Origin of the sequence: Aeromonas simiae (assembly GCF_014892695.1) — a bacterium.
GTDB lineage: Bacteria > Pseudomonadota > Gammaproteobacteria > Enterobacterales > Aeromonadaceae > Aeromonas > Aeromonas simiae.
In genome coordinates this window covers 2,915,722-3,142,680 of record NZ_CP040449.1, presented here as the reverse complement: position 1 = coordinate 3,142,680, position 226,959 = coordinate 2,915,722, and the positions used below count along the sequence as shown (strand labels likewise).

Annotated in this window: 215 protein-coding genes, 14 tRNA genes, 1 other RNA gene and 3 pseudogenes (2 of these 233 cut by a window edge); 157 read left to right on the top strand and 76 right to left on the bottom strand. The window is 58.4% G+C overall.

Annotation, left to right across the window (positions count from 1 at the left end):
- The 8 genes from FE240_RS14975 to FE240_RS14940 all read left to right on the top strand — a co-directional run.
- Positions 1-243, top strand: partial view of a hypothetical protein gene (locus tag FE240_RS14975; RefSeq protein ID WP_193002044.1) — the final stretch only. It extends 762 nt beyond the left edge of the window; 243 of the gene's 1,005 nt are visible here — the last part of the coding sequence; the start codon falls outside the window, past its left edge; its stop codon occupies positions 241-243.
- A gap of 483 nt (positions 244-726) precedes the next feature.
- A complete protein-coding gene (fliS, locus tag FE240_RS14970; protein ID WP_193002041.1) occupies positions 727-1,119 on the top strand; it encodes a flagellar export chaperone FliS in 393 nt (130 codons plus the stop codon).
- Positions 1,120-1,247: 128 nt separating this feature from the next.
- Positions 1,248-2,225: a flagellar hook-length control protein FliK gene (locus FE240_RS19055; RefSeq protein ID WP_193002038.1), complete on the top strand. Its 978-nt coding sequence runs from the start codon at positions 1,248-1,250 to the stop codon at positions 2,223-2,225.
- Between the two features lie 22 nt (positions 2,226-2,247).
- The gene (locus FE240_RS14960; protein WP_193002035.1) at positions 2,248-2,697 is read left to right on the top strand and encodes a flagellar basal body-associated FliL family protein; all 450 of its coding nucleotides are present in this window, start codon (positions 2,248-2,250) and stop codon (positions 2,695-2,697) included.
- A gap of 7 nt (positions 2,698-2,704) precedes the next feature.
- On the top strand, positions 2,705-3,397 hold the full coding sequence (gene lafS / locus FE240_RS14955) for a lateral flagellar system RNA polymerase sigma factor LafS (protein WP_193002033.1): 693 nt from the start codon (positions 2,705-2,707) through the stop codon (positions 3,395-3,397).
- Between the two features lie 35 nt (positions 3,398-3,432).
- Positions 3,433-4,293, top strand: coding sequence for a lateral flagellar motor stator protein LafT (gene lafT / locus FE240_RS14950; RefSeq protein ID WP_193002029.1), 861 nt, complete (start codon positions 3,433-3,435; stop codon positions 4,291-4,293).
- A gap of 3 nt (positions 4,294-4,296) precedes the next feature.
- Positions 4,297-5,229, top strand: coding sequence for a flagellar motor protein MotB (locus tag FE240_RS14945; protein WP_193002026.1), 933 nt, complete (start codon positions 4,297-4,299; stop codon positions 5,227-5,229).
- 16 nt (positions 5,230-5,245) lie between these two features.
- Positions 5,246-5,659 (top strand): hypothetical protein, encoded by a 414-nt coding sequence (locus FE240_RS14940; RefSeq protein ID WP_193002023.1) that lies wholly within the window; start codon positions 5,246-5,248, stop codon positions 5,657-5,659.
- Here FE240_RS14940 and FE240_RS14935 read toward each other — a convergent pair.
- A complete protein-coding gene (locus tag FE240_RS14935) occupies positions 5,610-6,521 on the bottom strand; it encodes a lytic transglycosylase domain-containing protein (protein WP_226798842.1) in 912 nt (303 codons plus the stop codon). The two genes, FE240_RS14940 and FE240_RS14935, sit on opposite strands and share 50 nt — an antisense overlap.
- A 199-nt stretch (positions 6,522-6,720) precedes the next feature.
- Between FE240_RS14935 and FE240_RS14930 the strand changes: the two genes are divergently transcribed.
- The 29 genes from FE240_RS14930 (at position 6,721) to FE240_RS14790 (ending at position 38,470) form a co-directional block, all read left to right on the top strand.
- Complete coding sequence (locus FE240_RS14930; protein WP_226798841.1) at positions 6,721-6,972, top strand: hypothetical protein; 252 nt, start codon at positions 6,721-6,723, stop codon at positions 6,970-6,972.
- Between the two features lie 273 nt (positions 6,973-7,245).
- On the top strand, positions 7,246-9,171 hold the full coding sequence (locus tag FE240_RS14925; protein WP_193002017.1) for an EAL domain-containing protein: 1,926 nt from the start codon (positions 7,246-7,248) through the stop codon (positions 9,169-9,171).
- A 789-nt stretch (positions 9,172-9,960) separates the two neighbouring features.
- On the top strand, positions 9,961-10,821 hold the full coding sequence (locus tag FE240_RS14920; protein ID WP_193002014.1) for an MSHA biogenesis protein MshI: 861 nt from the start codon (positions 9,961-9,963) through the stop codon (positions 10,819-10,821).
- Positions 10,818-11,414, top strand: a complete 597-nt coding sequence (locus tag FE240_RS14915; protein ID WP_193002011.1) for a PilN domain-containing protein — start codon at positions 10,818-10,820, stop codon at positions 11,412-11,414. Before FE240_RS14920 ends, FE240_RS14915 begins: the two co-directional genes overlap by 4 nt.
- Entirely contained in the window at positions 11,411-12,061 is a 651-nt protein-coding gene (pilO, locus tag FE240_RS14910; protein ID WP_193002008.1) for a type 4a pilus biogenesis protein PilO, read from the top strand. The genes FE240_RS14915 and pilO (FE240_RS14910) overlap by 4 nt, the downstream gene beginning before the upstream one ends.
- Position 12,062: 1 nt before the next feature.
- Complete coding sequence (locus FE240_RS14905) at positions 12,063-12,362, top strand: SctD/MshK family protein (protein WP_193004570.1); 300 nt, start codon at positions 12,063-12,065, stop codon at positions 12,360-12,362.
- A 48-nt stretch (positions 12,363-12,410) separates the two neighbouring features.
- Complete coding sequence (gene mshL / locus FE240_RS14900; protein WP_193002006.1) at positions 12,411-14,069, top strand: pilus (MSHA type) biogenesis protein MshL; 1,659 nt, start codon at positions 12,411-12,413, stop codon at positions 14,067-14,069.
- 1 nt (position 14,070) lies between these two features.
- On the top strand, positions 14,071-14,952 hold the full coding sequence (locus FE240_RS14895; RefSeq protein WP_193002004.1) for an ExeA family protein: 882 nt from the start codon (positions 14,071-14,073) through the stop codon (positions 14,950-14,952).
- On the top strand, positions 14,949-16,082 hold the full coding sequence (locus FE240_RS14890; RefSeq protein WP_193002001.1) for a tetratricopeptide repeat protein: 1,134 nt from the start codon (positions 14,949-14,951) through the stop codon (positions 16,080-16,082). The genes FE240_RS14895 and FE240_RS14890 overlap by 4 nt, the downstream gene beginning before the upstream one ends.
- A 23-nt stretch (positions 16,083-16,105) precedes the next feature.
- Positions 16,106-17,818: a GspE/PulE family protein gene (locus tag FE240_RS14885; RefSeq protein WP_042048950.1), complete on the top strand. Its 1,713-nt coding sequence runs from the start codon at positions 16,106-16,108 to the stop codon at positions 17,816-17,818.
- A gap of 3 nt (positions 17,819-17,821) precedes the next feature.
- The gene (locus FE240_RS14880) at positions 17,822-19,042 is read left to right on the top strand and encodes a type II secretion system F family protein (RefSeq protein WP_193001998.1); all 1,221 of its coding nucleotides are present in this window, start codon (positions 17,822-17,824) and stop codon (positions 19,040-19,042) included.
- A gap of 10 nt (positions 19,043-19,052) precedes the next feature.
- Positions 19,053-19,526, top strand: coding sequence for a hypothetical protein (locus tag FE240_RS14875; RefSeq protein ID WP_193001996.1), 474 nt, complete (start codon positions 19,053-19,055; stop codon positions 19,524-19,526).
- 76 nt (positions 19,527-19,602) lie between these two features.
- Positions 19,603-20,232 carry a pilin gene (locus tag FE240_RS14870; protein ID WP_319016742.1) on the top strand — a complete coding sequence of 210 codons (630 nt, stop codon included), beginning with the start codon at positions 19,603-19,605 and terminating at the stop codon, positions 20,230-20,232.
- 14 nt (positions 20,233-20,246) lie between these two features.
- Positions 20,247-20,714, top strand: a complete 468-nt coding sequence (locus FE240_RS14865) for a prepilin-type N-terminal cleavage/methylation domain-containing protein (RefSeq protein ID WP_193001992.1) — start codon at positions 20,247-20,249, stop codon at positions 20,712-20,714.
- 66 nt (positions 20,715-20,780) lie between these two features.
- On the top strand, positions 20,781-21,236 hold the full coding sequence (locus FE240_RS14860) for a pilus assembly FimT family protein (RefSeq protein WP_319016758.1): 456 nt from the start codon (positions 20,781-20,783) through the stop codon (positions 21,234-21,236).
- Positions 21,223-21,804, top strand: coding sequence for a type IV pilus modification PilV family protein (locus FE240_RS14855; RefSeq protein ID WP_193001989.1), 582 nt, complete (start codon positions 21,223-21,225; stop codon positions 21,802-21,804). Before FE240_RS14860 ends, FE240_RS14855 begins: the two co-directional genes overlap by 14 nt.
- Positions 21,804-22,604 carry a PilW family protein gene (locus tag FE240_RS14850; protein ID WP_193001987.1) on the top strand — a complete coding sequence of 267 codons (801 nt, stop codon included), beginning with the start codon at positions 21,804-21,806 and terminating at the stop codon, positions 22,602-22,604. The genes FE240_RS14855 and FE240_RS14850 overlap by 1 nt, the downstream gene beginning before the upstream one ends.
- Positions 22,594-23,031, top strand: a complete 438-nt coding sequence (locus FE240_RS14845; protein ID WP_193001985.1) for an MSHA biogenesis protein MshP — start codon at positions 22,594-22,596, stop codon at positions 23,029-23,031. Before FE240_RS14850 ends, FE240_RS14845 begins: the two co-directional genes overlap by 11 nt.
- A gap of 33 nt (positions 23,032-23,064) precedes the next feature.
- Positions 23,065-26,520: a DUF6701 domain-containing protein gene (locus FE240_RS14840; protein WP_193001983.1), complete on the top strand. Its 3,456-nt coding sequence runs from the start codon at positions 23,065-23,067 to the stop codon at positions 26,518-26,520.
- A 191-nt stretch (positions 26,521-26,711) separates the two neighbouring features.
- Complete coding sequence (locus FE240_RS14835) at positions 26,712-27,752, top strand: rod shape-determining protein (protein WP_042048939.1); 1,041 nt, start codon at positions 26,712-26,714, stop codon at positions 27,750-27,752.
- A 123-nt stretch (positions 27,753-27,875) separates the two neighbouring features.
- A complete protein-coding gene (mreC, locus tag FE240_RS14830) occupies positions 27,876-28,763 on the top strand; it encodes a rod shape-determining protein MreC (RefSeq protein WP_042048938.1) in 888 nt (295 codons plus the stop codon).
- Positions 28,763-29,248, top strand: a complete 486-nt coding sequence (mreD, locus tag FE240_RS14825) for a rod shape-determining protein MreD (RefSeq protein WP_042048937.1) — start codon at positions 28,763-28,765, stop codon at positions 29,246-29,248. Before mreC ends, mreD begins: the two co-directional genes overlap by 1 nt.
- A 2-nt stretch (positions 29,249-29,250) precedes the next feature.
- Positions 29,251-29,829 (top strand): Maf family protein, encoded by a 579-nt coding sequence (locus FE240_RS14820; RefSeq protein ID WP_042048936.1) that lies wholly within the window; start codon positions 29,251-29,253, stop codon positions 29,827-29,829.
- 78 nt (positions 29,830-29,907) lie between these two features.
- The gene (rng, locus tag FE240_RS14815) at positions 29,908-31,377 is read left to right on the top strand and encodes a ribonuclease G (protein ID WP_042048935.1); all 1,470 of its coding nucleotides are present in this window, start codon (positions 29,908-29,910) and stop codon (positions 31,375-31,377) included.
- The gene (locus FE240_RS14810) at positions 31,378-35,214 is read left to right on the top strand and encodes a YhdP family protein (RefSeq protein WP_193001981.1); all 3,837 of its coding nucleotides are present in this window, start codon (positions 31,378-31,380) and stop codon (positions 35,212-35,214) included. It begins immediately after the preceding gene.
- A gap of 22 nt (positions 35,215-35,236) precedes the next feature.
- On the top strand, positions 35,237-35,563 hold the full coding sequence (locus tag FE240_RS14805; protein ID WP_193001979.1) for a Dabb family protein: 327 nt from the start codon (positions 35,237-35,239) through the stop codon (positions 35,561-35,563).
- A gap of 3 nt (positions 35,564-35,566) precedes the next feature.
- A complete protein-coding gene (locus FE240_RS14800; protein ID WP_042048932.1) occupies positions 35,567-36,409 on the top strand; it encodes a carbon-nitrogen hydrolase family protein in 843 nt (280 codons plus the stop codon).
- Positions 36,406-37,854 carry a metalloprotease TldD gene (gene tldD, locus FE240_RS14795; protein ID WP_193001977.1) on the top strand — a complete coding sequence of 483 codons (1,449 nt, stop codon included), beginning with the start codon at positions 36,406-36,408 and terminating at the stop codon, positions 37,852-37,854. Before FE240_RS14800 ends, tldD begins: the two co-directional genes overlap by 4 nt.
- A gap of 439 nt (positions 37,855-38,293) precedes the next feature.
- On the top strand, positions 38,294-38,470 hold the full coding sequence (locus tag FE240_RS14790) for a hypothetical protein (RefSeq protein WP_193001975.1): 177 nt from the start codon (positions 38,294-38,296) through the stop codon (positions 38,468-38,470).
- Between the two features lie 343 nt (positions 38,471-38,813).
- On the opposite strand, the gene FE240_RS14785 is transcribed toward FE240_RS14790, so the two are convergent.
- A complete protein-coding gene (locus FE240_RS14785) occupies positions 38,814-39,758 on the bottom strand; it encodes a D-2-hydroxyacid dehydrogenase (RefSeq protein ID WP_193001973.1) in 945 nt (314 codons plus the stop codon).
- A 146-nt stretch (positions 39,759-39,904) separates the two neighbouring features.
- Between FE240_RS14785 and FE240_RS14780 the strand changes: the two genes are divergently transcribed.
- Positions 39,905-40,486: a YjaG family protein gene (locus FE240_RS14780; RefSeq protein WP_042048923.1), complete on the top strand. Its 582-nt coding sequence runs from the start codon at positions 39,905-39,907 to the stop codon at positions 40,484-40,486.
- A 53-nt stretch (positions 40,487-40,539) separates the two neighbouring features.
- Here the strand turns inward: FE240_RS14780 and FE240_RS14775 are convergent, their stop codons facing one another.
- Entirely contained in the window at positions 40,540-41,019 is a 480-nt protein-coding gene (locus FE240_RS14775; RefSeq protein ID WP_042048922.1) for a MarR family winged helix-turn-helix transcriptional regulator, read from the bottom strand.
- Between the two features lie 151 nt (positions 41,020-41,170).
- Here FE240_RS14775 and FE240_RS14770 point away from each other — a divergent pair, with 151 nt between their 5' ends.
- Entirely contained in the window at positions 41,171-41,698 is a 528-nt protein-coding gene (locus tag FE240_RS14770; protein WP_042048920.1) for a hypothetical protein, read from the top strand.
- A 9-nt stretch (positions 41,699-41,707) separates the two neighbouring features.
- A complete protein-coding gene (locus FE240_RS14765) occupies positions 41,708-43,306 on the top strand; it encodes a BCCT family transporter (protein WP_042048918.1) in 1,599 nt (532 codons plus the stop codon).
- A gap of 64 nt (positions 43,307-43,370) precedes the next feature.
- Here the strand turns inward: FE240_RS14765 and mutS are convergent, their stop codons facing one another.
- Positions 43,371-45,926: a DNA mismatch repair protein MutS gene (gene mutS / locus FE240_RS14760; protein ID WP_193001971.1), complete on the bottom strand. Its 2,556-nt coding sequence runs from the start codon at positions 45,924-45,926 to the stop codon at positions 43,371-43,373.
- Between the two features lie 202 nt (positions 45,927-46,128).
- On the opposite strand from mutS, the gene FE240_RS14755 reads away from it, so the two are divergent.
- On the top strand, positions 46,129-47,418 hold the full coding sequence (locus tag FE240_RS14755) for a tyrosine-type recombinase/integrase (RefSeq protein ID WP_226798840.1): 1,290 nt from the start codon (positions 46,129-46,131) through the stop codon (positions 47,416-47,418).
- Positions 47,419-47,518: 100 nt separating this feature from the next.
- Here FE240_RS14755 and FE240_RS14750 read toward each other — a convergent pair whose 3' ends face one another.
- Positions 47,519-48,484: a hypothetical protein gene (locus FE240_RS14750; protein ID WP_193001969.1), complete on the bottom strand. Its 966-nt coding sequence runs from the start codon at positions 48,482-48,484 to the stop codon at positions 47,519-47,521.
- Between the two features lie 330 nt (positions 48,485-48,814).
- Between FE240_RS14750 and FE240_RS14745 the strand changes: the two genes are divergently transcribed.
- The 7 genes from FE240_RS14745 (at position 48,815) to FE240_RS14715 (ending at position 56,269) form a co-directional block, all read left to right on the top strand.
- Entirely contained in the window at positions 48,815-48,994 is a 180-nt protein-coding gene (locus FE240_RS14745; RefSeq protein WP_052816108.1) for a helix-turn-helix transcriptional regulator, read from the top strand.
- A 438-nt stretch (positions 48,995-49,432) separates the two neighbouring features.
- Entirely contained in the window at positions 49,433-50,122 is a 690-nt protein-coding gene (locus FE240_RS14740) for an inovirus Gp2 family protein (RefSeq protein WP_193001968.1), read from the top strand.
- A gap of 163 nt (positions 50,123-50,285) precedes the next feature.
- The gene (locus tag FE240_RS14735; RefSeq protein ID WP_193001966.1) at positions 50,286-50,687 is read left to right on the top strand and encodes an H-NS family histone-like protein; all 402 of its coding nucleotides are present in this window, start codon (positions 50,286-50,288) and stop codon (positions 50,685-50,687) included.
- Between the two features lie 623 nt (positions 50,688-51,310).
- A complete protein-coding gene (locus tag FE240_RS14730) occupies positions 51,311-52,228 on the top strand; it encodes an IS5 family transposase (protein ID WP_193001042.1) in 918 nt (305 codons plus the stop codon).
- A gap of 616 nt (positions 52,229-52,844) precedes the next feature.
- Positions 52,845-53,696 (top strand): type 2 periplasmic-binding domain-containing protein, encoded by an 852-nt coding sequence (locus tag FE240_RS14725; RefSeq protein ID WP_193001964.1) that lies wholly within the window; start codon positions 52,845-52,847, stop codon positions 53,694-53,696.
- A complete protein-coding gene (locus tag FE240_RS14720; RefSeq protein WP_193001962.1) occupies positions 53,696-55,177 on the top strand; it encodes a methyl-accepting chemotaxis protein in 1,482 nt (493 codons plus the stop codon). The genes FE240_RS14725 and FE240_RS14720 overlap by 1 nt, the downstream gene beginning before the upstream one ends.
- 111 nt (positions 55,178-55,288) lie before the next feature.
- Entirely contained in the window at positions 55,289-56,269 is a 981-nt protein-coding gene (locus tag FE240_RS14715) for an IS5-like element IS5 family transposase (RefSeq protein WP_026141915.1), read from the top strand.
- A 108-nt stretch (positions 56,270-56,377) separates the two neighbouring features.
- Here FE240_RS14715 and FE240_RS14710 read toward each other — a convergent pair.
- The 10 genes and pseudogenes from FE240_RS14710 to FE240_RS14665 all read right to left on the bottom strand — a co-directional run bounded on the left by FE240_RS14710 (position 56,378) and on the right by FE240_RS14665 (position 63,028).
- Positions 56,378-57,358: pseudogene (locus FE240_RS14710) on the bottom strand (IS110 family transposase).
- A 167-nt stretch (positions 57,359-57,525) separates the two neighbouring features.
- On the bottom strand, positions 57,526-57,747 hold the full coding sequence (locus FE240_RS14705) for a hypothetical protein (RefSeq protein ID WP_193004604.1): 222 nt from the start codon (positions 57,745-57,747) through the stop codon (positions 57,526-57,528).
- Between the two features lie 59 nt (positions 57,748-57,806).
- On the bottom strand, positions 57,807-58,232 hold the full coding sequence (locus tag FE240_RS14700; RefSeq protein WP_193001960.1) for a DUF2787 family protein: 426 nt from the start codon (positions 58,230-58,232) through the stop codon (positions 57,807-57,809).
- Positions 58,233-58,257: 25 nt separating this feature from the next.
- Complete coding sequence (locus FE240_RS14695) at positions 58,258-58,602, bottom strand: YkvA family protein (protein ID WP_193001958.1); 345 nt, start codon at positions 58,600-58,602, stop codon at positions 58,258-58,260.
- Between the two features lie 261 nt (positions 58,603-58,863).
- On the bottom strand, positions 58,864-59,199 hold the full coding sequence (locus tag FE240_RS14690) for a hypothetical protein (RefSeq protein ID WP_193001956.1): 336 nt from the start codon (positions 59,197-59,199) through the stop codon (positions 58,864-58,866).
- 65 nt (positions 59,200-59,264) lie between these two features.
- Positions 59,265-60,071: a hypothetical protein gene (locus tag FE240_RS18965; protein WP_226798838.1), complete on the bottom strand. Its 807-nt coding sequence runs from the start codon at positions 60,069-60,071 to the stop codon at positions 59,265-59,267.
- A gap of 199 nt (positions 60,072-60,270) precedes the next feature.
- The gene (locus FE240_RS14680; RefSeq protein WP_193001954.1) at positions 60,271-60,708 is read right to left on the bottom strand and encodes a hypothetical protein; all 438 of its coding nucleotides are present in this window, start codon (positions 60,706-60,708) and stop codon (positions 60,271-60,273) included.
- Between the two features lie 25 nt (positions 60,709-60,733).
- Entirely contained in the window at positions 60,734-61,282 is a 549-nt protein-coding gene (locus FE240_RS14675; RefSeq protein ID WP_193001952.1) for a recombinase family protein, read from the bottom strand.
- Between the two features lie 330 nt (positions 61,283-61,612).
- On the bottom strand, positions 61,613-62,563 hold the full coding sequence (locus tag FE240_RS14670) for a DUF932 domain-containing protein (RefSeq protein ID WP_193001950.1): 951 nt from the start codon (positions 62,561-62,563) through the stop codon (positions 61,613-61,615).
- A 192-nt stretch (positions 62,564-62,755) separates the two neighbouring features.
- Entirely contained in the window at positions 62,756-63,028 is a 273-nt protein-coding gene (locus FE240_RS14665) for a hypothetical protein (RefSeq protein ID WP_193001948.1), read from the bottom strand.
- 211 nt (positions 63,029-63,239) lie between these two features.
- Here FE240_RS14665 and FE240_RS14660 point away from each other — a divergent pair, with 211 nt between their 5' ends.
- The 14 genes from FE240_RS14660 to FE240_RS14595 all read left to right on the top strand — a co-directional run bounded on the left by FE240_RS14660 (position 63,240) and on the right by FE240_RS14595 (position 72,702).
- The gene (locus tag FE240_RS14660) at positions 63,240-65,138 is read left to right on the top strand and encodes a methyl-accepting chemotaxis protein (RefSeq protein ID WP_193001946.1); all 1,899 of its coding nucleotides are present in this window, start codon (positions 63,240-63,242) and stop codon (positions 65,136-65,138) included.
- Between the two features lie 101 nt (positions 65,139-65,239).
- The gene (gene pncC, locus FE240_RS14655) at positions 65,240-65,740 is read left to right on the top strand and encodes a nicotinamide-nucleotide amidase (protein ID WP_193001944.1); all 501 of its coding nucleotides are present in this window, start codon (positions 65,240-65,242) and stop codon (positions 65,738-65,740) included.
- A 67-nt stretch (positions 65,741-65,807) separates the two neighbouring features.
- Positions 65,808-66,866 (top strand): recombinase RecA, encoded by a 1,059-nt coding sequence (gene recA / locus FE240_RS14650; protein WP_193001942.1) that lies wholly within the window; start codon positions 65,808-65,810, stop codon positions 66,864-66,866.
- A gap of 38 nt (positions 66,867-66,904) precedes the next feature.
- The gene (locus FE240_RS14645) at positions 66,905-67,387 is read left to right on the top strand and encodes a regulatory protein RecX (protein WP_193001940.1); all 483 of its coding nucleotides are present in this window, start codon (positions 66,905-66,907) and stop codon (positions 67,385-67,387) included.
- A gap of 132 nt (positions 67,388-67,519) precedes the next feature.
- On the top strand, positions 67,520-70,144 hold the full coding sequence (alaS, locus tag FE240_RS14640; protein WP_193001938.1) for an alanine--tRNA ligase: 2,625 nt from the start codon (positions 67,520-67,522) through the stop codon (positions 70,142-70,144).
- 16 nt (positions 70,145-70,160) lie between these two features.
- Positions 70,161-71,402: an aspartate kinase gene (locus FE240_RS14635; protein ID WP_042048495.1), complete on the top strand. Its 1,242-nt coding sequence runs from the start codon at positions 70,161-70,163 to the stop codon at positions 71,400-71,402.
- Between the two features lie 102 nt (positions 71,403-71,504).
- Positions 71,505-71,693: a carbon storage regulator CsrA gene (csrA, locus tag FE240_RS14630; RefSeq protein WP_042048497.1), complete on the top strand. Its 189-nt coding sequence runs from the start codon at positions 71,505-71,507 to the stop codon at positions 71,691-71,693.
- Between the two features lie 189 nt (positions 71,694-71,882).
- Positions 71,883-71,975 (top strand) — tRNA-Ser (locus FE240_RS14625).
- 4 nt (positions 71,976-71,979) lie between these two features.
- Positions 71,980-72,056: transfer RNA gene (locus tag FE240_RS14620), tRNA-Arg, on the top strand.
- 87 nt (positions 72,057-72,143) lie between these two features.
- Positions 72,144-72,220, top strand: a tRNA-Arg gene (locus FE240_RS14615).
- 24 nt (positions 72,221-72,244) lie between these two features.
- A tRNA-Arg gene (locus FE240_RS14610) sits at positions 72,245-72,321 on the top strand.
- Positions 72,322-72,367: 46 nt separating this feature from the next.
- Positions 72,368-72,444 (top strand) — tRNA-Arg (locus tag FE240_RS14605).
- Between the two features lie 46 nt (positions 72,445-72,490).
- A tRNA-Arg gene (locus tag FE240_RS14600) sits at positions 72,491-72,567 on the top strand.
- A 42-nt stretch (positions 72,568-72,609) separates the two neighbouring features.
- Positions 72,610-72,702: transfer RNA gene (locus tag FE240_RS14595), tRNA-Ser, on the top strand.
- A gap of 757 nt (positions 72,703-73,459) precedes the next feature.
- Here FE240_RS14595 and FE240_RS14590 read toward each other — a convergent pair.
- Entirely contained in the window at positions 73,460-74,383 is a 924-nt protein-coding gene (locus FE240_RS14590) for a L,D-transpeptidase family protein (RefSeq protein ID WP_193001936.1), read from the bottom strand.
- A 358-nt stretch (positions 74,384-74,741) separates the two neighbouring features.
- On the opposite strand from FE240_RS14590, the gene FE240_RS14585 reads away from it, so the two are divergent.
- A complete protein-coding gene (locus tag FE240_RS14585) occupies positions 74,742-75,662 on the top strand; it encodes a L,D-transpeptidase family protein (protein WP_193001934.1) in 921 nt (306 codons plus the stop codon).
- A gap of 59 nt (positions 75,663-75,721) precedes the next feature.
- Here FE240_RS14585 and FE240_RS14580 read toward each other — a convergent pair whose 3' ends face one another.
- From FE240_RS14580 to fldB, 3 genes are all read right to left on the bottom strand, one after another.
- Complete coding sequence (locus FE240_RS14580) at positions 75,722-77,056, bottom strand: TldD/PmbA family protein (protein ID WP_193001932.1); 1,335 nt, start codon at positions 77,054-77,056, stop codon at positions 75,722-75,724.
- Entirely contained in the window at positions 77,056-78,456 is a 1,401-nt protein-coding gene (locus FE240_RS14575) for a TldD/PmbA family protein (RefSeq protein ID WP_193001930.1), read from the bottom strand. Before FE240_RS14575 ends, FE240_RS14580 begins: the two co-directional genes overlap by 1 nt.
- A 169-nt stretch (positions 78,457-78,625) precedes the next feature.
- Positions 78,626-79,144 carry a flavodoxin FldB gene (gene fldB / locus FE240_RS14570; RefSeq protein WP_193001928.1) on the bottom strand — a complete coding sequence of 173 codons (519 nt, stop codon included), beginning with the start codon at positions 79,142-79,144 and terminating at the stop codon, positions 78,626-78,628.
- Between the two features lie 97 nt (positions 79,145-79,241).
- On the opposite strand from fldB, the gene xerD reads away from it, so the two are divergent.
- Complete coding sequence (gene xerD, locus FE240_RS14565) at positions 79,242-80,129, top strand: site-specific tyrosine recombinase XerD (RefSeq protein ID WP_193001926.1); 888 nt, start codon at positions 79,242-79,244, stop codon at positions 80,127-80,129.
- 48 nt (positions 80,130-80,177) lie between these two features.
- Here xerD and mscL read toward each other — a convergent pair whose 3' ends face one another.
- Positions 80,178-80,588: a large-conductance mechanosensitive channel protein MscL gene (mscL, locus tag FE240_RS14560; RefSeq protein ID WP_042048693.1), complete on the bottom strand. Its 411-nt coding sequence runs from the start codon at positions 80,586-80,588 to the stop codon at positions 80,178-80,180.
- A 210-nt stretch (positions 80,589-80,798) separates the two neighbouring features.
- Between mscL and FE240_RS14555 the strand changes: the two genes are divergently transcribed.
- Both FE240_RS14555 and recJ read left to right on the top strand, forming a co-directional pair.
- The gene (locus FE240_RS14555; protein WP_193001924.1) at positions 80,799-81,488 is read left to right on the top strand and encodes a DsbC family protein; all 690 of its coding nucleotides are present in this window, start codon (positions 80,799-80,801) and stop codon (positions 81,486-81,488) included.
- A 7-nt stretch (positions 81,489-81,495) separates the two neighbouring features.
- On the top strand, positions 81,496-83,220 hold the full coding sequence (gene recJ / locus FE240_RS14550; protein WP_193001922.1) for a single-stranded-DNA-specific exonuclease RecJ: 1,725 nt from the start codon (positions 81,496-81,498) through the stop codon (positions 83,218-83,220).
- 62 nt (positions 83,221-83,282) lie between these two features.
- Here the strand turns inward: recJ and FE240_RS14545 are convergent, their stop codons facing one another.
- Entirely contained in the window at positions 83,283-85,154 is a 1,872-nt protein-coding gene (locus FE240_RS14545; protein ID WP_193001920.1) for a methyl-accepting chemotaxis protein, read from the bottom strand.
- 249 nt (positions 85,155-85,403) lie between these two features.
- Here FE240_RS14545 and prfB point away from each other — a divergent pair.
- The 3 genes from prfB (at position 85,404) to oxyR (ending at position 89,091) form a co-directional block, all read left to right on the top strand.
- Positions 85,404-86,502 (top strand): peptide chain release factor 2 gene (gene prfB, locus FE240_RS14540; protein WP_193001918.1). Its coding sequence is split into 2 segments (ribosomal slippage): positions 85,404-85,478 and positions 85,480-86,502, totalling 1,098 coding nucleotides; the frame shifts between segments, so codons are not numbered across the junction.
- Positions 86,503-86,524: 22 nt separating this feature from the next.
- Positions 86,525-88,060 carry a lysine--tRNA ligase gene (gene lysS, locus FE240_RS14535; protein ID WP_193001916.1) on the top strand — a complete coding sequence of 512 codons (1,536 nt, stop codon included), beginning with the start codon at positions 86,525-86,527 and terminating at the stop codon, positions 88,058-88,060.
- 134 nt (positions 88,061-88,194) lie between these two features.
- On the top strand, positions 88,195-89,091 hold the full coding sequence (gene oxyR, locus FE240_RS14530) for a DNA-binding transcriptional regulator OxyR (protein ID WP_042048698.1): 897 nt from the start codon (positions 88,195-88,197) through the stop codon (positions 89,089-89,091).
- A 13-nt stretch (positions 89,092-89,104) separates the two neighbouring features.
- On the opposite strand, the gene FE240_RS14525 is transcribed toward oxyR, so the two are convergent.
- Positions 89,105-91,591, bottom strand: coding sequence for a penicillin-binding protein 1A (locus FE240_RS14525; protein WP_193001914.1), 2,487 nt, complete (start codon positions 91,589-91,591; stop codon positions 89,105-89,107).
- Between the two features lie 229 nt (positions 91,592-91,820).
- Between FE240_RS14525 and pilM the strand changes: the two genes are divergently transcribed.
- From pilM to FE240_RS14500, 5 genes are read left to right on the top strand one after another with little or no spacing between them, the layout of a single operon-like run.
- Positions 91,821-92,879 (top strand): type IV pilus assembly protein PilM, encoded by a 1,059-nt coding sequence (pilM, locus tag FE240_RS14520; protein WP_319016741.1) that lies wholly within the window; start codon positions 91,821-91,823, stop codon positions 92,877-92,879.
- On the top strand, positions 92,867-93,439 hold the full coding sequence (locus FE240_RS14515) for a PilN domain-containing protein (protein WP_193001910.1): 573 nt from the start codon (positions 92,867-92,869) through the stop codon (positions 93,437-93,439). The genes pilM and FE240_RS14515 overlap by 13 nt, the downstream gene beginning before the upstream one ends.
- A complete protein-coding gene (gene pilO, locus FE240_RS14510) occupies positions 93,436-94,047 on the top strand; it encodes a type IV pilus inner membrane component PilO (RefSeq protein WP_193001908.1) in 612 nt (203 codons plus the stop codon). Before FE240_RS14515 ends, pilO (FE240_RS14510) begins: the two co-directional genes overlap by 4 nt.
- The gene (locus FE240_RS14505; protein ID WP_193001906.1) at positions 94,044-94,559 is read left to right on the top strand and encodes a pilus assembly protein PilP; all 516 of its coding nucleotides are present in this window, start codon (positions 94,044-94,046) and stop codon (positions 94,557-94,559) included. The genes pilO (FE240_RS14510) and FE240_RS14505 overlap by 4 nt, the downstream gene beginning before the upstream one ends.
- A gap of 20 nt (positions 94,560-94,579) precedes the next feature.
- The gene (locus tag FE240_RS14500) at positions 94,580-94,981 is read left to right on the top strand and encodes a hypothetical protein (protein WP_193001904.1); all 402 of its coding nucleotides are present in this window, start codon (positions 94,580-94,582) and stop codon (positions 94,979-94,981) included.
- Here the strand turns inward: FE240_RS14500 and FE240_RS14495 are convergent.
- Positions 94,970-96,174 (bottom strand): IS3 family transposase gene (locus tag FE240_RS14495; protein ID WP_102948393.1). Its coding sequence is split into 2 segments (ribosomal slippage): positions 94,970-95,856 and positions 95,856-96,174, totalling 1,206 coding nucleotides; the frame shifts between segments, so codons are not numbered across the junction. The two genes, FE240_RS14500 and FE240_RS14495, sit on opposite strands and share 12 nt — an antisense overlap.
- A 116-nt stretch (positions 96,175-96,290) precedes the next feature.
- On the opposite strand from FE240_RS14495, the gene FE240_RS14490 reads away from it, so the two are divergent.
- Positions 96,291-98,330, top strand: coding sequence for a type I secretion C-terminal target domain-containing protein (locus FE240_RS14490; RefSeq protein ID WP_193001902.1), 2,040 nt, complete (start codon positions 96,291-96,293; stop codon positions 98,328-98,330).
- 53 nt (positions 98,331-98,383) lie between these two features.
- Here FE240_RS14490 and FE240_RS14485 read toward each other — a convergent pair whose 3' ends face one another.
- Together FE240_RS14485 and FE240_RS14480 are read right to left on the bottom strand one after the other, a co-directional pair.
- Positions 98,384-99,235: an alanyl-tRNA editing protein gene (locus FE240_RS14485; RefSeq protein ID WP_193001900.1), complete on the bottom strand. Its 852-nt coding sequence runs from the start codon at positions 99,233-99,235 to the stop codon at positions 98,384-98,386.
- A gap of 86 nt (positions 99,236-99,321) precedes the next feature.
- Positions 99,322-100,545 carry an Nramp family divalent metal transporter gene (locus FE240_RS14480; protein ID WP_193001898.1) on the bottom strand — a complete coding sequence of 408 codons (1,224 nt, stop codon included), beginning with the start codon at positions 100,543-100,545 and terminating at the stop codon, positions 99,322-99,324.
- A 226-nt stretch (positions 100,546-100,771) separates the two neighbouring features.
- On the opposite strand from FE240_RS14480, the gene rpsF reads away from it, so the two are divergent.
- The 4 genes from rpsF (at position 100,772) to FE240_RS14460 (ending at position 102,780) form a co-directional block, all read left to right on the top strand.
- Complete coding sequence (gene rpsF, locus FE240_RS14475) at positions 100,772-101,173, top strand: 30S ribosomal protein S6 (protein WP_042045410.1); 402 nt, start codon at positions 100,772-100,774, stop codon at positions 101,171-101,173.
- 30 nt (positions 101,174-101,203) lie between these two features.
- Positions 101,204-101,434, top strand: a complete 231-nt coding sequence (gene rpsR / locus FE240_RS14470) for a 30S ribosomal protein S18 (RefSeq protein ID WP_005308890.1) — start codon at positions 101,204-101,206, stop codon at positions 101,432-101,434.
- A gap of 52 nt (positions 101,435-101,486) precedes the next feature.
- Positions 101,487-101,936, top strand: coding sequence for a 50S ribosomal protein L9 (gene rplI / locus FE240_RS14465; protein WP_042045411.1), 450 nt, complete (start codon positions 101,487-101,489; stop codon positions 101,934-101,936).
- Between the two features lie 100 nt (positions 101,937-102,036).
- Complete coding sequence (locus tag FE240_RS14460; protein ID WP_193001896.1) at positions 102,037-102,780, top strand: ferredoxin--NADP reductase; 744 nt, start codon at positions 102,037-102,039, stop codon at positions 102,778-102,780.
- A 47-nt stretch (positions 102,781-102,827) separates the two neighbouring features.
- Here the strand turns inward: FE240_RS14460 and FE240_RS14455 are convergent, their stop codons facing one another.
- Together FE240_RS14455 and FE240_RS14450 are read right to left on the bottom strand one after the other, a co-directional pair.
- Positions 102,828-103,388, bottom strand: a complete 561-nt coding sequence (locus tag FE240_RS14455; RefSeq protein WP_193001894.1) for a gamma carbonic anhydrase family protein — start codon at positions 103,386-103,388, stop codon at positions 102,828-102,830.
- 94 nt (positions 103,389-103,482) lie between these two features.
- The gene (locus FE240_RS14450; RefSeq protein WP_404800031.1) at positions 103,483-104,778 is read right to left on the bottom strand and encodes an MFS transporter; all 1,296 of its coding nucleotides are present in this window, start codon (positions 104,776-104,778) and stop codon (positions 103,483-103,485) included.
- A gap of 151 nt (positions 104,779-104,929) precedes the next feature.
- Here FE240_RS14450 and FE240_RS14445 point away from each other — a divergent pair, with 151 nt between their 5' ends.
- Positions 104,930-105,592 carry an adenine nucleotide alpha hydrolase gene (locus FE240_RS14445; protein WP_193001890.1) on the top strand — a complete coding sequence of 221 codons (663 nt, stop codon included), beginning with the start codon at positions 104,930-104,932 and terminating at the stop codon, positions 105,590-105,592.
- A 63-nt stretch (positions 105,593-105,655) separates the two neighbouring features.
- Here the strand turns inward: FE240_RS14445 and yjgA are convergent, their stop codons facing one another.
- Complete coding sequence (yjgA, locus tag FE240_RS14440) at positions 105,656-106,186, bottom strand: ribosome biogenesis factor YjgA (RefSeq protein WP_193001888.1); 531 nt, start codon at positions 106,184-106,186, stop codon at positions 105,656-105,658.
- A gap of 114 nt (positions 106,187-106,300) precedes the next feature.
- On the opposite strand from yjgA, the gene pmbA reads away from it, so the two are divergent.
- On the top strand, positions 106,301-107,644 hold the full coding sequence (gene pmbA, locus FE240_RS14435) for a metalloprotease PmbA (RefSeq protein WP_193001886.1): 1,344 nt from the start codon (positions 106,301-106,303) through the stop codon (positions 107,642-107,644).
- A 60-nt stretch (positions 107,645-107,704) separates the two neighbouring features.
- Here pmbA and murA read toward each other — a convergent pair whose 3' ends face one another.
- The 7 genes from murA to mlaF are packed head-to-tail and all read right to left on the bottom strand — an operon-like array spanning position 107,705 to position 112,211.
- Positions 107,705-108,961, bottom strand: coding sequence for a UDP-N-acetylglucosamine 1-carboxyvinyltransferase (gene murA, locus FE240_RS14430; protein ID WP_042045418.1), 1,257 nt, complete (start codon positions 108,959-108,961; stop codon positions 107,705-107,707).
- A 19-nt stretch (positions 108,962-108,980) separates the two neighbouring features.
- Complete coding sequence (gene ibaG / locus FE240_RS14425; RefSeq protein ID WP_042045419.1) at positions 108,981-109,238, bottom strand: BolA family iron metabolism protein IbaG; 258 nt, start codon at positions 109,236-109,238, stop codon at positions 108,981-108,983.
- A gap of 2 nt (positions 109,239-109,240) precedes the next feature.
- A complete protein-coding gene (locus FE240_RS14420; protein ID WP_042045420.1) occupies positions 109,241-109,501 on the bottom strand; it encodes an STAS domain-containing protein in 261 nt (86 codons plus the stop codon).
- On the bottom strand, positions 109,498-110,130 hold the full coding sequence (gene mlaC / locus FE240_RS14415; protein ID WP_042045421.1) for a phospholipid-binding protein MlaC: 633 nt from the start codon (positions 110,128-110,130) through the stop codon (positions 109,498-109,500). Before mlaC ends, FE240_RS14420 begins: the two co-directional genes overlap by 4 nt.
- A 5-nt stretch (positions 110,131-110,135) precedes the next feature.
- On the bottom strand, positions 110,136-110,624 hold the full coding sequence (mlaD, locus tag FE240_RS14410; protein ID WP_042045422.1) for an outer membrane lipid asymmetry maintenance protein MlaD: 489 nt from the start codon (positions 110,622-110,624) through the stop codon (positions 110,136-110,138).
- Between the two features lie 7 nt (positions 110,625-110,631).
- Positions 110,632-111,411, bottom strand: a complete 780-nt coding sequence (gene mlaE / locus FE240_RS14405) for a lipid asymmetry maintenance ABC transporter permease subunit MlaE (protein WP_042045423.1) — start codon at positions 111,409-111,411, stop codon at positions 110,632-110,634.
- Positions 111,411-112,211: a phospholipid ABC transporter ATP-binding protein MlaF gene (mlaF, locus tag FE240_RS14400; protein WP_193001884.1), complete on the bottom strand. Its 801-nt coding sequence runs from the start codon at positions 112,209-112,211 to the stop codon at positions 111,411-111,413. Before mlaF ends, mlaE begins: the two co-directional genes overlap by 1 nt.
- 209 nt (positions 112,212-112,420) lie before the next feature.
- On the opposite strand from mlaF, the gene FE240_RS14395 reads away from it, so the two are divergent.
- The 10 genes from FE240_RS14395 to npr are packed head-to-tail and all read left to right on the top strand — an operon-like array spanning position 112,421 to position 119,200.
- Complete coding sequence (locus tag FE240_RS14395) at positions 112,421-113,416, top strand: KpsF/GutQ family sugar-phosphate isomerase (RefSeq protein WP_404800030.1); 996 nt, start codon at positions 112,421-112,423, stop codon at positions 113,414-113,416.
- Positions 113,416-113,970: a 3-deoxy-manno-octulosonate-8-phosphatase KdsC gene (gene kdsC / locus FE240_RS14390; RefSeq protein WP_193001882.1), complete on the top strand. Its 555-nt coding sequence runs from the start codon at positions 113,416-113,418 to the stop codon at positions 113,968-113,970. Before FE240_RS14395 ends, kdsC begins: the two co-directional genes overlap by 1 nt.
- A complete protein-coding gene (gene lptC, locus FE240_RS14385) occupies positions 113,967-114,527 on the top strand; it encodes an LPS export ABC transporter periplasmic protein LptC (RefSeq protein ID WP_042045428.1) in 561 nt (186 codons plus the stop codon). Before kdsC ends, lptC begins: the two co-directional genes overlap by 4 nt.
- Positions 114,514-115,035, top strand: a complete 522-nt coding sequence (lptA, locus tag FE240_RS14380) for a lipopolysaccharide transport periplasmic protein LptA (protein ID WP_193004567.1) — start codon at positions 114,514-114,516, stop codon at positions 115,033-115,035. Before lptC ends, lptA begins: the two co-directional genes overlap by 14 nt.
- Positions 115,036-115,041: 6 nt before the next feature.
- Complete coding sequence (lptB, locus tag FE240_RS14375) at positions 115,042-115,767, top strand: LPS export ABC transporter ATP-binding protein (protein WP_193001880.1); 726 nt, start codon at positions 115,042-115,044, stop codon at positions 115,765-115,767.
- Between the two features lie 53 nt (positions 115,768-115,820).
- Entirely contained in the window at positions 115,821-117,260 is a 1,440-nt protein-coding gene (locus FE240_RS14370) for an RNA polymerase factor sigma-54 (protein WP_193001878.1), read from the top strand.
- Positions 117,261-117,281: 21 nt separating this feature from the next.
- A complete protein-coding gene (gene hpf / locus FE240_RS14365; RefSeq protein ID WP_042045432.1) occupies positions 117,282-117,569 on the top strand; it encodes a ribosome hibernation promoting factor in 288 nt (95 codons plus the stop codon).
- A gap of 1 nt (position 117,570) precedes the next feature.
- Complete coding sequence (gene ptsN, locus FE240_RS14360; RefSeq protein WP_042045433.1) at positions 117,571-118,017, top strand: PTS IIA-like nitrogen regulatory protein PtsN; 447 nt, start codon at positions 117,571-117,573, stop codon at positions 118,015-118,017.
- A gap of 47 nt (positions 118,018-118,064) precedes the next feature.
- Positions 118,065-118,931, top strand: a complete 867-nt coding sequence (gene rapZ, locus FE240_RS14355; RefSeq protein ID WP_193001876.1) for an RNase adapter RapZ — start codon at positions 118,065-118,067, stop codon at positions 118,929-118,931.
- Positions 118,928-119,200, top strand: coding sequence for a PTS phosphocarrier protein NPr (npr, locus tag FE240_RS14350; RefSeq protein WP_193001874.1), 273 nt, complete (start codon positions 118,928-118,930; stop codon positions 119,198-119,200). The genes rapZ and npr overlap by 4 nt, the downstream gene beginning before the upstream one ends.
- A gap of 57 nt (positions 119,201-119,257) precedes the next feature.
- On the opposite strand, the gene degS is transcribed toward npr, so the two are convergent.
- The 3 genes from degS to FE240_RS14335 all read right to left on the bottom strand — a co-directional run bounded on the left by degS (position 119,258) and on the right by FE240_RS14335 (position 122,273).
- Complete coding sequence (gene degS / locus FE240_RS14345) at positions 119,258-120,343, bottom strand: outer membrane-stress sensor serine endopeptidase DegS (RefSeq protein ID WP_042045436.1); 1,086 nt, start codon at positions 120,341-120,343, stop codon at positions 119,258-119,260.
- A gap of 100 nt (positions 120,344-120,443) precedes the next feature.
- On the bottom strand, positions 120,444-121,817 hold the full coding sequence (locus FE240_RS14340; RefSeq protein WP_193001872.1) for a Do family serine endopeptidase: 1,374 nt from the start codon (positions 121,815-121,817) through the stop codon (positions 120,444-120,446).
- Between the two features lie 75 nt (positions 121,818-121,892).
- Entirely contained in the window at positions 121,893-122,273 is a 381-nt protein-coding gene (locus FE240_RS14335) for a YhcB family protein (protein ID WP_193001870.1), read from the bottom strand.
- A 137-nt stretch (positions 122,274-122,410) separates the two neighbouring features.
- Here FE240_RS14335 and zapE point away from each other — a divergent pair, with 137 nt between their 5' ends.
- From zapE to FE240_RS14295, 8 genes are all read left to right on the top strand, one after another.
- Positions 122,411-123,502 carry a cell division protein ZapE gene (gene zapE / locus FE240_RS14330; RefSeq protein ID WP_193001868.1) on the top strand — a complete coding sequence of 364 codons (1,092 nt, stop codon included), beginning with the start codon at positions 122,411-122,413 and terminating at the stop codon, positions 123,500-123,502.
- Positions 123,503-123,770: 268 nt separating this feature from the next.
- Positions 123,771-124,199, top strand: coding sequence for a 50S ribosomal protein L13 (gene rplM / locus FE240_RS14325; RefSeq protein ID WP_042045440.1), 429 nt, complete (start codon positions 123,771-123,773; stop codon positions 124,197-124,199).
- A gap of 15 nt (positions 124,200-124,214) precedes the next feature.
- The gene (rpsI, locus tag FE240_RS14320; protein WP_193001866.1) at positions 124,215-124,607 is read left to right on the top strand and encodes a 30S ribosomal protein S9; all 393 of its coding nucleotides are present in this window, start codon (positions 124,215-124,217) and stop codon (positions 124,605-124,607) included.
- 296 nt (positions 124,608-124,903) lie between these two features.
- On the top strand, positions 124,904-125,494 hold the full coding sequence (gene petA / locus FE240_RS14315; protein WP_193001864.1) for a ubiquinol-cytochrome c reductase iron-sulfur subunit: 591 nt from the start codon (positions 124,904-124,906) through the stop codon (positions 125,492-125,494).
- A gap of 2 nt (positions 125,495-125,496) precedes the next feature.
- The gene (locus FE240_RS14310; RefSeq protein ID WP_193001862.1) at positions 125,497-126,714 is read left to right on the top strand and encodes a cytochrome b; all 1,218 of its coding nucleotides are present in this window, start codon (positions 125,497-125,499) and stop codon (positions 126,712-126,714) included.
- Positions 126,711-127,448: a cytochrome c1 gene (locus tag FE240_RS14305; RefSeq protein WP_193001860.1), complete on the top strand. Its 738-nt coding sequence runs from the start codon at positions 126,711-126,713 to the stop codon at positions 127,446-127,448. The genes FE240_RS14310 and FE240_RS14305 overlap by 4 nt, the downstream gene beginning before the upstream one ends.
- Positions 127,449-127,533: 85 nt before the next feature.
- Positions 127,534-128,163 carry a stringent starvation protein SspA gene (gene sspA, locus FE240_RS14300; RefSeq protein ID WP_042045445.1) on the top strand — a complete coding sequence of 210 codons (630 nt, stop codon included), beginning with the start codon at positions 127,534-127,536 and terminating at the stop codon, positions 128,161-128,163.
- Positions 128,160-128,585, top strand: a complete 426-nt coding sequence (locus tag FE240_RS14295) for a ClpXP protease specificity-enhancing factor (RefSeq protein ID WP_193001858.1) — start codon at positions 128,160-128,162, stop codon at positions 128,583-128,585. The genes sspA and FE240_RS14295 overlap by 4 nt, the downstream gene beginning before the upstream one ends.
- Positions 128,586-128,638: 53 nt before the next feature.
- Here FE240_RS14295 and dolP read toward each other — a convergent pair whose 3' ends face one another.
- The 4 genes from dolP to FE240_RS14275 are packed head-to-tail and all read right to left on the bottom strand — an operon-like array spanning position 128,639 to position 132,064.
- Positions 128,639-129,217 (bottom strand): division/outer membrane stress-associated lipid-binding lipoprotein, encoded by a 579-nt coding sequence (dolP, locus tag FE240_RS14290; protein ID WP_193001857.1) that lies wholly within the window; start codon positions 129,215-129,217, stop codon positions 128,639-128,641.
- Positions 129,218-129,219: 2 nt separating this feature from the next.
- The gene (locus FE240_RS14285; protein WP_193001855.1) at positions 129,220-129,810 is read right to left on the bottom strand and encodes a D-sedoheptulose-7-phosphate isomerase; all 591 of its coding nucleotides are present in this window, start codon (positions 129,808-129,810) and stop codon (positions 129,220-129,222) included.
- A 9-nt stretch (positions 129,811-129,819) separates the two neighbouring features.
- Positions 129,820-130,215 carry a YraN family protein gene (locus FE240_RS14280; RefSeq protein ID WP_226798836.1) on the bottom strand — a complete coding sequence of 132 codons (396 nt, stop codon included), beginning with the start codon at positions 130,213-130,215 and terminating at the stop codon, positions 129,820-129,822.
- A complete protein-coding gene (locus tag FE240_RS14275) occupies positions 130,133-132,064 on the bottom strand; it encodes a penicillin-binding protein activator (protein ID WP_193001854.1) in 1,932 nt (643 codons plus the stop codon). The genes FE240_RS14280 and FE240_RS14275 overlap by 83 nt, the downstream gene beginning before the upstream one ends.
- Positions 132,065-132,144: 80 nt before the next feature.
- On the opposite strand from FE240_RS14275, the gene rsmI reads away from it, so the two are divergent.
- From rsmI to mutT, 20 genes are all read left to right on the top strand, one after another.
- On the top strand, positions 132,145-132,978 hold the full coding sequence (gene rsmI / locus FE240_RS14270) for a 16S rRNA (cytidine(1402)-2'-O)-methyltransferase (RefSeq protein ID WP_193001853.1): 834 nt from the start codon (positions 132,145-132,147) through the stop codon (positions 132,976-132,978).
- Between the two features lie 62 nt (positions 132,979-133,040).
- Positions 133,041-133,426: RNase P RNA component class A (gene rnpB, locus FE240_RS14265), an RNA gene on the top strand.
- A gap of 247 nt (positions 133,427-133,673) precedes the next feature.
- Positions 133,674-134,132, top strand: coding sequence for a division/cell wall cluster transcriptional repressor MraZ (mraZ, locus tag FE240_RS14260; protein ID WP_193001852.1), 459 nt, complete (start codon positions 133,674-133,676; stop codon positions 134,130-134,132).
- Complete coding sequence (rsmH, locus tag FE240_RS14255) at positions 134,133-135,071, top strand: 16S rRNA (cytosine(1402)-N(4))-methyltransferase RsmH (protein ID WP_042045452.1); 939 nt, start codon at positions 134,133-134,135, stop codon at positions 135,069-135,071.
- Positions 135,072-135,073: 2 nt separating this feature from the next.
- Entirely contained in the window at positions 135,074-135,388 is a 315-nt protein-coding gene (ftsL, locus tag FE240_RS14250) for a cell division protein FtsL (protein WP_042045453.1), read from the top strand.
- Positions 135,385-137,145 carry a penicillin-binding transpeptidase domain-containing protein gene (locus FE240_RS14245; RefSeq protein WP_226798834.1) on the top strand — a complete coding sequence of 587 codons (1,761 nt, stop codon included), beginning with the start codon at positions 135,385-135,387 and terminating at the stop codon, positions 137,143-137,145. The genes ftsL and FE240_RS14245 overlap by 4 nt, the downstream gene beginning before the upstream one ends.
- Entirely contained in the window at positions 137,129-138,610 is a 1,482-nt protein-coding gene (gene murE / locus FE240_RS14240; RefSeq protein WP_226798832.1) for a UDP-N-acetylmuramoyl-L-alanyl-D-glutamate--2,6-diaminopimelate ligase, read from the top strand. Before FE240_RS14245 ends, murE begins: the two co-directional genes overlap by 17 nt.
- Positions 138,607-139,962, top strand: a complete 1,356-nt coding sequence (locus FE240_RS14235; protein ID WP_193001849.1) for a UDP-N-acetylmuramoyl-tripeptide--D-alanyl-D-alanine ligase — start codon at positions 138,607-138,609, stop codon at positions 139,960-139,962. Before murE ends, FE240_RS14235 begins: the two co-directional genes overlap by 4 nt.
- Positions 139,956-141,038 carry a phospho-N-acetylmuramoyl-pentapeptide-transferase gene (gene mraY / locus FE240_RS14230; RefSeq protein ID WP_042045459.1) on the top strand — a complete coding sequence of 361 codons (1,083 nt, stop codon included), beginning with the start codon at positions 139,956-139,958 and terminating at the stop codon, positions 141,036-141,038. Before FE240_RS14235 ends, mraY begins: the two co-directional genes overlap by 7 nt.
- 3 nt (positions 141,039-141,041) lie before the next feature.
- Entirely contained in the window at positions 141,042-142,325 is a 1,284-nt protein-coding gene (gene murD / locus FE240_RS14225; RefSeq protein WP_193001847.1) for a UDP-N-acetylmuramoyl-L-alanine--D-glutamate ligase, read from the top strand.
- The gene (gene ftsW, locus FE240_RS14220) at positions 142,322-143,506 is read left to right on the top strand and encodes a cell division protein FtsW (RefSeq protein ID WP_193001845.1); all 1,185 of its coding nucleotides are present in this window, start codon (positions 142,322-142,324) and stop codon (positions 143,504-143,506) included. Before murD ends, ftsW begins: the two co-directional genes overlap by 4 nt.
- Complete coding sequence (gene murG, locus FE240_RS14215) at positions 143,506-144,576, top strand: undecaprenyldiphospho-muramoylpentapeptide beta-N-acetylglucosaminyltransferase (RefSeq protein WP_193001844.1); 1,071 nt, start codon at positions 143,506-143,508, stop codon at positions 144,574-144,576. The genes ftsW and murG overlap by 1 nt, the downstream gene beginning before the upstream one ends.
- A gap of 9 nt (positions 144,577-144,585) precedes the next feature.
- A complete protein-coding gene (murC, locus tag FE240_RS14210; RefSeq protein ID WP_193001842.1) occupies positions 144,586-146,040 on the top strand; it encodes a UDP-N-acetylmuramate--L-alanine ligase in 1,455 nt (484 codons plus the stop codon).
- Between the two features lie 97 nt (positions 146,041-146,137).
- Positions 146,138-146,890 carry a cell division protein FtsQ/DivIB gene (locus tag FE240_RS14205; protein WP_042045467.1) on the top strand — a complete coding sequence of 251 codons (753 nt, stop codon included), beginning with the start codon at positions 146,138-146,140 and terminating at the stop codon, positions 146,888-146,890.
- A complete protein-coding gene (ftsA, locus tag FE240_RS14200; protein ID WP_042045468.1) occupies positions 146,871-148,130 on the top strand; it encodes a cell division protein FtsA in 1,260 nt (419 codons plus the stop codon). The genes FE240_RS14205 and ftsA overlap by 20 nt, the downstream gene beginning before the upstream one ends.
- 39 nt (positions 148,131-148,169) lie before the next feature.
- On the top strand, positions 148,170-149,318 hold the full coding sequence (gene ftsZ / locus FE240_RS14195) for a cell division protein FtsZ (RefSeq protein WP_193001840.1): 1,149 nt from the start codon (positions 148,170-148,172) through the stop codon (positions 149,316-149,318).
- 97 nt (positions 149,319-149,415) lie between these two features.
- Complete coding sequence (gene lpxC / locus FE240_RS14190; RefSeq protein ID WP_042045470.1) at positions 149,416-150,342, top strand: UDP-3-O-acyl-N-acetylglucosamine deacetylase; 927 nt, start codon at positions 149,416-149,418, stop codon at positions 150,340-150,342.
- A 121-nt stretch (positions 150,343-150,463) separates the two neighbouring features.
- Complete coding sequence (locus FE240_RS14185) at positions 150,464-151,369, top strand: peptidoglycan DD-metalloendopeptidase family protein (protein WP_193001838.1); 906 nt, start codon at positions 150,464-150,466, stop codon at positions 151,367-151,369.
- A 57-nt stretch (positions 151,370-151,426) separates the two neighbouring features.
- Positions 151,427-154,135: a preprotein translocase subunit SecA gene (gene secA / locus FE240_RS14180; RefSeq protein WP_193001836.1), complete on the top strand. Its 2,709-nt coding sequence runs from the start codon at positions 151,427-151,429 to the stop codon at positions 154,133-154,135.
- A gap of 68 nt (positions 154,136-154,203) precedes the next feature.
- Positions 154,204-154,608 carry an 8-oxo-dGTP diphosphatase MutT gene (gene mutT, locus FE240_RS14175; RefSeq protein WP_193001834.1) on the top strand — a complete coding sequence of 135 codons (405 nt, stop codon included), beginning with the start codon at positions 154,204-154,206 and terminating at the stop codon, positions 154,606-154,608.
- Positions 154,609-154,657: 49 nt separating this feature from the next.
- On the opposite strand, the gene yacG is transcribed toward mutT, so the two are convergent.
- The 9 genes and pseudogenes from yacG to FE240_RS14130 all read right to left on the bottom strand — a co-directional run bounded on the left by yacG (position 154,658) and on the right by FE240_RS14130 (position 162,172).
- Positions 154,658-154,849 carry a DNA gyrase inhibitor YacG gene (gene yacG, locus FE240_RS14170; RefSeq protein WP_193001832.1) on the bottom strand — a complete coding sequence of 64 codons (192 nt, stop codon included), beginning with the start codon at positions 154,847-154,849 and terminating at the stop codon, positions 154,658-154,660.
- Between the two features lie 10 nt (positions 154,850-154,859).
- Positions 154,860-155,582, bottom strand: a complete 723-nt coding sequence (gene zapD, locus FE240_RS14165; RefSeq protein ID WP_042045478.1) for a cell division protein ZapD — start codon at positions 155,580-155,582, stop codon at positions 154,860-154,862.
- A gap of 37 nt (positions 155,583-155,619) precedes the next feature.
- A complete protein-coding gene (gene coaE / locus FE240_RS14160) occupies positions 155,620-156,234 on the bottom strand; it encodes a dephospho-CoA kinase (RefSeq protein WP_193001830.1) in 615 nt (204 codons plus the stop codon).
- 12 nt (positions 156,235-156,246) lie between these two features.
- Positions 156,247-157,119 (bottom strand): prepilin peptidase, encoded by an 873-nt coding sequence (locus tag FE240_RS14155; protein ID WP_193001828.1) that lies wholly within the window; start codon positions 157,117-157,119, stop codon positions 156,247-156,249.
- Positions 157,120-157,137: 18 nt separating this feature from the next.
- A pseudogene (locus FE240_RS14150) lies at positions 157,138-158,376 on the bottom strand (type II secretion system F family protein).
- Positions 158,377-158,411: 35 nt separating this feature from the next.
- Positions 158,412-160,118 carry a type IV-A pilus assembly ATPase PilB gene (gene pilB, locus FE240_RS14145; RefSeq protein WP_193001826.1) on the bottom strand — a complete coding sequence of 569 codons (1,707 nt, stop codon included), beginning with the start codon at positions 160,116-160,118 and terminating at the stop codon, positions 158,412-158,414.
- A gap of 3 nt (positions 160,119-160,121) precedes the next feature.
- Positions 160,122-160,568, bottom strand: a complete 447-nt coding sequence (locus FE240_RS14140) for a pilin (protein ID WP_193001825.1) — start codon at positions 160,566-160,568, stop codon at positions 160,122-160,124.
- A gap of 258 nt (positions 160,569-160,826) precedes the next feature.
- Complete coding sequence (gene nadC, locus FE240_RS14135) at positions 160,827-161,684, bottom strand: carboxylating nicotinate-nucleotide diphosphorylase (protein WP_193001823.1); 858 nt, start codon at positions 161,682-161,684, stop codon at positions 160,827-160,829.
- Between the two features lie 5 nt (positions 161,685-161,689).
- Positions 161,690-162,172 carry a retropepsin-like aspartic protease family protein gene (locus tag FE240_RS14130; protein WP_193001821.1) on the bottom strand — a complete coding sequence of 161 codons (483 nt, stop codon included), beginning with the start codon at positions 162,170-162,172 and terminating at the stop codon, positions 161,690-161,692.
- Between the two features lie 23 nt (positions 162,173-162,195).
- Between FE240_RS14130 and ampD the strand changes: the two genes are divergently transcribed.
- The 6 genes from ampD (at position 162,196) to FE240_RS14100 (ending at position 171,050) form a co-directional block, all read left to right on the top strand.
- Positions 162,196-162,774, top strand: coding sequence for a 1,6-anhydro-N-acetylmuramyl-L-alanine amidase AmpD (ampD, locus tag FE240_RS14125; protein ID WP_193001819.1), 579 nt, complete (start codon positions 162,196-162,198; stop codon positions 162,772-162,774).
- A gap of 269 nt (positions 162,775-163,043) precedes the next feature.
- Positions 163,044-163,805: a pyruvate dehydrogenase complex transcriptional repressor PdhR gene (pdhR, locus tag FE240_RS14120; protein WP_042047839.1), complete on the top strand. Its 762-nt coding sequence runs from the start codon at positions 163,044-163,046 to the stop codon at positions 163,803-163,805.
- Between the two features lie 58 nt (positions 163,806-163,863).
- Positions 163,864-166,524, top strand: a complete 2,661-nt coding sequence (aceE, locus tag FE240_RS14115; RefSeq protein WP_193001817.1) for a pyruvate dehydrogenase (acetyl-transferring), homodimeric type — start codon at positions 163,864-163,866, stop codon at positions 166,522-166,524.
- A 14-nt stretch (positions 166,525-166,538) separates the two neighbouring features.
- Entirely contained in the window at positions 166,539-168,413 is a 1,875-nt protein-coding gene (gene aceF / locus FE240_RS14110) for a pyruvate dehydrogenase complex dihydrolipoyllysine-residue acetyltransferase (protein WP_193001815.1), read from the top strand.
- Positions 168,414-168,564: 151 nt separating this feature from the next.
- Positions 168,565-169,992, top strand: a complete 1,428-nt coding sequence (gene lpdA / locus FE240_RS14105; RefSeq protein ID WP_193001813.1) for a dihydrolipoyl dehydrogenase — start codon at positions 168,565-168,567, stop codon at positions 169,990-169,992.
- Between the two features lie 122 nt (positions 169,993-170,114).
- Positions 170,115-171,050 (top strand): sensor domain-containing diguanylate cyclase, encoded by a 936-nt coding sequence (locus tag FE240_RS14100; protein ID WP_193001811.1) that lies wholly within the window; start codon positions 170,115-170,117, stop codon positions 171,048-171,050.
- Here FE240_RS14100 and FE240_RS14095 read toward each other — a convergent pair.
- A complete protein-coding gene (locus FE240_RS14095; protein ID WP_042047845.1) occupies positions 171,047-171,232 on the bottom strand; it encodes a hypothetical protein in 186 nt (61 codons plus the stop codon). The genes FE240_RS14100 and FE240_RS14095 overlap by 4 nt on opposite strands.
- 259 nt (positions 171,233-171,491) lie before the next feature.
- Between FE240_RS14095 and FE240_RS14090 the strand changes: the two genes are divergently transcribed.
- From FE240_RS14090 to FE240_RS14080, 3 genes are all read left to right on the top strand, one after another.
- Positions 171,492-173,753: a patatin-like phospholipase family protein gene (locus tag FE240_RS14090; protein WP_193001808.1), complete on the top strand. Its 2,262-nt coding sequence runs from the start codon at positions 171,492-171,494 to the stop codon at positions 173,751-173,753.
- Positions 173,754-173,969: 216 nt separating this feature from the next.
- A complete protein-coding gene (acnB, locus tag FE240_RS14085; protein ID WP_193001806.1) occupies positions 173,970-176,567 on the top strand; it encodes a bifunctional aconitate hydratase 2/2-methylisocitrate dehydratase in 2,598 nt (865 codons plus the stop codon).
- Positions 176,568-176,728: 161 nt separating this feature from the next.
- Entirely contained in the window at positions 176,729-178,558 is a 1,830-nt protein-coding gene (locus FE240_RS14080; protein WP_193001804.1) for an SLC13 family permease, read from the top strand.
- Between the two features lie 82 nt (positions 178,559-178,640).
- Here the strand turns inward: FE240_RS14080 and FE240_RS14075 are convergent.
- The 7 genes from FE240_RS14075 to FE240_RS14045 all read right to left on the bottom strand — a co-directional run bounded on the left by FE240_RS14075 (position 178,641) and on the right by FE240_RS14045 (position 179,327).
- Positions 178,641-178,717, bottom strand: a tRNA-Met gene (locus tag FE240_RS14075).
- Between the two features lie 32 nt (positions 178,718-178,749).
- A tRNA-Gln gene (locus FE240_RS14070) sits at positions 178,750-178,824 on the bottom strand.
- Between the two features lie 38 nt (positions 178,825-178,862).
- Positions 178,863-178,937 (bottom strand) — tRNA-Gln (locus FE240_RS14065).
- A gap of 7 nt (positions 178,938-178,944) precedes the next feature.
- Positions 178,945-179,021: transfer RNA gene (locus tag FE240_RS14060), tRNA-Met, on the bottom strand.
- A 34-nt stretch (positions 179,022-179,055) separates the two neighbouring features.
- Positions 179,056-179,130 (bottom strand) — tRNA-Gln (locus FE240_RS14055).
- 38 nt (positions 179,131-179,168) lie between these two features.
- A tRNA-Gln gene (locus FE240_RS14050) sits at positions 179,169-179,243 on the bottom strand.
- Between the two features lie 7 nt (positions 179,244-179,250).
- Positions 179,251-179,327: transfer RNA gene (locus FE240_RS14045), tRNA-Met, on the bottom strand.
- 431 nt (positions 179,328-179,758) lie between these two features.
- On the opposite strand from FE240_RS14045, the gene FE240_RS14040 reads away from it, so the two are divergent.
- A complete protein-coding gene (locus FE240_RS14040; RefSeq protein WP_193001802.1) occupies positions 179,759-181,033 on the top strand; it encodes a tyrosine-type recombinase/integrase in 1,275 nt (424 codons plus the stop codon).
- 352 nt (positions 181,034-181,385) lie between these two features.
- On the opposite strand, the gene FE240_RS14035 is transcribed toward FE240_RS14040, so the two are convergent.
- Positions 181,386-182,360, bottom strand: a complete 975-nt coding sequence (locus FE240_RS14035) for a hypothetical protein (protein WP_193001800.1) — start codon at positions 182,358-182,360, stop codon at positions 181,386-181,388.
- Positions 182,361-182,832: 472 nt separating this feature from the next.
- Here FE240_RS14035 and FE240_RS14030 point away from each other — a divergent pair.
- From FE240_RS14030 to FE240_RS14010, 5 genes and pseudogenes are all read left to right on the top strand, one after another.
- Positions 182,833-182,963: pseudogene (locus FE240_RS14030) on the top strand (IS630 family transposase); the annotation flags it as partial.
- A 183-nt stretch (positions 182,964-183,146) separates the two neighbouring features.
- The gene (locus FE240_RS14025; RefSeq protein ID WP_013724060.1) at positions 183,147-183,323 is read left to right on the top strand and encodes a helix-turn-helix transcriptional regulator; all 177 of its coding nucleotides are present in this window, start codon (positions 183,147-183,149) and stop codon (positions 183,321-183,323) included.
- Positions 183,324-183,751: 428 nt separating this feature from the next.
- Complete coding sequence (locus FE240_RS14020) at positions 183,752-184,420, top strand: inovirus Gp2 family protein (protein WP_193001798.1); 669 nt, start codon at positions 183,752-183,754, stop codon at positions 184,418-184,420.
- A gap of 548 nt (positions 184,421-184,968) precedes the next feature.
- Positions 184,969-186,597 carry a HamA C-terminal domain-containing protein gene (locus tag FE240_RS14015; protein WP_193001796.1) on the top strand — a complete coding sequence of 543 codons (1,629 nt, stop codon included), beginning with the start codon at positions 184,969-184,971 and terminating at the stop codon, positions 186,595-186,597.
- Between the two features lie 101 nt (positions 186,598-186,698).
- Positions 186,699-188,840 carry a DEAD/DEAH box helicase gene (locus FE240_RS14010; RefSeq protein ID WP_193001794.1) on the top strand — a complete coding sequence of 714 codons (2,142 nt, stop codon included), beginning with the start codon at positions 186,699-186,701 and terminating at the stop codon, positions 188,838-188,840.
- Positions 188,841-188,966: 126 nt separating this feature from the next.
- Here FE240_RS14010 and umuC read toward each other — a convergent pair whose 3' ends face one another.
- Both umuC and umuD read right to left on the bottom strand, forming a co-directional pair.
- Positions 188,967-190,226, bottom strand: coding sequence for a translesion error-prone DNA polymerase V subunit UmuC (umuC, locus tag FE240_RS14005; protein WP_193001791.1), 1,260 nt, complete (start codon positions 190,224-190,226; stop codon positions 188,967-188,969).
- Entirely contained in the window at positions 190,207-190,650 is a 444-nt protein-coding gene (umuD, locus tag FE240_RS14000) for a translesion error-prone DNA polymerase V autoproteolytic subunit (RefSeq protein ID WP_025327594.1), read from the bottom strand. Before umuD ends, umuC begins: the two co-directional genes overlap by 20 nt.
- A 115-nt stretch (positions 190,651-190,765) precedes the next feature.
- On the opposite strand from umuD, the gene FE240_RS13995 reads away from it, so the two are divergent.
- Positions 190,766-190,954 (top strand): DUF3283 family protein, encoded by a 189-nt coding sequence (locus FE240_RS13995; protein ID WP_094697154.1) that lies wholly within the window; start codon positions 190,766-190,768, stop codon positions 190,952-190,954.
- 44 nt (positions 190,955-190,998) lie between these two features.
- On the opposite strand, the gene FE240_RS13990 is transcribed toward FE240_RS13995, so the two are convergent.
- On the bottom strand, positions 190,999-191,916 hold the full coding sequence (locus FE240_RS13990) for a WYL domain-containing protein (RefSeq protein WP_193001789.1): 918 nt from the start codon (positions 191,914-191,916) through the stop codon (positions 190,999-191,001).
- Between the two features lie 377 nt (positions 191,917-192,293).
- Here FE240_RS13990 and FE240_RS13985 point away from each other — a divergent pair, with 377 nt between their 5' ends.
- From FE240_RS13985 to FE240_RS13960, 6 genes are all read left to right on the top strand, one after another.
- On the top strand, positions 192,294-193,541 hold the full coding sequence (locus tag FE240_RS13985; RefSeq protein ID WP_193001787.1) for a hypothetical protein: 1,248 nt from the start codon (positions 192,294-192,296) through the stop codon (positions 193,539-193,541).
- A gap of 341 nt (positions 193,542-193,882) precedes the next feature.
- The gene (locus FE240_RS13980; RefSeq protein ID WP_193001785.1) at positions 193,883-196,033 is read left to right on the top strand and encodes a class I SAM-dependent DNA methyltransferase; all 2,151 of its coding nucleotides are present in this window, start codon (positions 193,883-193,885) and stop codon (positions 196,031-196,033) included.
- On the top strand, positions 196,030-197,157 hold the full coding sequence (locus FE240_RS13975; protein WP_193001783.1) for a restriction endonuclease subunit S: 1,128 nt from the start codon (positions 196,030-196,032) through the stop codon (positions 197,155-197,157). Before FE240_RS13980 ends, FE240_RS13975 begins: the two co-directional genes overlap by 4 nt.
- Positions 197,154-200,387 carry a type I restriction endonuclease subunit R gene (locus FE240_RS13970; protein ID WP_193001781.1) on the top strand — a complete coding sequence of 1,078 codons (3,234 nt, stop codon included), beginning with the start codon at positions 197,154-197,156 and terminating at the stop codon, positions 200,385-200,387. Before FE240_RS13975 ends, FE240_RS13970 begins: the two co-directional genes overlap by 4 nt.
- Positions 200,388-200,420: 33 nt before the next feature.
- The gene (locus FE240_RS13965; RefSeq protein ID WP_193001779.1) at positions 200,421-201,425 is read left to right on the top strand and encodes an SIR2 family protein; all 1,005 of its coding nucleotides are present in this window, start codon (positions 200,421-200,423) and stop codon (positions 201,423-201,425) included.
- Between the two features lie 9 nt (positions 201,426-201,434).
- Complete coding sequence (locus FE240_RS13960) at positions 201,435-203,162, top strand: ATP-binding protein (RefSeq protein WP_193001777.1); 1,728 nt, start codon at positions 201,435-201,437, stop codon at positions 203,160-203,162.
- A gap of 330 nt (positions 203,163-203,492) precedes the next feature.
- Here the strand turns inward: FE240_RS13960 and FE240_RS13955 are convergent, their stop codons facing one another.
- The 5 genes from FE240_RS13955 to FE240_RS13935 all read right to left on the bottom strand — a co-directional run bounded on the left by FE240_RS13955 (position 203,493) and on the right by FE240_RS13935 (position 206,373).
- Positions 203,493-203,897, bottom strand: coding sequence for a hypothetical protein (locus FE240_RS13955; protein WP_193001775.1), 405 nt, complete (start codon positions 203,895-203,897; stop codon positions 203,493-203,495).
- A gap of 9 nt (positions 203,898-203,906) precedes the next feature.
- On the bottom strand, positions 203,907-204,332 hold the full coding sequence (locus FE240_RS13950) for a DUF2787 domain-containing protein (protein WP_193001773.1): 426 nt from the start codon (positions 204,330-204,332) through the stop codon (positions 203,907-203,909).
- A 61-nt stretch (positions 204,333-204,393) separates the two neighbouring features.
- Positions 204,394-204,972 (bottom strand): hypothetical protein, encoded by a 579-nt coding sequence (locus tag FE240_RS13945; RefSeq protein ID WP_193001771.1) that lies wholly within the window; start codon positions 204,970-204,972, stop codon positions 204,394-204,396.
- Between the two features lie 88 nt (positions 204,973-205,060).
- Positions 205,061-205,510 (bottom strand): IrmA family protein, encoded by a 450-nt coding sequence (locus FE240_RS13940; RefSeq protein ID WP_226798829.1) that lies wholly within the window; start codon positions 205,508-205,510, stop codon positions 205,061-205,063.
- An 8-nt stretch (positions 205,511-205,518) separates the two neighbouring features.
- Positions 205,519-206,373, bottom strand: coding sequence for a hypothetical protein (locus FE240_RS13935; RefSeq protein WP_193001769.1), 855 nt, complete (start codon positions 206,371-206,373; stop codon positions 205,519-205,521).
- Between the two features lie 161 nt (positions 206,374-206,534).
- Here FE240_RS13935 and FE240_RS13930 point away from each other — a divergent pair, with 161 nt between their 5' ends.
- Positions 206,535-206,885, top strand: coding sequence for a helix-turn-helix domain-containing protein (locus FE240_RS13930; protein ID WP_193001767.1), 351 nt, complete (start codon positions 206,535-206,537; stop codon positions 206,883-206,885).
- Between the two features lie 11 nt (positions 206,886-206,896).
- On the opposite strand, the gene FE240_RS13925 is transcribed toward FE240_RS13930, so the two are convergent.
- The 8 genes from FE240_RS13925 to lolB all read right to left on the bottom strand — a co-directional run bounded on the left by FE240_RS13925 (position 206,897) and on the right by lolB (position 214,661).
- Positions 206,897-207,877, bottom strand: coding sequence for a recombination directionality factor (locus FE240_RS13925; protein WP_193001766.1), 981 nt, complete (start codon positions 207,875-207,877; stop codon positions 206,897-206,899).
- On the bottom strand, positions 207,874-208,863 hold the full coding sequence (locus FE240_RS13920; RefSeq protein WP_193001764.1) for a YqaJ viral recombinase family nuclease: 990 nt from the start codon (positions 208,861-208,863) through the stop codon (positions 207,874-207,876). The genes FE240_RS13925 and FE240_RS13920 overlap by 4 nt, the downstream gene beginning before the upstream one ends.
- A gap of 94 nt (positions 208,864-208,957) precedes the next feature.
- Positions 208,958-209,908 carry a DUF932 domain-containing protein gene (locus FE240_RS13915; RefSeq protein WP_193001762.1) on the bottom strand — a complete coding sequence of 317 codons (951 nt, stop codon included), beginning with the start codon at positions 209,906-209,908 and terminating at the stop codon, positions 208,958-208,960.
- 346 nt (positions 209,909-210,254) lie between these two features.
- Positions 210,255-211,346, bottom strand: a complete 1,092-nt coding sequence (ychF, locus tag FE240_RS13910) for a redox-regulated ATPase YchF (protein WP_042047850.1) — start codon at positions 211,344-211,346, stop codon at positions 210,255-210,257.
- Positions 211,347-211,384: 38 nt separating this feature from the next.
- Complete coding sequence (gene pth, locus FE240_RS13905; RefSeq protein WP_042047851.1) at positions 211,385-211,975, bottom strand: aminoacyl-tRNA hydrolase; 591 nt, start codon at positions 211,973-211,975, stop codon at positions 211,385-211,387.
- 166 nt (positions 211,976-212,141) lie between these two features.
- Positions 212,142-213,089: a ribose-phosphate pyrophosphokinase gene (locus FE240_RS13900; protein ID WP_042047852.1), complete on the bottom strand. Its 948-nt coding sequence runs from the start codon at positions 213,087-213,089 to the stop codon at positions 212,142-212,144.
- Positions 213,090-213,219: 130 nt separating this feature from the next.
- Positions 213,220-214,089 carry a 4-(cytidine 5'-diphospho)-2-C-methyl-D-erythritol kinase gene (gene ispE / locus FE240_RS13895; RefSeq protein WP_193001760.1) on the bottom strand — a complete coding sequence of 290 codons (870 nt, stop codon included), beginning with the start codon at positions 214,087-214,089 and terminating at the stop codon, positions 213,220-213,222.
- Entirely contained in the window at positions 214,086-214,661 is a 576-nt protein-coding gene (gene lolB / locus FE240_RS13890; RefSeq protein WP_193001758.1) for a lipoprotein insertase outer membrane protein LolB, read from the bottom strand. The genes ispE and lolB overlap by 4 nt, the downstream gene beginning before the upstream one ends.
- A 127-nt stretch (positions 214,662-214,788) precedes the next feature.
- Between lolB and hemA the strand changes: the two genes are divergently transcribed.
- The 15 genes from hemA to FE240_RS13815 form a co-directional block, all read left to right on the top strand.
- The gene (gene hemA / locus FE240_RS13885; protein WP_042047855.1) at positions 214,789-216,045 is read left to right on the top strand and encodes a glutamyl-tRNA reductase; all 1,257 of its coding nucleotides are present in this window, start codon (positions 214,789-214,791) and stop codon (positions 216,043-216,045) included.
- Between the two features lie 43 nt (positions 216,046-216,088).
- Positions 216,089-217,177 carry a peptide chain release factor 1 gene (gene prfA, locus FE240_RS13880; protein ID WP_042047856.1) on the top strand — a complete coding sequence of 363 codons (1,089 nt, stop codon included), beginning with the start codon at positions 216,089-216,091 and terminating at the stop codon, positions 217,175-217,177.
- Positions 217,177-218,016 (top strand): peptide chain release factor N(5)-glutamine methyltransferase, encoded by an 840-nt coding sequence (prmC, locus tag FE240_RS13875; RefSeq protein WP_193001756.1) that lies wholly within the window; start codon positions 217,177-217,179, stop codon positions 218,014-218,016. The genes prfA and prmC overlap by 1 nt, the downstream gene beginning before the upstream one ends.
- Entirely contained in the window at positions 218,016-218,396 is a 381-nt protein-coding gene (locus FE240_RS13870; protein WP_193001754.1) for a SirB2 family protein, read from the top strand. The genes prmC and FE240_RS13870 overlap by 1 nt, the downstream gene beginning before the upstream one ends.
- 8 nt (positions 218,397-218,404) lie before the next feature.
- Entirely contained in the window at positions 218,405-219,217 is an 813-nt protein-coding gene (locus FE240_RS13865; protein ID WP_193001752.1) for a SirB1 family protein, read from the top strand.
- Positions 219,218-219,227: 10 nt separating this feature from the next.
- Positions 219,228-220,082 carry a 3-deoxy-8-phosphooctulonate synthase gene (kdsA, locus tag FE240_RS13860; protein WP_042047865.1) on the top strand — a complete coding sequence of 285 codons (855 nt, stop codon included), beginning with the start codon at positions 219,228-219,230 and terminating at the stop codon, positions 220,080-220,082.
- Positions 220,083-220,369: 287 nt separating this feature from the next.
- The gene (locus FE240_RS13855) at positions 220,370-221,668 is read left to right on the top strand and encodes a dicarboxylate/amino acid:cation symporter (RefSeq protein ID WP_193001750.1); all 1,299 of its coding nucleotides are present in this window, start codon (positions 220,370-220,372) and stop codon (positions 221,666-221,668) included.
- A 162-nt stretch (positions 221,669-221,830) separates the two neighbouring features.
- Positions 221,831-222,136 (top strand): cell division protein FtsB, encoded by a 306-nt coding sequence (gene ftsB / locus FE240_RS13850; protein WP_042047867.1) that lies wholly within the window; start codon positions 221,831-221,833, stop codon positions 222,134-222,136.
- Positions 222,129-222,818, top strand: coding sequence for a 2-C-methyl-D-erythritol 4-phosphate cytidylyltransferase (gene ispD, locus FE240_RS13845; RefSeq protein WP_193001748.1), 690 nt, complete (start codon positions 222,129-222,131; stop codon positions 222,816-222,818). The genes ftsB and ispD overlap by 8 nt, the downstream gene beginning before the upstream one ends.
- Before the next feature lie 40 nt (positions 222,819-222,858).
- Positions 222,859-223,335 (top strand): 2-C-methyl-D-erythritol 2,4-cyclodiphosphate synthase, encoded by a 477-nt coding sequence (gene ispF / locus FE240_RS13840; protein ID WP_042047870.1) that lies wholly within the window; start codon positions 222,859-222,861, stop codon positions 223,333-223,335.
- Entirely contained in the window at positions 223,335-224,393 is a 1,059-nt protein-coding gene (gene truD, locus FE240_RS13835; RefSeq protein WP_193001746.1) for a tRNA pseudouridine(13) synthase TruD, read from the top strand. Before ispF ends, truD begins: the two co-directional genes overlap by 1 nt.
- Complete coding sequence (gene surE / locus FE240_RS13830; RefSeq protein WP_193001744.1) at positions 224,374-225,120, top strand: 5'/3'-nucleotidase SurE; 747 nt, start codon at positions 224,374-224,376, stop codon at positions 225,118-225,120. The genes truD and surE overlap by 20 nt, the downstream gene beginning before the upstream one ends.
- Positions 225,121-225,124: 4 nt before the next feature.
- Entirely contained in the window at positions 225,125-225,742 is a 618-nt protein-coding gene (locus FE240_RS13825) for a protein-L-isoaspartate(D-aspartate) O-methyltransferase (protein ID WP_193001742.1), read from the top strand.
- Positions 225,739-226,320, top strand: coding sequence for a YqaA family protein (locus tag FE240_RS13820; protein ID WP_193001740.1), 582 nt, complete (start codon positions 225,739-225,741; stop codon positions 226,318-226,320). The genes FE240_RS13825 and FE240_RS13820 overlap by 4 nt, the downstream gene beginning before the upstream one ends.
- Positions 226,321-226,329: 9 nt before the next feature.
- A protein-coding gene (locus FE240_RS13815; protein ID WP_193001738.1) for a peptidoglycan DD-metalloendopeptidase family protein crosses the window boundary here: on the top strand, positions 226,330-226,959 show its 5' portion. The gene runs 258 nt beyond the window's last position; the window shows 630 of its 888 coding nt (coding positions 1-630); its start codon is at positions 226,330-226,332; its stop codon lies beyond the right edge, outside the window.

The window sequence follows — 226,959 nt, the reverse complement described above, 5'->3', positions numbered from 1 at the left end:
GTCCATCAACTACTGAACGAGATTGAGCAATCGGTTCGCAAGCTCAAGCAGTATCGCCAGAACGTGCTGTCGCAGCTGGAGAAGGTGCGTGCCCGCACGCAAGTCACGACGAGCCAGGATGTGGAGCAGTTGCAGTCACGCTTGAGCGAAACCCTCAATAGCGGTGGCTTTGCCGGTGCTATGTCGGGCCTGCTGGCGCAGGCCAACGTCTCCCGCCAGACCGTGGTGGCGCTGCTGACCTAACGACCCTTCTTTTTCATCACCGCTGGTTGCGTCGCGGCAAACGGCGGGCTCTGCCAGTTAAGGCGCCATGTCGGCGCCTTTTTTCTTGTGGATCTCTTCCTCCATTGCGCTCCGATAGAGGGGTGGCCTGTCTGCGGCAGCTGCTCAGCTGTATCGTTCACGTCCACTCTGCTTTGCGCACTTTTCATCTGCATTTCTCGCAATATTTCATGGTAAGCGCCTAGTTTTATGGGGTTTTCAGCCTGATTATCTAGGTGGCATGGCCTTTGCATTGACTAATGAGTGATCACTCCCGGATGGCTCACCTCGGTCAGGTGCAGAGGTAGAAAAATGGGCGCCCTATTGGCGCCGCCGACGGTCAGAAACGAGTTCATCACCGCGTGAAGAGAGGCCGTCAGTTGGCTTGTCTGAGGCGGTGACCATGTCATCTGAGACGAGCTCTGGCCGAGCGTCAGAGATCAATGAGGTTATGAGCGATACACCATGTTCGAACGTGATGAAGCCATCTCTGCCTATCAACAGGCCGCCATTCATGCCAACGCCGCAAGTGCGAACCCCCATCAGCTAGTTCTGATGTTGATCAATGGGTTACTGGATGAATTGGCAAGAGCAGAGGGGCATTTGATCGCCCGTAGCCTGGAGCGAAAGGGGCACTCTATTGCGCGCTGTCTCGAGATCCTCGGGGGTCTTGATAGTGCGCTGAATATGGCTCAGGGAGGTGCGCTGGCGCTCGACTTGCACCGCCTCTATGACTACTGCGGGCAGCGCCTGTTTGAGGTGAGTGTCAGCTATCAGCGGGAGGGGGTGAGCGAGGTTCGTCGGCTTATCGAAGAGTTGCGTGAAGGATGGGAAACGATCGGGCAGCAGATGGCGTGATCGATATTCCTTGCGGAAGAGTGGCTTCCCCTTTCTGGATTTTTGGCCTGGCTATCGTGCGATACAACGGGTGAGCGGGTTTGGTCTTCTCGCTAACGACGCGCTCACCGATAAGGAAGAGTTGGAATATGAATGTCATCCAGTCACTGAGTGGTGTGCTGTTCGATTTACAAGAGACGCCTATCCAAGGGCAGGGGGATCAAGATGCCTCCTTTGCCTTGTTGATACAGGACGATGAGCTTGACGTGTTGCCGGACGGTGAGCAGCCGCAGAGCGAGCAAGAGCCGCAACCCGAGCTTCCTGTGTCTGGCGTACCCCAGATGCCGGAGCCGGTACAGGAAGAGCAGGCCCCTGTGCGACATCACCACATGGTGGAAGAGCTGCCTTTGAAGATGGCGACGACATTACCGCAGCAGGAGGAGGTGCGACGCACTCCCCAGTCAACCCCAGTGGTGGCACAAGCAGAGCCATCGTCATCTGGTTCAGTGAATGAAAAGCCTATGCAGGCCAAGCTTGTGACGACGTCGCCCTTGCCGGATGCAGTGCGTGTGGCGCTGGGTCAGTTGGGACAGCGTGGTGGGGAGGCGGGCGTTGTGCTCACGCAAGCCAGCGAGTTGCAGGATGTCTCTGCCATGAGCGGAACCGCGCCGGCTCAGGTGCTATCGCGCCAGAATGAGTTTCAATGGGCGCCTGTTCGTCTCGATGACTCCGCGGCGCAATGGGGGCAGCAACTGGTTGAAGCGCTGCGCGACAAGGTGGATTTGCAGGTTAACCAGCAGGTAAAGCAGGCGCATATCCGGCTTGACCCGCCTGATCTGGGGAGGCTTGAGCTGAGTGTGCGCATGGATGGGGACAAGCTGACGGTGCAGCTCAATGCAGCCAATCCGGCCATTCGTGAAGCCTTGATTCAATCCATGGAGCGGTTGCGGATGGCGTTGGCTCCGCATCACAGCGGTGGCGTTGAAGTGAATGTCGGGCAGGAGGGGCGTGAGGGGCGGCAGCAGGAGCAGGCAACCCGCGACACCATCCTGGCTGGGCGTCGAGGGCTTTGGGATGAGCCACAACACGATGCGGAAGGAACAAGTTGGCTTGATGCCTTGGTTTAATTTTGAAGTGAAGGTGTAAACGATGAAGCGAATTCTGATGGTGATTGTCGGCGTCTTGGTGGTGGCCGGGTTGACCCTCGGCGGCGTCTACATGATGCGCGACAAGATCTCAGTCATGCTCGGCTTAAGTGTTCCGCTGGTTGAATTGAGTAAAACCCCGCTGTTCAAACCCCTCGACAAGTTTGTGATCAGCCTCGATAGCGAAGACACCACCTATTACCTGGTCATGGAGTCTGTGCTGGTGACGCATCGCCCAGATCAGCTGGAACAGCTGGATGAATACGAGCCGCTGATGCGTAACGCATTGGTGCAGTATTTCAGCAACCGGAGTAACGAGGCAGTGCGCAAAGAGCTGCAAGATGTGGGGGCGCTGCAAAAGGCGCTGTTAGCCAAGCTGGTGACCACATTGCAAGGATATGGCTATGACCCGGTTCTGGACGAATTACTGATCACCAAGGTCGTCGTGCAGTAGGTGGTGTATGGAAATATCTAGTTATGAATCCCCCCTCCGTCGTGAGGGGGAGGCCGAAGTGCTGCAACGTTATCTTCCGTTGGTGAAGCGTGTCGCAAGCCACCTGCGCAGTCAGGTGAGTGCGGGGTTTGACCGCGACGATATGGAGCAAGTCGGACTGATGGGGCTGCTTGAGGCTTGGCGCCGTTATGGCGGTGAACTGGATGAGCAGTTTGAAAGCTATGCCTTCAAGCGGATCCGGGGCGCCATGCTCGATGAGCTGCGCCGGCTGGACTGGCGTCCACGTCAGTTGCGCCAGCAGGTGCACGCCTTTAACCAGCAGAATCGCGACTTGCAGGCCACGTTGGGACGTACCCCCAGCGAGCGGGAGCTGGCCGAGGCCATCGGTTGCCCGCTGGAGGAGGTCCGCCAACTGGCTTACGCCGGACAGGCAGAGGCGCTGCACAGTCTGGAGGAGTGGCTGGAGGAAGGGGGGCACATGCCTGCTAGCGAAAGCGATCACGGCGAACTCGCCATGACAATGAGCAAGGTGTTGTCCAGCCTGGAGTCTCGGGAGCAGCTGCTGCTTTCACTCTATTACCAGCACGAACTCAATATGAAAGAGATTGCGTTAGTGCTGGGGTTGACTGAGTCCAGAGTATGTCAGTTGCACAAGCAGTGCGTGCTGCAACTGAAACAGCGACTGGCTGAATCGTTTTAATTGGGATTATTCCCGCATCTTGCTGGAGAGAGTGGATGCAAAAGCAGATAGGCATTGGTGTCATTTTCATCTGTGTGCTCGGCGGTTTCATGATGGCCGGGGGCAGACCGATTGCGTTATGGCAGCCGTCCGAGTTGGTCATCATCATCGGCGCCGCGATTGGTTCCACCATGCTGGGGAACTCCAAAGAGGTGCTCCACGAGATGATTCATCAGCTCAAAGGGGTCTTCAAGTCCAACGAGGCTGAAGAGAAGGAGAGCTTCCGGGAGCTGCTGGTGCTGATGCACCTGCTGTTGGAAGAGACCAGAACCAAGGGCCTCAAGGGGCTGGATGAGCATATTGAGAACCCCCAGCAGAGCTCGGTGTTCCTGATGTATCCCCAGATCTCCGAAGATCCGATGTTGCTGGGTTTCATCATCGATAACCTGCGTTTGTTAGGGATGGGGAAGATCGCCCCTCATGAACTCGACGCCATGTTGGATCAGGAGATCATGGCCATCGAAGAGGACATGCTCAAGCCATCCCACGCCCTGCACAAGACGGGCGAGGCGTGCCCTGGCTTTGGCATCCTGGCGGCGGTGATGGGGATCATCATCACCATGCAGCAGCTCGACGGTCCGCTGTCTAACATCGGTGTGCACGTGGCTGCTGCCTTGGTGGGAACCTTTATCGGTATCTTCTTCTGTTACTGCTTCCTTGAGCCGCTGGCGAATGCCATGCAGGAAAACGTCAAACGCCGTATCTCCATGCTGACTTGCGTCAAGTCGATCCTGCTGGCCCAGTTGGGCGGCAAGATGCCGCTGTTGGCGGTGGATGCGGGCCGCAAGGTTCTCGAACCGGAAGTAAAACCCAGCTTCACCCAATTGGAAGACTGGGTTACCAATAAGGCAATGTAATCGATGGATAAGCAGCCGATCATCATCAAGCGCGTACGCCGCAATGGGGGAGGACATGGCGGAGGTGGCGCTTGGAAAGTGGCCTTTGCCGATTTTACCCTCGCTATGATGGCTTTCTTCATGGTGCTGTGGATCCTGGCGGTATCCAGCCAGGAGGAGCGGGAGATCGTGGCTACGCGGCTGCGGGATTACAGCATACTGGACAACGAAGCTAACCCTTTTGATATCAGTAACAGCCCCTATCCCGTAGATCTAGGTGGGGATCCCTCTCCGGTGGAAGAGGCCAAACCTCAGCGTAATCAGCTCAATCCGAACGAGACTAAGCAGCTGATGCGCTCAGGCTCGATATTTCGGGCCAAGTCGAAACCGGGTTATGACAGCCTGGTGAAAGGCAAGGTGGACGGCAATAAGCAGATGGAGCAGCTGGCAGGCTTCATCGGCTCACTGCTCGAGCAGATGGAGGCGGATCAAAATATCAAGCTACAGGTGGTGCCCCAGGGTCTGCGTATTCTCATTCGGGATAGCGATGAGCGTGAAATGTACTCCAGAGGCAGTGCCAGAATCTCTCCATTCTTTCGCCACCTGCTGATGGTGCTGGCGCCGGTCTTCGATCGCATTGAAAACTCCATCATGATTTCCGGTCATACCGACAACACGCCCTTTGCCGGTGACAATTACACCAACTGGGAGCTCTCCTCCGATCGCGCCATGATGGCTCGCCGGGTGTTGGTGGCCGGAGGCATGCCCTCCGAGCGCGTCGCTAAGGTGGTCGCACTAGCCGATACCATGCTGGACGATACGGATGATCCCGGTAGCAGCCGTAACCGCCGTATCGAGTTGCTGGTGCTCTCCGAAACCGCAGAGCAGGAGCTGGCAGAATTGTTTAGCCGTGCGCTTTCCGAGGCGAAAGAGAAGACCCAACAGACACGCAGATAGATAGTAAGGGAACGAGATGAATCACACTTCAGACCCACGGCGTAAGCATCCTCGTTGGTACCTGCATGACGGCAGAACCCCCTTTGAGGATCAGACCTGTGGCATCACCGGGCGGCTCATGGTCAGTGGCCTGCTGTTTAACCGGCGCTTGTGCAAAGTCATCATCAAGGACATAGGCCCGGGGGGAGTCGGCTTTCTGGCTCCTCGTCGTTTTACCTTTCCTGATGAAGTGATGTTGGTGCTCCCTGGGTTGCCCTCGCTGGAGTGCAAGTTAATGCATCGCCGCTACATCAACACCACGCTGTGCTTCGTCGGCTGTTCCTGGCGTGAACCGGATGAGGTCAACCTGCGTCCGTTGTTGCGTAAGTGGCGGGATCACTTCATCTCCAGAGGGGTGTTGGCCGAGTATGAAGCCGTAATGGATCAGTGACCACCGGATGGTGCCAGGCATCGCCCTGGCCCTCCATATCCAGTCCGCGCGCGGTACCTAATTGCAGCGGGTCATGCAGGCTTTCCAGTGAGACGGGGAAGATCACTTTCACCTTAGGTTTACTCTCTCTCGGCCCGGCGGGCGCATGACTATAAAGGATGGGGCAGGGAGGGGAAGGCACCCTTCCTTGACTGCTGCGCCATGCCGGGTTGAGGGTGAGCAGGGCATCGCTATCAAGGTGCATCTCTTCCCCCCAGCGCTGCAAAGAGCAGTGTGTGGGATTGGCCACTCTCAGCTCTTCTCCCCCCCCTAAATCAGGGGGGGCGATGCCGTACCGTTCCGGGTGGCTCAGTAATTCTCCCAGTGCTTCAATGCGCGCCACGTAGTGGCGTGTCTCTTGCGGAAGTGGAAGTCGGTAGACCTGACGGTGTCCACTGCGTTGAATCGCCTTCATGACCCTTCCCTCCCCGGCGTTGTACGCCGCCAATGCCAATGGCCACTCCGAAAAATAGCCGTGCAACCAGTGGAAGTAGTTGAGCGCGGCGCCGGTTGCCAGAGGCAGTGAATAGCGTCCATCGAAATGGGGGGTGACGGGCACCCCGAAGCGATCCGCCGTCATGGGCATCAGTTGCCAGGGGCCTGCCGCCCCGGCATGGGAAATCACATCCAACCGATAACTGCTCTCCACCAGGGGGACTAACAGCAACCACTCCGGTAGCTGACGTTGTCGCAGCTCGGTGCGGATGAGCCGGATCATGGGGCGAGCGCGGGCCAGTGTTCGCTCTATGTGTGCTTTCTGGCGCAGCAGGTATTGCAGCTCGGCGGTCACTTCCGGTGGAAGTGGAGCTGCCGCTCTGGGCATCCGCCAGGCCACCTCGGCCCAGGCTGAGCCGCTAAGCGGTAGCAGAACGAAGAGAAGGAGTAATTGGCGTGGCAAGTAGAACATTCTCCGGTGGTGGCGGGGCAACAGTTTTGTCGCGTAGTTGTCGCTGTATTTAAGTAATGCCCAAGAGTAGGTCTGTATGACACACAGCAAGCCCACTAGGAAGAAGCCCCCTTACATGCAGAAATTTCTGCTGTATCTGATCTTGGCTAACTTTGTCTTGCTCTGGCTTTACTATCACTATGTGCCGGCCTTACCCCTGCTACGCAGCATGGTGGTGACGGCCCTCTTGATTGGCTACAACCTGCTGCTATGCAGGCTGGTATTGCGGCGGGCGCGCAGCTCGAGTGATAGCTACATCGTTTATCCCGTAGTCATGGTCAGCATGCTGCTGTGTGGTTCGGTGCTGCATGTTTATCTGATTCGCTAACCGATTTTCAGCAATTTTCTTGCCAAAACCCCTTGAATGGAAGGTGAATATTTTTCTCAGCTCTGTTTCAGGGGCATAGTGGGAAGATGGCTCCATTGACATGTGGTGTGCTCCCTTGCGTGTCGATCTTCCTCACTCCTGTTGTTGCGGCGCCTTTTATGGCGCCGTCTTTTTATCTGCTGTTGGCGTGAAGCCGGAGTCGGGGCGCAGACCTTCGCATCGGGCTCGTGATAGTATGCGCCCAGGCCATGGCCCTCTCTTTTGGATTCAAGGATGAAGCTCACTACCCAACTCGTCTCTTTCATCACCCTGTGCGTCATCACCGCCATGGCCATGGTGTTGCTCGGTGGCGTCTTTAGTTTCCGCCAGCTCGGGTTCGAGCTGCAGGAGAAAAAGGTACAGGCGCTGGCTGAGGTACTCGATCGCCAGCTCTCGGTGCAGCATGACACCCAGGAGATGGCGCAGTGGATGCCAACCTTGCTGCGCTCGGCCCATGTGGTCAGCCTGGAGGTGACGCAAGGGGAGGCGAGTCTCTATCGTTTCCAGGATCTGGTGGCGCGTGAGCTCGACGATCCGCTCATCGATTACCGTTATGCGCTGCCCCAGCATCCCGGCATGGAGGCCAGATTCAGGCTGGAGCGCCCCTTCAAGGAGTTTGAATACTCCATCGAGGCGATGTCGTGGATTTCGTTTGGCATCTTCATCGTGGTGTTCGGCCTGTGGTTCTCTATTCGCTGGTTGCGTTTGCAGCTGCGCGGGGCCGAGTTGCTCAACCACAGGGCCGAGCTGATCCTCGCCGGCCGCTTGAACAAGCTCAATCACGACACGAGCGAGGAGTGGCCGGCCAGTGCCAGCCAGGCATTCGATCAGCTGCTGGCCGAATTGGCCGATGCGCGCAAGGAGCGCAGCCGCTTCGATAACTTCATCCGCAGCAACGCCTTCGTCGACAAGGTCACCGGCACCGGCAACCGCATCTTCTTTGACAACCGGCTGGAGAGCGCCATCCGCGATGCCTCGGCCATGGCCGGTGGGCTGTTGCTGGTTGAGCTGAGCGGCCTCGAGGCGCTGGAGTCGGATGATCCGCAGATCGATGAGGTGCTGCAGGAGGCGAGCATCGCCCTTGCCCCCTTCGTGCGCAAGTTTGCCGGCGCGCTACAGGCGCGCTATGCGGCCCATGTGCTGGCCATTTTGCTGCCGAACATGGCCGAGGCCGAGTTGGTGGACGGGGCGGATCAGATCCTCAAAAACCTGCACCGGCTGCACTGGCCCGCTGGGGTGTCCGGGGAGAACGCCATCCACATCGGTGCGGTCTGCTACCGGCCGGATGATACCCTGGCCCAGGTGCAGGAGGAGGGGGAGCTCGCCCTCAAGAGCGCCCGGCTGCAAGGGGACAGCGGCTGGTTCCTGTTCGAGAAGGCGATCGCCGACGAGGAGGAGACCAGCAAGGGGACAGTGCGCTGGCGCACCCTGCTGACCCGGCGCATCGATGAGCGGGCCATTCATCTTTACTGCCAGCCGGTGATGCAGGAGCCGGGTCAGCTGATCTTGCAAGAGGAGTTGCAGACTCGCATCGACGACGAGCAGGGGCGCGAGCTGCTGGCCGGCGTCTTTATGCCGATGGCGGAGAAGGCGGGCATGCTGCTGCCGCTCGATCGTCTGCTCGCCACCCGGGTGCTGGCCCTGCTGCAATCCCGCCCTGCTGACGCGCCGCCGATCAGCGTCAACCTCTGCGCTCAGAGCCTGCTGCACCGCGATTTCCAGCGCTGGCTCTTCTTCTCTCTGTTCCAGCTGCCGCGCAGCAAGAACGAACACCTCATCATCGAGCTCTCCGAGGCACACATCACCCGCTATTTCGAGGCGCTGAGAAAACCGCTGCGCTCCCTACGCATGCTGGGGTGCCGGCTGACGGTGACCCATGCCGGGCAGGATGTGGTGAGTACCCAGTACATCAAGGAGTTCGACATCAGCTTCCTCAAGCTGCACACCAGCCTGGTGCGCGATATCCACCTGCGTCAGGTGAATCAGATGGCGGTACGCAGCCTGATCGGCGGCTGTGCCAACACCCAGGCCAGGGTCATCGCCGTCGGCGTCGAGAGTGGTGAGGAGTGGCACTGCCTGCGTCACCTTGGCGTGCATGCGGGTCAAGGTCAGTGGTTTGCCGAGCCGGCGCCACTGCGAAGTGCGCTCCCCGATCTCTGATGCCCCCTCATCCTACGAGATGATTGCCCCATGAGAGCGGGCCGGCCGCCGGCGCCGCCTCTTTCATATCGCCTCGCCGCTGTGCTTGGTTTCAAATGGGGTTCATTTGGCCGCCGCTGAACGAAGCTGCCCTGGCCCCTCGCTGGGCTAAAAAACCGACCTGGTTGTTACCACGCGGCTTCGTTGCGAGCCGCTAACAGAACTTTCCCTGCCTGTGGGCTGCATCGCACGGCCTCTTCTTGTCGCACCCCCTCCCTTCCTCGAGCGCAATCTGCGCCCCTTTTTCGCCTGTCGGGCCGGTCAATCTGGTGTCGATGGATTTGACGCTCGACAAACCCGAGCTGTGTTCCCCATCTGAGGCGTTGACTCCGGGTAGGGCTCGCCGCCGATCGACTCTCGGTGCATACAATGTTGCGATTGATCATATCGCGGCGGAAACCGGCTGCCGCCAAGGTGGGTCGGGGGTTGGCTGGGACAGCAATGAACACAGGGTGGAGTGGCTCGGTGTCTACGCCAGGTATCGATGGCGTCTGAGTGTGTTTTGATGGGGTGGGCCATCTTGTTGAGATCTGACTTTAACGTCGCCGTGGTTAAAACAGAGGGTAAAAGTGGTTTTGGTTGTGAGAAGGTAAGAAAAGGTTGCGCCAGGCCGTAGGAATAGGCCTGTAGGTTTTGTTACACTTTTTAATGTCATTAAAATATATAAAAAATTCATCATCTCGAGTTTTTATGGTATAAAACTCGCCCATTTTTTGGTGATGATAATATCAATAGGTAATCGAGCCCGCGATGCGCACACTTTTTCACCGAAAAGCCCTCTCTGGCAGAGTGGGTGTTTTGTTCGGTCAGGACCATATCTGGCTGACCAGTAATGACACTACTCCCTGCTTTGCTTCCCGGCCGGTGAACGGACCGCAAGGGTGGCGAAGTGCGCTGGACGAACTGTTCACTCTGCATCATTTAGAGCGACGTCGGGTGTGCGTTGCTCTGGCCAGTGGGCTTTATCAACAGGTTCAGATCGATAAACCGCAGGTTCCTGCCAGTGAACTGGCCGGCGCTCTGCCGTGGGCGATCAAAGATTTTGTCAGCGAGCCGCTGGGACAACTGGTGATGGATTACGTCGATCTGCCGACTCCGCCCTCCAGCCAGGCTCGCATCAGTGTGGTCACTGCCCCTCGGGCGCGTATCCAGTCTATTGTCGATGCCGTCAATGCAGTGGCTGAGCTTGAGAGCATCACCACCGAAGAGCTGGCATTGGCCCAGCTATTCCCGGTCGACGACACCCCCCGTTTGCTGCTGTGGCAGCCTGCCGGTCATGAGCTGCATTTATTGGTGTTCCGTCAGGGGGCGCTCTGTTTTTCACGTGCCCTGCGCGGTTTTAAACACCTTGCCACCGCCGGCTCTGTCAATGAGGACATCGACTCGCTGGCCCTCGAGATCCAGCGTTCCCTCGACTACCTGCAGGGGCAACTGAAGTTACCCGAGTGCGGTAGCTTGCAGTTGGCACTGATCTCACCGGCGTTGGGTGAGCTGGTGCAGCGCCTCGATCAGACCTTTGGTTTTAACGTCTCGGCCATGGCCAACAAGGCCATTCTCAATGGCATGGATTATCTCTCTCCCTTCGCACTGCTACAGGGGGAGCCGTCATGAAGAGCCGTCTTAACCTCTATACTCAGGAGTTCCGGCCGCGCCGGGAGTGGGGAACCTTGCCCCAGATCCTGTTGGCATGGGGGCTGATCAGCCTGCTGCTGCTCAGCTATGGGCTCTACAGCCATTGGCAGCACCAGCGTCAGAGCCGGCAACTGGCTCAGTTGCAAGGGCAGTTGACCGTGGTGAAAGCTGAGGCGAGCCGTCTTGAAGCTCAACTGGCCAAGCACCAACCCTCGCCAGCCTTGGTGGCCTCATTAAAAGAGAAGCAGTTGCGGGCGGATGGCATGCAGCTGATGCTGCAACGCCTCGATCAGCTGGCCCCAGAGCGGGTGCAAAGCTATGCGGATCTCCTCGCCGATTTGGCACAGATCATGAGCCCCAAGCTATCGCTGGAGCGGATCCAGGTTGAGCAGGAGCGGGTCAGTCTGGCAGGGGAGACCCAGAGCAGCCAGGAGGTTCCGGCCTGGGTCGAACGCTTTAAACAGACCCACACCCTCTCCGGCAAGCAATTTTCCGAGCTGGCGCTGAGCCGTGACAAAGAAGGGCGATTGCTTTTCGAATTGAGAGGCACCCCGCAGGAGAAGGCGCAATGAATCAACTGCAAGCACGCTGGCACCAGGTGAACGAGCGGGTCATCCAGCTCTCCATGCGTGAGCGCATGTTGTTGCTGGGGGTTGGCCTGCTGATCATCGGCTGGTTGTTTGGCCATTTCTGGCTGCAACCGCTGCAGCAACGTCTCCAGGGCGATCAACAGCGACTGGCCAGCGTACAGCGCGACATCGATATCGCGCACTTAGAGGTGGAAGGGCGGCAGCAGCGGCTCTTGCGTGACCCTGACAGTGATGTGCGTGATCAGCTTAAGGCTGTTGAGGCGCAGTTGCAGCGCTTTGACAGCCGCTTGAAGGCGCAGACCGTCGATTTGATCGCGGCTGAAGAGATGCCCAACGCATTGCATGCGCTGCTGGCCCAAGGTAAGCGCCTGACCATGGTGGACATGAAGAGTGTGGCGCCGGTTGCCCTGTTACCTGAACAGCAAGGGGTCAACCTCTACCGCCATGAAATCCGGATGCAGCTGATTGGTGGGTATAGCGATGTCTACCAGTACCTGCGCGGTCTGGAGCAGCTTCCGCGCCATTTCTATTGGCACCAGTTTGACTATCAGGTGGAGGAGTGGCCACACGCCAAGGTGTCGCTGTCGGTCTACACCCTGAGCAGCAGCAAGGAGTTTATCCGTGGCTAACATGCTGACTTTACTGGGAATACTGGCTGTGATGACGCCACTAAAAGACCCGACAACACCGCTTGCGGGGGCTCAGGTACAGGGTGACACGCAGCAAGTTGCCGTGGCCAGCATGCCGAAGCTGCAGAGCATCATTCTGGGCAATGGCCCCGCCATCGCTGTGCTCAGTGGCAAAGGCTACCGCCATGGCGAGCAGGTCGCCGGCTGGCGCGTCGCAGGCATCAGCAACGATCGCGTGGTGCTGGACAAGGGGCAGGAGAGGGTCACGCTCACCCTCTTTGCTGACAAAATTCTTCGCTGACGGGCCATATCGGCCCGTCCGGGACAACGGTTTGTGGATGGACAATCGATGAAATCATTTCAATACGGTCTTCTTTTTCTAGCCATGGCGTCGGCCGGTTGTACCAGCTATCGCCATCCCGAACCAAAAGAGGCCAAAGAGGTGTTGCGGGAAGCCCAGCAGGCGACCCCGGCACCGCTGAACTTGCCGAGCGCGGTACACAGTGAGCTGTTGGCCATGCCAAAGCCCGAGTTTACCCCGTCGGCGATGCCGGAGCGGCGGATCCGTATCGCGGCCCAAGAGGTGGAGGCCGGTGACTTCTTTGGCTCCCTGTTCAAAGGCTCGCGCTACAGCGTGGCGGTGCACCCTGGGGTCAGCGGTCTGGTGACCCTGGATCTCAAGGATGTCACCTTGCCTGAGGTGCTCAAGACGGTGGCGGATATGTACGGCTTTGATATTCAGCGCCGTGGCAATGTCTACCACGTCTATCCGGCTGGGTTGCGCACCGAGACGCTGCCCGTCAACTACCTGATGGTCTCCCGGCGCGGTCTTTCGCGTACCACGGTGTCAACCGGGGGCGTGACCAACTCTGACAGCAACAATGGCAACAGTGGTTTTAGCAATGGCAACGGCCTGAGCGGGAACAACAACAGCAGCAGTAGCAGCAGTAGCAACAGCAGTGGCTCTAACGGCACCCAGATTGAGACCGACAACGAGTCTGATTTTTGGCGGGATCTGCGCGAATCGCTGCAATCTCTGGTGGGCAATGGCGATGGCCGCGCTGTCATCACCAGTCCGCAGGCAGGTCTGGTGACGATCCGGGCTTATCCGGGCGAGCTGAAGGCCGTGCGCGAGTTTCTGAATCAGTCCGAACAGCATCTCAAGCGCCAGGTGATCCTGGAAGCACGCATCCTGGAGGTCTCGCTCAACGAGGGCTATGAGCAGGGTGTCGACTGGAGTGGTCTGTCCGCCAGTTGGGATGGTGGCAAGGGGATCACCAATGGGGGTTCATTTGCTAACAGCATCATCGGCAGCGGTAACACCATCTTCTCTGCCCTGGGGGGCGGTGCGGGTTTCAAGATCTCCGACGGTAACTTCAATGTGGCGGTTAACCTGCTCAAGACACAGGGTGACGTTAATACGCTCTCCAGCCCGCGTGTGACCGCGACGAACAATCAGAAGGCGGTGATCAAGGTGGGCTCCGACGAGTACTTCGTCACCAACGCCTCGACCACGATCACCACCAGTGCATCCGGTGTCTCGGATCGTACCCCGAACGTGGAGCTGACCCCCTTCTTCTCCGGGATCGCCCTCGACGTGACCCCGCAGATCGATGAGCAGGGCCGGGTATTGCTGCACATTCACCCTTCGGTGATCGATACCGAAGAGCAGAAAAAGACCATCGATATGGGTACCTCGGGCGGTACGCTCGAGTTGCCGCTGGCGCGCAGCTCGATCCGTGAGTCGGATACTGTGGTGCAGGCCAACAACGGTGATATCGTGGTCATCGGTGGCCTGATGAAGACCTACAAGCAGGAGATGGTGAGCAAGGTGCCCTTGCTGGGCGATATCCCCTGGCTGGGCGAGGCGTTCACCAACCGTAACGAGAAAAACCAGAAGATTGAACTGGTGATCATGCTCAAACCCACTGTGGTCGAAGGGGACACCTGGCAGCGTGAGTTGCAGCGTTCCAGCGATCTGCTCGATAAGTGGTACCCAGAGCGCTGATATGTACCTTGAGCACTTTGGGTTACATGAGCCGCCGTTTGGGTTGACCCCAAACACCGACTTCTATTACGGGCTGCCTCCTCATGAGGAGGCCCGGGAAGTGCTGCACTGGGCTCTGGCACAAGGTGAAGGGTTTATCAAGGTCACCGGGGAAGTGGGCACCGGCAAGACGCTGCTCTGCCGCATGTTGCTGTGGGAGCTGTGCATCGCTCAGCAGCCCTGTGCCTGGATCCCCAATCCGCATTTATCCCCCCGCGAGCTGAAGCTGGCCTTGGCCCATGAGCTGGGCCTCAGCGTCGAGGGGGATAGCGTGGATCTCAATGACCGGCTGCATCGTCATCTGGTGGCACTGAATGAGCGTGGCACCCGGGTTGTCGTGCTGATCGACGAGGCGCAGGCGCTGCCAGATGAGACGCTGGAGGCGATCCGACTCTTCGGAAATTTAGAGACCGAATCGAACAAGTTATTGCAGGTGGTGCTGCTGGGGCAACCCGAGCTGGATACCCGCCTGCAAAGTGACAGCTTGCGGCAATTGCGGCAGCGCATTGCGTTTTCCTATCGGTTGCGGTCACTCAAATGCGATGAGGCAGGCGCCTACATTGGCTATCGCCTCAATGTGTCCGGCTATCGCGGTGCCCCGTTGTTCACGCGCAGCGCATTACGTGTGCTGTGGCGTTCGGCCCGCGGCATCCCTCGCCTGATTAATATTCTCTCGCATAAAAGCCTGATGCTGGCTTATGGCAAGGGCCAGCGCCGTATCGATCTGGCCTGTGTCTGCCGTGCTGTTCGCGATACCGAAGATGCGAGTTATCTCCCGCATTGGACGGGGTGGCTGCTGGGCGTGTTGTTGATGGCCCTACTGATATGGGGAGTGATGCGATGAGCGTGATCAATCAGATGCTCAAGGATCTGGATGCGCGCCAGGGGGGACCGGGGGCCACGGCCCGCTATCAGCCTCCCGCCCGTCAGCCTCTGTGGTTGTGGCTGCTGATCAGTTTGACCTGCCTGGGCGCCCTCGCCCTCTTGGGGTGGCGTAGCTGGGGCTATTGGCAACATGGCAAGAGCATTCAGTCGGCGTCGGTGGTAACGGCCCCGGCGCCAACGCCGCCGAGCGAGCAGGCAGAGAGCGTCGATGCGCTGGTTGCCCTGCCGGTGCCTGATGAGCGGCGGCAAGCCGAGGCGGCCTCATCGAAAACGCAGGCCGAGCCTGCGGCCACCCAGAGTCAGAGCGCGCCTGCTGACGAGAAGGTGGAAGATGAAGTGGTCGTGCCGCCCGGTGAGGACCCTGAGCACTACTACGCTCGCCTGGATGCTGCGCTACAGCCGGAGCGTCAGGAAGAAGATGCACTGGCGGCCGAGATGGTGCCGCCAACGCCGGTCACAAAAAAGGTGAAGCCGAAGAATCAATTGTCTATTCAGCCGGTAGAGCTCTCGGCCGCGCAGCGCAGTGAATTGGCCGAGCGGCGCGCCGCCACGGCACTGGCCCGCGGCGATCTGCAAGAGGCGGAGCGTCAGTATGGCGACTTGCTGAGTGAGCAGCCCGATCATGTCGAGGCGCGCAAGCAGCTGGCGGCCCTGCTCTATGGCCAGGAGCGTTACGAAGAGGCGCAAAAGTCGCTGCTTGAGGGGCTGCGGGTTCATCCTGCGCAAGCCGATTTTCGTCTGCTGCTGGCGCGGATGGCGATTGCTCAGCAGCAACCACAGCAGGCGCTCGATTGGCTGGCCGGCGCTCGGCCATCGATAGCGCAAAATTTGGATTATTACGCGACCTGGGCTGCATTGGCGCAGGATGCCGGGCATACCGCTGAGGCGCGTCAGCTCTATTTGGATTTGTTGCACCAGCGGCCCGACGAAGGGCGCTGGTGGCTCGGCCTTGGCATTGCTGAGGAGACGCTTGGCAATACGGCACAGGCGCTGGAAGCCTATCGCAACGCGCAACTGCATGGTGGCCTCGGTGAGGCGAGTAATAACTGGCTGGCACAGCGCATAGCTGCGCTGTCTCCACATGGTTAAACGGATAACGGAGTAAGGCACCGATGGCACAACCAAGACTCAAGATGCGGCTTGGTGATCTGCTGGTTCAAGAGCAGAGCATCACCGACGATCAACTGCAGCTTGCGTTGCAACAGCAGCGGCAGACGGGCCGCAAACTGGGCGCGACCCTGATTGAACTCGGCTTCATCAGTGAGGTGCAACTGCTCACCTTCCTGGCGCGCCAGTTGGAAGTGCCCTTCTTCGATCTCAACACGCTCACCATCGATGCCAAGGCGGTACAACTGCTGCCTGAGGTTCAGGCGCGCCGTTACCGGGCGCTGGTGGTGAACCTGAGCGGCGATGTGGCCACGGTGGCCATGTCGGATCCGGCCGATCTGAGCGCACTCGATGCGGTGGCCGATCTGCTGGCACCGAAGCAGATGTCGTTGGCGGTGGCCCGTGAGGGGCAACTGCTCGACTATTTCGATCGCCTCTATCGGCGCACCAAAGAGATCGAGAACTTCGCCGTGCAGCTGCACGAGGAGTATCAGGATACCGACTTTGAACTGGGCAGTGCGACCCTGGACGCGGGCGGTGGTGAGAATGAAGCGACCGTTGCCAAGTTGCTGCGCTCCTTGTTTGAAGACGCGGTGCAGGTCGGGGCCTCCGATATCCATATCGAACCGGACGAGAAGGTGCTGCGCATCCGTCAGCGGATCGATGGGGTGTTGCATGAGAACGTACTGAGCGAGGTGCGTATCGCGCCGGCGCTGGTGCTGCGCCTCAAACTGGTGGCGGGCCTCGATATCTCCGAGAAGCGTCTGCCCCAGGATGGACGTTTTGCCATGAAGGTGCGGGGGCGCGATGTGGATGTGCGTCTCTCCACCATGCCGGTGCAGTATGGCGAGTCGGTCGTGATGCGTCTGCTCAATCAGTCCGGTGGCCTGCTCTCTCTCGACGAGACCGGGATGCCCCCTGTGCTGCTCAAGCGTTTTCGTAACCTGTTGCATCGCCCGCACGGCATGATCTTGGTCACCGGCCCGACCGGTAGCGGTAAGACCACCACCCTGTATGGGGCGCTCTCCGAGATTAACTTGCCGAGCAATAAGATCATCACGGTCGAAGATCCGGTGGAGTACCGTTTGCCGCGGATAAGCCAGGTACAGGTGAACACCAAGATCGGTCTCACCTTCTCGAACGTGCTGCGTACCACCCTGCGTCAGGACCCTGACATCCTGCTGGTGGGGGAGATGCGTGACAGCGAGACGGTGGAGATCGGGTTGCGTGGCGCCTTGACCGGTCACCTGGTACTGACCACCTTGCACACCAACGATGCCATCACCAGTGCGCTGCGTCTCATCGACATGGGCGCGCCGGGCTATCTGGTGGCGAGTGCGCTGCGTGCTGTGGTCGCGCAGCGGCTGGTGCGCCGCCTGTGCGAGCACTGCCATGAGCCCGCCGAGCCCGACGCTATCCAGGCCAGCTGGTTACAGAGCCGCTGCCATGAAGTGCCGGGGAGCCACCAGTACCGCAAGGGACGTGGCTGCCAGAGCTGTAACTTCACCGGCTATCGCGGCCGGATCGGGGTTTATGAGCTGCTCGAGATGGATCAGCCGATGATGGATGCCCTGCGTCGTGATGATGCGGAAGGTTTTGCCCGTGCCGCGCGCCAACATGAGCATTATCAGCCGTTGGCGCTGATGGCTCTGGATTATGCCCGTGAGGGGCTCACCTCCCTCGATGAGGTGCTCAAACTGGCCGAGGATGTGGGATAAGCGATGGCCTACTTTCGCTACAAAGGGCGCGACGCACAGGGCAAGGCGGCTGAAGGCACTATCGAGGCGGCCAATGAAACGGCGGTCGCCGAGCTGTTGCTGCAACGCGGCATCATGCCAACGAATATTGGCAGCGTGAAAGCCCCCGGCGCAGAGCATCAGTTCGCGCTCTTGTTCGAGCGCCAGGTCACCCTGGAAGAGCTGGTGATGTTCACCCGTCAGATGTATGCGCTGACCCGGGCTGGCATCCCCATTTTGCGTGCCATGTCGGGGCTGGCCGAGTCTGCCCATAGCAAGCCGCTCAAACGGGCCTTGTTGCAGTTAGGTGAAGATCTCAGCAACGGTAAGCCGCTTTCGGCGGCGATGCAGGGGCATCCCAAGGTCTTTGGCTCCCTTTTCGTGGCGATCATTCACGTGGGTGAGAATACCGGTCAACTGGAAGACTCCTTTTTGCAGCTGGCCAACTACTTCGAGCTGGAGCTGGAGACCCGCAAGCGCATCAAGACGGCGATGCGTTACCCGATGTTTGTCTTCATCGCGATCGGGATCGCCATGGTGATCCTCAATATTTTCGTGATCCCGACCTTCGCCGGCATGTTCTCCAAATTTGGCGTCGAGTTGCCCTTGGCCACCCGGATCCTGCTCGCCACCTCGCATTTCTTTGTGCACTACTGGTGGCTGTTATTGCTGGGGCTGGTGGCGTCCATCGTCAGTTGGCGCAGCTGGACCTCGACCCAGCGCGGTGAGTTGGCATGGCATCACTGGCAGCTGCGGCTGCCGATCGTGGGCAGCATCATCGACCGCTCGCTGTTGGCGCGCTTTGCCCGGAGCTTCTCCATGATGCTGCGCTCCGGGGTGCCGCTCAACGCGGCATTGAGTCTGGTGGCAGATGCGGTGGACAACGCCTGGATGGCGGCGCGGATCCGTGAGATGCGTGCCGGCGTCGAGCGCGGCGATAGCCTGCTGCGCACCGCAACCCAAAGCCAGCTCTTTACCCCGCTGGTGCTACAGATGGTGGCGGTGGGTGAAGAGACGGGGCAGGTCGATGAGCTGATGCTTGAGGTGGCGCTCTATTACGAGCGAGAGGTGGATTACGACCTCAAGAGCCTGACCGCCCGCATTGAACCGATTCTCATCGGCATAGTGGCGGTCATGGTGCTGGTGCTGGCGCTCGGTATCTTCACGCCCATGTGGGACATGATGAAAGTCGTGCGCGGTCAGTAAGGAGCCGACGATGAGCTGGCAGGACGAGCAAGATCGCCCCTGGTTGTCGGGTTATCGCCTGATCATCGCCTTGGTCACCATGGTGACGATCGCCAGTTTCCTGGTCGGTGGTCATCTGGAGCAGCGCAAGCTGGCGCAGCACAGTGCGATGGCGAGCCTGGTGAGCCAGTTTGGCGAGCGCTTGCAGCGGCTGCACGGTGAATGGGTATTGAGCAATCACCCCACCCAGCTCTGGCGCGAGGAAAAATTATGGGTGTTCACCCCTCAGGGATGGCCGATGGCTGTCGAGCAGGTGCGGGGACCTTCGGAAGATTGTGGTGCGCTGTGGCAAGCGCTGATTGGGCGCGAAGCGCTGGACGGTGAGCCGATCCGTGTGCAAGCCAGGCTCGAGCGCGATGGATGCGAGTTGCAGCTACGAGAGTGGCGATGGCTTTACCGCTGGCAGGATGGTGCCGTGAAGGCACTGGAAGAGGCCAGTCGCTGAACGGCATTCCACTCGTGGTTCAAGCACGATTCAAGCAATGTTAGGTAAAATGTTAGGCCCCGCTGAGGAGGGAGTAATGAAGAGCAAGATGACGGGTTTTTCCCTGATCGAACTGGTGATCGTCATAGTGATCCTCGGTATTTTGGCGGCCACGGCCCTGCCGCGTTTTCTCGATGTCACCGAGGAGGCGAAGAAGGCCAGTGTCGAGGGAGTCTCGGGTGGTTTCGCCACTGGGGTGATGCTGGTGCGCGCCCAATGGGAGGCGGAAGGTCGCAGCAAGCAGCTGGAGCACAACACCGTGCTCTATGACGGTACCCGCTTCTACCTGACCACCCCCACCAAAGAGCAGATCGAAGATGGTCTGATGTCGCCGGGTTATCCGATGGATACGGCCGGGGATAGTGTGGTGAATGTGGACCCGGGCAGTCTGACCGCCGCTCGCTGCCTCAAAATCTGGGATGGTTTGCTGCAAAACCCCCCCAAGGCGACCGCCACCTTCGGTGAAGTCAGCGGCAGCGGCAATGATCTCAAGTATTATGTGACGGCGCAAACCAGCGGGATAGACTCGGTGTGCCGTTACTATCTGGTGAATAGCCTTGCCAAGGGCAGCGATGGCCATTACCAGGACCCTCAGGGACGCACCGATGCGTTTATGAGTTTTAGCTATCGACCGGCTTCAGGTCAGGTCATTACCAACATCAACTAATAGAGGTATTTTTCATGAAGAAGCAATCGGGTTTCACCCTGATCGAACTGGTCATTGTGATCATCATCCTGGGTATCCTGGCTGTGACCGCCGCACCTAAGTTCCTGAACCTGCAAGACGATGCGCGCAATGCCACCCTGAAGGGGGTCGAAGGTTCCCTGAACTCCGCCGCCGCCATAGTCTACAGCAAGGCGGTGATCGCGGGTCAGGAAAAGAATCCCGATGGCTCGGTTCAGTTGGCCGACGGCACCGTTGCGACCGTATTCGGTTATCCGAAGGCAAATGAGGATGAGCTGAAAAAGGTTGTTAGCTTGAGCGACAAGGACTGGGCTATTAAGAACATCGCTGGCAGCGGCGTAGGTATCTTCCCGAGCGGTGTTTCTGCTGCCACGGCGATCGAGAGTAAGAATTGCTATGTGGCCTATGAGCAACCGGTTAGCTCCGGTGTTGTTCCGACAGTGACTGTGTTCGACTGTAAGTAATGCAGAGGGGGGAGGCTTGCCTCCCCTTTTTCTCCTATGCAGAGACGTTCACACGGTTTTACCTTGATGGAATTGGTGCTGGTGATCCTGATCATCGGGATTCTGGCCGCCTATGCCGCGCCCAACTGGCTGGGCACAGGCGGCACGGAAATCCGTACCACCAGTGATGAAGTGGTGGGCCGGTTACGGTTGCTGCAAACCATCAACATGAATGAGCCTCCCCGGCGCTGTACCTGGTTGCGCGTTGAACCGGGCCAGTTGGGCCTGCTCAGCGGAGCCTGTGACAGTGAGCCCGGCCCGATGGCCGGCTGGGATGAGACACACCGTCAGGGCTCAATGCTGGCATTAGCCGCGACTGTCACCCTGGAAGGCAAATCCAGCTTCTCGTTGCGTCTTGACCGTGACCATGGCCGCCCGGCCAGCGCCCCCTGCCAGGCCGGCTGCCAGTTGCAGGTGAGCAGTGGCGGCGAGCTGCGCCAGATACGTATCGAATCGGAAGGATATATCCATGCGCAGCCCTAAGCGGGGGTTCACCCTGATCGAGATGGTGGTGGGCATGGTGCTGTTGTCCATCGCCTTGAGTGGCATCCTGAGTCTGCTGGTGGCGTTGGCCCCGCGGGCCATCGACCCGGTGCAGCAGTTGCGCGCCGCCCAGTTGGCCCAGCGCATCCTGGCTGAGGCGACCCAGAAGTCGTTCGATCAGAACTCGGATCATAACAGTGCCCGTTATCGCTGCGGCGAGACGGTCGAGGGGACGCAGTATGACCTCTGCACCCTGGCCAATGAATACGGGCCGGACACCGACAGCGGTGAGAGCGCCCCCTATCTCTACAACGATGTGGATGACTTCGATACCGGTGGCAAATGGAGGCCCGCCAACGAGCTGGTGCAGCAAAGCGGCAGCGGTGCTCAAGAGGGCGACTATCGCCATTTTGCGGTGAAGATCAAGGTGAGCGGCGTTGACTTGAGCGCCGGTCGGTTGGATCAGACCTGTACCGACCCCTGCTCTATCGGCAAGCGAGTGGATTTGACGGTGCAACTGCCGAGTGGTGAAGAGCTCGCCTTTACCGCGTTTCGAGGAAATTACTGATGGGGCGCCGCGGTTTTACCCTGGTTGAATTGGTCATGGTGATCCTGCTGCTCGGGGTGCTGGCGACCTTTAGCAGCCAGTTTATCGGGCTGGGGACGCGCATCTACAGTGATGCCAGCGTGCGCGAGCAGTTGATGAGTGATATCCGCTTCTCCCTCGAGCGGCTCAATCGTGAGGTGCGCGATGCCGTTCCCGGCTCGGTGCGTATCGAAGATGTCGATGGTGCTGCCGTTGAGCGGGGGGCTTGTCTGCGCTTTTGGCCTATCGCCGCGGCCGGGCGTTACCTGAGCATCAATCAAGAGATCGCAGGGGAAAGTGCGCTGCGCTTGACCATGGTGGCGCCCGGCGCCGAAGAGAGCATGCCCGTTAAGGGGGAGTGGGCCATCGTCTACCCCGTGCCTGAAGATGGCCGTTCATTGTGGGATGGCTGCGCCAGCGGCCGTTGTGTCAGTGCCGTCACTAAGCTGGAGGAGAGCGTTTCCGGTGCCCTCTCACTGCAAGTTAGCGACCGGTTCGGGTCGGACTCACCGGCCCGGCGGGTCTTCTTCGCCGGCTCCCAGGTGCGCTACTGCCTGCAAGGGGGCATGTTACGGCGCGAAGAGATCGGCGATCTCACCCCCACTGTGTTGGGGACGAGCGTCGCGGGCCAGCCCATGGCCGGCTCGGTGGCGGCCGGTTATTTCTACCGGGACCCGCAGGCGTTCGGCGTGGATGATGAAGTAGGGCTGCGCTTGGAGCTAGAGCAGCATGGTGAGCAGCTCTCATTGGATCACAAGATGGCGGTGTGGAATGTGCCCTAAACGTGCTCGTGGTAGTGCCCTGATGATCGCCCTTTTCGTCATTGTGGTGATGGGGGGGCTGGCGGCTGCGCTGGGGCGGCTGCTGGGGGACAGCAGTGAAAAGTACACGGTCGAAGTTCGTGGCCTGCGGGCCCTGATGGCGGCGCAAGGGGCGCTGGAAACCGGACTCTATCGTCTCTATCCCAATGGGCATTGGCAAGGGCAGGTGTGCGAGCCTCTGACGTTGACCCTGCCAAGCGATGCCGCTGGGCTGGTCGATTGCCGGGCCTACCTGAGCTGCGACGTCATCACCGCAGAGCACAATGGTCGCACCCTCAAGGGATGGCGACTGATTGGAACCGGGGAGTGTGGCGATGAAGGCGGCGGGGCGAGCCCCGATTTTGCCGTTAGCCGCAGCGTCATGGCCGAAGCGTTTGACAGTGACTGACCTATGCGAACAACTGCATCAAAGAGAGAGCGAGTGGCTTTTATTCCTCCTGGTATAGCGCTGCTGGTGGCTGCGGCCATCGTGGCCCCTGCCCATGGGGCAGACATGTGCAACGCCACCTTTGACTATCCGGTGCAAAGCCATGCCGCACCCGGTCGGCTCACCATGACCGATGGCGCCTTGATCGTCGGGGCGACTCAGCCTGCCGACTACCCGTTTCTGAGCGGCTCTTTTGGTGGCATGTCAGGCTGTTCGACCCAAGAGGGGAGCGCTGGGGGCCAGTATGTGAATGGCACCTGGCAATCCGATTGCGGGATCACCGGGGCGCTGGCCACCCCGCTGGCCGCACTGGCCTTCAAGGCCGATCCCAATGATTTCCCGGCCGCTACTCAAGATTTTCCCAGTTACAGCAGCGGCAGTGATGTGGCCTGTAACGGCGTGGTGAAGCTCAATCCCGGCAACTATGGCTCCGGGAACTGGTCTGGCTGGAGCTGTCAGGCCACGCTGGTGAGCGGCAAGAATTACTACTTCCAGACCCTCTCTCTCGCTGGCGGGGCAACGCTGGACTTCAATGGTGCCAACGTGTTCGTCAAGACCCTGACCATGCAAGACTCGAGCAAGCTGCTGGGGATGGGCAAGCTGCACGCCAACCGCGTCACCCTCAGCGAGGGGGCGACCCTCTCCAACTTGGCGATTACCGTCCATGACACCCTGGGGGTGACGGTGAACAAGGCCGATCAGCTGGTGGCGGCCCGCTTTCAACCCCATTCGTTGAGCAGCCTGACGCTGGGGGCGCAAAGTGAGATCACCCTGGTTAACGGCCAGTGGGCTGTGCGCTCCCTGACGATGCAAAACAATAGCCGGATCGCTTTCGTCGATGATGGCGATGCCGCCACGGCCCAGCTGGATATCTATGCCTTGAGCATGGCGAACCAATCCGGGATCGATGCCAGCGGGGGAGCGCCTGCTCACTTGCAGCTCAAGCTCTACCAAAGCATGACCATGCAGGATGGAGCCGAAGTGAACGGTTACGTGTTGGCGCACTATCTGAATCAGCTCAGCCTGGGCGGTTCGCATGCGGTGACGCTCTCTCTCTCTGGTGGGGAGCACTGGATTAACAAGATCAACATCAGCAACGGCAACCTGAGTGTGCTGGTGGATGAGAAGAGCCCTGCCCGGGTCTATGTGAACGGGGACATTGCCCTGCGCGAGCAGATGAGTGTCAACGCTGGGGGGGCGGCCAATCGCTTGCTGATGTACGGCTTTGGCAAGGCGACCCTGAGTGGCAACGCCAAGCTCAACGCCATGCTCTATGTGAAAACGGGCAACCTGGACATGAGCGGGCAGGCGGTGCTGACCGGTGCCGTGTCGGCGGTCAACGTGAGCATGTCAGGCTGGGGCAGCAAGATCATTCATGTGCCTTTTAGCGGTGACTGGCCCGGTGTCTGCCAGCCGGAAGGGGTGACTCTGCATCACTTCGAGCTGGATCATTCGGGGGCCGGCCTGACCTGCAACCCCGAGTCCGTCACGATCCGCGCCTGCGCCGATGCGGCGTGTACGACGCTGGTGACCGAGCCTATTGGTGCGCAGCTGTCGGTCACCCCGGCCTCTAACGGCGCATGGAGTGGTGGGGGCGATGTTGCTTTGTCCGCAGGGACGGCGCTGGCCTCCTTGCGCGGCAACCAGCCCGGCGTGCTGACCATAGGGGTGGCCAGCTCTACTCTGCACGCCGAGTCCGCCACCCTGTGCCGGGCCGCCGGTGGCACCCCCAGCCTTGCCGCTTGCGACCTGAGCTTTGCCGACAGCGGCTTCGTGTTTGATGTGCAAGACACCTATGCCAACAAGCCGCAACAGGTGCTGATGAAGGCGGTCAAGAAAGATGATGTGAGCCAGCAGTGTGTGCCGGGCTTTGCCGATGTGAGCAAGCCCGTCAGCTTCTGGAGCGACTACATAGACCCGAATGGCAATACATTTGGCAGCAAGGTGACGGTCAATGGCCGTGCCGTCGCCACTAGCCAGGGGGCGGCCGCCCCCACTGAGCTGGCCTTCGATGCTAAAGGAGAGGTGACCCTGACGGTCAACTACCCGGATGCGGGCAAGATGCAGCTCAATGCCCGCCACGAGGGCAGTGGGGAGAGCGCCGGGTTGGTGATGACGGGGGCGGATCAGTTTGTCTCCCGCCCGGTGGGGCTCTGCCTGCGGGCCAACGAGGGTAATTGCCCTGCCGGGGATGCAAGCTGCCCCGTGTTTCGTAAGACGGGGGAAACTTTCTCCCTAAGCGTGCAGGGGATGGCATGGGAGTCGGATCATGATGCCGATCTCTGTAGTGGCAATGGCACCACCCCCAACTTCGAGCTGTCAAACATCGCCTTGAGCAGCGAGGTGGTGGCGCCGGCCGACGGGGTTAACGGTTTAGTGGGGGTGACCAGCTATGACCACAAGAGCGCCTTAACCAGCCTCAACACCATCAACCAGTCGGTCGATGAGGTCGGCGTATTGCGCATGACGGCGACGCCCCCGGAGCTCGGCTACTTCGGTTACACCATTCCGGCAGCCAAGAGTGCTCCTATCGGTCGCTTCATCCCGGTGGATTTTGACCTGAGTGACGGCGCCATCACCCCGGCCTGCAACACCTTTACCTACATGGGGCAGCCTTTCGCTGCCGGTTATACGCTTACCGCCCGCAATCACAATGAGGGCACCACCCTCAACTACCGGGGGGAGTTTGCCAAAGGGAGCATCGTCATGGTAGCGGCAGACAGCCAGGATGGGGTCGACCGTTCGGCCAGGGTCACGGCACTGACGTCATCAGAGTGGGTTGCCGGGGTCGCTAGGCTGGATAAGGAGGTTGCCAACACCCGTTTCGAACGCGGTAGTGCGCCCGAGGATCCGCTGTTGCAGCTGGACTTCGGGGTGAGGGTCGATGATCAGGACGGGGGGCTCAGTCTGATCGTGGAGCCGGACATGAATGCGGAGCAGAGCGGGGAGTGCCAGACAAAGAGCAACTGTGATGCACGCAAGTTGGGGCAGCAAAAGCTGTTCTATGGCCGCCTCAAGGTGGCGACCGAGCAGGGGGTCGACAGCGAGCCGCTATCCCTCAAGCAGGAGGTGGAGTTCTACCGCGGTGATTGGCAGCTCAACGAACTGGATTATTGCACCAGCCTCGATCTGAGCGGCTATGAGTTCAGCGACCCGGAGCAGTCGTACCAGGCGGCGAGTCAGAGCCTCACCTTTACCAATGGCAGCATCGGTATCGGGCTGGGGAACAACGCGCCGGGGGCCTCGTTGGCTCAAGTGGCGGCCGGATTGACCCGACTGCATCTGGGGGCGCCGAAGCAGCCATTGCGGGTGCCCTACAAGGTGGATCTGTCGCAGCAACCGGATCAACCGCTGTGGCTGTCGGATCCTGACACACTCGAGGGGGTCGCCATCTTCGGCAACAGCCGTGGCAACGATCGCATCATCTATCGCCGCGAGTCGTTCCGCTAGTCTGCGCGCGCAGGCAACGCCTTTGCCGTCAGGAAGTTAAGACGGGAGCGGTGCTCTGCAGTGAGTGATGACTAGCATAAATTGTCGCGCAAGGGGAGCTTGACTCCCCTTGCGCCCTTGCTCATCGGGATGGGCATTGGTAAAGTGTGCCGGTTTTATGCTCTTCCCAATTCTTAGGATTTCCCGTAGCCATGTTCAAAAAGCTCAGAGGCGTTTTTTCCAATGATCTGTCGATCGATCTGGGAACTGCCAACACCCTGATCTACGTAAAAGATCAGGGGATCGTCCTCAACGAACCCTCCGTTGTCGCCATTCGCCAAGAGCGCGGGAACGCCAAGTCTGTTGCCGCCGTCGGTCATGCCGCCAAGCAGATGCTGGGGCGTACCCCGGGCAACATCTCCGCCATCCGTCCGATGAAGGACGGGGTGATTGCCGATTTCTACGTGACCGAGAAGATGCTGCAGCACTTCATCAAGCAGGTTCACGACAACAACTTCTTCCGCCCCAGCCCGCGTGTGCTGGTGTGCGTGCCGTGCGGCTCGACCCAGGTTGAGCGTCGCGCCATCAAGGAGTCGGCCCTCGGCGCCGGCGCCCGTGAGGTGTACCTCATCGACGAACCCATGGCCGCTGCCATCGGTGCCGGCCTGCCGGTCTCCGAAGCGACCGGCTCCATGGTGGTCGATATCGGTGGCGGTACCACCGAGGTGGCCATCATCTCCTTGAACGGCGTGGTCTACTCCCAGTCCGTGCGCATCGGCGGCGACAAGTTCGATGAAGCCATCATCAATTACGTGCGCCGTAACTACGGCAGCCTGATTGGTGAGGCCACCGCCGAGCGTATCAAGCACGAGATCGGCTCTGCCTATCCGGGCGAAGAGGTGCGTGAGATTGAAGTGCGCGGCCGTAACCTGGCCGAAGGGGTGCCGCGTAGCTTCACCCTGAACTCCAACGAGATCCTGGAAGCGCTGCAAGAGCCGCTCTCCGGCATCGTCTCCGCCGTCATGGTGGCGCTGGAGCAGTCTCCGCCCGAGCTGGCTTCCGACATCTCCGAGCGCGGCATGGTGCTGACCGGTGGTGGCGCGCTGCTGCGTGACCTGGATCGTCTGCTGATGGAAGAGACCGGCATCCCCGTAGTGGTCGCCGAGGACCCACTGACCTGCGTCGCCCGTGGTGGCGGCAAGGCACTGGAGCTCATCGACATGCACGGCGGCGACCTGTTCCACTACGAGTAACAGAAATGGAGCCGGCGCCTGCCGGCTCTTTTTTGTGACTTTATCAGCCAGGCGCCTGCTGCCCTACGGCGACGTGTTATGGTTGCGTCCTAGACCCATGGCAACAGGCCCCAGTAACGACTTATGAAACCGATATTTGGCCGAGGCCCATCGCTCCAGCTACGGCTGTTCCTGGCAGTCGTCATCTCCATCGCCGCCATCGTGGCCGATTCCCGTTTTCACGCCTTCGAACAGGTGCGCGTCTACCTCGGCTCCTTGGTCAGTCCGCTGCAATACCTTGCCAATGCCCCCGGCACGCTGCTCGACTCCATGTCCGATCAGGTGCAGACCCGCTCCGATCTCATCGAACAGACCAAGCAGCAGGAGCAGCAGCTGTTTACCCTGCGTACCCGTCTGTTGCAGATGGAGCATCTGGAGCACGAGAACCAGCGCCTGCGCGAGTTGCTCGGTTCGCCGGTGCAAAAAGAGTCGCGCAAGATGGTGGCCGAACTCATCTCGGTCGACTCCGACCCCTTTAGCCATCAGATCCTGATCAACAAGGGGGCGCTCGACGGCGTCTACAACGGCCAGCCGGTGATCAACGATCAGGGGGTCATCGGTCAGGTGCTGCACGTGGGCTCCACCACCAGTCGGGTGCTGCTCATCACCGACTCCAGCCACGGGCTGCCGGTGCGGGTGCTGCGCAACGATCTGCGCGCCATCGCCACCGGTAGCGGCGAACTGGACAAGCTGGAGCTGCGCAACCTGCCGCGCAATACCGACATCCAGGTCGGCGATCTGCTGGTCACCTCGGGCCTCGGGGGGCGCTTCCCGGAAGGCTACCCGGTGGCGACCGTCACCCGCTCTGATTACATCGAGGGCAAGCCGTTCGCCCAGGTCGAGGCCAAGCCGCTGGTGCCGCTCGATCGACTGCGCTACATGCTGCTGTTGTGGACCGACAAGCGCCCCGATATGCATGACGACGAGGCTGCCGCTTCCTCTGGCGCCGCCGCGAGTCCGGAGAAGCCCTGATGCTGCAACCTGCAAGTGGCCGGATCTGGGTCTGGCTGTCGATCCTGCTGGCCCTGAGCCTCTCCATTTTGCCGCTGCCGATCCAGTTCTCGCCGTTTCGCCCGGACTGGCTGGCCATGGTGCTGGTGTACTGGGCGCTGGCCCTGCCGCACCGGGCCAACGTGGGCAGTGCCTGGGTCGCCGGTCTGCTGCTCGACGTGCTGCTTGGCAGCACGCTCGGGGTGCGTGCCATGGCCATGGCCATCATGGTCTATCTGGCGGCGTTCCAGTGCCAGAAGATCCGCAATTTCTCGGTCTGGCAGCAGGCGATTATCATGGGCGCCCTGACCATGGTGGGGAAGATCACCGTGTTCTGGGCCGAGCACCTGTTTAGCCGTGCCAACCTCAATTTCGTCTATTTCTGGTCGACCCTGTCCACCATGTTGATGTGGCCTTGGGTCTTTCTGGTCTTGCGTCAACTGCGCCGACGCTTCAATATCAAATAGTTATGGCAAATTCGACTCAACTCTATCTGGCCTCCGCCTCACCGCGCCGGCGTGAACTGCTGACCCAGCTGGGCTACCGCTTTGAGGTGCTTAAGCTCGAGGTGCCCGAGCAGCGCCAAAGCGGCGAGAAACCGCAGGACTATGTCTGCCGGCTGGCCCGCGACAAGGCGCTGGCTGGCGCGGCGATCGCCCCCGCGGCCCTGCCCGTGCTGGGCGCCGACACCATAGTGGTGCTCGGCGATCGGGTGCTGGAGAAACCCTCCGATCTGCTCGATGCCAAAGACATGCTCGAAGCCCTCTCCGGCCGCGTGCATCAGGTGATGACGGCGGTGGCGTTGGCCAGTGCCGGGCGCTGCGATGTGCGGCTGGTGACCACCAATGTGGCGTTTCGCAAGCTCGACGAGGCCGAGATCGAGGCTTACTGGCAGACCGGTGAGCCGTGTGACAAGGCCGGCGCCTACGGTATTCAAGGGATTGCCGGCAAGTTCGTCAGCCGTATCGAGGGGAGCTACAGCGCCGTGGTCGGCCTGCCCCTGCTGGAGACGGACCTGTTGATCAGAAGTATTCTGGAACAGCGCTGAAGTCGGTTCGTGGCTCCCTGTGCGGGCGCGGCTGCGCTGTTCCTCTTCAAGCCTTTACACATCAGGAAGCAGTGACCTATGCCCGTAGAACTGTTGATTAACGTCACCCCGTCCGAGACCCGGGTCGCCCTGGTCGAGAACGGCCAGTTGCAGGAAGTCCACGTGGAGCGCCAGGCTCGGCGTGGCATCGTTGGCAACATCTACAAGGGCAAGATCAGCCGGGTGCTGCCCGGCATGCAGGCCGCCTTCGTCGATATCGGTATGGACAAGGCCGCCTTCCTGCACGCCTCCGACATAGTCCCGCACACCGAGTGCGTGGCGATCAAGGAGAAAGAGCAGTTCCAGGCCGGCAACATCGCCGAGCTGGTGCGCCAGGGGCAGGACATCATGGTGCAGGTGGTCAAAGATCCGCTCGGTACCAAGGGGGCCCGCCTCACCACCGATCTCACCCTGCCCTCCCGTTATCTGGTGTTTATGCCGGGCAGCGCCCACGTCGGCGTCTCTCAGCGCATCGAGTCGGAAGCCGAGCGCGAGCGCCTCAAGAGCGTGGTGAGCAGCTATGTGGACGAGCTGGGAGGCTTCATCATCCGCACCGCCGCCGAAGGGGTGGGGGAGCAGGAGCTGGAGCAGGACGCGGCCTTCTTGAAGCGGCTGTGGCGCAAGATCCTCGAGCGCAAGCAGAAGTACCCGCCGTGCCGGGTCATCTATGAAGATCCCAGTCTGGCGTTTCGGGTGGTGCGCGACTTCGTCGGGGCCGAGCTGGACAAGATCCGGGTCGATTCACGCCAGAGCTTTGAATCCCTCAAGCGCTTTTGTGAAGAGTACGTGCCGGAGCTGGCCAACAAGGTGGAGTACTACTCCGGCGAGTCGCCCATCTTCGATCTCTATGACGTGGAGAACGAGATACAGCGCGCCCTGGAGCGCAAGGTGGAGCTCAAATCCGGTGGCTACCTCATCATCGATCAGACCGAGGCGATGACCACGGTGGACATCAACACCGGCGCCTTCGTCGGCCACCGCAATCTGGAAGAGACCATCTTCAACACCAACGTCGAGGCGACGGCGGCCATTGCCCGCCATCTGCGGCTGCGCAACCTCGGCGGCATCATCATCATCGATTTCATCGACATGCAGTCGGAAGATCACCGCCGCCGGGTGCTGCACAGCCTGGAGCTGGCGCTGGCCAAAGACAGGGCCAAGACCAACGTCAACGGCTTCTCCCAGCTCGGGCTGGTGGAGATGACCCGTAAGCGCACCCGCGAGAGCCTCGAGCACGTGCTCTGCTCCGAGTGCCCCGAGTGCCAGGGGCGCGGCCGGGTCAAGACGGTCGAGTCGGTCTGCTACGAGATCCTGCGCGAGATCATCCGGGTTAACCGCGCCTACGACGCGGATCAGTTCACCGTCTATGCCGCACCGGCCGTGGCCGAGTTCCTGCGCGGCGAGGAGTCGCACAGCCTGGCCGAGCTGGAGGTGTTCATCGGCAAGCAGGTGCGGGTGGTCAGCGAACCGCTCTACAGTCAGGAGCAGTTCGACGTGGTGATGATGTAAGTGGTTCACCGCTGGTTGAGCCGGGCCTGGCTGGCCTTTGGCGTCACGTTGGTGCTGCTGGCCCTCGGGATCAGCGCGGTGCGCCTTGGTGGCCCTCTGCTCAACCAGCATCGTCAGGCCCTGCTCGACAGCCTGCTTGGCCAGGAGCTCGGCGCCAGCGTCGAGCATATCGGTCTGGCCTGGGTCGACCGTGGCCCAGCCCTCTCTCTCTCTGGTCTGCGCGTTGCCCCGCAAGGGGGGCGCTTCGATCTGCGCCTGGGGGAAGCCTATGTCCGGCTCGATCCCTGGCGCAGCCTGCGCGAGCGCAGCGCCATCTTCAGCCGGCTGCGTTTGAGCCGGCTCGATCTGGCTCTCGATCTCAGCCGCCCAGCCACGCAGGAGCGTGACGAGCAGCAGATCGACGCCTTGCTCGAGATCCTGCTCGGCCGCTTCAGCCGCTTCTCACTGCACGACAGCCGGGTGCGCCTCAAGACGCCCCTTGGCGATCTCACCACCCTCAGCATCGCCGAACTGGGCTGGCAAAATCGCGGTCGCCACCATCAGGGGGTCGGCAAGGCCTACCTGGTGGAGGGGATGGACGAGAGTACGCTCGATCTCATCATCAATCTCGAAGGGCGCTCGCGCCGGCTGGCCGATCTCTCTGGCCATCTCTATCTGGCGGCCAGCCGTCTCGACGTTGGGCCGCTGCTCTCGCGCATCCATGCCGGTGAGCCGCAGCTGGCGGGCCGGCTCGATTTCCAGCTGTGGAGCGAGTTCAAGGGGCGTCAGTGGGGGGAGAGCCTGCTGCGCTTTGGCAATAACTACCTGATTTGGAAAGAGCAGGGTGAGCTGCACCGGCTTGGCCTCGACGGCGGCCAGATCCAGTTGCGCCGGGACGGGGCCAACTGGCAGTTGGCAAGTTACAACCTGCAACTCAAGCTCGACGAGCGCCCCTGGCTCAAGAGCCAGTTGCAGCTCGAGCGCCGTGCGGGGCGCATCACTGGCCTCATCCCCAAGCTGGAGCTGGGTAAGCTGGCTCAGCTCGGCCAACTGGTCTCCGGCCTCTATCCCGAGGTGGCCGAGGGGCTGGCCAAGAGCCGCCCGCGTGGCCAGCTCGACGATCTGCTGCTGACGGCGCAGGGCGACTGGAGCGGGTTGCAGGTGAGCGGCCGCTTCGATCGCATCGGCCTCGATCACTGGCAGTGGCTGCCCGGCATGCAGGCGCTCAATGGCCGCTTCTGGCTGACTCCCGAGGGGGGCAGCGTCGAGCTGGCGCTCGATAAGGATCGCATCGACACCGGGGAGCACTTCAAGCAGCCGATCCCGGTCGATCGATTGCGCGGTCGCCTCGATTGGTGGCGCGAGAACGACGCCTGGACCCTCTACGGGCAGGATGTGGCGCTTAGCAACGCCGATCTCAGCCTCTCCACCCGTTTTCGCCTCGACTTAGGGGAGCGCCCCTTCCTGGCCCTGACCGGTTCGGTCGATCTGTATAACGCCGGCCATGCGGATCGCTACTACCCGTTGCAGGCGATGGGGACGCCGTTGGTGGCCTACCTGAGCGGCGCCCTCAAGGGGGGGCAGGCCAAGGGGGCCAGCCTGCTCTGGTATGGCGCGCTGCACGATTTCCCCTATGCCGGCGGCGAGGGGATCTTCCAGGCGGCGGTGCCGCTTGAGAAGGCGACCTTCCAGTTCGACCCAGGTTGGCAACCGCTCACCGACCTGCAACTCGATCTCTTGTTCCAGAACGCCTCCCTCGACATGCAGAGCCGCTCGGCCCGCCTCGGCAAGGCGCAGGGGGAGCAGATCCACGCCCTCATCCCCGAGTTGGCGCCCGGCGCCCACCTCTACATCGCCGCCAAGGTGAAGGGGGAGGGGCGTGAGGTGAGCGACTATCTCATCGATTCGCCGCTGCACGGCTCGGTGGGCAAGGCGTTGCAGGAGTTGCAGGTGGGCGGCCCGTTGGCCGGTACCCTGGGGCTCGACATTCCGCTCGACGGTGGCAGCGAGGTGAAGGTGGGGGGGCAGGTCGCGTTTGAGCAGAGTCGGCTGCTGGTCTCCTCCCTCTCGCTGCCGCTCGATGGGGTGAGCGGGGTGCTCGACTTTGACAACGAAAAGACCGGCTTCAAGGGGCTCAAGGCGCGCCTCTACGGCAACCCGGTCACCCTCGACTATGCGGGGGAGGTGCGTCCCGATGGCTATCAGGTGGCCCTGAAGATGGACGGGGAGTGGGATTCCAAGCGTGCCACCCTCAAGGCGCCGGGTCTTGAGACCTTGCAGGGCCGCTCCCGCTGGAGCGGCAAGCTGGATCTCTCCTTGCCGAGCGAGCGCCCCTTCTCGTTCACCGCCGATCTCTCCTCGGATCTGCGTGGCATGGCGCTCGACCTACCGGCACCGCTGAGCAAGGCGGCCGAGCGCTCGCTGCCGCTGCGGATCACCGCCCGTGCCGAGCGCGGCAGCGCCGATATTCGCGCTGTGCTCGGTATGGATATCGATCTGGCGACCCGGCTGGTCTATGGGGATGGGCCGGCCCGCTTGTCACGGCTGCGGGCCGACATCGGTCAGCCCGGCACCCGGATTATCCGCGATGCCCCCATGCTGCTCACCATCAGCCAGAACGAGGCCGATGTGGGGGGCTGGCTGGGACGCCTGGCCGACTGGCTGCCGCCCCGTGCCGACGACACACCGGCGCTCAAGGGGCCGGCCTTCTGGCCCTCCCCATGGGGCGTCGACGGTCAGATCAACCAGGCCCGCATGGGCTCGGCCACCCTCAAGGCGCTGCACTTCAGCGTGGGGGCGGCGCGCCAGGGGACCGAAGTCTTGTTGGAGGGGCCGCAGGTGCTCGGCGTGGTGCGCATTCCCTATCAGCGCGCGCGTCCCATCGAGGCCCAGTTCGGTCGCCTGCACTGGCCCGGCTCGAGCGATGACTTCAAGGGAACCCCGGATGGCTCGCAGGAGCTGGCGCTGCTGCACGCCATGCCGTGGCTGAAGGTGAGCTGCGCCGATTGCCGTTTCGGGGAGTTGCCGCTCGGCCAGGTGAGCGGCGAGCTCAAACCGGGGGCCAACCGGGTGGAGCTGGCTGACTTCAAGTCCGAGCTGGGGGGCTCGACCCTCACCGGCAAGGCGCTGTGGCGCGCCGATGGCAACCGCATGCAGAGTCGCATGGAGGGGCGCCTCAAGAGCAACAACAGCGAGCTGCTGCTGCGCCGCTTTGGTTACAGCTCGCCGATCAGCGATGCTCCGGCCGATATCGCCCTCAATCTGGGCTGGCAGGATGTGCCGTGGCGCCCGCACCTGGCGACCCTCTCGGGCAATGGCCAGTTCCACTTTGACGGCGGCACGGTGCGCGAGGTCAACGACCGCGGCGCGCGCATCCTCTCGTTCCTCAGCTTCGACTCGCTGGTGCGCAAGCTTAAACTCGATTTTCGCGATGTGTTTGACAAGGGGCTCTACTTTGAGGCGATGGACGGAACCCTCAAGATTGAGCGCGGGGTGATCGACAACCGCGACTTCTTCATGAAGGGGGCCGCCGGTAACCTGCGCGGTGAGGGGATTGCCGATCTGGTGCGCTGGGATCTCGACTACCAGCTCAGCTTCTCGCCCAACTTGGGGGGCACCCTGCCGGTGGTGGCCGCTTTCTCCCTGACTCCCATCACTGGGCTCTATGTGTTTGCCCTCTCTAAGCTGCTCGAGCCGGTGGTGGATGTGGTGACCCGCATCGATTTTCGTATCGAGGGGCCACTCGACAACCCTCATCTGAGCGAGGCCGGCCGCGACCGGGCTCGGCTCAAGCTCAATGCCGAGCAGCGCAAGGCGGTCAAGTCGGCCGCGCCGCTGGCGGCGCCGAGCCAACCCTGATCCCGCGCACAAGGAGGTGACGATGATCCGCCAGATCCTGCTCATCGAATTTGCCCCGGCGACCCAGAGCGCCGAGGTGGCGGCGCTGCGAAGCGCCTTTCTGGCCTTGCCGCGCCAAGTGCCGGGCGTGCTGTCCGTGGAGTGTGGCATCGGTGATCGGCCGCAGGAGCAGGGGTTCAGCCACAGCGTGCTGTTGACCTTTGCCGACGAGGCGGCGCGGCTACGCTGCCTGAATCATCCGGATCGGCTGGCCCTTGAGGCGCAGCTCTCCCGCTGCACCTCTCGCCTCGCCGTGTTCGACTATACCCTCTACCCCGATGATCGGGTCGGGACGGAGCAAGGAGGCTGAGTCATGTGGTTATGTGCATTGCAACTGGTGTCGGGGCGCGACTGGGCGGGCAACCGAGCCCGCATCGCCGAGCTGCTCGCCACCTTGCCGGCGGAGCGCCCGCTGTTGGTGCTGCTGCCGGAGAACTTCGCCCTGTTTGGGGAGCGACAGGGTTACGCCGACGGCGCCGAAGCGCTCGGCGAGGGGCCGATCCAGACCCAGCTCGCCGCCTGGGCGCGCCACTACGGGATCTGGCTGGTGGCCGGCGCCATGCCGACTCGCATCGAGGGGGAGGCGCGCATCCATACCAGCTCACTGGTGTTTGATCCCGAGGGGCGCTGCCAGGGGCACTATCACAAGATCCACCTGTTCGATGTGGACGTGGCCGACGGCCAGGGACGCTATCGCGAGTCGGAGACCTTCAGCCCCGGAGAGAGGCCGGTCACCGTCCCTTCGCCATTCGGGACGCTGGGGCTTTCCATCTGTTATGATCTGCGCTTTCCCGAACTGTATCGCACTCTGGTCGCCCACGGCGCCCGCGTCCTGCTGGTGCCCGCCGCCTTTACTCGGGTGACCGGCGCCGCCCACTGGGAGGCCCTGCTGCGTGCCCGCGCCATCGAGAACCAGTGCTGGGTGGTGGCGGCCAATCAGGGCGGCGATCACGAGACCGGTCGCGAGACCTTTGGCCACAGCATGATCGTTGACCCCTGGGGGGCCATTGTCGCCTGCCAGCGTGCCGGGGCGGGGCTGGTGAGTGCCCGCTTTGACCCCGAACAGGCTCCAACCCTGGCTGGGCGCATGCCAGTGCTGCGCCATGCCCGCCTGATGAATCTGAACGCCGCTCACGGCGATGGAGAACAAGATTGAGTCTACTTGAGCAGGTCAGCGCCTCGCTGCTGGCCCCCCACGATCTCGACCCGGCCCGTCTCGAGGGGCTGCTCGGCAGCCTGATGAGCCATCGGATCGACTTTGGCGATCTCTACTTCCAGCGCAGCTGGCACGAGTCGTGGATGCTGGAGGACGGCATCGTCAAGGATGGCAGCTACAACATCGATCAAGGGGTCGGGGTGCGTGCGGTAAGCGGCGAGAAGACCGGCTTTGCTTACACCGATGAGCTGAGCCTGACGGCGCTGCGCCAGTCTGTGGTGGCGGCCCGCGGCATTGCGACCAGCGGGGGGGAGGGTCAGGTGCAGGCGTGGCGGCGCGGTGAATCCGGGCTGTTCTATCCGGCCATGGACCCGCTTGAGAGCCTCAGCAAGCAGCAGAAGATCGCGCTGCTCGAGCAGATGGATCGCTTCGCCCGCACCCTTGATCCGGCGGTCAGCCAGGTGATGGCCTCCATCAGCGGGGTCTATGAAGAGGTGCTGGTGGCCGCCAGTGACGGCACCCTGGCCGCCGATATCCGCCCTCTGGTGCGTCTGTCGGTGACCGTGCTGGCCGAGCGCCATGGCCGCCGCGAGCGCGGCAGCGCCGGCGGTGGCGGGCGCTTTGGCTATGAGTGGTTCCTCGAATCCGAGGGGGAGGAGAGCCGGGCCCTTGGCTATGTGCGCGAGGCGGTGCGTCAGGCGCTGGTCAACCTCGAGGCGATCGACGCGCCGGCCGGCACCATGCCGGTGGTGCTCGGTGCCGGCTGGCCCGGAGTGCTGCTGCATGAAGCGGTCGGCCACGGTCTGGAAGGGGACTTCAACCGCAAGGGCTCCTCGGCTTATGCCGGGCGCATCGGTGAGCGGGTGGCCTCGAGCCTGTGCACCATCGTCGATGACGGCACCCTGAGCGGGCGCCGTGGCTCGGTCTCCATCGATGACGAAGGCACGCCGGGTGGCTACAACGTCTTGATTGAAAACGGCATTTTGAAAGGCTATCTGCAAGACAAGCAGAATGCCCGCCTGATGGGCGTACCGCTGACCGGCAACGGCCGGCGCGAGTCGTACGCCAGCCTGCCGATGCCGCGCATGACCAACACCTACATGCTGGCCGGCGAGTCGGATCCGCAGGAGATCATCGCCTCGGTCAAGCGCGGCATCTATGCCCCCAACTTTGGCGGCGGCCAGGTGGACATTACCTCCGGCAAGTTTGTCTTCTCCGCCTCCGAGGCCTACCTCATCGAGGATGGCAAGATCACCGCTCCCATCAAGGGGGCGACCCTGATCGGCAACGGCCCCGAGGCGATGAGCCAGGTCTCGATGGTCGGCAACGATCTGCAACTCGATCGCGGAGTCGGCGTGTGCGGCAAGGAGGGGCAGAGCGTGCCAGTCGGGGTGGGTCAGCCCACCCTCAAGCTCGACCGCCTCACGGTCGGCGGCACCCAATAAGGATCATCCCCGGCTTGTCCGGGGATTTTTCTATTGACGTAAGAGATATGATTAACCGCATAAATGTGGCTCGAATGGCGTCACTCAAAAGATCGGGGCTCGGAGCATCCGTGATCTCCTTCAAGCCGACATGACAGGTGAATTACGTCATCTGATGCCCCATCTGTCTTATTGCTACATGCTTCGGCTCTTTCTGTTCGCTGGTTCGTTGGATTAAGGGCTGACATTGATGAGACGGGTAACGGGTGACAGGTGACAGGGAGTCACTTGTGCATGCCACTGACTTTCTTATGTTGAGTTGCTGTGTACTCTGACCACGCAGCGCGCTGCGATGGGCATAGCCAACGCCGTCAATAAAGGTTAGAGTAGAAAGGTTTTATTTTGACCATGCTTGGGCATGAAGGGAGACATTCAGACCATCTGCGATAAGGAGATAAATATGGAACAGTATCAATCCTGGCTAGGTGACTATCTACTGAGCCGGCGCGATGAAGATCATGCCATGGCAGCGGATCTGGCGCGGGATATCTGTGAATTCTGGGCCGAGAAGGGCAATCAGGAAGAGCATGACAAGTGGCGTGGTCGCTACCGTCAGCATTTGGCTCAAGCGGTTTAAATCGGGAAATGTAGCGGGGCCATTGGCCCCGTTCCTTTGTCTAAACGCAACCCATTATTTAAAAATTAAACTTATTTTTAATTAGTTCAGAAATCAAAATACCCTCTCTGCCTCTCTGCCTCTCTGCCTCTCTGCCTCTCTGCCTCTCTGCCTCTCTGCCTCTCTGCCCTTCTCAGCGATACCGTTAACGCGGTTTGCCTACCCCCTTTCGCTCTCTGTCCAACTTAGGTGGTAGCCCGTGCGCGCCCGCCAGGCCTGCGCAGGAAGAAGTGGCTCAGCGAAGGATGGGAGCACAGGTTGTACCAAGCTGGACGCATCCTGATACAACCTGTGAAGGTGAGGCTTAATAGCCCTTATCGAAGTCAATCTTGCCGTCCATCGGCTGTCCATCGATGAAGCGGATGTAGTTGCGAATGAAGATCTGGGCGACGTCTTCGGGAAAGCTGTAGGCGCTGTTGTGGGGGGTAATGGTCAGGTTGGGCTGGCCCCACAGGGGGGAGTCGGCCGGCAGGGGCTCTTGCTCGAACACGTCGAGCACGGCGAAGCCGAGCTTGCCGGTGCGAAGGGCCGTGAGCAGCGCAGTGCTATCCACTGCCGAGCCGCGCCCCACGTTGAAGAAGATGGCGCTTGGCTTGCAGTAACTGAAGCGCTCGGCGTTGAAGAGATGGCGTGTCTCTCGGGTGGAGGGGAGCACGCTGACGATCACATCGGCCTGGGGCAGCACCTTGTTGAGTGCCGGCACCTGGTAAACCTGGGTAAACCCTGGGCGCTCACGACCGCTGCGGCTCACACCGAGCACCTGCATGCCGAAGTGATGGCCGGTCTGAGCGATGTGCTGGCCTATGCTGCCGGTGCCGAGAATTAGCAGGGTCTTGCCCCGCAAGCTTTCGTAGGGGCGGCTTTGCCACACCTTCTGGCGCTGCTGCTCACGGTAGTGGACGATCTGGCGGGTCAGGGCCAGCAGGTGGCCGAAAACATATTCACTCATCAGGGGGCCGAAGATGCCGCGCACATTGGTGAGCTGGTAATCACGGCGCTCGCCAGGGCCAAGCAGAATATCGACGCCAGCATAGGTCGATTGCAGCCAGACCAGCTTGCTAGCCTGTGCCAGCAGTGGCCTGGCTCGGGCCGGCTCGGCCATCAGGATATGGGCCTCCCCAATCTTGGCCTTGGCTTCGGCCTCGCTATCGGCGCGCAGGATCCGCAGGTGGGGAAGGTGGGCCGCCTTGAGCAGGCGTTCGTAGTGGGCGTTATCCTGGCTGAGCAGGAGCAGGGTACGTTGGCTCATTATTCTGTCCTTGTTGTCGAGCTGGCGCCTATGTCCTTCATCTTACCCCACATTTTTTGCCAAGATAGCCGACCAGCCGCATTTCATTTCTCGCCACCCCGGCCATTGGGATACAATCGGCCGCAACTGACTGAGAGGAGTCCCCCGTGTTCGGTGACAAGTTCTACAAGCGGCTGCGAGAGCTGCAACCCTGGCAACAGACTGTTTTTGCCCTGGCCTTGGCCGAGCGCATGTACCCTAACTACGCCCTGTTTGCCCAGGCATCCGGCTTTGGCAGCGCGATGGCCTTTCGCCAGACGCTGGATCAGATGTGGGAATATCTCACGGTTAAGGGCTCGCGCGTCAACCTGAGCGCCCTGCTCGAAGAGTTCGAGAGCCAGATCCCGGACCCGACCCGCTTTGACAGCTATGGCGCCTACCCGGCGCTGGATGCCTGTGTTGCGCTGGGTTGTGCCTATAACTCGGTGATCTGCCGGGTGGGCGAGGAGTCTGAGGAGGCGAGCCATGCCTCTATCGGCTGTGTGGCCGGCTTCATTGAGATGCTGGAAGGGCGCGAGATGGAAGACGACGAGCTCTATGAACACGAGGTGTTCGAAAATGAGCTGGAGTTCCAGGTTGAGCTGCAAAAGCGGGTCGCCTTCGAGCGTGACAGCGACAGCATCCTCGCCATCAAGGCGTTTGCGGCGCAGGGTGGGGTCTCCAATATCGGCATCTCCCTCGAGGATTAATGCCGAGACATAAAAAAAGCTCCCGAAAGGGAGCTTTTTTTATGTCTGTGGGTTCATGCCTTCTCTTCGGTCAGCGGGCGTACGCTGAGCACGGGCGCGGCATCGATGGCGTTGGCGTTCATCATGCTCGAGATGCGCTGCACCGAGGAGAGCAGCAGGCTCTGCTCCCACTCTTCCAATGCCTGGAAGCGCAGGATAAAGCTCTCTTGCAGCGGGGTTGGCGCATCGGCCAGCAGCTCGCGGCCCGCCTCGGTGAGGCTGGCATGAACCTTACGCTTGTCGCTCTCGCTGCGCACCCGGATCACCAGCCCCCGTGACTCCAGCCGATCCATGATGGTGGTGGCGGTGGCCTGGCTCATGTTGGTGTGATCGGCCAGCTGGCGCATCGAGGCGTTGCCAAGATCATTCATTCCTTTGAGCAGCAACAGTTGTGGCGCCGTCAGTCCCGCCTCCTTGATCAAGCGCTTGGAGTGCAGGTCGATAGCACGAATGATCTGTCGCAGTGCGACCAGTAGCTCGTCATGTTTGTTCACGGTGTCATTGTCCGCCTCAAGAGATGCCACATTTTCCCTTTTGCTGTCGGAAGGGTCAATATGATTCAACATCAAAAGTTTTATGCTCTAATGAATTTATGATAAATTAGCCCCCTTTTGACTCATAAATAGAGCCTAGAGGAGGTCAATCATGAGCGAGACCCTCGACATCAAGTCACTGGTTGACGCACTAAAAGTAGTCCGTGTGCGTTATGAACTTCCTGATACTGCTGCATTTGTTCGCTATCAACCCGCTTACGATGAAGACCCGAACAATCTTAAGGTTCACCACTACGATGGGGAGTTGCCGCTCTCATACAGTGAGACAGGTGCTTTCAGTTTAAAGGAACTGGTGAATGAACTGCGCTACTCCTATGTGCTGGTGCATCTTTTCCCCGATGAAAGTGCCATGAACTTCTATCTCTCTGGTCTCGACAATGGCCTGGCCCAGCTCGAGTTCATCGGTGGCAGCTACGACTTCAATCGCCTCTGGATCACCAGCGGGGTTTCCAATGTCGGCGTCCCCATGGCGATCTTCCTCGGCAAGCGGCCGGCGGTGAACGGACAGGCTTCGGTGACCCTGGTGGATCATCGGGAATATCCGGTGGGCCAGCTGGTCTATCGCGCCATCGGCGGTGCCGGTGAGCACGTTGGCGAAGAGTTTTTCAACCAGAACTAAGGAGGCCCGATGCGAGCAACGCATGGTTTTTTTAAGGGGCTCAACCCCACTATGGCCGTCACGGCCCTGACCGTAGTCACCCTGTTTCTGCTGCTTGGGGTGTTTGATCCCAAGGAGGCCGGCATCTGGTTTACCGGCGCCAAAGACACCATCATCGCCGCCTTCAAGTGGTATTACATCCTGGTGGTCGCCCTGTTTCTGTTCTTCGCCATCTATCTGATGTTCAGCCGTTTTGGCAGCATCAAGCTGGGTGACGACGATCAGGAACCGGATTTTGGCTACTTCTCCTGGTTCGCCATGCTGTTTAGTGCCGGCATGGGGATCGGGCTGGTGTTCTGGAGCATTGCCGAACCCATCTATCACTTGCAGTCCAACCCCTTCATCACCGAGGGGATGACCCCCGAGGCCGCCCAGGTGGCGATGCGCCTCACCTTCTTCCACTGGGGTCTGCATCCGTGGGCCATCTATGTGATCGTCGGCCTATCGCTGGCGTTTTTCAGCTATCGGCGCAAGCTGCCGCTGGCCATTCGCTCCGTGCTCTATCCCATTCTCGGCGAGCGGATCTACGGCTTCTGGGGTCACGCCGCCGACGTGCTGGCGGTGTTTGGTACCGTGTTTGGTGTGGCCACCTCACTTGGGCTCGGGGTCGCCCAGATGAACACCGGCCTCAACCAGATGTTGGGGCTCGAGGTCTCCCAGACCAACCAGTTGTGGCTCATCGGCATCATCAGCGTCATCGCCACCCTGTCGGCGGTCTCCGGGGTGGGGCGCGGGGTGAAGATCCTCTCCGAGCTCAACGTCTGGCTCAGCATCTTCATCCTGCTGCTGTTTCTGGCAATGGGGCCGACCACCTACATCCTCAACGGGTATGTGCAGAACATCGGCGACTACCTGCAAAATATCATTCGCCTGAGCTTTTGGACTAACACCGAGGCTAACGGCACCTCGGCCTGGCAGTCGAGCTGGACCGCCTTCTACTGGGGTTGGTGGATTGCCTGGGCGCCGTTTGTCGGCATGTTTATCGCCCGCATCTCCAAAGGGCGCACCATCCGTGAATTTGTGCTCGGGGTGCTGCTGGTGCCCTCCCTGCTCGGCATGCTGTGGCTGACTGTGTTTGGCGGCAGTGCCATGAACCTCGAGCTGTTTGGCGCAGGCGGCGTGGTGGCTGCGGTCAATGAGGACGTCACCCTGGCGCTTTACAAAACGGTTGAGCTGATGGATTGGGGCGCCATTGGGCTGATTGCCAAGGGGGTGCTGACCCTGCTCATCTGCACCTACTTCATCACCTCCAGCGATTCGGGCACCCTGGTCATCACCACTCTGCTCTCGATCGGGGATCAGGAGCCGCCGGTGCTGCACCGCGCCGTCTGGGGACTGGGCCAGGGTCTGGTGGCGGCCATCTTGCTGCTCTCGGGCGGGCTGGCCGCGTTGCAGGCCGCCAGCATCATAGCGGCGCTGCCCTTCTCGGTGATCATGCTGGCCATGTGCTACTCACTGATGCTCGGCCTCAAGCGTGAAAGCCAGCGCCAGCTGGAGTATCACCAGAACCTCAAGCGTCAGGGTGGGGTACCCCACCTCAATCTGGTGGATCGTATCGGCCCGGCCTAAGGGCATCGCCCGCCACAACAAAAAGGGGAACCGTGAGGTTCCCCTTTTTTTATCCTTGGCCTGGTTACAGCAGTTGCTTGAGGCGATAGAGCAGATCGAGTGCCTGACGCGGGCTCAGCTCGTCGGGTTTGATCCCGGCCAGCTCTTCCACCACGGGGTGGGGCAGGGGGGCTGGTTGCGGGCGCGGCGCCGCATTGGCCGCAGGCTTGCTGTGATCGCCGCTCTCCAGCTCGGCCAGCTTGTGGCGGGCCTGATGGATGACGCTTTTCGGCACCCCGGCCAGCGCCGCCACTTGCAGGCCGTAGGAGCGGCTGGCCGCCCCCTCCTGCACCGCATGCATAAAGGCGATGGTGTCGCCGTGCTCGACTGCATCCAGATGAACGTTGGCCAGCCCTTCCAGCAGCTCTGGCAAGCGGGTCATCTCGAAGTAGTGGGTGGCAAACAGGGTGTAGGCGCCAATCTTGCTCGCCAGCTGCTCGGCGCAGGCCCAGGCCAGTGACAGCCCGTCATAGGTGCTGGTGCCGCGGCCGATCTCGTCCATCAGCACCAGGCTCTGGGCGGTGGCGTTGTTGAGGATGTTGGCGGTCTCGGTCATCTCCACCATAAAGGTGGAGCGGCCGGAGGCCAGATCATCCGACGCCCCGATGCGGGTAAAGATGCGATCGATGGGGCCGATCACCGCCCGCTCGGCTGGCACGAAGGCGCCGATGTGGGCCAGCAGCACGATGAGCGCGCTCTGGCGCATGTAGGTGGACTTACCGCCCATGTTGGGGCCGGTGATGATCAGCATGTGGCGGGCCCGGCTGAGGCTGATCGGGTTGGCAATGAAGGGATCGGTCATCACCTGCTCGACCACAGGATGGCGGCCGGCCTCGATCTCGATGCGATCCTCATTCACCAGCTCGGGGCAGCAGTAGTTCAGGGTCTCGGCGCGTTCGGCCAGGTTGCCGAGCACGTCCAGCTCGGCCAGGGCGGCGGCGGACTCCTGCAATGGGGCCAGGTGCGGCAGCAGGGCGTCGAGCAACTCCTCATAGAGGCGTTTTTCCAGCGCCAGCGCCTGGGCCTGGGCGGTGAGCACCTTGTCCTCGTACTTTTTCAGCTCATCGATGATGTAGCGCTCATTGTTCTTGAGGGTCTGGCGGCGGATGTAGTGGGCCGGCACCAGATGGCTGTTGGCGCGGCTCACCTCGATATAAAAACCGTGCACCTTGTTGTAGCCCACCTTGAGGGTGTTGATGCCGGTCAGCAGTCGCTCGCGCTCCTCGATGCGGGCCAGGCTGGCGGTGGCGCCGTTGGCCAGATCCCGCAGCTCGTCCAGCTCGGTGTTGAACCCTTCACGGATGACGCCGCCATCGCGGATCAGCACCGGCGGCACCTCCATCACGGCGCGCTCCAGCAGATCCAGCAGCTCGGGGAAGGTGCTGGCCCGCTCGCGCAGCTGCTGCACCGCCTCGTGCTCGCTGCCCGCCAACAGGCGCTGTAGCTCCGGCAACTGGGCAAAGGCCTGCCGCAGACGAGTCAGGTCGCGCGGGCGGGCCGAGCGCAGGGCCAGGCGCGCCAGCACCCGCTCCACGTCGCCGACCTGGCGCAGCAAACTGCCCAGCTCGTCGTAGAGGTTCTGCTCGATAAGCTCCTTGATGGTGCTCTGGCGCCCTTTGAGGATCACCCGATCGCGGATCGGCTGGTGGATCCAGCGCTTAAGCAGCCGGCTGCCCATGGGGGTGGCGGTGCTGTCGAGCACGGCGGAGAGGGTGTTGTCGTGACCGCCGGCCAGATTCTGGGTCAGCTCTAGGTTGCGGCGGGTGGCGGCGTCCATGATGACCGCGTGATCGGGCTGCTCGAGGCGAACGCCGCGGATATGGGGCAGGGCGGTGCGCTGGGTGTCTTTCACGTACTGCATCAGGCAGCCGGCGGCGCACAGGGCGGTCTCGCTCTGCTCGACGCCAAAGCCCACCAGATCCTGGGTGCCGAACTGCTGGCAGAGCAGCTTGCGGGCGGTGCCCAGCTCAAACTCCCACTCCGGGCGGCGGCGCAGGCCGCGGCGACCCTCGACATGGTGCAGGAAGGCGAACGATTCGGGATAGAGCAGCTCCGCCGGATTGGTGCGTTGCAGCTCGGCCAGCAGGGTCTCTTCTTTCTCGAACTGGTTGATGAAGAAGCGGCCGGAGCCGATGTCCATGGTGCCGTAACCGAAGCGGCGGCCATCGTGATAGACGGCGGCGATCAGGTTGTCCTGACGTTCGGTGAGCAGCGCCTCGTCGGAGACGGTGCCCGGCGTGATGATGCGAATGACCTTGCGCTCCACCGGCCCCTTGCTGGTGGCCGGGTCCCCCACTTGCTCGCAGATGGCGGCAGACTCGCCAAGCTGCACCAGCTTGGCCAGATAGCCCTCGATGGCGTGATAGGGCACGCCGGCCATGGGGATCGGGCTGCCGGCCGACTGGCCGCGTTTGGTCAGGGAGATGTCGAGCAGTTGGGAGGCCTTGCGGGCGTCGTCGTAGAACAGCTCATAGAAGTCGCCCATGCGGTAGAACAGCAGGATCTCCGGGTTCTCCGCCTTGAGCGTCAGGTACTGCTGCATCATAGGTGTGTGTTGCTGTAGATTTTCTATTGTTATCAATGTCTGTTCGCCGTTAAGTTGCTGATTTTGAATAGTGAGACCTTGTTCGATAAGGCTCAGGCAGGTTCATTTAGTCTCATTTCGACTCACTAAACCTTACCTTAAAGCGTAGGTTGAAGCGTAGGTTTGTGTGATAATGATGCTGCTCAAAAGGAAAACCTACGCTTTGGCGCTTATAGCAAAAAGATATGGAAGGATGTAAATGATGGCTGCGCTCCAGAATAGCAAACCGCTTTCTTACAAGGCAATTGAGACGATGAAGCCAGGAGACAAAGATAAAGTCGACATCGGTGATTATCGGGGATTGCGAGTAGTGTGCGGGAAAACGGGGAAGAAAAGTTTTTACTACCGCTACAACGACCCATTAAATCCGCGTAAGCAAAAGCAAGTCACATTAGGTGTTTTTCCTGCGATGTCCTTGGAGGAGGCAAGGACAAAGCTCAAGGAATTGAAGCTCATGAGGCATCAAGGTGTCTGTCCTGCAACAGAGCTGAGTGCAGTTAAAATCAAGCGCGAGCAGGAAGTAGATGTCGTTGCGCCGTTTACCATCTCAGACATGATTGAGCTCTATCTGACTGAACACATCGAAGATCGCCACGCTAAGGAGGGGGGGATTTTATCTGGAGCTCGCAAACCCAAAGGTCAAGCTGAAACACGAAGGACACTCTATAACGACCCTGTGCGAGTATTTGGGGATAGGTTAGCTACGGAGGTGTCATCCCATGACATCGTAGGTTTGGTCATGGAGATCGTTGCGCGGGGAGCGAATGTTCAAGCGGGTAGTGTTTTGCGTGAGTTGTCGGCTGCTTTCGACTATGCAATTGGGACGGGAAAACTGGATGAAACCTTTGTTAACCCAGTCATGAACGCAAAGAAAAGATTAAAATTAGCGAAGGTGCGTTTAACATGCCAGAAAGGGACTCGAATTCTTAGTGATGAAGAACTGAGAAAATTTCTCATCTGGTTACCAAGTTCAGGATTTTCTATTCCTCAGAAAAATGTGCTCAGAATGACACTATGGACTGGGTGTCGTACTGGAGAAATTTGCAGTGCTTACTGGCGGGACATTGATCTACATAATGGAACATTCCATTTAAAAGAAACTAAGACGGATACCGAGCGGTATGTTCAGCTGCCAACACAAGCTATCGATTTTCTTCATTCACTGAGGTTAATAACCGGGGATTGTTTATTTCCGTCGTTTTTGACTAAAAAACCAATACAGCAAAAGTTGTTGACTGAGACCGCATGGCGACTACGTAAAGATAATGCAATGATTGATATCCCCTCGTGGACACCACATGATCTTAGGCGCACTGTGAGAACAGGGCTTGCAAAGTTGAAATGCCCAAGTGATATCGCAGAGGCAATACTAGGCCATGCTCCAAAGGGCATAGAAGGAACATATAACCTCCATAGATACAACGATGAATGTAAAGAGTGGTTGCAAAAATGGGCTGATCACTTGGATAGATTAATGGCCCCAATATAAGTGACATTCATGTCAACTTAATGACATTTGTTGTGACGTCCTTAAGTTAAAAAGCAGCTAGGAAACATTTAGTTGTTTCCTGGCTATTTAATTGTGAAATTCAAATTCTCGCTATTTTCTCATACTCAGCTCTGATAAGTGCTTCAACGATTGTGTTCTTATTTTCATTTTGAGCCAAACTGAGCTTGTCAAGAATATCGCCAATATCTTTGCTCATATTAATGCTGTATTGCTTTTTATTTGAGTTTTTGTCTCGATATGCTTTTTGACTCCACGCTTTCTTCATGTTGGAAACCAAAAGCTTATACTGGTACACATTAATAAAGCTTAAGACGTCAAAAAATGAAATCAGGTCATCCCTTTGCATAGATGAGCCATTTATAACAAGGGGGATATAGTTCGAATTATTGTGTTCCAGGTAGTTGCATAACCACACCACTTTTTCTTTATAGTCCTTTTCAAACCAAAGTAAGATTTCATTGTTTTTCATTGCAGATTCGGCGTGTTTAAGTATGTTTTGTACCAACCCCTCCTTTTCAATTTTATTGCAAGGAATTCTATTGATGGTGGAAATTATATCTTTTTTCGTGATATTTCCACTTCGTATGGCATCGATTTTGGCACAGGTTTTTAAATTGTCTGTCAATATTGCTGGGTGAGGAATGAAGTTGTAGGTTTTACCTAGCAGTGGACCGTCGTTTTCTTTTACATATATGTGACTCATTAGCCTCCATATGAAGAATTTAAGTCTGGTATTATCTTCATGCAGCCACTTATAGTATTCCTCGGTAAGGCAATTAAGCGCAAATTTATCTGCTAAAGCATCAATGAATCTTTCAAGTCCAAAGTTTCTGTTATCTCTCGGGTTGTGCTCACGCATAAAGTGTTGAGCTCTAGGTGTCGTGCAGGCATCTTTTAATGATTTCTCCAGTAAATCGCGATGAGGTGTGCTCATTACTTTTGAATTGTTAATTTCACCCGTTCTATACCAGAGATAATCAACAAATATTTTGTCGTCCAACTTTTTTAAAACACTTACATCAATACCATTATCGTAAATTGCCATGTCGTTCGACACCCATGATTCTACTATGTAGTGTTATGTGTACCACTCCTGTTGTGTTTTTGTCGAGATGTAGTCGCGTTTAGCGTGTGGTTTTCAGTCATGTTTTTCATGCTGAGTACCCTAGTGTATTGGCTTCTTGCTAGCGGATGTGTTCATGTTACAAAGGGTCTTCTTATCTGTCACGTGTCGCTGAGCTGTTAGGAGGGGGTATCGTCAGTGTCAAGTGGGGCATCATGCTCATTGCCATCTCAGGCATGGGGCATGCCTGGCAACATCATGTAAATGATTACATTGCTGGTCTAGCTATGAACCAATAGCCGGATTAAGAACATGAAACTAATAAAGCTTAAAGAAGTTGTTGAGATGACAACCTTATCCAAAGCAACCATTTATCGGTTAATGAAGAACGGGAAGTTTCCTTGTGCCATTCATTTGGGGGCTAAGGCTGTCGCTTGGAAGCTGAGTGAGATAATTGAATGGATTGAGCTCAAAGCATCAGCGAGGAGTTAAGGCTAAGTTCAGAGTGATGTGTGGCCTTTATGCATCAATGAATGATGGAGATTGTTGAATGTCTTATCTGTGTTCTCGGTGATTTATTTCAATCACCGAGTTCGGTAATAGTATTACATAAGTAACCAAGTGTTAGAGGTGAGGGGGAGGAAGAAATAAGAAGTAATGTGTTAGAGGTAATGAGTTTACATTAAGAAGTAAGATGAGAGTATTCATCTAAAGCATCAGATACCAATATCCAATCAGTGAAACTTGTGCGATAGACACAAGCCATTCAGTGTATCTGTAAAGTTGAGTCTATGATAACTCACGAGAACCACTGCTCGATGATAAATATTAACATAACCCTTCCAATTAATGAGTGGAATGACACTCAAGGATTTTAATGTCAGTAGCATGCAATTAGCGTGGGGAAATCCCACGCTTAAAGGAGAGGTTATGAATATCAGTAGTGGGTGTCGTGTAGTTCCCGATGATATCGGAAGCTTGCTTGCGGAGGCTGAGAAAATGTATGGTGAGATTTCAAGTGAGCAGTTTAATCTCGCTGTGGGCGTGGTGACTGACTTTCTGAGCAAATACCCTCGAGTTTGTGCGATGCGTATTGATTTGCACTTTCCTCAGATGACGTTGGCTGATGACCCTGATGTACCGACTTGTTTTCCGAGAACAGAACCTAAAGCGATTACTCGCTTCTTTGAATCGCTTAAAAGTCAGTTGTTGGCAGTCCATCGCAGTAAAGGTAAGCCTGGGAGTCCAGACCCTTTTGGTTATATCTGGGTAAAGGAGCAGGTTGCAAGCGCCTCTCCTCATTATCACGTAGTCTTACTTTTCAATAAAGACGTCTATGCTTACCTAGGTAACTACGCCGATTTTGAAGCGGTTAATATGGCTATGAGAATACGGAAGGCGTGGTGTAGTGCATTGAAGCTTTCGTTCCCTGATTACGCTCATGTAGTGCACTTCCCTGAGAATGGCGTATATTGGCTTGAACGCCACTCCGCGACAATGAACCGCGTAGCGTATCGTGGATTCTTGTTGAGGATTGCGTATCTCTTTAAATTGCATTCTAAAGTGCCAGGAGGGCGTAATTTGGGTCGTAGCTTGCCAATAGGCAAGTCAGGTATTTAATCCGCCAATCTAAAATGAGGGGCTGTAGGCAAGCCCCTGTTATGTGATAGAGCATTGAATGCTTTGCAACTTGAATTTTGTCGTTGCTATAATGCACCGCTTGAGCATGTCTTTTACCACCAGTGTTCTGTGGCGAATGCCAATATTCCATCAGGGATTATCTATGAATGAATTTTTGAAAGTGCTGTTGAACGTCCGTAGTCTGCGCGCAGCAATGCGCGAGTTGTCTCTGGAGCAAGTGAAAGAAGCTCACGAAAAAATCGAAGCGATTTATCTGGAGCGTTTGGAGCTGGCTGAAAAAGAGCAAGCAGCAAATGCTGAGCGCCAACAAAAGCTGGCAGAGTTCCAGGAAATGTTGGCTCAAGCTGGCATTGACCCGACAGAGTTGGTTGGTAGCACTCCGGTCGCTGCGAATGCAGCCAAAGCTAAACGAGCACCACGTCCTCCGAAATACCGTTACGTTGAAAATGGCGTCGAGAAAACCTGGACCGGTCAGGGCCGTACCCCCAAGTTCCTGGCTGAGCAACTCGAGCAAGGTCGTCAGCTGGATGACTTCCTCATCTAAATTGACAAGGCCATGCCCTCATAGTGTGGCCTTCCTGTTTAGACTCGTTCTATGACCCTAATTGATGACAATCCTCCTGCCATATTCCGATGCCAACCATAAAAGACACCGAACAGGCTCGCCTCGAGAGTGACATGATGCTACATGAAGCCATCAAGCAGTGGCGTCCAGACCGCCCTCGGCGCTGGTTAGCCAAATATGGCAATTGGCCTGCCGAGGGGCGCAGTCCGCTAGCTGAGAGATACAGGGCGATACGGCGCGAGGCAGAATGTCTATTGGTTCGCTCTCGGGTTGAGTGAGGCATCCTGATTTTCACAGACAGTCCCGGTTGTTACGATGAGACAACCGTGGGTATTGAATGAAATTGAGAGAACAGTATTCACCAGAGTTTCGGGCAGATGCAGTTCGACTGGTATTGGAGGAAGGCCTTAGCCAAGCTGAAGCGAGCTATTTGCAAATCTGGTGTATGGAGTAGGTCAGGCGGCATTCCTGTCTGGCTCATCCAGCACCTGTACTCCGTCCTTGAATTTCACGTGGCGTTGTTTCCCAAATCGATGCAGTTTGAATGGAACTAACTGAGGACGCGGTGATCTGATCACCACCATCCCCTTCAAATCTGCATCATGGGCACATCGCTTCACCCCATCACCAACTGGCCTCAATACAACAGGTCTCTGATTAACCGTGGCTCTCTCACCTTCTGGGTTGATGCCGCCGCCATGAACAACTGGTTCCACCACGACCATCACGGGCGACGGGGACGCAGCCTGCTCTACACCGACCAGACCATCTGCACTTTCCTGATGCTCAAGGGGATTTTCAGCCTCACTCTTCGCGCAACTCAGGGGTTACTCGACTCCCTGTTCGAGCTGATGAACGTACCGCTTTGTGCCCCCGATTACAGCTGTGTCAGCAAGCGGGCCAGCACGGTCACAGTGGCCTATCGGAAGCCCTCCAAGGGGCGTATCACCGACCTGGTTATCGACTCGACCGGCCTGAAGGTGTTTGGTGAAGGCGAGTGGAAAGTCAGAAAACACGGCGCCGATAAACGGCGAGTGTGGCGCAAGCTGCATCTGGCGGTAGACCCGGTAACCCACGATATCGTGGCAGCAGAAGTATCATTGGAAAATGTCCATGATGCCGAGGTGCTGCCGACCTTACTCAATCCACTGCGGCGCAAGCTGGGACATGTTTATGCGGATGGCGCCTATGACAGCAAAGCCAGCCATCAGCGGATAGCGCATAAAGGGGCGACAGCTTGTATTCCACCTCGCAAGAACGCGGGGTTATGGAAAATAGGACACCCAAGGAATGAGGCGGTGCTGGTGATGCGAAAGAACGGGCTGGCGCACTGGAAGAAGATATCGGGATACCACCGCCGCTCACTGGCAGAAACAGCAATGTATCGGTTCAAGCAGTTGCTGGCGGGGAAACTCAGTCTGCGAAAATACAACGGTCAGGTAGGGGAAGTGATGGCGTATGTGAGCGCGATAAACAAACTGAACACCCTGGGTCTGCCTGTCAGACAGCCCCGAGTGTAGCGGTCACCAGGGGCTGGGGAAGTCATGACTTGCTGGCTGATTTAGGCAACAACGCCCCTATCATGCGCCCAGAGTAGGGAGTAACGGGGAATGGGCTATTTGTGACCAGAAAATTTGTCAATGCGATCAAATTAGTACGGCATCTACTGTGTGAACACTGTGGTACAACGGTGGTAACAGTGTGGCAGGTTTGTGGTCATAGAGTGTTGGGATTGTGGCAAGGATGGTGGTGATAATGTGGTTACAGGTTGGCTGCATTGTGGCAGCAGTGTGGCATTGTGCTCTCGTCAATTCCGAAAACAAGCTGCGGAATTAATCCCTTTCAGGTGCCATACCCTTAATGGCAGAGCGGCACGCGTCACTATCAGGGCGTTTGACATTGCATCCGGAACCTATTTTGCGCACAATGCGCATAAAATATGCTTCTTTGTTAATGTAACACGCTAATAGTGGCAAAGGTGGCTATCTTCACCAATCATCTATAGCGAACCAATCTCATCGCTGCGCACGCAGCAGATATGGGTGCTGATGCATATCGCCCCTTGTCACCATGATGCAGTTGAAATTAATTCATGCTGATAACGCTGAAATATTTCCCGACAGGATAGAGAAAAAAATGACGCGATTGATAACGATGCTGGCGCTGGTGTTTGTTGCATCCGTTGCCTCGGCCACCCCCCTGAAACTGCCCTATCTGCCCAATCCGGAGGAAAATTACGAACTGGGCCTGCTCAAACTCGCACTCTCCTATAGCGAGGAGCCCTACCAGTTCAGCTTTGCCGCCGAGGAGCAGAACGACGAGAGCCGTATCGCCGAGATTGAGCGCGGCGGCCTGGATCTGTTCTGGGCGGCGACCAACCAGGATCTGGAGCGCCGTCTCTTGCCGGTGCGCATCCCCTTGTACAAGGGGCTGCTGGGCCACCGCCTGCTGGTGATCCGCCAGCAGGATGCGGCCCGCTTTGCCCCGATCCGCACCCTGGATGAGCTGGCCAGACTCAAGGCCGGTCAAGGCCGCTTCTGGACCGACACCCGCATCCTCAGGGAGGCCGGGCTCAATGTGGTGACGGCGGTCAAGACCGCCAGCCTCTACCCCATGCTGGATGGCGGCCGCTTTGACTACTATCCGCGCGGCGCCGGCGAGGCATTGCGCGAGCTTGACGAGCAGCGAGGCTTCCCCCTGATGGTGGAACCTCACCTGCTGCTGATCTACAAGATGCCGCTCTACTTCTTTGTCAGCCAGCACAATGCTCAGCTGGCGCAGCGCATCGAGCAGGGGCTGGAGCAGGCCATCGCCGATGGCAGCTTCGATCGCTACTTTTATGCCCATCCTGCCATCAAGGCGGTGCTGCAAGGTTCCAACATGAAACAGCGCACCGCCATCTATCTGGATAACCCGGATCTGCCGGCAAGCACGCCGCTGCAGCGCGCCGAACTCTGGTTTGATTACACCCGTGAGGTAACTGAGTAATGCCAAAAACTCTTAATAGCAAGATCGTCTGCCTGCTGCTGGTGGCGGGCCTGCTGGGCACCCTGCTGGGCCTGACCGGTGGGCGTTGGGTGCTGGCGCGCCATCTACAGGCAGAATTTTCTGCCCAGACCGCCGCACTGGGCGAGTTGGCCCAGGTGGCACTGGATGAGCCTGTTTTTACCTATGACTATGAACAGGGCAAGAAGCTGGCCGAGGCACTGGTAAGCCAGCCGCAGATCGCCAGCATCCGCATCACAGACCACAGGGGCAAGTTGCTGGCCGAGGCGCAGCGCCCCGCCACCGGCGACTTGCTGGCGGCCCAGGCCGATATCCACCATGGCGAGAACGTCACGGGGCGGATGGAAATCCAGTACGACACAGGCCCGGTTGCCGCCAGCCTGGGGGCCCTGATGCAGGTGCTGATCGGCCTGATAGTGCTGCTGCTGGCCGGTATCTCGGCGCTGATTTTCATCGCCATGAAGCGCATCGTGGTCACACCGCTCAATGCCGCGACCCGCTTGCTGGAGCAGATGGCCAGTGGCCGTGGCGACCTGACCCAGCGTCTGCCCACCGGGCGTGACGACGAGCTGGGCCGTCTGGCCAAGGCATTCAATGCGGTGATGGTGACCCTGGCCGAGCTGGTTTCCGGGCTGACCCAGATCGGGCGCCAGGTCAACAGCTCCACCGACCGACTGGAGCAGGTGGCCGCCCAGACCCACGAGCATATCGAGCAGCAACAGCAGGAGATCGAACAGGTCGCCACGGCGCTGCACGAGATGTCGATGACCGCCAACGAGGTGGCCCAGCATGCCGAAACCACGGCCGAGGCCACCCACGAAGCGAATCGCTTTGCCAGCGAGGGCTATGCCCGAGTCCAGGAAAACTTCTCACTGATCGCCGCGCTGCGCACCGACATGGATGGTTCCGCCAGCCAGTTGCAGACGCTGCGCGAGACCTCCGCCGAAATCGGCAACATAGTGGTGGTGATCCAGAGCATCGCCGAGCAGACCAACCTGCTGGCACTCAATGCCGCCATCGAGGCGGCGCGGGCCGGTGAGCAGGGCCGCGGCTTTGCGGTGGTAGCAGACGAGGTGCGGGCGCTGGCCAGCAAGACCCAGCAGAGCACCAAGGAGATAGAGGTGATCATCCATCAGCTGCAACAGGCCTCCGATGTCGCCTACGACGGCATGCAGAAGAACCAGCAGGCGGTGCAGCACGCAAATGACATCGCCGCCTCGCTGCAGGAGGTGCTGCAGGGCATCGAATCACGCATCGGCAGTGTCAATGCCATGAATGCCCAGGTGGCGACCGCCGCCCATGAGCAGAGCTCGGTAGCTGAAGAGATCAGCCGCAACGTGGAGTCGGTCAAGGGGCTGTCGGTGCGCCTGGGCGAACTGGGGCAGGGCGTGACCGAACAGGCGCAGCAGGTTCGCCGTCAGAACCAGACCCTCAACGGTGAATTGGCCCAGTTCACACTGTAATTTGCCCCGCTAACGGCGCCCGGCCTGGGCGCCGTTTTTCTAGGGAAGGTGCGAGCAAGTCCCTGATATGAGATCATGTTTGTCATCTGGAGCCATGGAACAGGGTTCATCATGAGTCATCAACTTACCTTCGCCGACAGTGAATTCAGCAGTAAGCGCCGTCAGACCAGAAAAGAGATTTTCTTGTCCCGCATGGAGCAGATTCTGCCATGGCAAAACATGGTGGAAGTCATCGAGCCGTTTTACCCCAAGGCTGGTAATGGTCGGCGACCTTATCCGCTGGAAACCATGTTACGCATTCACTGCATGCAGCATTGGTACAACCTGAGCGATGGCGCGATGGAAGATGCTCTGTACGAAATCGCCTCCATGCGTCTGTTTGCCCGGTTATCCCTGGATAGCGCCTTGCCGGACCGCACCACCATCATGAATTTCCGCCACCTGCTGGAGCAGCATCAACTGGCCCGCCAATTGTTCAAGACCATCAATCGCTGGCTGGCCGAAGCAGGCGTCATGATGACTCAAGGCACCTTGGTCGATGCCACCATCATTGAGGCACCCAGCTCGACCAAGAACAAAGAGCAGCAACGCGATCCGCAGATGCATCAGACCAAGAAAGGCAATCAGTGGCACTTTGGCATGAAGGCCCACATTGGTGTCGATGCCAAGAGTGGCCTGACCCACAGCCTAGTCACCACCGCGGCCAACGAGCATGACCTCAATCAGCTGGGTAATCTGCTGCATGGAGAGGAGCAATTTGTCTCAGCCGATGCCGGCTACCAAGGGGCGCCACAGCGCGAGGAGCTGGCCGAGGTGGATGTGGACTGGCTGATCGCCGAGCGCCCCGGCAAGGTAAGAACCTTGAAACAGCATCCACGCAAGAACAAAACGGCCATCAACATCGAATACATGAAAGCCAGCATCCGGGCCAAGGTGGAGCACCCATTTCGCATCATCAAGCGACAGTTCGGCTTCGTGAAAGCCAGATACAAGGGGTTGCTGAAAAACGATAACCAACTGGCGATGTTATTCACGCTGGCCAACCTGTTTCGGGCGGACCAAATGATACGTCAGTGGGAGAGATCTCACTAAAAACTGGGGATAACGCCTTAAATGGCGAAGAAACGGTCTAAATAGGCTGATTCAAGGCATTTACGGGAGAAAAAATCGGCTCAAACATGAAGAAATGAAATGACTGAGTCAGCCGAGAAGAATTTCCCCGCTTATTCGCACCTTCCCTAGTGCACAAGCCACAACATTCGAATGTCGCCGAGTCAACATAGACCTGACCCAATCAGCCAATCGTCCCGTTTGCCGCTCTAGCCGTTGCATATAGGCTCGTGCACATTACACCAACAATCGTCTAAGATTTTTGTCGCCACGCTTGCTGATACCCTTCAGGTTTGCCCGGCCCCCAGTACTGTACTGGCGTGGCACCAATCCGACTGACGCCGCGAAATCACGACAACATCGATAGTGTTTTCCGTCACCGAGCTCGGCGGCCAACACGCTGGCAGTGATCGGGCCGACACCAGGGATTGTCATCAGACGCTGACCAAGATCGTCATCGCCAAGCTGGCTGGCCAGTTCCTTGTCGATCTCGGCAATTTGCTGCTCCAGATACTTGAAATGGGCATGCAGCCTCTCCAACATGGTAATCAGTCGCGCTGGTAACTCGTGTTCAGCCATCACAGAAGGCAGGCGCTTGATGGCGGCATGACCGACGGGCAGACTGATGCCAAATTCGAGTAAAAAGCCGTGTATCTGGTTCGATGCCTTAACCCGATCGCGCACAAACGATTCGCGCACACGATGCAGTGCTCCCAACGTTTGCTGGCTTTCGGTCTTGGGCGTTACAAACCGCATGGAGGGACGGCAGGCGGCCTCGCAAATAGCTTCAGCATCGATGAAGTCGTTCTTGTTGCTCTTGACGAATGGGCGCACGAATTGAGGCGAAATGAGCTTACTCTCATGCCCAAATTCAGCCAGCCGACGAGCCATGTAATGGGCTCCGGCACATGCCTCCATGACGATGGTGCATACAGGAAAAGTTGCGAGGGATTCGATGAGCTTTGTCCGGTTGAACTTCTTGCGAAGAAGAGCCTTGCCGAACCGGTCTTGACAGTGAATGTGAAAAGAGTGTTTACCGAGATCAATACCAATAAGCGCAACGTTTTCCATGATGGCCTCTCCTGAAAGAAAAACACCCTGTCAGCGTACCGCTCACAGGGTGGGGGTGACCATCTCATTAGACCCCAGCAGAGCTAGGCATACCGGGGTCAAAGAGGTTGAGATGATGTTGGCTTACGTTGGGGGCTGTCGGTTGTGCAGTTGACGATGCTGGTGGCTCATGTCGTGGTAGCTGGCTCACTCGCCACCGGTACCAGCGGTTCGGGGACCAGCACGACAAGTGGGATAGCCAGCGCAATACTCAGCCGCTCCGCCAGTTGGTAGGCGGGGCCTATGGTGTCGTAGTCAGCTACCCAGGTGGCCAGAGCCAGTCCGCTAGCCTCTATCGCTCGCAGATAGATGCTGTAACCCTGTACGGTTAGGCCGCTGTCACGCACCACCTGCGTCTCACCCTCCCGATTGATGGAACGGCTATCGGTTGTTTGGGCATCAGTACTCCTCAGTCACCACTGACGGTGACAGTGAAATACCCCATTTGGACATAGGTGAGAAAATTACTCTGCCACAAGCTGAATAACTCATGGGCCTCCGCGCGTTGCATCGGACCCCAGCCTTGCAGATAGTGCTCATCATCCAGGAAGTTGAAGTCGAGTTCCTTGCAGAGTTCGGTATCCTGGCCCAGTCCCTGGTAGCTGAAGTCAGTGACGTAATCGAACAGCCAGCCATCAAGACCGCATATCAGGCGTACCTCGACCGGGTGAGCCCCTCCTTGCTCAGGGCTATAGGTGGGACTGCGAAAGTTGAAGGTGAGCTGGGTCAGACGTTCCAGGTCAAGTGTCGTATTAGCGAGCGCCTGATGCAGCTGTGTCAGGAGCGCTGGGGTGACGGGCAGGGCAAAGCCGTCCCGGCAGAAGGGAATGGTCATATGTGTCTCCAGAGGTAAGAGGAAATCAGGCGTTGCCGAATAGCTCGGCCAGCTTGTGGGCAACGAGCTGGCGTACCTGCTCGTCGATAAAGGTGCTGACCGTGGCCAATGTGGCGCTTAGCACCGCCAAGTCATCGGTGAGTCCAAGTGGTAGCACGTCCGGTATGGCATCGATGGGGGAGACAAAGTAGAGCAAGGCACTATAGATGAGCAGCTTGGTCCAGACCGGCAAGTCTTCCTTTTTGCTGGTGTAGTAGAGTAACAAACAGACTTCGATAAGAGGTCGTCCAACGCGTTTGGCAAACGCCCTGAGCTTGCGCCAAAAACCATCATGGTCAAATGGTTTATCAGGGGTGATTGAAGGTGGCATAAAAACCTCCTTGGTGGATACCTAGATGGTTAGGTGGCTAGATGTAAAGTCATGTAGATGGCTTTGTTTTTTGGGGCATGAAAAAGGAGGCAAATGCCTCCTCGCGAATTACGGTGGTTGCAGGGTGGGGCTTGCGGTGTGTATTTACCCCAGTTTCGAAATCACCGGTCGTATTGCCGAAATGGCTGACCGATTTCCCGAAATACACAGACCTCAGTTCTCATTTGGTCGATATTGCAGTCCCCTGATACCCTTCAGTGATTATTTTTTGTAAAGCACGCTGATTGATTTATCGACAATATGCTTCACGATTTCATAATCGGGGTTATATGTCACAAGGTTGTGCGCGGCTATGCCGACCGCATAGGCTAGACCTGCTACCCCGGTAGCCCCACCAATAAATGTGGCTCCGGCAGCAGCTATCCGACCTCGGGTGTAGATCCGACACTTCATCCCCGCAGATTCAATACTCTTCTCAAGGATCCTTATCGTGCTCCCCATATTTCCGGAAACGTCCGTTATTTCAAAGGAGCGTCGTGAGTGGATAAGCTCACTTATTCTATCTGTACGAAATTCATTATATTGAACGATTTCCATGCAAATGTTACTCCTCTCTTCGTTTTATAAAATCTGACTTTCTGGTTGAAGTAGTGTTATGAGAACTAGGATTGTGCGTCAAATTGGTACAGCGCCTCCCCTTGATTGGTAAACAGGCGTAGCTCCAGAATGTTGCAATTCTGGGGAACAATAAATTTGGCTGTGCCACCAAAGCGGAGTGTCAGTGGTAGTTTCTGATGTGGTGTGCTGCGGCAGTTGCCGCGATTGACGATTGCATTCTGGATGGTGATGTTGTCGTGATGGGAAACAACCTGTAGCACTTTGGCGGGCATGTTGACCCAGATATCTTCAATGTGCCAACTGACATCAAATGCTGATGAAGGGAGTGCGGCTGCCACTGGTGTCTGTGCAGGGGTAGGTGCTACTGGTGCCGGATCTTCGCTTTCATCCCACATTAGACAACTAAATTCAGCCGCCTTGGTCGCTGGCAGGATGGAGGCTACCTCCTGAGTCGGTAACGTGAGCAGCTGCTTGTCAGCTGTTTCGACTGCGATACTTTTTGCACTGCGCAATTTATCCCACATGTTATAAAAGTTCTGTTCTCCTACTCTGGACTCGGTCAGATATGGAGTATCAAAGCGCTTTCCATCGACGATAAGTGTAAATTCATTCTTGTCGTTGGGGTCATAGATGTGCTGTTCAGGGACATACTCTTTCCCTTGAATCGTCACCATCATGAAGACTTTTTTGGCGTCACCACAGCCAATGTACAGAGCGTTTTGTTCATCGACTGTCGCCATGTATTCAGTCACGCCTTGCCCCCATCCTTGGGTCCAGCGCCCTGGCTCACCCAGGGCCAGCACGGCGGTACTGGTCAGCATCAACACAAGCCACACCCATTGGTTTTTCATTGTCAGTTCTCCTTATGCGCCGTAGCCCAAGGTATTTTTCATAAATTTTCCCACTGCAATCATCGTCAGTACTGATAAATACCGCTTCATAAAGAATTCTTTATGAAGCGGTAAAGTAATTAACGGGTACTGCTGGGCCGAAATATAATCTTCACCAGTTAATCGGTATTTATAAACAGGCTCTCGTTGAGCATGGGCATTACATATGCTGCCCATCACACTGAGTGAAATCGGCTGGCAGTACCTTGGCTACATTTGATGTCGGCAGTACGAATGATTTTTGAGGGGTAATGTCTGCTATCACGGTGATGTTCCTGGCATTGCGCAGCTTCGCCCATAGGGGGCGAAATTTTTCTATATCCTCCTCATATTCAAAGCGGGTATTAAAAAGGTCAGCATTGTCAAAACGTTGCCCATCAATAATGATTGCTGCAAGCGGAATGTTACCGTATTTATCGGTAAAGGCCATGTTGATGCGGAGGTCAGAGCAGGTGATGTGAAAATCAGCTCGTTCATTTACATCAACGTAATATCGGGTTTTACCCAGGCTACTGTCTGTCTGCTGCCAGCGCGGTTGTATGGCTGCACAACCACTGCACAACAATGTCATTGCTAATATCGTGATGGGTGTTTTCATTGTGTTCCCTTTTAAATGGTCGACTTTATCTTTCGGTTGCCCGGAGAATGCGTTGCACGCTGGAGATACTGATCCCGGTTTGTCTCGCAATTTCTGCGCGAGGTAACCCGCGCTTGACCAGGCTCAGCACTTCCTCCCCTTTTGCCATTGCGGTTGGTTTCCGGCCTTTGTAGGCCCCACGCTGCTTGGCTAACTCAATCCCTTCCGCTTGCCGCTCCAACATCAGCTCTCGCTCGAAAGTGGCGATAGCGCCAATCATGGTCAGCATCAGCTTGCCGGTAGGGGTTGCGGTATCGATACCGAGATTCAAAATGCGCAGGGTTACCTGCTTGTGTTGCAGGTACTCTGATATCTCCAACAGGTGACGGGTATTGCGAGCCAAGCGGTCGAGCTTGGTGACGACCACTACATCCCCCTCCTTCACATACGCCAGGAGCTGCGCGAGCTGGGGCCTATCATCGCTGGCCCCGCTCACTGTCTCCTGGAAAACTTGATTGCACTCGGTCAGCGCCTGAAGCTGGGTATCCAGGCTCTGACCTACGGTGCTGACACGTGCGTAACCTACCAGTGCCATGGTCTCCTCCCGGTCAATAGGGCAAGGTACACTGACTCCCTGGTTCAAAAGGCTCAAAGAGACCTTATTGACCTGAAAAGGGAGGGGTATTGTTTAAAACGGTGCCGATTTCGTGAGTGTCACTAGGGCTTGCTCTATTGACTCCACACCAGTGTTTTGGCCAGCCAGCGAGCTATTTTGTGACTGACATATCACGCCGTGACGGTGTCGTTGACCGTGTTTGGCTTTTGCTTTCATGGTGACTCCTTGTTGACGGCATAAATGGCTACGCCCGGATTGGCTTGCGCCAGTCCGGGTGAGGTCGTTATGCGGTTGAAATGGGAAAAGAAATTACTGCAGCAGGGTAAGTGCTTGGTTCAAGGCTTGGGATTTGAGTTGTGCGCCCTGACCGAACCAGGCGGAATCGAGTCGATGGTCCTGACTGCGAGCGCGGCGGTGATGGTCCATGTATTCGGTGACCGCATTGACCAGCCCCCAGGCGGTATTGCGGGAGCTGGCAAGCTCTGAGCCCATGCCTGCGCCCTGATAGAGCTCATGCAGGCGTTGGACCGGCCTGGTGAGAATGATGTTCTCATCATTCAGTGGTTGTGCCAGCAAGTCGCTGAAAAAGCGCAGCGCCTCTTCGGGGGCCACGGGTCGCTGTGCCAGAGCCTTGGCTTGCGCCTTGAACTCATCCCAATGGGAGAGTCCCAGCCCGAGCGACTCTTTGACTGCAGCAGCATCGAACTGAGTGGAGTGGGGCACCTTGATGGCGCCGGTCGAACCGCGCAGTGCCATCTGCAAGGTGTTATTGCACACCACTCTAAGTGAGGTGAACTGCGCCGTGGTGCAGAGTGTACCGTCGCAACTGGTCGCCAGCAGCAGATAGGACTTCACCAAGTCACCACCGGATAGCTTGAGGTTCTGACCGGTTTTGGCCAGAGCCCACAGCTTGCGGCCACCCTTGAGCGAACCTGCAGTCTCCAGCTCAAAGCCACCAGCTTCTACCAGGTCTTGATAGAAGTGCAGCACCTCATGGGGCTGTACTACGTTGTAGCGCTGAGAGACGACAGATAAGGGATCAAGGGTATCGGAGCGATAAAGTACCTTGCTGTCGCTGTAGGGGCGAATATGCAGTGCATCGGAGGCCACGTTAAACATCACGTCGCTCTGCTCGATGGTCCAATCCATTCCGGCAGCCTGCAGCCAGATATCGAGAGATTGTTGCGGGGGCAAGACATTGCCAAGGCCATGCCAAGGGGTTTGGCCAGTGTAGGCCATGGTGTCGATCAGGTGAGCCATATCTCCTCCAGGAATAGTGAAATGCAGACATCTGCCTGCTAACTCATGGAGGTGATGTAGGTTTGAGATTTATTTGAATTGGATTTAATTGTGTTTTTGTTCGTATTCGCGATTGAGTTGCATGCTGGTTGCTATGGTTAGGCAATGCACTTCATTGGAGGTGTTGTACCAAGATTGGCAAAAGAGGCTCAATCATGAAGGACGCAAGAAGCGTAGGTCAAAGCGTAGATAAATAAATTGAATCCATAAAATGGTATTTAAATCAACATCAAAACACCTTTGCATCATGGGGGTGTGTTGCTGCAGGTTGGCCGTGAGGGGGGCGGTTGTCATCGAATAGTGTCCTTCTGGTTCAAGGCAAAAGCGCGAATGCTTGCCGCAGGGGCGGTGCCGTGCGGCAGGAGCACAAACTGTAATGACCTGCGCCTCATAGCTCAACCCGTCTTTATCGCGTTTTTGCGGCATAGGCTTGTCATAGGCTCGTGGTACCTTGAATTCTCGTGTGGTTCTGATGCTTTCAATCAGTGAACTGTGTGGCAAACAGAAAGAAATTCAGACAGAGCCACTAAAGCCCTGCCGAGGGAGGGCCGATAGGGGGCTAATGGGCGCTATCTCTTTATGGGGATATTGGGCGACCTGAACATTATGTCGACATAACAAGTTAAGGATGCGTGTCATGACTCTCTCCCTGCGTGGCAAGTTGCTCTTCACCAGCTTGGGCGTGGTGCTGCTGATGGCCAGCTTGCTGGGTGTGGTCGCCTTCCATACCCTGAAAACCCGAACTCTGGCGGCCATCCAGAGTGAAGCGCTCAACTATGGCCACGCCCATGCGGATGGGATCGGTAACTGGATGAGTGATCGCAAGCACTCGGTGACGGCCATGGCCGATGCTATTGCCGCCGCCCCGCAGATGGAGCCAGCCATGCTGGTCTCCCATCTCAGGCAGACGTTGGGCGCGAGCGATTTTGGCCTCACCTACTTCGGTACCGAACAGGGGGAGATGACCCGCCATGACCCCTCGCTGCACACCAGCAACTATGACCCGCGTCAGCGTCCTTGGTATCAGAGTGCGCACAAGGCCGGCGAACTGGTGGTGACCACCCCCTATCTCAGCTCTACCACCAAGAAGCTGGTGGTCACGCTGGCTCAGCCGGTGCGGGTACAGGGGGCGGTCATCGGCGTAGTCGGTGCCGATCTGACGCTGGAGACCCTGATCGACGAGGTTCTGGCGATGCGGGTTCAGGGGGAGGGCTATGCCATGCTGCTGGATCGCTCCGGCCTCATCGTTGGCCACCCGCAAAAGGATCTGGCCCTCAAGCAGGTCTCCGAGCTCTCGCCCGAGCTCTCCGGCAATGCATTGCAGCAGTGGAGCGCGGAGGGTCAGTTGCACGAGGCGAAGCTGGGGGGCCGCGATGTGCTGCTTTCGGTACAGGCGGTACCCGGCACCGACTGGCTGCTGACCATGGTGATGTATCGCGATGTGCTTGAGGCGCCGCTGGCCACCCTGCTATGGCAGTTGTTCGGACTGACCGTGGTGCTGTTACTGCTGTTTAGCGCCCTGCTCACCGTGCTGTTCAACGTCCTTTTCACTGATCTGGGCCGCGTCTCCAAGGCGCTTTCCGATATCGCCCACGGCGAGGGGGATCTCACGGTGCAAATACAGACTCGCAGCCAGGATGAGGTCGGGCAGCTAGCCCGTCACTTCAACCAGTTTGTCGGTCGTTTGCATGGCATCGTCAGCCGCCTGCGCGATGTCGCGCTGGCATTGGCCGAGCAGTCCCGCTTGCAGGCGCAAGGGGCCACAGAGCGGGCCCGTCAGGTGAAGGTGCAGCAAGACGAAATCGTGATGGTAGCCACCGCCGTGACCGAGATGGCATCGGCCACCCAGGAGATCGCCAACAATGCCGAATTTGCTGCCAGCACGGCGGGTGATTCGGTCAAGCTGGCCCAGCGCGGCCAGGATCAGGTGGGCAAGAGCCGCACCAGCATCAGCAGTCTGGCCGATGAGGTGGGGGGCGCCAGCCAGGTGATCACCGAGCTCGATAGCCATGCCCAACAGATAAGCTCGATCCTCGCGACCATCACCGGCATTGCCGAGCAGACCAATTTGCTGGCCCTCAACGCCGCCATTGAGGCGGCCCGCGCCGGTGAGCAGGGGCGCGGCTTTGCCGTGGTGGCCGACGAGGTGCGGGTGCTCTCCCAGCGCACCCATGCATCCACCGCCGAGATCCAGGGCATGATCGAGACGTTGCAGCAGACTACCCGCCGCGCGGTGGAGGGCATGGATACCAGCCGCGATCTGGCGGCGACCAGTGTGGGGGATGCCCAGTCTGCCAGCGAAAGCCTGGTGCAGATCAACGAGGCGATCGGCACCATCAGTGACATGGTGACCCACATAGCGGCGGCGGCGGAGGAGCAGACCTCGGTGACGGCGGAGATCAGCCGCAATACCGAGAACATTCGCGCCGTGTCACACCAGTTTGCCGAGCAGGCGGAGCAGGGGGCGGCGCAGGCCGAGACGCTGCGTCAGCTCACCGAGCAACTGGAGAGCGAGGTGGGGCGTTTTCGCCTGTAATCAGGCAAGGGGTAAAAGAGAGGGCGCGAGGGCGCCCTCTGTGCTTTTCGCCGGTTTCACACCGCGCCATAATGGCGGCTCTAGCAAGAGGGGAGGTTCAGATGGATCAGGAGCGGCACAATCTAACACTGGCTGCGCGCCTCGGTGCAGTGTTACAGGCGCGGGAACTCATGGTCGCCACCGCAGAGTCGTGTACCGGTGGCGGTATCGCCAGCGCCATCACCGAGATTGCCGGCAGTTCGGGCTGGTTCGATCGCAGCTTTGTGACCTACACCAACGAGGCCAAGCAGGAGATGCTGGGGGTCAGCACCGCCACCTTGGCTGAGCACGGCGCCGTCAGCGAGGCGGTGGTGCTGGAGATGGCTCGCGGTGCGCTGGCCCGCTCTCATGCTGATTTGGCGGTCTCGGTGAGTGGCATCGCAGGGCCCGGCGGTGGCAGCATGACCAAGCCGGTCGGTACCGTCTGGTTTGCGTGGGTCACCCGCAGCGGACGCGCCGAAGCGCTGCTGGCGCGTTTTGAGGGGGAGCGCCACGCCGTGCGGCAACAGGCGGTTGGCCAAGCTCTGTCGGGTCTGCTTGCCCTCGTCGAAAAAGGGACTTGATACTGTATGAATAGACAGTATACTTATCCCCACTTTCCCCTTTGAATGACGTCCAGCGGAGACAGGCATGGATCAGAACAAGCAGAAGGCACTGGCGGCAGCGCTGGGCCAGATTGAGAAGCAGTTTGGCAAGGGCTCCATCATGCGCCTGGGCGATTCCCAGACCATGGACATCGAAGCCATCTCTACCGGTTCCCTCTCCCTGGATATCGCGCTGGGTATCGGTGGCCTGCCGTGTGGCCGTATCGTCGAAATCTATGGCCCTGAATCCTCCGGTAAAACCACACTGACCCTGCAAGTGATCGCCGAGGCTCAGAAGAAGGGTAAGACCTGTGCCTTCGTGGATGCTGAGCACGCGCTCGATCCCATCTATGCGGCCAAGCTGGGTGTTAACGTCGACGATCTGCTGGTTTCCCAGCCGGATACCGGTGAGCAGGCACTCGAGATCTGCGACATGCTGGTGCGCTCCGGCGCGGTGGACGTCATCATTGTCGACTCGGTGGCGGCGTTGACCCCGAAGGCTGAAATCGAAGGCGAGATGGGCGATTCCCACGTTGGCTTGCAGGCTCGTCTGATGTCCCAGGCGCTGCGTAAGCTGACCGCCAACATCAAGAACGCCAACTGCCTGTGCATCTTCATCAACCAGATCCGGATGAAGATCGGCGTCATGTTTGGCAACCCCGAGACCACCACGGGGGGGAATGCCCTGAAATTCTACGCCTCGGTGCGTCTGGATATCCGTCGTATCGGTGCCATCAAGGATGGCGAAGAGGTGGTGGGTAACGAGACCCGTGTCAAAGTGGTCAAGAACAAGGTGGCCCCCCCCTTCAAGCAGGCCGAGTTCCAGATCATGTACGGCGCCGGTATCTCCAAGGAGGGTGAACTGGTCGATCTGGGCGTCAAGCACAAGCTGATCGATAAGTCCGGTGCTTGGTACAGCTATAACGGCGAGAAGATCGGTCAGGGCAAGGCCAATGTCATGAAGCTGCTGGTCGAGAACAAGGCGATGGCCGGCGAGCTGGAGGCCAAGCTGCGCGAACTGCTGCTCAGTGCTGAGCAGGGGGCGGCCAAGGGCAGCGAAAAAGACGAAGAGGAAGTCTTCGACGAACAAGAGCAGGAATTCTGATGTGAGCAGGCCGGGATTATCCCGGCCTGATTGTTTCTATGCACGATGAAATCGAGAAAACGCTGCCTGAGGCGATGAATTTCGCCATGCGTAGTCTGGCGAGCAAGGAAAGTGGTGAACGTGAGCTGGCTGCCCGCCTGCAACGCAATGGTTTTGACGAGGTCATGAGCGCCGAGGTCGTGGCTCGTTGTAAAGAGAGTGGCTGGGTGGATGACGGGCGTTATGCAGGCATGCTGGTGCGCTCCCTGGCTCGCCGTCACTACGGTCCACAGAAGGTGCGCTTCGAACTGCGGCGTAAGGGGATTGACGATGCGCAGGGCGAAGCGGCCTTAAAGGCCGAAGAGATCGACTGGTTTGCCATGGCCGCAGAGTGGCTGGCACGCAAGGGGCAGGGGAGTGACCTTAAGGATCCCAAGGTGCGGGCCAAGCTGACCCGGGCCCTGTTGGGGCGGGGCTATGCTCTGGATCAGGTACGCTATGCCCTCGATGAGCTGAAAGCACAGCAGTGCGCCGATGAGTGAAAAACAGGCCCCGACCTCGTGCCGGGGCCTGTTTTTTTCACCCGTGGCGGACCCCGCCCGTTTTACTTTACGAGACAGAAAACATACATTATCGCGGTCAAAAGTCCGTTTACGTACCTAGCAGGATTTTCCATGTACATGTCCACGTCTGAGATTCGCCGCGCGTTTCTCGAGTATTTCCGTTCGCAGGGACACCAGGTGGTCTCCTCCAGCTCCCTAGTTCCCCACAACGACCCCACCCTGCTGTTCACCAACGCGGGGATGAACCAGTTCAAGGACGTCTTCCTCGGGGGCGACAAGCGCGCCTATAGTCGCGCCACGACCGCTCAGCGCTGCGTGCGTGCCGGTGGTAAGCACAATGACCTGGAAAATGTGGGCTACACCGCCCGTCACCACACCTTCTTCGAAATGCTGGGCAACTTCAGCTTCGGCGACTACTTCAAGCACGATGCCATCAAGTTCGCCTGGGGTTTCCTGACCGAAGCCCTGCAATTGCCGAAGGAGCGCCTGCTGGTCACCGTCTACGCGACGGATGACGAGGCTTATGACATCTGGGCCAAGGAAGTCGGCGTGCCGACCGATCGCATCGTGCGGATCGGCGACAACAAGGGGGCGCCGTATGCCTCTGATAACTTCTGGGCCATGGGTGATACCGGCCCGTGTGGTCCCTGCACCGAGATCTTCTACGACCACGGCGACCACATCTGGGGAGGCCCCCCCGGCTCTGCTGAGGAAGATGGTGACCGTTTCATCGAGATCTGGAACGTGGTCTTCATGCAGTTCAACCGCCAGGCTGACGGCACCATGGAGCCGCTGCCGCGCCCGTCCGTGGATACCGGCATGGGGCTGGAGCGTATCTCCGCCATCATGCAGGGAGTGCACTCCAACTACGAAATCGACATCTTCCAGGCGCTGATCAAAAAAGCGGCCGAGATCGTTGGCACCACCGATCTGAGCAACCAGTCTCTGCGCGTCATCGCCGACCACATCCGCTCCTGCGCCTTCCTGATTGCCGACGGCGTCATGCCCTCCAACGAGGGGCGCGGTTACGTGCTGCGCCGCATTATCCGCCGCGCCGTGCGCCACGGTCGCAAGCTGGGCGCCAAAGAGGTGTTCTTCTACAAGCTGGTTGCTGAGCTGGCCGCTCAGATGAAGGATGTCGCCGAGGAGCTGATTGCCCAGCAATCCCAGGTCGAACGTGTGCTGCGCATCGAAGAAGAGCAGTTCGTTCGCACCTTGGATCGCGGCTTGCTGCTGCTTGAGGATGTGCTGAACGAGTTGGGCGACGCCAAGGAGATCCCGGGCGACGTGGTCTTCAAGCTCTATGACACCTATGGCTTCCCCGCCGACCTGACCGCCGACGTGGTGCGCGATCGCGGCATCGGCATCGATGAGGCCGGTTTCCAGGTCGAGATGGAGAAGCAGCGTGCTCGTGCCAAGGAGGCCTCCAGCTTCGGCGTGAACTACAACGAGATGCTCAAACTCGATGTCGAGACTCCTTTCATCGGTTACAAGAGCCTGAGCGAGCAGACCCGCATCCTCGGTATCTACAAGGGCACCGACGAGGTCAATGGCCTGATCGCCGGCGACGAGGCGGTGATCGTGCTGGAGCAGACCCCCTTCTATGCCGAATCCGGCGGCCAGGTGGGTGACACGGGCACCATCAAGATGGATGACGGCATCTTTGCCGTGACCGATACCCAGAAAGCGGGTAAGGCGATCATCCACAAGGGGTACATGGAGCAGGGGACTCTGGAGAAGGGCGCGGCCGTGCTGGCCGAGGTGGATGGTGAGCGCCGTCAGGCTATCGCACTGAACCACTCGGTGACCCACCTGCTGCACGCTGCCCTGCGTCAGGCGCTCGGCGATCACGTGGCTCAGAAGGGGTCTTTGGTGGGGGCTGAGCGCATGCGTTTCGACTTCTCCCACTTCGAAGGGCTCTCCATGGCGACCATCCGTCGCATCGAGGAGCTGGTCAACGCTCAGATCCGCGCCAACCACGAGGTGGCCACCCGCGAGATGGATCTGGAGTCGGCCAAGGCCGCCGGAGCCATGGCCCTGTTCGGCGAGAAGTATGACGACGAGGTGCGCGTAGTGCGCATGGGCGATTACTCCACCGAGCTGTGCGGCGGTACCCACGCCAAGCGCACCGGTGACATCGGCTTTTTCAAGATCATTGCAGAGAGCGGCATCGCCGCCGGTGTCCGCCGGATTGAGGCAGTAACGGGCAAGGGCGCCATCGATCTGATGCACCAACTGGGTGAACAGATTGAAGAGGCGGCCGCCTTGGTCAAGGGTGATCAGTTCTCGCTGGCCGACAAGGTGCGTCAGATGCTCGAGAAGGGCAAGCTGATGGAACGTGAGCTGGAGCAGTTGAAGGCCAAGATAGCCGCCCAAGCCGGTACCGACCTGCTCGGTAAGGTAGTGGAAGTCAACGGCCAGAAGACCCTGGTTGCCACTTTGGAAGGGGTGGAGGCCAAGTCTCTGCGCACCACCATGGATGAGCTGAAGAACCAGCTTAAGTCTGGCGTCATCCTGCTGGCGACCGTGCATGAAGGTAAGGTCAACCTGATCGCCGGTGTCACCCCGGACTTGACCGGCAAGGTCAAGGCGGGCGAGCTGGTCAATCTGGTGGCCCAGCAAGTCGGTGGCAAGGGCGGTGGTCGTCCGGACATGGCACAGGCCGGTGGTACTGAACCGGCCGCACTGCCTGCTGCTCTGCAAGCGGCCCAATCCTGGCTGAGTGAACGCCTGTAATCGGGCAAGGTGAACCGTGGCACTCTATGTTCAGAAATACGGCGGCACCTCGGTTGGCTCTTTGGAGCGGATCGCGGCCGTTGCCGAGCGGGTCAAGCTGACCCGCGCCCAGGGACACGATGTGGTGGTGGTGGTCTCGGCCATGTCGGGCGAGACCAACCGGCTGCTGGGCATGGCTCAGCAACTGGATCCTGATGCAACGCGCCGTGAAGTCGACGTACTCATCTCGACCGGTGAGCAGGTGACCATCGCGCTGCTTGCCATTGCGCTCAATCAGTGTGGTTGCCCGGCCGTCTCCATGACCGGAGACCAGGTGCGTATTCACACCGATTCGGCCCACGGCAAAGCGCGCATCACTCACATCGACACCGAGCCGGTGCGGGCCCAGCTCGCTGCCGGCAAGGTGGTGGTGATCGCTGGCTTTCAGGGGCGTGATGAGCACAATGCCATCACCACCTTGGGGCGCGGTGGCTCCGATACCACGGCGGTGGCGGTTGCTGCCGCTATCGGTGCTGACGAGTGCCAGATTTTTACCGATGTGGATGGTGTCTACACCACGGACCCCAGGATTGAGCCCAAGGCGCGTCGTCTCTCCACCATCACCTTCGAGGAGATGCTGGAGATGGCGAGCCTGGGGGCCAAGGTGCTACAGATCCGCTCGGTGGAGTTTGCCGGAAAATACCGAGTGCCGCTGCGCGTGCTCTCGAGCTTTGCCGACGGGGAAGGAACCCTCATCACATATGGAGGTGAACGGATGGAAGCGCCCTTGGTATCGGGTATTGCGTTCAATCGCAATGAAGCCAGCCTCACCATACTCGGTGTGCCGGATCGGCCGACGGTCGCGGCCCAGATCCTGGGGCCGATCAGCGATGCCAACATTGACGTGGACATGATTGTTCAGAATACGTTGGGTGATGGCAGTGCAGATTTCACCTTTACGGTGAATCGTGATGATTTCCGTCGAGCCCGCGCCCTGCTGGAAAGCACAGCGACAGAACTTGGCGCCTCCTGCGTGCAGGGGAATGAGTCCATCGCCAAGGTGTCCATCGTGGGTGTTGGGATGTGGAATCATCCGGGGGTAGCGCGCACCATGTTCCGGGTTCTTGGTGAGCACGGTATCAATATGCAGCTCATTTCCACCTCCGAGATCAAAATCTCGGTAGTGGTGGACGAGAAGTATCTGGAGCTGGCGGTTCGCTCTCTACACGATGCGTTTGCACTGGATCGGGAGCCACAGGAGCAACCCATGGGGGGATGACCCCCATGTGAGTTAGTTTCAGCCACTTACTATTTGGTTTGCTTTGTTGGATAATGACATCAACAAGCTGACTAAAAAATAACAGGACACAGGAGCAAGCGAATGCTTATTTTGACTCGTCGTGTAGGGGAGACCCTGATGATCGGTGACGAAGTAACTGTCACCGTGCTGGGCGTGAAGGGCAACCAGGTGCGTATCGGTGTGAACGCCCCGAAGGAAGTCTCTGTTCATCGTGAAGAGATCTACATGCGAATTCAGGCTGAGAAAGAGCCGGGGCAACCCAACTACTGATGCCAAAAAGGCGACCCGAAGCGGTCGCCTTTTGTTTTCTTATCGGTGCGTGAAAGCGACTAGGAAGTCGGGGGCTCACCTCAGTCGGCGGAAATTTCCGCGCTTTGACCAAATGCTGAGCGAACACTTTGTTTTATCGAAAAAGTGTTTGACTAATCTAGCCCGTAAAGTAATATCTGGCCCCGCGACGGTGAGGTGGCCGAGAGGCTGAAGGCGCTCCCCTGCTAAGGGAGTATGCGGCTTATACCCGCATCGAGGGTTCGAATCCCTCCTTCACCGCCATTTAGCGCCCGTAGCTCAGCTGGATAGAGTACCTGGCTACGAACCAGGCGGTCAGAGGTTCGAATCCTCTCGGGCGCGCCATTTTCTAGTCCATGAAGGACTGAGTCGGTAACGGCTCGAAGAAAAGGCTTACTGGTCAGTAAGCTTTTTTTTATCGCTCTACATAACGCGCTCGTAGCTCAGCTGGATAGAGTACCTGGCTACGAACCAGGCGGTCAGAGGTTCGAATCCTCTCGAGCGCGCCATCTAGAGCAAACATGACCAACAACGCGCCCGTAGCTCAGCTGGATAGAGTACCTGGCTACGAACCAGGCGGTCAGAGGTTCGAATCCTCTCGGGCGCGCCATATTTCACTGTTTCGATATTATCGGGACAGACAAGCGGTTTACTGCGCGCCCGTAGCTCAGCTGGATAGAGTACCTGGCTACGAACCAGGCGGTCAGAGGTTCGAATCCTCTCGGGCGCGCCATATTTCACTGTTTCGGTGTTATCGGAACAGACAAGCGGTTTACTGCGCGCCCGTAGCTCAGCTGGATAGAGTACCTGGCTACGAACCAGGCGGTCAGAGGTTCGAATCCTCTCGGGCGCGCCATTATTGTAAGGCCCTGCATGCGCGGGGCCTTCTGTTTCTTACGGTGAGGTGGCCGAGAGGCTGAAGGCGCTCCCCTGCTAAGGGAGTATGCGGCTTATACCCGCATCGAGGGTTCGAATCCCTCCTTCACCGCCATCAAGATAAGCCCAAGCAATGTGCATTGCTTGGGCTTTTTTTATGCGTACTTTTTGATGCGATATCTGTTATGGGAGCGTAAATCGGTGTAGCCGGCCTTCTCACTACCCTCTTGAAATGATGACTGCTCCCCACAGTCATACGATCTCATCGACCCATGGCTATCAGCCTAGCCATGACACTCTTCTTCATGAGAGTGGTTTACTCTACCAGGGCATGGTTACCCATATCGATGCCGCTTGAATGGGGCCGACGACACATTCAGCACGCCCCGATGCCGCAGAGGTGCAACCGGATGCATATCCTCCTGCTACGGCACTAGCTAAGAACTGGTTCAAGAGGTTGTAGGGGGGGTAGAGAGCCGTCACTCCTGTCTGCCAGTGAAGGGAGATGACCCTGACCGGCAAGGATGTGACTAGTTGAGCCTGGCCTTTGCGCTGACCGGGGCGCCGTCACCGCCGCGCAGAACGCTTATGACGCAGCCAAGAGCGCCAAAGAGAGCGACAATGGGGGCCTCAAGGTGCTGCAAGCAAAATTCTAGGACACCCACCTTTTTGACAGGGTGTACAGATTCAGTGATCACCTGACTCCGGCCTTAAACCGGTGTCTTGGTTACGCCACTTTAGAGTGCACTTCCTTCGATATCCTTGCTCTGCGCTCTGCTTTCCATTCCCGCCCATGACCATTCTGCCTCACTGGATCTCCACAATAAAAAACGGCGCCCTCGGGCGCCGTCATGCTGCAAAGCATCTTGCTATCAGACCGGGTTGATCTGGGTTGGGATGCCGGTGCGCTGTTCCAGTGCCTGCTTGATCAGGCGGGAGCCGCTCTCCTTGTGCGCGATGAAGCGGGTCAGGGCCGGGGTCATCGGCAGCGGGGCTTGGGCACTGGAATTGAATTCGGCTTCGCTGCGTGAAAGGGGTTGGTGCACTTCCAGGTAGCGGGCGCCGCCCGGCTCGACCGAACTTTTGACCGGTTGGTTGACGAACTGAACACGGGTGCCCACCGGTACCTTCTTGAACAGGTATTCGATGTCTTCGTTGCGCAGGCGTACGCAGCCATGGCTGACGCGCAGACCGATACCGAACTTGGCGTTGGTGCCGTGGATGGCGTACATGCGGCCGATATAGAGAGCAAACAGGCCCATGGGGTTGTCCGGGCCGGCCGGCCAGACGGCGGGCAGCGACTCGCCACGGGCCGCGTACTCGGCGTGCATCTTGGCGGTCGGGGTCCAGGTCGGCCCCTCCTTCTTGCGCTCTACCTTGGTGACCCAGTTTTCCGGGGTATCGGTACCGAGCTGGCCGATACCAATCGGTAGCACCTCGACCACCTTATTCCCTTTCGGGTAGTAGTAGAGGCGCATCTCGGCCACGTTGATGACGATACCGTCACGGGGGGCATCGGGCAGGATCAACTGGTGCGGGATCACCAGTTTGCTGCCGGCCTTGGGCAGGAAAGGATCGACGCCGGGATTGGCTTCCATCAGGTTGGTGAGCCCCAACTGATTTTCGGCCGCGATGGTCTCCAGGGCGCGGCCATCATCGGGCACCACATATTCCTGGTTATCGCCGATGAGACGGCTGCCGGTGGGGGGCAGTGGATATTCGATGGCCTGAGTCGAGAGAGAGGCAAGCGCAAGGCCACCCAGCAGCGAGGCGATGGCGAGGCGGTGGATCTTCATACGTGAACCTGTAGCAATGTGAAAGGGCTTAAGACTCGGTCGCTGCCTTCTCCCCGCGGGATTGGATGCGGTCAGACCGGGCCCGGCATTCTTTCCTGTAGCGGACAAAATTTCAACGGGTGATCACTGAAATCGATGAAAAAACACCGGGGTGGCTAACCGTGCCAGCCCGTGGCATGTTTCGCCGGCAGATATTCATCTCACATGCAGCCGGAATGGGAAAAAATGGCCCCAAAGACTCCGCCAACGTTGAATTTTTATCCGACACACGGAAGAATGCGCAACCTGAAGCCTCTTAACTGTCGCCCGGATGGTGACAACAGGAGGAGCCCCTTGTCATGGAGTCAACAGGATAGTGATGAATACCCTTCGTTCGCTTGCAACGGGTCTGCTGTGCGCGCTGGCGCTGACCAGCATGCCGGCCACCGCCGTCGAATATGCCATGCCTGCCGCCGGCAGCCGCGTGATCGGTAAAAACATCGAGTATGTGGTGCCCGATGACGGTCGCTCCCTCGAGCAGATCGCCGCTGAATTTCAGCTGGGCCTGACCAACCTCATCGAGGCCAACCCTGGCGTCGACCCCTTCCTGCCCAAGGCCGGTAGCACCCTTATTATCCCGCACCAGCTGATCCTGCCGGATACGGTGCACCAGGGGATCGTCATCAACGTGGCCGAGATGCGCCTCTACTACTTCCCCAAGGGGAAGAAGGTGGTACACGTATTGCCGATCGGCATCGGCCAGCTTGGTGCAGACACCCCGGAGAACTGGGTTACCTCGGTGCAGCGCAAGCGCGCCAACCCAACCTGGACGCCGACCGAGAATATCCGCCGCCGTTATGCCGCTCAGGGCAAGACCCTGCCTGCTGTCTGGCCGGCTGGCCCGGACAACCCCATGGGGCTGTTTGCTCTCTACATCGGCAAGCTCTATGCCATCCACGGCACCAACGCCAGCTTCGGCATCGGTCTGCGGGTGAGCAGCGGCTGTGTGCGCCTGCGTAACGAAGATATCGAATATCTCTTCGACCAAGTGCCGGTGGGCACCCGGGTCGAGTTCGTCAACCGCCCGGTCAAATTCAGCGTGGAGCCTGATGGCGCGCGTTACATCGAGGTGCATCAACCGCTGTCGCGTACTGAAGCCGAGTTTAACTCCAACGCTGTGGTGCCGCTGCCGATGACCCAGGCACTGACCCGCTTCATCGCCAACGGCGAGAACGACTCCCAGTTGGTGAAGCAAGCGCTGGAGCAGCGCACCGGCCTGCCGACCCGCCTCAACCCGTAAGGGGACAGGCATCAAAAAGGCGACCCAGAGGGTCGCCTTTTGCATTTGCATGAGTGCCATCAGTTACCGGCGACGCTGAGACCGGCAAAGCGGATCAGGGGGGCATAGAAGCCCTTGCCGTCGTCGTGGCGAAGGTGCTGGCCGACTGCGAGCACCTCCTTGAGCAGGCGATAAAAGTTGCCGGCCACCGTGATGCCGCGCACCGGCTGGATGCGTTCACCATCCTGGCACAGGAACCCCGAGGCGCCGAACGAGAAGTCGCCGCTCACCGCGTCGGCCCCCGAGTGCAGACCGTCGAGTTTGACCAGCTCAAGGTAGCGGCCACTCTTGACGTCGCTATCGGTGTGCGGGCCGCACCCCAGCACCAGATGGCGCGGGGCCACATCCAGGCTGGAGCGGGCTCCACGGGCGGCGCAGCCGTTGGCCGCCACACCGAAATGGCGGGCGGTGGCGCTGTTGTGCAGCAGGGTGTTGAGGTTCCCGGCCTCGATCAGTGGCAGATCGGTGGTGGCTGCCCCTTCGCCGTCGAAGGCGCGGATCCTCATGCCACCGGGCATATGGGCGCGGCTCTCTAGGGTGAGCAGCGGGCTGGCCACGTCCTGGCCGAGTTTATCGCGCCAGGGGTTGATCCCCTGCTGCGCCCACTTGCCCGAAAGGGCGGCTGAAAAGCAGCCGAACAGGGCGCTCAGGGCGTTGGGCGAGAACAGCGCATCGTAGTGGCCTGTGGTCACCGGTGCGCCGTCCAGCAGCGCCAGGGCGGTGTCGTACACCTCATCGAGCAGCGGCTCGATGGCCAGATCGCTAAAGCGGCGCTCGTTCACGCCCTGATAAAACATCGACTGGCGACCCTCGCGCTCGATAAGGGCGGTGGTGTAGCCGCCGACGCTCGCTTCACTGTGGTGGCACAGGGTGCCCTGGCTGTTGGCCAGCCACAGTTCGCTGCGCGACTCGTAGTAGGCGTTGTAGGGGGCCCCCTTCACGCCTTCGCGTTTGAGCATCTCCCCCTCAAGGCGCAGGGCGAGGGCGATCTTCTCGTCCACTGGGGTTTCATCCGGTTGAATGATGGCCGAGTCCTGCGTCTCAAGGTGACTGTCGGCGACGCAGATGCGCTGATCCGGGTCCTCCTTGGCGAAGCGGCTGGCATCGAGGGCGTCTTGCAGCATGGCGGCCAGCGCCGGTTCATCGAGTGCCTCCGAGTAGGCGATGCCGACTCGCCCCTCCTTAATGAGACGGATGCCGATCTGCTGGCTGCCGGTCACCTTGTACTCCGACAGCTCGCCCTGATCCGCCTTGAGCGAGAAGCTCTGCTCCCGGCTGGCGATGAGATCTGCTTCGGCACCGAGCGCCGTTACCTGTTCGAGCAGGCGCTCGAGTCGTTGTTTCATCTCGCTCATCAGCCGTTCCCTCCGACCAGAATGCTATCGACCTTGATGGCCGGTTGCCCCACCGAGGCGGGAACCGAGCCTGACACCGAGCCACACATGCCGGCGGCCAGCGCCAGGTTGTTGCCGACCATGGAGATCTCCTTGAGCACCTGCGGCCCTGTGCCGATCAGGGTGGCTGACTTGAGCGGCCGGGTGACCTTGCCCTTCTCGATGAGGTAGGCCTCTTGCACGTTGAAATTGAACTCGCCCGTGCCTGGCTGCACCGAGCCGCCCCCCATCTTCTTGGCGTAAATGCCGTACTCCACCGTGGCTAGCATGTCCTCCAGACTGTGCGGGCCGGCCTCGATGTAGGTGTTGCGCATGCGCGAGGCGGGGGCGAACTTGTAAGATTCGCGCCGCCCCGAGCCGGTGCGGGGATAGCCGGTCTTGAGCGCCCCCATGCGGTCGGCCAGGAAACCGGTCAGCACGCCCTCCTTGATGAGCTGGGTGCGCTGGGTGGCCATCCCCTCGTCATCGACGTTGAGCGAGCCCCAGGCATGGGGCGTCACCCCTTCATCGACGGCGCTGACCACAGGGTTGGCGATAAGCTCGCCCATCTTGTCGTGGAACACCGACGCCTGCTTGGCCACCGAGGTGGTTTCGAGCAGGTGGCCGCACGCCTCGTGGAAGATGACGCCACCAAAGCCGTTGTCCATGATGACCGGCAGCTTGCCAGAGGGGCAGGGGCTGGCGCCGAGCTTGATCAGTGCCTGGCGGGCGGCGCCCTGGGCCAACTGCTGCGGGTCGATGAGTGCGCTGTGCTCCCAGCCCATCAGGGCACCCGGTGAGTCGCTACCTATGCTCTGTTCGCCCCCCTTTCTGGCGATGGCCTGAGCGCTGAGTCGGTTGTAGTGGCGGCGATCGCTAATTTGCAGCCCCTCGCTGTTGAAGAGGCTCACCTCCTGCTCCCAGCCGAGGGTGCTGCCGCTGAATTGGCTGATCAGCGGGCTCTCGGCGCGGGCAACCCGATCCAGGGTGTGCAGGTAGGCGATCTTGGCCTCCAGCATACGGTCGCGTTCGAGAGGCTGGCGCACCGGGTGGTGATCGGCGTGAGTGAGGAAGTTAAATGCGGTGCGGGTGGTGAGCGGATCGCGGCGATCCTTGGCGGCCAGCAGGGTCACGATCCGCAGCAGCTCTGCGCGTTCGCGGCTGTTGGTGTAGCCGTAGAGCACCTTGTGGCCGTAGCAGAGGCGGATGCCGATACCGAAATCGAGGCCACCGCTGATGCTCTCAATCTGGCTCGAAAGCAGGCTGATCTGGCTGCGCCGGCGCCGTTCAATAAACAGCTCGGCAAAATCGGCACCGAGGGCGAGAGCGTGATCGAGCACGGCTCCGGCTACCTCACTGTCGAGCAGTAGGGGATGATTCATGAAAACTCCTTGTTGGATGTCTCGTCCATTGGCTTTCGGCCCTCCTGTGATGAAAACGAGTGAGGAGGCCAGGGAAAAGAGTGGCAGAGTTACATCGCGCTGTCAGCAATGGGCATCACTATGTGATGCCCATTGGGATATTTGGCGCCATAAATTGCGCCCGGCAGGATTAGATCAGGCTGTGGATTTCGCTCAGGATCTGCTCGACCCACTGGCTGATACGATCGTCGGTCTGGTCGTACTGGTTGGCCTCGTCGAGCGCCAGCCCCACAAAGTGACGACCATCGTCGATGAGGGCCTTGGAGGCGTCGAACTCATAGCCTTGATTGGGCCAGTAACCGACCAAGGAGACCGGCTTGCCGATGAGGGCGTCGTGCAACATGCCGAGGGCATCTTGGAACCACTCGCCGTAACCGAGCTGATCGCCAAGACCGAACAGGGCGATGATCTGGCCATCAAGTGGCAGGTGGTTGACCTCGTCCCAGCTCGACTCCCAGTCTTCTTGTAGCTCGCCAAAATCCCAAGTCGAGATGCCGAGGATCAGCACCTCGTACTCCTGCATCCGGGCCAGTGGGACGTCCTTGATGTTGTGAATATCAACCAGCTCAGGGCCGATCAGATCGCGGATCTTCTCGGCGACCATTTCGGTGTAGCAGGTGGTGGAGCCGTAAAACAGACCTATCTTCATCGTGGTGTCAGCGTGGTGAACATGGCCTCATCTTAACAAAACGCGCCGTGCCATGCAGGCTCGGTTACAATGGCCACAAGCAAAGCGTGGAGTGCCCATGAGTCAGCCCCTGATCCAGCAATTTCTCGACGCGCTCTGGCTGGAGCGCGGCCTCTCCGACAACACCATCGCCTCGTATCGCACCGATCTCGAGAAATTTTCTGCCTGGCTCGATGGGCAGGGGAGTTCAGTGCTGCTGGCCGATCTCGATACCTTGCAGCACTATCTGGCCTGGCGCATCGACCAAGGGTTTGCCGCCACCTCTACCGCCCGTTTCTTAAGCGCCCTGCGCCGCTTTTATCAGTACCTGAACCGGGAGAAGCTGCGTGCCGACGACCCGACCGTGTTGCTGGAGGGCCCGAAACTGCCCAAACCCCTGCCGGGCGATCTCTCCGAGGCCGAGGTAAGCGCCCTGCTGGCCGTGCCCGGTCACGACGATCCGGTGGAGCTGCGCGACAAGGCGATGCTGGAGCTGCTCTATGCCACCGGGCTGCGGGTCTCCGAGCTGGTGGGGCTATGCGCCGAGCATGTCAGCCTGCGCCAGGGGCTGGTGCGGGTGGTGGGCAAGGGGAGCAAGGAGCGGCTGGTGCCGATGGGGGAAGAGGCGATGCACTGGCTCACCCGTTACTACCGGGAGGCGCGGCCACTGCTTATCCCAGAGGGGAGCTGCGATGTGGTGTTTCCTTCCAAGCGCGGGCGGATGATGACGCGCCAGACCTTCTGGCACCGCATCAAGCTCTACGCCATCCGGGCCGGTATTGCGGGGGAGCTCTCTCCGCATACTCTGCGCCATGCTTTTGCCACCCATCTGCTCAATCATGGGGCGGATCTGCGGGTGGTGCAGATGCTGCTCGGCCACTCGGATCTCTCCACCACCCAGATCTATACCCACGTGGCGGGCGAGCGGCTCAAGGCGCTGCATGGGGAGCACCATCCGCGAGCCTGACATAAAAAAAACCGCCTCACGGCGGTTTTTTTATGTCGGAACTCCGACTTATTTCTGCTGCTGGGATTTGAGCAGGTCGCGAATTTCACCGAGCAGCTCTTGCTCCTTGGTGGGTGCCGGCGCGGCGGCGGCCGCCTCTTCTTCCTTACGCTTCAGGCTGTTGATGGCCTTGAGCCCCATGAAGATGGCGAAAGCGATGATGAGGAAGTCGATGATGGTCTGGATGAACTTGCCATAGGCGATGACGACGGCCGGGGTGCTGCCCTCCGCCGCCTTCAGGGTCACCGCGAGATCGCTGAAATCCACGCCGCCCAGGATGAGGCCGATCGGCGGCATGATGACGTCACCCACGAAGGAGGAGACGATCTTGCCGAAGGCGGCGCCGATGATGATACCGACGGCCATGTCGATGACATTGCCACGCGCTGCAAACGCTTTGAACTCTTGTAACAGGCTCATTGAGGGATCCCTCCGGGTATGGTGATGGAAACGGTGACAGTCTCACATGAAAGGGTGAGCTTGCCTAGGGGGGAGCCCTTCTCTTCGCTCGACAGTCTTTGTCATACGGGTGTGGCACTTTATGCGATGAAACAGGATTCAGTCAGCAACGGTATTGATAATGGCGGTCTCGTTCATAGCTTGCCGGTTTGGTGTGGGAGTGCGGAATAGATGGTGGCGCGATTTTTTCTCTTTGTTGTTTCTTTGACCATGGCCCTGGTGGCGCAGGCCAGCTCATCCCATCCGAACGAACAACAAATGCTGCAACGTATTAGTGAGCGTCTGGGGATTGAGATCGTGGCCATTGAGCCTTCATCCGTGCCTGGTCTTTACCGGCTTGATACGTCGGGAGGCGTTTTCTACAGCGACGAGCGAGGTGATTACGCCTTGCTGGGCACCCTGTTCGATTTGCGCAGCGGCATCGTGAATTTGACCTTGCAACAGCAACAGACGTTTCGCTTGAAGCAGCTTTCCCAAACGCCAACGCACAGCCTTTATGTGCGAGCGCCTTCGGCGCGTCATGAGTTGCAGCTGTTTACCGACCTCTCCTGCCAGGAGTGCATCACGTTCCGGCGAGATCTCAAGGCGTTGCAAAGTGCCGGGGTCAGTATCAATTTGTTGCCCGTTCCGAGGCCGCAACTCAGTGCCGATCGACTGCGTCATCACTGGTGTCACGAGATGCCGGAGCGTCTTGATTTGGATTTGCCAGAAGAGGGCTGTGATGCGATCCTCGAGCAACAGACCATTCTTGCCAGCCAGCTCGGTGTACACCGCTCTCCCACCTGGATCCTGCCCAATGGGGACATGGTGAGCGGCTATCAATCACCGAAGCAACTGCTCACATTGTTGGAACATATCTAAACGCCCCATGACACTGCTTATCCGTCGCCGACCCAGGGTAGATGACTCGCATCTGCCCGCAACCTTGCCCCCCCTGCTTCGCCAGATCCTCGCCAGCCGTGGCGTGGATGACCCTGTTTTGCTGGAACGCTCCGCCGCCTCTTTGCTGCCCCCACACGAGCTGATGGGGATGGCGCCGGCGGTGGCGCTGCTTGAGGAGGCGCTGCGCGCCGAGCGGCGCATCCTCATCGTCGGTGACTTTGATTGTGATGGGGCGACCAGCTCGGCCCTGTGTGTGCTGGCATTGCGCGCCATGGGTGCCCTGCATGTGGACTTCCTGGTGCCGAACCGCTTCGAATACGGCTATGGTCTCACCCCCGAGATTGTCGAGCTGGCCGAGGCGCGTGGTGCCGAGCTGCTTGTCACCGTGGATAACGGCATCTCGAGCCTGGCCGGTGTGGCGGCGGCCAAGGCAGCCGGCATGCAGGTGCTGGTGACGGATCACCACCTGCCGGGTCATGAGCTGCCGGCGGCCGACGCTATCGTCAACCCGAACCAGCATGGTTGTGGTTTTGGCTCGAAATCCCTGGCCGGGGTCGGCGTCGCGTTTTACCTGATGGCGGCGCTCAATACCCGTCTCAAGCAGAGCGGCTGGTTCGAGGCGCGCGGACTGCGCGCTCCCAACGTGGCTGACTATCTGGATTTGGTGGCGCTTGGTACCGTGGCCGATGTGGTGGCGCTGGATGGCAACAACCGCATCTTGGTGCATCAGGGGTTGCAGCGCATTCGCGCCGGTCGCTGCCGTCCCGGTATTCAGGCCCTCATCGATGTATCGCGCCGTGAAGCGCGTCGCCTCACTGCGGCCGATCTTGGTTTCGCCCTCGGCCCGCGCCTCAATGCGGTGGGCCGGCTTGATGACATGTCGCTCGGGGTGGCCTGCCTCTTGTGCGATGACATCAACCTAGCACGGCAACTGGCCGCCGAGATGGATGGCCTCAATCAGGAACGCAAGGAGATTGAGCAGGGGATGCAGCAGGAGGCGCTCGCCACCTTGGAGCAGTTACGTTTTCGGGAAGGAGAGGTGCCCTCGGGCATCGTCCTGCACCGCAACGACTGGCATCAGGGGGTGGTGGGGCTGGTGGCCTCCAAGGTCAAGGAGAAGTACTATCGCCCGGTGATCGCCTTTGCCGAGAGCGGTGAGCATGAACTCAAGGGCTCTGGGCGCTCCATTCCTGGGGTGCACCTGCGTGATGCCCTCGAGCTGCTCGATACCCGTCACCCCGGCATCATCAGCAAGTTCGGTGGTCATGCCATGGCGGCGGGGCTGACCCTGCCCAAGGATCGTATCGAGGCATTTCGCAGCGCCTTCGAGGCGGTCATCGCCGAGCTGGTGACCCCTGAGCTGCTTACCGGCGAACTGCTCACCGATGGATCGCTGCTGGACGAGGAGTTGAGCCTGGAGATGGCCGAGTTGATCCGCGCCGCCGGCCCCTGGGGGCAGGCCTTCCCCGAGCCCCTGTTTGACGGTGAATTCGTACTGGTGCAGCAGCGCCTGGTGGGGGAGAAGCACCTCAAGCTGATGCTCACTACCGAGGCGGGGCTTGCTCTTGATGCTATCGCCTTCGGGGTGGATCTGCGGCGCTGGCCCGATGCCTCGGTGAAAAGGGTGCGTCTGGTCTATCGCCTCGACATCAATGAGTGGCGTGGCAGTCGTAACCTGCAATTGCTGGTAGAGCACCTCGAAGCGCTATGAGTGCCTACGCAGGATAAAAAAAGCCCGGCATGATGCCGGGCTTTTTGCTGCCAGAGGGCAGGTTAAAGGATAAAGGTGGCCACCTGCTGGTTGAGGTCGCCGGCCCGCTGTTTGAGGGCGTGGGTCTGATCCAGATCGCGCATCGCCGAGGCGGTGATGTCGTCGGTCACGTCCTTGATGGCGGTGGTGTTCTGGGTGATTTCGCCGGTCACCTGGGTCTGCTCCTCGGCGGCGGTGGCGATCTGGCCCGCCATGTCGGAGATGAGGCTGACCGCTTGGGTGATCTCCTCCAGCGCCTTGGCGGCGGCATCGGCATCCTGCACGCTGTTGTCAGCCAGCTCTTGGCTGGTTTGCATCAGGCTGACGGCGCGGTTGGTGGTCTGTTGCAGGGTCTCGATGGTGGCGTGGATCTCCAGCGTGGAGTCCTGGGTACGCTTGGAGAGCACCCTGACCTCGTCGGCCACCACGGCAAAGCCGCGGCCCTGCTCGCCGGCGCGGGCTGCCTCAATGGCGGCGTTGAGGGCCAGCAGGTTGGTCTGCTCGGCGATCCCCTGAATGGTGGAGAGGATGCCCGAGATGGCCTGGGCGTGGCGACTCAGCTCGCCGATCACCTCGGTGGCCTGGCCGACTTCGTTGGCCAGGTTGTTGATAGACTGGCGGGTCTGGTGTACCAGATGCCGGCCTTGCTCACTGCTCTGGGCCGATTGCTGGGCCGCTGCGGCCGTGTTTTCGGCATTGCCTGCGATCTCTTGGGTAGCGCTCGCCATCTCGGTGACCGCGGTGGCGACCATGGTCACCTCCTGTTGCTGACGTTGCAGCTCGCTGACGGACTCCTGAGTGGTGATCAGACTGCGCTCGGCATCGTTGCCCAGCTCATTGGCCAGGTTGCGGATGTGGGAGATGAGTTGGTGTTGGCTGCCAACGAAGCGGTTGAAGTTCTGTGCCAGTTGGCCGACCTCGTCGCGGGCATCGATCTGAATGCGCTGAGTCAGATCGCCGTTACCGTCGGCGATGCGGGCCAGGGCTTGAGAGACCTTGGTCAGCGGGCCGAGTAGGACTCCGACCAGCCAGGAGATGGCGAGGATGCTGCCGACCAGCACCACCAGCGCCAGGCCGAGCTGGCTCATCAGCAGGGTAGAGAGGGGCGCTTCCAGGGTTGCCTTGTCCAGCAACAGCACCAGCTCCCAGTCGGTATCGGGCACATCGACCGCCCACATCAACTTGTCTCTCCCTTCACCATCGAAGTAGACCTGTTGCAGGGTTTGGTTCTGCTTGGTGCGCTCGATGAAGGCTCGGTTCAGATCGTTGTCGATCTCACTGACCGGCTTCATCGCCTTGCTGGCGTCCTTGTAGGCGATGACGGTGCCGTCTTTGTGCATCAGGATGGCGAAACCATCGGCTGGCAGGGTCATCTTGTTGACATCCTCCACCAGAGAGGAGATGGAGAGGTCGCCCCCCACTACGCCCCCCTGTGCCGGCTGCGCCAAGGTGACGACCAGTACGTTGTAGGCCACGTCGAGGTAGGGCTTGGTCAGGATCTGGGATCCCTTGGTCATGGCCTCCTGATACCAGCCACGGGTGCGCGGATCGTATCCGCTGCGATCGATGGAGGGGTCGGAGTCGTTCATCTTGCCGCTCGCCTCACCGAAGTAGGTGAGCTGGAAACGGCCGGAGAGTTGAGCTTGTTGCAGGGCGTTGAGTGGCTCGGAAGACGCCTTGCTGGCCAGCGCCTTGATCACGTCCTGACGATCGGCCAGCCAGTCGCTGATGCGTTCGGCTTGTTGGGCTCCGAGGCGCTGTGCCTGCTCCTGACCGTCCTGTAGCAACATGGCCTTCTGGCCCGAGTAGCTGCGCCAGGAGAGCAGGGTAATGACCAGCGAGAGGGCCAGAACCACGGATAACAGTATCTTCTGCTTGAGTGAGAGATTGTTCATAGCGGGCGTCTTCTAGTTTTCCATCCAAAATGGGGGCCGTGGGCGGATTAGCGCTCCACGGCAATATAACGGCTACAAATGGAAAAGCTGAACTAAAAAGTGAGTCGATTCATCACGTGAGGGGGGCCGCTAGGTTTTACGGATAAAATGGTTTTTAGGCTGGCTGGACGCGCCTCAGCCCTGTTTATTCCTTCCGCATTTCGCTAGAATATCCAGCTTTCTACGCACCTCGAACCCGAGAAATTTACGATGTTTGAAGTCAATCCTGTATTGAACAAGCTTAAGGAGCTGTCTGAGCGGACAGCGCTCCTTAGGGGGTACCTTTGACTATGATGCCAAGAAAGAGCGTCTAGAAGAGGTCAATGCCGAGCTGGAACAGCCGGATGTCTGGAATGAGCCCGAGCGTGCACAGGCGCTGGGTAAAGAGCGCGTCAGTCTAGAGACCGTGGTTGAGACCATCGATGCCCTGACCCAAGGGGCGGACGATGTCTCCATGTTGGTCGAGCTGGCCGTCGAGGGTGAGGACGAAGAGACCTTCAACGAGGCGGTGGCTGAGGCTGACCAGCTTGAGGCCAAGCTGGCCGAGCTGGAGTTTCGTCGCATGTTCTCCGGCCCTAACGATGCCTCCGACAGCTATCTGGACATTCAGTCCGGCTCCGGTGGTACCGAAGCCCAAGACTGGGCCAACATGGTGCTGCGCATGTACCTGCGCTGGGGTGAGGATCACGGCTTTAAGCCTGAGCTTATCGAGTGCTCCGAGGGGGAAGTGGCCGGTATCAAGTCTGCCACCATCAAGTTCAGCGGTGAGTATGCCTATGGCTGGCTGCGTACCGAGACCGGTGTACACCGTCTGGTGCGTAAGTCGCCGTTCGACTCCGGCGGCCGCCGTCACACCTCGTTCTGCTCTGTGTTCGTCTACCCCGAAATCGACGACGATATCGATATCGAGATCAACCCGGCCGATCTGCGTATCGACGTTTACCGCGCCTCTGGCGCCGGTGGTCAGCACGTTAACCGGACCGAATCTGCGGTGCGTATTACCCACATCCCGACCAACATCGTGGTACAGTGCCAGAACGACCGTTCCCAGCATAAGAACAAGGATCAGTGCATGAAGCAGCTGAAGGCCAAGCTCTATGAGTTTGAGCTTCAAAAGCAGAATGCCGAAAAGCAAGCCCTGGAAGACTCCAAGTCTGACATCGGCTGGGGCAGCCAGATCCGCTCCTACGTGCTCGATGATGCGCGTATCAAGGATCTGCGCACCGGTATTGAAACCCGCAACACTCAATCGGTGCTCGACGGGGATCTGGACAAGTTTATCGAAGCCAGCCTGAAATCAGGCCTGTAAAACGAAGTAAGCAGGAATCACCATGTCTGAACAAACCATGACTCCGGAAGTAGAACTCGGCCAAGAACTCAATAACGAGATGGCAGAGCGTCGCTCCAAGCTGGCCGCCCTGCGTGCGCAGGGTAATCCCTTCCCCAACGACTTCCGTCGTGACAGCCTCTCCGGCGACCTGCACGCCGAGTTTGGCGATAAATCGGAGGAGGAGCTGGCTGCCCTGGGTAAACGGGTGAGCATCGCTGGTCGTATCATGACTCGCCGTATCATGGGCAAGGCGGCGTTTGCCACCCTGCAGGACATGGCTGGCAAGATCCAGATCTACGTGACCCGTGACGACCTGCCGGAAGGCTTCTACAACGAGCAGTTCAAGAAGTGGGATCTGGGTGACATCGTCGGTGTTGAAGGGACCGTGTTCAAGACCAAGACCGGTGAACTCTCGGTGCATGTCTCCACCATCCGCCTGCTGACCAAGGCCCTGCGTCCGCTGCCCGAGAAGCACAAGGGGCTGACTGACCAAGAAGCCCGCTGCCGTCAGCGTTACCTGGATCTGATCGCCAACGAAGAGTCCCGCAAGACCTTCGTGACCCGCACCAAGGTGGTGGCTGGTATCCGTAAGTTCCTGAACGACAAGCGCTTCATGGAAGTGGAAACCCCCATGATGCAGGTCATCCCGGGTGGCGCCTCTGCTCGTCCCTTCATCACCCACCACAATGCGCTGGACATCGACATGTACCTGCGTATCGCCCCTGAGCTCTATCTGAAGCGTCTGGTGGTCGGTGGTTTCGAGCGTGTCTATGAGATCAACCGTAACTTCCGTAACGAAGGCATCTCCGTTCGCCATAACCCCGAGTTCACCATGCTCGAGTTCTACATGGCCTACGCCGACTACATCGATCTCATGGATCTCACCGAAGAGATGCTGCGCACTCTGGCGCAGGACATTCTGGGCGATACCAAGATCCGTTACGCCAAAGAGGGCGAAGAGGGTCTGACCATCGATTTCGGTCAGCCGTTCCAGCGCCTCTCTATGGTGGACTCCATCCTCAAGTACAACCCGGATGTGACCCGTGACGATCTGGCGACCCTGGAGAAGGCCACCGCTGTTGCCAAGCGCCTGAAGATCGAGCTGATGAAGAGCTGGGAGCTGGGCCACGTGATCACCGCGATCTTCGAAGAGACCGTGGAGCACATGCTGCTGCAACCGACCTTCATCACCGAGTACCCGGCCGCCGTCTCTCCGCTGGCTCGTCGCAACGACCAGAATCCGGACGTGACCGACCGCTTCGAGTTCTTCATCGGTGGCCGCGAGCTGGCCAACGGCTTCTCTGAGCTCAACGATGCCGAAGATCAGGCCGAGCGCTTCCAGGCCCAGGTTGACCAGAAGGCTGCTGGTGACGACGAAGCCATGTTCTATGACGCCGACTTCGTGACCGCGCTGGAGCACGGTCTGCCGCCGACCGCCGGTCAGGGTATCGGTATCGACCGTCTGGTGATGCTGTTCACCAACAGCCACACCATCCGCGACGTGATCCTGTTCCCGGCCCTGCGTCCGCAGAAGTAATCTCTGCTCTTCCCGTCCAGGAAGGTCAGCCAAAGCCCCGGTTCGCCGGGGCTTTTTTGTTTTCATTCAGTGGCTTGAGCCGGTCGTATCGATCCGGCATCCTGTCATCCCCGCAGCAAAGAGGAGCCGAGCCCATGAATCTGCGCGATCTCGAATATCTGGTGGCGCTGGAGGAGGAGAAACACTTTCGCAAGGCGGCCGAGCGTTGCTTTGTCAGCCAGCCGACCCTGAGCGGCCAGTTGCGCAAGCTGGAAGACGAACTGGGGGTGATCCTCATCGAGCGCACCTCACGTAAGGTGCTCTTTACACCGGCTGGAGAGGCCATGGCCCAGCAGGCGCGCCGGGTACTCAAGGAGGTGCGCGAGCTCAAGGTCATTGGCCAGAGTTTTGCCGAGCCCATGTCGGGGGAGATCCACATCGGTCTCATCCCGACCGTTGGCCCCTATCTGTTGCCCCATATCATCCAAGATCTGCGTGCTCACTTTCCTAAGCTCGAGTTTTATCTCTACGAGGAGCAGACACAGGTGCTACTCAAGAAGCTCGATGAGGGGGAGCTGGACTGCCTGATCCTGGCCGAGCTGGAGGGAATGGAGGGGTTCGGCTCGTTGCCGCTCTATCAAGAGCCCATGTGGCTGGCGGTGCCCTCTTGGCACCCAGAGGCGAATGTGGCCCAGGTGCCGTTTCATCATCTCAAGGGCAAGCGGCTGCTGATGCTGGCAGATGGCCACTGTTTGCGTGAGCAGGCGCTGGGCTTTTGCTTCGCGGCCGGGGTGGGGGAGGATCAGCGCTTCAAGGGTACCAGTCTCGAGACCCTGCGCAACATGGTGGCGGCCGGTAACGGCATGACCCTGATCCCGCAGTTGGCGGTGCCGGGGCCGGAGGAGGGGGGCGTCAGCTATCGCCCTGTGGTGGAGCCGGCACCGGGCCGAACCATCTCGCTGCTCTATCGCCGTCACTCGGTGCGGCGCCCCTGCTTCAACGAGCTGGCCGAGCGGATCCGGGCGCTGATGGAAAAAAAACTGGCGGGATAACCCGCCAGTTTTTTTAGAACAGATCGTCGGTGGAGATGCTCTCTCCGCCTCCGTCGCTCCCTCCGCTGAAGGGATCGCTGCCCCCCACCGGCGCCGCATAGCGGGTCGGCTCGGTGCCCTGCTTGAAGTACTCGCTGTGGCTGCTACCACCGCCACCATAGCTGAGCAGGCCGGTGTTATTGTCGACCTGAGCCGAGATGATGCTGCTCGGCTTCGGGGTCGCCCGCTCGGGCAATCCTTGCAATGCCACCTTCATGAAGTCGATCCAGATAGGCTGCGCCGTGTTGGCGCCGAACGCACCGGCCCCGAGAGAGCGCTGGTGGTTATCAAAGCCAATCCAAGCGGTGGCCACCAGATCCGGGGTAAAGCCCGAGAACCAGAGGTCACGAGCCTCGTTGGTGGTACCTGTCTTGCCCGCAATGTCATGGCGCTTGAGCTCGGCGGCGGCCCGCCAGCCGGTGCCACGCCAGCCATTGCCCCCCCAGATCGCGGTCTTGAGGGTATCGGCAATCAGGAAGGCACTCTCCGGGCTGATGGCCTGAGGCGCACAGGTAGCGCTCTGCGTCGACGCACATTGAGTGGCAGCAGGAGCTTCATCGCTTTGCATGGCATCCGAGGCGCTAGCTGCATAGGTGGCGGAGGATGGGCCGCACTCCAGGGCGCAGGCGACCATCGGTGTATTTTCGAACAAGACATTGCCTGTGTTATCCACGACCTTGCCGATGAAATAGGGCGTCACCAGACGGCCACCATTGGCAAAGGCGGCATAGCCTCTGACGACCTCGATGGGGGTGAATTCGGCAGCGCCCAGTGCCAGCGGCTCATAGGGAGCAATCTGATTGCGCGGAAAGCCGAAACGTTCCAGACCATTGACGAAGGTGCCAATCCCGATGGCGCGCAGCAGACGCACCGACATGACGTTTTTGGACTTGGCGAGCCCCAGCCGTAGCGGGAGGGGGCCTTCGTAGACGGCAGGTGAATTCTTCGGCTGCCATGCCTTGCCGGATGAGGGGTCCCACTGATTGATCGGCGCATCGTTGATGAGCGAGGCCAGGGTATAGCCCTGCTCCAGAGCGGTGGCATAGAGGAAGGGCTTGATGTTGGAGCCGATCTGGCGACGCGCCTGCTCTACCCGGTTGAATTTAGACAGCTCGAAGCTAAAGCCGCCGACCAACCCCTCGACGGCGCCATCGAATGGGTTGAGCGCCACCAGGGCCGCGTTGGCATCGGGAATCTGGCCTAGCATCAGGCGTTCCCCTTCCGGGCGAACCCAGACTTGGGTGCCGACTTTCAGCACGTCACGAGCGCCGCGCGGGGCGGGGCCCATGCGTGAGTCGGTGATGAAGGGGCGGGCCCACTTGATGGCATTCCAGTCCAGCTCCCCCTGCTTGCCATCTTTGAGAATGACTTGGGCGGAGCGGTCGGCCACTTCGGTCACCACGGCTGGAATGAGGGGGTTGTAGCTCGGCTGCTTGGCCAGGTATTCGACTATTTGCGGGTATTCCCACGCCTTCTCGCCGCGCTGCCAGAGCTGCTTCTCGGTACCGCGATAGCCGTGGCGCATGTCGTAGTCGATGAGCCCCTTAAGCAGCGCATCACGGGCGGCCTTCTGACGCTTTGAGTCAACCGTGGTGTAGACGTGCAGCCCCATGGTATAGGCATCTTCTCCGTAGAGATCCACCATCTTCTGGCGCACCATCTCCCCCAGATAAGGGGCGTAGAGGGTCAACTCAGCACCGTGGTAACGGGCCACCACCGGCTTTTTGGAAAACTCGTCAAACTGAGCCTGCGTGATCTTGCCGGTCTCCAGCATACGGCCGAGCACCACATTACGACGGTCGAAGGCACGCTGGGGGGAGCGGATCGGGTTGAGCATGGAGGGGGCCTTAGGCAGGCCGGCGATGATGGCGATCTCGTCGAGGGTCAGCTCGCTGACATTCTTGCCGAAGTAGACCTGAGCAGCGGCACCGACGCCGTAGGCGCGATAGCCGAGCGGGATCTTGTTGAGGTAGAGCTCGAGGATCTCATCCTTAGTCAGGTTCTGCTCGATGCGCCAAGCCAGGAAGATCTCCTTGACCTTGCGGACAATGGTTTTCTCATTGGAGAGGAAGAAGTTACGTGCCACCTGCTGAGTGATGGTACTTGCCCCCTGGCTGGCGTGTCCCGACGCGGCCACGGCCAGTGCCGCACGCAAAATGCCGATGGGGTCGATCCCGGGATGTTCATAGAACCGGGCATCTTCGGTGGCCAGCACGGCATCCACCATCTGATGGGGAATCTCGGCCATCTTCAGGGGGATACGGCGCACTTCACCGTACTGGGAGATCAGTTCACCATCGCGGCTGTAAACCCGCATCGGGGTTGCCAGCTTGACGTCTTTGAGGGAGCTGACGTCAGGCAACTGGGGTTTGATATAGAAGTAGATACCGAGCAGTCCGGCGGCGCCCAGCGCAGCACAGATCAACCCGACAAACATCAGGCGCACAAGCCATTTCAACATGGAGTTACTACCGATCGTCTTAAATTTGGCCAACGGGCGCAGAGTATAGCCGTTTTGCCTAGTTGAGTTCGAGCTTTTCCCTGTTATCCGGTTTGGCGCAATGAGCGTGAGAAGGGCGGCTGGATGGAGATTTTTGTACTGCCCTCCCAACGCTGTGCTAATTCTTAAGTCAGCAAATCGATTGAAGAATCAATAAACACATAACTCAATCATATGGATGTGGATCTTTATGCTGGGACTCTTCAGGGAAGGAGCCCTGCTGCCGCTGGTGGGGGTCGATTTCGGCTCCCATACCATCAAAGCGGTCAGCCTGACGGGGCGGGAAGGCAAGTTTTTTATCGATGCGTTAGCCAATGTGGCAACCCCAAAGGGGGTGTTTGTCGATTATCAGTTACAGGATATTGAGCGGGTGGTTCATGCGTTAAAGGCGCTCAAACGTTCGCTCCCCTCCAGTGACTATGCGTCGGTCTCTGTCACCGGCTCTCATGTCATCACCAAGGTGCTCTCTCTGGATGCTTCCCTTTCCGAGGCTGACCTGCACGAACAGGTCATGCTTGAGGCGGAGCAGCTGATCCCCTTCCCACTTGATGAAATCAGTCTCGACTATGAGTCGTTAGGGCCAAATCCAAGCGATCCGGAGCGGCAGGATGTCTTGCTCAGCGCGGCACGCACGGAAAGCATCTCGGGTCGGGTGAGCGCATTGGCGGAAGCCGGCTGGACAGCCAAAGTGATGGATGTCGGAGTTCATGCCTTGGGGCGAGGGGTTCTGGCCTGCTGCCCGGAGCTGGCCGATAGCACTCATGCTACGGGGATTGTCGATATAGGTTCGGGCTCTTTGACATTTGCCGTACTGGTACGTGGAGAGGTGATCCACTCTCGCTTGCAAAATTTTGGTGGCGATCAGCTGACCCAAGCTATTGCTAGCTTCTACGCCATGAGTCAGGAGGAGGCAGAGCTGGCCAAGTGCTCCCACTCCTTGCCACATACCTTTGCTGAAGAGGTGGTTCCCGGGTATGTGGTGAGCCTCATCCAACAGGTTAAACGCAATATCCAATTGTTTTGTAGCGCCTCCAACTTCAGAGAGATCTCCGGTCTTGTGCTAACCGGTGGAGGCAGCGTGCTCTCTGGGTTACCAATGCAATTAGCCGATGAACTGAACCTGGAGGTCATCCATCCTGATCCCCTTGCCCTGTTTCGACATCCCAAGCTTGCGGTTGATGAGCATGGTGCTCGTTACATGACAGCATTGGGATTGGCTCTGCGGAGCTTTACACCATGTCAAATATAAATCTGCTGCCCTGGCGGGAAGCGCGTAACCAGAGGCAGAAAAAACAGTTCGGAGTGCTGTTGGCGGGGTGTTTGCTGGCAACGGTGTTGTTGGGCTTGGCCGCTAATTGGCTGGTGATGGAGATTGTGGATAGTCAAAAGGCGCGAAACCAGCGGTTGCAGACCGAGATCGCGCTGCTGGATGTTCAATTGGGCGAAGTCGCTAAGTTAAAAGCGCGCCGCCAAGCCCTGCTTGCTCGCATGCAACTGATTGCGGATTTGCAAGAACGGCGCAACTTGCCGGTACGTTTTTTCAATGCCCTTCCAGATATCGTGCCTAACGGGGTTTATCTCAGTAGCTTGCAGCTGCAAGGCGCCATGGTCGATGTGACCGGCAAGACCGAAGCGTATGGCCGGGTAGCCAGCATGATGCGCAGCATCGATGGGTCGGGATGGCTGGGATTATCACGGATTAGCACCATTTTTTCCGCAGAGCAGACCCCGATAGCGCTCAGTCAGTTTTCGCTTATGTTTCAGGTGCTTAGTAAGCACAGCCCTGATAAAGGAGAGAAGAAGTCATGACATGGCAGGAGCTCAATGAACTTGATCTGGGGGCAATAGGAAGTTGGCCGCGCTTGGCGAAGATGCTCTTAGTCGGCGTGCTGTGTGCGTTGCTGGGAGGGGCTTTTTATTACTACGTCATCGCGTCATCCATAGAGATGCTGCGCACGGCGCAGCGGGAAGAGGAGACGCTCAGGGCTCAGTTTGAAGGAAAAGCGATGCTGGCGGCTAGCCTTCCGGCTTACCAAGTGCAAATGGCTGAACTAGAGAAGTTGGTGGAGGCGCAACTGAAGCAGCTTCCCAACACCAACGAAGTGGCGGGCATGTTGGATGACATCAGCTTCATTGCAACCGATAACGGGTTGCAGCTCAATCGTATTAATTGGGAGCCCGAGGTGGCCCATGAGTTCTCTACCGAATTACCCATGCGTATTGAGGTTGAGGGCAGTTATCACCAATTAGGTCAGTTTGCCGCGGGCCTGGCGGGTCTACCCCGCATTGTCATTCTCGATACCTTTCAATTGAAAGGGGGGGCGGCTGGGGAGCAAATTGCCATGAGCATGCGAGCCAAGACCTATCGCTACAACGGTGATGCCGGGACGAAAGCACCGGTAGGGAAAAAATCATGAGAGGTGCCAGCCTGTATATCGCCATGTCGCTAGGCCTTGCTGGCTGTAACCCGCATAGTGATATTGAGGATTACATTACCGAGGTTAGAGCCCGCCCTGCCCAACCGATTGCGCCATTGCCCGAAGTCAGCCCCTTCATCCCCCTTGCCTACCAAGCCACCCGGCAGAGAAGCCCCTTCATCCAACCCAAACCCGAGCAGGGAAGCGCTCTCGTCGTGCTCAAGCCGGAGTGTCGGCCCTTGCCCCCAAGGGAGAAAGAAAAGTTGGAGCTGTATGGCCTAGAACACCTCACCATGGCCGGCACCCTCGCCAAACAGGGGCAATTATGGGCATTGGTGGGCACGCCAGATGGCCAAGTTATCAAGGTTGGCCTGAATCGCTTCATGGGGCTTAACCATGGGAAAGTCGTACGCATTGGCAAGGATGCCATCGAATTGCTCGAAACCATCCCGGATGGAAAGGGGTGTTGGGTAACGCGTGATACCCGATTGGCAATGACTAACACCAAATAGAACCATAAGCAGGGACCGATATGAAATGGACAGTGGGGTTATTCCGGATGGGGATGGTATGGCTGGCCCTGTCCAGTCAAGGTGTATGGGCGCAGGCCTCCTTGCAAGAGGTGCGCGTCAATCCGCAGATCTCGGGGCGTATTGAATTAGAACTTTCCTTCAGCGAGCCGGTTTCCGGTATCACGGATCGACTGAGCTACCAGCCGGATAGGTTGCGGCTGCATATTCCCGGTGCTGTTGGCACATTAAAAGACAATCCCTTGCCAATACGACAGCAAGGGATCAGCGACGTTCGGGTGGAAAACCAAGGCACAGGGCTGGATATAGAGATAGGAATGGATGAATTAATGCCCTATCAGGTGAACCAGCAGGGTGGATTTGACCCCATAGGTCCAGACACTTTTTCCCGCTTAGGGTTGTGATACCCGACTGCGCAGAAATTCCCGTGGTGAACGGTATCCCAAGGCGCTGTGCGGGTGGTGCTCGTTATAATGCTCAAACGCGATAGCCAAATTGCCTACCGCTGTTCGGCTATCCGGTTTTGGCATCATCTCGATATAGTCTCGCTTCATCGTCTTCACGAAGCTCTCCGCTATACCGTTACTCTGTGGGCTTCTCACTGCTGTCGTTCTGGGCTCCAACCCGATTTCTCGTGCAAACGCGCGGGTCTCATGGGCTCGATACGCCGAGCCATTATCAGTCAGCCACTCCACCGGTGATGCCGGCAACGAATCCCCAAAGCGATGTTCGACAGACCTCAGCATGACATCTTGCACAGTGTCACTATCGTAACCCCCAGTACTGGCCGCCCAGTCCAACGCTTCCCTATCGCAGCAATCCATGGCGAACGTGACACGTAGTTTTTCACCGTTATCGCAGCGAAACTCGAAGCCATCTGAGCACCACCGTCGATTGCTCTCCTTGACGGCAACACGCCCCTTATGTGCCTGCTGGGCCAATGGTGCAGCTGGTTTTCTTTCCAGCAGCAAGCCATGTTCGCGCATGACGCGATATACCCGCTTAGCGTTTACCACAGGTTGTTCTGTTGCCTCAGACTGACGCCGTAACAGCGCCCAGACCCGGCGATAGCCATAGGAGGGAAGCTCTGCCATCGCCTCCATGATACGGCCAAGTAAGGCTGCATCATCACGCTGGCGATGATGACGACCATCTTGCCAACCCGGTTTTCGATGAACACGAACGGATAGCTGCGCACGCGATACATTAAGAGCCTGGCTCACAGCACTTAATCGTCGTCCCCCGGCAACAAGGGCGCATGCGCAATCCATTTTTTTGCTCGACCATACTCCACGGCTTCTTTGAGGATCTCGTTCTCCATGGTCTTCTTCCCGAGCAGACGCTGAAGCTCTCGGATCTGCTTGATGGCAGCAGCCAACTCGGAAGCAGGAACAACATCCTCACCGGCGGTGATCGCCGTGAGAGACCCTTCTTGGAATTGCTTACGCCATTTGAAAAGCTGGTTTGCGTTGACGTCGTGCAAGCGAGCAACATGAGAGACGGTCATCCCGGGCTCAAAGGTCTGCTGCACGATGGCGATCTTTTCTTGTGGAGTCCGGCGTCGACGGCGCTCGGCCCCTGTTAACACTTCGACCATCTTCTCGTTGTGACTAGTACTGAACATAGCTCCAAGACTACCTCTTAAGTTAAGAGGGGCGAAGTGTCTGGATCTTCAAGGGGCCAATCTACTCTGTTGCAAATGGTGAGTTGACATTGACAGACCTCGGTGGTGGTGAGTTCGGGTATATTTTCGAAGCCAATGCGAGTGCCGATGTCGGGAGGTATACATTTGGTGTCACTATCCGGGATGGTGACGGTGATGAAGAGTTGAAGGAGATTTCTTTCAATATTATCAACATCGGCCCGGTTGCAGGTGAAGATAAGTATGAATTAAATAAAGATGATTTCATTCCTAAAGAGGTGGTGATCGCCGGTAGTGGTAGCGATATTTGGGTGAAAGGCTCGGTTATAGATGGCAGTCTCACTGGACCAAACAAAGGCAGTATGACCGTTGGTAACAATGATGCGGGCGGTAAAAATATCAATGTAGACTCTGATCTTATTGGTATGACAAATGAAGATTTTTTCTCAATGTTTTTCTCTTCAAATGGAGAAGGTGTTTGTTTCGATGAGTTAGAGTCCGCCGGGGTGTTGCATGTTATCACAGGGAGTGATAACGATATCCTCTCTGCGTTGCACGAGATTGACATCGATGACCCAAGAATTATTGTGCTTCGCCCAGATGATGGAACATTGAATCTGTCAGGGAAGCTTGATCTTTCTGCTAATGGCATGCCCATTATTGTTGACGGTCACGTATCGTCATCTGCGAATAATTTAACCATCAATGGTTTTTTGTATGTGAAAGGTAATTATAGCGGGAAAGGTAATGTCACTGTCGATGGTTGTCTGGTCATTGAGGGGGATGTTAATTTAGGCTCGTCAATTCATGTCAATGGCTCTGGTGATGGTAGCATCAGTGTCATTGAGGGGGATGTGGAGCCCATCAAGATTGAATTTGATGATCTTCTGAATAATGACCACGACCCTGATGGCGTATTACCTATTGGGGAAGAGTTATACCAGTCCATCTTTGACTCTATATCGACAAATATTCCCGGCTTTATAAAACAAGAGCTCAGGGATACGAGCGGTAATCTGATCGGCGTGCAGTTTATGCCTGTCAAAGATGATAATGGTAATTATGGCGATGGGTTCGAGTTTACATACACCATCGTTGACGCTGATGGAGAGACGTCGACGGCTAATGTGACCGTCACCCTGAAAGAGGCGGCTATTCAGGCCGAAGAGGAGGGTGAGTGCGGTAGTGTGATGGGCACCTCCCGCTTCGCGGCGCCAGAGCCAGAACCTGCGGGGGCCTTTAGCCATCTGCAAGCGCTGATCGCTGGCCGGCTAGGCGTGGGGGTGGAGGCGCTGACCCTGACCATGATGCTGGGTTACATCCAGCAGCATGGGGATGAGCTAGGCATCAAGGTATCAGAGGCCATGGCCGCAGAGGGGCCGCTGGCGCAGGAGATAGCGCAAGGGGACGCCCTGCTGGTGTCTGCCGATATGTCGGATACGGTGGTGAGTCTCGGCGCCGCCGAGATGGTGACTTTCCTCGGTCAATTGCAAAGCCTCACCGGCGCCGTCAGTGCCGACCCGGATCTGCTGTTACAGACCATACAGAACATGGATGTGGACACGCTCGGGGAGGTGGCGCGCGAGCTGGAGTTGGTCTCTTTCAAGGGCGGAGCCAACTCCTTGCTGCAAGGGGGGCAAGGGGATGATGTGCTGCTCTCGGTGGGAGCTAACGACATCTTGGTGGGCGGAGCTGGCGATGACATTCTGGTCGGCGGCGCCGGGGATGATGTGCTGGCCGGTGGTGCTGGCAATGACGTCCTGATCGGAGGCAGTGGCGCCGACACCTTTGTCTGGCAGGCCGGCGACGAGGGAACGGGAGAGCGCCCCGCCGTGGATCGGGTGCTCGACTTCAATCGTCACGAGGGGGACTGCCTCGATCTGCGCGATTTGCTGCAAGGAGAGAGCGGAGCCTCCATCGATCAGTACCTCTCTTTGCTGGAGCGTGACGGCAGCACCGTCATTGCGGTGAAGACGACGGGCAGCGGCGCGGTCAATCAGGAGATCGTGTTGGAAGGCGTCAGCTTCGCCGACTTGGGGGGCGGCAGTGGCAGTGAGCTGCTCAATAGCATGTTGGCGGACGGCCTCATCAAGGTCGATGAGATGATGTGATGGCCAGGAGGGTCACCAAGGCGAGGGGAAACCCTCGCCTTTTTCGTTGGCCGTCATGGGGTGACCCGGGTATGCAGGGTGAAGCCCTCCTCGCACGGCGCGAGTGTCACCTCGACACGGCCCAGCTCACCTAGCGTGTCGGCATGGGTGCCGCCGCAGGGGATGGTGATGCGGCGCCCCTCCAGTTCACAGTGCCACCAGCGCGAGTCGATGATGGCTTCACCGTCGCGGCTGCGCTCTATCTTGCCCCCCGCAGCCAGCCAGGTGGCGAGCTGAGTGTTGATGGCCTCGGCGATAGTGGGCAGCGCCGCCAGCAGTTCGGCCCCCATCACCCCCTTCTTGCGCAGGCTTTTACCAATACGGTACTGCTCGAAGGAGCCCAGCGGCTCGACCCGTGAGCGGGTGATGGCGAGGCGATCGAAATCGGCTTGGCCCAGGGCGTCGCGCTCGGCCGGCTCCTTCTTCCAATAGGGGGCGAGGGCCCGGTTCAGGGCCAATGCCGCCAGATGGCAACCGCTGTGACCGAGTGAAAGCTGCCGGCGCGCCTCACCATCGACCCGTAGGGTCACCGGGGTGCCCACCGTCAGTGGGTAATGGCCTGCCAGCGGATGCACCACCACGAAGGCCCAGCCGGGCTCTCCGCGTTTGACGGGAATGTCAGCATCGACAAACAGGGCGCCCTGCGGGCTGATGGCGCCCATGCGGCAGGGAGAGACCCTGGCCTGACCCCCCTCCCAGAGCAGGGTGCCGCTGTCGCCGGGTTGATCGGGCCAGAGATGGCTTTGCGGATGAAAGGGGGAGAGGTCGGTCACGATCAGGGTGGAGTCGGTTGCGGGTTGGGTAAGCAGGACACGGGCCTGCTCCTCGAGGTGACCCAGCACGAAGCTGACGCGGGTGTGTTCCATGAGATCCTCCTTCGAACGATGGAAGGGAGGATACCGCAAAAGAGGCGGGCAGCTCATCGGCGTAATGGGCCGCCCGTTTCCCGGTGTTAAAGCAGCGAGGCCAGCAGATAGGCGTTAAGGGCGATCACCAGGGCGACGATGATCCGCCCGAGCGCCCGGGTCAGCGGCCGGTTGCGGTATTCGCCCATCAGGGTGCGATCCCCGGTGAGCAGCAGCAGCGGAATGAGCGCCAGTGCGATGCCAAAGCTCAGCACCACCTGGCTCATCACCAGGATTTCGGTGGTGTTGAGCCCCATGGCGATCACCACGAAGGCGGGCGCCATGGTGATGGCCCGGCGTAGCCAGAGCGGGATACGAAACTGCACGAACCCCTGCATCACCACCTGGCCTGCCAGGGTGCCGACCACGGTCGAGCTGACGCCCGAGGCCACCAGTGACAGGCCGAACAGGGTGGCGGCGGCCTGTCCCAGTAACGGGGTCAGGGTGGCATGGGCACTCTCGATGCCTGCGACATCGTGATGGCCGCTAGCGTGAAAGGCGGCGGCCGCCATCGCCATCATGGCCAGATTGACGAACCCGGCTATGGTCATGGCGATCGCCACGTCGGTGCGGGCGCCCCGCAGCCGCTGGGGAATATCGCGGTGCGGGTCGGTGCTCTGGGTCAGGGCCGAGTGCAGGTAGATGACGTGGGGCATGACGGTGGCCCCCAGCACCCCGGCGGCCAGATAGATAGCCTCATTGTTGGGCAGCCCCGGCAACAGGACGCCTTCGACCAGGCTCGGCAGGTGGGGGCGTGAAAACAGCAGCTCCACCACATAGGCCAGCGCCACAAACAGCAGCAAACCGCCCACCACCAGCTCGAGTGGTTTCTGGCCCCGGCTTTGCAATGAGAGGATGCCCCAACTGACGATAGCCGTCAGGCCCGCTCCTTCTAGCAGGGTGACGCCAAGCAGCAGCTGAAATCCCACCGCGGCGCCGATGAATTCGGCCAGATCGGTGGCCATGGCGATGATCTCAGCCTGTACCCAGTAGGCCCAGACGGCAGGCCTTGGCAGCCGGTCTCGGATATGCTCGGCCAGGTTCTTGCCGGTGACGATGCCCAGCTTTGCCGACAGCCCCTGCACCAGCATGGCCATCAGGTTGGCCCAAACCACCACCCACAGCAGTTGATAGCCAAATTGGGAGCCGGCTTGGATATTGGTGGCGAAGTTACCCGGATCGATGTAACCGATGGCGGCGATGAAGGCGGGCCCGAGCAGGCTCAGTCTGAGCTTGCGTTGGCGTGGCAAGGAGAGCGAGGCGGGTTGCATGATGTGACCTCCATAACGGGATGCATCGAGCATACATGCAATTGAGAATCACTATCAATTGATTGTGCGGATGGCTGTCATCGATTTTCTGCGCACCCGTTGCTTCCTCCGGAGGGATTTCGTACAATACGCCGCCCTAGAAAGCAGCGTCAACACACACACGTTCCTTGCCTCCGAGGTTTGGCTGCACCCGGGCGGAGGCTGATTAACCCGTAAGGAGCTGATAATGCGTCATTACGAAATCGTCTTCATGGTTCATCCGGACCAGAGCGAGCAAGTTCCTGGCATGATCGAGCGCTACACCGGCGCCATCACCACTGCCGGTGGTAAGATTCATCGCCTGGAAGACTGGGGCCGCCGTCAACTGGCTTACCCGATCGAGAAGCTGCACAAGGCGCACTACGTTCTGCTGAACGTGGAAGCCGAGCAGGCTGTTATCGACGAACTGGAAACTAACTTCCGCTTCAACGATGCCGTTATCCGCAACATGATCATGCGCACCAAGCACGCCGTGACTGAAGTTTCTCCGATGGCCAAGGCCAAGGAAGAGCGTTCTTCTTTCCGTCGTGACGACGTTCGCAGCGAAGAGTCTGCCGAAGCTACCACTGAAGCTTCCGCAGAAGAGTAATTCCGGATCACAGACTAGAGGATAAAGGCAATGGCACGTTATTTCCGTCGTCGCAAGTTCTGCCGCTTCACCGCCGAGAACGTAACCGAGATCGACTACAAAGATATCGTTACCCTGAAGAACTACATCACTGAATCTGGCAAGATCGTACCGAGCCGTATCACCGGTACCCGTGCCAAGTATCAGCGTCAGCTGGCTCGCGCCATCAAGCGCGCCCGTTACCTGGCTCTGCTGCCGTACACCGATCTGCACAACAAGTAAGAATCGGTCCGGCGCTTACGCCTAACTCAACGAAATTTATAGAGGAAAGGTAATGCAAGTTATCCTGCTCGATAAGATCGCCAAGCTGGGCGGTCTGGGTGACCAAGTTAATGTTAAGCCTGGTTTTGCCCGTAACTTCCTGATCCCGCAAGGCAAGGCTGTGATGGCGACCAAGGCCAACATCGCTTCTTTCGACGCTCGTCGTGCCGAGCTGGAAGCCAAGCTGGAAGCCACCCTGGTTGCCGCTCAAGAGCGCGCTGCCAAGCTGGGCGAACTGGCTGCCGTCGTTATCGCCTCCAAGGCCGGTGACGAAGGTAAGCTGTTCGGCTCCATCGGTACCCGCGACGTGGCTGATGCCATCACCGCTGCTGGCGTAGCCGTGTCCAAGAGCGAAGTTCGCATGGGCAACGTTCTGCGTTCCACCGGCGAGTACGAAGTTTCCGTTCAGCTGCACGCTGACGTGAAGGCGACCGTACAAATCCAGGTTGTTGCTGGCGAGTAATCGACAGTTCATCTGGTAAAAAAACCCGCGCATTGCGCGGGTTTTTTATTGCCTGCCGCCGGGGTAGAGTGGAGATCGTCAACCTCAGAGGAGGCGTTCCATGACTGACTGGGTGGAAGGCCGCGTGCTTGAGCGCACCGACTGGACCGATACTCACTTCTCATTGCGGGTTCAGGCGAACCTGCCCCCCTACAAGGCTGGCCAATTTACCAAGTTGGCCCTCGTCGACGGCGAGCAGAAGGTGCAGCGCGCCTATTCGTTCGTCAACCCTCCCAGCGCGCCCTGGCATGAGTTCTATATCGTCGAGATCCCGAACGGGCAACTGACCCCTCGCCTCGGCAGCCTGCAACCGGGCGATGCCGTGCTGGTCGCGGCCAACCCGACCGGTTTTCTCACCCTCGACGAGATCCCCGCCGGACGCGATCTCTGGATGCTCTCTACCGGTACCGCCATCGGGCCATTTCTCTCGATCCTCGCCGACGGTGAGGTGGCGATGCGTTTTGACAACCTAGTGCTGGTGCACGGAGTGCGCTTTGGCCGCGAGCTGACCTACCAGCCGCTGCTGCGCCAACTGGCCGAGCGTTATGGGGAGCGTTTCAACTATGTGCCCATGGTCAGTCGCGAGCCGTGGCAAACCGCGCTGCCCGGTCGAATTCCGGCGGCGATCGGCAGCGGTGCGCTGGAGCGGCGGGTCGGTCTTGGGATCACCCCAAGTCAGAGCCAGGTGATGATTTGCGGCAACCCCGAGATGGTGCGCGACACCCAAGGGGTGCTGCTCGAGCGAGGTCTGGTCAAGAACCTCAGGCGCAAGCCCGGCCAGATCAGCGCTGAGAACTACTGGTAAACACAAAGGGGGCCTATGGCCCCTCTTTCATGCGGGTTAATGCAGGATCAGAACTCGTTGGAGAGCGCCTTGTAGCCCTTCACCAGATCGATATTGGCGTGCACCACGTCCTCCGAGAACTCGGTCGCATCGACCGTGACCTTGGGAATGCGCTCGAGATCGCTCTGCTGGCTGATGTGAGTGGTGGAGGGGACATAGAACTCGGGAGGCAGGTCACAGCCGTCCACCACCGAGTTGTGACGCACCACGCAGCCATCGCCGATGTGGCAGTTAAAAAGCACGCTGTTGAAACCGATGAAGACCCGGTTTCCCACGCAGCAGGGGCCGTGCACTATGCTGCGGTGGGCGATGGAGCTGGACTCGCCGATGGTGACGGCGGCGCCCGATTTTGAGTGGATCACCACCCCATCCTGAATGTTGGAGTTGGCGCCGATGACGATGGGCTCCATGTCACCGAGTTCGTCGACCTCGTCGGCACGGATCACCGCATAGGGGCCGACGAAGACGTTCTCGTGGATGATCACCTTGCCGCAGATGATGGCGGTCTTATCGATGTAGGCGGATTCGTGAATGACCGGCAGGTGGCCGGAGGGGTTCTTGCGGATCATGCTGCTTCCCGTGGTTGAAATTCACTCCTTGCAGGCCAGCCAGCTTACGCCACCTTGATAACAGGTGAAACTCTAAACTGGTCTGGCCAAGCGTTTAGGCCGGTTGCGCAATCCGGGCGGCCCTTCTTTGCTGCTGCCACAGCAGCAGGCCAACGGCGAAGCCGACGGCACTGATGGCGGTGACATAGTGGGAGGGGGCCAGCACATCCTCTTTCATCCACAGGGTAACCAGCATGGGGGTGAGGCCACCAAAGATGGCGTAGGCGACGTTGTAGGAGAACGACAGCCCGCTAAAGCGCACCGCAGGCGGGAAGGCATGCACCATGACGTGGGGGACGGCCCCCACCAGTCCGACGGCGAAGCCGGCCAGGGCGTAGTGGGCATAGAGGGCATCGCTACCGCCGAGTAGGCCGCGATAGAAGAGGTTGACCGTGACGGCCAGCAGCACCGAGCCGAGCAGGAAGGTGCGGCCGCTGCCGATGGCGTCACAGAGGCGGCCATAGACGACGCAACCCAGAGTGAGCGCCAGGATCGCCAGCGAGTTGGCTTGCAGGGCATCGGCGGGGGCGATGGCATGCACCTTTTGCAGGTAGGTCGGGGTCATCAGGATCACCACCACGATCCCGGCCGAGAGCAGCCAGGTGAGCAGCATAGAGATGACCACACTGCTCCTGTGCTCGCGCAGTACGGTGCGCAGCGGCAGCTCCTCGGCCAGCGCCTTGCTCGCCTGCAACTCGGCAAACACCGGGGTCTCGTGCAGCCAGCGGCGCAGGTACATGGCGAGGATGCCGAACACCCCGCCGAGCACGAAGGCCAGACGCCAGCCCCATTGGCTCACCTCGCTCGGGCTCATTCCCTTGTTGATGGCGGTGGCGACCAGAGATCCGAGCAGAATGCCGGCGGTCAGGCCGCCGGTCAGCACGCCGCAGGCGACCCCCACCCGTTTGGCGGGGACGTGTTCAGCCACGAAGACCCAGGCGCCCGGCACCTCGCCACCGATGGCGGCCCCTTGCAGGATACGCAGCAACAGCAGCAGCACAGGAGCTAGGATGCCGAGGGTGGCGTGGGTCGGCAGCAAGCCGATGAGCAGGGTCGGCAACGCCATCAGGATGATGCTCAAGGTGAACATCCGCTTGCGGCCGACCAGATCGCCGAAGTGGGCCATGATGATGCCACCGAGCGGACGTGCCAGGTAGCCGGCGGCGAAGATACCGAAGGTCTGGAACTGGCGCAGCCATTCAGGGATGTCGGGCGGGAAGAACAGCTCACCGATCACCACGGCGAAAAAGACGAAGATGATGAAGTCGTAAAATTCCAGCGCGCCACCGAGGGCAGCCAGCCCCAGCGTCTTGTAGTCCTGCCGGGAGAGGGGGCGGGTGTGTGTGCTCATGTCAGTCCCTGTTGTTGTCATCCTGAAGTGGTGGTGCTGGGCGGCACCATGTTGCGAGGGTAAGATGCGCCGGTAGCGGCTGTAAATCGCGCAATCTGCAACACTGTCTTGCGTTTCCCGGCCATGGCCGGAAGAAGGGAGATCACCAATCATGGGAAGGGTTCTGCTCTCATGGAGCAGTGGTAAAGACAGCGCCTGGGCGCTGCACCGACTGCGTCAGCAGCCTGATATCGAGGTGGTGGGGCTGTTTACCACCACCAACGAGGCGTTTGAGCGGGTGGCTATCCACGGGGTGCGCAATGCGTTGCTGTATGCCCAGGCTGAGGCGCTCGGGCTGCCTTTGCACCTGATCCCGCTGCCGTGGCCGTGTAGTAATGCCGATTACGAAGCGCGCATGGGGGCGTTCGTCACCCGTTGCCATGCCCTGGGGATCGATCACTTCGCATTTGGCGATCTGTTTCTCGCCGATGTGCGGCGCTATCGGGAAGAGAAGCTAGCCGGGTGTGGCATCACCCCACTCTTTCCGCTGTGGGGCATTCCGAGCGATGTGTTGGCCAGTGAGATGCTGGCGGGCGGTCTCAAGGCGACCGTGAGCGCCTGCGATCCGGCCCGGGTGCCGCGTCAGGTGGCAGGACACCCATTCGATGCCGATCTGCTGGCTCAGCTCCCCGACGATGTGGATCCGTGTGGCGAGCGCGGTGAGTTTCATACCTTCGCCTGGGATGGCCCTATGTTTCGCCACCCGGTGGCGTGCCGCATCGGCGAAACGGTGGAGCGGGAGGGGTTTCTCTACACCGACTTGCTCCCGGCGTGATGGTGGGCGGGCCAGAAAAAAAGGGATGCCGATGGCATCCCTTTTCGTGTGTCACAGCTTGGTTTACAGCAGATCTTCAATCTCGCTGCGCAGGTACTGGAACAGCTCGCGGTAGGCGGCGGGCGGCTTGTTGTGCTCGCGCTCCTTTTGCACCGAGCGCAGCAGCTGGCGCAGCTTCTGGCGATCGAGCTCGTGGAACTGGCCGAGCAGCTCGTTGATGGCGACATCCCCTTCATCGATAAGGCGCTCACGCCACTGCTCCAGCCGGTGCTGGCGGGCATTGGCGGTGGCATGACGGTTTTTGATGATGGAGAGCGCCTCGGCGATGGGCTCCACGTCACGGCTGCGCATCAGACGGCCGATGAACTGCAAGTGGCGGCGGTAGGCCTCGTTCTTCTTGGGCTTGAGCTTGTGGGCCAAGGACACGGCGTCAGCCAGCTCTTCGTCGAGGGGGATCTTCTCCAGCTCGCTCGGCTTGAGGTCGACTATCTCCTCACCCATTGTCTGCAACGCTTCGGCGTCGCGCTTGAGCTGGCTCTTGCTGGGGCCCCAGTCTTCCCACTCGTCGTGCTGGTCGTCGTTGAAATGACTCATTGGTCTCGGATCCTGTGATTTTATTCGCACGGGTTGGCCGATATGTTACCAGCTTCTCCCGCCCTTTGCTGGGCTCTGTTATGCTAGGCCCTTTCCCTTAATCAGACTGGATGTATGGATCAGCAAGCGCAAATCCGTCAGGAGCAGGCCCAGCTTGAGGCCGCGGTGGCCGAGGCCCTCGATATTGCCAAGGAGCTCGGTGCCTCGCTGGCCGAGGTATCCATCAGCAAGCAGACCGGGCTGTCGGTCAACACCCGCGGTGGCGAGCTGGAGAGCATTGAATTCAATAAGGATGGTGCCTTGGGGATCGCCGTCTATCGGGATGGTTGCAAGGGTTCCTCTTCCACCACGGATCTTGGCCGCAGCGCCATCCGCGCCTGTGTCGAGGCCGCCATCGAGATTGCCCGCCACACCTCGCGCGACGAGGCGGCGGGCCTGGCCGATCCCGAGCTGCTCGCCTGGGAGGCGCCGGATCTTGAGCTCTGTCATCCGGTCTCGCTCGATCCGGCCGAGGGCACGGCGCTGGCGCTGGAGTGCGAGCGGCTGGCCTTGGGGCGCGATCCGCGCATCAAGCATTCGGATGGCGCCGGTTTTACCAGCCATCTCGGGGTCAAGGTGTATGGCAACAGCCACGGCTTTGTGAAGGGCTACGCCGCATCGCGCCACTCCTTGAGCTGCGTGCTGATCGGCGAGCAGGATGGCGACATGCAGCGCGACTACGGCTGGAGCTGCCACCGCCGCATGGAGGGTCTGTGGAGCCCGCAGCGCATCGCCGACGAGGCGGTGGAGCGCACCGTCTCCCGCCTTGGCGGACGCAAAATTGAGACCCGCCAGGCCCCCGTTCTGTTTCACCCCGACACCGCCTCCGGCCTGTGGGGCCATCTGGTGATGGGGATCAGCGGTGGTAACCTCTATCGCAAGTCGAGCTTCCTGCAAGAAAAGCGTGGGGAGATCATCCTGCCCGAGTGGCTCTCTATCACCGAGCACCCACACCTCAAGGGGGCGCTGGCCAGTGCGCCGTTCGATGGTGAAGGGGTACGCACCCGCGATCTCGACATTATCCGTGATGGCCGCCTGATGACCTGGCTGCTCACCTCCTACTCGGCGCGCAAGCTGGGGCTCACTTCCACGGGGCATGCCGGCGGTATCCACAACTGGCAGGTCTCCCACAGTGGTCAGGATTTTCAGGCGTTGCTCAAGGAGATGGGCACGGGCCTGCTGGTGACCGAGCTGATGGGGCAGGGGGTCAATATCGTCAACGGCGATTACTCCCGCGGCGCAGCCGGCTTTTGGGTTGAGAACGGTGAGATAGCCTACCCGGTCGAGGAGATCACCATCGCCGGCAACCTGACCGACATGTACCGCCACATCGTGGCGGTGGGCAGCGACGCCGACGAGCGCTCCAGCCTCAAGACCGGCTCTGTGCTCATCGAGAACATGAAGCTGGCTGGCCACTGAGTGCGGGCAGACAAATAAAAACGGCGCCTTGCGGCGCCGTTTTTTTATAGGCGATCAGGATTACTCCTTGATGCGCTCGATGCAGCCACCAAGGCCTTGCAGCTTCTGCTCGATGTTCTCGTAGCCACGGTCGATGTGATAGATGCGATCGACGATGGTGGTGCCTTCGGCCACGAAACCGGCCAGCACCAGACTGGCGGAAGCGCGCAGATCGGTCGCCATCACCTGGGCGCCCTTGAGGTGCTCGGCGTCGCGGCAGATGGCCACGTTGCCCTGCAGCTCGATGTCGGCACCCATCCGCACCAGCTCCGGCACGTGCATGAAGCGGTTCTCGAAGATGGTCTCAGTCAGCATGCCTGTGCCTTTGGCCACCGTGTTGAGCACGGTGAACTGGGCCTGCATGTCGGTCGGGAAGGCCGGGTAGGGGGCGGTCTTGATCGTCACCGGCTTGAGGGTACGGCCGGTCATGTCCAGGCTGATCCAGTCTTCGCCCTTGTCGACCAGCGCACCGGCCTCTTCCAGCTTGACCAGCACCGCCTCGAGCAGGCTCGGGTCAGTGTTGCGGCAGACAATCTTGCCACCGGTCACGGCGGCGCCGACCAAGAAGGTGCCGGTCTCGATGCGATCCGGCTGTACGCGGTAGCTGCCGCCGTGCAGACGCTCGACCCCGTCGATGGTCAGGGTATCGGTGCCTGCCCCCTGGATCTTGGCGCCCAGAGTGTTGAGGAAGTGAGCCAGATCGACCACTTCTGGCTCGCGGGCCGCGTTCTCAATCACGGTGCGACCATCGGCCAGTACGGCCGCCATCATCAGGTTTTCAGTGCCGGTGACGGAGACCATGTCCATCAGGATGTGGGCGCCCTTGAGACGACCGTCGACGCGGGCCTTGATATAACCCTCTTCGATGGTGATCTTGGCACCCATCAGCTCCAGGCCGTGTACGTGCAGGTTGACCGGACGCGCTCCGATGGCGCAGCCGCCGGGCAGGGAGACGTCGGCCGCGCCGTAGCGGGCAGCCAGGGGGCCGAGCGCCAGGATCGAGGCGCGCATGGTCTTCACCAGCTCGTAAGGGGCAACGTGGTTGTTGACCGCCCCGGTCAGCACGGTGACGTTACCGTTGACCTTGGTGGAGGCGCCCAGCATCTCCAGGAGCTTGACCGTCGTGGCCACGTCTTTGAGGCGCGGCACGTTGGAGAGTTGTACCTCTTCGTCACACAGCAGGGTGGCAAACAGGATGGGCAGGGCGGCGTTCTTGGCGCCAGAGATGGTCACTTCACCGGAGAGAGTGCAGGGGCCGGTGATCTTGAATTTGTCCATTTACGTTTTCTTTACCTGATCAGGAGGGCAGCAAAAATTTGCGTTCGCGGCTCCACTCGGCCGGGGTGAAGGCCTTGATGGAGAGCGCGTGGATCGCGTTGGTGGCAATCTTGTCCATCAGCGGGGCATAGATGGCCTGTTGTTTCTTGACTCGGCTCATGCCGTCGAACATGTCGCCGACGGCAATAACCTGGAAGTGACTGCCGTCGCCCTTCACATGCACCTCGGTCAGGGGCAGTGCGGCCAGCAGCAGCGCTTCGATTTCAGAGACTTGCATAGTCATCCTTGGGATTCGATAGAAAACAGGTCGGCCACGCCATAGAGGGTGGCCAACTTGGTGAAATCATCGGGAACCGAGGTCAGCAGGGGGATGGCGCCGCGCTCGCGCACCGCCTTGCCCCACTTGACCATGAGAGCGATACCGGCGGAGTCGAGGGTGAGCACTTCACACAAGTCCATGCTCTCGTCTTGCCACCATTGCTGGCGGATCTCCCACAGGCGCTTGACCTGCTCCCCTTGCAGGTTACCGCTCAGTTTCATTTCTTGAGTACCAGCGGCTTGGCGTTGTGATCTTCAAGCTGCTTGATGACGGCGTCGATGCCGTTCTGGCGGATGAGGCCACCTAACTCGCTCTGCTTGGCAGAGAGCAGGCTGATCCCCTCGGCCACCATGTCGAAGGCTTTCCACTCGCCGGTCTTGTTGTTCTTGCGCAGCTTGAACTCAAGGTTGATGTCCGGCTTGCCCGCTTCCAGCACGTTCAGGTTGACGGCGGTGATCTCTTTCCCGTCGAGCGCCTTGGGCTGCTCTACCTTGACCGTTTGCTTGTCGTAGTGGGCCAGGGCATCGGCGTAGGAGCTGATCATGTACTCGGTAAAGGCGTTGACGAAGGCGTCGCGCTGGGCCGGGGTGGTCTGCTTGATCTGGTTGCCAAGCACCTTGTAGGCCGCGAAACGGTTGTCGATGTAAGGCAGCAGCTCTTCACGGATGATGACCCGCAGGTGATCCGGGCTGGCCTTGATCTGGGGCTGATCCGATTTGAGACGGGCAAAGGTCTTGTCGGCCGCCACCTGAACCAGGGTGTAAGGATCGGCAGGATAGCTGGCTCGGGCGGTCAGGGAGAACAGCAGGGTGGCCATCATGCCGACGGCCAGCAGAATTTTCTTCATCATTGTTGTTACTCCTTAGCGGTTGAGTCGTCGGACTTGCTGTAGAGGAATTTACCGATCAGATCTTCGAGTACGATGGCCGATTTGGTGTCTTCCAGCGTGTCGCCATCCTTGAGCTCCTGCGTCCCCATCTCGGCGTCGGTAAAGCCCGGCACCAGGCCAACATACTGCTCGCCGAGCAGGCCGGAGGTCAGGATGGAGAGGGTGCTGGTATCGGAGAACTCACCGGCCGATTTTTGCATCTGCATGGTGACCAGGGGCACCTGGCTCTTGGCATCGAGGCCGATATCGGTGACTCGGCCAACGACCACACCACCGACCTTGACCGGGGAGCGCACTTTCAGGCCGCCGATATTATCGAAATGGGCGTAGATCGTATAGGTCTCCCCTTCACTCTTGAAGCTGATCCCCGCGATCTGAAGTGCTAGGGCCAGGATGGCGGCGATGCCGGCCAGCATAAAGGCGCCGACCAAGAATTCTATTTTGCTGAATTTCATATTGACCTTATCCGAACATGACTGCAGTGAGTACGAAATCCAGGCCGAGCACGGCCAGGGACGAATGCACCACGGTGCGGGTTGTAGCTTGGCTGATGCCGGCCGAGGTCGGCTTGGCGTCATAACCGTTAAACAGGGCGATCCAGGTGACCACCATGGCAAAGATCAGGCTCTTGATGGCGCCTTGCATGATGTCCTCATGCCAGTCGACCGAGGCCTGCATCGCTGACCAGAAGCCCCCTTCGTCCACGCCGAGCCAGTCGACCCCGACCAGCTTGCCACCAAAGATGCCGATCAGGCTGAACATGAAGGCGAGCAGCGGCATGCTGATGACGCCGGCCCAGAAGCGCGGGGCAACCACCCGGCGCAGGGGATCGACGGCCATCATCTCGAGGCTGGAGAGCTGCTCGGTGGCCTTCATCAGGCCGATCTCGGCGGTCAGTGCCGAGCCCGCTCGCCCGGCAAACAGCAGGGCGGTGACCACGGGCCCCAGCTCGCGCAGCAGCGAGAGAGAGACCAGCGGCCCCAGGCTGCCTTCGGCGCCGAAGTCCTTGAGCACGTTATAGCCCTGCAACGAGAGCACCATGCCGATGAACAGGCCAGAGACCAAAATGATGGCGACCGATTGCACGCCCACCACGTAGAGCTGCTGGATCAGCAGCGGAAAGTGTTTGCGCGGTGCCGGCTTGCCCGCCAGGGCGTGGAACAGCATGATGCTGGCCCGTCCGACCGAGGTGATGAAGCGAACGCCGCGCTGGCCAGTTTGGCCGATGAAGTCAATCAGCATCAGAGATCCTGTAGCAGTGCGCCGGCCGGGAAGTGGAACGGCACAGGGCCATCCGGCAGGCCGTTGAGGAACTGCGCCACCTCGGGGTTATTCTCACGACGCAGTTGGTCGGGAGTCCCTTCGGCTACCACCTTGCGGTTGGCGATGATGTAGGCGTAGTCGGCGATGGTCATCACTTCGGTGACGTCATGGGTGACGATGACCGAGGTGATGCCGAGCGCATCGTTGAGATCGCGGATGAGCTTCACCAGCACCCCCATGGTGATGGGGTCCTGTCCGACAAACGGCTCGTCATACATGATGAGATCCGGATCGAGGGCGATGGCGCGCGCCAGTGCGGCGCGCCGTGCCATGCCGCCGGAGAGCTGGGAGGGCATCAGGTGAGCGGCGCCGCGCAAGCCAACCGCTTCCAGCTTCATCATGACGATGGTATGGATCAGCGCCTCCGGCAGGCCGGAGTGTTCGCGTAGCGGGAAGGCCACGTTGTCAAATACCGTCATACCGGTAAACAGCGCGCCACTTTGGAACAGCATGCTCATGCGCTTGCGAAGCTCGTAGAGGCGTGAGCGTGACAGGGTCGGCACGTTCTCGCCATCAAACAGCACTTCACCACTGCTCGGTTTGATCTGGCCGCCGATGAGACGCAGCATGGTGGTCTTGCCGATACCGCTCGGCCCCATGATGGCCGTCACCTTGCCACGCGGTATACGCAGGCTGATGCCGTCATAGAGCAGACGGTCGCCATGGCTGAAGGTGAGGTTATTGATGGTAATTAGGTCGGGATTCAAGCCGTGATCCATCCAGTTGTGACAAGGGACAAATTTTAGGGGCTAGTCTAGAGCGAAGCAACGACCGGGAACAACTATTGAGCAACGGGTCGGGGGGCTGAGCGCGACAGTTTTCTGTTGCTAAATCTCTCCACAAGTATCGAGGGGCGCCCGATTCGCTTATATTGGCAGAGTTTTTTATAATCCCGCCCCTCATATATCTCTTCGGAGCCTCATTAACCATGTCTGATGTCAGTGCCAAGGTGCCCGTCATGTCCCGTTTTTGCCGCAGTGCCAGCCAGGTGCTGGAGATTGAGCAGCAGGCCATCGCCGGGTTACACCAGTACCTGAACGAGGCGTTCGATCGCGCCTGCGAGATGATCCTGCATTGCGGCGGCAAGATAGTCGTGACCGGAATGGGCAAGTCGGGGCACGTCGGCAGCAAGATTGCGGCCACTTTGGCCAGCACCGGGACGCCGGCCTTCTTCTTGCACCCGGGTGAGGCGAGTCATGGGGATCTTGGCATGATCTCCGAGGGGGATCTCATCATCGCCATCTCTAACTCGGGCGAGAGCGACGAGATCCTGGCGCTGTTGCCGGTGCTCAAGCGCCGTGGCATCCCGCTCATCAGCATGACCGGCAAGCCGGAGTCGACCATGGCGCGTGAGGCCAACGTGCACCTGTGCATCCGGGTCGAGCGCGAGGCCTGTCCGCTCGGACTGGCGCCGACCTCCAGCACCACCGCGACCCTGGTAATGGGGGATGCCCTGGCCGTTGCCCTGCTCGAAGCGCGCGGCTTTACTGCCGATGACTTCGCGCTCTCCCATCCCGGCGGTGCGCTGGGTAAGCGTCTGCTGCTGCGAGTGAGTGATATCATGCATGCTGGCGACGCGCTGCCTCTGGTCAGCAACGAAGCCAGCATCAGCGAGGCGCTGCTGGAAGTGAGTCGCAAGGGGCTCGGTATGACTGGGATCGTCGCGGCCGACGGGACTCTGGCCGGCATCTTCACCGACGGAGATTTGCGCCGCATTTTGGATCAGCAGGTGGATATCCATCACACCTCCATCAGCCAGGTCATGACGGCGAACGGCATTACCGTGGGGTCGGAGATGATGGCCGCTGAGGCGGTCAAACTGATGGAAACAAGAAAAATCAATGGTTTGCTGGTCGTTGATGCCCAGCGCCGCCCGCTGGGCGCCTTCAACATGCATGACCTGCTGCGGGCGAGGGTGATCTGATGGCCGAAATCATGACCCCTTATGGCAGTGTATCGGCCGAGCTGTTCGAACGGGCGGCTCGCATCCGGCTGCTGATCTGCGATGTGGATGGCGTGCTCTCCAACGGCTTCATCTACATGGGCAACAACGGGGAAGAGTTCAAGACCTTCTGTACCCGTGATGGCGCTGGCATGAAGGCACTGATGCGTGCCGGCATCGAAATTGGCATCATTACCGGGCGCTCGTCGCGTATTGTCAGCGATCGGATGAGCAGCCTGGGGGTTCGTCATCTGGTGCAGGGGGCGGATGAGAAGCTGCCTCACTTCGAGCGGTTGCTGGGCGAGTTGGGGCTCTCGGCTGACGAGGCGGCCTATATCGGGGACGACACCATCGATCTACCGGTCATGCAGGCCTGCGGGCTTGGCATTGCCGTCGCCGACGCCCACCCGCTGGTGCGCAGTCAGGCCACCATGGTGACCCGTATCCAAGGAGGCTTTGGCGCTGTGCGTGAAGTCTGTGATCTTATCCTGCAAGCCAAGGGGCTGCTGGATGCCGGCCAGGAGACATCGACATGAATCGCCAGACCTTGATGTTTGCCGTTCTGTTTATTGTAGCGTTAGCCTGTTGGCGGGTACTCGACCGTAAACCCGATGAGCTGGCTGGGCCCAAGAAGGAGCATTTCCAACCCGATTTTGTCGTGCACGATGTGGTGACGCGTCAATATGACAAGCAGGGGCGGCTGACCGAACGTTTGACCTCCCGTTACGCTGAGTATTTCCGGGCCATTGAGATGGCCAACTTGCAGCAACCCGAGCTGACCCTTTACAACGAAAGCGGCGTTCCCGAGTGGCGAGTGAAAGCCAAGGAAGGGGTATGGAATGCCAACGACAGCGCCGTGCTGCGTAATGAAGTGCATGCCGATGGTCTGCTGCCGGATAGTTTTGTCAAAACCTTGGATACCGAATACATGGAGTTGGATCTGACCAACCAGGACGTGCGCAGCAACAAGCAGGTTCTGGTGGTTGGCCCCTCCTTCCAGACTCAGGGGGTCGGCCTGCGCGGCAACCTGAATACCCGTTACTTTGAATTACTGGAACAGAGTCATGCGATCTATTTCAATGAAAAACGCTAACCTGGCCCTGGCGGCCCTGCTCTGCTGTGGCGCTTTGCAGGCCAAGCAGTCCGACTTCTCCGAGCCGGTCTATGTGGATGCGGTGACTCAGACAGCCGAGTTGCAGGATAACCGCCTCACCTTCAATCAGGATGTGACCATCAATCAGGGTACCATCAAGATCAAAGCCGATAAGGTGGTGGTGGTGCGCAGTGGTGAGAAAGGGTCCGAGGTGATGACCGCCTACGGCAAGCCCGCCACCTTCTTTCAGATCCTCGATAACGGTAAGCCGGTCAACGCCCATGGCGACACCATCCGCTACGAGCTTAAGAAGCGCTTGGTGACCATCACTGGAAAGGGCCAGCTCAAGCAGGAAGACAGCCAGATCAACGGTGATGTGATACGGTACGACATCGTCAAACAGAAGATGGTGGCGGAGAGCAATCAGCAGAACTCCAGGGTCAAGACGGTCTTCCTGCCGGATCAGATGGAAAGCTTCGACAAGCCAACCAATGGCAAGAAGGAGTAATCACAGATGGCGGTATTGAAAGCAGTTGGCCTGCAAAAGAGCTACAAGGGGCGTCAGGTTGTCAGCGAAGTGAGCCTCGAAGTGGGAACCGGCCAGATCGTGGGGTTGCTTGGTCCGAACGGCGCCGGTAAGACCACCTCTTTTTACATGATAGTGGGGCTGGTACAGCGGGATGAAGGCTGCATCACTATTGATGAGCGCGACATCAGTACCCAACCCATGCACGAACGAGCACGTAACGGTATCGGTTATCTGCCACAGGAAGCCTCCATCTTTCGCCGTCTGTCGGTGTTTGACAATCTGATGGGGGTAATGGAAACCCGTAAGGAGTTGACCCGTGCGCAGCGGGAGGAGAATGTTGAGCAACTGCTTGAGGAGTTCAACATCACCCATATCCGCGATAGCCTGGGTCAGAGCCTCTCTGGTGGTGAGCGTCGCCGGGTGGAGATCGCCCGTGCGCTGGCGGCCGATCCTCGTTTCATTTTGCTTGATGAGCCCTTTGCTGGCGTGGATCCGATTTCTGTGATTGATATCAAGAAGATCATCCAGCACCTCAAGGATCGCGGCTTGGGTGTCTTGATCACCGACCACAATGTCAGAGAGACTCTGGATGTGTGTGAGAAGGCCTATATCGTCAGTCACGGCAAGATGATAGCGGAGGGAACACCGAGCGAGATCCTGGCGGATGAGCAGGTCAAGCGGGTCTATCTGGGTGATCAATTCAGTCTATAGTAAGGGGGAAGCCCCGGGCCCGAGCGCTGAACAATAAGGATATTCCAACATAGATGAAGCCGACACTGCAGTTGCGTCTGGGTCAGCAGTTGACCATGACGCCACAACTACAACAAGCAATTCGTCTGCTCCAGCTCTCCACCCTGGAACTTCAGCAGGAAATCCAGCAAGCCCTCGAGAGTAACCCCTTGCTGGAGCAGGAAGAAGTCGAACCTGATGTCACCTCCCTCGACAGTGCCTCTGATAACAGCCAGATGGACTCTTCAGAGGCCATGTCACAGGAACAAATGCCCGATGAGTTGCCGGTCGATACGACGTGGGATGAGATCTACTCGGCCGGTACGGCGCAGCTCGCTGCCCCCAGTTTCGATGGTGAAGATTCTGTCTACCAAGGGGAAACGACCGAAAACTTGCAGGATTATCTGCTGTGGCAGATGCGATTAACCCCGTTTTCTGATGTGGATGCCGCCATTGCGCTGGCAATTATCGACGCAGTGGATGAGTCCGGCTACCTGACCGTCTCCCTTGAGGATATTCATACGGCAGTCAGCTCGGATGAGTACGATGTGGAGATGGACGAGGTGGAAGCTGTGCTCAAGCGAGTACAGCGTTTTGACCCGGTTGGGGTGGCCGCCCGTTCTGTGCAGGAGTGCCTGTTGATCCAACTGGGGCAGTTTGCACCAGACCTGCCCTGGCTCAAGGAGGCCATTGAGGTGGTCACCCATCATATGGATCTGCTAGGTGCCAGGGACTACCGGACGCTAGCCCGCAAGACTCGGCTTAAAGAAAGCGATCTCAAGGAGGTGCTGGATCTGATCCAGCAGCTGGAGCCTCGCCCTGGTAACAGCGTGGTGCAGGGGGATTCCCAGTACGTGATCCCAGATGTGTCCGTGGTGAAGAAGGGGAGCAAATGGGTGGTCGAGCTTAATCCGGATAGCGCCCCGCGCATCCGGGTCAACGAGACCTATGCGGCCATGGCACGAAGTGCCCGCAACAGCTCAGATACCCAATTCATCCGCTCTCACCTGCAAGAAGCTCGCTGGTTTATCAAGAGCCTGGAGAGCCGCAACGATACTCTGCTCAAAGTGGCGAGTTGTATCGTAGAACAGCAACAAGGTTTTTTTGAGTACGGTGAAGAGGCGATGAAGCCCATGGTACTCAACGATATTGCCGAGGCGGTCGAGATGCATGAGTCGACCATCTCACGGGTGACTACCCAAAAATATATGCATACCCCACGCGGTATTTTCGAGCTCAAATATTTCTTCTCGAGCCACGTCAACACCGAAGGGGGAGGAGAGTGTTCATCGACCGCCATCAGGGCTTTGATCAAGAAGCTGGTGACGGCCGAAAACCCTGCTAAGCCGCTCAGTGACAGCAAGATCACCGATCTGTTAGCGGAGCAGGGGATCATGGTGGCAAGACGGACCATCGCCAAATATCGCGAGTCCCTCATGATCCCACCATCTAATCAGCGCAAGCGCCTGGTGTAGGCACAACATAAGGAAGACGTTATGCAAATCAACCTGACTGGACACCATGTAGAGATCACTGAAGCATTGCGTGATTATGTCACCGGCAAGTTTGCCCGGCTGGAGCGCCATTTCGACCATATCAATAACGTCCATGTGGTTCTTAACGTTGAAAAACTCAAGCAGATTGCCGAAGCCAAGCTGCACGTCAACGGGGGCGAGGTTTTCGCTAATTCCGAACATGCCGATATGTATGCAGCCATCGATACCTTGATTGATAAGCTGGATCGGCAGATCATCAAACACAAAGACAAGCTACAGCAAAAATAACATGCAACTGGAACACATATTGAGCAGGGACTGTACCAAGAGTGCAGTCCCTTGTAGTAGTAAGAAGCGCGCTCTGGAACTCATCAGCGAGCTAGCCGCCGATCACCTCGGCACTTCCCGACAGGCTCTTTTTGAGTGCCTGCTGGCCCGTGAAAAGATGGGAAGTACCGGCATCGGTGCTGGTATCGCAATCCCGCACGGCCGCATTGATGACGAGTTCCCGCCGACCGCCGTGTTGATGACCTTCGCAGAGCCCATTCCTTTTGATTCGGTCGACAACCAGCCTGTCGATCTCCTGTTTGCCCTGCTGGTACCCGAGAGCGAGTGCAAGCAGCACCTGAAGACCCTTTCCTTGATGGCCTCCCGGCTTGGTGATAAGGCGATTTGCCGCCAATTGCGCCAAGCGGGCAGTGATGAAGAACTCTACCAGATCATGATTTCGGCCTGATCCCTGGTTGGTCGCCGTTTCACCACCTGCATTCTGAGGAGGAAAGTATGCAACTCATCGTCGTCAGTGGGCGTTCCGGCTCTGGCAAGACCGTGGCTCTGCGGGTGCTGGAGGATCTTGGCTACTACTGTGTCGACAACTTGCCCGTCAATCTGTTGCCACAGTTGATCGTGGCAGTGGAGGGGCAATACGACCGGCTGGCCGTCAGTATCGATGTGCGCAACTTGCCTGCCACCTCAGACAAGCTGGAGAACCTGTTGCAACAGGTGCGTGGCGATGGGCGGGTAGAGTACATCAGTTTCTTCTTCGATGCCGAGAACACCACTCTGCTCAAGCGCTATGGCGAGAGCCGCCGTCTGCACCCCCTGTCACGTGATCACCTTTCACTGGATGAGGCGATCCGCAAGGAGACCCACCTGCTGGCTCCGCTCTCCTCCACCGCAGACCTGCGCATCGATACGACCAACCTCAGCATTCACGATCTGAGCGAACTCATCAAGACACGGGTACTCGGCAAGAAGGAGAATGAGCTGGTACTGGTGTTCGAGTCGTTTGGTTTCAAATACGGGATCCCGAAGGATGCTGACTTCGTCTTCGATGCCCGTTTTTTACCGAACCCGCACTGGATCCCCGAGCTCAAGCCCTACACGGGCAAGGATGAGCCGGTTGCCCGTTACCTCGCCAGCCAACCCGACGTGATGCAGTTCACCTTACAGATCGAGAACATGCTGGCTACCTGGCTCCCTCATCTGGAGCGTAATAACCGCAGCTATCTGACGGTCGGGATCGGTTGTACCGGTGGTCAGCATCGCTCGGTGTTCATCGCCGAGCAGTTGGCCTCCTCTTTCCGTGCTCTGGGCAAGAATGTGCAGATCCGCCACCGTACCCTCGATAAGAGCAAGGAGGGGGCATGACGCTGCATGCCTCGGTCGAGGTTAGAAACAAGCTGGGAATGCATGCCAGGCCTGCGATCATGCTCTTTGAGCTGGTGCAGAAGTTTGACGCCCAGGTGCTGCTGCGCAATGAGGCCGGTGTCGAGGCGGAAGCCAACAGCATTATCGCCATGTTGATGCTGGAGTCGGCGCAGGGGGGCAATATCGAGGTGCTGGTTGAAGGCCCGGAGGCGGCGCCGGCGCTGGAGGCCGTCATCGCACTGTTTGCCAGCGGGTTTGATGAAGAGTAAGACTCGCTCCGAGGTGACAACGTCAGGCCGGCATTATGCCGGCCTGACTTTTTGGTTTCACTTCTGGGGGTAGCGCAGATCTTCTTCTATGACGACGGGCAGATCTAGGCTCTTGCCGTCACGGACGATGGTGAAGGTCAGTTTGCTGCCGGGGCGGGTTTCGACAATCCGATCCATCGCATTGCGGATCCCCTTGATCGCCTCGCCGTTGATCTTGAGCAGCACATCCCCACGCAGCATCCCCGCCTTGGTGGCCGGACCATTGGGGTCTAGGTTTTCGACCACCAGACCACTTAGGTCACCGAGATTCATCATGCGGGCAATGATGGGGTTGATCTCGATACTGGATATGCCGAGGTAACCACGGATGACCCGACCGTGGGTGATCAGCTCGTCCATGATGCGCTTGGCCAGTTTATAGGGAATGGCGAAGCTGATGCCGTAGCTCTCCTGATTACCGTTGATGTGATAGGCGGCGGTGTTGATGCCGACCAGATCGCCCCGAGCATTGACCAGCGCCCCCCCCGAGTTGCCCTCATTGATGGCGGCGTCGGTTTGCAGCAGGTCCTGACGCCCGTTGCTCTCCGGCCCCATACTGGATAGGCCGATCCGCCCCGTCGCACTGATGATGCCCTGCGTGATGGTCTGCCCCACGTTGTAGGGGTTGCCGATAGCGAGCACGATATCGCCCACCTCGGGTTGATTCTCCGGATTTTGTGGGATCACAGGGAGGCTGTCTGCCTCGATATAGAGGACGGCCAAGTCGGTCAGTTTGTCAGTACCGACCAGCTCGGCGGTGAAGATGCGCCCATCCTGCAAGGCGACGATGATCTGGTCTGCCTCGGCAATCACGTGGTAGTTAGTGAGGATGTGGCCCCGCTCGCTCATGATGACGCCAGAGCCGAGCCCCTGAGGGGTCAGCTCTGACTGGTTATTACGCGAGGTGAAGCTGCGGGTATAGATATTGACGACGGCAGGGCCGGCTCGATGCGCTGCATAGGAGAAACTCATGTCTCGAGTTGAGCTGATAGACATGGGGGCGCCGCCACGCAGAGCGGGAAAAAACAGCAGCAGGATGGCTGCCATGGCTAGGCCAAAGCCAATAGCCTTACTCAAGTAACTGAGAGTAGGGGGGATTTTCATCTGCGTCTCATCCGAACCGTCGCCGGCTGAGGATAGCATTATCTATGCTTAAAAATAAGCCGCGGGTATCTCCCGCGGCTTGATTTCAACAACATACCGATCAGCGGATGACCAGATAGAGAGAGGCATCACCGCGCTGGATGTTGAGTGCCAGCACATCGCTCTTCGGTTTGAGCACCTTGCCGAGTTCGCTCAGGTTGTTCACTCGTACCCGGTTGACACCGATAATGATGTCTCCCTTCTGCAAGCCGGATGCGGCAGCGGCGGAGCGCGGATTGATGTCGCTCACCTCGACACCGGTGACCGGTTCGCTGACGTTGCTCAGCTTGGCGCCATCCAGTGCCGGGTGCAGCACATCGGCGCGTACGTCGCTGTCATCGGCCTGTTTCAGGGTGACGGCGGCAACTTGCTCATTGCCATCGCGGATCAAGCCAAGTTTGACCTGTTTGCCAGCCCCCATGGTGGCGATCTTGGCGCGCAACTCACCGAAGGAGCGGATCTCCTTGCCATCGATGCTGACGATGATGTCACCGGCCTTAATCCCGGCTTTCTCGGCGGCGGAGCCCGGCATCACCTGATTGACGAAGGCACCGTACTGTTTGTCGTAGCCGAAGGTTTTGGCGATATCGGAGGTCAGTTCGGTCCCCTGGATCCCCAGTTGGCCGCGGCGGACTTCGCCGAACTTGACGATCTGATCGGTCAGGTCGCGCACCATGTTGGAGGGGATGGCGAAGCCGATGCCGATGTTGCCACCATTTGGCCCCAGAATGGCGGTGTTGATGCCGATCAGCTCACCCTTGAGGTTGATGAGGGCACCACCCGAGTTGCCAGAGTTGATGGCGGCATCGGTCTGGATAAAGTTCTCGAAGTTCTCGATATTCAGGCCGCTGCGCCCAAGCGCTGAGACGATACCCGAGGTCACGGTCTGACCAAGGCCAAACGGGTTGCCGATAGCGAGGGCATAGTCACCGACCCGCAGCTTGTCGGAGTCGGCCATCTGGATCTGAACCAGGTTGTCAGCCTTGATCTGCAGCAGGGCGATATCGGATTGCTTGTCCTCGCCAATCTTCTTGGCGGTGAACTCGCGCCCGTCCTTCAGGCTGACTTTGATCTCGTCGGCTTCGTGCACCACGTGGGCGTTGGTGATCACATAGCCCTTCTTGGTGTCGATGATGACGCCGGAGCCGAGGGCCTGGAAGGGTTGCTCCTGTACCTGTTCGCTTGGCATGTCGGGGCCGAAGAAGAAGCGGAAGGGCTCGGGCAGGCGTTGGCGGGTGATCTTCTTGCCGGAAACGGAGATGTTGACCACCGCCGGGGTGACCTGCTCGATCATCGGCGCCAAGCTGGGCATTTCACTGCTGGCGCTGTCACTTCCGCCAAACAGAGAAGGAAGGGCGGCTTGAGCGGGGGCAGCGGAGAGGGCCATTCCAACGCTTAAGGCCACCACGCTGAGCAAAGAGAGAGATTTACGCATAAAAGAGACTGCTCCCGTTAGGAAAAACAATGCTGTACGACAATGTCAGACCACGGCCGAGGGCAATTAGTTCATTTACCCCTGGCCGGATTGCTTGAGAAGGCCAGATGAACCGGCGTAGTCGCGCGGAGGGAAGTCGGGTTCCTTGACCGGCTCGGCACCAGTCTCTTCGGGCAGAGCCTTGAACGGGTTCTCGCTATCCTTGGCCAGCGACTTGCTTTGCTCGGCCATGTGACGGTACAGGGTCTGGTACTGCTCGGCCATCTGTTCCATCAAGGCGGCGCTGTCGGCAAAGTGGGTGCTGATCTGACCCTGATACTGCACCAGTTCTTGGCGGGCTTTCTTCAGATCCTGCTCCAAACGACTGGCATCGCGACTCTTCACGCTGAGGCGTCCCAGTACGATACCCAGAACCAGGGCTACAACGGCCAAACCAATAGCACTTATCAGACTCATAGACGCTCCTTTTTACGACCAATTCAAACGGGAGACCACGGCTCGGAGACCATACTCCCTCTCGGGCACTATACCGTGCCACTTGGGGGCGTGGTACCATTTTGTCCCGGATTCAGGGACTTGGAAGCAGATAGGAAATGACTCCGCAACAGAAGTACCAACAGGGGCTACAGGCAGCCAGTTTTGTGGCCGACCCGGCTCAGGCGGCCGCCGTGGTTGAACTGGAACGACTCTATCAGGATTTACGCCGGCGACCGACTCCGACCAGCTCGCGACCTTGGTGGCAGCGGCTATGCAAAGCGGCGCCGGTTGAGGGGGTGAAGGGGCTCTACATGTGGGGGGGCGTCGGGCGAGGCAAAACCTGGCTGATGGATCTCTTCTTCGATTGCCTGCCTGAAGAGCGCAAGCTGCGCATGCATTTCCACCGTTTTATGTTGCGCATCCATGCTGAGTTGAAGGGGTTGTCCGGGGTGGCAGACCCGTTGCAGAAAGTCGCCGATACCCTGGCCCAGGAAGCGGACATCATCTGTTTCGATGAATTTTTTGTCTCTGACATCACCGATGCCATGCTGCTTGGCACCCTGTTTCAAGCCTTGTTTGCGCGAGGAGTAGTATTGGTGGCCACCTCGAACATCCCGCCCGCCGATCTGTATCGCAATGGTCTGCAACGGGCCCGTTTCCTGCCCGCCATTGAGCTTATCGAGCGGCATTGCCATGTCCTCAATGTGGATGGTGGCACCGACTATCGGTTGCGTACCCTGGAGCAAGCTGAGATCTACCACTCACCCCTCGATGAGCAGGCTGTACAGAATCTGACACTCTGCTTTAGCCAACTGAGCGGCGCTGAGCCGATGGCCGGTGTGCTCACGGTGCAGGGGCGTGAAGTCAGGATTGAGGGGGCCCACGATGGAGTGCTTTGGATCGATTTTGAGCAGATGTGCTGCACCCCGCGCTCCCAGAGTGACTATATCGAGCTATCCCGCTGCTACCACACCGTGTTGCTGGCCAAGGTGCAACCCATGGGGGCGGGGATGGATGATGCTGCTCGCCGCTTCATCGCCATGGTCGATGAGTTCTACGAGCGTCACGTCAAACTGATCATTTCGGCTGCGGTTCCGATGAGCCAGCTTTACGGTCAAGGGCTGCTCAATTTCGAGTTTGCGCGCTGTCTGTCTCGGTTGCAGGAGATGCAATCGCACGAATACCTTGCCAGAGTGCACCTTCCTTAGTCACAATACCGCGCCTGCCAGTCGGATGGGCATCTGCGGCAGGTAGGGCCGGGCGAGATTCATCAATGTCATGGGCAGTGAAATTGATGGGTGATATTTAAGGCAACTTCACTTATAATCGCCCGGCCCACGTTACAAGCAGTCGATAAGACTGCACTCTTTAAGGTCTTACTTGTATTCGAAGGGGTACAGGTAGGCTATCGTTTGTTGTTTGTGGGCGAGCCCCCGCAAGCAATTGGGTCTGTAACAGGTAATTGGGTTTAACTTAATGAAAACTTTCGTTGCCAAGCCAGAAACCGTAAAACGTGACTGGTACGTTGTTGACGCAGAAGGCAAGACTCTGGGTCGTATCGCCACTGAGATCGCTGCCCGTCTGCGCGGTAAGCACAAAGCCGAGTACACTCCGCACGTTGACACCGGTGATTACATCATCGTTATCAATGCTGAGAAGGTACGTGTAACCGGTAACAAGACTACCGACAAGATGTATCATGCTCACTCCGGTTTCCCGGGTGGTATCAAGTCGATCAGCTTTGACAAGCTGATTCAGCGTAAGCCGGAAATGGTAATCGAAGCTGCTGTCAAAGGCATGCTGCCGAAGGGCCCGCTGGGCCGTGCCATGTTCCGTAAGCTGAAAGTTTACGCTGGCGCCGAGCACAACCACGCTGCTCAGCAACCTCAAGTACTGGATATCTAATCGGGAACTGGCAACATGGCAGAAAATCAATACTACGGTACCGGCCGTCGCAAAAGCTCCACTGCTCGCGTATTCCTCAAGGCAGGCAGCGGTAAGATCGTAATCAACCAGCGCTCTCTGGAGCAGTACTTCGGCCGTCCGACCGCCCGCATGGTCGTTCGTCAGCCGCTGGAACTGGTTGAGATGACCGAAAAGCTGGATCTGTTCATCACCGTTAACGGTGGTGGCATCTCCGGTCAAGCTGGCGCGATCCGCCACGGTATCACTCGTGCTCTGATGCAGTATGACGAGACTCTGCGCTCTGAACTGCGTAAAGCTGGCTTTGTTACTCGCGATGCCCGTAAGGTTGAGCGTAAGAAGGTCGGTCTGCACAAAGCTCGTAAGCGTCCGCAATACTCCAAGCGTTAATTCGCTTTGGTATGCGAACCCTTATTGGGTTTCAAAAAGCCTGGCGCAAGCCAGGCTTTTTTTATGTGTGAAGGCGTGTGGGTGGAAAATCCAACCCTATGTCACAAAAGGCACAAAATCCCTTCTCTATCGCTTTCGTGTCAGTTAACCATTCTTGTCAGCTTGTTATCTTTTCCTTAATATTTCCTCGATTTTTCTGTGACAATTATAACCCGCGCTCCTGTTACTATGGTCACTGAGAGTCGTATGCAGGGAAACGATAAGAATGAGCGGAGTCCACATGGGAGAGGTTCTGGATGAGCAATGCGCCTGTTGATCACGGCCGCCGTAGATTTCTGACCTGGTCAACCATTGCGGTTGGTGGGGTTGGGGCGGCATTCACTGCAGTGCCCTTCATCAAATCATGGAATCCGAGCGCCAAGGCCAAGGCGGCAGGGGCTCCGGTGGAGGTCGACATCAGCAAGCTTGAGCCGGGTCAGCTCATCCGGGTGGAGTGGCGTGGTAAGCCGGTTTGGGTAGTTAACCGCTCTAAAATGACGCTGGATTCGTTGCCCGCCCATGATGGCAAGTTGAGAGATCCCCAATCGGATGAGCCGCAGCAACCTGAGTATGCCAAGAATGCATATCGCTCCATCAAGCCGGAAATTTTTGTCGCGGTAGGGTTGTGTACCCATCTCGGTTGTTCGCCCAACTACCTGCCAGATAGCTTTGCTGAGCAGGTGGAAGGGGTGACATCCGGCTTCTTCTGCCCTTGTCATGGTTCCAAGTTTGATATGGCGGGCCGCGTCTTTCAGGGGGTGCCTGCCCCGCTCAATCTGGTGATCCCACCCTATCAATACCTTAGTGATACCACCATTTTGGTGGGTGCCGACGGCGAGGAGGCCTGATCATGCTCGGTAAACTGATGGGCTGGATCGATGCCCGCTTCCCGCTGACCGCCATGTATAACGATCACATGGCCAAGTACCCGGCGCCCAAGAACCTCAACTTCTGGTACTTCTTTGGCTCTCTGGCCATGCTGGTGCTGGTTAACCAGCTGCTGACCGGTATCTGGCTGACGATGAGCTACAACCCCTCAGCCGAAGGGGCGTTTGCCTCGGTCGAATACATCATGCGCGATGTCGATTACGGCTGGTTGCTGCGTTACATGCACTCCACTGGTGCGTCGGCCTTTTTTGTCGTGGTGTATCTGCACATGTTCCGTGGCCTTATCTATGGCTCCTATCAGAAACCCCGTGAGTTGCTGTGGATCTTCGGCATGTTGCTCTTTTTGGTGCTGATGGCAGAGGCCTTCATGGGCTATTTGCTGCCGTGGGGGCAGATGTCGTTCTGGGGAGCCCAGGTGATCATCTCCCTGTTCGGCGCCATCCCTGTGATCGGTGATGACCTGACCCTGTGGATCCGTGGTGACTACGTGATCTCGGGGGCAACCCTCAACCGCTTCTTTGCCCTGCACGTCATCGCCTTGCCGCTGGTCTTGGTGCTGTTGGTGGCGATGCACATCTTGGCACTGCATGAGGTAGGCTCCAACAACCCGGACGGCATCGACATCAAGCTGCACAAGGATGAGAACGGCTGGCCGCTCGACGCCGTGGCGTTCCATCCCTACTTCACCGTAAAGGACATGATCGGCGTGGCTGGTTTCCTGTTCTTTTTCTGCCTCATCATCTTCTTCAAGCCCGATATGTTCGGTTACTTCCTCGAAAAGCCCAACTTCGAGGTGGCCAACGGCCTGAAGACCCCAGCACATATCGCTCCCGTGTGGTACTTCACACCCTTTTACGCGATTTTGCGGGCGGTGCCGGACAAGCTGCTCGGAGTCATCATGATGGGTCTTTCCATCGGGGTACTGTTCGTTCTGCCCTGGCTGGATCGCTGCAAGGTGCGCTCGGTACGCTATCGCAGCACGTTGCACAAGCTGAACATCGCCCAGTTTGTCGTCTGCTTTATCATTCTCGGCATTCTTGGGGTGCTGCCCTCCACGCCGACCCTGACACTGCTCGCCCAGATTTGCACGCTGGGATACTTCGGTTTCTTCGTACTGCTGTTTTTCTACAGCAAGAACGAGCGCACCAAGCCGCTGCCGGAAAGGGTGACTTTCAAATGAAAAAAATGATCATCGCATTTTTCACCCTGCTCCCCGCGTTTGCCATGGCGGCCGGAGGTGAGGGGGTTAAGCTGGACAAGGCTCACTACGATCTGACCGATAAGGTGTCACTGCAACGTGGTGCGACGACCTTCATGAACTACTGCTTTGGTTGCCATAGTACCCAGTACCAGCGGTACAACCGGGTGGCCCAGGATCTCGGCATCCCTGAGGATCTGATGCGGGAGAACCTTATCTTCACCGGCGCCAAGAGTGGCGATCTGATGAAAAATGCGGTCGCCGAAAAAGAGGCCGCCAAGTGGTTCGGGGCACCGCCGCCGGATCTGACGCTGGTGGCTCGAGTGCGTGGCGCGGACTGGATTTACACCTATCTGCGCTCCTTCTATGTCGATCCTTCCCGTCCTTTCGGTGTGAATAATCTGGTGTTCCCTGCGGTAGGCATGCCCCATGTGCTAGAGCCATTGCAAGGTACACCGCGCCTGCATTACGCCACTGAGGTAGTAAATGGCGAAGAGGTGAAGGTGCCGCACAGTATCGTTTCTGACGGCAATGGTGAATTGAGCACCGAAGAATATGACCAGACAGTGCTTGATCTGGTAAACTTCCTAGTCTATTCGGGTGAGCCGGTACAGCTCGAACGTGAACGTATGGGCTTCTGGGTACTGGGTTTCATCGTGATTTTCTTCATCTTCACCGTGCTGTTGAAGAAGGAGTACTGGCGCGACGTTCACTAAGCGACCAGAAAAGGGTAAAATAGTGTACGGCAATGAAGCCTGTCGCTTCATTGCCGTTTGTTCTTTTTAATGACTGGAGGGGTCAATGGCTGTAGCTGCCAATAAGCGTTCTGTGATGACGCTGTTTTCCGGTGCCAACGATATGTTCAGCCATCAGGTGCGTATCGTGCTGGCGGAGAAGGGTGTCAGCGTGGATATTTGCCAGGTTGATATGGACAATCTGCCAGACGAGCTGGCCGAACTGAACCCGTACAACACTGTACCCACCCTGGTGGATCGCGAACTGGCTCTCTATACCTCGCGCATCATCATGGAATATCTCGACGAGCGCTTTCCCCATCCGCCTCTGATGCCGGTTTACCCGGTGGCCCGTGGTAACAGCCGTCTGATGATGCATCGCATCGAACTGGACTGGTATACCTTGGCTGACAAGATCATGGCTGGCGTGGATGTCGAGGCATCCCGCAACGAGCTGCGTGACAACTTGCTGGCCATTGCTCCGATTTTCAATGAAATGCCCTATTTCATGAGTGAGGAGTTTGGTCTGGTGGATTGCTACATGGGCCCACTGCTGTGGCGTCTGCCGAGCCTCGGTATCGATCTGGCAGGACGTGGCGCCAAGGAGCTGAAAGCCTACATGGTTCGCCTGTTCGAGCGTGAATCCTTCCAGGCTTCCCTGACTGAAACCGAGCGTGAGATTCGTCTCGGGGCATGAGCATGGAAATTAATATGACGCCCAGCCGCCCTTATCTGTTGCGGGCGTTTTATGACTGGTTGCTCGATAACGATTTGACTCCGCATCTGGTGGTCAACGTTAACCTTCCCCATGTGGCTGTACCGCTGCAATTTGCCCAGGACGGACAGATAGTGCTGAACATAGCGCCGCGTGCGGTGGCGGGCTTTCAGATGGACAACGATGCCATCAGCTTTAGTGCCCGTTTCGGCGGTGTTTCACAGCAGGTCTATGTGCCGATGGCTGCCGTGGTTGCCATTCATGCTAGGGAGAATGGCGTCGGAACGCTCTTTCCCCCTGAGCCTGCCTATGAGGCCTGGTTGGCATCTGCGGATGAGTCGTCGCAACCGGATCCCGAGCCACCACGCCCAAGTGGTCGGCCGAGCCTCAAAGTGGTCAAATGATGAAATAAAAAACGCAGCCCATTGGCTGCGTTTTTTTCATGCGTCACAGCGGGTTACTGCTGAACGTATTCAAAGGCTTTGATGACTTGCTTCACGCCGCTGACGTGACGGGCTATCTCGACGGCGCGGTCACCTTCGGCCCGGGTTACCAGACCAATCAAGAACACTTCACCGTTCTCAGTCACCACCTTGACCTTGCCGCTGTCAAAATTCTTGGCGCCCAGCATGTCGGTGCGCACCTTGGAGGTGATCCAGGTGTCGTTACTGCGAACGCTGAGATCAACCGGCTGGCGGATGCGCAGCTCGTTGTAGACATGACGGACGCCAGACACCCGGCTGACGATGCGTCCGGCTTCGACCTTGTAGGCTTCACTGGGCGTTTGGCCGATCAGCAAGACCCGGCCGTTATTGCTGTAAACGCTGATCTTGCTGGCTGCCGAGAGTTGCTTGTTGTCGGCCAACAGGTTGGCAGACTTGAGTTCGATGGTCTGGTCATCCCATTGCGCGCCCACGGTGCGGCGATCGCCGGCGACCTTGGCTGTGGTGGCGGCACCACCGGCAAATACGGCTGCACAACCTTGCAGCAGCAGGGAGCCGGCCAGCAGACCGATAAGAAGAGGAGTCTTCTGCATGGTTAATCTTCCTGTTGCGGGAAAAGAGTCTGGTCGATGAGATCACACAGGCAGTGCAGGGTCAACAGATTGACCTCAAGAATGCGAGGTGTCCGAGTTGAAGGTACGCGGATCTCGACGTCATTGGGGCCAAGCAGGCCAGCCATCTCGCCACCATCCCCCCCACTTAGCACTATGATGGTCATGTCGCGTGACAGGGCTGCCTCCGCCGCCTTGATCAGGCTGCGGCTGTGGCCTGAGGTGGTCAGAGCGACGAGGATGTCTCCTGGTTGGCCAAGGGCTCGGATCTGCTTTGCATAGACCTCTTCGAAACCATTGTCGGTGGCGATGGCGCTGATGGTAGCCATGTCCGGTGTCAGAGCCATGCCTGGCAAGGCCGGGCGCTCGGTCTCATAGCGGTTGACCAGTTCGGCGATGAACAACTGAGCCAATGCGGCAGAAGGGCCGTTACCACAGGCCAGCACCTTATGACCGTTGAGCAGACAGATGGTGATCATTTGAGCGGCAGTATGAATGGCCTCGGGAAGGGCCTCTGCGGCAGCGATCTTGGTCTGGATGCTTTCGGTGTAATTCTCTTTGATGCGGTCTGTCATCTTATCCTCTTAAAACGCATTCTGGATCCATTCAGGAATATCGCCTTCAAACACCATGGCATCGAAGCGGCATGCCTGCAGGGCTTCATTGAGGCCGTGTTGTTGCAAATAGTGGCGAGCGGCCAATTGTACCCTGCGTTGCTTGGTTTTGGTGATAGATCCGGCGGCACCACCATAACGATGGCTGGCGCGATAGCGAACCTCGATGAAAACCAGGGTATGGCCGTGACGCATGATGAGATCGATCTCGCCACCACGGCAGCGGTAATTACGCCAAAGAGGCTGCAATCCAGCGGATTGCAGCCTCTGCTCTGCCATCAATTCAAAGTGCTTGCCCCGGTTCTGCTGGGTCTGAGGCAACAGGCTGTTCAGACCCTGACGCATCCGGTTCATCAGTCGCTTCATCCGATGTTGCCTCCGTATTGTCGGGCAGGGCATGGGGATCGCGTACGATGCCGTTCTGATAGATGCCCCAGCTCAGTTGACGCTGCACGACGCCGTTGCCGTCGATGCTGAGCTGGCCTGTCAACCCGGAGAGCTGCATGCTGGGGTTGGCGCGCAGCTGTTGCAGCTTGCCAGTCAGGGTGAAGGCATCATAACCCATGGCAAACAGACGTAGCCGATCACCGCTTAGCTGCGGCCACATTTGCTGGATTTGGGCTTTGAGGCCGTCGTAGCTTCCGAGCATCAGCGGCATGTCGGAAATGTGTACGCCATTGAGCTCGGGTAGCACTTCGCGAGCAGTACTGTCATAGCCACGGCCGGCAATGAAGGTGGCGAGCCCCCCTTTTGCCTGACTGACATTGAAATCGATATAGGGCTTGATGGTACGAGTGTCGACCGGGCCTGCGATGATGTAGGCCGCATCAATACCGTTGAAGGTGTTATGTCGCGGGGTATCGCTGGTGAGATCGCTGACTTGCTGAATCCGGCCAGCCGTCTTGCCGCTCAGGGCGTTACGCACCATGCCCTCGATCTCTTGGCGCCCACCAAAGGTGGCCACCACGGGTCGCCCCTGGCTGACAGCCTGCCATGCCTTTTCGAAGTTCTGCACACCGGCATAACCGATTCGATCCTGTGAGGCCAACACCATGGGCTGGCGATAACCCTGCTGATAGAGATACTGTGCCGCCTGCCCAGCATCGGCCGCTGCCGAGAGGGAGAAGAAGAAGTTCTTCTCGTCAAGCACCGGCTTGTCGAGCTCATTGAGCGCCAGTACGGGGATGGTCGGTTTCAGATCCAGCAGTGCCTGCACTCTATCTTTGAGGAGCGGGCCGATGATCATGTCCGCCCCCTCCTGGACCGCCTGCTGGTAGAGAGTGGCGATAGGCTTGCTCTGGGTGTCATAGAACTTCACCTTGAGCTGGCTGCCGCTTTGCTTGTACGACATCAGGATACCGTACTGTAGCGCTTGTCCTTGGGCGGCTAAGTTGCCAGAGAGTGGCAGCATGACGGCGGCTTGCAGCGGTTCATTTAGCTCGGTAGCCAGCAGCTTGTCGAGCCCGGCCGGCATATCCCCCAGCGCCGGGTGTTGCGGGAAGCTGCGCTTCCAGATGCGCAACTGGCGGGGCAGCTGATCTGGTTGGGCACCGTACTGGTTCACCAGCGCCGCCAACTGTAACCAGCCGGTGGTAACGTCAGGAGCCGGTGCCTCTTGCAGGGATTGCAGGGTTGCGGGAGTCATGCCTTGCAGCAGGATCCATATCTGGCGATGGTTTTCCTTTTGCGCCTCATCCTTAATGAAGGGATCGAGGGCTATCAGGCTCTTGGCGGCACCAAAGCGATCTTTATTGTCGAGCTGGAGGGAGGCACGCTGCAGATACCACGCCTTCTCGGTGTCGGGATCGAGCTGGGTGGCCGGCTTTTGCTCCAGCAGGGCCAAAGCGCCCTTGGTATTCCCCTTGGCCAGCACTACCTGGGCTTCCAGCAGTTGTAGTTGGGCCAGTTGCTCGGCGCTCTTGCCCTGCTTGCGCAGTTGTTGCAGCAGAGCCGCGGCAGGTTCTGTCTTGCCGGAGGCCAGATAGCTGCGGGCAGCCAGGATCTGCCAGACGAATGCCTCATCCGGATGTTCATCGCTGACCCGATCGAGATACCAGCCGGCGTCCTGGGTCACGGCCGAGAAGGGGGAGGGAAGGCTCAGCGGCTCGTTGCCACTGCCCGGGCCGGAGGCGCAGGAAGCCAAAAGAAGACCGGCGATCAGGATGCCGGCGAGTCGTGTTACACTTAGCAGCTTTGTAAACCGGTTCAAGTTCATACCCCGACCAGTGTTGAAAAGTCCCCATAGTGTAAACGGGGCTATATGGCGACACAATTGTCGGGGTCTGCGGAGAGGTCATGAACGACACGCCAACCCTGTATATAGTCCCTACCCCGATCGGCAACCTGGCGGATATCACCCAGCGGGCCCTCGATATTCTGCGCAGCGTCGATCTGGTGGCGGCGGAGGATACCCGTCATACAGGTATCCTGCTCAGTCACTATCAGATCTCCGTTCCGACCTTTGCTCTGCACGATCACAATGAACAGCAGAAGGCTGATGTGCTGATTGGCCGCATCAAGGAGGGCAAAAGCATCGCCCTGGTTTCTGATGCCGGTACGCCGCTTATCAGCGATCCCGGTTACCATCTGGTGACCCGCTGCCGTGAGGCCGGGGTCAAGGTCGTGCCGTTGCCCGGCCCTTGCGCCGCCATTACGGCACTCAGCGCCGCCGGGCTTCCGACGGATCGCTTTACCTTCGAGGGGTTCCTGCCGGCCAAGTCCAAAGGACGTGACGATAAGCTGCAAGAGCTGGTCGATGAACCCCGCACCATGGTTTTCTACGAATCCCCACGCCGGGTTTTGGAGACGGTCGAGGCGATTGTGCGCATCCTGGGGGAGCGCCAGGTCGTGCTGGCCCGAGAGTTGACCAAGACCTTTGAAACCATCCATGGCCTGCCCGCGTCTGAGCTGCTGGCTTGGCTCGGTGAGGATGAGCACCGCACCCGTGGCGAGATGGTGCTGATGGTGGCGGGAGCGCGTAAAGACCCGGAGGATCTGCCGGCCGAGGTGATCCGCACCCTGGGGCTGCTGGTGGCTGAATTACCGCTCAAGAAGGCGGCAGCCTTGTGCGCCGAAATCCACGGGGTGAAGAAGAACGCCCTCTATAAGTACGGCCTCGAACACTACTGATTTGCCGGCCGGGGTGATTATCGGTTTACCCCAGCCCTGCAAGACGGCTATAATCCGCGCCCGGAGTCGGCCGGGCAATCGCTGCTTCGTCGTTGTGTCCCTCGGGGCAGACGGGCGGAGGGGAGGAAAGTCCGGGCTTCATAGGGCAGGGTGCCAGGTAACGCCTGGGGGGCGTGAGCCCACGACCAGTGCAACAGAGAGCAAACCGCCGATGGCCCGCAAGGGATCAGGTAAGGGTGAAAGGGTGCGGTAAGAGCGCACCGCGCGACTGGCAACAGTTCGTGGCACGGTAAACTCCACCCGAAGCAAGACCAAATAGGCCCCCTTTGGCGCGGCCCGCGTTGGGGGCGGGTAGGTTGCTGGAGCCTGCGAGCGATTGCAGGCCTAGAGGAATGATTGCCACCGGGGCAACCCGGTACAGAACCCGGCTTACAGGCTGACTCCCCAATTTGAAAGCCCTGCATCTCGATGCGGGGCTTTTTCTTATCGTTTGGGAAGGTTTATCTCGAGGAATATTCTGTGGAAAATCAGCCGCCTCCCTCTTTTCAGGAGACGCTGCGGCTGTTTTGGTCTCGCCGGACCCCCTTCCTTGCTTGAAAAGCCGAGGTGGGCTCCTTAAACTTTAAAGTGGAGAAAAGTGGATCAAAGTGGTTTTAATGATCCGATAACCATTCAACCACTTTAGGGGATGCAGGGTGTTGCGTGGCGCTCATGCCATCAGCCTCGACAGCAAGGGGCGGTTGGCTATTCCGACCAAATTCCGGGATTGGCTTCGCGACGAGTGCGATGGCCAGCTGGTCTGCACCATCGATTTGTCTCATCCCTGCCTGCTGCTCTATCCCCTGCCTGAATGGGAAGAGATAGAGCGCAAGCTGCGCTCCCTTTCCAACATGAATGCGGCTGAGCGGCGCGTGCAGCGACTGCTGCTTGGCCATGCCAGCGAATGCGAGCTGGATAATAACGGGCGCCTGCTGCTGAGTGCGCCGCTACGTACACACGCCGGACTGGACAAGAAGGTGATGCTGGTTGGCCAGCTCAACAAGTTCGAGCTGTGGGACGAAGCGCGTTGGCACCAGCAGGTGGAAGAAGATATCCGGGGCCTGCCCGAGGACGACTGGTCCGGCTCCGAACGATTACAGGATTTTTCCCTTTAAATGACGCAAGGCTTTGAACACATCACCGTGCTGCTCAACGAGGCGGTCGAAGGTCTGGCTATCAAGCCGGACGGTATCTATGTCGACGGCACTTTTGGTCGCGGTGGCCACTCCCGCCTGATCCTGGAGCAGCTTGGTCCTCATGGCCGGCTGATCGCCATCGATCGGGATCCCCAGGCGATAGCCGAGGCGTCCACCATCCAAGACCCCCGTTTTGAAATCGTGCACGGCCCCTTCTCCGGGGTTGCCGATTATATTGCCGAGCGTGGCCTGACCGGCCAAATCGATGGTTTTTTGATGGATCTCGGGGTCTCTTCGCCCCAACTCGACGATGCCGATCGAGGCTTTAGTTTCATGAAGGATGGCCCGCTCGACATGCGGATGGACCCGACCAGCGGACAGAGCGCCGCCGAGTGGCTGGCCCATGCCGACATTGACGACATCGCTTGGGTGCTCAAGACCTTCGGTGAGGAGCGCTTTGCCAAGAAGATTGCCCGTGCCATCGTCCACGATCGTGACCAAACCCCCTTCACCCGCACTCGCCAGCTGGCCGAGATGATAGCCCGGGTCAACCCGAGCAAAGAGAAGGGAAAGCACGCGGCGACCCGCAGCTTCCAGGCCATCCGTATCTACATCAACAGCGAGCTCGACGAGATCGAAAGCGCCCTCAATGCGTCCCTCTCCATTCTCAAGGCCGGCGGCCGCTTGTCGGTGATCAGCTTCCACTCTCTCGAGGATCGGCTGGTCAAGCACTTCATCCGCAAGCATGAGAAGGGGCCTGAAATTCCGCACGGGCTGCCGTTGACCGAAGCGCAGCTCAAGGGCGACCGCAAGCTCAAGGCGGTTGGTAAAGCGCAAAAGCCTTCCGATAACGAGGTGGGCCACAACAGCCGTTCGCGCAGCTCGGTGCTGCGGGTGGCTGAACGGCTCGGGGAGTAACCATGGCCGACGAACGCATCAACCTGTCGCGCGAGATCTTCGTCGATCTCTGGCGCCATAAGGTGCAACTGCTGCTCTGCGTTTCGGTGTTGGTCACGGCCTTCGTGGTGATCCTGGTCACCAACATGACCCGGGGCAAGACCTCCCAATATAACGAACTGATGGCGGAGCGCGACTCCCTCGAGATCGAGTGGCGTCATCTGTTGCTCGAGCAGGGTACCCTGGCCGAGCACTCGCGGGTGGCGGGACTGGCCATGGAGAAGTTGCAGATGGCGCGCCCCATCGTCACCACTGAAAAGGTGATCATCGAGCCATGAGTCGCATCAACTTCAACCGTAAAGGGGCCAAGGCGGGCGGCAAGGAGAGTGCCGCTGTTCATCCGTGGCGTTTTCGAACCCTGCTGTTTTTCATCGGTATTGCCTTTGGCGGTTTGATCCTGCGTTTGGCTTGGATCCAAGTGATAGACCCGGATCGCCTGCGCCAGGAGGGGGACATGCGCTCCCTGCGCACCACTGAGACCCAGGCAGTGCGTGGCATGGTGACCGATCGTAACGGAGAGCAGTTGGCAGTATCCGTACCGGTCGAGGCGGTGTGGGCCGATCCCAAGACGGTACATGAGTCCGGCGCCATTGCGAACGAGCGCGCTTGGCAGGCGCTCTCCGAGGTGCTGAAAGTCGATATCAAGACCCTCAAAAACCGGATTGCCAACCCCAAGAAGCGCTTCGTCTACCTGCAACGGCAGGTGACACCGGCAGTGGCCGAATACATCAAGGGGCTAAAACTCGGTGGCGTCTACCTGCGTCCCGAGTCACGTCGCTTCTACCCGACTGGTGAGATCAGTGCCCACCTGGTGGGGGTGACCAACATCGACGGTCACGGTATCGAAGGGATTGAACGCAGCTACAACGACTGGCTCACCGCCACTCCCGGCGAGATGCGGGTGCGTAAAGATAGGCACGGCCGGGTCATCGAGCACCTCGGTGTGGTGAAAGAGGGCAAAGACGCCAACGATCTGCACCTGAGCATCGATCAGCGGGTGCAGTCCATCGCCTACCGGGCGCTGAAAAAGGCGACCGATGAGAACATGGCGACCTCCGGCTCCATGGTGATGCTGGATATCAAGACCGGCGAGGTGCTCGCCATGGTCAACACCCCCTCCTACAACCCGAATAACCGCGGCCAGTACCAGAGCTTCCGGGTGCGCAACCGGGTGGTAACCGACACCTACGAGCCGGGGTCGACCGTCAAGCCGCTGATCCTGCTCAGCGCGCTGCATGCCGGGGTCACCAGTTGGGACGATTTCATCGATTCCAAGCCCCTGTTCATCGGTGCCAAGCAGATCAAGGACGTGAGCGTCCATCACGCCAACAACCTCTACGACATACTGCGCTACTCCTCGAACATCGGCATGTCGCGCATCGCTCTGCGCATGCAGGCGCAGGACATGATCAACACCCTCAGCATGCTCGGCTTCGGCATTGAGTCCGGTAGCGGCCTGATGGGGGAGAGCGGCGGCATGCTGCCCCAGCGTCGCCGCTGGTCTGACATCGAGCGGGCGACGCTCTCGTTCGGCTATGGCCTGCGGGTGACCCCGCTGCAACTGGTGTCGGCCTACGCCACCCTGGCCAACAGCGGTTGTCGTAACCCCATCTCGGTCACCAAGCTGGAGAAAAAACCCACCTGTGAGCAGGTGATCAACCAAAACGATGCCAAGGCGATGCTGCGTGCTCTCGAGTATGTGGTTGACTCCGCCATTCCCAAGGCCAAGGTGCCGGGCTATCGCATTGGCGGCAAGAGCGGTACCGCCAAGGTGGCCGTGGCCGGTGGCTATGGCAAGGATTACATGGCTTGGTTTGCCGGTTTTGCACCGGCCAGCAACCCGCGCTTTGCCATGGTGGTGGTGATCAACGAGCCCAAGGGCAAGGCCTACTATGGTGGCGCCGTGGCGACCCCGCCGTTTGCCGAAGCCATGGGCGGCGTGTTGCAGCTCTACAACATTCGTCCCGACGCCGACACGGCGGTTCAGGATCCCAAGCTTGCCCGTCAGGAGGCGCCCCTTGTTCCCCGCACTTGATCAACTGTTGCTGCCGTTTGGCGTGACGGCGCCCGCCATCGCGCTTGATGCGATCACCCTCGACAGCCGCCGGGTTGCGCCCGGCACCCTGTTTGTCGCGGTGAAGGGGCATCAGGTGGATGGCCGCCGTTTCATCGAGCAGGCGGTAGCCCAGGGGGCGGCCGCCATCTTGTTTGAGGCGGGCGATGACTTTGTGGCTCCAGAGCTGGCGGTTCCCTGCATCCCCATGGCGGATCTGCCGCGGCATCTTTCTGCCCTGGCGGGGCGCTTTTACGGGAACCCGGCAGAGGCGCTGGAGCTGGTCGGGGTCACGGGCACCAACGGCAAGAGCACCACGGCCCTGTTGATCGCCAACTGGCGCACCCTGCTCGGCGGTCGCGCCGGTGTCATGGGCACGGTGGGTAACGGCCTGTTCGGCCAGTTGGTCGAGGCGGCCAACACCACCGGCAGCGCCATTGAGGTGCAGGGCAACCTGCGCGCTCTGCATGAGCAGGGGGCCGAGCTGGTGGCGATGGAGGTTTCCAGCCACGGTCTGATGCAGCACAGGGTGGCGGGGTTGCAGTTTGATGCGGTGGCCTACACCAACCTCAGTCGCGATCACCTCGACTACCACGGCACCATGGCGGCCTATGCCGAGGCCAAGGCACTGCTGCTGGAGCGGGTGGATGAGGCCCGCGCCGTCATCAATGGTGATGATGAGGTGGGGCGTCAGTGGCTGGCCAGCCGGCCTGCCGCCGTGGCATACAGCCTAGAGGGGGGCGTGGCCGGCCATCCTGGCCCGCAGATCCTCGCCTCGGCGCTGGAATTTCATCAGCAAGGTTTTCGCGCCCGGATTAACTCGCCGTGGGGGAATGGTGTATTATCCGCCCCCTTGCTGGGCCGCTTTAACGTGGCCAACGTGCTCGCCGCGCTCGGGGTGATGTTGGTGCTGGGTTACGACTTCGATGCCCTGCTCGCCAGCGCCCCCGCCTTGCAGCCGGTGACCGGTCGGATGGAGTGTTTCGGTGGCCAGGACAAGCCCCTGGCCGTGGTCGATTATGCCCACACCCCGGATGCCCTCGAGAAGGCGCTCGCCGCTTTGCGGGTGCACTGCCAGGGGCAACTTTGGTGTGTGGTCGGCTGTGGCGGTGACCGGGATCGCGGCAAGCGGCCCATGATGGCGGCGATGGCCGAGCGCTGCGCCGATCGGGTGATCCTGACCGATGACAACCCGCGCACCGAAGCACCGCAGCAGATCATGGCCGACATGGTGGCCGGGTTGCAGGCTCCCGAGCTGGTGCAGGTCGAGCACGATCGCATCAAGGCCATCCGTCTGGCACTGAGCCAGGCGACGCAGCAAGACATCGTTCTGGTGGCCGGTAAGGGCCACGAGGATTACCAGATCATCGGCACGCAAAAGCACCACTACAGCGATCGTGAGACGGTCGTCGAGGTATTGCGCACATTACCGGAGTCATTCGCATGATGACCCTTCAACTCTCCGACATCGCCGCGGCCATCGATGCCCGCCTGATCGGAGAGGATTGTCCTGTTTCTGCCGTCAGCACTGACACCCGTCAGTTGTCTCACGGCTCTCTCTTCGTCGCCCTGCGTGGCGAGCGTTTCGACGCCCACGATTTTTGCGAGCAGGCCATGGCCGCCGGCGCCAGCGCTCTGCTGGTCGAGCGCGAGCTGCCGCTGGCCATTCCTCAGTTGGTGGTGCAAGACAGCCTGCGCGGCCTTGGTCGTCTCGGCCGTCTGCTGCGCCAACGGGTGAACCCCAAGGTGTTCGCCATCACCGGCAGCTGTGGCAAGACCACGGTCAAGGAGATGGCCTCGGCCATTCTCGCGCGGGAAGGGAAGGTGCTGGCCACCGCCGGTAACTTCAACAACGAGGTCGGGGTGCCGCTCACCCTGCTGCGTCTCGAGCCCGGCCATGACTTCGCCGTGTTGGAACTTGGCGCCAACCACCCGGGCGAGATCGCCTGGACCACCTCGCTGGCCCTGCCGGATGCCGCCCTCATCAACAACGTGGCAGCCTCACACCTGGAGGGCTTCGGTTCCCTGGAAGGGGTGTTCCACGCCAAGAGCGAGATCTTCGAGGGGCTCGGCGAGGGGGGCTGCGCCATCGTCAATGCCGACAACGAGTTCTGGCCCCAGTGGCGTGAGCGTGGGCTCAGCTGCGCCTTCTCCATCGACGATCAGCGCCAGCCCTTCCACGCCCGTGACATCGTCATGAATGCCAGTGGCTGCGCCGAGTTCGTCATGGTCACCCCCCAAGGGGAAGTGGCGGTCACTCTGGCTATCCCTGGTCGCCACAACATCGGCAATGCCCTGGCGGCGGCCGCCGGTTGTCAGGCGCTGGGCGCATCGCTCACGGCGATCCGCGATGGCCTTGCCGCCATGGCTCCGGTCAAGGGGCGCTTCTGCGTGCAGCGCTGGGGTGGCCTGACCCTGATCGACGATACCTACAACGCCAGCGTCGAGTCGGTGCTGGCAGGCATTGATGCCCTGACCAACATGGCTGGCTACAAGGTGCTGGTGTTTGGCGACATGCGCGAGCTGGGGGCCGAGTCGGCCGAGCAGCATGCCCGGGTCGGTCGTCACGCCAAGGCGCGCGGCCTGGATGCCGTGCTCTGCGTCGGGGAAGAGAGCCGTCATACCGCAGACGCGGCGGGCGGACGACATTTTGATAACAAGGCGTCATTGTACGAAGTGCTGGCAACCATGATTGAGAATCACGCCGAGATAGCGGTACTGGTAAAGGGGGCCCGTGGCTCCCGAATGGAAGAGATCGTCGAGATGGTCAAGCACCATCAGGAGCAGGCCCAATGCTAGTCTGGCTGGCGGAACTGCTAACCCCGCACTTCACCTTCTTCAACGTCTTCTCCTACCTGACGTTTCGCGCCATTTTGTCGATCCTGACCGGCCTGTTCTTTGCTCTGTGGATGGGGCCGCGTCTTATCCGCCGCCTGCAAGTGCTGAAATTCGGCCAGGTGATCCGTCAGGAGGGGCCCGAGTCCCACCTGAGCAAGGCCGGTACCCCGACCATGGGGGGGCTGATGATCCTCGCCTCCATCTTTGTCTCAACCCTGCTGTGGTGCCGCCTCGACAACGGTTATGTCTGGCTGGTGCTGTTTGTGCTGGGGGCCTATGGGGCCATCGGCTTTGTCGATGACTATCGCAAGGTGGTGCGTAAGAACACCGATGGCCTGATCGCCCGCTGGAAGTACTTCTGGCAGTCGCTGGTAGCACTGATCGTGGCCTTCGTCCTGTACGCCACCGCCACCCATGAAGGGCAGACCCAGTTGGTGGTGCCCTTCTTCAAGGAGGTGATGCCCCAACTCGGCCTGCTGTTCATCGTGCTGGTCTACTTCGTCATCGTGGGCACCTCCAACGCCGTCAACCTGACCGACGGCCTCGATGGTCTCGCCATCATGCCGACCGTCATGGTCGCCGCCGGCTTTGCCCTGATCGCCTGGGCCACCGGTAACGTCAACTTTGCCGAATACCTGCACATTCCCTATGTGCCCTACACCTCCGAGTTGGTGGTGGTGTGCACTGCCATCATCGGCGCCGGGCTGGGTTTCCTGTGGTTTAACACCTACCCAGCCCAAGTCTTCATGGGGGATGTGGGCTCTCTGGCGCTGGGCGGCGCGCTCGGCACCATCGCCGTGCTGGTGCGTCAGGAGTTCCTGCTGGTCATCATGGGCGGTGTGTTCGTGATGGAGACCCTGTCGGTGATCCTGCAAGTGGGCTCTTACAAACTGCGTGGAGTGCGCATCTTCCGCATGGCGCCCATTCACCACCACTACGAGAAGAAAGGCTGGCCGGAGCCGCGCGTCATCGTGCGTTTCTGGATCATCACTCTGGTGCTCGTGCTGCTGGGTCTGGCGACCCTGAAGGTGAGGTAAGCCATGGTCATCATCATCGGCCTCGGCAAGACCGGCCTCTCCTGCGTCGACTACTTCTTGGCCAAGGGGGTCACTCCTCTGGTGATGGACACCCGTGCCAACCCGCCCGGCCGCGATCAACTGCCACCCGAGGTGGAGCTGGTTCACGGTCTGGACGAGGAGCGCTTCAAGCAGGCCCACCTGATCGTGGCCAGCCCCGGCATCGCGCTGGCGACGCCCGAGCTCAAGGCTGCCGCCGAGCGCGGTGTCGAGATCGTCGGTGACATCGAGCTGTTCGTGCGTGAGGCCAAGGCCCCGATCGTCGCCATCACCGGCTCCAACGGTAAGAGCACGGTCACCACTCTGGTCGGCGAGATGATTGCCGAGGCTGGCCTCAAGGTGGGCGTTGGCGGCAATATCGGCACGCCGGCGCTGGATTTACTCAAGCAGCCGGCCGATCTGTATGTGCTGGAGCTCTCCAGCTTCCAGCTCGAGACCACTCACAGTCTGCGCGCCGCCGCTTCTGTGGTGCTCAACCTCTCTGAGGATCACATGGATCGCTACCACGGCATGGCGGATTATCGCGCCGCCAAGCAGGAGATCCATCAGCACTCCCAGCACATCCTCATCAATCGCGACGATCCCCTGACCCGGCCGGATGTCGGCAGCGCCTGGAGCAGCTTTGGTCTCGATGGTAGCGCCTATGGCCGCGTCGATATCGATGGCCGCCTCTGGCTCTCGCTCTATGGTGAGCCGCTGCTGGCGGTGGATGAGATGAAGATCGTCGGTGCTCACAACCAGGCCAATGCCCTGGCGGCCATGGCGCTGTGCGATGCGGTCGGCATCGCGCGTGAGCCGCAGCTCACCGTGCTGCGCCGCTTCGAGGGGTTGCCCCATCGTGCCCGTTTCGTGCGCGAGGTGAACGGTGTGCGCTGGATCAACGACTCCAAGGCCACCAACATCGGCGCCACCCTGGCGGCGGTCGCCGGGGTGCGCGAGGCGGTCAAGGGCAAGCTGATCCTGCTGGCCGGCGGCCAGGGCAAGGGGCAGGACTTTGCGCCGTTGCAGGCCCTGCTCGGCAGCCAGATCGACAAGATGTACTGCTTCGGTCAAGATGGCGCCCTGCTGGCCGCCCTCGGCGAGCAGACCGAGCTGGTGGCGGACATGGACGAGGCGATCGCCCGTGCCGCTGCGGATGCTCGTCCCGGTGACTGGGTGCTGCTGGCGCCGGCTTGCGCCAGCCTGGATCAGTTCAAGTCCTTCGAGGCGCGTGGTGATCGTTTCACCGAACAGGTGATGGCCCTATGAAGGCCTGGCTGCGTAGCAGCGGGATCTGGCTGTGGGGCGTGCTGATGCCCCAGCGGCCCGGTGCCCTTTATGATCGCCAACTGGTGACCCTGGCCTTTGCCTTGATGTCGGTTGGGCTGGTCATCGTGGCTTCGGCCTCGATCCCCGAGGGGATTTCGCTGGCCAACGATCCGTTTATGTTCGTCAAGCGCCACGGCATGTTTCTGGTGATGGCGCTCGGCATCGCCTGGGTGGTGTTGCAGATCCCGATGACCCGTTGGCAGCAGTACAACGGCTCTATGTTGTTGCTCGCCATCATCATGTTGGTGCTGGTGTTGGTGGCGGGGCGCAGCGTCAATGGCTCGGTGCGCTGGCTGCCCCTCGGGCCCTTCAACCTACAGCCGGCGGAGTTCGGCAAGCTGGCTCTGTTTGTCTATCTGGCCGGCTATCTGGTGCGGCGCCAGAACGAGGTGCGCGAGCGCTTCATCGGCTTCATGAAGCCGATGGCGGTGCTGTTCGTGCTCGCCATCCTGCTGCTGTTGCAGCCTGACTTGGGATCGGTGGTCGTGATGTTCGTCACCACCCTCGGCATGCTGTTCTTGGCCGGCGCCCGGCTGGTGCAGTTCATCGGTCTCATCTTGGTGGGGGTGAGCGCCGTGGTGACCCTGATCATCGCCGAGCCTTATCGGATGCGGCGGGTCACCTCCTTCCTCGACCCTTGGGCCGATCCGTTTGGCAGTGGTTATCAGCTGACCCAGTCGCTGATGGCTTTCGGTCGCGGCAGTTGGTTTGGCGAGGGGCTCGGTAACTCGATTCAGAAACTCGAGTACCTGCCGGAGGCCCACACGGACTTCGTGTTCGCCATCCTCGGCGAGGAGCTCGGTTATATCGGCGTGCTGGCGGTGCTGGCGCTGCAATTTTGTATGGCGGCCAAGGCACTGCGCCTCGGCCATGCCTGTCTGCAAGCTCAACGCCTGTATGAGGGCTATCTGGCCATCGGTATCGGCATCTGGTTCAGCTTCCAGACCTTCGTTAACGTGGGCGCTGCCAGCGGCATGATGCCCACCAAGGGGCTGACCCTGCCATTGGTGAGCTACGGTGGCTCCAGTCTGATCATCATGTCAGTGGCCGTGAGTATGTTGATTCGTATTGATTTCGAGCTGCGTCAGGCGAGTGCCCAGGCGCGCGTGCGGGAGGCATAGTGAGCAAGACCTTGTTGGTGATGGCGGGGGGTACCGGTGGGCATGTTTTCCCCGGTCTCGCCGTGGCCGATCGACTCAAGGAGCAGGGCTGGAGTGTACACTGGCTCGGCACCGCCGACCGGATGGAGGCGGAGTTAGTACCCGCTCACGGCTATCCCATCTCCTTTATCGACATCCAGGGGGTGCGCGGCAACGGCCTCAAGCGGTTGCTGGCGGCCCCTTATCGCATCATCAAGTCGATTGTGCAGGCCCGCAGAGTGCTCAAGGAGATCCGCCCCGACGTGGTGCTCGGCATGGGGGGCTTTGCCTCCGGCCCCGGTGGGGTCGCAGCCTGGCTCAGTGGTATCCCCTTGCTGCTGCACGAGCAGAATGCCTCGGCCGGCATGACCAACAAGCTGCTGGCCCACATCGCCAAGCGGGTGTTGATGGCCTTTCCCGGCGCCTTTGCCCCGAACAGCCGTACCGCCGTGGTCGGTAACCCGGTGCGCAGCGAAGTGGTCGCCCTGCCGGAGCCGACCGAACGGATGGGGAGTGGTGAGCGCCCACTGCGCCTTCTCGTCATTGGTGGTAGTCTTGGCGCCAGAGTGCTGAACGAACAGGTGCCGTTGGCCGTCGCGGCGGCCGCCATGCCCATCGAGGTGCGTCATCAGACCGGGCGCGGCAACCAGGAGTCGGTGGGGGGAGCCTATCGTCAGTTGGGGCTCGAGGCCGAGGTCAGTGACTTCATCAAGGACATGGCCGGGGCCTATGCCTGGGCCGATTTGGTTGTTTGTCGCGCAGGTGCGCTGACGGTATCCGAAGTTGCGGCAGCAGGTGTCGCAGCCATCTTCGTCCCCTTGCCCCATGCAGTGGATGATCACCAGACTCGCAACGCCTTGACCCTGGTCGATGGCGGTGCGGCCGAATTCCTGCCCCAGAGCGAATTGACCCCGGCTTCGTTGGCCGCCCGTTTGGTCTGGCTGGCAGGACGTCGAGACACGTTATTGAACATGGCCGTGGCCGCCCGCCGCATCGCGATCACCGATGCAGCCGAGCGTGTCGCCGATGAATGCAAACGGCTGGCCGAATGAGAGAGAGCTATGACCAAGGTTGAACTGGCAAAACTGCGTACCATGATCCCCCAGATGCGCCGCGTGCGCCGCATCCACTTCATCGGCATCGGTGGTGCCGGCATGGGGGGGATCGCCGAGGTCCTGGCCAATGAAGGCTATCAGGTGAGCGGCTCGGATCTGGCGCGTAACGCCGTGACTGAGCGCCTGAGCTCACTGGGAGCGGAGATCTACCTCGGTCATCGTGCCGAGAATATTCATGATGTCAGCGTGGTGGTGGTCTCGACCGCCATCAAACAGGACAACCCGGAGCTGCTGGCCGCCCGCGAGCTGCGCATCCCGGTGGTGCGCCGTGCGGAGATGCTGGCCGAGCTGATGCGTTTTCGCCATGGCATTGCCATTGCCGGTACCCACGGCAAGACCACCACCACCAGTCTGGTGGCGAGCATCTATGCCGAGGCCGAACGGGATCCGACCTTCGTCATCGGTGGCCTGCTCAACAGCGCCGGCACGAATGCGCGTCTGGGCAGCAGTCGCTATCTGATTGCTGAGGCAGACGAGAGCGATGCGTCCTTCCTGCACTTGCAGCCAATGGTCTCCATCGTGACCAATATTGAAGCGGATCACATGGACACCTATGGCGGCGATTTCTCCAAGCTGCGCAGCACCTTCATCGAGTTTCTGCATAACCTGCCGTTCTACGGGCTGGCCGTGGTGTGCGTCGATGACCCGGTGATCCGCGACATGCTGCCGGAGATTGGTCGCCCGACCGTGACTTACGGCCTGTGTGATGACGCCGATGTGCAGGTGCTCGATTTTGTTCAGACCGCCCATCACAGCACCTTCCGCCTGCGCCGCAAGGAGGGGGGAGAGCTTGCGGTGAAACTGAACCTGCCGGGGATCCACAACGCCCTCAATGCCGCTGCCGCCATCGCGGTTGCGACCGAAGATGGCATCGCCGATGAGGCGATTGTGCGGGCGCTTGAGAAGTTCGAAGGGGTGGGGCGCCGCTTCCAGCAATACGGTGAGTTCGAGACCGGCCGCGGCAAGGCGATGCTGGTCGATGATTACGGTCATCATCCGAGTGAGGTGAAAGTGACCATCAACGCAGCCCGGGCCGGATGGCCGGAAAAGCGTCTGGTGATGGTGTTTCAACCGCACCGTTATAGCCGTACGCGTGATCTCTACGAGGATTTCGCTGAGGTGCTTTCCAAGGTGGATGTGCTGGTGATGCTCGAAGTGTATGCTGCCGGAGAAGATCCGATCCCGGGCGCCGATGGCCGCGCGCTGTGCCGCACCATCCGCTCACGCGGCGCCTTGGAACCCATCTTTGTCGCGACGCCGGAGGATGTCCCGGCAGTGCTGGCCGATATCGTTGGCGAAGGTGACCTGGTGTTGACCCAGGGCGCCGGCAACGTCGGGGCTCTTTGCCGCCGTCTGGCCGAGATGAAATTGAATGTAAGCAGCATGAAATCGGGTGCTTAAGCCCTTAATGAGTGTTTTGACCGTCATGCCGGGGCCTATATAATGGCGAGTCCGGTTTACATGCCGGCAGAATAAGGCGTCGGACGGGGAGCACAGGTTGGAGGCAAGGGCACAACCGCGTACCAAGGGGGGCTTTCTGGCAGGAGTAATGTTCTTCCTGCTGGTACTGTGGGGTCTCTATCGGTGCGCCTTGAATGTCAGCGGTTGGCTGACGGATGCAAATCAGTTGCCCATGAGCGAGTTGTTGCTGCAGGGGCAGCATGAATATGTGAAGCCGGAGGAGGTGCGCCAGGCCGTGTTAGACGGCTCCGAGCTGCGCAACTTCTTCGATCTGGATGTGGATGCAGTGCAGGCGCGCCTGGATGCGCTGCCCTGGGTTGCCCAGGTGTCGGTGCGTAAGAAATGGCCGAACAAGATAAAGGTCTTTCTGACTGAGCAAACGGTCGCGACGCGCTGGAGCAATAACCGCTTCCTGAGTAAAACTGGGGAGATTTTCTCTGCGCCGGATCGGGTCAAGTTTCCACTGGTCTCCCTGTCGGGACCGGATGACCAGGCAAAGCGGGTGCTCGAGAGCTACCGCCAGTTTGATGCACTGCTGGCCCCCAAGGGATTTCGGGTGGTCAAGGTCAATCTCACGGCACGTCATGCCTGGGAGTTGACCCTGGAGGGAGGCGTTCAGCTGTTTCTCGGGCGTTCGGATGAAATGGCCCGGTTACAGCGGTTTATCGATGTCTTTCCGGAGATCCAGCCCCGTGAGCTGATCGCTTACGTGGACCTGCGATACGACACCGGATTGGCAGTTGGCTGGAAGAGAAACGAAGAGAAAGTGCATGACCAAAGCCGCAGATAGAAACCTGATTGTCGGACTGGATATCGGTACCACCAAGGTAGCGGTATTGGTCGGTGAGGTCCTGCCGGACGGCGAACTCAACGTCATCGGCATGGGCAGCCACACCTCGCGCGGCATGGATAAAGGGGGCGTGAACGACCTCGATTCCGTGGTCAAGTCCTTGCGTCGGGCCGTCGAAGAGGCCGAGATGATGGCCGACTGCCAGATAAGCTCCGTCTATCTGGGGCTCTCCGGCAAGCACATCGACTGCCGTAACGAGACGGGCATGGTGCCCATCTCCGACGAGGAGGTGACCCAGGAGGACGTGGATAACGTGATCCACACCGCCAAGTCGGTGCGTCTGTCCGATGAGCTGCGCGTGCTGCACGTGTTGCCGCAGGAGTTCGCCATCGACTACCAGGAAGGGATCAAAAATCCAGTCGGTCTCTCCGGCGTGCGCATGGCTGCCAAGGTACATCTGGTGACCTGCCACAACGACATGGCACGCAACATCGAAAAATGTGTCGAGAAGGTGGGGCTGCGCGTTGACCAGCTGATCTTCTCTGCCCTGGCGTCCAGCTATGCCGTCCTCACCGAGGACGAGAAAGAGCTGGGGGTCTGCGTGGTGGACATCGGCGGTGGCACCATGGATATGTCCCTGTTCACCGGCGGTGCGCTGCGCCACACCAAGGTGATCCCGTACGCCGGCAGTACGGTGACCAGCGACATCGCTTATGCCTTCGGCACACCGCCGCTGGACGCCGAAGCCATCAAGGTGCGCTACGGCTGCGCCTTGGGCCGCTTGGTCAGCAAGGAAGACACCATTGAGGTGCCGAGTGTGGGTGGCCGTCCGGCCCGCAGTCTGCAGCGTCAGACCCTGGCCGAGGTGATCGAGCCCCGTTACACCGAGCTGCTCTCCATGGTGCATGACGAGCTGGTGAAGGTGCAGAACGATTTGAAACAGCAGGGGGTCAAGCATCAGTTGGCCGCCGGCGTGGTGCTCACCGGCGGTGCCGCCCAGATAGAGGGCGTCGTCGAGTGTGCCGAGCAAATTTTCCAGTGCCAGGTGCGGGTGGGGGAGCCCCTCAACGTGCGTGGCCTGAGCGATTACGTGCAGGCTCCGGTCTATTCGACCGCCGTGGGGCTGCTGCAGTATGGCCGCATGCATCAAAGCAGTGGCCCGAGCAAGGAATACATCGCCAAGACAAGTGTGGGTGGCCTGGTTAAACGGGTCAGCACCTGGCTGCGTGGCGAGTTTTAAGAATTTTGCTGAAGTCAGCAAATAAAGCGGAGAGACAACATGTTTGAATTTATGGATAGTCACACCGACGAAGCGGTCATCAAGGTGATCGGTGTCGGTGGCGGCGGTGGTAACGCCGTTGAGCACATGGTGCGCCAGAACATTGAGGGCGTTGAGTTCATCACGGTGAACACCGACGCCCAGGCGCTGCGCAACTCCAGCGCCAATACCACCTTGCAGATCGGCGGTGGCATCACCAAGGGCCTCGGCGCTGGCGCCAACCCTGAGGTGGGTCGTGACGCTGCCATGGAAGATCGCGAAAGCTTGCGCGAACTGCTGGCGGGTTCCGACATGGTCTTCATCGCGGCCGGCATGGGTGGTGGTACCGGTACCGGTGCGGCACCGATCGTGGCCGAAGTGGCTCGCGAGATGGGGATCCTGACGGTCGCCGTGGTGACTAAGCCCTTCTCCTTCGAAGGCAAGAAGCGCATGGGCTTTGCCGCCCACGGCATCGAGGAGCTCTCCAAGAATGTGGACTCCCTGATCACCATCCCGAACGACAAGCTGCTGAAGGTGCTGGGTCGCGGCATCTCTCTGCTGGATGCCTTCAAGGCCGCCAACGATGTGCTGCTGGGCGCCGTACAGGGCATCGCCGAGCTGATCACCCGTCCGGGCCTCATCAACGTCGACTTCGCGGACGTGCGTACTGTGATGCGTGAGATGGGTACCGCCATGATGGGTACCGGCTCTGCCTCCGGTGATGATCGTGCTGAAGAAGCCGCCGAGAAGGCCATCTCCAGCCCGCTGCTGGAAGACGTGGATCTGGCCGGTGCTCGCGGCATCCTGGTCAACATTACTGCCGGCCTCGACATGACCATCGAAGAGTTTGAAACCGTGGGTAACGCGGTCAAGGCCTTCGCCTCCGAGAACGCCACCGTGGTGGTGGGTACCGTAATCGACCCGGAGATGCAGGACGAGCTGCGTGTCACCGTGGTCGCCACCGGTATCGGTGCCGAGCGCAAGCCGGACATCACTCTGGTTAAGAACAGCCAGGTGCAGGAGCGTCCGGTTCGCCAGCCCCTGAACGACATGATGCCGGGCCGCGTGATCGAGGAAGCCCCCGCCAAGGTGGTCAACGCCGAGCCGCAGGCCCGTCGCGAACCCGACTATCTGGACATCCCGGCCTTCCTGCGCAAGCAGGCAGACTAAGGTCATCCGACCTCGGTTTGTTTGTTGCTTAAGGATTGTGCTATGATGGGCTGCCACGGCTTTCGAGCCATGAATTTTGCTTTGAGCGGATGCACCCATGATTAGACAAAGAACCTTGAAAACGAGTGTCCAGGCCACTGGTGTAGGCCTGCATTCTGGACGGAAAGTGACCATGACCTTCCGTCCGGCGCCTGTGAACACAGGGATCGTTTACTTGCGTACCGATCTGAATCCTGTGGTGGAACTGCCGGCGAATGCAGATCAGGTGCGTGACACCTTGCTGTGTACTGCTCTGGTCAATGATCAGGGCGTACGTGTATCGACCATTGAACACCTCTCTGCCGCCTTGGCAGGCATGGGGATCGACAACCTGTATGTGGAAGTGGATGCACCGGAAGTGCCGGTGATGGATGGCAGCGCCCAGCCTTTCATCTATCTGCTGCAGGAAGTGGGGATCCGTGAGCAGAATGCGCCCAAGCAGTTTGTGCGCATCAAGCAGCGTGTGCGGGTTGAAGACGGCGACAAGTGGGCGGAATTCCACCCCTATGCCAACGGCTTCAAGATGGATCTCGAGATCGATTTCCAACACCCGGCTATCGAGGGGCGAAACCAGCGTTGTGTGCTGGACTTCTCCGGCAGCTCCTTCGTGAAGGAGATCAGTCGGGCGCGCACCTTTGGTTTCATGCGTGATATCGAGTACCTGCGCTCCCAGAATCTGGCCCTCGGTGGCAGTCTGGAAAACGCAGTGGTGCTGGATGACTATCGCGTGCTGAACGAAGAGGGTCTGCGCTACGAGGACGAGTTCGTCAAGCACAAGATGCTCGATGCTATCGGTGACCTCTACATGTGCAACCGCAGCATCATCGGTGAGTTCCGTGCCTACAAGACCGGTCACGCACTCAACAACAAGCTGCTGCGTGCCCTGCTCGCCAACCAGGAAGCCTGGGAACTGGTGACCTTTGAGGGTGAGCAGGCCAAGGCTCCTATCGCCTACTACGACAACGGTCTGGTTCTGGCCCGATAGGATGAAAATCGGGACGTCGGTATCCTCTCCGCACCGACGTCCTGTTTTTCTACGCCCCCTTCAAATATGAATACTGCCTCTCCCGGCCTGTTTTCATGACGACCGAGCAGATGACACTTCCATGAGTATTACCCTGATTTTTAACGGCAAACGTCGCCGCCACCTGCATATTCCTCGTATCAGTCTGCTGGGAATGGGCGTATTGCTCTGTTCGCTGGCTGGCGCCGGTGGTTGGGCTATATGGCAACACTGGCAGACCCGCATCGATACCCTCGAGCTGGCCCTGGATCTTGCCCAGAGTCAGGCCGAAGGTAGCGCCGAAGAGGCCTCCAAACAGCAATTGGCCATGCTGGCCGCCCAAGTGGGGACGATGCAAGCCCAGTTGGGGCGTCTTAATGCCCTCGGTGAGCGTCTCACCGAAGAAGCCGATCTTGATCCCGACGAGTTCAATTTTAATGAGCTTCCTCCCATGGGAGGCCCTTCCTATGATCCTGATCTAGAAGTCGGTCTCAATGAACTGCAACAATCGATGCAGAATCTGAGCTATCAGCTTGGTAATCGTGAAGAACAGCTGGCCGTCCTTGAATCCTTCATGATGAATCACAATATTGCGGATAAGGGGCTCATCGATGGGGAGCCGGTTGCGGGTCGTCGAATCTGGGTCTCTTCTGGATTTGGCGGGCGGGTCGACCCGTTCAATGGGCGTGCCAAGATGCATAAGGGAATCGATTTTCGCGGCAAGGTGGGCACTCCGATCCTCGCCTCCGGGCCCGGCGTCGTGAGTTGGTCCGGTCGTCACCCCGAGTTCGGTATCATGGTCGAGATCAGCCACGGTAATGGGTTGGTCACTCGCTATGCGCACAATTCCAAGGCTTTGGTGCAGGTAGGCACCCTGGTCGACAAGGGGCAGAGGATCGCCCTAATGGGGCGCACCGGTCGTGCAACCGGTGTGCACCTGCATTACGAAGTGTTGAAAGATGGTCGTCAGGTCAACCCCTCCCGCTTCATGACGGTGCGGCGGGGTTAGTTTTTTCCTTTTGGTCTCCCTCTGGGGACACACAATAATCAGAAACAGTTGGTACACATGATCAGCACACTGCTAACCAAGATTATCGGCAGCCGCAATGACAGAACGCTCAAGGCGCTGCGCAAGATTGTCAAACAGATCAATGCGATGGAGCCGCAGTTCGAGGCCCTCTCCGATGCCGAACTGCAGGCCAAGACGGCCGAATACCGTCAGCGTCTTGAGCAGGGCGAAACCCTCGACCAGCTGTTGCCGGAAGCCTTTGCCACCGTGCGTGAAGCCTCCAAGCGTGTCTTTGGTATGCGCCATTTCGACGTGCAGCTGATCGGTGGCATGGTGCTTGACTCCAACCGCATCGCTGAGATGAAGACCGGTGAAGGTAAAACCCTGACGGCGACCCTGCCTGCCTACCTGAACGCCCTGACCGGCCGCGGCGTGCACGTGGTGACCGTGAACGACTATCTGGCTAAACGTGACGCCGAGGCCAATCGCCCGCTGTTTGCCTTCCTGGGGATGACGGTTGCCTGCAATGTGCCGGGCATGGGGCCAGGTGAGAAGCGTGAAGCCTATGCTGCCGATATCACCTACGGTACCAACAACGAATTCGGTTTTGATTACCTGCGCGACAACATGGCGTTCTCACCGGATCAGCGCGTGCAGCGTCCGCTCAACTACGCCCTGGTGGATGAGGTGGACTCGGTGCTCATCGATGAGGCCCGTACCCCGCTGATCATCTCCGGCCCTGCCGAAGACAGCTCCGAGCTCTATATCCGCGTTAACAAGCTGATCCCCAAGCTGGTCAAGCAGGACAAGGAAGACACCGAGGAGTACACCGGTGATGGCCACTACACGGTGGACGAGAAGAACCGTCAGGCGCTGCTGACTGAAAACGGTCAGATCTTCGTTGAGGATCTGCTCAAGCAGGAGGGGCTGCTCGATGAGCATGACTCCCTGTTCTCTGCTGGCAACATCAGCCTGCTGCACCACGTCAATGCCGGCCTGCGTGCCCACACCCTGTTCGAGCGCAACGTCGACTATATCGTGCAAGAGGGCGAGATTGTCATCGTTGACGAGCACACCGGTCGTACCATGCCGGGTCGCCGCTGGTCTGACGGTCTGCATCAGGCGGTAGAAGCAAAAGAAGGGGTCAAGATCCAGAACGAAAACCAGACCCTGGCCTCCATCACCTTCCAGAACTACTTCCGTCTCTACGACAAGCTGGCCGGTATGACCGGTACTGCTGACACCGAGGCGTTCGAGTTCCGCCAGATCTACGGCCTCGACACCGTGGTCATCCCGACCAACAAGCCGATGCTGCGCAAAGACATGGGCGATCTGGTCTACCTGACCGCCAAGGAGAAGTATGGCGCCATCGTGCAGGACATCCGTGATTGTGTGAAGCGCGGTCAGCCGGTGCTGGTCGGTACTGTCTCTATCGAGAACTCCGAACTCATCTCCGGCATTCTCAAGAGTGAGGGGATTGCCCACCAGGTGTTGAACGCCAAGTTCCACGCCATGGAGGCCGAGATCGTGGCCCAGGCGGGCCAGCCTTCTGCCGTCACGATTGCCACCAACATGGCCGGTCGTGGTACCGACATCGTGCTCGGTGGCAACTTGCAATCCGAGATTGCCAAGCTCGAGGAGCCGACTGACGAGCAGATCGCCACCGTCAAGGCCAATTGGCAGGTACGGCACGATGCCGTGATCGCCGCAGGCGGCTTGCACATCATCGGTACCGAGCGCCACGAATCCCGCCGTATCGACAACCAGTTGCGCGGTCGTTCCGGTCGTCAGGGTGACCCCGGTTCCTCCCGTTTCTACCTCTCCATGGAAGACAGTCTGATGCGTATCTTCGCCTCCGACCGCGTCAGCGCCATGATGAAGAAGCTGGGGATGGAAGAGGGCGAAGCCATCGAGCACCCCTGGGTGACCAAGGCGATCGAAAATGCCCAGCGTAAGGTTGAAGGGCGTAACTTCGATATCCGTAAGAGCCTGCTCGAGTTTGATGACGTGGCCAACGACCAGCGTAAGGTGGTCTACGAGCAGCGCAATGAGCTACTCGACAGCGCCAACATCTCCGATACCATCCATGTCATCCGCGATGACGTCTACAACGGCATCATCGATGAGTACATCCCGCCCCAGTCGCTGGAAGAGATGTGGGATGTGCCGGGTCTAGAAGCTCGCCTGCGCAGCGATTTTGCCCTCGATCTGCCGCTGGTGAAGTGGCTGGAAGAGGATGACAAGCTCTACGAAGAGAAGCTGCGTGAGCGCATTCTGGCCGAGGCGGCCCAGGTTTACGCCCATAAGGAGGAGTTGGTTGGCACCGATGTGCTGCGCAACTTCGAGAAGGCGGTGATGTTGCAAACCCTCGACGGCCTGTGGAAGGAGCACCTTGCGGCCATGGACTATCTGCGTCAAGGTATCCACCTGCGCGGCTATGCCCAGAAGAACCCCAAGCAGGAGTACAAGCGCGAATCTTTCGAGCTGTTTACCCAGATGCTGGAAAGCCTCAAGCGCGATGTGATCAGCGTACTGAGCCGGGTTCAGGTGCAGGAGCGTGACGTCGAGACCATGGAGGAGCAGCAGCGCCAGCGCGCCGAGGCCGCAGCGCACACCTACTCTCACGCCGAGGCGGAAAACCAGCTGGCTGACGAGCAGGAAGGCAGCACCACCTTCGTGCGCGATGAGCAGAAGATCGGTCGCAACGACCCCTGCCCCTGTGGTTCAGGCAAGAAGTATAAGCATTGCCACGGTCAGCTGAGCTAAAGACTCGCTTGTACCGGTAGTGATGAGGCGGGCCTATGGCCCGCCTCGTTATGTTGAGGGACGTAAAGATGGAAGAGAAAAAACGGGTCTGGGTGGCGGTCGGGGTCATCGAGAATGAGCGGGGCGAGATCTTTTTGGCCAAGCGCTCGGCCGAGCAACATCAAGGGGATCGCTGGGAGTTTCCCGGTGGTAAGGTGGAAACCGGTGAAGACTTGTTGGCGGCGCTCGATCGCGAGCTGTGGGAAGAGATCGGCATCCGTGTGCTCGACTGCACCCCCTTCATGGAGCTGTGCCACGATTACCCCGACAAGTCGGTGCTACTCGATATCTGGCGGGTGACCCGCTTCGAAGGGGAGCCTTACGGCAAGGAGGGTCAGGAGTGCCGCTGGGTGCCCCTTGCGCACCTGCATAACTACCACTTCCCCGATGCCAATGCCCCCATAGTGCAGCGTCTGCTGCAAGGTGCGGTATAACGCGTTGCAATGAAAAGAGGGCCCATCGGACCCTCTTTTCATTGCGGCATCATGACTGCCATTCATCGTCGCCGAAATCGGGCGGCACATCGGCCTGCGTGCCCGGAATTCGCTTCTCTTCGCTGGCCCACTCACCCAGATCGATGAGCTGGCAACGCTTGCTACAGAAGGGGCGGAAGGGGCTCTGCGGGCCCCATTCGATCTCTTTTTGGCAGGTCGGACACTTGACCTTGGTAACCATATTTTCCTCCTTAACAGCAGGAGAGCTGGAATTTGACATCCCCAATGGGGTGCTCGCTGGCCGGCAGGAACCGCAGGGCAAAGCGGTTCTTGTGGCCACTTAAGGTCGGGTAGCAACCTTGGCCATGCTCCAGCTTGATGCGGATAAGTTCTGCGCCATCGGCCATGTCCTGATAGAAGCCGTTGACGGCAATCTTGTCACAGAAGGCGCCCGATTCACGCCACAGGCGCAGCAACTGGTGAATGGCTTCAATAATCAGGGCGATATCGTCCAGCCAGCCCTGCATCTGCGGGAGGCGCTGGCTGTGAGGAAGCGCCAGCCAGTGGTGCAGTTGCGGAACATCGAAGGCGCACAGGCCGCCGGGAATGGAGAAGCGCTGACGGATCGAGGTGAGCAGGCGATCTTCTTTTAGCTTGGCTCCGGGGCGGGGGGCGCTGAGCAGTTGGCGAGAGAGCGCGATCAGCTCGGACTGCATCTGCTCTATCTGCTCAATGTCGGCTTCGGGCAGTGCGGCCCAGCGGCTCAAACGCTGGCTGAGACGCTCGAGATCCTTGATGAGATCGGCACGCAGGTCGCCGCGATCGAGTAGTTCCTGAAGATCGAAGATGGCCTTGAAACAGGCGATATGCCCCCAGGGCAATTCAGTCTCGAGGTTGTCGCTGATCTGGGCAAACAGGGATTCCAGACGCAGGTAGGTCCGGCTTTTTTCATTAAGGGGGAAGTCGTAAATCATGCCTGTACCGAGCCAGTTAAAACACGCGCTAGTGTACCTATTGGGAGTGGGCTTGTTGAGTGGCAAATCGCAGATATGCCTCATGTAACCGCAAAATCTCGCGTTGCAGCGCTTCCGGGGTCTGATCCTGATTACGGATCACGTCATCGGCGGCCGCCAGGCGCTCGGCGCGACTGGCCTGAGAGGCGAGAATGGCGCGCACCTGAGACGCGTTGACCTCATCTCGGCGGCAGGTTCGCTCGATTTGCACCGCTTCATCCACATCGATGACCAGCACCCGGTTACCCAACCCGGTCAGGTGATTCTCGACCAGCAGCGGCACCACCAGCAGACAGTAGGGGGAGCGGGTGGCGGCGCACTGGCGGATCATCTCTTCACGGATCAGAGGATGCAGCAGGGCGTTGAGCCAGGCCTTATCCTCTGGTTGGCAGAAGATCCGCTCGCGCAGTGCCCGGCGATCTAAACTGCCGTCGGCCGCAATGATGGCCGGGCCGAAGTGTTCGGCGATGGCGGCCAAGGCAGGGGTTCCTGGCTCAACCACTTGGCGTGCGACCAAATCGGCATCGACTATCTCGACACCGAGTGCGTGGAAGTGGTTGGCAATGGTGGTTTTGCCGCTACCGATGCCGCCAGTCAGGGCCACAACGTACATGGATGTTCCTCGTTACAGCAGGGTACTGAGGTACCAATGGTTGATGCGCTCGCCCCAGAGTAGGGCGACCCAACCGGCCAGCGCCAGATAGGGACCAAAGGGGATCGGTTTACCCTGCTCATGACGGCGCAGCACGATGAGCAATATCCCCACCAGAGCCCCCAGCAGGGCAGAGAGCATCAGAATCAGCGGCAGCTTCTGCCACCCCAGGCAGGCGCCGAGCGCCGCCAGCAGTTTGAAGTCGCCATAGCCCATTCCCTCCTTGCCGGTGAGCAGCTTAAAAGCCCAATAGAGGCTCCATAGCAGCAGATAGCCGGCTACGGCGCCGATCACCGCATCTTCCAGCGAGGCCAGGGTGCCGCCAAGGTTGATGAGCAGGCCGACCCACAACAGGGGGAGCGTCAGTTCATCGGGCAGCAGCATCTTGTCGAGATCGATAAGGGTCAGTGCAATCAGCATCCAGGTGATCAGCAGACCGGCCAACAGTGGCAAGCCGGCGGGCAGTTGCCACGCGACCAAGAGCGAGAGCAGGGCCGTGGTGGCCTCGACCATGGGATAACGTGGTGAGATGGGGGCCTGGCAGCCTCTGCAACGCCCGCGTAGGGCAAGCCAGCTGATGATGGGGATATTTTCGAGCGCCGTGATGGCATGGCCGCAGTGAGGACAAGCCGAGCGGGGGAGCATCAGATTAAAGCGGGGGAGGGAGGGCGCCTCCTGCTCGGGGTGAAAGTAGTCCTGATATTCGCTTTGCCACTGACGCTCCATCATGATGGGCAGACGGTAGATCACCACATTGAGAAAGCTGCCAATGAGCAGGGAGAACAGGGCGATGAGAATAAAATAGAGCCAGGGTAGCTCCTGGCTAAGTAGCAAGAGAGTGGACATAAAATCGGTATCGGCTGGTTAATGAATGACACTGCCCAGCTTGAAGATGGGCAGATACATGGCGACGACCATGCCGCCGACCAGCACTCCAAGCACCACCATGATCAGCGGCTCGAGTAAGCTGGTAAGGCCATCGACCAAGTCATCAACTTCCTGTTCATAGATGGCCGCGACCTTAGAGAGCATATCATCAATGGCCCCTGATTCCTCGCCGATCATCACCATCTGGATCACCATGTCGGGGAAGAGATCGACGGTGCGCATCGCCATGTTGACCTGCATGCCGGCAATCACTTCATTGCGTACGGCCATGATGGCGGTGCGATAAACATAATTGCCCGAGGCGCCAGCAGAGGAGACCAGCGCCTCGATGAGCGGGATACCCGCGGCGAAGGTGGTGGCCAGGGTGCGGGCAAAGCGGGCCATGGCCGCCTTGTGCAGGATCATGCCGACCACGGGCAGCCCGAGGAGAAATTGATCGGTTTTGTTGCGCACCTTCTCCGAGCTGCGCCAGGCCCGAACGTAGAGGAAGATGGCCAGCGCCGCCCCGCCGAAGAAGACGTACCACCAACTTTGCATGAAGCGGGAGATGCCGATGACAAAGCGGGTGAAGGCAGGCAGTTCGGCGCCAAAGCTTTTGAATATCTCCTCGAACTGGGGAATGACAAACAGCAGCAGAATGGAGGTGACGACAATGGCGACCAGTATGACCATGGTGGGGTAGAACATGGCCTTCTTGATCTTCTATTTGAGCGCCTCGGTCTTCTCCCGGTAGGTGGCAATGCGATCGAAGATGATCTCGAGGGCGCCGGAGTGCTCACCCGCCTCGACCAGATCGCAATAGAGCTGGTCAAAATGACGGGGATGGCGCCGCAGCGCTTCTGACAGCGGGGTGCCGGTTTCGACCTCGTTGGCGACGTCCCCCACCAAATCGCGCACCGTACTTTTCTCATGACTGCGGGCAATCACTTGCAATGTTTGCACCAATGGCACGCCGGCAGAGAGCATGGTGGTGATCTGCCGGGTGATGATGGCGATATCGGCGGGTTTGATCTTGGCGGCGCCACGGGAGAATAGCCCCTGTGATTTTTTGCTGATTTTTGATGCGGTGACGCCCTGCTTACGCAGCTCGGCTTTGACGTTAGCGATGGAGTCCGACTGTAGCTCGCCAGACACTTTCTGACCTTTGCGATTGACGCCGCTCCAGCGAAAGGCGCTGACTTTAACGGGACGATTCTGTTTGGCTCGTGTGGCCATCCTTGGCTCCTGCCTGATAGGGATACAGGCTTAGTCTAGTTGGTGGTGACCCGGTTGATTTCGGCCAGGCTGGTGATACCGAGGCGGGCCTTCTCGAGGCCGGCCTGGCGCAGCGTGCGCATGCCCTCTTTTTGTGCCTGGGCTGCAATCAGCAGTGAGTTGCCACCCTGCATGATGATGCGGGCGATGTTGTCTGACATGGAGAGGATTTCGTAAATACCGATGCGCCCACGATAGCCACCGGAGCACTCTTTGCATCCGCAGGGGCGATAGAGACGGATGCCGGCCGCAACTTGCTGCACGCTGTAACCAAGCTTGAGCAGCTCGCCTTCGGGGATGTTGTCGGGTTGCTTGCAGTGTTCGCACAGCTTGCGCGCCAGTCGCTGGGCCATGATAAGGGTGACCGAGGAAGCGATATTAAAGGCGGGAACGCCCATGTTCATCATGCGGGTCAGGGTCTCGGCAGCGGAGTTGGTGTGCAGGGTTGAGAGCACCAGATGGCCGGTTTGTGCAGCCTTGATGGCAATTTCAGCCGTTTCCAGATCGCGGATCTCCCCCACCATCACCACATCCGGATCCTGACGCAAAAAGGCGCGCAGGGCGCCGGCGAAGGTCAATCCCGCCTTGGGATTGATCTGCACCTGGTTGACGCCGGGCAGGTTGATTTCGATGGGGTCTTCGGCGGTGGAGATGTTGCGCTCCACCGTGTTGAGCAGATTCAAACCTGTGTAGAGGGTCACCGTCTTGCCGGAGCCTGTGGGCCCGGTCACCAGTATCATGCCTTGGGGGCGGGCGAGGGCCGTCTGGTAGAGCTGCTTTTGTTCCTCATCGAAGCCGAGCTGATCGATATTGAGGCGGGCTGCCGATGAGTCGAGCAGCCGGATCACCACCTTCTCGCCCCACATGGTGGGCAGGGTGTTGACTCGCATGTCCATGGCCCGGTTGCGGGAGAGTTTCAGCTTAATGCGGCCATCTTGCGGCAGCCTGCGCTCGGCGATATCGAGGCGGGCCATCACCTTGAGCCGCGCGGCGAAGCGGCTGGCCAAGTTCACCGGCGGGGTGGCGGCCTCATGCAAAATGCCATCGATGCGAAAGCGAATGCGGTACTTGTGTTCGTAAGGTTCGAAGTGCAGATCCGATGCGCCGCGGCGAATAGCATCCATCATGATCTTGTTGATGTATTTGACGATGGGAGCATCGTCATCGCTGCTGTTGACCGTTTCATCAAGACGACTCTGCTCATCGGCGACCTCAAGGCCTGATATATCGGCGTCATCGATATCATCGACATTAAGGTTCTCCTGATCGTGTTCAAGCAGCTTGCCGATGGCGCGCACCAGCTTCTCCTCTTCCACCAGCAGGGCTTCGGTATGCAGGCCGAAGTTGAAGCCGAACTCCTCCAGCGCCGCCACATTGGTCGGGTCAGCCATGGCAATGTAGAGGGTGTGTCCCTGCAAATAGATGGGTAGGGCGTGGTGCTTCTCGATCAGCTTCTGGTTGATGTACTTGGGGGGGATATCCCCCAGCTCGAAGGCATCGAGGTCGAGCAGGGGAACGCCATACTCCTGCTCGCAAAAATCAGCCAACTCCCGGCTGGAGAGGATCTGATTTTCGATAAGAAAGGTGGTCAGGGGTTTGCGCTGCGCCTTGGCCTGAGTGGAGAAGCGCTGCGAGTCCTGCTCGCTGATCAGGGAAGAGGCGGCCAGGCTAAGTGCCAGGCCGCTGTTGGAGGTTGAAGTCATGCGTTAGCAAAATCCAGCATCAATACAAGTCCCACCTCGGACCCATTGTAGCTGTTGTCCTACGCTGGTTAATGTATTAAGCGCAGGGCTTGGAGCTAGCTCGAAAGTTTCTGAATCAAGATCCGCCGTAGCGGTGACTGTTATAGCCCCAGTGGTGGTATCAACATTCGTTGCTGAGGATGCTGGATTGACATACTGTGGATTTTGTAACCCAGCAGCGAGTGCATTAGCTCCAGCTGCGGCGCAAGCTTGCGCCGCAGTAAGATCCGCTGCTCCCTGAACGCATGCTTCAATCGCTGTCTTCGCAGGTCCTGAGGCTGCGATTACTTCCGAGAACTTCGCTCGTTTGGTGTAGGTCTGATACGCCGGCAAGGCGATGGCGGCCAGGATGGCCACAATGGCCACCACAATCATCAGTTCGATCAGGGTAAAACCTGCCTGTTTTTTCATGATCAATATCCTTATTGCGAGTGTTGACCAGGCTGAGCGACAGGGCTGTGTGATATGGCCTATCGTCGCCATTTTGAGTGGCCCCGCGCTCTTCCAGTATGCTTCCGGATTCAATAGCTTGAAGGGGAAGATGTGGGTGAGTGGCGGGTATGTTCCTTCGAGTCTCTCTGAGCGCCTCCCTGCTGCGTCATGCTGGTATTGATAAATAAAAGAAAAGGCGCCGTTGGCGCCTTTTGCAAGTCGAAACAGTGCGGGAGATCAGAGAACTCGCATAGAAAGATCCAATGCCCTGACATGCTTGGTCAACGCACCGACCGAAATGAAGTCAACGCCGGTGGCGGCGTACTCGGCCAGCGTCTCAATAGTCACGTTACCGGAGATCTCGAGGCGGGCTCTGCCGGCATTGAGGGCCACCGCATCGCGCATCATGGGCACATCGAAATTGTCCAGCATCACGATATCGGCGCCGGCCGCCAGGGCCAGCTCCAGTTCCGCCAGGCTTTCGACCTCGACCTCGACCGGCTTGCCGGGGTTAAGGCGGCGCGCCTCGCTCACCGCCTCGGCAATGCCGCCGCAGGCCAGGATGTGGTTCTCCTTGATGAGGTAGGCATCGAACAGGCCGATACGGTGATTCTTGCCGCCGCCACAGGTGACGGCGTACTTCTGGGCGCTGCGCAGCCCCGGCAGGGTCTTGCGGGTGTCGAGCAGGCGGCAGTGGGTGCCGGCCAGTTGCTCGACATAGCGGGCGGTGAGGCTGGCCACGCCGGAGAGGGTCTGCACAAAGTTGAGTGCGTTACGCTCGCCGGTTAACAGTAGACGGGCGGGGCCGGTCAGCCGGAACAGCTCCTGATTGGGAACCAGGGGATCGCCGTCTTGCACCTTCCATTCGATCTGTACCTGGCCACCGAGCTGGGCAAAGACCTCATCGACCCACGCTTTGCCGCAGAAAACGCCGGCTTCGCGGGTGATGACCCGGGCGGTGGAGACACGTTCGGCCGGGATCAGCTGTGCCGTGATGTCGGCAGCGGCGTCCGGCAGTCCGTCGGGAGTGAGGGCACCGCCGAGATCTTCCAGCAGCGCGGCGCGCACGGCGCGGGTAATGTCCTGTTGTAACATGCCTTCTATTCCTGCAAGGGGCGAAGCTGCAAAGTCTGCTGCTTCTGAGTCAGTTCGAGTCGGCCCAACGCGTTCATGCCGACCAGCACTTGCTGACCGGATTGCGCCGGGTTAATAAAGACGGCCAGATCGTACAGGGTCAACGGCCCCATCTCCAGTGAATCGATGTGGCCCGTCCCGACGAGCACTTCTCCGGCGGCGGTCGAGACCCGGGCGGTGCCGCGTGGTTCGATGCCAAGACGAGCCGCCACCGATTGTGGCAGGCTGACGAGGGTGGCGCCGGTATCGAGCATCAGTTGCACCGGTTGACCATTGATGGCACCCTCCAGCCGATAGTGGCCTGACGCATCGCGCGGCAGCATCAGTACCCCTTCCGCCGTCACCTTGGGGTGGCTCTTCTGGGTAAAATAGAGCGTGAGCAGCCCCAGCAGGGCCAGCCATGCCAGCAACCAAAACCAGCGGGCCGTTGCGGTCGCAAGATTACGCATAGGGGCGCCTGCAGAGAATCAAGATGACCCAGACTAACATAACTTTTTCCATTAATTCAGACGGTTGGTGTGAGCAGGCTCGCAAGGTGCCCTCGCCGCATTACAACGAGCGTCCGGTCGCAGGGGATATTTCCCTGCTGGTGGTGCACAACATCAGCCTGCCACCGGGGGAGTTTGGCGGCCCCTGGATTGACGATCTTTTCCTTGGCCGGCTCGATCCGGCGGCGCACCCCTATTTTGCCGAGATAGGCCAGTTACGGGTCTCTGCCCACTGCTTGATCCGCCGCGATGGTGAGGTGGTGCAGTATGTTCCCTTCCATCTGCGGGCCTGGCATGCGGGCGTTTCTTCCTTTGCAGGGAGGGAGGCGTGCAACGATTTTTCCATCGGCATCGAGCTGGAGGGCACCGATACCCAGCCTTTTACCGAGCAGCAGTATCGTGTGCTGGCCGCGCTCACTCAGGCGCTGATGACGCGTTTTCCTGCGATCACCCCCGAGCGCCTCACCGGCCATAGCGACATAGCGCCGGGTCGCAAGAGCGATCCCGGCCCCTGTTTTGACTGGTGTGAATATCGCCATCGGCTGCACTTAGACGAGCAATAACTAAAATATTTTTTAATATTTCAAATCAATGGCTTGTCTTGTCTGGCAAGCCATTGCTGCTTCTGTTATCGGCTTGTTTGTGTGATAAGTGTTAACTTTATTGGTCTTACCAATTTCTTTGATGCACATCATGCTCGTTCGAAAATACCTCTCTTTAGCTAGCCTTCTTACTTGATTCAGATCATCTTTTTGATGGACTTCACTCCCTCTCTCTGCTAATTTTCGTCGCACCTATAAAATTGGTAATACCAATTTAACAAAAATACTCCATGCCCTATCGCAAGATCTCCCAGCCCAAATTGGCCGACGCTATCGTGGCTGAGCTGGAAAACATGATTCTGGAAGGCAGCCTGCAACCGGGTCAGAAGCTGCCCCCCGAGCGGGAACTCGCCATCCAGTTTCAGGTATCGCGCCCCTCTTTGCGCGAGGCGATTCAACGTCTCGAAGCCAAAGGGCTGCTGTACCGTCGGCAGGGTGGTGGAACCTATGTGCAGAATGCCCTGAGTCAGGGGATGGCTGATCCCCTGTTTGAGCTCCTTTCCAGCCATCCGGAAGCCCAGTATGACCTGCTGGAGTTCCGTCATGCGCTTGAAGGGATCAGTGCCTACTATGCTGCCTTACGTGGCACTGAGGCCGATTTCGAGCGCATCCGGGCGGCCCAAGCCGCCATCGAGGAGGCCGGCAAGCATGGTCTTGCCGAGGAGTCGGTGGCCGTGACCGGGTTCTACCTGGCGGTGGCCGAGGCCTCCCACAACGTGGTGCTGCTGCACCTGCTGCGGGCGATGCGCCCGATGCTGGAGCAGAACATTTTGCGCAATAACGAGATTTTAAATCGCCGTCCCGGGGTGGTTGCCAAGATCCGTCGCCATCGGGTGACACTGATCGAGACGATCCTCTCGGGTGAGCCGGAGCAGGCCAGGACCGCTTGTCATGAGCACCTGGCCTTTATCGAAGAAACCCTGCTCGACATGCAGAGGGAAGAGAGCCGGATCCAGCGATCCATGCGTCGCTTCCGTCAGCAAGAGTCGTAGGGCCTGTTGACCCCATTTTGCAGACTCAACTGCCGTGCAATAACAATAGGAAACAGCCATGTCTGATATCCTGAAGAGTGATGTGGATCCGGTAGAGACCAACGAGTGGCTTGCCGCCCTGGAATCTCTGCTCCGTGAAGAGGGCCCGGAACGTGCCCAGTTCATCCTGGAACAACTGTCCGAGAAGGCCCGCGCAGGCGGTGTCGACATCGCGCAGGGCCTGGTCTCCGACTACCTGAACACCATCCCGGTGGATCAGGAGCCGGCTTACCCGGGCAACCAGAGCCTGGAGCGCCGCATTCGCGCCATCATCCGCTGGAATGCGGTGATGATCGTGCTGCGTGCCTCCAAGAAGGATCTGGATCTGGGTGGCCACATGTCCTCCTTCGCCTCCAGCGCCACCATCTATGATGTCTGCTTCAACCACTTCTTCCGTGCTCGCAACGAGAAGGATGGCGGCGACCTGGTTTACTTCCAGGGTCACATCTCTCCGGGTATCTACGCACGCGCCTTCGTTGAAGGTCGCCTGAGCGCAGCCCAGCTCGACAACTTCCGTCAGGAAGTGGACGGCCACGGCATCCCCTCCTATCCGCATCCGAAGCTGATGCCGGAGTTCTGGCAGTTCCCGACCGTCTCCATGGGTCTGGGCCCGATCGCCGCCATCTATCAGGCGCGCTTCCTCAAGTACCTGACCGACCGTGGCCTCAAGGACTGCTCCGAGCAGAAGGTTTACGCCTTCCTGGGTGACGGCGAGATGGACGAGCCGGAAGCCAAGGGCGCCCTGACCGTTGCCGTGCGCGAGAAGCTCGACAATCTGGTGTTCGTGGTCAACTGCAACTTGCAGCGTCTGGATGGCCCTGTCGTGGGTAACGGCAAGGTGGTCAACGAGCTGGAAGGCCTGTTCCGTGGCGCCGGCTGGGATGTCACCAAGGTTATCTGGGGCCGCAAGTGGGATGAGCTGCTGCAAAAGGACACCTCGGGCAAGCTGATCCAGCTGATGAACGAGACCGTCGACGGCGACTATCAGACCATGAAGTCCCGCGATGGCGCCTATGTGCGCGAGCACTTCTTCAACCGCTACCCGGAAACCGCCGCCCTGGTCAAAGACATGACCGACGAGGAGATCTTCGCCCTCAACCGTGGTGGTCACGATCCGCAGAAGCTGTTTGCCGCCTTTGCTAAGGCTGCCCAGACCAAGGACAAGCCGACCGTCATCCTGGCCAAGACCATCAAGGGTTACGGCATGGGCGCGGCTGCCGAAGGCAAGAACATCGCTCACCAGGTCAAGAAGATGGAGCTGGACTCCGTGCGTCACCTGCGTGATCGCTTCGACCTGCCGGTCTCCGACGAGCAACTGGCCGAGCTGCCCTACCTCGAGATCAAGGAAGGCACCGAAGAGTACGCCTACCTGCACGGTCGTCGTCAGGCCCTGAAGGGCTACCTGCCGACCCGTCTGCGCGAGACCACCATCAAGCTGGACGTGCCGAAGCTGGAGGCGTTCGACGCCCTGCTCGGCGAGCAGGCCCGTGAGATCTCCACCACCATGGCGTTCGTCCGTTCCCTGAACGTGATGCTCAAAGACAAGTCCATCGGCAAGCGCATCGTCCCCATCATCGCTGACGAGGCCCGTACCTTTGGTATGGAAGGCCTGTTCCGCCAGATCGGTATCTACAGCCCGCACGGTCAGCAGTACACCCCGCAAGACCGCGACATCGTCTCCTACTACAAGGAAGACAAGCAGGGTCAGGTTCTGCAGGAAGGGATCAACGAGCTGGGCGCCATGTCCTCTTGGCTGGCGGCGGCGACCTCCTACAGCACCAACGACTGCCCGATGATTCCGTTCTACATCTACTACTCGATGTTCGGCTTCCAGCGTGTCGGTGACATGTGCTGGGCAGCCGGTGACCAGCAGGCCCGTGGCTTCCTGGTCGGCGGTACCTCCGGTCGCACTACCCTCAACGGCGAAGGTTTGCAGCACGAAGACGGTCACAGCCACATCCTGGCTGGCACCATCCCGAACTGCGTCTCTTACGATCCGACCTACGCCTATGAAGTGGCGGTGATCATCCAGGACGGTCTGCGCCGCATGTACGGTGAGAAGCCGGAGAACGTCTTCTACTACCTGACCACCCTGAACGAGAACTACGCCATGCCGGCCATGCCGGCCGGTGCCGAAGAGGGTATCCGCAAGGGTATCTACAAGCTGGAATCCGTGGCCGGCACCAAGGCCAAGGTACAGTTGCTGGGTTGTGGCTCGATCCTCAATCACGTGCGCAAGGCCGCCGAGATCCTGGCCGCCGACTACGGCGTGGGCTCCGACGTCTACAGCGTGACCTCCTTCAACGAGCTGGCCCGTGACGGTCAAGATTGCGATCGTTGGAACCTGCTGCACCCGACCGAGCAGGCCCGCGTGCCTTACATCACCCAGGTGATGGGCAACGAGCCGGCCATCGCCGCGACCGACTACATGAAGTCCTTCGCCGATCAGGTTCGTGCCTTCGTGCCGGCTGAGAGCTATCGCGTGCTGGGTACCGACGGTTTCGGCCGCTCCGACAGCCGTGACAACCTGCGCCGTCACTTCGAGGTGAACGAGTTTTACGTAGTGGTTGCCGCCCTGAGCGAGCTGGCCAAGCGTGGCGACATCGACGCTCAGGTCGTTGCCGATGCCATCAAGAAGTTCGGTATCGATGCCGACAAGGTCAACCCGCTGTACGCCTAAGAGGATCACGCACAATGTCCAAACAGATTATGGTGCCGGATATCGGTGCTGATGAAGTTGAAGTCACTGAAATCATGGTTGCCGTTGGCGACAAGGTAGAACTGGATCAGTCCATCATCTCCGTGGAGGGCGACAAGGCCTCCATGGAGGTACCCGCCCCGCAGGCCGGTATCGTCAAGGAGATCCTGATCAAGGTGGGCGACAAGGTTGCCACCGGCAGCGCCATCATGGTCTTCGAAGAAGCAGGGGCGGTTGCTGCCGCCCCGGCTCCGGCCGCCGCTGCTCCGGCCCCGGTTGCTGCTCCGGCGGCGACCGCCGCGCCGCAGGATGTCTTCGTGCCGGATATCGGTGATGACGAAGTGGCCGTGACTGAGATCATGGTCGCAGTCGGTGACATGGTGGAAGCCGAGCAGTCCCTGATCACCGTGGAAGGCGATAAGGCCTCCATGGAAGTGCCGGCGCCGTTCGCCGGTCGCGTCAAGGAGATCAAGGTCGCCGCTGGCGCCAAGGTCTCTACCGGCTCGCTCATCATGGTGTTCGAAGTAGCTGGCGCCGCGCCGGCTGCTGCGGCGGCCCCGGCTCAGGCGGCCGCTCCGGTTGCGGCGGCCCCTGTGGCTGCCGGTGCCAAGGACGTCAATGTGCCGGATATCGGCGGTGACGAGGTCGAAGTGACCGAAATCATGGTTGCCGTCGGTGACAAGGTCGAGGCCGACCAGTCCCTGATCACCGTGGAAGGCGACAAGGCCTCCATGGAAGTGCCGGCTCCGTTTGCCGGTGTGGTCAAGGAGATCAAGGTGAAGGCGGGTGACAAGGTCACCACCGGCTCGCTCATCATGGTATTCGAAGTCGCGGGCGCCGCACCGGCGGCTGCCCCGGCTCCGGTTGCCGCAGCTCCGGCTCCGGCCGCTGCCGCACCGGTCGCCGCCAAGGCTGAAGAGAAGGGTGACTTCGTGGCTAACGACGCCTACGTCCACGCCTCGCCGGCGGTGCGTCGCCTGGCGCGCGAGTTCGGTGTCAACCTGGCCAAGGTCAAGGGCTCCGGTCGCAAAGGCCGCATCGTCAAAGAGGACGTGCAGGCTTACGTGAAGGACGCCATCAAGCGTGCCGAGTCTGCCCCGGCGGCGGGTCAAGGCACGGGCAATGGCATGAGCGTGCTGCCGTGGCCGAAGGTCGATTTCACCAAGTTTGGTGAAGTGGAAGAGGTCGAGCTGACTCGCATCCAGAAGATCTCTGGCCCGAACCTGCATCGCAACTGGGCCATGATCCCGCACGTAACTCAGTTCGACGAGGCTGATACCACCGAGCTGGAGGCGTTCCGCAAGGAGCAGAACATCCTGGCTGAGAAGCAGAAGCTGGATGTGAAGATCACCCCGCTGGTGTTCATCCTGAAGGCGGCCGCCAAGGCGCTGGAAGCCCATCCGCGCTTCTGTAGCTCCCTGTCTGAAGACGGCAGCAAGCTCATCATGAAGAAGTACATCCATATCGGTGTGGCGGTGGATACCCCCAACGGTCTGGTCGTGCCCGTGGTGCGCGATGTGAACAAGAAGGGCATCATCGAGCTGTCGCGCGATCTGGCCGAGATCTCCAAGAAGGCCCGCGCCGGCAAGCTGACCGCGGCCGACATGCAGGGCGGTTGCTTCACCATCTCCAGCCTGGGTGGCATCGGCGGTACCAGCTTTACCCCGATCGTCAACGCGCCGGAAGTGGCCATCCTCGGTGTCTCCAAGTCCGAGATGAAGCCGAAGTGGAACGGCAAGGAGTTCGTGCCGCGCCTGATGCTGCCGCTGGCGCTGAGCTACGACCACCGCGTCATCGACGGTGCCGATGGAGCCCGCTTCATCACCACTATGAATGGCGTACTGTCCGACATTCGTCGACTGGTCCTGTAAGTGAGAGGGCGGGCCCACGGCTCGCCCTTTTTACTTCTCAATTCGTTAACAGGATTGTAAACTTGCCCCGGTTTTTCTAGCGCTGACAGCCCACCGATATGGCATTTCATACTGCGCTGTCCGGGGATATAAGAACGACAAAGAGGTCATGATGAGTAAAGAAATCAAAACCCAGGTCGTGGTTCTGGGTGCTGGCCCTGCCGGTTATTCTGCTGCCTTCCGTGCAGCCGACCTGGGCCTCGATACCATTATCGTCGAACGTTACTCCACCCTGGGTGGCGTCTGCCTGAACGTGGGTTGCATCCCCTCCAAGGCCCTGCTGCACGTGGCTAAGGTGATCGAAGAGGCCAAGGCTCTGGCCGAGCACGGCATCGTCTTTGGCGAGCCCAAGACCGACATCGACAAGATCCGCCTGTGGAAAGAGAAGGTCATCAACCAGCTGACCGGTGGTCTGGCCGGTATGGCCAAGATGCGTAAGGTGCAGGTGGTCAACGGCTTCGGTAAGTTCACCGGCCCGAACACCCTCGAGGTGGAAGGGGCGGATGGCAAGACCACCGTTACCTTCGACAACGCCATCATTGCCGCCGGCTCCCGTCCGGTGAAGCTGCCCTTCATCCCCCACGACGATCCGCGCGTATGGGATTCGACCGACGCGCTGGAGCTGACGACCGTTCCGGGCAAGCTGCTGGTACTGGGTGGCGGCATCATCGGTCTGGAGATGGGGACCGTTTACTCCTCCCTGGGCTCTGAGATCGACGTGGTCGAGTTTGCCGACCAGCTGGTGCCGGCGGCCGACAAGGACATCGTCAAGGTCTACACCAAGCGCGTGGCCAAGAAGTTCAACATCATGCTGGAGACCAAGGTCACCGCCGTTGAAGCCCGCGAAGACGGCCTGTACGTCTCCTTTGAAGGCAAGCAGGCGCCGAGCGAGCCGGTACGTTATGACAACGTGCTGGTGGCGGTCGGTCGTGTGCCGAACGGCAAGCTGCTCGACGCCGAGAAGGCCGGTGTGGCCGTGACCGAGCGCGGCTTCATCGAAGTAGACAAGCAGCTGCGCACCAACGTGGCCCACATCCATGCCATCGGCGACATCGTCGGTCAGCCCATGCTGGCTCACAAGGGTGTCCACGAAGGTCACGTGGCTGCCGAAGTGATTGCCGGCAAGAAGCACTACTTCGATCCCAAGGTGATCCCGTCCATCGCTTACACCGAGCCGGAGATGGCCTGGGTGGGGCTGACCGAGAAGGAAGCCAAGGAGAAGGGCATCACCTTCGAAGTGGCCACCTTCCCGTGGGCGGCCTCCGGCCGTGCCATCGCCTCCGATTGCTCCGACGGCATGACCAAGCTGATCTTTGAAAAAGAGAGCGGCCGCGTTATCGGTGGTGCCATCGTGGGGACCAACGGCGGTGAGCTGCTGGGTGAAATCGGTCTGGCCATCGAGATGGGGGCTGACGCCGAAGACATCGCACTGACCATCCACGCTCACCCGACTCTGCATGAGTCTGTGGGCCTGGCTGCCGAGGTGTTCGAAGGCTCCATCACCGACCTGCCGAATGCCAAGGCCAAGAAGAAGAAATAAGCTCGCTGCGAGCCGCAATAACCGCCCTTCGGGGCGGTTTTTTTATGGGCGGGAAAGTCGACAGGCCAGCGCGGCGGCGGGCGTTTATGCTCACTGGGAGCCCATGTTTTATGGAGACCCCGATGCAGACCCCCTCCCTGCCCAAGGATGAGGCGCTGCGGCTACGCTGCCTGTTGCGCCTAGAGCTGCTCGATAGTCCACGGGAGGCGCAATTTGATCGCCTGACCCAGTTGGCCTGTGACATCTTCAATGTTCCCATTGCGCTGATTTCGCTGGTGGACCGTGAGCGTCAGTGGTTCAAATCGGCCCAAGGGCTGACGGTGCGCGAGACGGCCCGCGACTACTCCTTCTGTGCTCATGCGATTTTGGGCGACACGGCGCTGGTGGTGGAAGACGCCAGCCGGGATGAACGTTTTCGCGGTAATCCGCTGGTCGATGGGGAGCCGCATATCGCCTTCTATGCCGGCCATCCCGTGCGGGCACCGGAGGGCGCTAAGATTGGCACGCTGTGCATCATCGATCGCGAGCCGAGGCACCTGTCCGAGCGGGAGCTGCGAATTCTTGCCCAATTGGCGCTGTTGGTGGAAAGCGAGATTGCCATGCACCGGCAGGCGATCCAAGACGAACTGACCCGGTTGCTAAACCGTCGCGGGTTCGCCCTGATGGCCGGTCAGGTGTTGCACCAGTTATATCGGATCGGCATGCCGGTCAGCGTGCTGTTTCTCGATCTGGACGGGGTGCGCCACCTCAATGAACGTTTTGGTCACGGGGAGGGGGATAGGGCACTGCGCCAGTGCGCCGAGGCGCTCGGGGCGGTATTTCGCGCCTCGGACTTGTGCGCCCGCATCGGGGGGGACGAGTTTGCCGTGTTGCTGGCCGATGCCGATGAGGGGAGCGCGGCCGTGGCGGCCGGGCGCCTGCACGAGGCGTTGCTGCTCAGTGGTCGCTCGGCGGCGCTGGGGTGGGCGACTAGCCACATGCACGAGTGCCCACAGCTTGACGATCTGCTGCTACGGGCGGAGCAGGCCATGCACAGGGCAAAAAAAGGGGGCGCTTAGCAGCGCCCCTTCTTAGCTTGCCCCGGCGGGCAGAAGGTGCCGTAGCCCCCACGTCCGCTGCCGTCATTGACCCGGATCCGGGTATCGTCGACGCTGACGTCGGCACCGTGCACCCGTACCGGGCCGTGGCTGCACCCTGCCAGCAGCAGGCCGAGCAGGATCAATCCCATCTTCTGTTTCATCACATAACTCCTGGATGTGTCGCCGTCATGATGCCGTAAAGTATGGCCGAAGAAAGAGGCGGACTGAGGGGCAGCGTCATCCTCTGTCCGCTCGCTGGCGCCGCTTGCTGGACTGGCCTGAAAGGAGCCGGTGATCGGCGCCCCCAGGGATTTTTGAGTAAAGAGACGAAAAAAACAGCGTATGCCTGTGCGCTCACCCTTGCGCGGCGAAGCTTGCCCCTTATAGTAGGGGCGCCCAGATCGACTGGAAGGATGCCTCATGACTCTGTTGATGCGCGCGTGTGCGCTGCTGCTTCTGCTCGGCGGTTCGTTGTCGCTGGCCGCGGCCGAACGGCCGAAGATTGCCTTGGTATTGAGTGGTGGCGGTGCCAAGGGGGCCGCCCATATCGGCGTGCTCAAAGAGCTGGAGCGGCGGCGCATTCCGGTCGATATCGTGGTCGGCACCAGTATGGGCTCCTACGTGGCCGGCCTCTACGCCATGGGGCTCTCTGCGGACGAGGTGGAGAAGATCACCCTCGGCATCGACTGGAACAAGGGGTATCAGGATCGGGTGGGGCGCGATGAGCTCTCGATGCGTCAGAAGAAGCAGGAAGAGCTCTATCAACTGCGCACCGATATCGGCGTCAAGGGAAATCAGGTGCAGACGCCGGATGGCTTCTTCCAGGGGCAATCGATGGCGGCGCTGCTGCGCAGTGCCACCTCCAACCTACCGGTACAAACGAGTTTCGACAACCTGCCCATTCCCTACCGGGCGGTGGCCACCGACATGGAGACGGTGACCCCCTATGTGCTCGATCACGGCAGCCTGGCCAAGGCGATGCAGGCCTCCATGTCCATTCAGGGGATCCTCAAGCCGGTGGAGTGGGAGGGGCGGATCCTGGCGGACGGCGGGGCGGTCAACAACATGCCGGTGGACGTGGCCAAGGCGATGGGGGCCGACGTGGTGATCGCGGTGGACATCAGCGCCAAGCTGCGCGACAAACACGAGCTGACCTCTGGGCTGGCCATGCTGGATCAGCTCACCACCTACATGACTCAGGTGGGCACCGACAAGCAGAAGGCCCTGATGGGGGAGCGCGACATCCTTATCACCCCGGCCTTCGGCGACATGGGGATCTCCGATTTTGCCCGCATGCCGGAGGGGATCGGTTATGGCGAGGTGGCGGTGCGCCGGGTGGCAAGCCAACTCGATCGCCTCTCTCTTTCCGCGGCGCGCTACAAGGCCTATCGGGATGAGAAGCTGAGCCGCCGTGCCGAGCGCAGTGGCCTGCCTGCCTATTACATCGACAAGGTGGAGATCCACAACCAATCCTCCCTCGCCGACGAGACCATCCGCTCGGCAATGCGCATCAAGCCGAACAAGATCCAGAGCAGCGAGAATCTGGAGGCGGGGATGCGCCGTCTCTACGCCCTCGAGTCCTTTGACCGGATCACCTATCAGATAGAAGAGCGCGCTAACGAGAACGTGCTGGTGGTCGATGCCAGCGAGAAGAAGTGGGGGCCGGGTTACCTCAACTTCCAGTTTGGTTTTTCCGATGACTTCGAGAGCAATTCTAACTACAACGTGGGGGCCTCTTACACCCGCACCAACGTCAACGAGTGGGGCGGAGAGTGGCACAACGAGGCGTCGCTCGGCACCTGGAAGCACCTCAAAAGCGAGTTTTATACCCCCCTTGAGCCGTCGCAGACCTTCTTCGGTCAGGTCGCGCTGGGTTACGACAAGGAGACCCGCCGCCTGTTTCTGAACCGGCAGGGTGGGGTGCAGCCAGAGTATGACCGCAGTGGTTACCTCTATGTCGACAGCCAGTACGGCTTCTGGTCGGGCAATGCCGCCCTCGGCTGGAACAACAAGCCGTGGCAGCGCTTCAGCCTGGGCATGCTCGGCTCCACCGGTCATATCAGCATCGACAACCTGGATATCGGTGACATCCGCACCCGCGCTTGGGGCCCTTTCATCGCCATCGAGCATGACACCCTCGACAGCCGGTATTTCCCCTACTCTGGCCTGCTGCTGGAGGGCTCCCTCGGCTATATGCGGGTCAATCAGGATCTGGTCGACAGCGGCACCGAGCGCACGCGCGGCTCCAATTACGACTTCTCGCTGATCAAGCCCCTGTCGTGGGGGCGCCACAGTCTCAACCTGATGCTGGAGGCGGGGGGAACCCAGACCAATGAAACCCTGCCGTTGCTGGCCAAGGATCTGGGGGGGATGTTCCACCTCTCCGGGATCCAGCCTCATGAGCTGTCCGGCCGCTATAGCCTGTTTGGCGGCATGCGTTACATCTATCGGCTGGCGGAGAACGACTTCGGTGCCTTCCGCCTGCCGCTCTATGTGGGGGGCTCGCTCGAGCAGGGTGGGGTGTGGGACAGGGGCCGCGACATCCGCTTCGACTCCTCCTACAGTGCCGGCTCGCTCTATATCGGCAGCGATACCTTCCTCGGCCCGGTCTTCTTCGGGGTGGGAACGGCCGAGGGGGGCAGCCATGCGGTCTACCTGCAACTGGGCAGCACCTTCCGCTGATGAATGTTGTGAAGTTGTGATTGCCTTAACAGAGTCAGTATTGGGCCTGTTTCGTAACTGATTGTAAGTAAAGAGAATGCCGCCGTAGCGCCGGAGAGCGGGGCGGGAGTGGATTTTAATTAGTCGTTAAAACTTATATAGTGGGGCGCACCCTACGGGTGTCCCGCAAGGACGATCGCCACCGCGGCGACCCATAAGACCAAAGAGGAATTAGTCGTGCTTGAAACCTACCGTAAACACGTCGCAGAACGTGCCGCCGAGGGAGTTGTTCCCAAACCTCTGGACGCAGAGCAAGTTGCCGCCCTGGTCGAGCTGCTCAAGAATCCTCCCGCCGGTGAAGAGAGCTTCCTGAAAGAACTGTTGTCTGAACGCATTCCCCCCGGTGTTGACGAAGCGGCTTACGTGAAGGCCGGCTTCCTCACCGCCGTGGCCAAGGGCGAGGCCCATTCCCCGATCCTGAGCCGCGAAGAGGCGGTCACCCTGCTCGGTACCATGCAGGGGGGCTACAACATCCAGCCGCTCATCGATCTGCTGGACGACGCCGCCTTGGCCCCGCTGGCCGCCAAGGCCCTCTCCCACACCCTGCTGATGTTTGACTCCTTCCACGACGTGGAAGAGAAGGCCAAGGCCGGCAACGCCTTCGCCAAGCAGGTGATGCAGTCCTGGGCTGACGCCGAGTGGTTCCTCTCCCGCCCGGCCCTGGCCGAGAAGATGACCGTGACCGTGTTCAAGGTGCCTGGCGAAACCAACACCGACGATCTGTCGCCAGCGCCGGATGCCTGGTCGCGCCCCGATATCCCGCTGCACGCCCTGGCCATGTTGAAGATGGCCCGCTCTGGCATCACCCCGGATAAAGACGGCACCATCGGCCCCATCAAGACCATCGACGAGCTCAAACAAAAGGGCTTCCCGCTTGCCTACGTGGGCGACGTGGTCGGCACCGGCTCCTCCCGTAAATCCGCCACCAACTCGGTGCTGTGGTTCATGGGGGACGACATCCCCAACGTGCCGAACAAGCGTGCTGGCGGCATCTGCCTTGGCGGCAAGATCGCCCCCATCTTCTTCAACACCATGGAAGATGCCGGCGCCCTGCCCATCGAGGTGGACGTCTCCCAGTTGGAGATGGGCGATGTCATCGACATCTACCCGTTTGCTGGCAAGATCTGCAAGCACGGCACCGACCAGGTGCTGGCGCAGTTTGAACTGAAAACCGACGTGCTGATCGACGAGGTGCGCGCCGGTGGCCGTATTCCGCTGATCATCGGCCGCGGCCTGACCGACAAGGCCCGCGAGGCGCTCGGTCTGCCCCACTCCGAGGTGTTCCGTCGCCCGCAGCCCGTGGCCGACACCGGCAAGGGCTTCACTCTGGCCCAGAAGATGGTGGGCAAGGCGTGCGGCGTGAAGGGCATTCGCCCCGGCACCTACTGCGAGCCCAAGATGACCACGGTCGGCTCGCAAGACACCACGGGCCCGATGACCCGCGATGAGCTCAAAGACTTGGCCTGCCTCGGTTTCTCCGCCGATCTGACCATGCAGTCCTTCTGCCACACCGCGGCCTATCCCAAGCCCATTGACGTGCAGACCCATCACACCCTGCCGGACTTCATCATGAACCGCGGCGGCGTCTCCTTGCGTCCGGGTGATGGCGTTATCCACTCCTGGCTCAACCGCATGCTGCTGCCCGATACCGTGGGCACAGGTGGTGACTCCCACACCCGTTTCCCCATCGGGATCTCCTTCCCGGCGGGCTCCGGTCTGGTGGCGTTTGCCGCCGCCACTGGCGTGATGCCGCTGGACATGCCGGAATCGGTGCTGGTGCGCTTCAAGGGCGAGCTGCAACCGGGCATCACCTTGCGTGATCTGGTGCACGCCATCCCCTACGCCGCCATCCAGAAGGGGCTGCTGACGGTCGAGAAGGCGGGCAAGAAGAACATCTTCTCCGGCCGTATCCTCGAAATTGAAGGGCTGCCGACGTTGAAGGTGGAGCAGGCCTTCGAGCTGGCCGACGCCAGCGCCGAGCGCTCTGCCGCCGGCTGCACCATCAAGCTGGATAAAGAGCCGATCATCGAGTATCTGAAGTCCAACATCGTGATGCTCAAATGGATGCTCTCCGAAGGCTACGGCGATGTGCGCACCATCACCCGCCGTATCAAGGGGATGGAGGAGTGGCTGGCCAACCCGACCCTGATGGAAGCGGACAAGGACGCCGAGTACGCCGAAATCATCGAGATCGATCTGGCTACCATCAAGGAGCCGATCCTGTGCGCGCCGAACGATCCGGACGATGCCCGCCTGCTGAGCAGCGTGGCCGGCGACAAGATTGATGAGGTGTTCATCGGCTCTTGCATGACCAACATCGGCCACTTCCGCGCCGCTGGTAAACTGCTCGGCAAGTTCAGCGGCCAGTTGCCGACCCGCATGTGGATCGCGCCGCCGACCAAGATGGACAAGGATCAGCTGACCGAAGAGGGCTACTACGGCATCTTCGGTCGGGTTGGTGCTCGCATCGAGATCCCCGGCTGTTCCCTGTGCATGGGTAACCAGGCTCGGGTCGCGGACGAGGCGACGGTGGTCTCTACCTCCACCCGTAACTTCCCGAACCGTCTGGGCAAGGGGGCCAATGTCTACCTGGCTTCCGCCGAACTGGCTGCGGTTGCTGCCATCCTCGGCAAGATCCCGACCGTGGAAGAGTACCTGCACTATGCCAAGGAGCTGGACGCCACTGCGGCCGACACCTACCGCTACCTGAACTTCAACGAGATCGCCACCTACACCAAGAAGGCGGACTCGGTGATCTTGCAGCAAGCGGTCTAAGCTGCACTTAGCTTGAACAACCGGCCCATTGGGCCGGTTTTTTTATGGCGGCGCGGCGCATTCTGTCAGGCTGCTTTCACCGTTGTTGACATGCCACAAGACAGGATTGGGCCGAGTGTGGTCATATAACTTCCAGCTGCCATGGATAAAGGAGGGAAGGCGTGAATCTCGAGCTCTACTGGGTGCTTGGACTGCTGCTGGGGGCGGTCTATTTCTTTGTGACTAACCGTATTCGCATGGATGTGGTGGCTTTGCTGCTTATCGTGCTGTTTGTCTTAAGCGGTACTCTGACCCTGGAAGAGGCTCTCTCCGGTTTTAGCGATCCCAATGTCATTTTGATCGGTGCCCTGTTCGTGGTGGGTGAGGGGCTGGTGCGCACCGGCATTGCTTATCAGGTGGGAGACGCGCTGGTGAAGGTGGCCGGCAGCAGTGAAATCAGGCTGCTGGTGTTGCTAATGGTGGCGGTGGCAACCCTGGGGGCTTTCATGAGCTCGACCGGAGTGGTGGCTATCTTTATTCCGGTGGCGCTCAGTGTGGCGCAGCGGCTGGAGATCCCGCCCGGTCGCCTGATGATGCCGCTCGGATTTGCCGGCCTTATCAGTGGCATGATGACGCTGGTGGCGACCCCGCCCAACATGGTGGTCAACAGTGAGCTGATGCGCAATGGCATCAAGGGCTTTGGCTTCTTCGGCGTGACCCCGCTCGGGGTGGTGATCTTGCTGCTCGGTATCGGCTACATGCTGCTGATGCGTCACCGTCTGGTGCGTGAGCCCAGTGACAAGAAGCGCAGCAGCCTCGGCCGGCGCAGCATGCGCGATCTGGTGCGCGAATATCGTCTCGGTGGCCGGGCCCGCCGTCTGGCTATTCTTCCCGACTCCCCCCTCATCGGTCACACTCTCGACGAGTTGCAGCTACGTGCCCGCTTCGGTGCCAACATCATCGGCGTGGAGCGCTGGCGCAAGTTTCGCAGGGTGATGGTGAGCGTCTCGGCCATCTCTCAATTCCAGGCCCGCGACGTGCTGCTCATCGACATGCCCGATCCTCAGGAGGTACGCCGTCTTTGCAGCGAAGGGCGGCTTGAGCCGATGGTGCTGCGTGGCGAGTATTTTTCGGATCAGGCGCGCGAAGTGGGGTTGGCGGAGGTGTCGCTGATCCCTGATTCCAGCCTGCTTGGCAAGACCCTGCGCGAGGTGACGTTCCGTAACGTGTACGGGGTGAGTGTGGTGGGGTTGCGCCGCGATGGCAGCGCGCTGGAGGGCTGGCTGGTGGATGAGCCGCTGCGCATGGGGGATACCCTGCTGGTGGCCGGTAACTGGAGCTTCATCCGTCAGTTGCAGACCCATGTGCGTGACTTCCTGCTGCTCGGCCTGCCCGCCGAGGTGGACGAGATGGCGCCGGCCCGCAGTCAGGCGGCCTACGCGCTGATTGCGCTGGCGGTGATGGTGCTGCTGATGGTGACCGACCCGGTGCCCAACGTCATCGCGGCGCTGGTGGCCTGCCTGTTGATGGGGAAATTCCGCTGTGTGGATCTGGAGAGCGCCTATCGCTCCATCCACTGGCCGACCCTGCTGCTCATCATCGGCATGCTGCCGTTTGCCATGGCGCTGCACAAGACCGGCGGGGTTACCTTGATCGTGGATGGGCTGATGGCACTGGTAGGGGGTATGGGGCCGCGGGTGATGGTGGCCAGTCTGTTCATACTGACTGCGGTGATTGGATTGTTTATCTCCAACACGGCCACGGCTGTGCTGATGGCGCCCATCGCCCTCGGTGCGGCGCAGCAGATGGGGGTCTCGCCTTATCCTCTGGCCATGACGGTGGCGCTGGCGGCCTCCGCGGCCTTCATGACGCCGGTCTCATCACCGGTCAACACCTTGGTGCTTGGCCCAGGGGAGTACCGCTTCATGGACTTCGTGCGCATCGGTGTGCCCTTCACCTTACTGGTGCTGGCGGTATGCGTCGTGATGGTGCCGCTGCTGTTCCCATTCTGATATGAGAGGGGGGCAAGGTGCCCCCTGAGCTGAGCTGCGAGCAGAAACAAAAAAACCAGCCGTTAGGCTGGTTTTTTTTAGATGGTGGCTATGACGGGATTCGAACCTGTGACCCCCGCATTATGAGTGCGATGCTCTAACCAACTGAGCTACATAGCCGTGTGTCACCGATGTGTGTCGACAACAGAAGATGGCTGGGGTACTAGGATTCGAACCTAGGAATGGCGAGATCAAAACCCGCTGCCTTACCGCTTGGCGATACCCCAACAGCAGCGACGGCATAATAACCGACGCGCTTTAAAAGTGGCTGGGGTACTAGGATTCGAACCTAGGAATGGCGAGATCAAAACCCGCTGCCTTACCGCTTGGCGATACCCCAACAGAGATGGTGGCTATGACGGGATTCGAACCTGTGACCCCCGCATTATGAGTGCGATGCTCTAACCAACTGAGCTACATAGCCGTGTGTCACCGATGTGTGCATCGGCAACAGAAAATGGCTGGGGTACTAGGATTCGAACCTAGGAATGGCGAGATCAAAACCCGCTGCCTTACCGCTTGGCGATACCCCAACAGCAGCGACGGCGTAATAACCGGCGCGCTTTAAAAATGGCTGGGGTACTAGGATTCGAACCTAGGAATGGCGAGATCAAAACCCGCTGCCTTACCGCTTGGCGATACCCCAGCAGAGATGGTGGCTATGACGGGATTCGAACCTGTGACCCCCGCATTATGAGTGCGATGCTCTAACCAACTGAGCTACATAGCCATCACTGCTGTCAGTGCGAGTTACCTCGTCACTGTGCGGCGAGATTATGCGGATCAGGCCTTGGGGCGTCAACCCTTTTTTCCCAGAAAAATTGAAAAGCGGCGCGTTTGGCCAGTTCTTGGCCTGTATTGAACAAAACCCCGACAATTCACAGGGTTCCATGTTGCGGGAGGGGCGGTAACGGGTAAAAAAAGGGCCGGCAGAGCCGGCCCCGGAGGCGATTATACGTTGAACAGGAAGATGGTCTTGAGTGAGTCTTGATGAGTTTCATGAAGTCTCACTTTTCAATTTAAAATCTTTATTATCAATGAATTAAATGTTTTTTTGTCTCACGACGTTTCAGGTGGAATCACTGGTAGCCAGGTATTTTGTGTACGCAGTTGCGTACTCAAAATGCTATTGTGTACACAGCTTGAACAAAGGGGGCTAGGGTGGCGCTTAAGACAGATCGGGAAATCGCCAATTTGAAGGCGGAGGATGGCCAACGACAGGTGGTTGCTGTTGCCAGTGGGGCTGGTGGTGGGTTGTGTATCGAGGTTCGCAGTGGTGGGCGCTCTAAAACATGGCTTTACCGTTACCGTATCAATAATAAGGCCCGAAAATTCACATTGGGCTCTTACCCAGCTATGAGCTTGGCGACTGCGCGGGTTGAGCACGGTAAAGCTGTAGCTTTGGTTAAGGCAGGAGAAGATCCTGCGGCTGTTGCCAAAGCATCCAAAGTGAAGCGGTCTGCTATGCCGACATTTGATGCTTTTTTTGAAGAGTGGTTGGAGTGGAAGCAAGTTGCCAAGCCTGCCCGAACATCTACCGTTGAAGCCTACCGTCATACTCACCGACTATATATAAGCAAAGCCATTGGTAGTCTGTTACTGAAAGATGTGACGCGAGCAGTGTTGTTTGCTCACTTATCTAAGGTACGAGGGCGCAGTATACAGGCTGCGCGAAAGGCACTGACTATCTGTGCTCAGATGCTCGACCATGCAGTAAACCTAGATCTGATAGAGTTGAATCCTGCTAGAACCATCAAGCCATCGACAATTGGGGCTGAGGCACCACCTCCTCGTCAACGCTGGCTTTGTCGTGAAGAGATTGCACTCTTTTGGCTTGGGTTAAATGAGGGAGGCTATCATCCGGCACAGGTTAACTGCTTGCGCTTGATCTTGTTGACAGGGGCGCGACGTGGGGAGGCGACATCCATGACGTGGGATCAGATTATTGGCAATAAGTGGGTCATTCCAGCCAGTAATGCTAAGAATGGCAAAGAGCATACAATAACTCTTCATCCATTGGCTCTTGATGTGATCGCCTCTCAGAGAGCTATCAGCAGAGGTAGTTCTTGGGTCTTCGAAGCCATTCGTGAACATGATGCGGGACAGGGCCATATTGATGGAAATGCCTTACGCTGGGTGCTTAATAAAGTGAGAGCACTCACTATGCCACAAAGTGAGGTATTTACCGTTCACGATTTACGCCGTACTTTTGCCAGTTGTTGTGCTGAATATTTAGATGCAAACGAAAGTGTTATTGAACTGGCGCTTAATCATAGTAAACGTGATCGTCTTGTTGCCACCTACCAAGCAGGTAAAAGGACAGAACAGGTAACTAGATTGTTTGAGCAGTGGGGGGACTTTGTCTGCACTTTAATAAAACCAGCGCAATATAATCCAGTTAACGTTATTTCAGTTGATTTTCGAGGTCGTAATTAATAGTAGCGAGTTAAGCGTTTGCTACATGCCATATTGATATTTTTGAACCTTATCCTTAGTGATGAGTTTATTAAGGCGTTTGAATTTTTATTGTTAAATTATTTAGGTGAGTTAGATGTGTTCAATCCACATGATTTTTCCCTAAGAGTAACCCTCTGATGAGACAGAGATCTGAGTACACCTGAATGACAGTTCTGTTGCTACTTGATCATGTTTTCAAGAACTACCTTGTTCTGAGCTATCAGGTTGGAGAGTGGAAGGTAAATTGAACTCATCATTTTATCTTAAGAGGATGCATATCGAGTTCATGGTCGCTGTAAAGTTTAGTGTCTATAGATTTTAAAAAGGCGGACTAGTGTCCGCCTTTTTTTATTTGTTCATATTCTGCCTGTATTAATCTAATTATTACTTCATTTTTTCTTCTGTCAGTTTTAATGCAAACTTCATCTAGCATGCTAATTATTTTTTCTGGCAAGACAACACTAACTGATTTTTTCCCATTGTTCTTGTCACGAAATGATTTTTGTGACCAGGCTGACTTCATTTTTCTAAGCATCAGCTCTCTGGCAGGTGGAACTTCATTTAGCAGGTCAAAGAGTGTAACAATGCAGTCTTTGGTTGCCGAAGAATTATCTCTATTGATAAACCATATTGGAGGATTATTATTTCCTGTTTTTGGATTTTCAAATAAATAACTCCATGCCCATTTGCTATCACAATTTTCCATCCATGTCTTCACATCCATTTTTTGGCCGGTACTTTGCCATCTCAATTTTAAAAATTCTACATCCTTTATTTTTTGTTCATTTGTCGCGTTGATTATATCAAAAAAAGAAATGATGCAGTTTTTTTTGCTGATATTGTTAGTTGGTGAAAGGTCTAGACTCCAGTTGTTATATACATGAGATGTCTGGGATGCTTCAAATGCGCCGTCTATTCGGATCCCAACGTCCATAGTTAAAGGTGACGCATCAGGATATTTAGTTAAAGAGCGTATGTATGCCCACACGTAATTACACAAACGATCGTTTTTTGTATCTATCCAACTGAAATTTGTTTCGTTTATACACTCAGATTTAATGCTTTTTATTACTAGTTCATGAGAGGCTGGTTGACCCATCAAACTGTTAAGGGGGGAGTCTAGTCCACAGTTAGCTCTTTTTATAAGGACGCTGCTGTTTTTAGATAAGTGGTTAACTATATCCTCATCACTTATAGATAAAGATATTTCAGCATTTAATAGTCTAAGGGCCAGCTCCCTTTCTCTTTTAGATAAAGACATAAAGGGCGGTATTTTCTGGCCATTCTCATCATAGGCTCTTTTCATAATACTATCAGCTCCGAAAATGATTATTACTAAGTAATTTAATCATGTGTTTATGTTGTTTTGTGGTTGATTTCTAAACTGTTTTATAGTGATTTGCAATGTTTTTATGAAGATTTTTGTTTCATGGTTTAGTGATCAATTGCCGTGTTTTTGCACATCACCAGCCTACTTTATTGGGTTTCGTTGAAGGTCGTGAAGCCCATTGTGTGGGGGAGTTGCATGTAATCTCTATCAACGGACAAGTTGATAGGCGCTCTTTGGTCATCACTGTGGCTTGGTAGAGGGGGCGGCATGATTTGAATCGGACGCTAATGATAGGCGCACTGGGCTTGCCAAAATACAACCGATAGGCACTCGAATGTCTATGCCAATAATTGGGTCACTTGATCCTCTGTGGGAAGATCACAAAGAGATGCCTTCAGTTGGTGAATGTTGGGGAGTGATATCTGGATCGCTAACGTTGAATACATAGCACAAGTTACATGAAGCCATCACACGCAATCACCAATGCAGAGCAATGGCAACCTGTTGGCTAGAGTGAAACACTTCATGGATACCATGTATCCTTTCCTTGGGTATAGCTATGGAACAGCGAAGGTGTAGAACTACTAGGATCAGCAATTTAGCTTAGCTCACCAAGCAGGTGTCTCAGTTCTACTAATGAGACATAGACCTATACCTTTTAAATTTCCTCTTGGGTAACGGAGTGTGTTCAAGATATATGGTTGCTGTTCCGCTATATTTTTACACGAGCGCCACGTCCTATGGACGACAAAGGAGCTCATCATGAAACTACTTAAGTTGAAAGATGTCATGGCAATGACATCACTCTCTAAGGCATCTGTTTACCGTCAGATGAATGACGGTAAATTTCCCGCATCAGTCAAGATCGGCCCAAGATCTGTTGCTTGGGTTAGCTCTGAAATAGAGTCATGGATTGAAGAGAAAATAAATCTTCGCTAGGGCTAATTTCTAAATAATAATTTGAACAAATTAGCTTGTTGCTCATGCTACAAGTCTTGTCCTATCTGGGATAAGAGTTTTCAGGCTGGTTTGATATTCAATGCATTTATGTAGGCAATAGTAATATATGTTTTAAGTTGAATGGATGTGTATATTTAAATGCAATGACACCTTCATTGAACATATATTGACAGTCTATGAATCGGCCTGCTTGAACCATGCTAAGCAATAGCCATCGCTTATCATGATAGTTTAATTGATCTATTCCGTATTCAAAGAAAGTGTTAATCGCATCTATACACAAACTATCCTGGTGATTACACCAGTTAATAGACCGTGTTTGAAACATACTACGGCACTATCCGCAAAATATACCCATCACGATTTAAACCTTCAATGTCTATCAAAAATCTATTGGGAGAGTTCAAATGTCTATTTCTATAGAAGAGTATGTCCTGCTTGCTCAGCAGTTCTACGAAGGGCGGAACTATAGCTTTAATGTGGATAATTTAGAGAAAATCCTCTCTGTATCGGAGAGAGCTCTTAAGCATTACCCCAGAGTGTTTGCTTTTCGAGTTGATCTCCGTTTTCAACAAGACCCTGCTTTTGGAATGTATTTAGCATTAAAACCTGAGGCGGGCTCAAGGATAATTAAAGAGTTCTTCTCTAGGCTTAAACGGCTCATTGAGTGCGATGAGTCAGAACGACGTTATGAAGGCAAAAGGGTTCATTCGACTGAGATTAGATATGTTTGGGCTAGGGAGCAAACAGCCGGTGCTCCCTGTCCTCACTATCACATGATGTTTTTTTTAAATAGGGATGCTTACTACAAATTAGGTAATTATGAATCTGAAAGAATGAACCTTGCTAATAAAGTAAGAGTAGCGTGGCACAGCGCTGTGAGTGATGAAAATATCTCTCTGCAAGATTGTAAAAAAATGGGATTGGTGCATTTCCCCAAGAATGCTGAGTATCTCATTGAGCGGAATGATACCGAGTCACTCAAGAAGATGCTTGTGCGGGCAGCCTATCTGGCTAAAAACGAGACAAAGAGACGCGGAGAAGGATACCGCTGTTTCGGGGGGAGTAACATTTGAAGGCTGATTGGTGTTGATAAAAAGACTTTTACTGCAGTTTTAGATGGCATCAGATCCGGGAGCAGAAACTCCCGGATCTGTTAAGCTAACCCTCATTTGTTATCGCATCAGTTGGAGTAACCCATGGCAGTTATTCCCCTCCATTCACCCTGACCCACGCTATGTTGAGTCGAGTGGCGGAGATCGCTGAGTTGATGGGGCAGTGGCGGTTTGCTCAGAGCTCCCAGGTGCCAATGCTGCGTCGGGAGAATCGGATCCGCACGATACAGGTATTGCTGGCTATCGAGCCCCCTGAGTCTGGAACAGATGACTGTAGTGACTGGCGGCAAGGGGGCTACCTCGCGAGATCCAGGAAGTGCGCAATGCCGTTGTTACCTATGAAGCTATGTCGAACTGGACTTAATAAAGCGTATGTGAGACCCGACAGAGTTTTGTTGATTTCTAAGTGATAGTCTCGTCAAAATTATCAATCAGTCAGCTACAGGATGGAACATCTCTATTAGTTGAGCAAATGTTTGCAAATATTTTCGCGATGCAAGGATGCCATGATGAGTATTACTAGCCTATCCAATGCAGGTGGGCCTGCAGCAAGGCAAGGCTTCAAGTATCAAGACCACGTTGCCGTAAGCTTCATTTTCAAGATGCTCCGCGATAGCAGCTACTCCCAAGTGGAGTGCGAGACAGCAGACGATATCGTCGCTGTGTTCCATTTTTCGGGGGCGCTCTTCAATGAGTACATCCAAGTCAAGACCACTGAAAGTGACAGAAAATGGAACTGGCAAGAGGTCATCGCGTTGGACGGTACCAAGGCCGATTCTTCGCTGCTACATAAATCGCTGAAATGCGACAAGCGCCCTGGCCTTGCCCGCTTCCGAATAGTGACCAAGCGCGATGTCGCAACCATTCTTGAGGGCTTTAAGGTTGAGTTGGAGAAGCGGATGTTGCCTGACTCAACTACAGAACGAGGTGCTGTGCTGGTCAAAAAATTCAAAAAGTTTGTTTCACCGCAGAAACGAAATTTCTCCTACTGGGCTGATAACTGTGTCTGGCAGGTCTACGGCGATGTCGAGGCGTTGGAGGCGGTCAATATCAAGGCTCTGTCCCAGCTTGCAGAAGGGCTCGGAAATCGACCCAACTACACCCAACTTCAGGCGATTTACGACGAATTCTTGGAGATGGCCGACAAGGCGGCCACCGCCAACGTGAAGACAGCTGCCGCATCAAAAATCATTCTTCGTGAGCCAGCACTAGCACACTTGAAAAAGCTATTGGACGAGGCTGATGACAAATCAACAGCCACCTCCAAACCTTACAAAAAGCGCCCAGATCCCTTCTTGGTCGAGTTTCACGCAAGCACCGAAAAGGGACTGCTGCATTCATTTTCTGGCTTTGACGTGAAGTATTCGCTGAAAAAATGGCGGCACGAGAACTTCGCAAAGCACCTCATCGAATGGCTGCCCGAGTTTTCCCTGAAGGCCAGCGAGATCGTCAATATCCTTGCGCACAACGCCGAAGCGATTCTCGCCCGGTCAATTAGCACCTTCAGCGACAGTGACCTACCGCGCGACAGGCTCATCGCGGAACTTATTCTCCACGCCATTCTGCGCAGTCGCCAAAACAGCGAGCCGATTGCGTGTAAAGTCTTTTACAAATCCGCCGGCAAGCTTTCGGAGTTTGGCAACGCCCATATCGTTCAGATACCTGGCCAGGACAATCAGTTATGGCTAGGCCTTGCTCGCCTAATCAAAGCAAACTCCATGGATGCAACACTGGAGCAGATCTGCGAAGTCCTTGACGAGACGATCTCAGAAACGGTGCTGTCGGCAGAGCGCGAAATCATCATCTCTCTGCGCGAACCATTGCACCACCAGCCAAAAGCAGATGCCTTCAACCAGGCCTTGCACCGCAATTCGCCCGTTGATGACATGCTGAATGTCCTCTGCTTCCCCATCCTGTTGACCTACGACAGCGAAGCGCTTTCGTCAGGATGGCTCGAGGATTACATCAACAACCTCAAGACTGAGATCGAGACCCACTTCAGCACCTTCACCACACAACTGCCGGAGAACATCAAGCAGGTGAAGGTAATGGTTTTTCTGGTGCCAATGGAAAGTATTGAGCTGCTGATCAAGGCTTTCAACGCTCGCTGCGAAAAGCTAGAAGAGCTACAGGCATGAGCTGATTCTTGCTATTTGGTTTGCGCAGTAGAACGCACAAGAAGGGGAAGATATCCCGAGCGGGTCATCTTGCCTCGGAGATCTCAAGGAATGATGCAGTCATGAACTACGAAACGATCAAGAACAAGCTGGCAAAACTTGGTGGTAAAGGTGCATCGACGACCGATGTACTGCTGGCCATCAATACCATCGTCAACAGAAGCAACTCTGAGTGGGAAGGTCGCGACCTAGTGATACGAGCACTCGACAAGTTGAACCTTTTCGACGTAGTCGAACAGTCGCTGTTGCTCAACATGGTACGCGCCGTCGGACTATTCCCCTACATCACGCCTCACCTCAACAACATGGCGCTTTCTGACCGCCTGGCTTATGAGGCGCACAGGGTTGAAGGTGTTGAACAGGGCATGGTGTTTCACCATCTGCAGGCCCACGTTTTCAGCTTGATCATGCAAGGTCGGAACGTGGTGCTCAGTGCATCCACAAGCGTTGGAAAAAGCCTCGTAATCGATGCTGTACTGGCTCAGCGACGATTCAAGAAAGTAGTAGTGATCGTTCCGACTATTGCGCTGATCGACGAAACTCGTCGGCGCTTGGTTAAGCGTTTCAAGGATTTTAACCTGATCACACACCCCAGCCAGGAAGCCGTGCCAGACAGGACCAACGTCTACCTCCTCACCCAGGAGCGCGTTATCCAGCGTCTTGATCTTGCGGACGTGGAGTTCTTCGTTTTGGACGAGTTCTACAAAATCGATTTGGCGAACGACACAGACGAAAGTACCCGTGCTGTTGATCTGAGCCTTGCCTTCCACAAGCTTGCCAAGACTGGTGCTCAGTTCTACATGCTCGGGCCACATATCCAGAAAATCTCTGGTTTGGATGGTTACGAGTACCACTTCATCCCGTCCGACTACAGCACCGTCGCGGTCGATATCCAGAACTTCAATCTGGGGATGCGCTCCGAAGAGCGAAAGGAAAAGCTGCTGGAGCTGGTTAAAACCCTGGACTCACCCACACTGATCTACTGCCAGGCTCCACCTAGTGCGAACAGGGTCGCCGAGTATTTGATCAAGGAAGCTGGGCTGACCTCTGTGCCGGAGACGCAAGAGATCGCCGCATGGATTTCCAAGCACTACCATCCTGAATGGAACGTAGCCAAAGCGATCTCTCTTGGCATCGGGATTCACCATGGTGGAGTGCCGCGCGCACTACAGCAGTACATCGTCAAGCTGTTCAACGAGGGCATCATCAAGCGGATCATCTGTACGTCTACGATGATCGAGGGCGTTAACACTTCGGCAGAAAACGTGATCATTTACGACCGTCGCCTGAACACCTCGACGTTCGACTACTTCACGTACAAGAATATTTCAGGCCGCGCAGGCCGTATGAACAAATACTTCATTGGCAAGGTATTTATGCTCGAAGCTTCGCCTCCTGAGGAAGGGCTGACAGTCGAGTACCCCATAGGTCATCAGGATGAAAGCTCCCCTATGGGGCTGCTAATGCAGTTGGAACCTGAGTACCTGACCGATATCTCGCGTGGCAGGCTGCAGGATGCTTACGCCAACCCGTTGTTGTCACCAACAACCCTGATCGAGAACCGGCACATTCCGATTGAGCGGCAAGTCGAGGTGGCGGAAACGATAATTCGAGATCTGCCGAACAGCCGACAACTGTTGGGTTGGAAAGGTATCCCTGAGCCTAACCAAGTCAATTACCTATGTGAGCTGGTCTACAGCCTGGAGGGTGGTAACCTGATGGATTACGGGATATCGTCCAGCTCGCAATTGGCTTGGCACATCAATGAGATCCGAACTCAGAAAAACCTGCCTGCGTACTTACGAGACGCGGTAGATAATCGACGACAAGACCACACACCCAGCGAAGCAATCAACCTACGCCTGAAATTCATCAGGAATATGGTTTGCTTCCGATTGCCTCGGGACATTATGGCCGTCAACAAAATCCAGGACGACTTGTTGGCACAAAGAGGGATAGAGCCGGGTGACTTCAGCTTCTTTGCTGAGCAGCTTGAAAATATGTTCCTCGACCCGCTACTCACAGCGTTGGACGAATACGGAATTCCCACTCAGATCTCGACCCAGATCAAGAACCTCATCTTGCCATCGGAACATCTGAACGACTTACTGGCGAAACTTCGGGCCTTGGCACCAAGAATAGAGCGCCTTCAACTGACTAGCTTTGAAAAAAGCTTGATGCGTTGGGCTGTCTCCGAAATATAGTGTTCAACAACAGAGTGTCTAGAAAACCCGGGGAGATTCAATCTAGGATTTTTGGAGACGTACTTTTGTTGTCAAAGACGGTCAACTATTACGCGTTACACAGATTTGTTGTGATCAGACCTTCCCTTACTTCGCCACCGGCAGGTCCTCCCAGCGGGTGGTGTAGCAGGGGCTCAGGTGCTCTTGTCGCATCATCCACTCAGGCGACCCCGTGCCTTGGCTGGCAAAGCCTACGCGCCCCAATCCCTTGGCTTTGATCTGGTCCATCACTGCCATCAGCGCATCTGATTGAGCGGAGGACGGGGCAAAGAGATCTGCCTGTTGTTGCCCCTTGGGGATGAACTCACTCAGCATGACGCCCCCCTTCTGATAACGGTAACCGTCGCGCCAAATCTGCGGTAACAGCACGTTCACTTGCTGCAGCAGCAACCGGGTATCATCGCTAGGGCAGACCAGCCGGACGCCAGCCTGCTCACTGTAGTAAGGCGCTCGTTCGTCAAAGGGGCTGGTTCGCACGAACAGGTGCACCCGCTGGCAACACATCCCCTCGGCCCGCAGCTTCTCGGCTGCGCGAGCCATAAAGCCTGACAACGCTTGGGCCATTTCTCCACGGTCAGTCACGCGCTCACCAAAGGAACGGCTCGAGAGGATCTGCAGCTTCGCCGCCGGTTCAACTGTCAGCTCTGCGCAAGGCAGGCCACGCAGCTCCTGTACGATCCGCTCGACCACCACGCCGTATTGGGCGCGTAACCCTTTGGCGTCGCTAGCCACTAGGTCAGCAACGGTGTTGATGCCTTGTGCCACCAACTTGGCTCCCAAGCGCCGTCCTATGCCCCACACCTCGTCCACCGGGGTGATAGCCATCAGCCGGGCACGGCGCAGCTCGTCACGCAAGTCCACGACGCCGCCAGTGGCAGGCCACTTCTTGGCTGCATAGTTGGCCAGCTTGGCGAGGGTCTTGGTGGGGCCAATCCCGACCCCGACCGTGAGGCCGGTCCACTGCCACACTCGCTGCCGGATCTGTTGTCCATAGGCTGTCAGGTCCCCGGCAAACGACTCCGACAGTGACAGGAATGCTTCATCGATGGAGTAGACCTCCAGCTCGGGGGCCATGGTCTCCAACGTGCTCATCACCCTGCCAGACATGTCTCCATAGAGCGCGTAGTTGGAGCTGAATGCCACACCGCCATGCGCCTCGAACTGCTCGCGGATCTTGAAGTAGGGCCCGGCCATCTTGATACCCATCGCCTTGGCTTCGGGGCTGCGCGACACCACGCATCCATCGTTGTTGGAGAGCACCACGATCGGGCGGCCACGCAGCTCAGGGCGAAACAATCGCTCACAGCTGGCGTAGAAGTTGTTTACATCAACGAGCGCTATAGCCATCACGCTGCCTCAGATTGCCAATCACATGGGTGACCACCCCGAACAGCTCCAGGGAGAGGCTCATACAAGGGTCGATAGGCGCGAACGCCGGATTGGCTGGCAACAGCCGCAACCTCGGCTTGAGCTGCAAGGTCTTTACCGTGAAGCCGCCATCGAGTAGTGCAATCACCACATCACCATGGCGCGGGGTGAGGCTCTTATCGACCACCAGCAAGTCACCGGGAAAGATGCCGACCCCGGTCATGCTCTCCCCCTCTGCACGCAGATAGAAGGTTGCTGCAGGGTGCGCCACGCAGTGGGTATTGAGGTCCAACTTCCCTTCCAGATAGTCGCTGGCTGGGCTGGGAAAGCCGCAAGAGGCGCGGTGCAAGAACAGCGGGATGGTCACCTCGGCGGGTGATGGGTCTGGGGTTAACAGCTTCATGGCAAAACACCTGTATTTATATACAGCCATTATAGCGCACCACCTTTGAACCAGCGCAAGTCCCACATGCCACTGATGACGTACCATGGCGCCAACAAATAACAAAGAGGTCAGTATGAGTCACAATCTGTGTGCTCTACCGAAAGAGCAGCAAGAACGGGTCGAGGTCGAGAAGGCTGCCGCATATGCGGTATGGAAGGAGCGCAACGGTCACTTGGCCAGCGCAGAAAGCGAAGCAAGCCAGCATAAGGGTGAGCTGAGCAGCTACTTTCTTGAGCAAGTAAGTAGGTACAAACGGGGCTAGCCTTCCTGTAGCCATGTTTTTATTCTGGGAACACCTTAAGTCCCTTAACTCTCGCGCAAATCCGGGCTTCGGAGCTTGAAGATGCAGCCCTTGGCTACCAACTCGTCCCGGTTTGCCAGCACCAGCGGGTAGAGCAGCGGATGCTGTTCATGATCGCCGTTATAGCTCACTTGCATGCGCTCCAGCGCGTAATGCATCAAAGGGATGCGCTGGTTGAGCAGCAGCTTGCCATCAGGCATGGCATAGTCACTGGCAATGATGGCCTGTTGTCCTGCGCTGAGGGTTGGATTGGGTATGACTACCGCAGTGACTTGAGTGTTCCACTCAAGATCCTGATCTCGGCCGTGAGGAGAGGTATCAAGTAGCTCAGGTTCCCCACGAAACCGGCTCATCACAAAATCCAGATATACCCCTTTCTTCTCGCAGTAAGCGCGCACGTGCCAGCGGATCCCGTCATAGACCAGGGTATGGGGCACGATATTGCGGCCGCTTTGCTCCTCTGAGCTGAGGGATACGTAATCGACATCGACCCGCAACTGACCGCGAGCCGCTTGCACCAGACCCCGCACAATCTTGGGGTCGATATGGCGGTTGGGTACATCCAAGATCTCGATATGGCCGTAGCGCAAATCCATCAGCGGCAGGGTCAACAGCCCCGCTTCATGTTGGCGTTGGTGCTGTTTTTCACGATGTAACAGCATCAGGTACTCATCTACTTTTCCTTCACTAAATCGCGGTACGAATTGCTCGGTGGGCTTGTATCCCTTCAGGCTTCGGTCATAGATCAACCCTTCTGGTGAGTAGTGGGTCAGGTAGTGATTGATATCCCGTGATGCTTGCTGGCGGCCGATATTGAAGGCTGTCATTAGGTGATTGGTGGTCAGCCGTCCTTCCCATTGCAACACGATCTCTAGCAGGCGAAAGCGCAGCGTCTGATCCCAAGTGAGCTCTCTGGGGGTCATATGTGCTCCAAAATGCGACATGTGTATGTAACCAGTATCGGCATGAGTATACAGGCGACATATACTGAATTAATCACAGTGTGATGAAAAAGATGGTGCTGTCTGTACCACGTTCTACCAGCATATTGCCGAAGTGCAGCTCAACTTCGGTTGCTCTCACAATCACAAGGTCATGCCAAGCTTTGCCGCCAGGCCCTATACCTCAAGGCTTTCGGGATGGTGTAGTACGATTAGGTGTATTTATTTAGTGCAAGGGTACCAAGCAGATGAACGTGGTGGAGATTCAAAGGGTGCAGGTAAAGGGATAAGGCAGAGGACGTTGCCACTCTATTCTGCGGCTTACCAGAAATGAAGGTTGAGCTTATTCAGGTGACCGATTGATGGACTTTCAGAATAAAATACCCTTCGCAATTAAGACCGAGACCGGTGCAATTGTCTCGGTCGATGATGTTGAAAGAGGACTTGCAGCCGGTTGTCATTGTCCCAGTTGTAAAGGATTGCTCGTTGCCAGAAAAGGTGAGCAAAACCGCCACTGCTTCGCGCATTACCGTGACAGCAAGGAAAAATGCTTCTACGCCTTTGAAACCAGTGTTCGGTTGATGCTGCTCTCTAAGCTGGAAAGTGTAGTGAAGCTCAATACCCCTGCCCATTACACCTCGTTTGATGGGGTCAAGGAACTGGTTGCTAAGGCCCATGCTGACATTGGCGTTCAATTTGTTCCGCAAGCAGAGACCCATGGTGTTCCGGCAGGGCTATTTCAGTTGATGTCCCGACCAGACTTCCACCTTGCCTTACACTTTCCTGCAGCGCACGAGCCTGTAGGGTTGTACCCGCTGTGGCTGGGGCGATTCATTGCCAAACACCCTAAAACAGGCGTTTTGGCTGTTCGTTATAACCAATTTGGCGACCGGATGTTCGATAAGTCTCGCCCAGCAGGGATGGACACGACGACTTTGATGCTGACTATTCTCAGCGAAAATCCCAACTGCCTGCATTGGCTCTATCACCCACGCGAGGAGATGGCGCTGAACGCCCTGGAGCAGCTTGCCGAACAGCGACGGCAAGAAGCAGAGGAGAAAGCCAGACTGCAGCAACTAAAACAAGAACAACTGGAGGAAGCGCGGCGTCAGTATGAGGCAAAGCAAAGGATGCAACGCGAGCACCAAGCAGTGATTACGGCTCAGATGAGATTGGCTGAACAGGAGCGCGCCGCCCAGAGAGCACGGGACTATGCCGCACGGGCTGCGCAAGACAGCGACAAGACCAGCATTGGAGGGCAGTATCCACGATCTACGCCGACCGCGTGTCGCAATTGCCAACTACAGCACCAACGCCTTGATGCTGACGGCTACTGCTATCGCGAGGTTTGCATCAGGTCTCGTGCGAAACGAATAGCAAGAGCAGAAAAGGCAGATGCGTCTACGCGGTATTCCTACGCCAGTATGCGAGGTGGTGCAAATGCAAGTAGCACAACCCAGAAACAGGCTAGCCTCGTTGCTAGTTCGCAACCTGTGAGCGACACACAACGCCAATGGTACTCCTCTATCAAGCCGGGTTCTTGTCCTCATTGCGGGGGCGATAGAGGCAATGGCCCGAATGGCTGGTGGTGTGAAAAATGTAAATAAGCCATTGAAATTCAAGATACCGCACAATGTGGTGTGCCCATATGCTCAAACTCTACAGGAGGATCGTCTACTGGGGGGCCGTCCACGCTGAATCGCAACCAGTGTCTGGACTCCTGGAGTGCGTAGCTGAAAACAAAAGGCCTACAAGGAGTCCTCTTCGTAGTGAGCGCTGATCTCTAAGAACTCTTAAGTAACTGATTATTTTAGTGATTGCGGTCTACTAAAGTAAGCGGAAAAAATCTAAAATAAGCGCACTTATAGTGCCCAAGCCAAATTGCATGGCTGGTCTAGAACCACAAAAGCACTCTTAATAATCTTAAAAAAATCAAAAGGATAGAGACTTGGCTCAGCTAGAGAACATCGAGGCAATTGAGAAAAGGCTTTGGAAGGCGGCAGACACCCTCCGCAGCAACTCTGAACTGGCCAGCAACGAATACTTCCTACCCGTGATGGGCCTGATTTTCCTGCGACACGCCTACAGCCGTTTCCTGGCGGTGAAGGACGAGATCGTCGCCAGCCTGCCTAGCCGGGGTGGCAAGACCCGCGACCTGACCAAGGAAGACTTCTCGCAGAAAGGTGCTATCTACCTAAATCCTAAGGCTGAATTTGACGCCCTGGTGGCGCTGACCGACGCGGATGACCGCGCCGAGGCCATCATCAAGGCGATGGAGTCCATCGAGAAGGACTACATCAACCTGGTGGGCCAACTGCCCAAGAATGAATATCGCAGTATTCCGAACGATGCTATCGGCCAGCTATTGCGTACTCTGAACCCTGATGAGCTTAAAAAGGCTACCGGCGACATCTTTGGGCGCATCTACGAATACTTCTTGACCGAGTTTGCCGACCAAGGGGCTCATGACGGCGGTGAATTCTTCACTCCTGTTTCCCTAGTTCAGCTCATCACAAACGTGCTGGAGCCGGATCACGGCATCGTCTTTGACCCAGCCTGCGGCTCTGGCGGTATGTTCGTGCAAAGCGCCCACTTCCTGGAAGTCCATAAGGAAGACCCGAACAAGCTGACCTTCTACGGGCACGAAAAAAACCGTGTAACGACACGCCTCTGCAAGATGAACCTGGCGGTTCACGGGCTGGAAGGTAATGTTATTGGCGGCGAACCAGCCATCACCTATTACAACGATCCCCATGAAAATCTCTGGGGTAACGTTGATTACGTCATGGCGAACCCGCCCTTCAACGTGGACGAGGTAGACGCTGAGAAAATCAAGAATGATCCGCGTCTACCATTTGGCATTCCAGGTATTAACAAAACTAAGAAAGTCCCGAACGCAAACTACCTCTGGATTCAGTATTTCTATAGCTACCTGAATGAAAAAGGGCGTGCTGGCTTTGTCATGTCCTCCCAAGCTTCGAGCGCTGGTCGAGAAGACGCCAAGGTGCGTGAGCAGTTGGTCAAATCCGGCCATGTCGATGCCATGATCGACATCCGTGGCAACTTCTTTTATACGCGTACTGTGCCCTGTCAGCTCTGGTTCCTTAATAAGGACAAACCAGAGGAGCATCAGGACAAGGTGTTGATGGTTGATGCACGTAATACATATCGCAAGGTCACGCGCAAGATTTACGATTTTAGCCCTGAACAGCTTAAAAACCTGACTTCGATTTTTTGGCTATACCGGGGACAAACGGATCGCTTCATTGAGCTCGTGCAGAGCTATATTAATAGAGCTCTGTTCGAAGCGCATTCTTGTGATAAGTCAGAGACTCTGGCAGGACCTGTGCCAGATTTTATTGCATCTCTTAAGCAACTCTATACAGCTATGCAACCGTTCCTTGAGCAGTTAGAGAAGGGAGCTGAGCCTGAACTACCATGCGTTGCGCTGCATAGTGAATTACTCACCACTATTGAAGATGTCGAAGCTGCTTGGTCGAACTTCCAAACACTCAAAAACGACTTAGATGAACAGTGGGGAAGCCGTCAACGCGCCACTGCGCAAGAGCTGCTCGACTTTATCGAAAAAGATGTCTGCCTCAAAGGCCTTGCGGAGAAATGCCGCGACTTGGTCAAGTTGGTTGATCATGCCTACAAACTCAGCACACGCCTTATTGAGCTTTGTGAAAGCGAACACGCGGCAAGAGACAATGAGCTTTGGGATTCCGCCAGCATACACGGCACCCGCCGCGCAAGCCTGAAGAAATCCGTAGACGGCGCGAGAAAAATTGCTGTAGAGCAACTTAAAGAAGTTCGTTACTTCTACAAACAGGCGCATTGGCTGCTGTCACGCTTCCCCGAAGGGAGACTGTGCGACGTGGTAGGCTTGGTTAAACTGGTATCTATAAAGGAAATTGAGGATGCTGACTGGAGTCTGACACCAGGCCGATATGTCGGCGTAGCTCTGGAGGAAGTTGATGCGGACTTTGATTTCGAGGAGGCCTTGAGGGAAATCCACATTGAGCTCAAAGGGCTTAATGATGAAGCTGCGACTTTAGCTGCAACCATCGCCCTAAACTTTGAGGAGCTGGGAGTATGAGCATAGCCCAGATATCTCTTGATTGTGTCTTTCACTTTCTTAACGGAAAGTCTCCAAGGCCATCCAGTGATGGTGAATTTCCAATATATGGCTCAAATGGAAAAATAGGTTTTTCAAAAGAGCATAACCATGAGCGTTCCATTGTAATAGGAAGGGTTGGAGCCTACTGCGGATCCGTTGAAGTCTGTGAGTCCAAGTTTTGGGGTTCTGATAATACAATTATCTTGAAGCCAAAGGATGGGCATAACCTGAAATATTGGTTCTATCGCCTAAAATCTTACCCGCTTGGAAATTATTCAGGCGGTGCTGCCCAGCCACTATTAACTCAAAAGACACTGAAGCCCATAAAAATAAACTCGCATCAAATCGAGAGCGAACAATTTAGAATTGCTGAAATACTCAGCACTTACGACGACCTGATAGATAACAGCACAAAACGCATTGGTCTCCTAGAAAAATCGGCTTGCTTGCTTTTTAGGGAATGGTTTATTCGGCTTCAGTACCCAGGTCATGAAAATGCAAATGTAAAAGATGGAATTCCAGAAGGGTGGACTCACGGAAATGTAAATGATTTTTATGAAACCGCATCTGGAGGCACCCCATCTAGGAAAAATCCTGACTACTTTACAGGCGATATAAACTGGGTGAAGACCCAGGAACTTCTTGATGGCTATATATTTGAAACGGATGAAAAAATCACCGAGCAGGCAATCTCAGAATCATCTGCAAAAATATTTCCGGAAAATACTGTGCTGGTTGCAATGTATGGTGCCACTATTGGACGACTAGGAATACTGGCAAAGCCATCCTCAACAAATCAAGCCTGTTGTGCTTTAATTACAAAGCATAAGGATAGCAACCCTTTCTTTGCCTACCTTTTCCTAGCGGAAAATAAACAGGGCTTGATTAACCTTGCTCAAGGTGCGGCACAAAATAATATAAGCCAACAAGTAATACGAAATTATCCAATGGTTCTTCCAGCGAAAAATATTATGGACGCGTTTGTAGAACGTGTGGAACCTATATTTAAGCTCAAGCAATCCTTAGAGCTCCAGATTAAAAATTTGGCTACAGCCCGCGACCTACTCTTACCGCGACTGATGAATGGAGACATCACCGTATGAACGCAATGACCGAGGAGTATCTGGCACAAGAGACGACTGCTGACTATCTGCTGCATGACCTTCAGTGGGACGAGTCGATCTACGCCATGTATGAGGTTTTAGGCAAGGAAGGCACCCTCGGTCGCAATAATGAAACTGAGGTGGTGTTGGCACGCTATCTCGGGCAAAAGCTTATTGAACTCAACCCCGGCCTCCCCATGGAGGCCTATGAAGACGCCTTACGGATTGTGAATGAGTACAGCAGCAGCTCCGTGATGCTGGCAACCAATCGCGAGAAGGACAATCTCCACAAGAATGGCGTTGAGGTGGGATTCCGCAACGAGAAGGGCGAGCGCGTCAAAAAGCGCCTTCGCCTTTTTGACTTCGATAATCCGGCCAATAATCACTTTCTCGTCGTGCGGGAATTCTGGATTCAGGGTGACCTCTATCGCCGCCGCGCTGATATTGTCTGCTTCGTGAACGGTATCCCGCTCGTGTTTATGGAGCTAAAAAATGTCCACAAGGACATTAAAACCGCCTATGAGCAAAATCTTGCGGACTACAAAGACACCATCCCGCATATTTTCCACCACAATGCTTTTATCGTCCTGGGCAATGGTGTGGACGCCAAGATCGGCTCTGTTTCTAGTAAATTTGAGCACTTTAACGATTGGAAACGTCTGCATGAGGACTGCCCTGGCGTTGTGGACATGGAGACACTGCTGAAAGGCACGTGCTCCAAATCCAACCTGATAGATATCTTCGAGAACTACATCCTCTTTGATGAAAGCTCCGGGAAGCTCGTCAAGATCGTTGCCCGTAACCACCAGTTACTAGGCGTAAATAAGGCCATTGAGGCGGTGAAAGACCGGAACTCCCTCGCAGGAAAGCTGGGGGTCTTCTGGCACACCCAAGGTTCCGGCAAGTCCTATTCGATAGTGTTCTTCGCCCGTAAAGTCCACCGAAAGCTCGGTGGCAACTACACCTTTGTTATTCTGACCGACCGCGAGGATCTGGACACCCAGATCTACAAAACCTTTAGCGGATGCGGCGTTGTGGATAATGACCGTGATCCTTGTCGTGCGAGCAGCGGAGAACACTTGCAGGAATTACTTGGTCAACATAAGGCTTTCGTCTTCTCGCTGATTCAGAAATTCAACAAGAATGTCGATCCCGAAAAACCTTACTCTGGCCGGGACGACATCATCGTCATCACCGACGAGGCGCACCGTTCCCAGTACAATACACTCGCGTTGAACATGCGCAACGCTATGCCCGGCGCTAGTTTCATCGGATTTACCGGTACGCCGCTGTTCAAGGATGATGAGATAACCAAAAGATTCTTTGGTGAATACATCTCCACCTATGACTTCCAGCGCGCAGTGGAAGACAACGCCACCGTACCGCTCTACTACGATGCGCGCGGCGAGCAGTTACGCTTCGTTGATGAGGATGGTCACGAATGCAACGTCGCCGACCCGAAAGGCCTGAACGATAAGATCGCAGCAAAGCTAGAAGAGCTGGAGATCGATGATATCGATGTTCAGCAGCGCCTGGAGCGCGAACTGAAGCGCGATTACCACATCATTACTAGCACGAGCCGCCTCGAGCAGATTGCACAGGATTTTGTCCGGCATTACGCCAATGGCTGGGAAACCGGTAAAGCCATGCTGGTTTGCATCGATAAAATCACCTGCGTGCGCATGCACAAGCTAATAGATGGCTATTGGAAAGAGCACATAGCCCAGCTTGAAAAAGACCTGCCGAACGCACAGGACGAGCAGGATGACATCTGGCGTCACCGTCAAATCGACTGGATGCGGGAGACACAGATCGCCGTCGTGGTGAGTGAAGAACAAGGTGAGGTGGACAAGTTCCGTAAATGGGATTTAGACATCACCCCGCATCGCCGCTTGATGAAAGATGGCTTCCTGCTTGGCGATGGAAAGCGCATCGACCTTGAGAGTGCATTCAAGCAGCCAGAGCATCCCTTCCGTGTGGCTATCGTTTGCGCCATGTGGCTGACCGGGTTTGACGTACCAACCCTTTCCACCCTGTACCTTGACAAGCCTTTGCAGGCCCACACCCTTATGCAGGCTATCGCCCGTGCGAATCGTGTTGCAGAAGGCAAAAATAATGGCCTGATTGTCGATTACTGCGGCATCCTCAAAAACCTCCGCCAGGCACTTTCTACCTTTGCCGGACGCGGTGATGAAGGGCATGGCGATGAAGATGGCGAGCTAGATCCGACCAAGCCAAACGAAGCGTTATTGGCGGACCTTATCGAAGCCGTTGGCTTTGTAAGAGACTTCTTACGGTCCCAAGGTTTCCGCCTTGAAGACATTGTTGAGAAGACTGGATTTGCGCGAAACGCTGCCATCATCGAGGCCAAGGAAGCCGTCAACGAGAATGACCAGTCGCGCAAGCGCTTCGAGATCATGGCGCGCGAAGTCTTCAATAAATTCAAGTCCTGTATCAACGTGCCCGGCGTGAATGGGCTACGTGATCCCAGGGATGCAATCAACATAATCTACAAGAGTTTGCAAGCCGACCGCGGGGCTGCAGACATCAGCGACATCATGCGCCAACTGCATGGGATTGTGGATGAGACTATCCAAACCCGCACTTCAGCAGGTGAGGGGGCTGGGGTCTATGATATCAGCAAAATCGACTTCGAACGGCTGCGCCTGGAGTTTGCAAAATCTCCGGCCAAGAACACAGCCGTACAGGGGCTCAAAGAGGTCATCGAAAAACGTCTGAACATGCTGCTGATGAAAAATCCTCTGCGCACCGATTTCCAGGCGCACTACGACAAGTTGGTCGATGAATACAATCTTGAAAAAGATCGTCTTACCATCCAAAAGACCTTCGAGGCGCTTTTAAAGCTGGTAGAAGAACTAAGCGCAGAAGAGCATCGCGCCATGGCGGAGGGACTTGATGAGGAGACTCTTGCCTTGTTCGACCTCCTCTCAAAGCCGCAACTATCAAAGAGTGAGACGGTCAAAATCAAGAAGGTTGCTGCCGAGCTGTTGGAGACCCTCAAAGCTGAGCGGCTTAGGGTTGAGAACTGGCGCGAGAAGGAAAGCGCGCGCGATGCAGTGAAGCAGAAAATTTTTGATTTCTTGTTCGACGATAGAACTGGGCTCCCTGTCAAGGATTACAGCGAGGATGAAATTAAAATCCTCACTGAAAATGTCTTCCGTCACGTGTACCGGACTTACCCGACCGTGCCATCGCCGATATATAACTAAGCCTGTCTCGAAAGAGAATTGGAGTCATCAAATATGGATTTTCAGAAGCAGGCGCAGGACTACTACGGCAGGGCTCCCCTCATCATCTTGGGCAGCGGAGCATCGGCTGCCCATGGCATGTCTGGTATGTGGGCGCTTGCGACGTACCTAGTCGAAAATATTGACACTTCCGATTTATCCGCTGAGGAGATAGAAACCTGGGGGACATTTTGCCAAGTCCTGAAAGACGGCGTTGATCTGGAATCGGCACTGCATAAGGTGGCCGTTACCGAGAAACTGACGTCCAGAATCATCAATGCAACCTGGACGCTTATCAACACTGAAGACATTCACATTTTCAACGAAAGCCTTCAATGCCAGGCGATGTTTCCATTAAGTCGTCTTCTTGAGCACATGTTTAAAAGCAGTCTGAAAAAGATAAATATTGTCACTACAAACTATGACCGACTGGCGGAGTATGCCTGCGATCAGGGACGCATTCATCACTATACCGGGTTCACGCACGGGTTCTTTCGGCAGCTTGCAGCGCCGGATGAGATAAAGTCTGCTCGCAGGGTCAATATCTGGAAGGTTCATGGCTCTCTTGACTGGTTTAAATCTCCGCTCGAAGACATCGTGGCCCTTTCAAACATTCAAGAGGTGCCAGCCAACTACAAGCCGGAAATCGTAACGCCGGGCACGCAGAAATACCAAACAACGCATTTAGAGCCATATCGCTCGATTATCAACAATGCTGACCAAGCCATTACTGTTGCCAGCTCCTATCTGTGTATTGGCTACGGATTTAATGACGAGCACATTCAGCCCAAACTCATGGTGAAATGCCTGCGCCAGAATACTCCTATCACAATCATTACCTATGCGCTTTCAAACGCTGCCAAGAAACTCATCCTTGACGGCAAGGCACAGAGTTACCTGGCAATAGAGCGGGGAGCAACTGACGACCAGTCTATCGTCTACTCCTCTTTGGATAAGGCTCCACTAACCGTTGAAAAAAATATCTGGAGTCTTGAAGGTTACCTGTCACTCATCATGTAGGAAAAAGAGATGCCGATTTTTAATTTTAAGGATGAAGACGCTCTGGGGAAGGTTGCTTCCGTTGATACGACAAACGTGATCATTGATGTGGAGAATGTCGACAAACTTAAGAGATTGCAGGTGAACCACCTGGCTGTACTGCAAAGCAGCAGGCCAGGCCAACACCTGATCGGCCTCATCACACAGGTGACCCGCAAGCGCGGCATCGAGGACATCACAGGTGACGGCGTTAGCGATCAGACTTCAGAACTAAATCTGTGCCGTATCGCATTGATTGGCACCATGCTGGATCGTGATGGAGCACGAGAGAACGTATTTCGCCGAACACTGGAAAGTGTTCCAGAGATCGATGCAAATTGCTTCTCGCTCGAAGGTGATAATCTCACAGGCTTCATGCGCACTCTTTCCAATGTTGCCGCCGATGGGAATTCCCTGATACTGGGGAAGTACACGCTGGACGAGCACGCCGTTGCCTATCTTAACGGCAACAAGTTTTTCCAGCGCCACGCATTCATCGGTGGTAGCACCGGCTCGGGTAAGTCCTGGACAACCGCCAAGATCATTGAGCAGATGTCGGGGCTATCGACGGCGAACGCCATTGTTTTTGATCTCCATGGCGAATACGCGCCATTGGTAGGCCCAGGCATCCAGCATTTCAAGGTGGCTGGTCCCGCAGACGTTGAGGCAAAACGCACCATTGGTGATGGTGTGCTTTACCTGCCTTACTGGCTGCTTTCGTATGAAGCACTCGTGTCCATGTTTGTTGACCGGAGTGACCAGAATGCGCCTAACCAGGCCATGATCATGGCGCGTGAGATCAATCAGGCGAAACAAAAGTACCTGGAAGAGAATGGCCAGAAAGATGTGCTAAAGCACTTCACCGTGGACAGCCCGGTTCCTTTTAACCTTGATTTCCTCATGGGCCGGTTGAACGAGATCAACGTCGAAATGGTTCCCGGCGCTCGTGGTGAAAAGCAAGGCGACTTCAACGGAAAGCTGTCTCGGATGATTTCTCGCCTTGAGAACAAAATATCTGATCGGCGGCTGGGATTCATGTTCAGCGGCGGTGGAGACGTTCTGGATTTTACCTGGCTTGAAAAATTCACCACAGCCGTTCTCGGCAGCACTGGGGAGAATGGCAATGCCGGTATCAAGATCATCAATTTTTCCGAAGTGCCATCGGATGTTCTCCCGCTGATCGTTTCCCTTGTCGCGCGAGTTACGTTCTCCGTCCAACAGTGGACGCCATCCGAGTTGCGCCATCCGATTGCGCTTCTGTGTGACGAGGCGCATCTCTACATGCCCCAGCGAAACATGGCTGAGTCTGCCGATGATATTTCCCTGGATATTTTCGAGCGCATCGCGAAAGAAGGTCGCAAATACGGCGTCAGCCTTGTTGTGATCAGTCAGCGCCCATCCGAAGTGAATAAGACGATGCTCAGTCAGTGCAGCAACTTTGTATCCATGAGGCTGACCAACGCCGAGGATCAGGGCGTTATTAAGCGACTGCTGCCCGATAGCCTCGGCGGATTCAGCGACATCTTACCAACCCTCGATACAGGCGAAGCCCTGGTTGTTGGTGATGCCAGCTTATTACCAAGTCGGATCCGAATCGATGAGCCTAAAAACAAACCGAATAGCGGCACGGTCAATTTCTGGGACGAATGGCAAACGCCCGTCAAAGACAAGCGCCTGTTGATTGCGGTCGATAACTGGCGCAAGCAGAACATTCAGTAGTCAACTCTATAACCCGGAAGCGGTGTAAGCACCGCTCCCGGTATGAGCTTTAGGGGCGTATTCCCCTCGAGCTCATTAAGCGTTGGATGCTCGACAGCGACGCAGAAACATTGCACGTTCTTCGCTGGACCGATCGTTACGCGCCACCCATCGCACCTCTGGGGGCTTACGACGACACGGTTCCGCTGCGATAACTTTCTGATGTAGCATGGAATGTTCCCCTAATGTCCTTGCCCCACCCCACTGGCTAATCGACCGGTGGGGTGGGAGTGTTTTACGTTGATGGAAATGAATGAGGTGGTTAATGGCGCCAGCGGATGGATCGGGCTGTCACATCGGCGCGTTGTCGTCAAATTGGTCACTCTCCACAGTAAAACCGCGATTGGTGCAGCTACGCTGAAGATCAGCCAGAAAGCTGGCCAGCACACGTGGCTGCTCAGTGAGCGGGACTGGGCCTGCCTGGCAACGCCAGAAACAACTTCGCCTAGGGTCAATGCAGATTTCATCGACCGGCTGGCTCATAGTGTGCCAATCCTCGGCATTGCTAATGCCGAGCAGTTGCCAGTGGGGGCAGTGCCAACGGATTTGAGCTGTGATGGTTTTGGCTCCGGGATAGCTTGGGGTCAGGTGCAGTAACCATCGCTCGCCATTATGCTCGGGATGGATCCCGGCACTGGCAGCAATAAGCCTAAGCCACTGACGTGAGTAGTGGGAGAGCGCTAATTCTTGGATCATCGTGACCTCCTAATCTCCTGCGACCGTGACGCTGAAGCATTCCAACCGGCAGTAGGCAATGAAGTTGCTTTGCCAGACGTCGAATAATTCCCGCGCTTCGGCCAGCCGCAGCGGTCCCCAGCCCAACATGGTGTGGTCCCCATCGAGGAAGTTGAAGTCGAGCTCCTTGCAGAGCTCAGCATCATGGCCGAGCCCTTGGTAGCTGAAGTCGGTGACGTAATCGAACAGCCAGCCATCTAGCCCACGGATCAGGCGGATCTCGACTGGGTGCACACCGCCTTGTTCGACGCTGTAGCCGGGGTTGCGAAAGTTGAAGGTCAGTTGGGTTAAGCGCTCGATATTGAGATCGGTTTTAGCGACTTCCTGGTCGAGCAGAACCAGCAATGCTTGGGCTACGGGCAGGGCAAAGCCGTCCCGGAAAAAGGGAATGGTCATGGTGTTTCCTCATTGAGTTCCAGCAGGAGAGCACCCCTGCGTTTTGCTTTGAAGTGATGGGTCAGTCGTTTAACCAATCCCACAGTTTGCTGATGCCATAGGCTGCGACGGCGCCCACGGCAAGGGGGGCTAACAACGGGGCTGTGGCAATACCGGTCACCGATACTACCGTTGCAGCAGCGCCACTACCTCCAGCTGTTGTGGCTAGGGTGCTGGCAGCAAGTCCTGCCGTTGCACTGGTGGCCGCCTTGCCTAATGTGTGACGAGCCACTTCGGCAGCCACCACCGTTGCTACCGCGGTCTGCAGCAGCTTGGGGGGATGCTGAACCCCTTCAATGCACCAAGTAACAAATTGCTCGCTAGTGGCAAATGGTTGGCCTTGTTCACCTTCGCTGAGTCGTGCGTAGGCCCGCGTCAGGCTCTCCTCTCGACAGAACAGGCGCATGGCATGGGGCCTGACCTCGATGGCGTTGTGCTGGCTGAATTCAGCCAGGGAGGTCAGCGCCATTTGCCCTGAGTGCTCTCCGACAGGGGATGGTAGACAGTGAATGACCTGGTCATGGCCAACAAAGAGGCCATGATGATGGCCTTCAGGCTGTGGTGTTACCAAGTGATCGCCAATAATGAAATGTCGTGTCATGGGGTGATGATCCTCATCAAAGGTTGGAAATGAAAAAGGGCGTCACCGTGATGGTGACGCCCTTTGACATTATTTTTTCCTGAGTTGGCTACTTGCCGCCCACGGTGATCTTCAGGGGTTGATGAAACTCAGGAGTGAAGGTTGATATCGGCAGTCGGGTGACTTGGTTGTTGGCGAGCACCTCGGTTGCCTGAATAATGGCGATGGACTTGGCCTGCTCTACCTGGGCGCAATCCACTTCTGTAAAGCCACCACCATAGCGGGTAGCGTCGCTCCCGCCGAAGGGTTCAACTTCCAGCGTTGATTCAGCTAAGGCTTTGCCCTTTTTGTCATTAAACTGCAGCGTGATATACAAATGACCAAACTCGTCTGCCCCACCACTATCTAAAGAGAAGTGATACGCACAGACACCTTGGTTTGCGTAAACGGTGTCGGTGTGCTGGATAGCGAGGTAGCGCTGATCTTCTGCATGGCTGACGGTTGTATAGAACAGTGCGGCAACAACGGTGGTCAATAGCGTGTTCTTGATAGTTATCATTTGGTTGATTACCCCCGGTAATATTCACACGGTGTTTGAAGCTGAACGGGCTTCATCTTCCATATCGCGACGGCAGTCTCGTCTTTATAAGCTGTGACTTTGGATGCGGCCAAGAGGGTGCTGACAAGGTCAGTCCATTGCGCCTGATTGGTTACCTTCGCGGAGAGGCGCTTGCCATCGACCTCAATGGCATCGACAAATTGGCTACCTTTGCCATTGGTGTGTACCAGGCTTGAGCTCGTTTGAACCAATTTGGTGGTTGTTTCTACGAGTGTGGGGTGAGAGGAACTCTCTTGACGCTCGAACTGGCGAGAGCACTTAAGCGTTAACAGATTCACGCCTTGGAATAGGTCGTATTGGGTGCCTTGGTTACTCATTTGCCATTCGGCATGTCCTACAGGCTCTTCAATCAACACAGGTTGCTTCTTGGCATTCTCTTCTGCTTTTTTCCAAGATACCACATTACCCTTCTTTCGTTCTTCCATGTACATCCAGGTATCCAGTGGATAACGCTTGATAAGCCGGTCACCGACCATGACATCGATGTTGTTCAGATGATTGTAGGTGTTGACCTCGATACTGGCTGATGGGCTGCAGGTACCGGTCTCGAGCTTTTTAAAGCTGCGACTGGCGTGTTCGGCAACCAGCAGGTCACCGATGGCACAGCCTGTTTGGGAACGGTTGTTTACCAAGGCAAGGTAATGGCTGTTTTTGTAGAGCAGCTCACAGGTACTTTTGTTATTACAGGCTTTAGCCAAGGTGATGCCGTTACTGTCTTGATAGGACCAGATGTCATTGGGGCTGCTGGCCATGGCGCTCGGGGCAGTGAGTGCCAGGGTGAGCAATGGAACGAGTTGTTTCATGAGAACTCCTGTTAGTAGTAAGTCATAGAGATGGGGATAACCCCATACAGGTCAGGCAGGCAAAAAACGCCTAATAACAACCTATTGGGTTGATGTTCACCTTTTAAGGTTCTTCATGTCAACGAGTCCCCCCCCAACCATACGGGTTGGTTGGAGGACTTATGACAGATATCAACTTTGAGCAGTTAGCCAAGAACGTGGGCAAGGCCATTGGGCGTCAGCGTAACCAAGCCGGGTTTACGCAAGAGCATGTGGCTGAACACCTCAATATCGGGATGGAAGCCGTCTCTCGAATGGAGCGGGGAATTGTGGTGCCGACCGTGGTGCGGCTGGCGGAGCTCGCTCAGTTGTTTGACTGTGAGCTGGCGGATTTTCTGCGCGAGACCAGTAACCGCCCGACCGAACAGGGCATTGTGCTGAGCCAGCAACTGGCCCGGCTCGATGATGCTGACCGAACCCTGTTGCTGGAAACGGTAGAACGGTTGGTGGAGCGGTTGGCGCGTCCTCGCTGATCATCCGTGATTCACTGGGGAGAGGATGGGGTCCCTTTCCCCAATTTATTGGTGAGTGGACTGCTTCTTGGTTGCGGTCTCTGTGGCGTTCTGGTTGCTTGGCTTTGCGGGGCGTTTAGCGAGGTAGTAGTTCCCGCGCCAGCGTTACCATTAGCCGTTTCGTCGGTGCAGACTTGCGGATAGAACTCCTCCAGCAGCATCGGCACCTCTTCATCGATATCCTCAAACTGGCCGTTACGCAGCAGCTCGCGCGCGGCCTGCTCCATCTGGTCGATGGCCACGCCTGCCTCTTGGTCACGCTGGGCGGCCTCCTGTGCCAGCCTGACTGCTTCGGTCAGATTGGTCTCTTCTCGCAAGGTTAAATCCACGTAGTAGACCGGTGTGCGGTAGGACTGGGTGGTGCTCTTGGCTCGTAGCCTCAGAGTGAGTGGCAGATAACGGGTGTTACCACAGCTCACAGCCTCCAGGTACTTCAGCCGGGCCGCCAGGGTGCGTACCGAGTTGTAGCCGGTGGTGCGAAAGATAAAGCTGCCCAACTCATCACCTTGCCCCTCCACAAACAGGTTCAGTCGTCCGTACAGCTTGCAGCCTTGTTGGCCTGCAAAGGCGCAGCGCTCAGGTCCAGGGCAGCTGACCTCCTCTATGCCTTGCGCTCCCACGCGTCTTGCCACCTCCCCATTCCCGACACACTGCGGCCTGCCGGTTTGCCGGTCAAATGCGCTGTATTCCGCCCGCAAATTCAAGTCGCTATCGTTGAACAGTACCCGCACCGGAATGGCGCGGATCTTGGTCTGCTCCTGCCCCTGGCCACTTTTCTGCGATGAGTAGTGTTGATGCAGGGGATGCAGCAGCCATCCCCCCTTTTGTTGTACCTGGGTGGTGAGAGTGAAGCTGTCGTCCTTCTCCGGCACCCACTTATCCTGTTTTTGCACCAGCTTGCCGATGCAGATCCGCCCGATCACGGGTGGGGTAATCGCCAGTCCTTTGATCATGGTGTGTTCCTCAAGGGTTGAATGGTGAAACGGCGCACACCAGGCACCGGTTTGACATAACGGGTGAGCAAGTCGGGATGATCCTGACCGAGCTTATCCAGATCCGGCGCCAGCCGGTCTTTACTGCGCTTCCAGGTGATCTTGCCATCGGCAAACAGCCCGGCAGTGGCTTCACCCAAGGTGGCTTGCAGCCGCTGCTTGAGCTGCGACTCCTGCAGCTCGACGGCTTCCTTTTGCTGACGCAATCGCAGTAGCTCCCCAAACAGCTGGTTGAACTCGGGGGAATCGGAGAGATCCAGCGTCTGGCCATCGTCACGCGGAAACAGCCAGCTCAGGGCATTGGCGGCATCACTGGAGCCGTCGGGCTCAGGCTGCTGGTCTTGTTGCACCATCTGCCAGAACTGCGATTCCCGCTCGGTGAGATCCAGGATCTTCTCTTCGTCGCGCTCGATGCGGTAAATCCGAAAATCCTGGCCGCCGATCAGCACTGCCACCTCAGCCCAGGCATGGCCGGTGACGGCCAGTTGATGGAGTACCTGACACTGGTAAGCCACCGGCACGCCTTCCTCCCACTGGGGGGCGCTGTGATAGCTGGCGGTCTTGATCTCCAGAATGCCCGGCCCATCGGGATGGCCGACCACCTCTCGGTCGAGGTTGGCGAGCATGAAGGGTTGCTCGGGGTGTTGCAGTACCGCATTGACCCGGCGCACCTTGTAGCCAGTGCGTTTGGCATAGACCTGCGCCAAGACCGGCTCCAGCTCAATGCCCCACAGTACCGCTTCCTTGTGGGAGATATCTTCCGGCTCCTTACGACCGGTTTTCTCCAGCCACAGGCTGAGCGGGCATTTGTAGGGGGAGAGCCCCACTGCCACTGCGGCATCGGAGGAACCAATGCCGAGTTTACGGATAGCGAGCCACTGCTCGCGGGTTAATTGGGTAGTAGAGGCCAGCCGCAGGGCTTGGCCATATTTGGCTTTTGCTTTCATGACGACTCCTTGTTGACGGCATAAATGGCGACGCCCGGATTGGCTTGCGCCAATCCGGGTGAGGTCGTTATGCGGTTTGAATGGGGACGAGGAATTACTGCAGCAGAGTGAGTGCTTGGCTCAGGGCTTGGGATTTGAGTTGAGCGCCCTGACCAAACCAGGCGGAATCGAGCCGGTGATCCTGGCTGCGGGCACGGCGGTGGTGATCCACGTATTCAGTGACCGCATTGACCAGCCCCCAGGCGGTATTGCGGGAGCTCGTAAGTTCTGAGCCCATGCCTGCGCCCTGATAGAGCTCATGCAGTCGTTGTACCGGCTTGGTGAGAATGATGTTCTCCTCATCGAGCGGTTGCGCCAACAGGTCGCTGAAAAAGCGCATCGCCTCTTCGGGGGCGACGGGCCGCTGTGCCAGCGCCTTGGTCTGTGTCTTGAACTCATCCCAATGGGAGAGCCCCAGCCCGAGCGACTCTTTGACGGCAGCGGCATCGAACTGAGTGGAGTGTGGCACCTTGATGGCACCAGTAGCGCCGCGCAGTGCCATCTGCAGGGTGTTGTTGCAGACCACCCGCAGCGAGGTGAACTGCGCCGTGGTGCAGAGTGTGCCGTCGCAACTGGTCGCCAGTAGCAGATAGGATTTCACCAAGTCACCGCCTGATAGCTTGAGATCCTGACCGGTTTTGGCCAAGGCCCACAGTTTGCGGCCGCCTTTGAGTGAGCCTGCGGTCTCCAGCTCAAAGCCACCGGCTTCCACCAGGTCTTGATAGAAGTGCAGCACCTCGTGAGGCTGTACCACGTTGTAGCGGCTTGAGACCACCGACAAGGGGGTGAGGGTATCGGAGCGATAAAGTACCTTGCTGTCGCTGTAGGGGCGGATATGTAGCGCATCGGAGGCGACGTTAAACATCACGTCACTCTGCTCGATGGTCCAATCCATCCCGGCTGCCTGCAGCCAGATATCGAGAGATTGTTGCGGGGGTAAGACATTGCCAAGGCCATGCCAAGGGGTTTGGCCGGTGTAGGCCATGGTGTCGATCAGGTGAGCCATGAGAAATCTCCAATGAAAAAGGGACTGCACAGAGCAGTCCCTTGGGTAGGTTCATGGAGATAATATATATCTGAAATCAATTCAAATGAGACTTATTTGCTTCTCTGGTTTCTAGCTATGGAATGCGCGCTGTGGCTGCACTGTGGTGCACAAATTGAAAGGTGGGACTCAAAAGGAAGTAAGGTGGGATCAGGGAAAGAGAAGGGCCTATCAGATTTTAGATAGGCCCTTTTGATAACAATTATGCATGCCTAGCGTTGCCTAGTGTGTACGCAAAAGTGTACTCAAACTAATAATAGCTGCGCATTGTGATTGTATGTCATTGAAAGTAATCTATAATTTTATTTTAGACGTTGAACAGGAAGTTCATGATGTCACCGTCTTTGACGATGTAATCTTTACCTTCTGCACGCATTTTTCCCGCCTCTTTGGCGCCTTGCTCACCCTTGTACTGGATAAAGTCCTCAAAGGCGATAGTTTGGGCGCGGATGAAGCCTTTCTCGAAGTCGGTGTGGATCTTGCCGGCCGCCTGCGGGGCGGTGGCACCGACCGGGATAGTCCAGGCACGCACTTCCTTCACACCGGCGGTGAAGTAGGTTTGCAGGTTGAGCAGGGTGTAACCGGAGCGGATCACCCGGTTCAGGCCCGGTTCTTCGATGCCCAGATCAGCCATGAAGTCGGCGCGGTCGGCGTCGTCCAGTTCGGCGATGTCAGACTCGATGGCGCAGCATACCGGCACCACGACGGCCCCCTCGGCGGCGGCAATCTCACGCACCTGATCCAGGTAGGGATTGTTCTCAAAGCCATCTTCGGCCACGTTGGCAATGTACATGGTGGGCTTTAAGGTCAGGAAGTTGAGGTAATCGACGGCGGCGATCTCCTCCTTGGAGAGGCCGATGCCGCGGATCATCTTGTCCGCTTCCAGGCCGGCCTTGACCTTCTCGAGCACTTCCACCTCGAACTTGGCATCCTTGTCACCGCCCTTGGCGCGCTTGGACTGGCGCAGGATGGCGCGATCGCACGCCTCCAGATCGGAGAGGGCCAGTTCGGTGTTGATCACCTCGATGTCATCGGCCGGGGAGACCTTGCCCGCCACATGGACGATGTTCTCGTCCTCAAAGCAGCGCACCACGTGACCGATGGCGTCGGTTTCGCGGATGTTGGCCAGGAACTGGTTGCCGAGGCCCTCACCCTTGGAGGCGCCAGCCACCAAACCGGCGATGTCGACGAACTCCATGGTGGTGGATACGGTGCGCTGGGGTTTGACGATCTCCGCCAGCTGATCCATGCGGGGATCCGGCACCGGCACCACGCCGGTGTTCGGCTCGATGGTGCAGAAGGGGAAGTTGGCGGCTTCGATACCGGCCTTGGTCAGCGCGTTGAACAGGGTGGATTTGCCCACATTGGGCAGGCCCACGATACCGCATTTAAAACCCATGGTCGTTTTACCTTATCTTGATGGATGCTGTGAGTGGCTCACTCGGCCTTGAAGCTGTGCAGCCGATTCATGGCCTTGGTCATGTCTTGCTTGAACAGGATGTCGGTGGCGCGCAGGGATTCATCCAGCGCGGCATCGATCAGATCCTGCTCTTTGGCCGGCGCCTTGGTCAGCACGAAGCCGGCAACCAGCTCCTTGCTGCCCGGGTGGCCGATGCCGAGGCGCAGCCGGAAAAAATTATTACTGTTGCCCAGTTTGCTGATGATGTCCTTGAGGCCGTTGTGGCCTCCATGCCCGCCGCCCTGCTTGAACTTGGCGATGCCAGGTGGCAGATCCAGTTCGTCATGGGCCACCAGAATGGCTTCCGGCTCGATCTGGTAGAAGCGCGCCAGTGCCGCCACCGCCTTACCTGACAGGTTCATGTAGGTCGCAGGAATGAGCAGGCGTACATCTTGCCCCTCGATCTGAAGGCGGGCGGTGTGGCCGAAAAACTTGGGTTCTTCGCGCAGGCTGACGTTGTGCCAACGGGCCAGCTGCTCCACATACCAAGCGCCCGCATTGTGGCGCGTCTTGGCGTATTCGGGGCCGGGATTGCCGAGGCCCACAATCAACTTGATCTGGCTTGTCACGCGTTCACTCTTTTGTCGACAGGAAGAGATGCCCGCAGGCAGGGGACGTGCCCGAAGGGCAAGAGGCGTATTCTAGCCGCGAGGCGGCGATCTCTCAACCAAGGGGCGGTGCCCCGAAAAAACGAAAACCGCCATGCGGCGGTTTTCGTGGGGCAACCTCGGCCTATCAATGCTCAAACATGGCAGAGATAGACTCTTCGTTGCTGATGCGGCGAATGGCTTCGGCCAGCATGGAGGCCAAGCTCAACTGCTTCACCTTGCCGATGGCCTTCATCTCTTCGGTCAGCGGGATGGAGTCGGTGATGATCACCTCGTCGATCACGGATTCCTTAATGTTTTGCAGGGCGTTGCCGGAGAACACCGGGTGAGTTGCATAGGCAAATACCCGCTTGGCACCGCGCTCTTTCAGCGCTTCGGCCGCCTTGCACAGGGTGCCGCCGGTATCGATCATGTCGTCGACGATGATGCAGTCGCGACCGGCAACGTCACCGATCAGGTGCATAACCTGAGAGACGTTGGCCCGCGGGCGACGCTTGTCGATGATGGCGATATCGGTGTCGTCCAGCAGCTTGGCGATGGCACGGGCACGCACCACGCCACCGATGTCCGGGGAGACCACGACCGGATCTTCCAGCTTCTTGGCCAGCATGTCTTCGAGCAGCACCGGGCTACCGAATACGTTGTCTACCGGCACGTCGAAGAAGCCCTGGATTTGCTCGGCGTGGAGATCCACGGTCAGCACACGGTCAACACCGACGCTGGAGAGGAAATCCGCGACCACTTTGGCGGTGATGGGCACACGGGCAGAGCGGACACGACGATCCTGACGGGCATAGCCGAAGTAAGGAATCACGGCGGTGATCCGGCCGGCAGAGGCACGACGCAGGGCATCCACCATGACGATCAACTCCATCAGGTTGTCGTTGGTCGGGGCGCAGGTGGATTGAATGATGAAGATATCGCCACCACGTACATTCTCATTGATCTGTACGCTGATCTCGCCGTCGCTAAAGCGACCTACGGCAGCATTGCCGAGTTTGATAAACAGGCGATCCGCGATCTTCTGGGCCAGTTCCGGCGTTGCGTTACCAGCAAACAGCTTCATGTCAGGCACGGTTTGAAACCTCGGGGTTGCATCCAGTGTGTGGGGGCGGACTCGAAGTCCGGTTCGTTCGGGGCAAACGATTCATCAAGGTGACGGACGATCAGCCTGGCCTGGGAAATGTGTCGTCCATCGCGGAAGGTCAGACCGACTCAATCAGACCGGACTCACGAACCTGTTGCAAGGCACGAAGCAGAGGTGATATGTTCACGCCCTTGGCGACAAATCCCGTCAATTCGTCCGGCAGTTTTGCCAACACTTCCCGAGCAAGGCTCTCGTCTTCAAAGGCTGCGAAGATGCAAGATCCTGTGCCCGTCATTCTTGACGGCGCGTATTCTAGCAACCAGCCGAGCGCATTGGCAACCTCGGGGTAGCGCTTTTTGACAAGCAACTCGCAATCGTTTTTCCACTCGCCTTCCAGCAGGTTCTGCAATCCCATTTTAGGGGTGTTTCGTGGCAGTTCCGGATCCTGAAACACGGCCGCCGTGGCGACGTGACAGTGGGGGTTAATCACCAGATACCAGCGCTCCGGCACCGCGACCGGCTGCAATTTTTCCCCCACCCCTTCGGCAAAGGCGGCGTTGCCGCGCACAAATACCGGTACGTCGGCACCAAGCTGCACCCCAAGTGCCGCCAGCTCGTCGACGGACAATCCGGCTCCCCACAGCTCGTTGAGGGCCACCAAGGTGGTGGCCGCATCCGATGATCCTCCCCCTATGCCGCCGCCCATGGGCAACACCTTGTTCAGGGTGATGCGGGCGCCTTTCGGTACCGGTAACCGCGCTTGCAGCAGGCGCGCGGCGCGCACGACAAGATTTTGCTCATCCGGCACGCCTGAAATGGCGGGAGAGAGGGTCAGCGCATCGCCTTCGGTTACCTCGAAGTGCAGGGTGTCGCCGTGCTCGAGGAAGATGAACAGGGTTTGCAGTTCGTGATAGCCGTCGGGACGGCGGCCATTGACGTGTAAAAACAGGTTCAGTTTGGCCGGTGCCGGCCAGGTGATGCGGCTCATTTCAGGCTCCACTGGTTGATCTGCAACTTGATGCGGGTGCCTTCTCCTTGCAGGGCAATCTGGTGTGGCAGCCGGTAGCCGTCCTGATCCCGGTACTGCTGGTAGTCTATCTGCCACAGGCCATCGGTGACGCTGGCCAGACTCTTGTCTGGGTTGAGGGTGTAGCGGGCCTCGCCCGGCAGCCCTTTGATCCACTGGGGCAGGCCGTCAACCGGCAGATCCCAGCCAGTCAACTGGTAGACCAGCTCGGCGGCATGTTGGCTCTGGTGGGTCTGGCCATCCCGGTCGGTCAGGGTGAGACGGCCATTGTGACGGGTCAGCTCGAGGATGTGGGTGCCGATGATACTGGTCAGGTTAAGACGGTAATCGTCGCCATTTTGTTGCCAATTGAGGCGGGCGCTGCCCTTCTCCTTGGCGGTGATAATGGCCAGCTTGCCGGTCAGTTGCCAGTGGTCGAGCCGCTCGAGACGGGTTCGCTCCTGGCTCCAGTCCACCTGCTCGCGCTGGGGTTGGGTGGTGGTACAGCCGGCCAGTAACAGGGCCAGGGCCAGGAAGAGAAAAGAAGAACGCACGGGAAGAGCTCCGGGTGAAGGTTTGCGACAGTATAAGTGGCGGCCGTATCGCTTTTAAAGATCCCCCCTTTCTCGTACAATCTGGGCCCTTGCCACCGCCCTGCTCCAAGGATCATTCCACCGCCCCATGAGTCTGCTTGCGCTAGGAATCAATCACAAGACGGCCAGCGTCTCGTTGCGCGAGCGTGTGGCCTTCGGGCCCGATTGCATCGAACGAGCCCTGCACGAGCTGGTACAGCAGCCGGGGGTGAGCGAGGCGGTGATCCTGTCGACCTGCAACCGCACCGAACTCTACTGCAACCTCGAGGCAGGGCAGGGGGAGCAGGTTCTGCAATGGCTACAGCAGTTCCATCACCTCAGTGCCAGCGAGCTAGATAGCGCGACCTACCTGCATCATGACGAAGAGGCGGTGCGCCATCTGATGCGGGTTGCCTGCGGCCTCGACTCCCTGGTGCTCGGCGAGCCGCAAATCCTCGGTCAGATTAAACAGTCTTATGGCACGGCCCATCAGGCCGGCGGCCTCAAGGCGATCCTCGAGCGCCTGTTCCAGAAGGCCTTCTCGGTGGCGAAACGGGTACGCACCGACACCGAGATCGGCGCCAGTGCTGTCTCGGTGGCGTTTGCCGCCGTTGGGCTGGCCCGCCAGATTTTCTCCGATCTCTCTCAGACCAAGGTGCTGCTGGTCGGTGCCGGCGAGACCATCGAACTGGTGGCCCGCCACCTGCGCGAGCAGAACGTGACCCAGATGATGGTGGCTAACCGCACCTTGCAACGGGCCCAGGGGCTGGCCGAGGAGTTTGGCGCCCAGGTGATGACGCTGGAGGCGATCCCCGAGCACCTGCACGAGGCCGATATCGTCATCAGCTCGACCGCGAGCCCCCTGCCGCTCATCGGCAAGGGAATGGTGGAGCGGGCCCTCAAGGCGCGTCGTCATCGCCCCATGTTCCTGGTCGATATCGCCGTGCCGCGCGACATCGAGGCCGAGGTAGACGAGCTCTCCGACGCCTACCTCTACACGGTGGACGATCTGCAAGGGATCATCGAGCAGAATCTGGAGGCGCGCCGGCGCGCCGCCCAGCAGGCCGAGCGGATCGTGCTGGAAGAGCGCGATGATTTCATGGGCTGGTTCCGCTCGCTGCACGCGGTGGATATCATCCGCGATTATCGCCAGCAGGCGCAGCAGCACGCCGATGAAGAGCTCGAGCGCGCCCTGCTGGGGCTACAGCAAGGCGAGGAAGCCGAGGCCGTGCTGCGTCAACTGGCCCACCGCCTCACCAACAAACTGATTCACGCCCCGACCCAGGCTCTGCGCCATGCTGGCCAGCAAGGGGATCGGGAGCAGTTGGCCCTGCTGCGCAGCGCCCTCGGCCTACAGCAGGAGTGACCTGTCGGCCACCCTTGGCCAGTGTCCATTTTTTGAGAGAACCATGAATCCATCCATCATTCGTAAGCTGGAAGGGCTCATCGAGCGCCATGAAGAAGTGCAGGCCATGCTCGGCGAACCCGATGTTGTCACCGATCAGGAGCGCTATCGCGCCCTGACCCGCGAATACTCCCAGCTCGAGGAGCTCGTTGCCGCATTCCGGCGCTGGCGTCAGGCCGAAGAGGAGCTCGACACCACCAAGCTGATGCTGGAGGAGAGCGATCCCGAGCTGCGCGAGATGGCGCAGGAGGAGCTGCCGCTCGCCAAGGCCAACCTGGAGGCGATCGAGCAGGAGCTGCAAATCATGCTGCTGCCCAAGGACCCCAAGGATGACAACAACTGCTATCTGGAGATCCGGGCCGGCGCCGGCGGGGACGAGGCGGCGATCTTTGCCGGCGACCTCTACCGCATGTACGCACGCTATGCCGAGCGCCAAGGGTGGCGAGTCAGCATCGTCAGCTGCAACGAAGGGGAGCACGGCGGCTACAAGGAGGTGATCGCCAAGGTCGATGGGGAGCACGTCTATGGCCGGCTCAAGTTCGAGTCCGGCGGCCATCGAGTGCAGCGGGTGCCCGAGACCGAATCTCAGGGGCGCATCCACACCTCCGCCTGTACCGTTGCGGTGCTGCCTGAGGTGCCCGAAGCCGAACAGATCGAGATCAACCCGGCGGATCTGAAGGTCGACACCTTCCGCGCCTCCGGTGCCGGTGGTCAGCACGTCAACAAGACCGACTCGGCCATCCGTATCACCCACCTGCCGACCGGCCTGGTGGTGGAGTGCCAGGATGAGCGCTCCCAGCACAAGAACCGCGCCAAGGCGATGGCGGTGCTCTCGGCCCGCTTGCAGGCGGCCGAGGATGAGCGCCACCGCGCCGCCGAACAGAGCACCCGTCGCAACCTAGTGGGGTCGGGGGATCGCTCCGAGCGCATCCGTACCTACAACTACCCGCAGGGGCGGCTGTCTGAGCACCGCATCAACCTGACCCTGTATCGTCTGTCCGAGATCCTTGAAGGGGATCTCGACTGCGTCATCACGCCGCTGGTGCAGGAGTATCAGGCCGATCAGCTCGCCTCGCTGGCAGATAACGGCTGATGCGCATCGATGCCGCCCGCGCCTGGCTGATCGCCGCCCTTGAAGGGGGGGAGTCGCCGCGTGCCGACGCCGATGCCCTGCTCTGCCATCTACTCGGGCGCGATCGCGCCTACCTGATGAGCTGGCCGGAGCGTGAGATAGGGGATGAGCAGGTACAGACCCTGCACACTTGGCTGGCCCGCCGCCTGGCCGGCGAGCCGATCGCCCATATCCTCGGGGTGCGCGAGTTCTGGTCACTGCCGCTTGAGGTGAGCCCGGCCACCCTGATCCCGCGCCCGGACACCGAAGTGCTGGTCGAGCAGGCGCTGGCCCGCTTGCCGTCGCGTCCGGCCCGGTTGCTCGATCTTGGCACCGGCACCGGCGCCATCGCGCTCGCCCTCAAGTCGGAGCGACCCGATGACGAGGTGTGGGCAGTGGAGCTGCAACCCGATGCCCTGGCACTGGCGCAGCGAAACAGCGAACGGCTGTCGCTGCCGCTCACCCTGCGTCTCGGGGCCTGGTTTGCGCCGCTGGCCGATGCGCCGCGCTTCGATCTCATCGTCTCCAACCCCCCTTACATCGATGGCGCAGATCCGCACCTGAGCGAGGGGGATGTACGTTTCGAGCCTAAGAGTGCCTTGGTGGCCGCCGAGGCGGGGCTGGCCGATCTGCGGCTGATTGCCGAGGGAGCCTTGATCCATCTGCTGCCCGGCGGCTGGCTGCTGCTTGAGCATGGCTGGCAGCAGGGGGCGGCGGTGCGTTCGCTGCTGGAGGGCACTGGCTACCAGTCGGTGGTGACCCTGCGCGACTACGGTGACAACGATCGCGTCACTCTCGGTCGCAAGCCGGAGGAGATGTGATGTCACCTTTCGTCATGCTGCATCTGCTGCTGATCGCCCTGGCTTTGCTGCTCTTTTGTCTGCGGTTTGTGGCGGTGCAGCGCCCTTTTTCTGCGGCGTTGCAGACCCGGCTGGGGCGGGGGAGCGGTCTGCTCAATGGACTGGTGGTGCTGTCGGGCGGGGCGCTATGCCTACTGATGGGCCTTAACCCGTTCAACAACCTTCACCCCTGGCTGAGTGAGAAACTGGTTTGTATCCTGATTGCTGCCTTCCTCGGCTGGATGTCCCTCAGCCGCTACGGAAGCCGGACCACCCGCTGGTTTGCCTTCTTCGGCGCCCTGGGGTGGATCTTCTTCGCCGCCAAGCTGGCGGTGTTCAAGCAGCCGTCCCTGTTCGGCTGAGGCAATGAATGAATAGAGTGCAAATAGATGAGTGGAGCGACCTTGAAGCCCACGATATTGCCGAACTGGCCCTGTCGATGGCCGCTCGGGTATATGGCGAGCAGAGCGCCCTGCAAGGGCAGGCTCGTCTGTTAGAGCTGGAGCAGTGGATCGGTGAGCGGTTGCAGGCCGAAGAGGCGGATGAGCTGCGGCGTCAACTGCTGACCCTGCTCTATCGCGAGCTGGGGTTTCGCGGTGACTGGCAGGATTATTTCTCCTCCGCCCACTGCGATCTCAGCGAGGTGATGCGCCGGCGCCGGGGCATTCCGGTGAGCCTCGGTATCCTGCTGATGCAGCTAGGTCGCGAGCTGGGGCTCAAGGTGGAGGGGATCTGCTTCCCCGGCCACTTTCTGGTGAGCTTCGAGAGCGGGGAGCAACTTGTTTACGTCGATCCCTTCAACGGCGAGGAGCTCTCCTTACATCAGGTTGAGCTGCTGCTGCGCGGGGCGCTCGGCAACCTGGCCTCTCTGAGCGGTCAGTACTTGCAGCCGGCTACTCACTGGGAGGTGATGGAGCGGCTGCTTAACGTTGGCAAGGCGGCGCTGCTGCGCGAGGAGCGCATGAGCGAGGCGCTGCGCTGCTGCGAGCTGCTGCTGTGCATGAAGCCAGGCGATCCGCTCGAGACCCGCGATCGCGGCTTCATCTATGAACAGCTCGATTGCCCGCAGTTTGCGGCCGATGATTTCGAATATTTCATTGAACAGTGCCCGGACGATCCGGTGTCCGACATGCTGAAACTACAGTTGCAGTCCCTGGATCTGAGTCCCAAGACCCTCCATTAAGGAACCCGTGATGGAACAGAAAATCGTCAAGGTAAATGCCATCGAGGTGGCCAACGACAAGCCGTTCGTGCTGTTTGGCGGCATGAACGTGCTGGAATCCCGCGACATGGCCATGGCCGTGTGCGAGAAGTACGTGGAAGTGACCAGCAAGCTCGGTATCCCGTTTGTCTTCAAGGCGAGCTGGGACAAGGCGAACCGCTCCTCGATCCACTCTTACCGTGGCCCGGGTCTGGAAGAGGGGATGAAGCTGTTCCAGGAGCTGAAAGAGACCTTCGGCATGCCGGTCATCTCCGATCTGCACGAGCCGTGGCAGGCCAAGCCGGTGGCCGAGGTGGTGGACGTGATCCAACTGCCGGCCTTCCTGGCGCGCCAGACCGATCTGGTGGAGGCGATGGCCCGCACCGGCAACGTCATCAACATCAAGAAGCCGCAGTTCCTGAGCCCGAGCCAGATGAAGAACATCACCGAGAAGTTCGAGGAGTGCGGCAACGACCAGCTGATCCTGTGTGAGCGCGGCGTCAACTTCGGTTACGACAACCTGGTGGTCGACATGCTGGGCTTTGGGGTGATGCAAAAGAGTACCGGCGGCTATCCGGTCATCTTCGACGTGACCCACTCATTGCAGTGCCGCGATCCGATGGGGGCGGCCTCCGGCGGGCGCCGTGATCAGGTGACCGAGCTGGCCCGCGCCGGCATGGCGGTCGGTCTGGCGGGCCTGTTTATCGAGTCCCACCCCGATCCCAAAAACGCTCGCTGCGACGGGCCGAGTGCCTTGCCGCTGGAGAAGCTGGAGGGGTTCCTCAAGCAGATGAAGGCGATCGACGATCTGGTGAAAAACTTCGAGCCGCTCGACACCTCCGCCTGATTGCGCTCACCGAGCCTCCTCACCATGCCCCGCTTTGACGGGGCATGGTCGTTTCTGGGAGGCCGTGAAGGGGGCCGGGTGGTTAAATGAGGTTGCCATGGTGTTAATGTTGTTAAATCTGGTGCGTGACATACCTCTCTAAACGGTTCTCCTCCCCATGGGAAAGTAGCCCCGCCATGCCAAGTACTGCGCATGTTTGCGTCGTGATGGCCGTCATTTCACCACGGATTACGGCTGGTTGGCGCGGATCACGACCCACACTACTTTCATTGACAGGACGTTAAATCATGGGGAAGAAAATAGTCAGCAGCCTCTATTTCCAGGTGCTGCTCGCCATTACCTGCGGGGTGCTGCTCGGGCATCTCTACCCGGATCTGAGCGCGGACATGAAGCCGCTTGGCGACGGGTTCGTGAAGCTGATCAAGATGATCATTGCCCCCGTCATCTTCTGTACCGTGGTGACCGGTATCGCCGGCATGGAGAGCATGAAGGCGGTCGGCCGCACCGGCGCGGTGGCTCTGCTCTATTTCGAAGTGGTGAGCACCATCGCCCTCATCATCGGTCTGTGCGTGGTGAACCTGCTCCAGCCTGGGGCAGGCATGCACGTCGATCCGGGCTCGCTCGATACCAGCGCCATTGCCGTCTATGCCGAGCAGGCCAAGCAGCAGGGGATCGTCGCCTTCCTGCTCGACGTGATCCCCGCCAGTGCGGTCGGCGCCTTTGCCGGTGGCAACATACTGCAAGTGCTGCTGTTTGCCGTGCTGTTTGGCTTCTCGCTGCACCACGCCGGTGAGAAGGGGCGGCTGGTGTTCACCCTCATCGAGAGCTTCTCCCACACCATCTTCGGCATCATCAACATGATCATGCGGTTGGCTCCGCTTGGTGCTTTTGGGGCCATGGCCTTCACCATCGGCAAGTACGGGGTGGGGTCGCTGCTGCAACTGGGTCAGCTCATCGCCTGCTTCTACCTCACCTGCCTGCTGTTTGTGTTCTTGGTGCTGGGCTCCATCGCCCGCGCCTGTGGTTTTAGCATCGTGCGCTTCATCCGCTACCTGCGTGAGGAGCTGCTCATCGTGCTGGGGACTTCTTCCTCCGAGTCGGTGCTGCCGCGCATGCTGATCAAGATGGAACGGCTGGGTTGCAACAAGTCGGTGGTGGGGCTGGTCATTCCGACCGGGTATTCGTTCAATCTGGACGGCACCTCCATCTACCTGACCATGGCGGCGGTGTTCATCGCCCAGGCCACCGACACCCCGCTCGATCTGTTCCAGCAGATCACCCTGCTGCTGGTACTGCTCATCTCCTCCAAGGGGGCGGCAGGGGTGACCGGCAGCGGCTTCATCGTGCTGGCGGCCACCATCTCGGCGGTGGGGCATCTGCCATTGGCTGGGTTGGCGCTGATCCTCGGCATCGACCGCTTCATGTCTGAGGCGCGCGCCCTGACCAACTTGGTGGGCAACGGGGTGGCCACCGTGGTGGTGGCGCGCTGGTGCAAACAGCTTGATGGGGGGCGTTTGCAGAGCGAACTGGCGAGCCACGGCGCGACATCGACCTCTCTGCTGGCGGGTGAGCGTCCCCTCTCCTGAGTCGGGGGCGCCGGTGAGAACCGGCGCCCTTTTCCCCTTTTTAGCCTATCTGGTTGTTTCGCCTCTCTTCTCCCCCTGGGTTTTGCCGCTTCTCCCCTTGACGCTCGCTTTTGTCTTGCCGCCGAATATGGGAAAATGCGCCCCTTGAAGGAGACACAGCACATGCGGCTATTCACCCTGACCCTGCTGGCTCTGCTCGGCGGGCTGCAATATCACCTCTGGCTCGGCAAGAACGGGCTGGAGGACTACTACAAGATGTCCGATACCGTGGTGCGCCAGCAGCAGGACAATCAGGTTCTCAAGGATCGCAATGCCCTCATCTATCGTGAGATCGCCGATCTGACCAGCGGCCTCGAGGCGATCGAGGAGCTTTCCCGTAACGATCTCGGCTACATCAAGCAGGGTGAAACCTTCTATCGCATCATTCCGAAGCAGGATAAGCAGAGCGGGGAGCAGATCGATGACTGACCGGCCCTGGCTCACCGCCGTGGTGCCGGCTGCTGGCATCGGCAGCCGGATGGGCGACACCTTGCCCAAGCAGTACCTGGCTCTTGGCGATCAGTGCATTCTTGAGCACACCCTGACGCGGCTGCTGGCCCACCCGGCAGTTGAGCGGGTGGTGGTGGCCTTGGCGCCCCATGATGTCTGGTTCGAGACGCTGCCGCTGGCCGCCGAGCCCCGCATTTTGCGGGTGCAGGGGGGGAGCGAACGAGCCTATTCGGTACTCAACGCCCTGATGGTGGTCGAGAGCGAATGGGTCATGGTGCATGACGCCGCCCGCCCCTGTATCACGGTGGGGGACATCGACCGGTTGATCGAGGTTGCCATGCAGGGGGAGGGGGCCATCCTCGGCAGCCAGGTGCGTGACACCATGAAGCGCACCAATGCGGCGGGCGAGATAGTGGCTACCGTTGAGCGCGAGGCGCTGTGGCATGCCCTTACCCCGCAGATGTTCCCGACCCAAACCCTGCGCCGCGCCCTGGAAGAGGGGCTGGCGCTGGGAGCACAGATTACCGATGAAGCGTCGGCCATGGAGCGGGCCGGCTATCGTCCACGGATGGTGGAGGGACGGGCCGACAACCTGAAGGTGACCCGTCCCGAGGACTTGGCGTTGGCCAGCCTCTATTTGCGTCAGCAGGACGCTCACTGAAGATTCAAGCGCGGGTAACTCCGCGGCAGGAGGAGATGGCGTGATCCGGATTGGACATGGTTTTGATGTGCATAAGTTCGGAGGGGAGGGCCCCTGCATGCTGGGCGGTGTGGCCGTGCCTTACGAGCAGGGGCTGCTGGCCCACTCGGATGGTGACGTGGTGCTGCACGCGGTGAGCGACGCCCTGCTCGGCGCCATCGCGGCTGGCGACATCGGCCGCCACTTCCCCGATACCAGTGCCGAGTTTGAGAACATCGACAGCCGCATTTTGCTGCGTGACGTGTTTGCCCGGGTCAAGGCCGCCGGTTATCGCATCGGCAACTTGGATGTCACCATCATTGCCCAGGCGCCCAAGATGGCGCCGCATATCGACGCCATGTGCGCCGTGCTGGCCGCCGATCTCGAGTGCGAGCCAAGCCGGGTCAACGTCAAGGCGACGACCACAGAGAAACTTGGCTTTACCGGCCGCAAAGAGGGGATCGCCACCGAAGCCGTCGTGCTGCTGGTGCAACAATAATGCTGGAACAACTCACTTATCTGCACGGTCAGCCGACCGCGCGTGGCGTGCTTAAGGCCGCTCCTTCCGATTTCGTCGTCATCGAGGATCTCGGCTTCGAACCCTGTGGCGAAGGGGAACATATCTTCGTTCGGGTGCGTAAAACCGGTGAGAACACCGCCTGGGTTGCGGGCCTGCTGGCCGATGCTGCCGGCGTGAATCGCAATGCGGTGACCTGGGCTGGCCTCAAGGATCGTCACGCCGTGACCGAACAGTGGTTCGGCATCCACCTGCCGGGCAAGGCCGAGCCGGATCTGCGGGTCATCGCAAGCGACAGCATCCAGATCCTCGAGACCCGTCGTCACAACCGCAAGCTGCGAACCGGTTACCTCAAGGGCAACCACTTCACCTTGCGCCTGACCGAGCTGGAAGGGGTCCAGGAGCTGGAGGCTCGCTTGCAGGCTGTGGCCGCCCAAGGGGTGCCCAACTACTACGGCGAGCAGCGCTTTGGCCGCGGAGGTAACAACCTGGAGGCCGCCAAGGCCATGTTCGGCGGCAAACGCATCAAGGATCGTAACAAGCGCTCGCTCTACCTTTCGGCGGCGCGCAGCATGCTGTTCAACACGGTCGTGACCGCCCGTATCGAGCAGGGGCTGGCCCACACCCTGCTGGCCGGTGACTGCCTGATGCTCAAGGGCTCCCACTCCATCTTCAGCGAGAGCGAGGTGACCCCCGAGCTGGCCGCCCGTCTGGCCAGCGGCGACGTGCAGTTGACCGCCCCCCTGTGGGGTCGTGGCCGACTGGCCAGCCAGGGAGAGGCTGCGGCCTTTGAAGAGCGCGCGCTAAGTGAGCTCGACCTGTGGCGCGAGGGGCTGGAGAAGGCGGGGCTGGATCAGGAGCGCCGTCCCCTGCTGCTGCTGCCGGAAGCGATGAGCTGGCAGCTAGAGGGCACTAGCCTCACACTGTCGTTCTTCCTGCCGGCCGGCGCCTTTGCCACCAGCGTGGTGCGCGAGCTGCTCGATGCCACGGAAGCGGATCACCATGCAGGGAGCCAGGCCGATGCGCATTCTGGTGAGTAATGATGACGGGGTGAATGCCCGTGGTATCCGGGCGCTCTCCCGGGCGCTGGCCGAGTGCGGCGAAGTGACCGTGGTGGCCCCCGATCGTAACCGCAGCGGGGCCAGTCACTCGCTCACTCTGGAGGTGCCGCTGCGGGTCAGCCTCATTGAGGAGACCGGTTTTTATGCGGTGAAGGGGACGCCGACTGATTGCGTGCATCTGGCGGCCCATGAGTTGCTCAAACCCGAACCCGACATGGTGGTCTCTGGCATCAATCACGGGGCGAACCTGGGGGACGATGTCATCTATTCGGGGACGGTTGCGGCCGCCACCGAGGGGCGTCACCTCGGTTTTCCCTCCATTGCGATTTCGCTGGTGGGGGATACCCACTTCGAGACCGCAGCCCATTTTGCCGTCAAGTTGGTGCGCGCCCTGATCCGCCACCCGCTACCGGCGGATCAGATCCTCAACGTCAACGTGCCGGATCTGCCGCTGGAGGCCATCAAGGGGATGCGGGTGACTCGTCTCGGTAATCGCCATCCGGCCGAGCAGGTGATCGTGGAGCGCGATCCGCGCGGCCAGACCATCTACTGGATCGGCCCACCGGGAGAGCGCCAGGACGCAGGAGAAGGAACTGACTTTGCCGCCATCGAGCAGGGCTATGTCTCGATCACGCCGTTGACTATCGATATGACGGCGTATCGCAACATGAGCAACCTGGAGGCCTGGCTGGCACAACAGGGGTGAAGGGGTGATAGAACAGCGCCTTTTGAATCAACTGATTGCCAAGGGAATCTCCGATTATCGCGTGTTGGCGGCCATTGCCGAGATTCCGCGCGACTATTTCGTGGACGAGGCGATGGCCCATCAGGCGTGGGACAACACGGCACTCCCCATCGGTCATGGCCAGACCATCTCCCAACCTTATATGGTGGCGCGCATGACCGAGCTGGTGGTGGAGCACGACCCGGCTCATGTGCTGGAGATCGGTACCGGGTCTGGTTATCAAACCGCCATACTGGCCCGTCTCGTTCAACATGTGTACACAGTGGAGCGAATAAAGTCGCTGCAGTATCAGGCCCGGCGCCGGCTGCGCAATCTGGAGCTGCACAACATCTCGACCAAGCACGGCAACGGCTGGGAGGGGTGGGCATCCAAGGGGCCCTTTGATGCCATCTTGGTCACGGCGGCGGCGAGCGAGGTGCCGCAGGCGCTGACCGATCAGCTGGCGGAGGGAGGACGGCTAGTGATCCCGGTGGGGGATGCGCAGCAGTCCTTGATGCTTGTTGAGCGCTCCGGTTCCCAGTTGATCCGCAGGGCGTTGGAGCCGGTACGCTTTGTCCCCCTGATTAACGGAGATCTCGAGTGAAGCTCTTTTCACACCTATATCTGAGGGTGATGCTGTGGGCGCGTCATCGTCACGCCCCCTATTACCTGTCGGGTACCGCCTTTATCGAATCCATCTTCTGGCCGATCCCGGTGGATGTGATGCTGGCACCGATGGCGCTGGCCCAGCCGCAGAAGGCGTGGCGTTATGCCACGCTGGCGACCCTGTTCTCGGTGCTCGGCGCCCTGTTTGGTTATGCACTCGGTTATGCATTGTGGGAGCCTGTCGTACAGCCTTTCATTGCTGCCGTGGGTTATCAGGACAAGATCGTGCTGGCCGAACAGTGGTTCCAGCAGTGGGGGATCTGGGTCATTTTCATTGCCAGCTTTACACCGATCCCCTACAAGGTCTTCACCGTCACAGCCGGGCTGTTGCATATGGCACTGCTCCCCTTTATTGTCACTTCTCTCATTGGTCGAGGATTGCGCTTCTTCCTGGTGGCGGGATTGATGCGCTGGGGTGGGGAGAAGATGGAGCGCAAGCTGATGCACTACATTGATGTGCTCGGCTGGGCCTGTATTTTGTTGGCCGTCGTGGCCTATTTCTGGTTGAGCAAGTAAGGAAGAGTTATGAGTCTGTACCCGTGGCGAAAGTACGGCGTGGTGGTGCTGTCTGGCCTGCTGTTCGCCTGTTCTGCCAGTAAGACGCCGGCACCGGTGGCCAGCGTAGATGGTAACGATCGCGTGGCAAGTGGTGGCATTCCGGTGCGTAGCAAGACCTTGAGTGGTAGCACCTATACGGTGCAAAAGGGCGATACGCTCTATTCCATCGCGTTTAGTGCCGGCAGCAACGTGCCCGCATTGGCCAGTCTCAACGGGATTGAAGCCCCGTACAACATCTATCCCGGGCAGAAGCTGCGCCTGCATGTCTTCGATAGCCAGTCCAGTGGCGCGGCATCCGGTGGGGCTGTGATGGTTGGAGAGCCGATCGCACGGCCCACCACCAGCACGACCACAGCGGTGGCGAGTACCAGCACTCCGAGCGCTGGACAGACCACCCAATGGGTTGAAAAGAAAACGATTGCCCCTACACCGGCAAAAGAATACTCTGACAAGACCGCTCAAAATAACAACACTTCAGTGATGTCGGGCGACTGGCGCTGGCCGGCCGAAGGCAAAATCGTTGAAGGTTTTTCCACGGCTGAGCAGGGCAATAAGGGGGTCGACATCAGTGGCAAGAAGGGGCAACCCATCTATGCC

Bases quoted from the DNA above. Each gene is read 5' to 3' on its own strand.
- yjgA (WP_193001888.1), bottom strand. From the start codon at position 106,186: ATGAGTCATTTCAACGACGACCAGCACGACGAGTGGGAAGACTGGGGC.
- pilM (WP_319016741.1), top strand. From the start codon at position 91,821: ATGCTGGGACTCTTCAGGGAAGGAGCCCTGCTGCCGCTGGTGGGGGTC.
- mutT (WP_193001834.1), top strand. From the start codon at position 154,204: ATGGAAGAGAAAAAACGGGTCTGGGTGGCGGTCGGGGTCATCGAGAAT.
- murD (WP_193001847.1), top strand. From the start codon at position 141,042: ATGGTCATCATCATCGGCCTCGGCAAGACCGGCCTCTCCTGCGTCGAC.
- FE240_RS14740 (WP_193001968.1), top strand. From the start codon at position 49,433: ATGAATATCAGTAGTGGGTGTCGTGTAGTTCCCGATGATATCGGAAGC.
- FE240_RS14755 (WP_226798840.1), top strand. From the start codon at position 46,129: ATGATGGCTGCGCTCCAGAATAGCAAACCGCTTTCTTACAAGGCAATT.
- FE240_RS14960 (WP_193002035.1), top strand. From the start codon at position 2,248: ATGAAGCGAATTCTGATGGTGATTGTCGGCGTCTTGGTGGTGGCCGGG.
- pilO (WP_193001908.1), top strand. From the start codon at position 93,436: ATGACATGGCAGGAGCTCAATGAACTTGATCTGGGGGCAATAGGAAGT.
- recJ (WP_193001922.1), top strand. From the start codon at position 81,496: ATGACACTGCTTATCCGTCGCCGACCCAGGGTAGATGACTCGCATCTG.
- lptC (WP_042045428.1), top strand. From the start codon at position 113,967: ATGAATCGCCAGACCTTGATGTTTGCCGTTCTGTTTATTGTAGCGTTA.
- mlaE (WP_042045423.1), bottom strand. From the start codon at position 111,411: ATGCTGATTGACTTCATCGGCCAAACTGGCCAGCGCGGCGTTCGCTTC.
- nadC (WP_193001823.1), bottom strand. From the start codon at position 161,684: ATGTTACAACAGGACATTACCCGCGCCGTGCGCGCCGCGCTGCTGGAA.
- FE240_RS14865 (WP_193001992.1), top strand. From the start codon at position 20,247: ATGAAGAAGCAATCGGGTTTCACCCTGATCGAACTGGTCATTGTGATC.
- FE240_RS14725 (WP_193001964.1), top strand. From the start codon at position 52,845: ATGACGCGATTGATAACGATGCTGGCGCTGGTGTTTGTTGCATCCGTT.
- FE240_RS14340 (WP_193001872.1), bottom strand. From the start codon at position 121,817: ATGCGTAAATCTCTCTCTTTGCTCAGCGTGGTGGCCTTAAGCGTTGGA.
- pilO (WP_193002008.1), top strand. From the start codon at position 11,411: ATGAATCAACTGCAAGCACGCTGGCACCAGGTGAACGAGCGGGTCATC.
- FE240_RS14455 (WP_193001894.1), bottom strand. From the start codon at position 103,388: ATGATCCGCAAGAACCCCTCCGGCCACCTGCCGGTCATTCACGAATCC.
- FE240_RS14580 (WP_193001932.1), bottom strand. From the start codon at position 77,056: ATGAGCGAGATGAAACAACGACTCGAGCGCCTGCTCGAACAGGTAACG.
- FE240_RS14130 (WP_193001821.1), bottom strand. From the start codon at position 162,172: ATGCGTAATCTTGCGACCGCAACGGCCCGCTGGTTTTGGTTGCTGGCA.
- FE240_RS14730 (WP_193001042.1), top strand. From the start codon at position 51,311: ATGGGCACATCGCTTCACCCCATCACCAACTGGCCTCAATACAACAGG.
- lafS (WP_193002033.1), top strand. From the start codon at position 2,705: ATGGAAATATCTAGTTATGAATCCCCCCTCCGTCGTGAGGGGGAGGCC.
- FE240_RS14020 (WP_193001798.1), top strand. From the start codon at position 183,752: ATGTCTATTTCTATAGAAGAGTATGTCCTGCTTGCTCAGCAGTTCTAC.
- FE240_RS14695 (WP_193001958.1), bottom strand. From the start codon at position 58,602: ATGCCACCTTCAATCACCCCTGATAAACCATTTGACCATGATGGTTTT.
- FE240_RS14680 (WP_193001954.1), bottom strand. From the start codon at position 60,708: ATGAAAACACCCATCACGATATTAGCAATGACATTGTTGTGCAGTGGT.
- rplM (WP_042045440.1), top strand. From the start codon at position 123,771: ATGAAAACTTTCGTTGCCAAGCCAGAAACCGTAAAACGTGACTGGTAC.
- ampD (WP_193001819.1), top strand. From the start codon at position 162,196: ATGACCCAGACTAACATAACTTTTTCCATTAATTCAGACGGTTGGTGT.
- FE240_RS14890 (WP_193002001.1), top strand. From the start codon at position 14,949: ATGAGCGTGATCAATCAGATGCTCAAGGATCTGGATGCGCGCCAGGGG.
- mraY (WP_042045459.1), top strand. From the start codon at position 139,956: ATGCTAGTCTGGCTGGCGGAACTGCTAACCCCGCACTTCACCTTCTTC.
- FE240_RS13925 (WP_193001766.1), bottom strand. From the start codon at position 207,877: ATGATCAAAGGACTGGCGATTACCCCACCCGTGATCGGGCGGATCTGC.
- zapE (WP_193001868.1), top strand. From the start codon at position 122,411: ATGACTCCGCAACAGAAGTACCAACAGGGGCTACAGGCAGCCAGTTTT.
- FE240_RS14480 (WP_193001898.1), bottom strand. From the start codon at position 100,545: ATGCAACCCGCCTCGCTCTCCTTGCCACGCCAACGCAAGCTCAGACTG.
- FE240_RS14875 (WP_193001996.1), top strand. From the start codon at position 19,053: ATGAGCTGGCAGGACGAGCAAGATCGCCCCTGGTTGTCGGGTTATCGC.
- ispE (WP_193001760.1), bottom strand. From the start codon at position 214,089: ATGAGCCGCATCACCTGGCCGGCACCGGCCAAACTGAACCTGTTTTTA.
- FE240_RS13930 (WP_193001767.1), top strand. From the start codon at position 206,535: ATGACAGATATCAACTTTGAGCAGTTAGCCAAGAACGTGGGCAAGGCC.
- secA (WP_193001836.1), top strand. From the start codon at position 151,427: ATGATCAGCACACTGCTAACCAAGATTATCGGCAGCCGCAATGACAGA.
- FE240_RS13970 (WP_193001781.1), top strand. From the start codon at position 197,154: ATGAACGCAATGACCGAGGAGTATCTGGCACAAGAGACGACTGCTGAC.
- ychF (WP_042047850.1), bottom strand. From the start codon at position 211,346: ATGGGTTTTAAATGCGGTATCGTGGGCCTGCCCAATGTGGGCAAATCC.
- FE240_RS14010 (WP_193001794.1), top strand. From the start codon at position 186,699: ATGAACTACGAAACGATCAAGAACAAGCTGGCAAAACTTGGTGGTAAA.
- FE240_RS14855 (WP_193001989.1), top strand. From the start codon at position 21,223: ATGCGCAGCCCTAAGCGGGGGTTCACCCTGATCGAGATGGTGGTGGGC.
- FE240_RS14100 (WP_193001811.1), top strand. From the start codon at position 170,115: ATGCAGACCCCCTCCCTGCCCAAGGATGAGGCGCTGCGGCTACGCTGC.
- FE240_RS13945 (WP_193001771.1), bottom strand. From the start codon at position 204,972: ATGACACGACATTTCATTATTGGCGATCACTTGGTAACACCACAGCCT.
- FE240_RS19055 (WP_193002038.1), top strand. From the start codon at position 1,248: ATGAATGTCATCCAGTCACTGAGTGGTGTGCTGTTCGATTTACAAGAG.
- FE240_RS14770 (WP_042048920.1), top strand. From the start codon at position 41,171: ATGAGCGAGACCCTCGACATCAAGTCACTGGTTGACGCACTAAAAGTA.
- FE240_RS14370 (WP_193001878.1), top strand. From the start codon at position 115,821: ATGAAGCCGACACTGCAGTTGCGTCTGGGTCAGCAGTTGACCATGACG.
- FE240_RS14590 (WP_193001936.1), bottom strand. From the start codon at position 74,383: ATGAAGATCCACCGCCTCGCCATCGCCTCGCTGCTGGGTGGCCTTGCG.
- FE240_RS14895 (WP_193002004.1), top strand. From the start codon at position 14,071: ATGTACCTTGAGCACTTTGGGTTACATGAGCCGCCGTTTGGGTTGACC.
- ftsZ (WP_193001840.1), top strand. From the start codon at position 148,170: ATGTTTGAATTTATGGATAGTCACACCGACGAAGCGGTCATCAAGGTG.
- ftsB (WP_042047867.1), top strand. From the start codon at position 221,831: ATGCGGCTATTCACCCTGACCCTGCTGGCTCTGCTCGGCGGGCTGCAA.
- FE240_RS14930 (WP_226798841.1), top strand. From the start codon at position 6,721: ATGCAGAAATTTCTGCTGTATCTGATCTTGGCTAACTTTGTCTTGCTC.
- mscL (WP_042048693.1), bottom strand. From the start codon at position 80,588: ATGAGCCTGTTACAAGAGTTCAAAGCGTTTGCAGCGCGTGGCAATGTC.
- lpxC (WP_042045470.1), top strand. From the start codon at position 149,416: ATGATTAGACAAAGAACCTTGAAAACGAGTGTCCAGGCCACTGGTGTA.
- FE240_RS14670 (WP_193001950.1), bottom strand. From the start codon at position 62,563: ATGGCTCACCTGATCGACACCATGGCCTACACTGGCCAAACCCCTTGG.
- lysS (WP_193001916.1), top strand. From the start codon at position 86,525: ATGTCTGAACAAACCATGACTCCGGAAGTAGAACTCGGCCAAGAACTC.
- FE240_RS14090 (WP_193001808.1), top strand. From the start codon at position 171,492: ATGACTCTGTTGATGCGCGCGTGTGCGCTGCTGCTTCTGCTCGGCGGT.
- FE240_RS14665 (WP_193001948.1), bottom strand. From the start codon at position 63,028: ATGCCGCAAAAACGCGATAAAGACGGGTTGAGCTATGAGGCGCAGGTC.
- FE240_RS14720 (WP_193001962.1), top strand. From the start codon at position 53,696: ATGCCAAAAACTCTTAATAGCAAGATCGTCTGCCTGCTGCTGGTGGCG.
- oxyR (WP_042048698.1), top strand. From the start codon at position 88,195: ATGAATCTGCGCGATCTCGAATATCTGGTGGCGCTGGAGGAGGAGAAA.
- kdsA (WP_042047865.1), top strand. From the start codon at position 219,228: ATGGAACAGAAAATCGTCAAGGTAAATGCCATCGAGGTGGCCAACGAC.
- FE240_RS14860 (WP_319016758.1), top strand. From the start codon at position 20,781: ATGGAATTGGTGCTGGTGATCCTGATCATCGGGATTCTGGCCGCCTAT.
- FE240_RS14095 (WP_042047845.1), bottom strand. From the start codon at position 171,232: ATGAAACAGAAGATGGGATTGATCCTGCTCGGCCTGCTGCTGGCAGGG.
- lptA (WP_193004567.1), top strand. From the start codon at position 114,514: ATGAAAAACGCTAACCTGGCCCTGGCGGCCCTGCTCTGCTGTGGCGCT.
- FE240_RS14295 (WP_193001858.1), top strand. From the start codon at position 128,160: ATGAGCATGGAAATTAATATGACGCCCAGCCGCCCTTATCTGTTGCGG.
- FE240_RS14305 (WP_193001860.1), top strand. From the start codon at position 126,711: ATGAAAAAAATGATCATCGCATTTTTCACCCTGCTCCCCGCGTTTGCC.
- FE240_RS14885 (WP_042048950.1), top strand. From the start codon at position 16,106: ATGGCACAACCAAGACTCAAGATGCGGCTTGGTGATCTGCTGGTTCAA.
- FE240_RS14905 (WP_193004570.1), top strand. From the start codon at position 12,063: ATGCTGACTTTACTGGGAATACTGGCTGTGATGACGCCACTAAAAGAC.
- FE240_RS14935 (WP_226798842.1), bottom strand. From the start codon at position 6,521: ATGCCCAGAGCGGCAGCTCCACTTCCACCGGAAGTGACCGCCGAGCTG.
- FE240_RS14545 (WP_193001920.1), bottom strand. From the start codon at position 85,154: ATGAACAATCTCTCACTCAAGCAGAAGATACTGTTATCCGTGGTTCTG.
- FE240_RS13990 (WP_193001789.1), bottom strand. From the start codon at position 191,916: ATGACCCCCAGAGAGCTCACTTGGGATCAGACGCTGCGCTTTCGCCTG.
- FE240_RS13870 (WP_193001754.1), top strand. From the start codon at position 218,016: ATGTCACCTTTCGTCATGCTGCATCTGCTGCTGATCGCCCTGGCTTTG.
- FE240_RS14445 (WP_193001890.1), top strand. From the start codon at position 104,930: ATGGGAAGGGTTCTGCTCTCATGGAGCAGTGGTAAAGACAGCGCCTGG.
- sspA (WP_042045445.1), top strand. From the start codon at position 127,534: ATGGCTGTAGCTGCCAATAAGCGTTCTGTGATGACGCTGTTTTCCGGT.
- FE240_RS14785 (WP_193001973.1), bottom strand. From the start codon at position 39,758: ATGAGCCAACGTACCCTGCTCCTGCTCAGCCAGGATAACGCCCACTAC.
- FE240_RS14140 (WP_193001825.1), bottom strand. From the start codon at position 160,568: ATGAAAAAACAGGCAGGTTTTACCCTGATCGAACTGATGATTGTGGTG.
- FE240_RS13965 (WP_193001779.1), top strand. From the start codon at position 200,421: ATGGATTTTCAGAAGCAGGCGCAGGACTACTACGGCAGGGCTCCCCTC.
- surE (WP_193001744.1), top strand. From the start codon at position 224,374: ATGCGCATTCTGGTGAGTAATGATGACGGGGTGAATGCCCGTGGTATC.
- FE240_RS13935 (WP_193001769.1), bottom strand. From the start codon at position 206,373: ATGAAACAACTCGTTCCATTGCTCACCCTGGCACTCACTGCCCCGAGC.
- FE240_RS14845 (WP_193001985.1), top strand. From the start codon at position 22,594: ATGTGCCCTAAACGTGCTCGTGGTAGTGCCCTGATGATCGCCCTTTTC.
- FE240_RS18965 (WP_226798838.1), bottom strand. From the start codon at position 60,071: ATGAAAAACCAATGGGTGTGGCTTGTGTTGATGCTGACCAGTACCGCC.
- petA (WP_193001864.1), top strand. From the start codon at position 124,904: ATGAGCAATGCGCCTGTTGATCACGGCCGCCGTAGATTTCTGACCTGG.
- rplI (WP_042045411.1), top strand. From the start codon at position 101,487: ATGCAAGTTATCCTGCTCGATAAGATCGCCAAGCTGGGCGGTCTGGGT.
- FE240_RS14505 (WP_193001906.1), top strand. From the start codon at position 94,044: ATGAGAGGTGCCAGCCTGTATATCGCCATGTCGCTAGGCCTTGCTGGC.
- FE240_RS14575 (WP_193001930.1), bottom strand. From the start codon at position 78,456: ATGAATCATCCCCTACTGCTCGACAGTGAGGTAGCCGGAGCCGTGCTC.
- zapD (WP_042045478.1), bottom strand. From the start codon at position 155,582: ATGATTTACGACTTCCCCCTTAATGAAAAAAGCCGGACCTACCTGCGT.
- FE240_RS14285 (WP_193001855.1), bottom strand. From the start codon at position 129,810: ATGACAGACCGCATCAAAGAGAATTACACCGAAAGCATCCAGACCAAG.
- aceE (WP_193001817.1), top strand. From the start codon at position 163,864: ATGTCTGATATCCTGAAGAGTGATGTGGATCCGGTAGAGACCAACGAG.
- FE240_RS14675 (WP_193001952.1), bottom strand. From the start codon at position 61,282: ATGGCACTGGTAGGTTACGCACGTGTCAGCACCGTAGGTCAGAGCCTG.
- lafT (WP_193002029.1), top strand. From the start codon at position 3,433: ATGCAAAAGCAGATAGGCATTGGTGTCATTTTCATCTGTGTGCTCGGC.
- FE240_RS14275 (WP_193001854.1), bottom strand. From the start codon at position 132,064: ATGAACTTGAACCGGTTTACAAAGCTGCTAAGTGTAACACGACTCGCC.
- FE240_RS14525 (WP_193001914.1), bottom strand. From the start codon at position 91,591: ATGTTGAAATGGCTTGTGCGCCTGATGTTTGTCGGGTTGATCTGTGCT.
- FE240_RS14310 (WP_193001862.1), top strand. From the start codon at position 125,497: ATGCTCGGTAAACTGATGGGCTGGATCGATGCCCGCTTCCCGCTGACC.
- csrA (WP_042048497.1), top strand. From the start codon at position 71,505: ATGCTTATTTTGACTCGTCGTGTAGGGGAGACCCTGATGATCGGTGAC.
- murA (WP_042045418.1), bottom strand. From the start codon at position 108,961: ATGGACAAATTCAAGATCACCGGCCCCTGCACTCTCTCCGGTGAAGTG.
- truD (WP_193001746.1), top strand. From the start codon at position 223,335: ATGCTGGAACAACTCACTTATCTGCACGGTCAGCCGACCGCGCGTGGC.
- mshL (WP_193002006.1), top strand. From the start codon at position 12,411: ATGAAATCATTTCAATACGGTCTTCTTTTTCTAGCCATGGCGTCGGCC.
- lptB (WP_193001880.1), top strand. From the start codon at position 115,042: ATGGCGGTATTGAAAGCAGTTGGCCTGCAAAAGAGCTACAAGGGGCGT.
- FE240_RS14420 (WP_042045420.1), bottom strand. From the start codon at position 109,501: ATGAAACTGAGCGGTAACCTGCAAGGGGAGCAGGTCAAGCGCCTGTGG.
- FE240_RS14735 (WP_193001966.1), top strand. From the start codon at position 50,286: ATGAATGAATTTTTGAAAGTGCTGTTGAACGTCCGTAGTCTGCGCGCA.
- kdsC (WP_193001882.1), top strand. From the start codon at position 113,416: ATGGCCGAAATCATGACCCCTTATGGCAGTGTATCGGCCGAGCTGTTC.
- mreD (WP_042048937.1), top strand. From the start codon at position 28,763: ATGCTGCAACCTGCAAGTGGCCGGATCTGGGTCTGGCTGTCGATCCTG.
- FE240_RS13950 (WP_193001773.1), bottom strand. From the start codon at position 204,332: ATGACCATTCCCTTTTTCCGGGACGGCTTTGCCCTGCCCGTAGCCCAA.
- FE240_RS14835 (WP_042048939.1), top strand. From the start codon at position 26,712: ATGTTCAAAAAGCTCAGAGGCGTTTTTTCCAATGATCTGTCGATCGAT.
- prmC (WP_193001756.1), top strand. From the start codon at position 217,177: ATGCGCATCGATGCCGCCCGCGCCTGGCTGATCGCCGCCCTTGAAGGG.
- FE240_RS14790 (WP_193001975.1), top strand. From the start codon at position 38,294: ATGGAACAGTATCAATCCTGGCTAGGTGACTATCTACTGAGCCGGCGC.
- yacG (WP_193001832.1), bottom strand. From the start codon at position 154,849: ATGGTTACCAAGGTCAAGTGTCCGACCTGCCAAAAAGAGATCGAATGG.
- pilB (WP_193001826.1), bottom strand. From the start codon at position 160,118: ATGACTTCAACCTCCAACAGCGGCCTGGCACTTAGCCTGGCCGCCTCT.
- pmbA (WP_193001886.1), top strand. From the start codon at position 106,301: ATGGATCAGCAAGCGCAAATCCGTCAGGAGCAGGCCCAGCTTGAGGCC.
- FE240_RS13920 (WP_193001764.1), bottom strand. From the start codon at position 208,863: ATGAAAGCAAAAGCCAAATATGGCCAAGCCCTGCGGCTGGCCTCTACT.
- FE240_RS13855 (WP_193001750.1), top strand. From the start codon at position 220,370: ATGGGGAAGAAAATAGTCAGCAGCCTCTATTTCCAGGTGCTGCTCGCC.
- FE240_RS14485 (WP_193001900.1), bottom strand. From the start codon at position 99,235: ATGGAACACACCCGCGTCAGCTTCGTGCTGGGTCACCTCGAGGAGCAG.
- FE240_RS14915 (WP_193002011.1), top strand. From the start codon at position 10,818: ATGAAGAGCCGTCTTAACCTCTATACTCAGGAGTTCCGGCCGCGCCGG.
- rpsR (WP_005308890.1), top strand. From the start codon at position 101,204: ATGGCACGTTATTTCCGTCGTCGCAAGTTCTGCCGCTTCACCGCCGAG.
- aceF (WP_193001815.1), top strand. From the start codon at position 166,539: ATGTCCAAACAGATTATGGTGCCGGATATCGGTGCTGATGAAGTTGAA.
- FE240_RS14155 (WP_193001828.1), bottom strand. From the start codon at position 157,119: ATGTCCACTCTCTTGCTACTTAGCCAGGAGCTACCCTGGCTCTATTTT.
- mlaC (WP_042045421.1), bottom strand. From the start codon at position 110,130: ATGATGAAGAAAATTCTGCTGGCCGTCGGCATGATGGCCACCCTGCTG.
- FE240_RS14645 (WP_193001940.1), top strand. From the start codon at position 66,905: ATGCACGATGAAATCGAGAAAACGCTGCCTGAGGCGATGAATTTCGCC.
- FE240_RS14660 (WP_193001946.1), top strand. From the start codon at position 63,240: ATGACTCTCTCCCTGCGTGGCAAGTTGCTCTTCACCAGCTTGGGCGTG.
- rpsF (WP_042045410.1), top strand. From the start codon at position 100,772: ATGCGTCATTACGAAATCGTCTTCATGGTTCATCCGGACCAGAGCGAG.
- umuD (WP_025327594.1), bottom strand. From the start codon at position 190,650: ATGAAGCTGTTAACCCCAGACCCATCACCCGCCGAGGTGACCATCCCG.
- FE240_RS14850 (WP_193001987.1), top strand. From the start codon at position 21,804: ATGGGGCGCCGCGGTTTTACCCTGGTTGAATTGGTCATGGTGATCCTG.
- FE240_RS14555 (WP_193001924.1), top strand. From the start codon at position 80,799: ATGGTGGCGCGATTTTTTCTCTTTGTTGTTTCTTTGACCATGGCCCTG.
- FE240_RS13960 (WP_193001777.1), top strand. From the start codon at position 201,435: ATGCCGATTTTTAATTTTAAGGATGAAGACGCTCTGGGGAAGGTTGCT.
- FE240_RS14880 (WP_193001998.1), top strand. From the start codon at position 17,822: ATGGCCTACTTTCGCTACAAAGGGCGCGACGCACAGGGCAAGGCGGCT.
- lpdA (WP_193001813.1), top strand. From the start codon at position 168,565: ATGAGTAAAGAAATCAAAACCCAGGTCGTGGTTCTGGGTGCTGGCCCT.
- FE240_RS14585 (WP_193001934.1), top strand. From the start codon at position 74,742: ATGAATACCCTTCGTTCGCTTGCAACGGGTCTGCTGTGCGCGCTGGCG.
- FE240_RS14745 (WP_052816108.1), top strand. From the start codon at position 48,815: ATGAAACTAATAAAGCTTAAAGAAGTTGTTGAGATGACAACCTTATCC.
- FE240_RS14515 (WP_193001910.1), top strand. From the start codon at position 92,867: ATGTCAAATATAAATCTGCTGCCCTGGCGGGAAGCGCGTAACCAGAGG.
- ispD (WP_193001748.1), top strand. From the start codon at position 222,129: ATGACTGACCGGCCCTGGCTCACCGCCGTGGTGCCGGCTGCTGGCATC.
- FE240_RS13915 (WP_193001762.1), bottom strand. From the start codon at position 209,908: ATGGCTCACCTGATCGACACCATGGCCTACACCGGCCAAACCCCTTGG.
- prfA (WP_042047856.1), top strand. From the start codon at position 216,089: ATGAATCCATCCATCATTCGTAAGCTGGAAGGGCTCATCGAGCGCCAT.
- FE240_RS14335 (WP_193001870.1), bottom strand. From the start codon at position 122,273: ATGAGTCTGATAAGTGCTATTGGTTTGGCCGTTGTAGCCCTGGTTCTG.
- FE240_RS14920 (WP_193002014.1), top strand. From the start codon at position 9,961: ATGCGCACACTTTTTCACCGAAAAGCCCTCTCTGGCAGAGTGGGTGTT.
- alaS (WP_193001938.1), top strand. From the start codon at position 67,520: ATGTACATGTCCACGTCTGAGATTCGCCGCGCGTTTCTCGAGTATTTC.
- FE240_RS14395 (WP_404800030.1), top strand. From the start codon at position 112,421: ATGTCTGATGTCAGTGCCAAGGTGCCCGTCATGTCCCGTTTTTGCCGC.
- mreC (WP_042048938.1), top strand. From the start codon at position 27,876: ATGAAACCGATATTTGGCCGAGGCCCATCGCTCCAGCTACGGCTGTTC.
- umuC (WP_193001791.1), bottom strand. From the start codon at position 190,226: ATGGCTATAGCGCTCGTTGATGTAAACAACTTCTACGCCAGCTGTGAG.
- FE240_RS14945 (WP_193002026.1), top strand. From the start codon at position 4,297: ATGGATAAGCAGCCGATCATCATCAAGCGCGTACGCCGCAATGGGGGA.
- fliS (WP_193002041.1), top strand. From the start codon at position 727: ATGTTCGAACGTGATGAAGCCATCTCTGCCTATCAACAGGCCGCCATT.
- ptsN (WP_042045433.1), top strand. From the start codon at position 117,571: ATGCAACTGGAACACATATTGAGCAGGGACTGTACCAAGAGTGCAGTC.
- FE240_RS14450 (WP_404800031.1), bottom strand. From the start codon at position 104,778: ATGAGCACACACACCCGCCCCCTCTCCCGGCAGGACTACAAGACGCTG.
- FE240_RS14700 (WP_193001960.1), bottom strand. From the start codon at position 58,232: ATGACCATTCCCTTCTGCCGGGACGGCTTTGCCCTGCCCGTCACCCCA.
- FE240_RS14940 (WP_193002023.1), top strand. From the start codon at position 5,246: ATGAATCACACTTCAGACCCACGGCGTAAGCATCCTCGTTGGTACCTG.
- FE240_RS13975 (WP_193001783.1), top strand. From the start codon at position 196,030: ATGAGCATAGCCCAGATATCTCTTGATTGTGTCTTTCACTTTCTTAAC.
- xerD (WP_193001926.1), top strand. From the start codon at position 79,242: ATGAGTCAGCCCCTGATCCAGCAATTTCTCGACGCGCTCTGGCTGGAG.
- ftsL (WP_042045453.1), top strand. From the start codon at position 135,074: ATGGCCGACGAACGCATCAACCTGTCGCGCGAGATCTTCGTCGATCTC.
- pdhR (WP_042047839.1), top strand. From the start codon at position 163,044: ATGCCCTATCGCAAGATCTCCCAGCCCAAATTGGCCGACGCTATCGTG.
- FE240_RS13940 (WP_226798829.1), bottom strand. From the start codon at position 205,510: ATGATAACTATCAAGAACACGCTATTGACCACCGTTGTTGCCGCACTG.
- rsmH (WP_042045452.1), top strand. From the start codon at position 134,133: ATGACGCAAGGCTTTGAACACATCACCGTGCTGCTCAACGAGGCGGTC.
- dolP (WP_193001857.1), bottom strand. From the start codon at position 129,217: ATGCAGAAGACTCCTCTTCTTATCGGTCTGCTGGCCGGCTCCCTGCTG.
- rng (WP_042048935.1), top strand. From the start codon at position 29,908: ATGCCCGTAGAACTGTTGATTAACGTCACCCCGTCCGAGACCCGGGTC.
- fldB (WP_193001928.1), bottom strand. From the start codon at position 79,144: ATGAAGATAGGTCTGTTTTACGGCTCCACCACCTGCTACACCGAAATG.
- murC (WP_193001842.1), top strand. From the start codon at position 144,586: ATGACCAAGGTTGAACTGGCAAAACTGCGTACCATGATCCCCCAGATG.
- rsmI (WP_193001853.1), top strand. From the start codon at position 132,145: ATGAACGACACGCCAACCCTGTATATAGTCCCTACCCCGATCGGCAAC.
- recA (WP_193001942.1), top strand. From the start codon at position 65,808: ATGGATCAGAACAAGCAGAAGGCACTGGCGGCAGCGCTGGGCCAGATT.
- pncC (WP_193001944.1), top strand. From the start codon at position 65,240: ATGGATCAGGAGCGGCACAATCTAACACTGGCTGCGCGCCTCGGTGCA.
- hpf (WP_042045432.1), top strand. From the start codon at position 117,282: ATGCAAATCAACCTGACTGGACACCATGTAGAGATCACTGAAGCATTG.
- FE240_RS14765 (WP_042048918.1), top strand. From the start codon at position 41,708: ATGCGAGCAACGCATGGTTTTTTTAAGGGGCTCAACCCCACTATGGCC.
- rpsI (WP_193001866.1), top strand. From the start codon at position 124,215: ATGGCAGAAAATCAATACTACGGTACCGGCCGTCGCAAAAGCTCCACT.
- FE240_RS14235 (WP_193001849.1), top strand. From the start codon at position 138,607: ATGATGACCCTTCAACTCTCCGACATCGCCGCGGCCATCGATGCCCGC.
- FE240_RS14690 (WP_193001956.1), bottom strand. From the start codon at position 59,199: ATGGAAATCGTTCAATATAATGAATTTCGTACAGATAGAATAAGTGAG.
- ftsW (WP_193001845.1), top strand. From the start codon at position 142,322: ATGAAGGCCTGGCTGCGTAGCAGCGGGATCTGGCTGTGGGGCGTGCTG.
- FE240_RS14805 (WP_193001979.1), top strand. From the start codon at position 35,237: ATGATCCGCCAGATCCTGCTCATCGAATTTGCCCCGGCGACCCAGAGC.
- FE240_RS13865 (WP_193001752.1), top strand. From the start codon at position 218,405: ATGAATAGAGTGCAAATAGATGAGTGGAGCGACCTTGAAGCCCACGAT.
- FE240_RS14750 (WP_193001969.1), bottom strand. From the start codon at position 48,484: ATGGCAATTTACGATAATGGTATTGATGTAAGTGTTTTAAAAAAGTTG.
- FE240_RS14035 (WP_193001800.1), bottom strand. From the start codon at position 182,360: ATGAAAAGAGCCTATGATGAGAATGGCCAGAAAATACCGCCCTTTATG.
- FE240_RS14715 (WP_026141915.1), top strand. From the start codon at position 55,289: ATGAGTCATCAACTTACCTTCGCCGACAGTGAATTCAGCAGTAAGCGC.
- hemA (WP_042047855.1), top strand. From the start codon at position 214,789: ATGAGTCTGCTTGCGCTAGGAATCAATCACAAGACGGCCAGCGTCTCG.
- FE240_RS14800 (WP_042048932.1), top strand. From the start codon at position 35,567: ATGTGGTTATGTGCATTGCAACTGGTGTCGGGGCGCGACTGGGCGGGC.
- coaE (WP_193001830.1), bottom strand. From the start codon at position 156,234: ATGTACGTTGTGGCCCTGACTGGCGGCATCGGTAGCGGCAAAACCACC.
- mlaF (WP_193001884.1), bottom strand. From the start codon at position 112,211: ATGGATCACGGCTTGAATCCCGACCTAATTACCATCAATAACCTCACC.
- mlaD (WP_042045422.1), bottom strand. From the start codon at position 110,624: ATGAAATTCAGCAAAATAGAATTCTTGGTCGGCGCCTTTATGCTGGCC.
- degS (WP_042045436.1), bottom strand. From the start codon at position 120,343: ATGAAAATCCCCCCTACTCTCAGTTACTTGAGTAAGGCTATTGGCTTT.
- FE240_RS14460 (WP_193001896.1), top strand. From the start codon at position 102,037: ATGACTGACTGGGTGGAAGGCCGCGTGCTTGAGCGCACCGACTGGACC.
- ftsA (WP_042045468.1), top strand. From the start codon at position 146,871: ATGACCAAAGCCGCAGATAGAAACCTGATTGTCGGACTGGATATCGGT.
- npr (WP_193001874.1), top strand. From the start codon at position 118,928: ATGACGCTGCATGCCTCGGTCGAGGTTAGAAACAAGCTGGGAATGCAT.
- rapZ (WP_193001876.1), top strand. From the start codon at position 118,065: ATGCAACTCATCGTCGTCAGTGGGCGTTCCGGCTCTGGCAAGACCGTG.
- ibaG (WP_042045419.1), bottom strand. From the start codon at position 109,238: ATGCAAGTCTCTGAAATCGAAGCGCTGCTGCTGGCCGCACTGCCCCTG.
- FE240_RS14185 (WP_193001838.1), top strand. From the start codon at position 150,464: ATGAGTATTACCCTGATTTTTAACGGCAAACGTCGCCGCCACCTGCAT.
- FE240_RS14245 (WP_226798834.1), top strand. From the start codon at position 135,385: ATGAGTCGCATCAACTTCAACCGTAAAGGGGCCAAGGCGGGCGGCAAG.
- FE240_RS13995 (WP_094697154.1), top strand. From the start codon at position 190,766: ATGAGTCACAATCTGTGTGCTCTACCGAAAGAGCAGCAAGAACGGGTC.
- FE240_RS14925 (WP_193002017.1), top strand. From the start codon at position 7,246: ATGAAGCTCACTACCCAACTCGTCTCTTTCATCACCCTGTGCGTCATC.
- FE240_RS13955 (WP_193001775.1), bottom strand. From the start codon at position 203,897: ATGATCCAAGAATTAGCGCTCTCCCACTACTCACGTCAGTGGCTTAGG.
- FE240_RS14015 (WP_193001796.1), top strand. From the start codon at position 184,969: ATGAGTATTACTAGCCTATCCAATGCAGGTGGGCCTGCAGCAAGGCAA.
- FE240_RS14280 (WP_226798836.1), bottom strand. From the start codon at position 130,215: ATGAAGCGACTGATGAACCGGATGCGTCAGGGTCTGAACAGCCTGTTG.
- FE240_RS14500 (WP_193001904.1), top strand. From the start codon at position 94,580: ATGAAATGGACAGTGGGGTTATTCCGGATGGGGATGGTATGGCTGGCC.
- FE240_RS14870 (WP_319016742.1), top strand. From the start codon at position 19,603: ATGAAGAGCAAGATGACGGGTTTTTCCCTGATCGAACTGGTGATCGTC.
- FE240_RS14820 (WP_042048936.1), top strand. From the start codon at position 29,251: ATGGCAAATTCGACTCAACTCTATCTGGCCTCCGCCTCACCGCGCCGG.
- FE240_RS14025 (WP_013724060.1), top strand. From the start codon at position 183,147: ATGAAACTACTTAAGTTGAAAGATGTCATGGCAATGACATCACTCTCT.